This window comes from Streptococcus sp. 517s (genome assembly GCF_054445985.1).
The window spans coordinates 1,415,620-1,646,305 of sequence record NZ_CM136847.1; the positions used below are offsets into that span (position 1 = coordinate 1,415,620).

208 protein-coding genes, 1 other RNA gene, 2 pseudogenes and 1 riboswitch (2 of these 212 running past the window's edge) are annotated in these 230,686 nt (G+C 41.8%); of the genes and pseudogenes, 30 read left to right on the forward strand and 181 right to left on the reverse strand.

Features of this window, described 5'->3' with window-relative positions; translation table 11 throughout:
• On the reverse strand, positions 1-128 hold the 5' portion of the coding sequence (locus ACVX3R_RS07195; protein ID WP_458794711.1) for a hypothetical protein. Its footprint begins 94 nt before the window's first position; the window shows 128 of its 222 coding nt (coding positions 1-128); its start codon is at positions 126-128; its stop codon lies off the left edge, out of view.
• A 91-nt stretch (positions 129-219) separates the two neighbouring features.
• On the opposite strand from ACVX3R_RS07195, the gene ACVX3R_RS07200 reads away from it, so the two are divergent.
• Together ACVX3R_RS07200 and ACVX3R_RS07205 are read left to right on the forward strand one after the other, a co-directional pair.
• Complete coding sequence (locus ACVX3R_RS07200; protein ID WP_458794712.1) at positions 220-1,674, forward strand: sucrose-6-phosphate hydrolase; 1,455 nt, start codon at positions 220-222, stop codon at positions 1,672-1,674.
• Entirely contained in the window at positions 1,655-2,620 is a 966-nt protein-coding gene (locus ACVX3R_RS07205; RefSeq protein ID WP_458794713.1) for a LacI family DNA-binding transcriptional regulator, read from the forward strand. The genes ACVX3R_RS07200 and ACVX3R_RS07205 overlap by 20 nt, the downstream gene beginning before the upstream one ends.
• Before the next feature lie 35 nt (positions 2,621-2,655).
• Here ACVX3R_RS07205 and ACVX3R_RS07210 read toward each other — a convergent pair whose 3' ends face one another.
• From ACVX3R_RS07210 to ACVX3R_RS07325, 24 genes are all read right to left on the reverse strand, one after another.
• Positions 2,656-3,930 (reverse strand): hydroxymethylglutaryl-CoA reductase, degradative, encoded by a 1,275-nt coding sequence (locus tag ACVX3R_RS07210; protein ID WP_458794714.1) that lies wholly within the window; start codon positions 3,928-3,930, stop codon positions 2,656-2,658.
• Positions 3,930-5,102, reverse strand: a complete 1,173-nt coding sequence (locus ACVX3R_RS07215; protein WP_458794715.1) for a hydroxymethylglutaryl-CoA synthase — start codon at positions 5,100-5,102, stop codon at positions 3,930-3,932. The genes ACVX3R_RS07210 and ACVX3R_RS07215 overlap by 1 nt, the downstream gene beginning before the upstream one ends.
• 118 nt (positions 5,103-5,220) lie before the next feature.
• On the reverse strand, positions 5,221-5,676 hold the full coding sequence (locus tag ACVX3R_RS07220) for a threonine/serine exporter family protein (protein ID WP_458794716.1): 456 nt from the start codon (positions 5,674-5,676) through the stop codon (positions 5,221-5,223).
• Position 5,677: 1 nt separating this feature from the next.
• Positions 5,678-6,436, reverse strand: a complete 759-nt coding sequence (locus ACVX3R_RS07225) for a threonine/serine exporter family protein (RefSeq protein WP_458794717.1) — start codon at positions 6,434-6,436, stop codon at positions 5,678-5,680.
• Between the two features lie 85 nt (positions 6,437-6,521).
• On the reverse strand, positions 6,522-8,402 hold the full coding sequence (pknB, locus tag ACVX3R_RS07230) for a Stk1 family PASTA domain-containing Ser/Thr kinase (RefSeq protein WP_458794718.1): 1,881 nt from the start codon (positions 8,400-8,402) through the stop codon (positions 6,522-6,524).
• Positions 8,399-9,139, reverse strand: a complete 741-nt coding sequence (locus tag ACVX3R_RS07235) for a Stp1/IreP family PP2C-type Ser/Thr phosphatase (protein WP_000401532.1) — start codon at positions 9,137-9,139, stop codon at positions 8,399-8,401. Before ACVX3R_RS07235 ends, pknB begins: the two co-directional genes overlap by 4 nt.
• A 15-nt stretch (positions 9,140-9,154) precedes the next feature.
• Positions 9,155-10,468: a 16S rRNA (cytosine(967)-C(5))-methyltransferase RsmB gene (gene rsmB / locus ACVX3R_RS07240; protein ID WP_458794719.1), complete on the reverse strand. Its 1,314-nt coding sequence runs from the start codon at positions 10,466-10,468 to the stop codon at positions 9,155-9,157.
• Positions 10,461-11,396, reverse strand: coding sequence for a methionyl-tRNA formyltransferase (fmt, locus tag ACVX3R_RS07245; RefSeq protein ID WP_458794720.1), 936 nt, complete (start codon positions 11,394-11,396; stop codon positions 10,461-10,463). Before fmt ends, rsmB begins: the two co-directional genes overlap by 8 nt.
• A 12-nt stretch (positions 11,397-11,408) precedes the next feature.
• Entirely contained in the window at positions 11,409-13,805 is a 2,397-nt protein-coding gene (locus tag ACVX3R_RS07250) for a primosomal protein N' (protein WP_458794721.1), read from the reverse strand.
• A gap of 65 nt (positions 13,806-13,870) precedes the next feature.
• Positions 13,871-14,185, reverse strand: coding sequence for a DNA-directed RNA polymerase subunit omega (rpoZ, locus tag ACVX3R_RS07255; RefSeq protein WP_002874282.1), 315 nt, complete (start codon positions 14,183-14,185; stop codon positions 13,871-13,873).
• A 24-nt stretch (positions 14,186-14,209) separates the two neighbouring features.
• Positions 14,210-14,836, reverse strand: coding sequence for a guanylate kinase (gene gmk / locus ACVX3R_RS07260; RefSeq protein ID WP_000775041.1), 627 nt, complete (start codon positions 14,834-14,836; stop codon positions 14,210-14,212).
• Positions 14,837-14,970: 134 nt separating this feature from the next.
• Positions 14,971-16,584 carry a ribonuclease Y gene (locus ACVX3R_RS07265; protein WP_458794722.1) on the reverse strand — a complete coding sequence of 538 codons (1,614 nt, stop codon included), beginning with the start codon at positions 16,582-16,584 and terminating at the stop codon, positions 14,971-14,973.
• A 203-nt stretch (positions 16,585-16,787) separates the two neighbouring features.
• Positions 16,788-17,885 (reverse strand): nucleotidyltransferase, encoded by a 1,098-nt coding sequence (locus ACVX3R_RS07270; protein WP_458794723.1) that lies wholly within the window; start codon positions 17,883-17,885, stop codon positions 16,788-16,790.
• A 55-nt stretch (positions 17,886-17,940) separates the two neighbouring features.
• Positions 17,941-18,684: a hypothetical protein gene (locus ACVX3R_RS07275; RefSeq protein ID WP_458794724.1), complete on the reverse strand. Its 744-nt coding sequence runs from the start codon at positions 18,682-18,684 to the stop codon at positions 17,941-17,943.
• A gap of 15 nt (positions 18,685-18,699) precedes the next feature.
• Positions 18,700-19,440 carry a class I SAM-dependent DNA methyltransferase gene (locus tag ACVX3R_RS07280; RefSeq protein ID WP_458795684.1) on the reverse strand — a complete coding sequence of 247 codons (741 nt, stop codon included), beginning with the start codon at positions 19,438-19,440 and terminating at the stop codon, positions 18,700-18,702.
• Positions 19,441-19,574: 134 nt separating this feature from the next.
• The gene (locus ACVX3R_RS07285) at positions 19,575-19,814 is read right to left on the reverse strand and encodes a hypothetical protein (RefSeq protein ID WP_458794725.1); all 240 of its coding nucleotides are present in this window, start codon (positions 19,812-19,814) and stop codon (positions 19,575-19,577) included.
• 53 nt (positions 19,815-19,867) lie between these two features.
• On the reverse strand, positions 19,868-20,218 hold the full coding sequence (rsfS, locus tag ACVX3R_RS07290) for a ribosome silencing factor (RefSeq protein ID WP_458794726.1): 351 nt from the start codon (positions 20,216-20,218) through the stop codon (positions 19,868-19,870).
• Positions 20,219-20,812 (reverse strand): bis(5'-nucleosyl)-tetraphosphatase (symmetrical) YqeK, encoded by a 594-nt coding sequence (gene yqeK / locus ACVX3R_RS07295; RefSeq protein ID WP_458794727.1) that lies wholly within the window; start codon positions 20,810-20,812, stop codon positions 20,219-20,221.
• Positions 20,812-21,441, reverse strand: a complete 630-nt coding sequence (locus ACVX3R_RS07300; protein WP_458794728.1) for a nicotinate-nucleotide adenylyltransferase — start codon at positions 21,439-21,441, stop codon at positions 20,812-20,814. The genes yqeK and ACVX3R_RS07300 overlap by 1 nt, the downstream gene beginning before the upstream one ends.
• A gap of 51 nt (positions 21,442-21,492) precedes the next feature.
• On the reverse strand, positions 21,493-21,804 hold the full coding sequence (yhbY, locus tag ACVX3R_RS07305; RefSeq protein ID WP_000060169.1) for a ribosome assembly RNA-binding protein YhbY: 312 nt from the start codon (positions 21,802-21,804) through the stop codon (positions 21,493-21,495).
• A 214-nt stretch (positions 21,805-22,018) separates the two neighbouring features.
• Positions 22,019-23,125, reverse strand: coding sequence for a ribosome biogenesis GTPase YqeH (yqeH, locus tag ACVX3R_RS07310; protein WP_458794729.1), 1,107 nt, complete (start codon positions 23,123-23,125; stop codon positions 22,019-22,021).
• A 2-nt stretch (positions 23,126-23,127) separates the two neighbouring features.
• Complete coding sequence (locus ACVX3R_RS07315) at positions 23,128-23,655, reverse strand: YqeG family HAD IIIA-type phosphatase (RefSeq protein ID WP_033682241.1); 528 nt, start codon at positions 23,653-23,655, stop codon at positions 23,128-23,130.
• Positions 23,656-23,669: 14 nt separating this feature from the next.
• Complete coding sequence (locus ACVX3R_RS07320) at positions 23,670-24,578, reverse strand: magnesium transporter CorA family protein (RefSeq protein ID WP_000899718.1); 909 nt, start codon at positions 24,576-24,578, stop codon at positions 23,670-23,672.
• 57 nt (positions 24,579-24,635) lie between these two features.
• Entirely contained in the window at positions 24,636-25,196 is a 561-nt protein-coding gene (locus ACVX3R_RS07325; RefSeq protein WP_001150568.1) for a mechanosensitive ion channel family protein, read from the reverse strand.
• A 150-nt stretch (positions 25,197-25,346) separates the two neighbouring features.
• On the opposite strand from ACVX3R_RS07325, the gene sstT reads away from it, so the two are divergent.
• Together sstT and ACVX3R_RS07335 are read left to right on the forward strand one after the other, a co-directional pair.
• Positions 25,347-26,558 carry a serine/threonine transporter SstT gene (gene sstT, locus ACVX3R_RS07330; protein ID WP_458794730.1) on the forward strand — a complete coding sequence of 404 codons (1,212 nt, stop codon included), beginning with the start codon at positions 25,347-25,349 and terminating at the stop codon, positions 26,556-26,558.
• Positions 26,559-26,607: 49 nt separating this feature from the next.
• On the forward strand, positions 26,608-27,561 hold the full coding sequence (locus tag ACVX3R_RS07335; protein WP_458794731.1) for an aromatic acid exporter family protein: 954 nt from the start codon (positions 26,608-26,610) through the stop codon (positions 27,559-27,561).
• A gap of 405 nt (positions 27,562-27,966) precedes the next feature.
• Here the strand turns inward: ACVX3R_RS07335 and ACVX3R_RS07340 are convergent, their stop codons facing one another.
• Positions 27,967-29,511, reverse strand: a complete 1,545-nt coding sequence (locus ACVX3R_RS07340; protein ID WP_458794732.1) for a peptide chain release factor 3 — start codon at positions 29,509-29,511, stop codon at positions 27,967-27,969.
• Between the two features lie 692 nt (positions 29,512-30,203).
• On the opposite strand from ACVX3R_RS07340, the gene gatC reads away from it, so the two are divergent.
• From gatC to nusB, 6 genes are all read left to right on the forward strand, one after another.
• A complete protein-coding gene (gene gatC, locus ACVX3R_RS07345; protein ID WP_000705416.1) occupies positions 30,204-30,506 on the forward strand; it encodes an Asp-tRNA(Asn)/Glu-tRNA(Gln) amidotransferase subunit GatC in 303 nt (100 codons plus the stop codon).
• Positions 30,506-31,972 (forward strand): Asp-tRNA(Asn)/Glu-tRNA(Gln) amidotransferase subunit GatA, encoded by a 1,467-nt coding sequence (gene gatA, locus ACVX3R_RS07350; RefSeq protein ID WP_458794733.1) that lies wholly within the window; start codon positions 30,506-30,508, stop codon positions 31,970-31,972. The genes gatC and gatA overlap by 1 nt, the downstream gene beginning before the upstream one ends.
• On the forward strand, positions 31,972-33,414 hold the full coding sequence (gene gatB, locus ACVX3R_RS07355; protein WP_458794734.1) for an Asp-tRNA(Asn)/Glu-tRNA(Gln) amidotransferase subunit GatB: 1,443 nt from the start codon (positions 31,972-31,974) through the stop codon (positions 33,412-33,414). The genes gatA and gatB overlap by 1 nt, the downstream gene beginning before the upstream one ends.
• A 128-nt stretch (positions 33,415-33,542) precedes the next feature.
• A complete protein-coding gene (efp, locus tag ACVX3R_RS07360) occupies positions 33,543-34,103 on the forward strand; it encodes an elongation factor P (RefSeq protein ID WP_000568640.1) in 561 nt (186 codons plus the stop codon).
• A 21-nt stretch (positions 34,104-34,124) separates the two neighbouring features.
• Positions 34,125-34,514, forward strand: coding sequence for an Asp23/Gls24 family envelope stress response protein (locus ACVX3R_RS07365; protein ID WP_458794735.1), 390 nt, complete (start codon positions 34,125-34,127; stop codon positions 34,512-34,514).
• The gene (gene nusB / locus ACVX3R_RS07370; protein ID WP_000203659.1) at positions 34,507-34,929 is read left to right on the forward strand and encodes a transcription antitermination factor NusB; all 423 of its coding nucleotides are present in this window, start codon (positions 34,507-34,509) and stop codon (positions 34,927-34,929) included. The genes ACVX3R_RS07365 and nusB overlap by 8 nt, the downstream gene beginning before the upstream one ends.
• Positions 34,930-34,978: 49 nt before the next feature.
• Here nusB and ACVX3R_RS07375 read toward each other — a convergent pair whose 3' ends face one another.
• The 15 genes from ACVX3R_RS07375 to ACVX3R_RS07445 all read right to left on the reverse strand — a co-directional run bounded on the left by ACVX3R_RS07375 (position 34,979) and on the right by ACVX3R_RS07445 (position 46,627).
• Positions 34,979-35,701: a lysostaphin resistance A-like protein gene (locus ACVX3R_RS07375; protein WP_458794736.1), complete on the reverse strand. Its 723-nt coding sequence runs from the start codon at positions 35,699-35,701 to the stop codon at positions 34,979-34,981.
• Positions 35,702-35,719: 18 nt separating this feature from the next.
• Complete coding sequence (gene briC / locus ACVX3R_RS07380) at positions 35,720-35,905, reverse strand: biofilm-regulating peptide BriC (protein ID WP_458794737.1); 186 nt, start codon at positions 35,903-35,905, stop codon at positions 35,720-35,722.
• 156 nt (positions 35,906-36,061) lie between these two features.
• Positions 36,062-36,829, reverse strand: coding sequence for an acetyl-CoA carboxylase carboxyl transferase subunit alpha (locus ACVX3R_RS07385; protein WP_458794738.1), 768 nt, complete (start codon positions 36,827-36,829; stop codon positions 36,062-36,064).
• Positions 36,826-37,692, reverse strand: coding sequence for an acetyl-CoA carboxylase, carboxyltransferase subunit beta (accD, locus tag ACVX3R_RS07390; protein ID WP_001173379.1), 867 nt, complete (start codon positions 37,690-37,692; stop codon positions 36,826-36,828). The genes ACVX3R_RS07385 and accD overlap by 4 nt, the downstream gene beginning before the upstream one ends.
• A 35-nt stretch (positions 37,693-37,727) precedes the next feature.
• Positions 37,728-39,095, reverse strand: a complete 1,368-nt coding sequence (accC, locus tag ACVX3R_RS07395) for an acetyl-CoA carboxylase biotin carboxylase subunit (RefSeq protein ID WP_000488665.1) — start codon at positions 39,093-39,095, stop codon at positions 37,728-37,730.
• Positions 39,096-39,106: 11 nt separating this feature from the next.
• Positions 39,107-39,529 carry a 3-hydroxyacyl-ACP dehydratase FabZ gene (fabZ, locus tag ACVX3R_RS07400; protein ID WP_000565515.1) on the reverse strand — a complete coding sequence of 141 codons (423 nt, stop codon included), beginning with the start codon at positions 39,527-39,529 and terminating at the stop codon, positions 39,107-39,109.
• Positions 39,526-40,014: an acetyl-CoA carboxylase biotin carboxyl carrier protein gene (accB, locus tag ACVX3R_RS07405; protein WP_458794739.1), complete on the reverse strand. Its 489-nt coding sequence runs from the start codon at positions 40,012-40,014 to the stop codon at positions 39,526-39,528. The genes fabZ and accB overlap by 4 nt, the downstream gene beginning before the upstream one ends.
• Positions 40,015-40,016: 2 nt before the next feature.
• Entirely contained in the window at positions 40,017-41,252 is a 1,236-nt protein-coding gene (gene fabF, locus ACVX3R_RS07410; protein WP_084872556.1) for a beta-ketoacyl-ACP synthase II, read from the reverse strand.
• A gap of 28 nt (positions 41,253-41,280) precedes the next feature.
• Positions 41,281-42,012 (reverse strand): 3-oxoacyl-[acyl-carrier-protein] reductase, encoded by a 732-nt coding sequence (gene fabG, locus ACVX3R_RS07415; RefSeq protein WP_084852668.1) that lies wholly within the window; start codon positions 42,010-42,012, stop codon positions 41,281-41,283.
• Between the two features lie 44 nt (positions 42,013-42,056).
• Positions 42,057-42,977, reverse strand: a complete 921-nt coding sequence (fabD, locus tag ACVX3R_RS07420; protein WP_458794740.1) for an ACP S-malonyltransferase — start codon at positions 42,975-42,977, stop codon at positions 42,057-42,059.
• Positions 42,970-43,944, reverse strand: a complete 975-nt coding sequence (gene fabK, locus ACVX3R_RS07425; RefSeq protein WP_000857447.1) for an enoyl-[acyl-carrier-protein] reductase FabK — start codon at positions 43,942-43,944, stop codon at positions 42,970-42,972. Before fabK ends, fabD begins: the two co-directional genes overlap by 8 nt.
• 117 nt (positions 43,945-44,061) lie before the next feature.
• Positions 44,062-44,286 (reverse strand): acyl carrier protein, encoded by a 225-nt coding sequence (locus ACVX3R_RS07430; protein ID WP_000257840.1) that lies wholly within the window; start codon positions 44,284-44,286, stop codon positions 44,062-44,064.
• A 56-nt stretch (positions 44,287-44,342) separates the two neighbouring features.
• A complete protein-coding gene (locus tag ACVX3R_RS07435; RefSeq protein ID WP_458794741.1) occupies positions 44,343-45,317 on the reverse strand; it encodes a beta-ketoacyl-ACP synthase III in 975 nt (324 codons plus the stop codon).
• The gene (gene fabT / locus ACVX3R_RS07440) at positions 45,317-45,751 is read right to left on the reverse strand and encodes a fatty acid biosynthesis transcriptional regulator FabT (protein WP_000386333.1); all 435 of its coding nucleotides are present in this window, start codon (positions 45,749-45,751) and stop codon (positions 45,317-45,319) included. The genes ACVX3R_RS07435 and fabT overlap by 1 nt, the downstream gene beginning before the upstream one ends.
• 90 nt (positions 45,752-45,841) lie before the next feature.
• Positions 45,842-46,627, reverse strand: coding sequence for an enoyl-CoA hydratase (locus ACVX3R_RS07445; protein ID WP_084872548.1), 786 nt, complete (start codon positions 46,625-46,627; stop codon positions 45,842-45,844).
• A gap of 282 nt (positions 46,628-46,909) precedes the next feature.
• On the opposite strand from ACVX3R_RS07445, the gene ACVX3R_RS07450 reads away from it, so the two are divergent.
• The 3 genes from ACVX3R_RS07450 (at position 46,910) to serS (ending at position 50,136) form a co-directional block, all read left to right on the forward strand.
• A complete protein-coding gene (locus ACVX3R_RS07450) occupies positions 46,910-48,274 on the forward strand; it encodes an aspartate kinase (RefSeq protein ID WP_458794742.1) in 1,365 nt (454 codons plus the stop codon).
• A 2-nt stretch (positions 48,275-48,276) separates the two neighbouring features.
• A complete protein-coding gene (locus ACVX3R_RS07455; RefSeq protein WP_000079371.1) occupies positions 48,277-48,648 on the forward strand; it encodes a DUF956 family protein in 372 nt (123 codons plus the stop codon).
• 213 nt (positions 48,649-48,861) lie between these two features.
• Complete coding sequence (serS, locus tag ACVX3R_RS07460; RefSeq protein ID WP_458794743.1) at positions 48,862-50,136, forward strand: serine--tRNA ligase; 1,275 nt, start codon at positions 48,862-48,864, stop codon at positions 50,134-50,136.
• A gap of 23 nt (positions 50,137-50,159) precedes the next feature.
• Here the strand turns inward: serS and ACVX3R_RS07465 are convergent, their stop codons facing one another.
• The 6 genes from ACVX3R_RS07465 to zapA form a co-directional block, all read right to left on the reverse strand.
• Complete coding sequence (locus ACVX3R_RS07465; RefSeq protein ID WP_458794744.1) at positions 50,160-51,059, reverse strand: TDT family transporter; 900 nt, start codon at positions 51,057-51,059, stop codon at positions 50,160-50,162.
• A gap of 110 nt (positions 51,060-51,169) precedes the next feature.
• A complete protein-coding gene (locus ACVX3R_RS07470; RefSeq protein ID WP_000206774.1) occupies positions 51,170-51,718 on the reverse strand; it encodes a carboxymuconolactone decarboxylase family protein in 549 nt (182 codons plus the stop codon).
• Between the two features lie 130 nt (positions 51,719-51,848).
• Complete coding sequence (locus ACVX3R_RS07475; RefSeq protein ID WP_000891442.1) at positions 51,849-53,171, reverse strand: alanine/glycine:cation symporter family protein; 1,323 nt, start codon at positions 53,169-53,171, stop codon at positions 51,849-51,851.
• Between the two features lie 90 nt (positions 53,172-53,261).
• Positions 53,262-53,350, reverse strand: a riboswitch (glycine riboswitch).
• Positions 53,351-53,517: 167 nt separating this feature from the next.
• Positions 53,518-55,854 carry an endonuclease MutS2 gene (locus ACVX3R_RS07480; RefSeq protein ID WP_458794745.1) on the reverse strand — a complete coding sequence of 779 codons (2,337 nt, stop codon included), beginning with the start codon at positions 55,852-55,854 and terminating at the stop codon, positions 53,518-53,520.
• A gap of 100 nt (positions 55,855-55,954) precedes the next feature.
• Entirely contained in the window at positions 55,955-56,503 is a 549-nt protein-coding gene (locus ACVX3R_RS07485) for a CvpA family protein (protein ID WP_458794746.1), read from the reverse strand.
• Positions 56,500-56,802 (reverse strand): cell division protein ZapA, encoded by a 303-nt coding sequence (zapA, locus tag ACVX3R_RS07490; RefSeq protein ID WP_000002028.1) that lies wholly within the window; start codon positions 56,800-56,802, stop codon positions 56,500-56,502. Before zapA ends, ACVX3R_RS07485 begins: the two co-directional genes overlap by 4 nt.
• An 86-nt stretch (positions 56,803-56,888) precedes the next feature.
• On the opposite strand from zapA, the gene rnhC reads away from it, so the two are divergent.
• From rnhC to recD2, 3 genes are all read left to right on the forward strand, one after another.
• Positions 56,889-57,770: a ribonuclease HIII gene (rnhC, locus tag ACVX3R_RS07495; protein ID WP_458794747.1), complete on the forward strand. Its 882-nt coding sequence runs from the start codon at positions 56,889-56,891 to the stop codon at positions 57,768-57,770.
• 3 nt (positions 57,771-57,773) lie between these two features.
• Entirely contained in the window at positions 57,774-58,388 is a 615-nt protein-coding gene (gene lepB / locus ACVX3R_RS07500) for a signal peptidase I (RefSeq protein ID WP_001083992.1), read from the forward strand.
• Between the two features lie 130 nt (positions 58,389-58,518).
• Complete coding sequence (recD2, locus tag ACVX3R_RS07505) at positions 58,519-60,888, forward strand: SF1B family DNA helicase RecD2 (protein WP_458794748.1); 2,370 nt, start codon at positions 58,519-58,521, stop codon at positions 60,886-60,888.
• Between the two features lie 47 nt (positions 60,889-60,935).
• Here recD2 and tig read toward each other — a convergent pair whose 3' ends face one another.
• From tig to ACVX3R_RS07590, 17 genes are all read right to left on the reverse strand, one after another.
• Positions 60,936-62,219 carry a trigger factor gene (gene tig / locus ACVX3R_RS07510; protein WP_458794749.1) on the reverse strand — a complete coding sequence of 428 codons (1,284 nt, stop codon included), beginning with the start codon at positions 62,217-62,219 and terminating at the stop codon, positions 60,936-60,938.
• Between the two features lie 90 nt (positions 62,220-62,309).
• Positions 62,310-62,966 (reverse strand): DNA alkylation repair protein, encoded by a 657-nt coding sequence (locus ACVX3R_RS07515; protein WP_458794750.1) that lies wholly within the window; start codon positions 62,964-62,966, stop codon positions 62,310-62,312.
• A complete protein-coding gene (locus tag ACVX3R_RS07520) occupies positions 62,967-63,599 on the reverse strand; it encodes a response regulator (protein WP_458794751.1) in 633 nt (210 codons plus the stop codon).
• Between the two features lie 10 nt (positions 63,600-63,609).
• The gene (locus ACVX3R_RS07525) at positions 63,610-64,608 is read right to left on the reverse strand and encodes an envelope stress sensor histidine kinase LiaS (protein WP_458794752.1); all 999 of its coding nucleotides are present in this window, start codon (positions 64,606-64,608) and stop codon (positions 63,610-63,612) included.
• Positions 64,605-65,303, reverse strand: a complete 699-nt coding sequence (gene liaF, locus ACVX3R_RS07530; RefSeq protein WP_455324714.1) for a cell wall-active antibiotics response protein LiaF — start codon at positions 65,301-65,303, stop codon at positions 64,605-64,607. Before liaF ends, ACVX3R_RS07525 begins: the two co-directional genes overlap by 4 nt.
• A 166-nt stretch (positions 65,304-65,469) precedes the next feature.
• Positions 65,470-66,471 (reverse strand): type 2 isopentenyl-diphosphate Delta-isomerase, encoded by a 1,002-nt coding sequence (gene fni, locus ACVX3R_RS07535; protein WP_458794753.1) that lies wholly within the window; start codon positions 66,469-66,471, stop codon positions 65,470-65,472.
• Positions 66,455-67,462 carry a phosphomevalonate kinase gene (locus ACVX3R_RS07540; RefSeq protein ID WP_458794754.1) on the reverse strand — a complete coding sequence of 336 codons (1,008 nt, stop codon included), beginning with the start codon at positions 67,460-67,462 and terminating at the stop codon, positions 66,455-66,457. Before ACVX3R_RS07540 ends, fni begins: the two co-directional genes overlap by 17 nt.
• On the reverse strand, positions 67,449-68,402 hold the full coding sequence (mvaD, locus tag ACVX3R_RS07545; protein WP_458794755.1) for a diphosphomevalonate decarboxylase: 954 nt from the start codon (positions 68,400-68,402) through the stop codon (positions 67,449-67,451). Before mvaD ends, ACVX3R_RS07540 begins: the two co-directional genes overlap by 14 nt.
• Positions 68,384-69,262 (reverse strand): mevalonate kinase, encoded by an 879-nt coding sequence (mvk, locus tag ACVX3R_RS07550; RefSeq protein WP_458794756.1) that lies wholly within the window; start codon positions 69,260-69,262, stop codon positions 68,384-68,386. Before mvk ends, mvaD begins: the two co-directional genes overlap by 19 nt.
• 119 nt (positions 69,263-69,381) lie before the next feature.
• Positions 69,382-70,401, reverse strand: coding sequence for a choline-binding protein CbpC (gene cbpC / locus ACVX3R_RS07555; RefSeq protein ID WP_458794757.1), 1,020 nt, complete (start codon positions 70,399-70,401; stop codon positions 69,382-69,384).
• Between the two features lie 99 nt (positions 70,402-70,500).
• The gene (locus tag ACVX3R_RS07560; protein WP_458794758.1) at positions 70,501-71,190 is read right to left on the reverse strand and encodes a response regulator transcription factor; all 690 of its coding nucleotides are present in this window, start codon (positions 71,188-71,190) and stop codon (positions 70,501-70,503) included.
• Between the two features lie 11 nt (positions 71,191-71,201).
• Positions 71,202-72,626, reverse strand: coding sequence for an NADP-dependent phosphogluconate dehydrogenase (gene gndA / locus ACVX3R_RS07565; RefSeq protein ID WP_458794759.1), 1,425 nt, complete (start codon positions 72,624-72,626; stop codon positions 71,202-71,204).
• A 75-nt stretch (positions 72,627-72,701) separates the two neighbouring features.
• Positions 72,702-74,144, reverse strand: a complete 1,443-nt coding sequence (gene mapZ / locus ACVX3R_RS07570) for a cell division site-positioning protein MapZ (protein ID WP_458794760.1) — start codon at positions 74,142-74,144, stop codon at positions 72,702-72,704.
• 12 nt (positions 74,145-74,156) lie between these two features.
• Positions 74,157-75,314 carry a THUMP domain-containing class I SAM-dependent RNA methyltransferase gene (locus ACVX3R_RS07575; RefSeq protein WP_458794761.1) on the reverse strand — a complete coding sequence of 386 codons (1,158 nt, stop codon included), beginning with the start codon at positions 75,312-75,314 and terminating at the stop codon, positions 74,157-74,159.
• 83 nt (positions 75,315-75,397) lie between these two features.
• An RNA gene (rnpB, locus tag ACVX3R_RS07580) (RNase P RNA component class B) lies at positions 75,398-75,779 on the reverse strand.
• A 22-nt stretch (positions 75,780-75,801) separates the two neighbouring features.
• Positions 75,802-76,128, reverse strand: coding sequence for a cell division regulator GpsB (gene gpsB, locus ACVX3R_RS07585; RefSeq protein ID WP_000146527.1), 327 nt, complete (start codon positions 76,126-76,128; stop codon positions 75,802-75,804).
• 69 nt (positions 76,129-76,197) lie between these two features.
• A complete protein-coding gene (locus ACVX3R_RS07590; protein ID WP_458794762.1) occupies positions 76,198-76,725 on the reverse strand; it encodes an SLOG family protein in 528 nt (175 codons plus the stop codon).
• Between the two features lie 66 nt (positions 76,726-76,791).
• Here ACVX3R_RS07590 and recU point away from each other — a divergent pair, with 66 nt between their 5' ends.
• Entirely contained in the window at positions 76,792-77,388 is a 597-nt protein-coding gene (gene recU, locus ACVX3R_RS07595; protein WP_458794763.1) for a Holliday junction resolvase RecU, read from the forward strand.
• Complete coding sequence (gene pbp1a, locus ACVX3R_RS07600) at positions 77,385-79,550, forward strand: penicillin-binding protein PBP1A (protein WP_458794764.1); 2,166 nt, start codon at positions 77,385-77,387, stop codon at positions 79,548-79,550. Before recU ends, pbp1a begins: the two co-directional genes overlap by 4 nt.
• 166 nt (positions 79,551-79,716) lie before the next feature.
• On the opposite strand, the gene ACVX3R_RS07605 is transcribed toward pbp1a, so the two are convergent.
• From ACVX3R_RS07605 to ACVX3R_RS07615, 3 genes are all read right to left on the reverse strand, one after another.
• Positions 79,717-87,966, reverse strand: a complete 8,250-nt coding sequence (locus ACVX3R_RS07605; RefSeq protein ID WP_458794765.1) for an SIALI-17 repeat-containing surface protein — start codon at positions 87,964-87,966, stop codon at positions 79,717-79,719.
• 140 nt (positions 87,967-88,106) lie between these two features.
• On the reverse strand, positions 88,107-94,574 hold the full coding sequence (locus ACVX3R_RS07610) for a SpGH101 family endo-alpha-N-acetylgalactosaminidase (RefSeq protein ID WP_458794766.1): 6,468 nt from the start codon (positions 94,572-94,574) through the stop codon (positions 88,107-88,109).
• Between the two features lie 267 nt (positions 94,575-94,841).
• Entirely contained in the window at positions 94,842-96,824 is a 1,983-nt protein-coding gene (locus ACVX3R_RS07615; RefSeq protein ID WP_458794767.1) for a peptide ABC transporter substrate-binding protein, read from the reverse strand.
• Positions 96,825-97,078: 254 nt separating this feature from the next.
• Between ACVX3R_RS07615 and ACVX3R_RS07620 the strand changes: the two are divergent.
• Positions 97,079-97,764: pseudogene (locus ACVX3R_RS07620) on the forward strand (transposase); the annotation flags it as partial.
• A 178-nt stretch (positions 97,765-97,942) separates the two neighbouring features.
• Here the strand turns inward: ACVX3R_RS07620 and ACVX3R_RS07625 are convergent.
• The 18 genes from ACVX3R_RS07625 to ACVX3R_RS07710 form a co-directional block, all read right to left on the reverse strand.
• Positions 97,943-99,001, reverse strand: a complete 1,059-nt coding sequence (locus ACVX3R_RS07625; RefSeq protein WP_007518522.1) for an acyltransferase family protein — start codon at positions 98,999-99,001, stop codon at positions 97,943-97,945.
• Between the two features lie 89 nt (positions 99,002-99,090).
• Complete coding sequence (glf, locus tag ACVX3R_RS07630) at positions 99,091-100,191, reverse strand: UDP-galactopyranose mutase (RefSeq protein ID WP_458794768.1); 1,101 nt, start codon at positions 100,189-100,191, stop codon at positions 99,091-99,093.
• 13 nt (positions 100,192-100,204) lie between these two features.
• Positions 100,205-101,203: an acyltransferase gene (locus ACVX3R_RS07635; RefSeq protein WP_458794769.1), complete on the reverse strand. Its 999-nt coding sequence runs from the start codon at positions 101,201-101,203 to the stop codon at positions 100,205-100,207.
• A 1-nt stretch (position 101,204) separates the two neighbouring features.
• Complete coding sequence (locus tag ACVX3R_RS07640) at positions 101,205-102,620, reverse strand: flippase (RefSeq protein WP_458794770.1); 1,416 nt, start codon at positions 102,618-102,620, stop codon at positions 101,205-101,207.
• A gap of 30 nt (positions 102,621-102,650) precedes the next feature.
• A complete protein-coding gene (locus ACVX3R_RS07645; protein WP_458794771.1) occupies positions 102,651-103,706 on the reverse strand; it encodes an O-antigen ligase family protein in 1,056 nt (351 codons plus the stop codon).
• 168 nt (positions 103,707-103,874) lie between these two features.
• Positions 103,875-104,846, reverse strand: coding sequence for a glycosyltransferase family 2 protein (locus ACVX3R_RS07650; protein ID WP_458794772.1), 972 nt, complete (start codon positions 104,844-104,846; stop codon positions 103,875-103,877).
• A gap of 19 nt (positions 104,847-104,865) precedes the next feature.
• On the reverse strand, positions 104,866-105,834 hold the full coding sequence (locus ACVX3R_RS07655; RefSeq protein WP_458794773.1) for a capsular polysaccharide synthesis protein: 969 nt from the start codon (positions 105,832-105,834) through the stop codon (positions 104,866-104,868).
• Position 105,835: 1 nt separating this feature from the next.
• Positions 105,836-106,834: a glycosyltransferase family 2 protein gene (locus ACVX3R_RS07660; protein WP_458794774.1), complete on the reverse strand. Its 999-nt coding sequence runs from the start codon at positions 106,832-106,834 to the stop codon at positions 105,836-105,838.
• Complete coding sequence (locus ACVX3R_RS07665; protein WP_458794775.1) at positions 106,831-107,871, reverse strand: glycosyltransferase family 4 protein; 1,041 nt, start codon at positions 107,869-107,871, stop codon at positions 106,831-106,833. Before ACVX3R_RS07665 ends, ACVX3R_RS07660 begins: the two co-directional genes overlap by 4 nt.
• A 3-nt stretch (positions 107,872-107,874) precedes the next feature.
• On the reverse strand, positions 107,875-108,666 hold the full coding sequence (locus tag ACVX3R_RS07670) for a DUF4422 domain-containing protein (protein ID WP_458794776.1): 792 nt from the start codon (positions 108,664-108,666) through the stop codon (positions 107,875-107,877).
• 1 nt (position 108,667) lies between these two features.
• Positions 108,668-110,035: a sugar transferase gene (locus tag ACVX3R_RS07675; protein ID WP_458794777.1), complete on the reverse strand. Its 1,368-nt coding sequence runs from the start codon at positions 110,033-110,035 to the stop codon at positions 108,668-108,670.
• A 22-nt stretch (positions 110,036-110,057) separates the two neighbouring features.
• Positions 110,058-110,741, reverse strand: a complete 684-nt coding sequence (locus tag ACVX3R_RS07680) for a tyrosine-protein kinase (protein ID WP_458794778.1) — start codon at positions 110,739-110,741, stop codon at positions 110,058-110,060.
• A gap of 9 nt (positions 110,742-110,750) precedes the next feature.
• Positions 110,751-111,443: a capsular polysaccharide biosynthesis protein CpsC gene (gene cpsC / locus ACVX3R_RS07685; protein WP_458794779.1), complete on the reverse strand. Its 693-nt coding sequence runs from the start codon at positions 111,441-111,443 to the stop codon at positions 110,751-110,753.
• 8 nt (positions 111,444-111,451) lie between these two features.
• A complete protein-coding gene (gene cps4B / locus ACVX3R_RS07690) occupies positions 111,452-112,183 on the reverse strand; it encodes a capsular polysaccharide biosynthesis protein Cps4B (RefSeq protein WP_458794780.1) in 732 nt (243 codons plus the stop codon).
• Position 112,184: 1 nt separating this feature from the next.
• A complete protein-coding gene (gene cpsA / locus ACVX3R_RS07695) occupies positions 112,185-113,630 on the reverse strand; it encodes an LCP family glycopolymer transferase CpsA (RefSeq protein WP_458794781.1) in 1,446 nt (481 codons plus the stop codon).
• A 183-nt stretch (positions 113,631-113,813) separates the two neighbouring features.
• Complete coding sequence (locus ACVX3R_RS07700; protein WP_458794782.1) at positions 113,814-115,775, reverse strand: peptide ABC transporter substrate-binding protein; 1,962 nt, start codon at positions 115,773-115,775, stop codon at positions 113,814-113,816.
• A gap of 155 nt (positions 115,776-115,930) precedes the next feature.
• Positions 115,931-117,898 (reverse strand): peptide ABC transporter substrate-binding protein, encoded by a 1,968-nt coding sequence (locus ACVX3R_RS07705; RefSeq protein ID WP_458794783.1) that lies wholly within the window; start codon positions 117,896-117,898, stop codon positions 115,931-115,933.
• A gap of 168 nt (positions 117,899-118,066) precedes the next feature.
• The gene (locus tag ACVX3R_RS07710; RefSeq protein ID WP_458794784.1) at positions 118,067-119,677 is read right to left on the reverse strand and encodes a glycoside hydrolase family 13 protein; all 1,611 of its coding nucleotides are present in this window, start codon (positions 119,675-119,677) and stop codon (positions 118,067-118,069) included.
• 151 nt (positions 119,678-119,828) lie between these two features.
• Here ACVX3R_RS07710 and ACVX3R_RS07715 point away from each other — a divergent pair, with 151 nt between their 5' ends.
• A complete protein-coding gene (locus ACVX3R_RS07715) occupies positions 119,829-121,313 on the forward strand; it encodes a DUF1846 domain-containing protein (protein ID WP_458794785.1) in 1,485 nt (494 codons plus the stop codon).
• Positions 121,314-121,447: 134 nt separating this feature from the next.
• Here the strand turns inward: ACVX3R_RS07715 and ACVX3R_RS07720 are convergent, their stop codons facing one another.
• Genes ACVX3R_RS07720 through ACVX3R_RS07740 form a run of 5 tightly spaced genes read right to left on the reverse strand, consistent with a single transcriptional unit; the run spans position 121,448 to position 125,376 of the window.
• Positions 121,448-122,479: a sensor histidine kinase gene (locus ACVX3R_RS07720; RefSeq protein WP_458794786.1), complete on the reverse strand. Its 1,032-nt coding sequence runs from the start codon at positions 122,477-122,479 to the stop codon at positions 121,448-121,450.
• Positions 122,446-123,144, reverse strand: a complete 699-nt coding sequence (locus ACVX3R_RS07725) for a response regulator transcription factor (protein ID WP_084852709.1) — start codon at positions 123,142-123,144, stop codon at positions 122,446-122,448. The genes ACVX3R_RS07720 and ACVX3R_RS07725 overlap by 34 nt, the downstream gene beginning before the upstream one ends.
• 12 nt (positions 123,145-123,156) lie before the next feature.
• A complete protein-coding gene (locus tag ACVX3R_RS07730) occupies positions 123,157-123,879 on the reverse strand; it encodes a lantibiotic ABC transporter permease (RefSeq protein ID WP_458794787.1) in 723 nt (240 codons plus the stop codon).
• Positions 123,879-124,667: a lantibiotic ABC transporter permease gene (locus ACVX3R_RS07735; protein WP_458794788.1), complete on the reverse strand. Its 789-nt coding sequence runs from the start codon at positions 124,665-124,667 to the stop codon at positions 123,879-123,881. The genes ACVX3R_RS07730 and ACVX3R_RS07735 overlap by 1 nt, the downstream gene beginning before the upstream one ends.
• Before the next feature lies 1 nt (position 124,668).
• Complete coding sequence (locus ACVX3R_RS07740) at positions 124,669-125,376, reverse strand: ABC transporter ATP-binding protein (RefSeq protein WP_458794789.1); 708 nt, start codon at positions 125,374-125,376, stop codon at positions 124,669-124,671.
• Between the two features lie 295 nt (positions 125,377-125,671).
• Here ACVX3R_RS07740 and ACVX3R_RS07745 point away from each other — a divergent pair, with 295 nt between their 5' ends.
• The gene (locus tag ACVX3R_RS07745; RefSeq protein WP_000032557.1) at positions 125,672-126,154 is read left to right on the forward strand and encodes an S-ribosylhomocysteine lyase; all 483 of its coding nucleotides are present in this window, start codon (positions 125,672-125,674) and stop codon (positions 126,152-126,154) included.
• 57 nt (positions 126,155-126,211) lie between these two features.
• Here ACVX3R_RS07745 and ACVX3R_RS07750 read toward each other — a convergent pair whose 3' ends face one another.
• Both ACVX3R_RS07750 and pflB read right to left on the reverse strand, forming a co-directional pair.
• Complete coding sequence (locus ACVX3R_RS07750; protein ID WP_458794790.1) at positions 126,212-128,317, reverse strand: ATP-dependent Clp protease ATP-binding subunit; 2,106 nt, start codon at positions 128,315-128,317, stop codon at positions 126,212-126,214.
• 393 nt (positions 128,318-128,710) lie between these two features.
• A complete protein-coding gene (gene pflB, locus ACVX3R_RS07755) occupies positions 128,711-131,026 on the reverse strand; it encodes a formate C-acetyltransferase (RefSeq protein WP_458794791.1) in 2,316 nt (771 codons plus the stop codon).
• A 237-nt stretch (positions 131,027-131,263) separates the two neighbouring features.
• On the opposite strand from pflB, the gene dinB reads away from it, so the two are divergent.
• Positions 131,264-132,325: a DNA polymerase IV gene (gene dinB, locus ACVX3R_RS07760; RefSeq protein ID WP_458794792.1), complete on the forward strand. Its 1,062-nt coding sequence runs from the start codon at positions 131,264-131,266 to the stop codon at positions 132,323-132,325.
• A gap of 33 nt (positions 132,326-132,358) precedes the next feature.
• On the opposite strand, the gene ACVX3R_RS07765 is transcribed toward dinB, so the two are convergent.
• Positions 132,359-133,204 (reverse strand): undecaprenyl-diphosphate phosphatase, encoded by an 846-nt coding sequence (locus ACVX3R_RS07765; protein WP_268719261.1) that lies wholly within the window; start codon positions 133,202-133,204, stop codon positions 132,359-132,361.
• 59 nt (positions 133,205-133,263) lie between these two features.
• Complete coding sequence (locus tag ACVX3R_RS07770) at positions 133,264-135,156, reverse strand: DUF2207 family protein (protein WP_458794793.1); 1,893 nt, start codon at positions 135,154-135,156, stop codon at positions 133,264-133,266.
• A 131-nt stretch (positions 135,157-135,287) separates the two neighbouring features.
• Here ACVX3R_RS07770 and ACVX3R_RS07775 point away from each other — a divergent pair, with 131 nt between their 5' ends.
• Together ACVX3R_RS07775 and ACVX3R_RS07780 are read left to right on the forward strand one after the other, a co-directional pair.
• Complete coding sequence (locus ACVX3R_RS07775) at positions 135,288-136,856, forward strand: ABC transporter substrate-binding protein/permease (protein WP_458794794.1); 1,569 nt, start codon at positions 135,288-135,290, stop codon at positions 136,854-136,856.
• The gene (locus ACVX3R_RS07780; protein WP_167265870.1) at positions 136,853-137,593 is read left to right on the forward strand and encodes an amino acid ABC transporter ATP-binding protein; all 741 of its coding nucleotides are present in this window, start codon (positions 136,853-136,855) and stop codon (positions 137,591-137,593) included. Before ACVX3R_RS07775 ends, ACVX3R_RS07780 begins: the two co-directional genes overlap by 4 nt.
• Before the next feature lie 92 nt (positions 137,594-137,685).
• Here ACVX3R_RS07780 and ACVX3R_RS07785 read toward each other — a convergent pair whose 3' ends face one another.
• The 24 genes from ACVX3R_RS07785 to ACVX3R_RS07900 all read right to left on the reverse strand — a co-directional run bounded on the left by ACVX3R_RS07785 (position 137,686) and on the right by ACVX3R_RS07900 (position 159,764).
• Positions 137,686-137,901: a capsule biosynthesis transcriptional regulator gene (locus tag ACVX3R_RS07785; protein ID WP_000241003.1), complete on the reverse strand. Its 216-nt coding sequence runs from the start codon at positions 137,899-137,901 to the stop codon at positions 137,686-137,688.
• Positions 137,902-138,007: 106 nt separating this feature from the next.
• Positions 138,008-138,904: an SPFH domain-containing protein gene (locus ACVX3R_RS07790; protein ID WP_458794795.1), complete on the reverse strand. Its 897-nt coding sequence runs from the start codon at positions 138,902-138,904 to the stop codon at positions 138,008-138,010.
• 82 nt (positions 138,905-138,986) lie between these two features.
• Positions 138,987-140,237: a threonine ammonia-lyase IlvA gene (gene ilvA / locus ACVX3R_RS07795; protein ID WP_414330839.1), complete on the reverse strand. Its 1,251-nt coding sequence runs from the start codon at positions 140,235-140,237 to the stop codon at positions 138,987-138,989.
• A 79-nt stretch (positions 140,238-140,316) separates the two neighbouring features.
• Complete coding sequence (gene ilvC / locus ACVX3R_RS07800) at positions 140,317-141,339, reverse strand: ketol-acid reductoisomerase (protein ID WP_000290683.1); 1,023 nt, start codon at positions 141,337-141,339, stop codon at positions 140,317-140,319.
• 89 nt (positions 141,340-141,428) lie between these two features.
• Complete coding sequence (gene ilvN / locus ACVX3R_RS07805) at positions 141,429-141,905, reverse strand: acetolactate synthase small subunit (protein WP_001253806.1); 477 nt, start codon at positions 141,903-141,905, stop codon at positions 141,429-141,431.
• Positions 141,898-143,598 carry an acetolactate synthase large subunit gene (locus tag ACVX3R_RS07810; protein WP_458794796.1) on the reverse strand — a complete coding sequence of 567 codons (1,701 nt, stop codon included), beginning with the start codon at positions 143,596-143,598 and terminating at the stop codon, positions 141,898-141,900. Before ACVX3R_RS07810 ends, ilvN begins: the two co-directional genes overlap by 8 nt.
• 330 nt (positions 143,599-143,928) lie before the next feature.
• The gene (gene fusA / locus ACVX3R_RS07815) at positions 143,929-146,010 is read right to left on the reverse strand and encodes an elongation factor G (RefSeq protein WP_000090342.1); all 2,082 of its coding nucleotides are present in this window, start codon (positions 146,008-146,010) and stop codon (positions 143,929-143,931) included.
• 412 nt (positions 146,011-146,422) lie between these two features.
• On the reverse strand, positions 146,423-146,893 hold the full coding sequence (gene rpsG, locus ACVX3R_RS07820; protein WP_000087873.1) for a 30S ribosomal protein S7: 471 nt from the start codon (positions 146,891-146,893) through the stop codon (positions 146,423-146,425).
• 19 nt (positions 146,894-146,912) lie between these two features.
• Positions 146,913-147,326, reverse strand: coding sequence for a 30S ribosomal protein S12 (rpsL, locus tag ACVX3R_RS07825; protein ID WP_001142332.1), 414 nt, complete (start codon positions 147,324-147,326; stop codon positions 146,913-146,915).
• A gap of 318 nt (positions 147,327-147,644) precedes the next feature.
• Positions 147,645-148,244 (reverse strand): response regulator transcription factor, encoded by a 600-nt coding sequence (locus ACVX3R_RS07830; protein ID WP_242746108.1) that lies wholly within the window; start codon positions 148,242-148,244, stop codon positions 147,645-147,647.
• 1 nt (position 148,245) lies between these two features.
• Positions 148,246-149,343: a sensor histidine kinase gene (locus tag ACVX3R_RS07835; protein WP_458794797.1), complete on the reverse strand. Its 1,098-nt coding sequence runs from the start codon at positions 149,341-149,343 to the stop codon at positions 148,246-148,248.
• Between the two features lie 4 nt (positions 149,344-149,347).
• Complete coding sequence (locus tag ACVX3R_RS07840; protein ID WP_458794798.1) at positions 149,348-150,082, reverse strand: ABC transporter permease; 735 nt, start codon at positions 150,080-150,082, stop codon at positions 149,348-149,350.
• A gap of 12 nt (positions 150,083-150,094) precedes the next feature.
• Entirely contained in the window at positions 150,095-150,970 is an 876-nt protein-coding gene (locus tag ACVX3R_RS07845) for an ABC transporter ATP-binding protein (RefSeq protein ID WP_458794799.1), read from the reverse strand.
• On the reverse strand, positions 150,957-151,151 hold the full coding sequence (locus tag ACVX3R_RS07850; protein ID WP_458794800.1) for a hypothetical protein: 195 nt from the start codon (positions 151,149-151,151) through the stop codon (positions 150,957-150,959). Before ACVX3R_RS07850 ends, ACVX3R_RS07845 begins: the two co-directional genes overlap by 14 nt.
• The gene (locus ACVX3R_RS07855; RefSeq protein WP_000390701.1) at positions 151,148-151,354 is read right to left on the reverse strand and encodes a hypothetical protein; all 207 of its coding nucleotides are present in this window, start codon (positions 151,352-151,354) and stop codon (positions 151,148-151,150) included. The genes ACVX3R_RS07850 and ACVX3R_RS07855 overlap by 4 nt, the downstream gene beginning before the upstream one ends.
• Before the next feature lie 124 nt (positions 151,355-151,478).
• Complete coding sequence (locus tag ACVX3R_RS07860) at positions 151,479-153,146, reverse strand: DAK2 domain-containing protein (protein ID WP_458794801.1); 1,668 nt, start codon at positions 153,144-153,146, stop codon at positions 151,479-151,481.
• Between the two features lie 2 nt (positions 153,147-153,148).
• A complete protein-coding gene (locus ACVX3R_RS07865) occupies positions 153,149-153,514 on the reverse strand; it encodes an Asp23/Gls24 family envelope stress response protein (protein ID WP_000216434.1) in 366 nt (121 codons plus the stop codon).
• 152 nt (positions 153,515-153,666) lie between these two features.
• Positions 153,667-153,855: a 50S ribosomal protein L28 gene (gene rpmB, locus ACVX3R_RS07870; protein WP_001140948.1), complete on the reverse strand. Its 189-nt coding sequence runs from the start codon at positions 153,853-153,855 to the stop codon at positions 153,667-153,669.
• A 104-nt stretch (positions 153,856-153,959) separates the two neighbouring features.
• Positions 153,960-154,634, reverse strand: a complete 675-nt coding sequence (locus tag ACVX3R_RS07875) for a LiaF transmembrane domain-containing protein (protein WP_458794802.1) — start codon at positions 154,632-154,634, stop codon at positions 153,960-153,962.
• Between the two features lie 5 nt (positions 154,635-154,639).
• Positions 154,640-155,086, reverse strand: coding sequence for a LytTR family DNA-binding domain-containing protein (locus ACVX3R_RS07880; RefSeq protein ID WP_458794803.1), 447 nt, complete (start codon positions 155,084-155,086; stop codon positions 154,640-154,642).
• A 113-nt stretch (positions 155,087-155,199) separates the two neighbouring features.
• Complete coding sequence (locus tag ACVX3R_RS07885) at positions 155,200-155,703, reverse strand: phosphatase PAP2 family protein (RefSeq protein ID WP_458794804.1); 504 nt, start codon at positions 155,701-155,703, stop codon at positions 155,200-155,202.
• 96 nt (positions 155,704-155,799) lie between these two features.
• Entirely contained in the window at positions 155,800-157,560 is a 1,761-nt protein-coding gene (locus ACVX3R_RS07890) for an ABC transporter ATP-binding protein (protein ID WP_458794805.1), read from the reverse strand.
• Positions 157,550-159,319: an ABC transporter ATP-binding protein gene (locus tag ACVX3R_RS07895; protein WP_458794806.1), complete on the reverse strand. Its 1,770-nt coding sequence runs from the start codon at positions 159,317-159,319 to the stop codon at positions 157,550-157,552. Before ACVX3R_RS07895 ends, ACVX3R_RS07890 begins: the two co-directional genes overlap by 11 nt.
• On the reverse strand, positions 159,303-159,764 hold the full coding sequence (locus ACVX3R_RS07900; RefSeq protein WP_458794807.1) for a MarR family winged helix-turn-helix transcriptional regulator: 462 nt from the start codon (positions 159,762-159,764) through the stop codon (positions 159,303-159,305). Before ACVX3R_RS07900 ends, ACVX3R_RS07895 begins: the two co-directional genes overlap by 17 nt.
• 193 nt (positions 159,765-159,957) lie before the next feature.
• Between ACVX3R_RS07900 and ACVX3R_RS07905 the strand changes: the two genes are divergently transcribed.
• A complete protein-coding gene (locus ACVX3R_RS07905) occupies positions 159,958-160,647 on the forward strand; it encodes a CD20-like domain-containing protein (protein WP_458794808.1) in 690 nt (229 codons plus the stop codon).
• A gap of 47 nt (positions 160,648-160,694) precedes the next feature.
• On the opposite strand, the gene ACVX3R_RS07910 is transcribed toward ACVX3R_RS07905, so the two are convergent.
• Both ACVX3R_RS07910 and ACVX3R_RS07915 read right to left on the reverse strand, forming a co-directional pair.
• Complete coding sequence (locus ACVX3R_RS07910) at positions 160,695-161,411, reverse strand: YebC/PmpR family DNA-binding transcriptional regulator (RefSeq protein WP_033585772.1); 717 nt, start codon at positions 161,409-161,411, stop codon at positions 160,695-160,697.
• 96 nt (positions 161,412-161,507) lie between these two features.
• Positions 161,508-162,878, reverse strand: coding sequence for an MATE family efflux transporter (locus ACVX3R_RS07915; protein ID WP_458794809.1), 1,371 nt, complete (start codon positions 162,876-162,878; stop codon positions 161,508-161,510).
• Between the two features lie 109 nt (positions 162,879-162,987).
• Here ACVX3R_RS07915 and ACVX3R_RS07920 point away from each other — a divergent pair, with 109 nt between their 5' ends.
• A complete protein-coding gene (locus ACVX3R_RS07920) occupies positions 162,988-163,542 on the forward strand; it encodes a GNAT family N-acetyltransferase (RefSeq protein ID WP_000060287.1) in 555 nt (184 codons plus the stop codon).
• A 118-nt stretch (positions 163,543-163,660) separates the two neighbouring features.
• On the opposite strand, the gene recA is transcribed toward ACVX3R_RS07920, so the two are convergent.
• From recA to ACVX3R_RS07960, 8 genes are all read right to left on the reverse strand, one after another.
• Entirely contained in the window at positions 163,661-164,809 is a 1,149-nt protein-coding gene (gene recA / locus ACVX3R_RS07925) for a recombinase RecA (protein ID WP_247917895.1), read from the reverse strand.
• A gap of 54 nt (positions 164,810-164,863) precedes the next feature.
• On the reverse strand, positions 164,864-166,120 hold the full coding sequence (locus tag ACVX3R_RS07930) for a competence/damage-inducible protein A (RefSeq protein ID WP_458794810.1): 1,257 nt from the start codon (positions 166,118-166,120) through the stop codon (positions 164,864-164,866).
• A gap of 73 nt (positions 166,121-166,193) precedes the next feature.
• On the reverse strand, positions 166,194-167,234 hold the full coding sequence (gene lytR / locus ACVX3R_RS07935; protein ID WP_458794811.1) for a glycopolymer--peptidoglycan transferase LytR: 1,041 nt from the start codon (positions 167,232-167,234) through the stop codon (positions 166,194-166,196).
• Positions 167,235-167,238: 4 nt separating this feature from the next.
• Complete coding sequence (locus tag ACVX3R_RS07940) at positions 167,239-167,760, reverse strand: N-acetyltransferase family protein (protein WP_458794812.1); 522 nt, start codon at positions 167,758-167,760, stop codon at positions 167,239-167,241.
• Positions 167,750-168,193 carry a tRNA (adenosine(37)-N6)-threonylcarbamoyltransferase complex ATPase subunit type 1 TsaE gene (tsaE, locus tag ACVX3R_RS07945; protein ID WP_458794813.1) on the reverse strand — a complete coding sequence of 148 codons (444 nt, stop codon included), beginning with the start codon at positions 168,191-168,193 and terminating at the stop codon, positions 167,750-167,752. The genes ACVX3R_RS07940 and tsaE overlap by 11 nt, the downstream gene beginning before the upstream one ends.
• An 85-nt stretch (positions 168,194-168,278) precedes the next feature.
• Complete coding sequence (locus tag ACVX3R_RS07950) at positions 168,279-168,902, reverse strand: hypothetical protein (RefSeq protein ID WP_414331011.1); 624 nt, start codon at positions 168,900-168,902, stop codon at positions 168,279-168,281.
• A 136-nt stretch (positions 168,903-169,038) separates the two neighbouring features.
• A complete protein-coding gene (gene ndk / locus ACVX3R_RS07955; RefSeq protein WP_458794814.1) occupies positions 169,039-169,458 on the reverse strand; it encodes a nucleoside-diphosphate kinase in 420 nt (139 codons plus the stop codon).
• Between the two features lie 352 nt (positions 169,459-169,810).
• A complete protein-coding gene (locus tag ACVX3R_RS07960; protein WP_458794815.1) occupies positions 169,811-177,622 on the reverse strand; it encodes a Cna B-type domain-containing protein in 7,812 nt (2,603 codons plus the stop codon).
• A 288-nt stretch (positions 177,623-177,910) separates the two neighbouring features.
• Here ACVX3R_RS07960 and ACVX3R_RS07965 point away from each other — a divergent pair.
• A pseudogene (locus ACVX3R_RS07965) lies at positions 177,911-178,054 on the forward strand (ISL3 family transposase); the annotation flags it as partial.
• 71 nt (positions 178,055-178,125) lie between these two features.
• On the opposite strand, the gene rpoC reads toward ACVX3R_RS07965, so the two are convergent.
• Both rpoC and rpoB read right to left on the reverse strand, forming a co-directional pair.
• Positions 178,126-181,791 carry a DNA-directed RNA polymerase subunit beta' gene (gene rpoC / locus ACVX3R_RS07970; protein ID WP_458794816.1) on the reverse strand — a complete coding sequence of 1,222 codons (3,666 nt, stop codon included), beginning with the start codon at positions 181,789-181,791 and terminating at the stop codon, positions 178,126-178,128.
• A 32-nt stretch (positions 181,792-181,823) separates the two neighbouring features.
• Complete coding sequence (rpoB, locus tag ACVX3R_RS07975) at positions 181,824-185,435, reverse strand: DNA-directed RNA polymerase subunit beta (protein WP_458794817.1); 3,612 nt, start codon at positions 185,433-185,435, stop codon at positions 181,824-181,826.
• Between the two features lie 441 nt (positions 185,436-185,876).
• On the opposite strand from rpoB, the gene ACVX3R_RS07980 reads away from it, so the two are divergent.
• A complete protein-coding gene (locus ACVX3R_RS07980) occupies positions 185,877-189,593 on the forward strand; it encodes a pullulanase (protein WP_458794818.1) in 3,717 nt (1,238 codons plus the stop codon).
• A gap of 201 nt (positions 189,594-189,794) precedes the next feature.
• On the opposite strand, the gene ACVX3R_RS07985 is transcribed toward ACVX3R_RS07980, so the two are convergent.
• The 7 genes from ACVX3R_RS07985 to ACVX3R_RS08015 are packed head-to-tail and all read right to left on the reverse strand — an operon-like array spanning position 189,795 to position 195,130.
• Entirely contained in the window at positions 189,795-190,559 is a 765-nt protein-coding gene (locus ACVX3R_RS07985) for an amino acid ABC transporter ATP-binding protein (protein WP_458794819.1), read from the reverse strand.
• Between the two features lie 9 nt (positions 190,560-190,568).
• Positions 190,569-191,291 (reverse strand): amino acid ABC transporter permease, encoded by a 723-nt coding sequence (locus ACVX3R_RS07990; protein WP_084945085.1) that lies wholly within the window; start codon positions 191,289-191,291, stop codon positions 190,569-190,571.
• 3 nt (positions 191,292-191,294) lie between these two features.
• Positions 191,295-191,987 (reverse strand): amino acid ABC transporter permease, encoded by a 693-nt coding sequence (locus ACVX3R_RS07995; protein ID WP_000255460.1) that lies wholly within the window; start codon positions 191,985-191,987, stop codon positions 191,295-191,297.
• A gap of 32 nt (positions 191,988-192,019) precedes the next feature.
• On the reverse strand, positions 192,020-192,898 hold the full coding sequence (locus ACVX3R_RS08000; protein WP_458794820.1) for a transporter substrate-binding domain-containing protein: 879 nt from the start codon (positions 192,896-192,898) through the stop codon (positions 192,020-192,022).
• Between the two features lie 11 nt (positions 192,899-192,909).
• Positions 192,910-193,908, reverse strand: a complete 999-nt coding sequence (locus ACVX3R_RS08005; RefSeq protein WP_458794821.1) for a uroporphyrinogen decarboxylase family protein — start codon at positions 193,906-193,908, stop codon at positions 192,910-192,912.
• A gap of 2 nt (positions 193,909-193,910) precedes the next feature.
• Positions 193,911-194,114, reverse strand: a complete 204-nt coding sequence (locus ACVX3R_RS08010) for a hypothetical protein (RefSeq protein WP_125825661.1) — start codon at positions 194,112-194,114, stop codon at positions 193,911-193,913.
• A gap of 11 nt (positions 194,115-194,125) precedes the next feature.
• Positions 194,126-195,130, reverse strand: coding sequence for a uroporphyrinogen decarboxylase family protein (locus ACVX3R_RS08015; protein WP_458794822.1), 1,005 nt, complete (start codon positions 195,128-195,130; stop codon positions 194,126-194,128).
• Positions 195,131-195,496: 366 nt separating this feature from the next.
• Here ACVX3R_RS08015 and ACVX3R_RS08020 point away from each other — a divergent pair, with 366 nt between their 5' ends.
• Entirely contained in the window at positions 195,497-196,354 is an 858-nt protein-coding gene (locus tag ACVX3R_RS08020) for a 5'-nucleotidase, lipoprotein e(P4) family (RefSeq protein WP_458794823.1), read from the forward strand.
• A gap of 229 nt (positions 196,355-196,583) precedes the next feature.
• On the opposite strand, the gene ACVX3R_RS08025 is transcribed toward ACVX3R_RS08020, so the two are convergent.
• Together ACVX3R_RS08025 and glmS are read right to left on the reverse strand one after the other, a co-directional pair.
• A complete protein-coding gene (locus ACVX3R_RS08025; protein ID WP_458794824.1) occupies positions 196,584-197,636 on the reverse strand; it encodes an LLM class flavin-dependent oxidoreductase in 1,053 nt (350 codons plus the stop codon).
• A gap of 110 nt (positions 197,637-197,746) precedes the next feature.
• Complete coding sequence (gene glmS / locus ACVX3R_RS08030; protein WP_458794825.1) at positions 197,747-199,555, reverse strand: glutamine--fructose-6-phosphate transaminase (isomerizing); 1,809 nt, start codon at positions 199,553-199,555, stop codon at positions 197,747-197,749.
• 215 nt (positions 199,556-199,770) lie between these two features.
• On the opposite strand from glmS, the gene ACVX3R_RS08035 reads away from it, so the two are divergent.
• On the forward strand, positions 199,771-200,184 hold the full coding sequence (locus ACVX3R_RS08035; protein ID WP_458794826.1) for an EamA family transporter: 414 nt from the start codon (positions 199,771-199,773) through the stop codon (positions 200,182-200,184).
• Between the two features lie 38 nt (positions 200,185-200,222).
• On the opposite strand, the gene ACVX3R_RS08040 is transcribed toward ACVX3R_RS08035, so the two are convergent.
• The 42 genes from ACVX3R_RS08040 to rpsS form a co-directional block, all read right to left on the reverse strand.
• Positions 200,223-201,602 carry a glycoside hydrolase family 1 protein gene (locus ACVX3R_RS08040; protein ID WP_458794827.1) on the reverse strand — a complete coding sequence of 460 codons (1,380 nt, stop codon included), beginning with the start codon at positions 201,600-201,602 and terminating at the stop codon, positions 200,223-200,225.
• A 98-nt stretch (positions 201,603-201,700) separates the two neighbouring features.
• Positions 201,701-203,554, reverse strand: a complete 1,854-nt coding sequence (locus ACVX3R_RS08045; protein WP_458794828.1) for a proline--tRNA ligase — start codon at positions 203,552-203,554, stop codon at positions 201,701-201,703.
• Between the two features lie 16 nt (positions 203,555-203,570).
• On the reverse strand, positions 203,571-204,827 hold the full coding sequence (gene rseP, locus ACVX3R_RS08050; protein ID WP_458794829.1) for an RIP metalloprotease RseP: 1,257 nt from the start codon (positions 204,825-204,827) through the stop codon (positions 203,571-203,573).
• Between the two features lie 15 nt (positions 204,828-204,842).
• Positions 204,843-205,646 (reverse strand): phosphatidate cytidylyltransferase, encoded by an 804-nt coding sequence (locus ACVX3R_RS08055; protein ID WP_458794830.1) that lies wholly within the window; start codon positions 205,644-205,646, stop codon positions 204,843-204,845.
• Between the two features lie 8 nt (positions 205,647-205,654).
• A complete protein-coding gene (locus ACVX3R_RS08060) occupies positions 205,655-206,413 on the reverse strand; it encodes an isoprenyl transferase (RefSeq protein ID WP_458794831.1) in 759 nt (252 codons plus the stop codon).
• 209 nt (positions 206,414-206,622) lie between these two features.
• On the reverse strand, positions 206,623-207,207 hold the full coding sequence (locus ACVX3R_RS08065; protein ID WP_458794832.1) for a nucleotidyltransferase family protein: 585 nt from the start codon (positions 207,205-207,207) through the stop codon (positions 206,623-206,625).
• The gene (ruvB, locus tag ACVX3R_RS08070) at positions 207,188-208,186 is read right to left on the reverse strand and encodes a Holliday junction branch migration DNA helicase RuvB (RefSeq protein ID WP_458794833.1); all 999 of its coding nucleotides are present in this window, start codon (positions 208,184-208,186) and stop codon (positions 207,188-207,190) included. The genes ACVX3R_RS08065 and ruvB overlap by 20 nt, the downstream gene beginning before the upstream one ends.
• Before the next feature lie 487 nt (positions 208,187-208,673).
• The gene (locus ACVX3R_RS08075; protein ID WP_458794834.1) at positions 208,674-209,090 is read right to left on the reverse strand and encodes a GNAT family N-acetyltransferase; all 417 of its coding nucleotides are present in this window, start codon (positions 209,088-209,090) and stop codon (positions 208,674-208,676) included.
• Between the two features lie 11 nt (positions 209,091-209,101).
• Positions 209,102-209,797 carry a GNAT family N-acetyltransferase gene (locus tag ACVX3R_RS08080; protein ID WP_458794835.1) on the reverse strand — a complete coding sequence of 232 codons (696 nt, stop codon included), beginning with the start codon at positions 209,795-209,797 and terminating at the stop codon, positions 209,102-209,104.
• 94 nt (positions 209,798-209,891) lie between these two features.
• The gene (locus tag ACVX3R_RS08085; protein ID WP_458794836.1) at positions 209,892-210,311 is read right to left on the reverse strand and encodes a DUF3021 domain-containing protein; all 420 of its coding nucleotides are present in this window, start codon (positions 210,309-210,311) and stop codon (positions 209,892-209,894) included.
• 9 nt (positions 210,312-210,320) lie between these two features.
• Entirely contained in the window at positions 210,321-210,776 is a 456-nt protein-coding gene (locus ACVX3R_RS08090; RefSeq protein ID WP_458794837.1) for a LytTR family DNA-binding domain-containing protein, read from the reverse strand.
• 18 nt (positions 210,777-210,794) lie between these two features.
• Positions 210,795-211,637, reverse strand: a complete 843-nt coding sequence (locus tag ACVX3R_RS08095; protein ID WP_458794838.1) for an ABC transporter permease — start codon at positions 211,635-211,637, stop codon at positions 210,795-210,797.
• Positions 211,637-212,503, reverse strand: a complete 867-nt coding sequence (locus ACVX3R_RS08100; protein WP_009729706.1) for an ABC transporter ATP-binding protein — start codon at positions 212,501-212,503, stop codon at positions 211,637-211,639. Before ACVX3R_RS08100 ends, ACVX3R_RS08095 begins: the two co-directional genes overlap by 1 nt.
• A 499-nt stretch (positions 212,504-213,002) precedes the next feature.
• Complete coding sequence (locus tag ACVX3R_RS08105; protein WP_000407104.1) at positions 213,003-213,416, reverse strand: YjdF family protein; 414 nt, start codon at positions 213,414-213,416, stop codon at positions 213,003-213,005.
• Between the two features lie 174 nt (positions 213,417-213,590).
• Positions 213,591-216,092 carry a leucine--tRNA ligase gene (gene leuS, locus ACVX3R_RS08110; protein WP_458794839.1) on the reverse strand — a complete coding sequence of 834 codons (2,502 nt, stop codon included), beginning with the start codon at positions 216,090-216,092 and terminating at the stop codon, positions 213,591-213,593.
• A 159-nt stretch (positions 216,093-216,251) separates the two neighbouring features.
• Positions 216,252-216,944 (reverse strand): histidine phosphatase family protein, encoded by a 693-nt coding sequence (locus tag ACVX3R_RS08115; RefSeq protein WP_458794840.1) that lies wholly within the window; start codon positions 216,942-216,944, stop codon positions 216,252-216,254.
• A gap of 236 nt (positions 216,945-217,180) precedes the next feature.
• Complete coding sequence (locus ACVX3R_RS08120; protein WP_458794841.1) at positions 217,181-218,518, reverse strand: PFL family protein; 1,338 nt, start codon at positions 218,516-218,518, stop codon at positions 217,181-217,183.
• A gap of 9 nt (positions 218,519-218,527) precedes the next feature.
• Positions 218,528-218,794: an ACT domain-containing protein gene (locus tag ACVX3R_RS08125; RefSeq protein ID WP_000644111.1), complete on the reverse strand. Its 267-nt coding sequence runs from the start codon at positions 218,792-218,794 to the stop codon at positions 218,528-218,530.
• A gap of 263 nt (positions 218,795-219,057) precedes the next feature.
• Positions 219,058-219,444 carry a 50S ribosomal protein L17 gene (gene rplQ / locus ACVX3R_RS08130; RefSeq protein WP_000331493.1) on the reverse strand — a complete coding sequence of 129 codons (387 nt, stop codon included), beginning with the start codon at positions 219,442-219,444 and terminating at the stop codon, positions 219,058-219,060.
• Positions 219,445-219,455: 11 nt separating this feature from the next.
• Complete coding sequence (locus tag ACVX3R_RS08135; protein ID WP_000568983.1) at positions 219,456-220,391, reverse strand: DNA-directed RNA polymerase subunit alpha; 936 nt, start codon at positions 220,389-220,391, stop codon at positions 219,456-219,458.
• A 42-nt stretch (positions 220,392-220,433) separates the two neighbouring features.
• Positions 220,434-220,817: a 30S ribosomal protein S11 gene (gene rpsK / locus ACVX3R_RS08140; RefSeq protein ID WP_001118385.1), complete on the reverse strand. Its 384-nt coding sequence runs from the start codon at positions 220,815-220,817 to the stop codon at positions 220,434-220,436.
• 17 nt (positions 220,818-220,834) lie between these two features.
• On the reverse strand, positions 220,835-221,200 hold the full coding sequence (rpsM, locus tag ACVX3R_RS08145; protein ID WP_000090786.1) for a 30S ribosomal protein S13: 366 nt from the start codon (positions 221,198-221,200) through the stop codon (positions 220,835-220,837).
• A 17-nt stretch (positions 221,201-221,217) separates the two neighbouring features.
• A complete protein-coding gene (gene rpmJ / locus ACVX3R_RS08150; protein WP_001808836.1) occupies positions 221,218-221,334 on the reverse strand; it encodes a 50S ribosomal protein L36 in 117 nt (38 codons plus the stop codon).
• A gap of 24 nt (positions 221,335-221,358) precedes the next feature.
• The gene (gene infA / locus ACVX3R_RS08155; RefSeq protein ID WP_001029883.1) at positions 221,359-221,577 is read right to left on the reverse strand and encodes a translation initiation factor IF-1; all 219 of its coding nucleotides are present in this window, start codon (positions 221,575-221,577) and stop codon (positions 221,359-221,361) included.
• A gap of 116 nt (positions 221,578-221,693) precedes the next feature.
• Positions 221,694-222,332 (reverse strand): adenylate kinase, encoded by a 639-nt coding sequence (locus ACVX3R_RS08160; protein ID WP_001050426.1) that lies wholly within the window; start codon positions 222,330-222,332, stop codon positions 221,694-221,696.
• Positions 222,333-222,488: 156 nt separating this feature from the next.
• Positions 222,489-223,799 (reverse strand): preprotein translocase subunit SecY, encoded by a 1,311-nt coding sequence (gene secY / locus ACVX3R_RS08165; protein WP_000465390.1) that lies wholly within the window; start codon positions 223,797-223,799, stop codon positions 222,489-222,491.
• A gap of 12 nt (positions 223,800-223,811) precedes the next feature.
• Complete coding sequence (gene rplO / locus ACVX3R_RS08170) at positions 223,812-224,252, reverse strand: 50S ribosomal protein L15 (protein ID WP_000766089.1); 441 nt, start codon at positions 224,250-224,252, stop codon at positions 223,812-223,814.
• 143 nt (positions 224,253-224,395) lie between these two features.
• A complete protein-coding gene (gene rpmD, locus ACVX3R_RS08175) occupies positions 224,396-224,578 on the reverse strand; it encodes a 50S ribosomal protein L30 (RefSeq protein WP_000057241.1) in 183 nt (60 codons plus the stop codon).
• Positions 224,579-224,591: 13 nt separating this feature from the next.
• Positions 224,592-225,086, reverse strand: a complete 495-nt coding sequence (gene rpsE, locus ACVX3R_RS08180; protein WP_000874204.1) for a 30S ribosomal protein S5 — start codon at positions 225,084-225,086, stop codon at positions 224,592-224,594.
• Between the two features lie 17 nt (positions 225,087-225,103).
• The gene (gene rplR / locus ACVX3R_RS08185) at positions 225,104-225,460 is read right to left on the reverse strand and encodes a 50S ribosomal protein L18 (RefSeq protein ID WP_000624044.1); all 357 of its coding nucleotides are present in this window, start codon (positions 225,458-225,460) and stop codon (positions 225,104-225,106) included.
• 83 nt (positions 225,461-225,543) lie between these two features.
• Positions 225,544-226,080: a 50S ribosomal protein L6 gene (rplF, locus tag ACVX3R_RS08190; protein ID WP_000086642.1), complete on the reverse strand. Its 537-nt coding sequence runs from the start codon at positions 226,078-226,080 to the stop codon at positions 225,544-225,546.
• A 187-nt stretch (positions 226,081-226,267) separates the two neighbouring features.
• Positions 226,268-226,666, reverse strand: a complete 399-nt coding sequence (gene rpsH, locus ACVX3R_RS08195) for a 30S ribosomal protein S8 (protein WP_000245504.1) — start codon at positions 226,664-226,666, stop codon at positions 226,268-226,270.
• Positions 226,667-226,950: 284 nt separating this feature from the next.
• Positions 226,951-227,136 (reverse strand): type Z 30S ribosomal protein S14, encoded by a 186-nt coding sequence (locus tag ACVX3R_RS08200; protein ID WP_001085697.1) that lies wholly within the window; start codon positions 227,134-227,136, stop codon positions 226,951-226,953.
• A 17-nt stretch (positions 227,137-227,153) separates the two neighbouring features.
• Positions 227,154-227,696 carry a 50S ribosomal protein L5 gene (rplE, locus tag ACVX3R_RS08205; RefSeq protein ID WP_000013542.1) on the reverse strand — a complete coding sequence of 181 codons (543 nt, stop codon included), beginning with the start codon at positions 227,694-227,696 and terminating at the stop codon, positions 227,154-227,156.
• A 23-nt stretch (positions 227,697-227,719) separates the two neighbouring features.
• Positions 227,720-228,025 (reverse strand): 50S ribosomal protein L24, encoded by a 306-nt coding sequence (gene rplX / locus ACVX3R_RS08210; RefSeq protein ID WP_000497691.1) that lies wholly within the window; start codon positions 228,023-228,025, stop codon positions 227,720-227,722.
• A 77-nt stretch (positions 228,026-228,102) separates the two neighbouring features.
• Complete coding sequence (rplN, locus tag ACVX3R_RS08215) at positions 228,103-228,471, reverse strand: 50S ribosomal protein L14 (protein WP_000616547.1); 369 nt, start codon at positions 228,469-228,471, stop codon at positions 228,103-228,105.
• A 25-nt stretch (positions 228,472-228,496) separates the two neighbouring features.
• Positions 228,497-228,757 carry a 30S ribosomal protein S17 gene (gene rpsQ, locus ACVX3R_RS08220; protein ID WP_000440801.1) on the reverse strand — a complete coding sequence of 87 codons (261 nt, stop codon included), beginning with the start codon at positions 228,755-228,757 and terminating at the stop codon, positions 228,497-228,499.
• A 24-nt stretch (positions 228,758-228,781) separates the two neighbouring features.
• Positions 228,782-228,988 carry a 50S ribosomal protein L29 gene (gene rpmC / locus ACVX3R_RS08225; protein ID WP_000772918.1) on the reverse strand — a complete coding sequence of 69 codons (207 nt, stop codon included), beginning with the start codon at positions 228,986-228,988 and terminating at the stop codon, positions 228,782-228,784.
• Positions 228,989-228,997: 9 nt separating this feature from the next.
• Entirely contained in the window at positions 228,998-229,411 is a 414-nt protein-coding gene (gene rplP / locus ACVX3R_RS08230; protein ID WP_000960947.1) for a 50S ribosomal protein L16, read from the reverse strand.
• A gap of 3 nt (positions 229,412-229,414) precedes the next feature.
• Positions 229,415-230,068 (reverse strand): 30S ribosomal protein S3, encoded by a 654-nt coding sequence (gene rpsC, locus ACVX3R_RS08235; RefSeq protein WP_000529936.1) that lies wholly within the window; start codon positions 230,066-230,068, stop codon positions 229,415-229,417.
• 12 nt (positions 230,069-230,080) lie between these two features.
• Entirely contained in the window at positions 230,081-230,425 is a 345-nt protein-coding gene (gene rplV / locus ACVX3R_RS08240) for a 50S ribosomal protein L22 (RefSeq protein WP_000818137.1), read from the reverse strand.
• Between the two features lie 11 nt (positions 230,426-230,436).
• Positions 230,437-230,686, reverse strand: partial view of a 30S ribosomal protein S19 gene (rpsS, locus tag ACVX3R_RS08245; RefSeq protein WP_000533766.1) — the 3' portion only. 32 nt of this gene lie beyond the right edge of the window; only the last 250 of its 282 coding nucleotides appear in the window; its start codon lies beyond the right edge, outside the window — the gene reads right to left on this strand; its stop codon occupies positions 230,437-230,439.

The following is a 230,686-nucleotide window of genomic DNA, read 5'->3' on the forward strand; positions in this document are numbered from 1 at the left end:
ATTTTTTCTTTTTCCTCAAAAAATATCTTTAAACTTGAGAAATCAAGGTTTTTATTTACATTTTCTTTCATTTTTTCGTGAAAATTTGCCAGATTTCCTTTACTTGATTTCTGGCAATCGTTTGACATATTTTTCTCTTTTTTAACATAAAAGGCTTGCTTTTTTTTCCGAAAACGTTTACTATTAATAATAGAATAGAACTTATGGAGGAAAGATAAAATGGAATGGACAACTGAGCGCCGTTATAGACGCTATGAAGACTGGTCTAATGATGAAATCAAGCAAATCAAGGAAAAGATGGCACAATCTCCTTGGCATACTCGTTACCATGTCGAGCCAAAAACAGGACTTCTCAATGATCCAAATGGCTTTTCTTATTTCGATGGCAAATGGATTCTCTTTTACCAGAACTTCCCCTTTGGTGCAGCCCATGGGTTGAAGTCTTGGGTGCAGCTTGAAAGTGATGATTTAGTGCACTTTACAGAAACTAATGTCAAAGTCTTGCCTGATACAAAACTCGATAGCCACGGGGCCTACTCTGGATCAGCTATGCAGTTTGGCGATCAGTTGTTCCTATTCTATACAGGAAATGTCCGTGATGAAAACTGGATTCGTCACCCTTACCAAATTGGCGCTCTTTTGGACAAAGGTGGCAAGATCACTAAGATTGACAAGGTCTTGATTGACCAACCAGCAGACTCTACTGACCACTTCCGCGACCCGCAAATTTTTAACTTTAAAGGTCAATACTATGCCATCGTCGGTGGACAGGACTTGGAGAAAAAAGGCTTCGTCCGTCTCTACAAGGCTGTGGACAATGACTACACAAACTGGCAATCAGTTGGCGACCTTGACTTTGCTAACGACCGTACTGCCTACATGATGGAATGTCCAAATCTAGTCTTTGTAGGGGAGCAACCTGTCCTTCTCTACTGTCCACAAGGATTGGATAAGGCTGTTCTAGACTATGACAATATCTATCCAAACATGTACAAAATCGGGGCTTCCTTTGATCCTGAAAATGCCAAAATGGTCGATGTGTCTCCATTGCAAAATCTAGACTATGGTTTTGAAGCCTATGCAACGCAAGCCTTCAACACTCCAGATGGACGTGCATTGGCAGTAAGTTGGCTTGGACTGCCAGATGTTTCCTATCCATCTGACCGTTTTGACCATCAAGGAACCTTCTCATTGGTCAAAGAACTCACTATCAAAGATGGCAAACTCTACCAATACCCTGTCTCAGCCGTCAAAGAACTTCATTCTTCTGAAGAGGTCTTCTCAAATCGTACTCAAACCAATAACACCTATGAACTCGAGCTCAACTTAGAAGCCAATAGCCAAAGCGAGATTGTCTTGCTCGCTGATAAAGAAGGCAAGGGCCTTTCAATCAACTTTGACCTTGTCAATGGACAGGTGACAGTGGATCGTAGTCATGCTGGTGAACAGTACGCCCAAGAATTTGGTACGACTCGTTCTTGCCCTATTGATAACCAAGCTACTACTGCCACTATCTTCATAGACAAGTCAGTCTTTGAAATTTTCATCAATAAAGGAGAAAAAGTATTTTCTGGTCGTGTCTTCCCACATGCGGACCAAAATGGTATCCTCATCAAGTCTGGAAACCCAACTGGAACTTACTATGAATTAGATTATGGTTGCAAAACTAACTGATGTCGCAAAACTTGCAGGCGTCAGCCCCACTACCGTCTCACGGGTCATCAATAAAAAGGGGTATCTATCTGAGAAAACCATTCAAAAGGTAAATGAAGCCATGCGAGAATTGGGCTACAAACCCAACAATCTGGCTCGAAGCCTCCAAGGAAAATCTGCCAAGTTGATTGGACTCATTTTCCCAAATATCAGTCATGTCTTTTATGCGGAGTTGATTGACAAGTTGGAACACCAACTCTTCAAAAATGGCTACAAGACCATCATCTGTAACAGCGAGCATGACTCTGAAAAAGAACGGGAGTACATTGAAATGCTGGAGGCCAATCAGGTGGACGGTATCATTTCTGGGAGTCACAACTTGGGAATCGAAGACTACAATCGTGTGACGGCGCCGATCATTTCCTTTGACCGAAATCTATCACCAGACATCCCTGTCGTCTCCTCTGATAACTACGGTGGCGGGGTTCTCGCCGCCCAAACCTTGATCAAGACAGGCGCCCAATCTATCATCATGATTACAGGAAATGACAACTCTAACTCACCGACTGGACTGCGCCATGCTGGCTTTGCCTCTGTTCTCCCGAAAGCGCCTATTATCAATGTTTCGAGTGACTTTTCTCCCGTCAGAAAAGAAATGGAAATCAAAAATATCTTGACCCATCAGAAACCAGATGCCATCTTTGCTTCGGATGATTTGACAGCTATCCTAGTTATCAAAATTGCTCAAGAGCTGGGAATTTCTGTTCCTGATGAGCTCAAGGTCATCGGCTATGATGGAACTTACTTTATCGAGAACTACTATCCTCATTTGACAACGATTAAGCAGCCTATGAAAGAGATTGCCCAACTCACTGTCGATCTTCTCTTACAGAAGATTGAAGGTAAAGAGGTCGCGACAACCGGTTACTTCTTACCCGTTACTCTATTACCTGGAAAAAGTATTTAAACACAAAAAAACTCAGACTGATTCGTCTGAGTTTTTTATAATCTTAAGTTTTCGAGATAGCGCTGGGCTGTCTCTAAGTTAAAGGTTTTATCTGCGATGAGCCTCTCAACGAGGGGAGCAACTTCAGACTCACTAGCACCAGCTAGGAGCGCTAAGGATTTGGCCTGTAATTTCATGTGGCCTTGCTGGATTCCTGTGCTTACCAAGGCTTTGAGGGCCGCAAAGTTTTGGGCGAGACCGATGGATACGATAATCTGAGCTAATTCTTTGGCAGAAGGATTTCCCAGTAGTTCATGACTGAGGGCTACACGTGGGTTGAGACCGATTGAGCCACCCTTGGTCGCTACCGGCATGGGTAGGGTCATCTCACCGACCAATTCTTCTGTGTCCCTATCTAGACTCCATCGACTGAGACCTTGATAGTGTCCGTCCCGACTTGCAAAGGCATGGGCCCCAGCTTCGATGGCACGCCAGTCATTACCAGTGGCAATCAAAATGGCATCAATACCATTAAAAATCCCTTTATTGTGAGTAGCTGCTCGGTAGGGATCAGCCTGTGCAAACTGGCTAGCCAAAGCTATTTTCTCCGCAACCTCTCGTCCTTGGTCCCTTTGGGGACTCAAATAGCGAAAGGCGATACGACAGCTTGCAGTCACCAGAGAATCGGTCGCGTAGTTGGACAAAATTCCCATAAGACTCTGTCCCTGACTGAGTTCTTCTAAGACTGGTTTCAAGGCTTCCAGCATGGTGTTGAGCATATTGGCTCCCATGGCTTCCTGAGTATCGACATGGAGATAAACAACGAGAAAGTCTGTTTCACCTTTGATCTGATCTACATGCAAATCACGCGCCCCGCCACCACGTTTGACGATAGAAGGATAGGCTTGATTAGCAAGTTCCAAGAGCTCCGCTTTCTTGTTGGCAATCTTCTCTTGCGCTTGTTCAGGTTCAGCAACTTGATAAAGGGCTATCTGACCGATCATCTGGCGCTCATGTACTTGAGCAGTAAAGCCACCTGCTCGCTTGATGATTTTACTAGCATAGCTCGCCGCAGCAACCACTGAGGGTTCTTCTGTCACATAGGGAACTGTGTAGTCCTGACCGTTCACCAAAAGCTCTGGAATGATAGAATAAGGCAGAGAAAAAGTTCCCACTACATTCTCACTCAACTGGTCTGCAACTGCCAAGCTGACTTGTTCATCCTGCTCCAGACTGGTTTGCTTTTCAGGACTAAGGAGCGCCTGAGCTTTCAGTAACTCAAGGCGCTCATGGTATGACTTTTTAGAAAATCCATTCCAACTTAACTTCATTATTTTTCAACCTTGCTATAACGGCGTTGGTGGTCGAGAATTTCAACCAAGGCATAGTCTTGATTTTCAAAACCTGCAAACTGGGCTGAACCAGATTCATCCAACTGCACCTCTTCAAAGAAGACTTTTTCATAGTCTGCCACAGACAATGCTGTACGTTGCTTGAGTTTGGTCAAACGATCCTTATCAAGGTAGGCCTCATAGCCTTCAACCAGTTCTCCACTAAAGAACTCTGAAACCGCTCCACTTCCGTAACTGTAGAGGACAATTTTATCTCCAGCTTTCAAATTTTCTGCATTTTCCAAAAGGGAGAGAAGCCCAAGGAAGAGGGAACCTGTGTAGATATTCCCAATCATCTGACTGTAGAGAATGGACTTATCAAAGTTTTCTTGCAGACTATCCTTTTTTTCCTGAGACAAAGTCTTATCCATCATCTTGCGCAAGCCTTTTAGGGCTAATTTGGGATAAGGCAAGTGGAAGCAGATAGCCGCAAAATCATTCATAGTCCAGTCATAGCGTTTCTTGTATTCATCCCAAGTCGTCGTAAGACTGTCAAGATATTGCTGAGTTGAGTACAAGCCGTTTACATAAGGAGTAGTTGAATAGTTCGGACGCCAGAAATCCATAATATCACGCGTTTGGGCAACATTATCATTGTTAAAGGCCATGGTACGCGGATTTTGCGTAATCAACATCGCCACACTCCCAGCTCCCTGAGTTGGTTCACCCGGAGTCGCTACACCATACTTGGCAATATCGCTGGCGATGACCAAGACCTTAGACTCTGGAGAATTTTCCACATGCAACTTGGCATAATGGAGGGCAGCTGTTGCTCCGTAACAAGCTTCTTTGATTTCAAAACTGCGAGCGAACGGCTGGATACCTAATAGACCGTGAACAAAGACCGCCGCAGCCTTACTCTGGTCAATACCTGACTCAGTCGCCACGATGACCATATCGATTTCTTCTTTTTCTTTGTCTGTTAAAATAGAGTTGCTTGCACTAGCTGCCAAGGTAACAATATCCTCAGTCAATGGTGCAATGCTAATTTCGTTTAATAAGAGACCCTTACTATATTTATTCGGATCAACTCCTCTTGCTTCTGCTAGGCCTTGTAATTTCAAGACATATTGACTGGTCGCAAAACCAATCTTATCAATACCGATTGTCATATTTACCTCTGTTTTTTCATTCATTGTAAAAAATCGTTCTATTCTATTTTATCACAAATAGGAACAAATGAGAGAAAAAAGACTTGATTCAACAAATCAAGTCTTTGCTTTGACGACATTAGGAGGATATGCCTCGCTGTTTTCGGATATAGTAATAAAGCTTTAGAATCACTGTTCCACTTGCCATCCCGATGGAAATGACCAGAGCCAACATAACTACTAGCGTTGCACTGGTAAGGGCATGACTGTAATCGCCTGTCACAAAGAAAGCTGTCGTTCGATAGGATAGATAACCGGGCACCAAGGGGGCAAGAATGGCCAAGACAAAGACTGCTGCTGGCGTCTTATAGACAATACTTAGAATCTGGCTGATGCAAGAACCAACCACCGCTGCGATAAAGGTCGCAACAATAACATTGGTTGGTTCTTTAAGTACAAGGTAGAGGAGCCAGACACCCATTCCCAGAACACCACCAGGTAGGAGCATAGAGCGTTGAACATTCAGTACGATTAGAAAGGTGATAATGGCGAGTAAACTCGCCACTGCTTGGAGTAAAATACTTGTTAGAGTCATCTTATGTCATCAAAACTAGGGCGACAGAAGTGCCAGCCCCTAAAGCGAGGGTAATGAGCAGAGATTCAAACATCTTGCTCATACCAGAGTTGATATGGTTGGTCATGATATCCCGAACTGCATTTGTCAGAGCAATCCCTGGAACAAAGGGCATGACGGCTCCCGCTATGATCAAGTCTGCCGTCGAAGGAAATCCTGTATAGCGGGCCCAGAACTGGGCAATCAAGCCGAAAACAAAGGCTCCTGCAAAGGCGGTTACAAAAGGAATGCGGACAAACTTCTCTATATAGAGAGAGAAAGCAAAACCAAACAAGGTCGCAACGGCTGCACCAAATGCGTCATAGACATTTCCCCCAAACATAATCGAGAAGAAAGGGGCACTGAGGGTCGCTGCGATGGTCACTTGGAACTTGCTATAAGGAAGGGGTTGATTCCCGATCTCTTTGAGCTTTGTAAAGGCTGTAGAAAGATCAATCTGGCCACCCACAAGTTCTCGAGATACTTGGTTGACATCACAGACTTTTTCGATGTTATAGGAGGATGATGTCACCCGCTTCATTCGAGAAATATTGGTATTCTCAATAGAAAAGAAAATAGCTGCTGGCATGGCAAGTACATTGCAATCCATAATCCCTTGTGAATGGGCAATACGGATCATGGTGTCCTCAACCCGATAAATCTCCGAACCGCTTTTTAAGAGAATGGTTCCAGCTAACATAATGACATCAATAACGGCATTCAACTCTCTTGATTCGTCCATTTCCTCCTCCTTTTCTGCTTCCTATATTTTATCATAAAAATCAATGAAAAAAAATCTTTGTCATGAAATCATGACAAAGATTCGTTTAATCTCGAGAACTTTCACGGGTTCCTTCACTACTTGATTGACTAGTTGAAGGAGTGTTTCCTTGTTGGTTCCCCTGATTTGGAGTTGTAGAAGAACCTTGGTTTCCACGCTGTGCAGAATTAGAAGATGACGTTGACGGTGGTGTTTTCGGTTTGTAGATGGAAAGTTTGATACGCGTGCTAGCAAGGTCAACCTTTTCACCCGCTTTTGGTGTTTGATCTACAACTGTACCTTCTGCTGTGCCTTCAGGAGCAGTCGAAACTTCGACAACCTCAATATTGGCCTCTTTTACACCGACAATCTGTGTCAAATTATTCTTTGTAAATTCGAGACTTGAACCGATATAATTTGGCATAGAAACACTTGTTACTTTCTTAGCAACCGTTAAAGTAATTGTGCTGGCTTTTGAAAGATCATAAGTCGTACCTGCCGCAGGACTTTGTCTGAGAATGGTTCCAGGTTCGCTTTCGCTGGATTCCTCCTCTTCCATCTTGATTAGATTCTCAGGAACCTTCTTCTCCTTGAGTTCAGCTACGACATCCGTATACTTGCGTCCAACATAATTGCTCAATTGGAAGGATTTCTTGCCAGAAGAGACAATCAAATTGACCTTGGTCCCTTCTTTTCGGTCGCTGCCAGCTTCAGGATCCGTTCGAATAACGCGTCCTTCTGCCACGGTATCGCTGGCCTCTGACTTTTCTTCACCAGCTTCAAACTTGGATTTTTTAAGAGCTTCTTTTGCCTCTGCAACAGTTTGTCCAGCCACGTTAGGAATAGCAATCGTTGCTGGTGTTCTAGATAAAATCCAGACCAAAGAGGCTGCAACTAATAGAAGACTAGCTAAAAGAATCATATAGCGAGCCTTAAACTTCCGCTTTTTAGTTGGCTTTTGCGTAGGTGCTTGCTCTGGAGTTAATTTCTTTGACTGAGGACGTTCTTCCTGCGCCGGAGCTTTTGGAATCGAGGTCAATGTACTTTGTGGGACTTTAGGTAAAGTCTTCGTATCCGCCTTACTCGCATCGTCAAAGACCAGTTTCGGTTCATTCCGACGATTATAAGACAAGCTAGTTGACAAGTCCACATACATTTCTGAAACAGACTGATAGCGATCAGATAATTTCTTAGCAGTTGCCTTGATGACAACATTTTCCAAAGCCTGAGGGACAGATGGGTTTTCAGCTATGACGGACGGAAGTGGTTTCTGGAAATGCTGAAGGGCAATCGTAACCGCACTATCCCCATCATAAGGAATATGACCCGTCAGCATTTCATAGAAGATAATTCCCATTGCATAGATATCACTCTGGAAGGTCGCTTTTGAACCACGCGCTTGCTCAGGTGACAAATAATGAACCGAACCCAGCATCGAGTTGGTCTGGGTCAGACTCGTCTCTGCAAAGGCCACTGCAATCCCAAAGTCAGTAACTTTAGCAGTTCCATCTGGCGTCAAGAGGATATTTTGAGGTTTCAAATCTCGGTGAACAATTCCTCGAGCATGGGCTAAACGCATAGCTAAGAGAATCTGTCCCATGATCCGAACCGCTTCTTCATTTGAGAGTGGAGAGTGTTCCTTAATATAACGTTTGAGGTCCAGTCCTGCTACATACTCCATAGCTAGGTACTGTTGGCCATCTTCCTCACCGATATCTGTTATCCGAACGATATGAGGATGGTCCAGATCCGCCATAGCCCTCGCTTCCCGCTGAAAACGTGCCACAGCAATCGGGTCCGTCTGGTAGTTGGTCCTCAGGACCTTAACTGCCACCTCTTCCCCATCTAGGATCAAATCCTTGGCCAAGTAAACATCTGCCATGCCTCCTCGACCAATCTGCTTGACAATCCGATACCGCCCGGCAAAAATCCTGCCGATTTGGATCATTCTGCCGCCTCCTCGTTCATGTAAACAAGGGCAACCGTAATGTTGTCTAAACCTCCTGCATTGTTAGCAAAACGAATGAGGGTTGCTGCCTTATCTGCTAGGGAAATATCGCTGGTTACGATATCATAAATCTCGCTTGCCGAAATCATATTGGTCAAACCATCACTATTGAGTAAGAGATAATCTCCTGACTCCAGTGTAATCATCCCAAAATCAGGCTGGATTTCATCTTTTTGTCCGATAGACTGCGTGATGATATTCTTTTGAGGGTGTGTTTCTGCTTCTTCTGGAGTCAATTGGCCAGCCTTGAGCAATTCATTAACCAAAGAATGGTCACTCGTCAACTGGTGGTATTCTTCTCCACGAATCAAACCGATACGAGAATCTCCAATGTGAGCATAGATGGCTTGGTTGTCAATAAACGCAACAGCTTCTAGCGTTGTTCCCATGCCTCTGTAGGCTTCGTCCTGACCTAGTTGATGAATTTTTTGATTTTCAATCTCCAGGTAGTGGGCAAACCACTCACGAACTTCATTGACTGAGTCAATTTGGGTATCCACCCAATCCACACCGAGGTCTGTTACCGCCATCTCACTAGCGATATTTCCTGCACGGTGTCCTCCCATTCCATCAGCCAAGATGATCATAGTGCGTCCTGCACGGTTGACAAAGTGATTGACATAGTCCTGATTATTTGTACGTTTCTGACCCACATCTGTTAATAATGCTATTTCCATTGTGTCAGTTCCTTCCTATTCTGATATCTTGCGAAATTGGCTGATAAAGAATCCATCACTTCCATACAATTCAGGAGTAATCAGGATGCAGCCATCTTTCAGGATATCTTTGCATTCGTGTTCTAGTTTAACCTGCTTAAACTCGGGATGACTTTCTAAAAATGCCTCAACGACTTGAAAGTTCTCCTCAGAGACAATAGTACAGGTACTATACGTTATTATACCACCTTTTCGTAGCGTTTGACAAACACTACCTAATATTTCCAGCTGAATTTCCTGTAAGGACGTAAAATCTGCTGTTTCTTTATTGTATTTGATATCTGGTTTGCGGCGTAAAAGTCCAATCCCAGAACAGGGAGCATCTACCAAAATCTTGTCAAAAGAGTCCCGACCGAAAAACTCATGCACTTTTCTGGCATCCAATTTTTGCGTTTGCACTCGATCTGCTACTCCCAGGCGTTGGGCATTTTCTTGGATCAAGTCCAACTTATGATCATAAAGATCCAAAGCCGTCACCTTACCGGATGTGAGATAAGAAGCCATATGGACTGTTTTCCCACCCGGAGCGGCACAGGCATCTAGGACCTGCTCATCACCTTGTAAATCAAGAGTCGGAGCAACTAGTTGACTGGATTCGTCTTGGATAGTTATAGCCCCTTCTGCGAACAAATCATGTCCTGCAAAGTGGCCTTGCTCCTTGACCAAACCAGTAGCTGCCAAAGGGGAATCGGTCGCCTCTAACAAAGCTTTGATTTCCTCTTTTCGACTCAAGTCGGTCACCCGGATGCTGGCTTTGTTACGCACCAAGAGATTTTCAAAGATAGCTTGTGCTCGCTCTTCACCGTATTCTTCCTTAAGTTTAGACACTAGCCAAACTGGGAGAGAATAGGCAATGGAATCACGCTTATTTTTGCGTTTGATGCTGTCAACATCTGGCCAGCCTTCTCGCAAAATACGACGCAAGACAGCGTTGACCAATTTTTCACTGCCTTTTTTACGGGCTTTGGCTAGTCCTACCGCTTCATTAACCACAGCATGGTCTGGAATCTTATCCAGATAGCGGAGTTGGTAGGCACTCATGAGAAGCAGGAGATAGAGCCAGTTATCTAGCTTATCCCGATCTTCGATAAAGTGGGACAGGTACCATTCTAGAGTGAGTTTTCGGGCTACCGTTCCATAGACAATCTCTGTCACCAACCCCTTATCTGCTACTGAGAGTTGACTCCCCTTGAGGTATTTGTTTAAAGCAATATTTGAGTATGCTTGGTTCATCAAAACATCCTCTAGCACTGCTAGAGCTAGACTTCTAGCCGTTTCTACTTTAGTCACCAAATCGTTCTCCTACAGTCAATGTCCGTCCCACTCCGTTGAGGAAGGAAGCAATGTCCATCTTAGGCTTCCCAGCTGGCTGCACTTGCTTGAGAGATAGAGCTCCTTCAGCCGCTGCAACGATCAATTCTTTCTTACCAATAGAGAGGATCTCACCTGGAGCTCCCTGACCTTCTACTGGCAGGGCTTCATAAATCTTAAAGCGGTCGCCTTTAAGGAAAGTGTGGGCAACAGGCCATGGATTCATCCCTCTGATTTGGTTGAAGAGTTGACGGTTAGTCTTATTCCAGTCCAACTTTTCTTCCTCTGGTTTGATATTTGGCGAGAAAGTGACCTGACTTGGGTCCTGAGGCACAGGTTTGATCTCCCCAGCAATATAGGCAGGCAGGGTGTCCAAAAGCAAGTCACGACCAACAATCGCTAATTTCTCAAACAAGGTGCCGACATTGTCCTCATCTGTGATAGAAATACTGCGACGAGAAATCATATCTCCTGCATCCATTTCCTTGACCATTTCCATAATGGTCACACCAGCTTCCTCATCCCCTTGAATCAAGGCATAATGAATGGGTGCGCCACCGCGGTGTTTTGGAAGGAGGGAAGCGTGAACGTTGACCGCAAAATCCATGCTATCAAGGAGTTTACTTGGGAGAAACTGCCCAAAAGCAGCAGTGATAATCCCATCTGCTCCTAGCTTCATAATAGCTTCCATCTCTGGACTTCCAGATAATTTTTCAGGTTGGTAGATGAGAAGGCCAGCTTCTTTGGCAGCCTGCTTGACTGGGGTTTCTTGGATCACTTTTTTACGGCCGGCAGCGCGGTCTGGCTGGGTCACAACAGCTAGAATCTCGTAACGTTTATCTGATAACAACCCCTTCAAAACTGTCGCTGAAAAATCGGGAGTCCCCATAAAGATTAGTTTTGTCATTTCTTCTCCTTCTTATAAAAATTGCTGCGGCTCATGGTCAATGCTGAGACGAAGCTCGCTATTTTCCCGTTCTTGAGTCAAGGCCAAGACCTGATTGAGAGTTGGACCTAGCTCATCTTCTAAACGGTATTTAATCAAAATCTGGTAATGATAAAGGTTGTGGGTACGGGCGATGGGTTTTGGCGTTGGTCCAAGGATTTTACTAGTTTCCGATAAACCTGAGCGCAAAATCCCCATAACTTCATAGGCACGTTTGATAACCTCCTCTTCTTTCTTGTGAGAGAGAGTAATCCCAATAGTGAAATAATAAGGCGGATAGCCGAGTTGGCGTCTGATACTCATTTCATAAGTGTAAAAACCTTCGTAGTCTTGGTCTTTGGCAAATCGAATGGCATAGTGCTCAGGATTGTATGACTGAATCAAGACCTGCCCAGCTTTTTCCGCACGTCCTGCCCGACCAGCCACCTGAGTTAAGAGTTGGAAGGTTCTCTCAGAAGAACGGAAATCAGGCAGATTCAAGGCCGTATCTGCATTGAGCACTCCGACTAGGGTCACATTTGGAAAATCCAAGCCCTTGGCTATCATCTGAGTTCCCAGCAAGATATCTGCTTCCCCTCGGCCAAACTGGTCAAGAAGAGCTTGGTGGCTGCCTTTCTTACGGGTCGTATCCACATCCATCCGCAGAATGCGGGCCTGAGGAAAAAGCTCTGCTAGCTCATCGTAGGCTTTCTGAGTCCCCGTCCCATAGTAACGAATACTGCGGCTCTGACAGTTGGGACAGACATGAGGAATTCCCTTAGAAAAGCCACAGTAATGGCAGTTCATGGTCTTGGTATCCATGTGCAGGGTGAGAGAAATGTCACAGTTGGGACAGCTATCTACCGTCCCACACTCCCGACACATAACAAAGCTAGAATAACCACGACGATTGAGCATGAGAACAACCTGCTCTTTTTTATCCAGGCGATCTTGAATGGCTTCCAGCAAAGGAGGCGTAAAGTTTGACGTCTCATTCTGCCCAATATAGTCCCGAAAGTCAATCACTTGAACCTCAGGAATAGTGGCCAAAGGATTGGCCCGTTGGGTCAGGCGTAAGTGTTGATAGACTCCTTTTCCAGCCCGCGCACGGCTTTCTAAGCTCGGTGTTGCTGAGCCAAGGACTAGGGCTGCTTGATTGTACTGGGCTCGTAAAATGGCTACCTCTCTAGCATGATAACGGGGATTGCTGTCTTGTTTGTAGCTAGCCTCATGCTCTTCATCGATAATTATGACGCCTAGATTTTTCAAAGGAGCAAAGATAGCTGATCTGGCACCAACAACAACTTGGGCATCGCAACGTTCAACCTTGCGCCATTCGTCGTACTTTTCACCATTGGACAGGCCTGAGTGAAGAATAGCCACTTTCTCACCAAATCGAGCAATAAAACGCTCCGTCATTTGTGGCGTCAGAGAAATCTCAGGTACCAGTAAAATGGCTGTCTTCCCCTTGTCCAAGGCCCCTTGGATAATCTGCAAGTAAACCTCAGTTTTCCCACTTCCTGTAATCCCTTGAAGGAGGAATGGAGGCTGTTGACTGCCAATAGCACTGACAACGGCATCACGCGCCTGTCTTTGTTCAGGATTCAATTTCAAAGGTGTACTTGCTTCAATACCTTCAAAATAAGCAGCTGAGCGTTGCACTTCCTTTTGGACTATGGACACAGCACCTTGTTCTACAAAGAAGTTGACTTGCTCGCGTGAGTAGGATTCTAACAAGCTAGCCAGAGGAGCACTTTCAGGATGAGACAGCAAATAGTCTCTCAGCTCTGCCTTTTTCTTGGCACGCGCAGAAATCTCAATCTTCTCTAGCTGAGTATCATCAACCTCATACCAAGACTGGGTCTTGACCTTCTTTTGATCGACAGCCTGGTATTCTAAGCGGAGCAGACCTTTTCTAGTCAAGCGCATCATTTCTGCCTGTTTGGCCAAATCCAGAGAAGAAAAGGCTAGCGAATCTTCTGAACCAAACAAGCGCTCTCGGTCTGCCTGGCTCAGACCTTCCAGAGGATAGAGAATCTTATCATAACTGGAGTTTAAAAACCCTGGAAGCATAGCTTTTAGAATGGAGATTTTGTAAGAAAAGACTGACTTGCGTAGTTCCTCAGCCAGCCAGAGTTGCTCTTGGGTGAGAACAGGAGAAAAGTCTAAGACTTCTGCAATCTCCTTCAAGTCCTGATCAGCTTCTTCCTCATCTGACTGGAACTCCAAGCCTAACACAATCCCTTGGATCAAACGATTGCCTTTGCCGAAGGGGACATGAACCCGCATACCGACTTCTAGCATGTCTACAAATTCTTCAGGGACCTTATAACTATAGGGCTGGTCCGTCTGCATCAGGGGAACATCCACGATAATCTTTGCGATCGCCATTTTCTCACCTCCTTCTTGTCAGTAAATTCTAGCAATAGAAAAAATAAGATTGAGTCCCCCCAACCTTAAATTTTTTCACCATCTTCTTTTTCTTTAGCAATTTGCTCTTTGATTTTCTTTTCTTCTTCTTCTTTGCGGCGTTTTTCTTCTTCGATACGGAGACGAACCGCTTCACGTTTTCCTTCTGGATCTGGGTGAATGGTTACATTTCCAGACTCGATTTCTTCCAAAGCACGAAGAGTTGATTTCTCAGACTTAAACTCTTGAGTTGCTGGTGCTCCTGCTTCTAGTTCGTGGGCACGCTTTGCTTCCAAGATTACGAGTGAATATTTTGATGGTACCTTGTCTAGCAAGGTATCAATAGAGGGTTTTAACATCATTTGCTTGTACCTGTTTCCTATAGTTTATCGAGTAGTTGGAGATTTTGGCAACATCTCCTGGTAGTGACCAATGACACGGTCCACACGGAAGTGTTCTGCTTCGATTACACGCTTGACACGCTCAGCAGCGAGGGGCACCTGATCGTTGACAATGGCATAATCATACTCACGCATGAGAGCAATTTCTTCCTTGGCTTTTTCGATTCGTTGGGCAATCACTTCAGCGCTATCTGTTCCACGACCTACCAAACGATCTTGCAATTCATCCAAATCTGGTGGCGTTAGAAAGATAAAGACAGCATCTGGAACCTTTTTCTTAACCTGAAGGGCTCCTTGGACTTCAATTTCAAGAAAGACATCGATTCCCTTGTCCAGAGTTTCATTGACATAGGTTAGAGGAGTTCCATAGTAGTTACCGACATATTCTGCATATTCCAACATCTGACCTTGACGGATCAGCTCTTCAAACTCTTCACGAGTACGGAAGAAATAGTCCACTCCGTCCACTTCACCAGGACGTTGCGCGCGTGTCGTCATCGATACAGAGTATTGAAATTGATTCTCAGAACTCTCAAAAATCTCTCTTCTAACCGTTCCTTTCCCAACTCCTGAAGGACCAGAAAAAACGATTAGCAAGCCTCGGTCTGCCATTATGTCTCCTTTAATTAGTCTGTGAAATAAAGTGAAATTTCTCTCGGATACTGATGATAGCATCAGTTATCCTTCTACAGTCTTTCTATCTAGTGTAACAAAAAAGCAGTAATTTTTCAACTGCTCTTTCTTATTTATTTAGCATAATCTACTGCACGAAGTTCGCGGATCACGGTTACCTTGATATTTCCTGGGTAATCGAGATTGTTTTCAATTTTCTCACGAACTTTGTGAGCCAAGATTGTGACTTTGTCGTCTTTGATTTGTCCTGGATTAACCATGATGCGGATTTCACGTCCTGCTTGAAGGGCAAAGCTATTTTGCACTCCTTCAAAGCCATTGGCGATTTCTTCCAAATCATGGAGACGCTTGATATAGCTTTCAAGAGACTCGCTACGAGCACCTGGACGCGCTGCACTCAAGGCATCTGCTGCAGCAACAATCACTGCAATGACGCTTTCGGCTTCCACATCGCCGTGGTGGCTAGCAATCGTATTCACCACAACTGGGTGTTCCTTGTACTTACGAGCCAACTCCGTACCAATCTCAACGTGGCTGCCTTCAACCTCGCGGTCAATAGCTTTCCCGATGTCATGAAGGAATCCAGCACGACGGGCAAGAGCTGCATTTTCACCAAGTTCACTGGCGATGATACCAGACAACTTAGCGACTTCAATCGAATGACGCAAGACATTTTGTCCATAAGAAGTACGGAACTGCAAACGTCCCATAATCTTCATCAAGTCTGGATGGAGGTTTGGCGCACCAATCTCATAGGCAGCAGCCTCTCCATATTCACGGATTTTATTGTCAATCTCTTGACGGTTTTTCTCCACCAACTCCTCGATACGAGCTGGGTGTATACGGCCATCCTTGAGCAACATTTCCATGGTCATACGAGCAATTTCACGACGAATCGGATCAAATCCTGACAAGGTCACCACTTCCGGTGTATCGTCGATGATCACATCGACCCCTGTCAAACTTTCAAAGGTACGAATATTGCGTCCTTCACGACCGATAATGCGTCCCTTCATGGTATCGTCTGGTAGGTGAACTGTAGAGTTTGTTGACTCCGCTACATAATCACCAGCGATACGTTGCATAGCCTGCACCAAGATATCTTTAGCAATCTTGTCTGAACGTTCCTTGACTTCTTGCTCAGCTTCACGAATGCGGCTAGCAATTTCCTTAGTCAAGTTTTCCTCTGTCTGAGCCAAGATAATATCTCGAGCCTCAGCTTGGGAAAGGGAACTGATACGTTCAAGTTCAGCTTCTTTTTGTCTTTCGACTTCCTCTAATTGCTCTTCACGTGCATCAAGGTTTTTTGCTCTATCAGAAATACTTTGTTCTTTTTGTTCAAGTGTTTTTTCTTTGTTCGTCAAATTGTCGTCTTTGCGGTCAAGGCTCGCAGCTCTCTCCGTCAAACGACTTTCAATTTGCTTGAGCTCCTGACGTTCTGACTTAAATTCAGCGTCCACTTCTTCACGGTATTTTCTGGCTTCCTCTTTGGCCTCCAATAGTGCTTCTTTTTTAAGAGACTTGCTTTCGCTCTTGGCTTCATTTAGCAATAAATCCGCTTCGCGCTCAGCTTGTCCTCGTAAATTAGTTGCTTCTTGTTCAGCATTTAGAAGCATCAACTCTGCAGCCTCTTGAGATGATTTCATCTTAGCTGAGATGCTGACATATCCAATGACTAAACCAATGATGACGGCAAAAACAGCAATCGCAAGTGTCATGATTTCCATGTTTTTACCTCATTAAATTTGTTTATCGAATGACATACATTCCTTAATATTCTATCATAAAAAACCGATTTTCACAAACCCAAATTGAAGAGTTTTGTGTGAATTTTAGGAGAAATTCCTTAGATTTTCAAGTAAAATTAAGAATCTTTAAAAATTTAAATTTCCACGAAAAACGAAGCAAAAAAGCCTACCTTTCAGTAGACTTAGTTTGTTTCTATTCTAATCGGCACTCTTCCGAAATTCTGCTCTACGATGCTTGGCTGTCCTAGTTGGTAAATCTGGTCTGCTTTTTGGGTCATGGCATCCCAAGGTTCTTTGCCAATTCGACTGACTAGAGAGACCTGTTCTTTCAGAGACTTTAGATGTTTTCTGCCTTTTCCAGTAAATCCAAGGACATGGATGCCTTCTGGCAAGTCGCTTTCTCTGGCCTGCACCAAGATATAAGTCAAGAGGCGACGTACACGCGCCTTGGTATAACGCTTGGTCGCAACCGCCTCTACCAATTCGTCAACAGACTGGGCTGTCTTGATGGCATCCTTGATGCGCACAGCCATTTCTTGATTGACCTGATAGATGGTTGTTAGGTCTGGATTTGACAAGATTTGATAGCGGAGAAATGGAAAATAGTCATCCCAGCTTACCTTACTCGCCTGCTCAAAGAGGGCAACAGAAGGCATAAAGCGTTCTAAGAAATCTTGATCTGTTTGGTGCTGACGGAGGGCTGTCGCCGAGGCAAAGTCCACAGCCTTGTCTACAGAATGGTAACCAGCTCCCTGACGCTGAATCGGATGGAGTTTGATTCTACGTCCCGCAACCGCCTTGGCATAGGCCAAAGCCAGAACATGATTGGGGGTATGGCCTGAAAAATCAAGACCAGCAAATTTCTTCCACATGGCTTGGGTTTTCTGGGGATAAGAGAGGGAATCAGGCAGATTTTCCACAAAATTCTCCATCTCGGTACCTTGTTCTGTGTATAAGTCAGATATTTTTTGATAATCCAGAACTTCCTCTGTCCCAAAAGCTAGTCTATCAATACCCAAGCGAGCCAAGATATCCACAGCCCCTTGACCGAAGAAATCTGCCGCCTGAACACTGACTAAAAAGGGCAATTCCACTACCAGATCCGCTCCATTTTCCAGCGCCATCTGAGCCCGAGTCCACTTGTCCACGATAGCAGGCTCTCCACGCTGCATGAAATTCCCAGACATGGCAACAATTTTCAGTCCCTCCGCCTGCTCAAGCAGGTATTTGTGGCCATTATGAAAAGGATTGAACTCCGCGATAATACCTGTGATGGTCATCTGTACCACCTCCGTTCATAGTAGCTAATATTTTTTTCCACTATACAGATAATGTTTATACTCCCTTTATAGTGGTTAGAAATTTTATAATAATTTTTGAGCAAGTCATACACCCTGCAATAAATATTGGGATGATTGTATATGAATCAATCTGACTATTGTTTAAATCTTCTAATAAAAGAAAATAAGTTCCAACTATTAAAATAAATAAGAACATAATTGTAATAAATTGAAGCCATATAGAAAAATAATTGAAAACATCTTTTGTTATTTTAGATTCTCTCTTTGTGATAAACTTCAACAGATAGGGTGAAACAAATAAAAATAAGATCATAATTAATATTATTAATTGATAATCCGATATTGTTTTTGAAATTCCACAATAAAATTTTATAATTAATTCCAACACATTACTATGAGTTTTTACTGATTGCGAGTATTTTACAAAAGAAAAAGCTGAAATACTTGGAAATATAACGTATTTTAAAAACTCAAAACCATTTTCTTTCTCTGTATCTAATATCTTATTAAGAAATGAAATTGGATATTTCAATAGCAATCTGATTATGTATAAACAACATAAGATGACTACAATTATCACTCCTAGCACGGACAATAAAATTTTGATTATTTTTGCTGACGATGACTGATTACTAAAAAATTCCCAGTCGCTTGAATACATTTCCTTTAAATTTTTCTTTATTGAATTTAAAAAAACACTAATTTGTTTCGTATTCCATGTTTTATAATAAAATTTCACTAAATAAAATAAAAAATATCCCAAAAACATCCAAACCATTATAAACTACATCTCCTACTTCTGCGCGACAAAAAACCAACGGGTGCTGGTTTCTGTCAGCTCCTTGTCCTCAAAGTCCGCATAGAGTTTGAAAGACTTGAAACCAGCCTGTTCCAGCAAAATATCATAGGTCAAAACCTCATAGGTCCGCTCCTCATGCACTTCATCGTGGCGACTAAATGAACCGTCAGCCTCCTTGATAAAGAAAGTCAACTCATGCACGATGGAGTGAGGAGCTTCGTCCTCATAGGTGTCCCAAAGCATGGCAAAATCTTCCGCATTTTCATGGTAGGAATAGCCTGGAAAAACTTCATCTGTCTGGTAGGTCGAATGCACATCAAAGATAAAAACGCCGTCTTCATTGAGGGCATTATACACTTCCTTAAAGACATCTCCTACCTCAACCTCATCCTGCATGTAGCAGATAGAGTCAGAGTAACAAGTCACAAAATCATATTTACCAGCCTTGGATAAATCCAGCATATTGCCTTCAATAAAGTCAATCTTTTGCTTGGCCGAAGTCGCTCTCTTCTCAGCAATCTTCAGCATATCCGCGCTCAAGTCAAGTCCTGTCACATCAAAGCCAGCTTGAGAAAAGCGGACAGACTGGATACCTGTCCCACAAGCCAGTTCCAAAAGTTTCTTTCTCTCCTTGGTCTTAGGCAAATGACGCAGAGAAAAATCCGTCCATTTATCGTATAAACTATCATCCATCACAGCATCGTAAACAGCCGCAAAGGTTTCATAAGTTGCCATAATCATGATACCAAGTCCGCCCGTAATCGGAATGAAAATTAGGAGCTTGACGATGGAGCCGAGCTCCAAGGAAGGCTATCTATTTTCCGACGATTACAGGACGGGTTCAAATCCTTTCTAAGATACAAAGAGCGTTAAAAGCAAGGAGAAAATAGGAAACTTTCTGCTGTATCGTCAGATACAAAGGAAGTTACTCTTTTTCTCACAGCTTTTAGCTCGTGTTCAGTTTCAAGATCAACCAAACACGTCGCCCTCACCTTTCCATCAATTTCTTTTAAAATAAGCAAAGAAACCCAGTTGCCTGCAACTGAGTTCAATTGTAACGCTATAGTCTTTTCGTTTGCTTTTAGTACTAGGCAACGAATTGCAGGCATAACTAGAGTTAGGCAAAATGAGTTAACGCCGTAATAAAAGATAAAGGAAAAGACTATAAAGTTTCAGATAAATCTACTGACTCCGCCTCATGCCATAGTTTTTCTAGGTTATAATGGGCACGCATTTCTTCTGAGAAGATATGCACAACAACACCACCGAGGTCTAGTAAAACCCAGCCTCCAGCTGCATCACCTTCGACATGACTGCCTTTAAAGCCTGCTTCCGCTACTTTTTCACGGATATTGTCAGCGATAGCGTCCAACTGGCGGCTATTCATTGAGCTAGTGATAACAAAGTAGTCTGTCACACTGGTCAATTCTTGTACGTCAAGTGCGAGGATATCTTCCGCACGTTTCTCATCAGCCGCTTTCACGACTAGTTCTAGTAATTCTTTTTCGTTCATTTAGTCCTCTTTCAAATAGTGCACAAAGGCGTTATAGGTTTCAAGGGTTTGGGGATAGATGGGGAACCCCTGATGAGCTAGATGCTCAACGGTACGAGCTGTTTCGTAGGCCACTGCCTTATTGAGCGATAGCTCAGCAATTTCACGCGCCTGATCCACCCCTGGAAAGGCGCGGTTATGCTCGATATAGTCTGCAACGTATATAACCTTGTCTAGATCTGTCATCTGACCAGCACCGACTGTATGAATTTCAATGGCTCGCAGGATTTCTGGATCATGCAAATCCAAATCCTCCTGAATCTTGTAAATTCCAACCATACCATGCCAGACATTATTGCCCCAATTTTTAAGGTCAGGGTCTAGCTGATGACGGTCAATCAAGTCTAGAAATTCCTGATCTGACAACTTTTTAGCATAATCATGAAGAAGGCCTGCTAGACCAGCTTTCTCAACATCGACTCCAAATCTCTCCGCTAACTCTATAGCTGCACGCTCCACTCCCAAACAATGGGTTAAACGTTTTTCAGGCAGAAGCTCTGCCATTCTTTCCAACAAAGCCTCTCGGGAACAGTTGATATAGTCTTGGTATGCCATCAGTAAAGCCCCTCCTTCTCGATGTAGTCTAGCACTGGCTGAGGTAGGAGAAAGTTAGGCTTCCGACCTTGGACAATGAAGTCACGCACCATGCTGGACGAGATGTCCATGAGAGGCACATCCACCCAGATAACTGGATAGGAAGTCCCTGCCTTGTAACGTGGGCGCTGAACTCCAACAAACTGAACCATGTCGACCAGCTCATCAATTCGGTACCACTTAGGCAGATAGTCCACCATATCAGCCCCGATAATGAAGTAATAATCCGTGTCTGGATGTTGCTCGGTCAAAATCTTCATGGTGTCATAGGTGTAGGAAATACCCTTGCGCTCTAGCTCAATGGTTTCAATGTCCAGACCTTCAATCCCCTCTATTGCCAATTCAAGCATCTTGAGACGATGGTGCTCAGGGATAGTTTCTTTTTTATCCACGTGAGGAGGTTGGTATTCGGGCATGAGCAGGACCTGGTCCAGTCCTAACTGTTGTCGTACTTGGTCTGCAACAATCAGATGGGCATTGTGAACGGGGTTAAAGTTCCCCCCTAAAATCCCGACTTGCTTGCGTTTTTTCTCCTTGATTTCTGGCTCCAACTCTACCTTGGTAAAGGGAGTCAATAATTCGATTGCCATAGGCTCGTCTTCCTTTAATTCTCTGTAAAAACAGTTGTTTGGAGTAGGGTTTTAGATTTCTTTGACTTTTTTAGAAATCTTGCGATTTTCTTTCTTGCTGGATTGCTTAAACAAGATCAAGATGCGTCCGATTTTTTGGACAGTATCTACACCAATTTCTTCTTCCAAGATTTCAGCTACTTCGTGGATGTTTTCATCTGTATTTTGCAAGAGCGTTACCTTGATCAATTCGCGAGCGTCAAGAGCTTGGCGGACGCTGGTTTTGATTTGGTCGTTAAGTCCATTTTTCCCGATTTGGATGATAGGTTTGAGGGTGTGTGCCTGGCTGTTGAGAAAGGCACGTTGTTTTGATGTTAATGACATAATTTTCTTCCTTATTTTTTGATAGTTATTTTAGGTGGTGAGGGACGGTCGGAACTAATTTTCCAAAGAATTCATCTTTGAAAAATGGATTTCCTGACCTCACAATTGAGCCTTGGTCTCAATTGTGCCCTTTGCCAATCTAAAAGATTGGCAATCACACCACGGCAATAACTATCTCTGTATGAGCTCACTTTGTTCGCTCAGTGATTTTATTTTAAATAATGGCTTTTCGTGTGACGACGGCGACGCCTTCTGGTGCCCAGACGGCGACTTTGGCGCTGCCTGTTACGCGGATCCAGCCTAGGCCTGAGATGACTAGGTCTGTCTTATCCTTGATGGTAAAGACATGTTGGACTAGTTTTGGAAAATCTTCTTTTTCCTTGCTATTTGGTGGTGTGAGGAGGGTTCCAAGGTGCTTGTCATAGAAGTCAGTTGCTCCTTCTAGCTTAGTACGATGGAGTTTGAGTTCATTGTCAAAGAAAGCGGTAAATCCTTGCTTTTCTCCTGATATGAAGTCAAACCGTCCAAGACCACCTAGAAACAGGGTTTGTTCAGGATTAAGCTGATAGGTTTTGGGCTTGATTTCCTTTTTAGGGCTGACATACTTGAGGTTTTTAGCCGTCAAGTAGTGGGCCATCTGGTGGCGGTGGATAATCCCTGGTGTATCGTAGATATAAGATCCGTCGTCAAGCGGAATCTCAATCTTGTCCAAGGTTGTCCCTGGGAAGCGCGAAGTCGTGATGACATTTTGGTCACCCGTGATTTCTTGGATAATGGCATTGATAAGAGTTGACTTTCCAACGTTGGTCACACCGACCACGTAGACATCACGGCCCTTACGGTAGTGTTCAATCTTGTCAATGACTTCCTTAATGGCATGCTTGTTTTGAGCTGAAGTCAGGACGACATCTACTGGACGAAGTCCTTCTTCATGGGCACGTTCCATAAGCCACTGGCTAATCTTGCCTGGTTTAACTGACTTGGGCAGGATATCTTTTTTATTTCCAACCAAGAGGACATCATTGCCCGATACAAAGCGTGGCAAGCCTGGGATGACAGAACCATTAAAGTCAAAAATATCAATGACATTGACCACCAAGGCATCACTGTCTCCTACCTCGTGCAAGAGTTTGAGGAAATCATCGTCTGTCAACTGAACATCTGTGATTTCATTGTAGTGGCGGAGACGGAAACAACGTTGGCAATAGACTTCGCCAGTCTCCAAACCTTTTTCGAGTGCCGACTGGGGAGTGAAACCAAGACCAGTCTTGTCTGTCGTCTGAATGGTTGCTCCACAACCAATACAGAGAATTTCTTCCATAGTTAAATTCCTTTTTTATATGTAATCGGTCCGTATTTTTCAGTGATTTTTCGCATGACACGGCGCTCGCGAGCTCGGTTAATCTGCGTTTTGATGGAGTCGTGTTGGACCAAGGGTTTGACCAAGATTGAGCGAATGCCTGCACGATGGGCTGCGCGAATATCCGTCATGAGCTGGTCGCCGACCATGACCACTTCTTTTTTCTCATAGTGGAATTCCTTCATGGCACGGTCAATCCCAAATGTGAAAGGCTTCAAGGCCCAATAAACGTAATCAATCCCAAATTTCTCAACTGCGCGTTGAACTCGTTTTTTGGTATTATTTGAGACCACGATAATGCGGATGCCTGCGTCCCGAAGGTCATGTAGCCATTGCTTCATCTCTGGCGTCCCATCAGGGTTATTCCAAGCAATGAGGGTATTGTCCAAATCGACCAAAACAGCCTTGATTCCCTGCGCCTGCAGGCTTGGGACTGTCAGATCATAGACTGCTTCTACAGCAAAATCTGGCATATAGTTTTCAATCGCCATTCTGGCTCCTTTTTTTAATTTCTAGCAATTTTCTTTAAACATTGAGCTAAGACTGCCCATAAAATGAGACTAGCTATCAAAATATAAATCCAAGCATTTGGTTCATCTGTAAACGGTAAGGGAACATTCATTCCGAAGAATCCTGTAATAACCGCAAGGATAGCTAGCAAGACTGAGATAATTGTCAAAGTTGTCAAATTATCATTTAGATTATTATTTAGGATATTGTTGTAAGAGGCTGAGAGTTGTTGCAAAACTTGAGATATCAAATCTGTCATTGAAACCAACTGATGGGCTTCAATCATAGCATCGTCAAACTGCTCTCTTTCTACCTCATTAAGATTACGATAAAGAGCATGCCCTTGGATGTGTTCCAAGAGGAGACGATTTTGTTTAGCAGCAGCTGTCAGGTAAACCATACCAGTTTCCAAGTCAGAGAGGGCGAAAAGATTTTTTTTAGTTGTTTTTTGACGAAGAAGTGCACTGATTTCATCCTTACTTTTATCCATCTCTTCAATCACTGGATAGTAAGCATTGCTAATAATCTCTAAACTGGCAAAAAGAAATTTGTAGATTGAAATAATTTCATGGCTTTCAAGGTAGGTTGCCATGCGTTTAATCACATAAGTATTCTTGTGATTGCTGATGGTAATCAGCCGTTGTTTTTCAACGATAAAGGTCATCGGAATCGCTTCATAATATTCTTTGTCTTTTTCTAAATCAAGAACATTATAAATGAAGGTTACCGTCTCCGTTTCACGGTTATAATCCATGTGGGCTCGTTCATTTCTATCCAGAGCATACTCGATGGTTTCCTTGTCCAATCCATAGATGTCAGAAAGATCTTCCATATTTTTAATCTTGTCCACATCAAGGTCTATCCAAGTACGATCGTGACCTAATTTTTTCTCTACAAATAGCATACTCTCTCCTTTACCAAACTCCTTCTATTGTACCACAAATCTGCTAAAATAGTCGGACTATTCAGTACGGGATAAATTACTAACAACGGTAATATTGCGGTTAGGAACAAAGTGAAGAGCTTGATCATCACCGCGCAGTTGTGTTGTACGGATTCCTACACTAACGACCTTTCCAGAGACGGTAATTGGTCCATTTGTGAGGACCACCTCATCACCCACATCAAGCTGGCGCTCAAAAAGGATGAAGAAGCCATTAATGACATCGGATAGAAAGCCTTGCGCCCCCATACCAATGGCTACCCCAGCAATCCCTGCCCCAGCAAGGAGGCTGGAAACCGGCAAGCCCAAAATAGACAGGATGCAGTAGATTAAAAAGAAATAAAGAATGTAGTTAAAGACATTCTCCAGCAAACGCGAAATGGTCTTTTGTCTTCCTGCATCTCGATTTGAAAATTTAAGTGAGGGTTTGACAATCTTTCGGACAGTAGCGTGAAGCATCTTTTTAGCTATATAAAATAGTAAAAACAAAATCAAAAGAGAAATCACCTTGGTCAAGAGATTCTCTAATATGGTTGTTAAATCAAGTTTATCAAAATAGCGTTGAAAAAAATCTTGCATATAAAACTCCTTTTTCCTATTATACCATAAAATCGTCGTTCTCTTTTCTTTCATAATTATTCAATTATCGTTCCTATTTTCAAAATATCACTTGCCTCTATAGCATATTTATACTATAATTATAAACAATACATTTTGAAGGAGACTGCTATGAAACGAATCATTAGAGCCTGGACCAAGGCAAGCCTTATCAAACGAATCATTATTGGAATGATTTTGGGAGCTACATTGGGGATGCTCTTTCCAAGCCTTACAGGAATTGGTCTGCTTGGAGACCTCTTTGTAGGCGGACTGAAAGCCATCGCTCCTATTTTGGTTTTTGCCCTTGTTGCCAATGCCCTTTCCCAACACCAAAAGGGGCAAAATACCAATATGAAGACGGTTATTTTCCTATACTTACTCGGAACCTTTGCTGCTGCATTGGTAGCCGTTCTAGCTAGTTTCTTACTGCCTGTGCAAATCACCCTGACCAGCGCAAATACAGAAGTTGCTGCTCCTGACGGTATCGGTCAAGTCCTCAGCAATCTCTTGCTCAAACTGGTGGACAATCCTCTAAATGCTATTGTTGAAGCCAATTATATCGGGATTCTCTCTTGGGCAGTCATCTTTGGCTTGGCTATGAGAGAGGCAAGTAAACACAGTAAAGAATTACTGAAAACTATGGCGGATGTCACCTCTAAAATCGTAGAATGGATTATCAATCTAGCTCCCTTTGGGATTTTAGGCTTGGTTTTTAAGACTATCTCTGACAAAGGCATTGCTAGTCTGGCTAACTACGGTGTCCTCCTAGGACTCTTGATCGCCACCATGGCTTTTGTTGCTCTCATCATCAACCCACTCATCGCCTTTCTCTTTATGAGGAAAAATCCCTATCCCCTTGTTTTGAAATGCCTACGCGTCAGTGGTATTACAGCTTTCTTCACTCGTAGCTCTGCTGCCAATATCCCTGTCAATATGAAACTCTGCCAAGACCTGGGACTGAATCCTGATACCTACTCTGTCTCCATCCCGCTTGGATCAACCATCAACATGGCCGGCGCTGCCGTTACCATTAATATCTTGACTCTGGCTGCTGTCAATACACTCGGAATCTCGGTAGACTTTGGGACAGCATTTGTACTCAGTGTAGTGGCTGCCATTTCTGCTTGCGGTGCTTCTGGGATTGCTGGGGGGTCACTTCTCCTCATTCCTGTCGCTTGTAGCCTCTTTGGAATTTCCAACGACTTGGCTATGCAGGTTGTCGGAGTCGGCTTTGTGATTGGGGTCGTGCAAGACTCCTGCGAAACAGCTCTGAACTCTTCAACAGATGTCCTCTTTACAGCAGTTACCGAGTATGCTACAAACCGAAAACTTCGTCCCTAGTCTCTGATTCCTCGTTAAATACTTGATTCTATTCGTTTAGGAAATTTTCATGTCCCTCACTCAACGTACGACAAAACTGATCTTAGCGACCTGTCTCGCTTGTTTACTCGCTTATTTTTTAGATTTATCATCAGCAATTTCAGCTGGAATTATCGCCCTCTTAAGCCTCTCCGACACACGCAGAAGCACGCTGAAATTAGCACGTAACCGCCTCTTTTCCATGCTCCTTGCGCTCGCTATTGGTGTTCTAGCCTTTCAACTGACAGGCTTTCACATCTGGAGCCTGGGCCTCTATCTGGCTCTCTATGTCCCTCTTTCTTACAAAATGGGCTGGGAAATCGGCATCACCCCTAGTAGTGTCTTGGTCGGTCATCTCTTGGTACAGGAGTCTACTTCCCCAGAGCTCTTGCTTAATGAAGTGCTCCTCTTTCTCATCGGGACAAGCTTTGCTCTATTGGTCAACCTTTACATGCCCTCTCGCGAGAAAGCCATCCAAAGCTACCATCTTCAGGTCGAAGAAAAATTAAAAGACATCCTGCTTCGTTTTAAATACTATCTGTCGAGGGGAGACGGACGCAATCAAGCCCAACTCGTTGATGAATTAGACAAGCTCCTCGATGAAGCTCTCAAACTAGTCTACCTGGATCACTCGGACCACCTCTTTCACCAGACGGACTACCACATCCACTACTTTGAGATGAGACAGAGACAAAGTCGTATCCTGCGAAATATGGCCCAGCAGATCAATACCTGTCATCTGGCCGCAAGCGAGAGTTTGATTTTGGCCCAGCTCTTTTCGAAGATTGCTGCCCAGCTAAGTCAGACCAATCCTGCTCATGACCTACTTGATGACATCGAAGGCTATCTGCAAGTCTTCCGCAATCGGAGTCTCCCTAAAACACGTGAGGAGTTTGAGACCCGTGCTACCCTCCTGCAGCTACTACGCGAAGCCGAAACCTTCATCCAGGTCAAGGTCGATTTTTACCGAAAATATGGAAACTAGAGCGCAAAGAACCTCAGAGAATTCACAAAAGGTGAACACTTCTGAGGTTCTTATTTTCCCTTAACTCCAATTATCTTTACTGCACAGAAATTAGTCCAGCCTACCTTATTCTATGCAGAATTTAGAGAGTAATTAGAAAAATCTTTTGCCTATCTATTAGGGAAAAAATCCACGAATCGATAATATTCGTAAAACTTTACTAGTGGAGCGCCTAGCCAAGTTCCATAGAAACTTGGCGTTAGTTACTTAGATTGTTACACAAATAAGTAAATTTCCTGAACTACGACACTGAGTTTTACGAATCGATTCCATTTGTAAAACTCAGTTAGTGAGGCAGTTAGGCAAGTCTAATAAGACTTCCCGTAGCCTACTTAGATTGCTTTGCAATCAAGTAGGCTTACTGAATCACATCTTTTCCTCCAACTCTACGTCTGGATACTTGTCTGCAAACCAGCGGAGGGCAAAGTCATTCTCAAAGAGGAATACTGGTTGGTCGAAGCGGTCCTTGGCCAAAATATTGCGGCTTGAGGACATCCGTTCATCCAAGTCCTCAGGCTTAATCCAACGAACGGTCTTTTTACCCATTGGGCTCATGACCACTTCTGCATTGTACTCGCCTTCCATACGGTGCTTAAAGACTTCAAACTGGAGTTGTCCAACAGCGCCTAGCATGTACTCGCCTGTTTGGTAATTCTTGTAAAGCTGAATGGCTCCCTCTTGCACCAATTGCTCAATCCCCTTGTAGAAGGATTTTTGCTTCATGACGTTCTTAGCAGAAACTTTCATAAAAATCTCAGGTGTAAAGGTTGGCAGTGGTTCGAATTCAAACTTGTTTTTTCCAACTGTCAAGGTGTCTCCAACCTGATAAGTACCGGTATCGTAAACCCCGATGATGTCTCCTGCAACAGCATTTGTCACATTCTCACGACTTTCCGCCATAAACTGGGTAACATTAGATAGTTTGGCACCCTTACCAGTACGAGGCAGATTGACACTCATACCTCGCTCAAATTCACCCGATACGATACGCACAAAGGCGATACGGTCTCGGTGACGAGGGTCCATGTTAGCTTGAATTTTAAAGACAAATCCTGAGAAATCCTTGTCATAAGGATCCACAATTTCGCCATCTGTTTTCTTGTGTCCGTGTGGTTCTGGAGCAAACTTAAGGAAGGTCTCAAGGAAGGTCTGCACCCCAAAGTTAGTGAGGGCTGAACCGAAGAAGACCGGTGTCAATTCTCCAGCAAGGATAGCCTCCTCAGAAAATTCATTTCCTGCTTCTTGCAACAGTTCGATATCGTCCTTAACTTGGGCATAGAAAGGATTGCTTCCAAAGAGCTTGTCCCCTTCTTCTAGACTAGCAAAACGCTCATCCCCTTTATAGAGCTCTAAACGTTGGTTATAGAGGTCATACAAGCCCTCAAAAGCTTTCCCCATCCCGATTGGCCAGTTCATTGGATAACTTGCAATACCTAGGACTTCTTCTAGTTCTTGCAAGAGATCTAGTGGTTCACGGCCATCACGGTCCAGCTTGTTCATAAAGGTAAAGACTGGGATGCCACGGTGCTTCACAACCTCAAACAATTTCTTGGTTTGGGCCTCGATACCCTTGGCAGAGTCCACGACCATGACCGCAGCATCCACCGCCATCAAGGTCCGATAGGTATCTTCTGAGAAGTCCTCGTGCCCTGGGGTGTCAAGGATGTTGACGCGCTTGCCATCATAGTCAAACTGCATGACAGATGAGGTTACCGAAATACCACGTTGTTTCTCGATATCCATCCAGTCAGACTTGGCAAAAGTCCCTGTTTTCTTTCCTTTTACCGTACCAGCCTCACGAATCTCGCCCCCAAAGTAGAGCAACTGCTCAGTAATGGTTGTTTTCCCCGCGTCCGGGTGAGAAATAATGGCAAAGGTACGGCGTTTCTTGATTTCTTCTTGAATAGTCATAAGTTCTCTTTCTTTGATTCTCTATTTTTGGTTGTTTCATATAGCTAAGAATGATGTTACATTGGATTTTACCATTCCTTTCAACTCTCCATTATATCGGATTTTGACATTTTTTTCAATTTCTATTTTATGTCAAGCACTGCTAAAATAGAACAGTTCCCCTTGCAATTTCCCAAATAAATGTTACTCTAAATATAGAAAAAGGTGTTGCGCTAACAACACCCCGAAGGGCCGTTTAAGACAGTGGCTGTAATTACATAACTAAAAAATAGCTCGTTAACTCTCTAAAGCTAGAACGGCTATTTTTTGTCTCTTTTACTAATTCAAGGATGAACTTCAGGAATGTGATAACAAAGTTACCAGCTACAAACATAGTGTCAAAGCATCAGAGGGGGACAAATATAGTTACGCCAGTTCACGTTTGCTCTTTGATTTTCATTGAGTATAAGAATTTACAGGTTCTGCACATAAGCATCACCATCCTTTCGATTTCGTAACTACCATCTTCACTTCTCTGTTAAACCATTGTACCATATCATCTTCCTTTTGAAATCCTCTTTTCAAATAAATCATCCTCAATCTCCTTTCTCTATCCTCTGCCTGTCTTTTTTTTACTTTCACCACCCTTATTTATAGGAAAATATGGTAAAATAGAACAGACTAAAAATCATCATTTCACGAAAGGATGCAAGATGAAAATTACGCAAGAAGAGGTAACACACGTTGCCAATCTTTCAAAATTAAGATTCTCTGAAGAAGAAACTGCTGCCTTTGCGACAACCTTGTCTAAGATTGTAGACATGGTTGAATTGCTGGGCGAAGTCGACACAACTGGTATTGCACCTACTACGACCATGGCAGACCGCAAGACCGTGCTCCGCCCGGATGTGGCTGAAGAAGGAACAGACCGTGACCGCCTGTTTAAAAACGTACCTGAAAAAGAAAACTACTATATCAAGGTACCAGCTATCCTAGATGATGGAGGAGATGCCTAATGACTTTTAACAATAAAACCATTGAAGACTTGCACAATCTCCTTGTCTCTAAGGAGATTTCAGCTACTGAATTGACCCAAGCAACACTTGAAGATATCAAGTCTCGAGAGGAAGCTATCAACGCTTTTGTTACCATTGCTGAGGAGCAAGCCCTTGCCCAAGCTAAGGCTATTGATGAAGCTGGAATCGACGCGGATAATGTCCTTTCAGGAATTCCACTGGCTGTTAAGGATAATATCTCTACAGACGGTATCCTCACAACTGCTGCCTCAAAAATGCTCTACAACTACGAGCCTATCTTTGATGCGACAGCCGTTTCCAATGCAAAATCTAAAGGCATGATTGTCGTAGGGAAAACCAACATGGACGAGTTTGCCATGGGTGGTTCAGGTGAGACTTCTCACTACGGTGCGACTAAAAATGCTTGGGACCATAGCAAGGTTCCTGGTGGTTCATCAAGCGGTTCTGCGGCTTCTGTAGCTTCAGGACAAGTTCGCTTGTCACTTGGTTCTGATACTGGTGGTTCCATCCGCCAACCTGCCGCCTTCAACGGGATTGTTGGTCTCAAGCCAACCTACGGAACAGTTTCACGTTTCGGTCTCATTGCCTTCGGTAGCTCATTAGACCAGATTGGACCTTTTGCACCAACTGTTAAAGAAAATGCCCTCTTGCTCAACGCTATTGCCAGCGAAGATGCCAAAGACTCTACTTCTGCTCCTGTCCGCATTGCTGACTTTACTTCAAAAATCGGGCAAGACATCAAGGGCATGAAAATTGCTTTGCCTAAGGAATACCTTGGTGAAGGGATTGACCCAGAGGTTAAAGAAACCATCCTGAATGCAGCCAAACACTTTGAAAAACTTGGTGCTATCGTCGAAGAAGTCAGCCTTCCTCACTCTAAATACGGTGTTGCCGTTTACTACATCATCGCTTCATCAGAAGCCTCATCAAACTTGCAACGCTTTGACGGTATCCGTTACGGCTACCGCGCAGATGATGCGACGAATCTTGATGAAATCTATGTAAACAGCCGTAGCCAAGGTTTCGGTGAAGAGGTAAAACGCCGTATCATGCTAGGTACTTTCAGCCTTTCATCAGGTTACTATGATGCCTACTATAAGAAAGCTGGTCAAGTCCGTACCCTTATCATTCAAGATTTCGAAAACGTCTTTGCAGATTACGACTTGATTTTGGGGCCAACTGCTCCAAGCGTTGCCTATGATTTGGACTCACTCAACCACGATCCAGTTTCCATGTACTTGGCTGACCTTTTGACAATCCCAGTCAACTTGGCAGGTCTCCCAGGAATTTCGATTCCTGCAGGATTCTCTCAAGGTCTACCAGTCGGTCTCCAATTGATTGGTCCTAAGTACTCTGAGGAAACCATTTACCAAGCTGCTGCTGCCTTTGAAGCGACAACAGACTACCACAAACAACAACCTGTGATTTTTGGAGGTGACAACTAATGAACTTTGAAACAGTCATTGGACTTGAAGTCCACGTAGAGCTCAACACCAATTCAAAAATCTTCTCACCTACTTCTGCCCACTTTGGAAATGACCAAAATGCCAACACCAACGTGATTGACTGGTCTTTCCCAGGAGTACTTCCCGTTCTCAATAAAGGTGTTGTCGATGCCGGTATCAAGGCAGCTCTTGCCCTAAACATGGACATCCACAAGAAGATGCACTTTGACCGCAAGAACTACTTCTACCCTGATAATCCAAAAGCCTACCAAATTTCTCAGTTTGATGAACCAATCGGCTACAACGGCTGGATTGAAGTGGAGCTAGAAGACGGTACGACCAAGAAAATCGGTATCGAACGTGCTCACCTAGAGGAAGACGCTGGTAAAAACACCCACGGTACAGATGGCTACTCCTATGTTGACCTCAATCGCCAAGGGGTGCCATTGATTGAGATCGTCTCCGAAGCCGACATGCGTTCCCCAGAAGAAGCCTATGCTTATCTAACTGCCCTAAAGGAAGTTATCCAGTACGCTGGCATTTCTGACGTTAAGATGGAAGAAGGTTCGATGCGTGTGGATGCCAATATTTCCCTTCGTCCTTATGGTCAAGAAAAATTCGGTACCAAGACTGAGTTGAAAAACCTCAACTCCTTCTCAAACGTCCGTAAAGGTCTTGAATACGAAGTCCAACGCCAGGCTGAAATTCTTCGCTCAGGTGGTCAAATTCGCCAAGAAACACGCCGTTACGACGAAGCTAACAAAGCAACCATCCTCATGCGTGTCAAAGAAGGTGCTGCAGACTACCGCTACTTCCCAGAACCAGACCTACCCCTCTTTGAAATCTCTGATGAGTGGATTGAAGAAATGCGTACAGAGTTGCCAGAGTTTCCAAAAGAACGCCGTGCGCGCTACGTATCTGACCTTGGTTTGTCAGACTACGATGCTAGTCAGTTGACTGCAAACAAAGTTACTTCTGACTTCTTTGAAAAAGCTGTTACCCTCGGTGGCGATGCCAAACAAGTCTCTAACTGGCTCCAAGGCGAAGTCGCTCAATTCTTGAATGCTGAAGGCAAGACACTGGAACAAATCGAATTGACACCAGAAAACTTGGTAGAAATGATTGCCATCATCGAAGACGGCACTATTTCTTCTAAGATTGCCAAGAAAGTCTTTGTCCACCTGGCTAAAAATGGCGGTGGCGCGCGTGAATACGTGGAAAAAGCAGGCTTGGTCCAAATCTCAGATCCAGCTATCTTGATTCCAATTATCCACCAAGTCTTTGCGGATAACGAAGCTGCCGTTGCCGACTTCAAATCAGGTAAACGCAACGCAGACAAGGCCTTCACAGGATTCCTTATGAAGGCAACCAAAGGCCAAGCCAATCCACAAGTTGCCCTTCAACTGCTTGCACAAGAGTTGGCGAAATTGAAAGAAAACTAGACAGAACAAAACCAGCCCTAGGGTTGGTTTTTTCTTCTCTACCAACTCCCAATAACTATTTTGGCTTTATTTCCAGAGTATTTTATGGTAAAATGAAGAGTAATAATATTTATTAAAGAGGTAAAAACATGATTGAAGCAAGTAAATTAAAAGCTGGTATGACCTTTGAAACAGCTGACGGAAAATTGATCCGCGTTTTGGAAGCTAGCCACCACAAACCAGGTAAAGGAAACACGATCATGCGTATGAAATTGCGCGATGTCCGTACTGGTTCTACATTTGACACAAGCTACCGTCCAGAGGAAAAATTTGAACAAGCCATCATCGAGACTGTCCCAGCTCAATACTTGTACAAAATGGATGACACAGCCTACTTCATGAATACAGAAACTTACGACCAATACGAAATCCCTGTAGTCAATGTTGAAAACGAATTGCTTTACATCCTTGAAAACTCTGATGTGAAGATCCAATTCTACGGAACTGAAGTGATTGGTGTTACCGTTCCTACTACTGTTGAATTGACAGTTGCAGAAACTCAACCATCTATCAAAGGTGCTACTGTTACAGGTTCTGGTAAACCAGCAACGATGGAAACTGGACTTGTCGTAAACGTTCCAGACTTCATCGAAGCAGGACAAAAACTCGTTATCAACACTGCAGAAGGAACTTACGTTTCTCGTGCCTAATCTCTAGAAAGAGGTCATTCTATGGGAATTGAAGAACAACTTGGCGAAATCGTTATCGCCCCACGTGTACTTGAAAAAATCATTGCTATTGCTACTGCGAAGGTAGAGGGTGTACACTCTTTTTCAAACAAATCAGTATCTGACACCCTTTCAAAACTTTCTCTAGGCCGTGGCGTTTATCTAAAAAACGTGGACGAAGAACTCACAACAGATATCTACCTCTACCTTGAGTACGGAGTAAAAGTTCCTAAGGTAGCTGTTGCTATCCAGAAAGCTGTCAAAGATGCCGTCCGCAATATGGCTGATGTAGAACTCGCTGCTATCAATATCCACGTTGTAGGTATCGTCCCAGATAAAACACCAAAACCAGAATTGAAAGATCTATTTGACGAGGACTTCCTCAATGACTAGTCCACTATTAGAATCTAGACGCCAACTCCGTAAATGCGCTTTTCAAGCTCTCATGAGCCTTGAATTTGGTACGGATGTCGAAACTGCTTGTCGTTTCGCCTATACTCATGATCGTGAAGATACGGATGTGCAGCTTCCAGCCTTTTTGACAGAGCTCGTTTCTGGTGTTCAGGCTAAAAAGGAAGAACTAGACAAGCAAATCACACAGCATTTAAAAGCAGGTTGGACTATTGAACGCTTAACGCTCGTGGAGAGAAACCTCCTTCGCTTGGGAGTCTTTGAAATCACTTCATTTGACACTCCTCAGCTGGTTGCTGTTAATGAAGCTATCGAGCTTGCAAAGGACTTCTCAGATCAAAAATCTGCCCGTTTTATCAATGGACTGCTCAGCCAGTTTGTAACAGAAGAACAGTAAAAAGAAAAAGTGTTTGACAATTATCAAACACTTTTTTCTTTGCCTCCCACTATCTAAAAAAATGATAATAGATATAATTGTAAACAAAAATCCAGATAGGTTTTGCATGATTGAGAAAGTTAAAAAAACTATGGCAGAGAATCGTTAATCTCAGATTGTCGGTAGAAAGATAAACAAGGGCAAAAAAGAGACCAATCAGACTATAATATAATAAACTAATTGGGTCCCGGTGAGATAGTATCAAATGACTAAGTCCAAAGATAAGGCCTGATAAGATGACATCTAAATAGTACTTTGACTTAGGAAAGAAGGTATTCATAAAATACCCTCTATCAAGAGTCTCCTCAAAAACAGGACCGATGATTACAGGCAGGATAAAAGATAAGATAGTCGATAAAAAAGTTGGTTGTCCATTTGAAAGAACCACGGTAAAATACTCATCATGAATATTCCTATGATTAATCAAATGAGCATAGCGTGTCCAAAAATTACCGAGAATCTGATAAACCACATAAGTTGCAAATAAGTGGAAGACAAATGACCAGTTCCAGCTCTTTTTCTCAAAGATAAAGAGCATCTTTTGCTTTTTTAACCACCAAATTAATAGAAGGCAAATTCCTACTAATCCTATTGTTAAAATAAGAGAATAGACATCAGCGCCTAACCCTAAAATGATTGCCACATACAATCCAATTGTTTGTGGTAAATAGGTAGATAGTAAAATAATAAGCAAAAATATTCCAAATTGTCCTAGTTTCTTTGTGTTTCTCATCGTACTTTTTTTGAAAGATTATCCTGCTCGGAAGCCGTACTTCCAAGCATCTCTATAAGAATTAAGTGCCCCTTGCCCCATATAGGGAGCAAATTCTCTATAATATAAGCATCTACCATATCCATCTTCCCAAACAGCAAGGCCACCTGAAGTTTTCTCTAAGTCCTCAGTTGAAAGAACTGTAAATGTTTCTGTACCTGTCATTGCAAGTACCTTCTTAAAATAAATTTTTGTAAGCTTACATCTACAGTATACATCTTTTTTATCTATTTTATAGTCCATCTCCTCAACTGTCAATTTTTCAACCTGAATAGCATTTTCAATAAAAAATGAGACCTTTCTAGTCTCATTTAGTCATTCTTAGTATTTTCTAAAGCGTTGGTAACGTTCTTCGATAAGTTGGTCGAGTGGTAGTTCTTTCAACCTATCTAGTTCTGCACGCAATTCATTTTTAACGCAAGCTAGCAGTTCTTTACTTGAGAAATCCTCTTCTGGAATTATCTTGTCTACGATTCCCATTTCTAGAAGTTCATGTGAAGTGATTTTCATCAGCTCCGCTGCTTCCATAGCACGACTTCCATCCTTCCAAAGGATAGAGGCAAATCCTTCAGGGCTAAGTACTGCGTAGATTGAGTTTTCTAACATCCAGACACGGTTAGCTACGGCTAGAGCTAGGGCCCCACCAGATCCACCTTCACCGATAATAATCGCGATGATTGGAACCTTGAGGTCACTCATTTCCATCAGGTTTCGGGCAATTGCTTCACCTTGTCCACGTTCCTCGGCACCAACACCTGGGTAAGCACCCGCCGTATTGATAAAAGTCACAACTGGACGGCCAAACTTCTCCGCTTGTTTCATCAAGCGTAGAGCCTTACGATAGCCTTCTGGATGTGGTTGCCCAAAATTTCGTTTGAGGTTATCATGAAGACTCTTCCCCTTTTGGATACCAACGACTGTTACTGCTTGGTCACCTAACCAACCAATTCCTCCAATGACCGCACCATCATCACGGAAAGAGCGATCTCCATGCAATTCGATAAACTCGTCAAAAATTCCATTGGCAAAATCAAGTGCGGTCAAGCGACTCTGCTCGCGTGCCTCTCTGACTATTTTTGCAATATTCATCCGCGACTTCCTCCATGCAATCTTACTAATTTAGCAATTGTTTCAGGCAATTCTCTCCGTTTAACAATTGCATCAACAAATCCATGTTCAAGCAGAAATTCTGCCTTTTGGAAGTCATCCGGCAAGGTCTCACGAACTGTATTTTCGATAACACGACGCCCAGCAAAACCAACCAAACTTTGGGGTTCCGCTAGGATAATATCACCTTCCATAGCAAAAGAAGCGGTCACTCCACCTGTTGTCGGATCGGTTAAAATAGTTAGGTAAAAAAGTCCTGCCTTGGAATGACGTTGAACTGCCGCAGAAATCTTAGCCATCTGCATCAAGCTCATGATTCCTTCTTGCATACGGGCTCCACCAGAAGCTGTGAAGAGAACGACTGGCAAGTTTTCTACCGTTGCATACTCAAACAAGCGCGTGATTTTTTCACCCACAACTGTTCCCATAGAAGCCATGATAAAGTTAGAATCCATGATCCCAAGGGCAACTTTTTGCCCCTTGATGCTTGCTGTACCAGTTAGTACTGCTTCATCCAAACCTGTCTTTTCACGCATTGTTGCAAGTTTTTTCTGATAGCCAGGAAAGTTTAATGGATCTTGAGTTTCAATACCTGTAAACATCTCCACAAAGCTACCAGAATCAATCGTCAAATCCAAGCGTTCCTGAGCTGAAATACGGAAAGTATAGCTACAATGGGGACAAATTCGTTCGCTCCCAAGATCCTTTTGATAAATGGTGTGTTTACAACCAGGACACTGGGAGAAGAGTTCATCCGGAACCTCAGGTTTGGCTTGTGGTTTCTGCCTTACGGAACGGTTAGGATTGATCCGAATATACTTATCCTTTTTACTAAATAGAGCCATAACTCCCCCTTTTAGTTCTCATACTGTTTGAAAGTCTATTCTTTTTCTTGGTATTTTGGCAAGAAAGTTTCCATCAAGAAGGAAGTATCGTAGTCACCAGCGATAACTCGGCGGTCTGAAATCAGATCCAACTGGAAGTCTGCATTGGTTTGCACTCCTTCAATATCAAGTTCATAAAGTGCCCGTTGCATCTTCATAAGAGCATCAAAACGATTCTCCCCATGAACAATGATTTTGGCAATCATACTATCATAGTAAGGGGGAATGGTATAACCTGGATAAACTGCTGAGTCCACGCGCAAGCCAACTCCACCACTCGGTAGATAGAGATTGGTAATTTTACCTGGGCTTGGAGCAAAGTTAAATGCTGGATTTTCCGCATTGATCCGGCACTCGATAGCATGACCTCGTAGGACGATATCTTCTTGTTTGAAAGGTAAGGGTTGCCCGGCAGCAATGCGAATCTGTTCCTTCACGATATCAACACCTGAAACAAACTCTGTGACTGGGTGCTCCACTTGCACACGAGTATTCATTTCCATGAAGTAGAAATTGCCACTCGCTTCATCGAGAAGAAATTCAATCGTCCCTGCATTTTCATAGCCTACAGACTCTGCAGCTCGAACAGCCGCAGCACCAATTTCATTACGAAGTGTTTTACCAATCGCAATGGACGGACTTTCTTCTAAGACCTTTTGGTTATTCCGTTGAAGTGAACAGTCCCGTTCACCAAGATGGACAACATGACCCTCTTGGTCCGCAAGAATCTGAACTTCGATATGACGAGCTGGATAAATCACACGCTCAAGATACATAGCGCCATTTCCAAAATTGGCCTTGGCTTCGCTGGATGCTGTTTCAAAGGCTGCGACCAAGTCTTCTGCCTTTTCAACCTTACGAATTCCTTTTCCACCACCACCTGCCGATGCCTTAAGCATGACTGGATAGCCAATTTTTTCTGCAACTGCAAGTGCCTCTTCAGCTGTATGAACTTCACCATCAGACCCTGGGATAACTGGAACTCCAGCCTTGATCATTTGCTCACGCGCATTGATCTTATCTCCCATGGTATCCATTACAGCCCCAGAAGGGCCGATAAACTTAATCCCCACTTCATCACACATCGTAGCAAACTTGGAGTTTTCGCTAAGAAAACCAAAACCTGGGTGGATGGCTTCTGCTTCTGTCAATACTGCAGCAGATAAAATAGCATTGATATTGAGATAAGACTCTGTCGCCTTACCAGGTCCGATACAGATAGCTTCATCCGCTAGGAGTGTGTGAAGAGCTTCCTTATCAGCAGTTGAATAGACTGCTACGGTTGCAATGCCCAATTCACGCGCAGCTCGAATAATGCGAACCGCAATCTCACCACGGTTGGCAATCAAAATTTTACGAAACATGGAGAACCTCCTTAGTTTCCAATTGCAAAGGTAAGAGTACCACTCGCTGCAAGCTTACCATCTACTTCAGCCTTTGCTTCAACCACAGCAATCGTACCACGACGTTTGACAAAAGTAGCCGTCATGACTAATTGGTCACCTGGTACAACTTGCTTCTTAAACTTAACCTTGTCCATGCCAGCATAGAAGACCAGTTTCCCTTTATTTTCAGGTTTGGACAATTCCAAGACACCAGCAGTCTGAGCCAAGGCTTCCATGATAAGAACACCTGGCATAACTGGGTATTGAGGAAAATGACCATTGAAGAAAGGTTCGTTGATGGTCACATTTTTAATGGCAACAATGGTATCCTCGCTCACTTCCAAGACACGATCCACTAGGAGCATGGGGTAGCGATGGGGTAGCGCTTCTTTGATTCCTTGAATATCAATCATTTGATACGTACCAATCCTTTACCGAATTCAACCATTTCTTCGTTAGAAACAAGAATTTCTGTCACCACACCATCCTTGGGCGCAGGAATCTCATTCATGACTTTCATGGCTTCGATGATTACCAAAGTCTGGCCTTTCTTGACACTGTCACCGACTGTGACAAAGGCAGGTTTATCTGGTCCAGCAGCTAAGTATGCCACCCCTACAAGTGGGCTTTCAACGACATCACCCTCTGGAGCAACCGTCGTTTCAGCTGGCGCTGGTACTTCTTCTACTGCACTCTCTACCGGAGTCGAAGGGGCTGAAACTGCTGGACTAGCAACCACTGCAGCTGACGTTGAAGGAACTGGAGCTGGCGCTTCAGAAACCATTCTTGCTTCATTCTTACTAAACTGCAGCTCGTCCGTTCCGTTTTTATAAGAAAATTCTCTCAAACTTGATCGGTCAAATTGAGCCATCAAGTCCTTGATCTCATTTAAATTCATAATTATTTATTCTCCCAACGTTTGAAAGCAAGAACCGCATTGTGTCCACCAAAACCAAATGTATTTGAAATGGCATAAGGGATTTCTTGCTCCAAGCCTTGTCCATAAACGACATTCGCTTCGATATAGTCTGACAACTCGCTTGTTCCAGCTGTTTTTGGCACGAAGTTATGACGCATGGCTTCGATTGTAGCAATTGCTTCAACTGCCCCTGCAGCCCCGAGCAAGTGTCCTGTAAAGGACTTGGTGGAAGATACAGGTACTTCTTTACCAAGAACAGCTACGATCGCACCACTTTCACCTTTTTCATTAGCAGGAGTTGAAGTTCCGTGGGCGTTGACGTAAGCTACTTGCTCTGGAGAAATTTCTGCTTCTTCCAAAGCCAGTTTAATCGCCTTAATCGCACCTTGACCTTCTGGATGAGGTGAAGTCATATGGTAAGCATCACAGGTATTTCCATAACCAACTACTTCAGCCAAGATAGTTGCACCACGTTTTTCAGCATGTTCAAGGCTTTCAAGAACCAACATCCCTGAACCTTCTCCCATCACAAAACCATTACGGTCTTTGTCAAATGGAATAGAAGCACGAGTTGGATCCTCTGTAGTTGATAGGGCAGTCAACGCTTGGAAACCAGCAATAGCAAAAGGAGTGATAGATGATTCTGATCCACCAACTAACATGACATCTTGGAAACCAAACTTGATTGAACGGAAGGCATCGCCAATAGCATCATTTGATGAGGCACAGGCTGTATTGATTGATTTACAAACACCGTTTGCTCCAAAGCGCATGGCAACATTTCCTGAAGCCATATTTGGCAAGGCTTTTGGAAGTGTCAATGGCTTAACACGTTTTGGGCCTTTTTCATGAAGACGGATAACTTGGTCTTCGATTTCTTTAATTCCCCCAATACCTGAGGCAACGATGACACCAAAACGATCTTTATCAATTGCTTCTACATCAAGATTAGCATTTGTCACCGCTTCTTGAGCTGCGTACAAGGCATACAAAGAATAGTTATCAAAACGGTTGGTATCTTTTTTGACAAAGTATTTATCAAATGGGAAATCTTGGACTTCTGCCGCATTGTGCACAGCAAATTCGCTGTGGTCAAACTTAGTGATTTCTCCAATCCCAATTTTCCCAGTTTGCAAACTGTTCCAAAATTCTTCTGGAGTATTTCCGATAGGAGAGGTCAATCCATAACCTGTTACTACAACTCGATTTAGTTTCATCTGTCTTACCTATATCTTTCCTTATTTTTTACATGCTAAGTCCGCCATCAACAGCGAGAACTTGTCCAGTCAAATAATCCTGTCCAGCCAGGAACACTGTAGCATCTGCGATATGTTCTGCTTGTCCAAAACGCTTCATTGGGATTTGGGCCAATGTCGCTTCCTTGACCTTATCAGACAAAACAGCAGTCATATCCGATTCGATCATCCCTGGTGCAAGGGCATTTACGCGTACATTGCGATTGGCAACTTCACGTGCTACTGACTTGGTAAAACCAATCAAACCTGCTTTAGAAGCTGCATAGTTGGCCTGCCCAATATTTCCCATCAAACCTACCACACTGGACATATTGATGATTGCACCTTCACGTGCCTTTATCATCTGTTTCAAGACTGCTTGCGTCATGTTGAAGGCACCTGTCAAGTTGATCTTAATCACTTTTTCAAAGTCTTCTTCGGTCATCTTAAGCATGAGCGTATCTTGAGTGATCCCAGCATTGTTGACCAAGACATCGACAGAACCGAGTTCTGCAATCGCTTGTTCTACCATACGCTTGGCGTCTGCAAAGTCTGAAACATCACCTGAGATTGGTACTACTTTGACGCCGTAGTTTGAAAACTCAGCCAGCAAGTCTTCTGAGATCGTCCCACGACTATTCAAAACTACATTAGCGCCTAGTTTGGCAAATTTGTGAGCAATGGCAAGTCCGATACCACGACTTGAACCTGTAACAAAGATATTTTTATTTTTTAGTTGCATTCTATTCTCCTATTTCCTGTTGTATTTTCTGGGAGAAGGGGTCACTAGTTTCCTAGCAAAGCATCCAAGCTTGTTTGATCTTCAACGTTAGCTAGCTGAGCAGTTTTATCGATTTTTTTGACAAATCCTGATAGGACTTTTCCAGGGCCGATTTCAATAAAGTTGGTTACCCCAGCATCCTGCATCACAGCAATACTTTCATAAAAACGAACAGGTTCTTTTACCTGACGCGTCAAGAGCTCTTGGATTCGATCTTTTCCCATAACAGTAGCTTCCGTATTGCCGACTAGTGGGCAAGTAAAATCAGAGAAACCCACTTCCTCAAGAGCTTCAGCTAGTTTCTGACTGGCTGGCTCTAAAAGTGCTGTATGGAAAGGGCCAGATACATTTAAAGGAATCAATCGTTTTGCTCCTGCTTCCTGCAAGAGTTCAACTGCGCGGTCAACCGCAGCCACCTCGCCACCGATAACGATTTGGCTTGGGGTGTTGTAGTTGGCTGGAGTCACTACTCCAACTTTAGAGGCTGTTTCACAAGCTTCCTCAATCACTTCAACTGGAGTATTAAGAACGGCAACCATCTTTCCAGAGCCTGCTGGTGCAGCCTCTTCCATATAAGCACCACGCTTAGCAACCAAGGCAACTGCATCCTCAAAGTCCAAGGTACCACTTGCTACAAGAGCAGAATATTCCCCAAGAGACAGTCCTGCCACCATATCTGGCTGATAGCCTTTTTCTTTCAATAGTCGGTAAATAGCAACGGATGTAGCTAGAATAGCTGGTTGCGTGTAACGAGTCTGATTTAACTTTGCTTCATCATTGTCAATCAAGTCACGAAGGTCATACCCTAAGACTTGGCTAGCTTGGTCAATTGTTTCCTTGACGATAGGGTAGCAATCATAGAGATCACGTCCCATCCCTAGATACTGAGCACCTTGGCCCGCAAATAGAAAGGCTGTTTTAGTCATTTCTTGTAACTCCTGCCCAACGAGCAGCTTCTTCTTGAATTTTTTCAGCTGCACCGTAGTAGATATCTTTTAAGATTTCTTCAACAGTTTCTTCTTTAGAAATCAAACCTGCAATCTGGCCGGCCATCACTGAACCGCCATCCACATCACCATGGACAACAGCTTTAGCTAAAGCTCCTGCACCCATTTGCTCAAAGATTTCTAAATCTGGATTTTCTTGTTTAAAGGCATCTTTTTCAGCTTGTTCGAAATCACGAGTCAACTGGTTTTTAATGGCACGAACTGCGTGTCCAAAATGTTGTGCTGAAATCGTTGTATCAATATCACGAGCTTTTAAAATTTTAGCTTTATAGTTTGGATGAGCATTAGACTCTTTGGCAACTACAAAACGAGTTCCTACTTGAACAGCTTCTGCGCCAAGCATAAACCCAGCCGCTGCCCCCTCACCATCTGCAATACCACCGGCAGCAATAACTGGAATTGAAACAGCTGCAGCAACTTGGCGAACCAAGGTCATCGTTGTTAATTTACCAATGTGTCCACCAGCTTCCATCCCTTCTGCAATAACTGCATCGGCACCAATTTTTTCCATGCGTTTTGCCAAAGCAACACTAGGAACAACAGGAATAACTGTAATTCCTGCATCATGGAAACGGTTCATGTATTTACTTGGATTTCCAGCACCAGTTGTAACCACCTTAACCCCTTCTTCAATCACGAGATCAACGATGTCTTCTACAAATGGAGACAGAAGCATAATGTTTACACCAAAAGGTTTATCCGTAAGTGATTTGATTTTATCGATATTAGCCTTTACGACCTCTTTAGGTGCATTTCCACCACCGATGATCCCCAAACCACCAGCTTTTGATACCGCACCAGCCAAGTCCCCATCCGCAACCCAGGCCATTCCTCCTTGAAAAATAGGATAATCAATGTTCAATAATTCTGTAATACGTGTTTTCATAGTGCCTCCATCATTCCTTGCTTACGTAATAGTTCGATAAGTTTATCATTTGAATTTCAAACTATTACCTAAACAAGAGGGAGCGGGTCTCCCCTACTCCTTCTAGTAATATGCTAATTATTTTGTTTGCTCTTCAACGTAAGCAACCAAGTCACCAACTGTTTTCAAGTTATCTTCTGCTTCGATTTGGATATCAAAAGCATCTTCAATTTCAGAGATTACTTGGAACAAGTCCAATGAATCTGCATCCAAATCATCAAAAGTAGATTCAAGTGTTACTTCTGATGCGTCTTTTCCAAGTTCTTCAACGATAATTTCTTGTACTTTTTCAAATACTGCCATGATAGGACTCCTTTAAAATATAAAATTTTATAACTATGTGTTTACCACATGATTACCTAGATTGTAAGAATGAGTGTGCTCCATGTCAAACCTCCACCGAAGCCTGATAGGAGAATCGTCTGGCTACCATCTAAACGAATCATACCATTCTCCACACACTCTGAGAGCAAAATCGGGATACTTGCTGCACTGGTATTTCCATACTCCATCATATTGGCAGGAAGCTTATCTCGGTCTACACCGATTTTCTTAGCCATCTTATCCAAAATGCGGATATTTGCCTGATGAAGCAAGAGATAATCCAAGTCCGATGCTGCGATTGGACCATTTTCAATGGTTTCCTTGATTGATCTAGCAACATCACGATTTGCAAAATCAAAAACTGCTCGTCCATCCATCTTCAGAAAAGCAGGAACTGCTTCTTGAACTGAGAAAGGCGAAGCCAAAGCCGTTTGACCATAGGTCAAACACTCGCTCCGAGAACCATCCGTATAGAGACTTTCCACGAGGAAGTGCCGTGTTTCGCTCGCTTCCAAGAGAACGCCACCAGCACCATCTCCAAAGAGAACAGCTGTCGAACGATCAGACCAATCAACTGCCTTGGATAAGGTTTCAGCCCCGATAACAATCCCTTTTTTGAACTGTCCAGAACTTAAAAACTTTTCAGCAGTTGAAAGAGCGAATACAAAGCCACTGCAAGCTGCTGTTAGATCAAAGGCGAAAGCTCTATGAGCTCCGATATTTGCCTGAACCCGAGCTGCCGTAGAAGGCATCATCGAATCTGGAGTAATCGTTGCCACAATGATAAAATCAATCTGATCCGCTGTTAAGCTTCCTTTATCCAATAAGCTCTTCGCAACTTCTGTCGCCAAGTCACTTGTAGATTCCGTTTTTGAAATATGTCTCTGTTTAATTCCTGTCCGACTTGAAATCCACTCATCGCTTGTATCCATGATGTGAGCCAAGTCATGATTAGTGACCACTTGCTCTGGAACATAATGAGCAACTTGGCTTATTTTAGCAAAGGCCATTATTTCAAATCCTCCAAAAATTGATAAAGGTTCGTCAAGCCTCTGCCCATGACTTTCTTTTCCTCGGGACTCATGCCGTCAATAATTCTTTCGACCATGGCCTTGTGGAATCGTTTGTGAAGGCGGTGAAGCAAACGACCTTTCTTTGTCAAATGCAGATAGACCACACGACGGTCTTGGTCAGAACGAATACGCTCAATGTAACCCTTTCTTTCTAGGTTATTCAAGCTGGTCGTAACTGTTCCCAGGGTCACCATCAGTTCTTTGGAAACCTTACTAGGCGTCGCCTCAGGGAACTTCCCAATCACATCAATCGTGTGCATTTCTTTGATGGAGATGTCTTTGAATCGACTACCTCGTAAGCTAACCTCCTCAATCACAAGGACGTTATTGAAAATAGATGTTAAATAATCATTTACTTGTTGGTAGTCCAAACTTTTTCCCTCCTCCTCAAAAAACTTTCACAATCAAAACATTTGATAGAAAAAGTATAACAAACTTCAAAGAATTGTGCAAGTATTTTTTTATTTTCCTGAAAATTTTGGTCTTCTTCTTTCAGAATGTGCTCGAACCCCTTCTTTAAAATCTTCAGTTAAAGATAATGATTCCTGCAATTTCAATTCCAATTCGGCATAATCTTGCCAATCTTTAAATTGACTTTCCCAAACTAGCTTTTTAATCGCTGCGTACGAGTTTGCTGAACCTCGTCTTAGTTTTTTCAGAACTTGTTCTCTTGTTTTTTCTAATTTGTCAGCTTCACAAACGCGGTATACTACGCCCCATTCCAGTGCTTTTTCTGCGGTCAAGGCTTCACCTGTCATAGCAAGTTGTGCAGCTCGTGTTACCCCGATACTACGACTCAAGAGATGAATCCCACCAGCGTCCGGCGCCAACCCAACTCCAACAAAGGCTTGGATGAATTTTGCCTTGTCAGTCGCCAAGCAAAAATCAACTGCTACTGCCATATTTGCCGCAGCACCTGCAACTGCTCCATCTACCTCCATCAAAACAGGCTTAGGAATTTGCTTGATTTTAAAAGAAATTGTATTGACTAATTCTGCAATCTTATTCAAAGAAGGAATGTCATCCTCGTCCACTGCTCGTTTCATCTCAACCAAGTCTCCCCCAACTGAAAAGACCTTCCCATTAGCATTAATCAAGATGAACTGAACAGCTTGATCCTGCTCTGCTAGGGTCAAAGCTTCTAAAATCTCCTCACACATTGGGATATGGAAACCATTTGCCACTTCAGGACGATTCAAAGTAATAATAGCAAGATCATCTACGATCTGATATAAGATATGATTCATAGCTTCTCCTTTTCTTTTGTAAGACAATGAAATTATTTTATTTTCAAAGTATACCTTTTTTTGGATAAAGAGGCAAGGAAAAACTAAAGGAAAGTGTCTCAGCTGATTATTTCCCCACCGTTTATGAATGTAAATAAAATTTGACTCTCTTACTTTTAAACTGTTGTCGCTTTTCAGAATAAGTTAGCATTTACTTCTATTAAAACAGGGAGCTATTTTCTTCATTGAAAAAAGCCTCTCTTTCTGCTATAATCGTATAAAATACTTACTTGAGGAGTCCCTATGAAGGTTGTAAAATTTGGCGGAAGCTCGCTTGCTTCTGCTAGTCAGTTAGAAAAAGTTTTAAACATCGTTAAAAGCGATAAAGAGCGCCGTTTTGTAGTCGTTTCTGCACCGGGTAAACGCAACGCTGAGGATACCAAGGTTACCGACGCTTTGATCAAATACTATCGTGACTATGTAGCGGGAAATGATATCAGCAAGAGCCAAAACTGGATCATCGATCGCTATGCGGCTATGGTGAGTGAACTAGGCCTAAAACCTGCCGTTTTAGAAAAGATTTCTAAAAGCATTCGGGCCTTGGCAACTCTTCCTATAGAAGACAATGAATTTCTCTATGATACCTTCCTAGCGGCCGGAGAAAATAACAATGCCAAACTCATTGCAGCCTACTTCAACCAAAACGGCATTGATGCACGCTATGTCCACCCAAGAGAAGCTGGGATTGTTGTCACAAGTGAACCAGGAAACGCACGTATCATCCCATCTAGTTATGATAAGATTGAAGGCTTGGCTGACAGCAACGAAGTCCTTGTTATTCCTGGTTTCTTTGGGGTCACTAAGGAAAATCAAATCTGTACCTTCTCACGTGGAGGTTCAGATATTACTGGTTCCATTATCGCAGCAGGTGTTAAGGCTGATCTCTATGAAAACTTTACGGACGTAGATGGTATCTTTGCTGCCCACCCTGGTATTATCCATCAACCACACTCCATTCCTGAATTAACCTACCGTGAAATGCGTGAGTTGGCTTACGCTGGATTTTCTATCCTTCATGACGAAGCCCTTCTTCCTGCCTACCGCGGAAAAATTCCTCTTGTTATCAAAAATACCAACAATCCTGACCATCCAGGAACTCGTATCGTTCTGAAACACAGTAGCGATAAATTCCCAGTCGTTGGGATCGCTGGTGATTCTGGATTCGTCAGCATCAACATGTCTAAATACCTCATGAACCGCGAGGTTGGATTCGGTCGTAAGATTCTTCAAATCCTTGAAGATCTTAACATTGGTTGGGAACACATGCCAACAGGTATCGACGATCTTTCAATCATCCTTCGTTCCCGTGAATTGACTCCTATCAAAGAAGAAGAAATTCTGCGTCAGTTAGTTCAAAAAGCCGAAGTGGACCATGCTGAAATCGAACATGACCTTTCAATCATTATGATTGTCGGAGAAAAGATGAAGAGCCATATCGGGGTAACTGCTACTGCAACACGCGCTCTATCTGAAAACAAAATCAACATCCAGATGATGTCCCAAGGCTCAAGTGAAGTTTCCATCATGTTTGTTGTCAATAAAGAGCAAGAAAAGGCAGCTATCAAGGCTCTCTACCACGCCTTTTTCGATGAAAGTAAGGAAGATTAATCATGGCCCAATCACTCAATAAAGTCATTGACCTACAAACCACTGGAACATCCTATCTTTCCATCTCGGGAAAAGTCGGAAAATTTCTAGTCGGGGATCAAGCCTTAGAGTTTTATCCTGATGTCAATGTCGAACAATATATCCAAATCCCCTGGTCCAGCATTCAACAAATCGGAGCCAACGTAACTGGTCGCAAAATCAGCCGCCACTTTGAAGTCTTCACTGATCAAGGAAAATTCCTCTTTGCTTCCAAAGACTCTGGAGCTATTCTCAAAATCGCTCGGGAAAAACTTGGCAATGACAAGGTTGTGAAACTTCCTACTTTACTCCAGACCATTGGTCAAAAATTCAAAAATCTATTTGCAAAAAAGTAGAAACTTTAGTATAATCATAGCAACGGATAAGTAGGTTATCCTCTTCTTCCAGAAAGTCTGCGGGTGCTGCGAGCAGATAGGAGGGGTAAGTGAAATTCTACCGTTAGTAACAATTACATACACAATCAAGTGCACACCTGTGAAGTTGGATGGAACCGTGGCCCTGCCACTCCAACGCTTTGTCAGGTGTGTTTTTTTCATAAAGGAGTTCTTATGTTAGATATTAAACGTATTCGTACAGACTTTGATGCTGTCGCAGAAAAATTGGCTACACGTGGTGTAGATCCTGCTGTCTTAAACGAGATGAAAGAAATCGATGCTAAACGTCGTGACATCTTGGTCAAGGTTGAAAACCTCAAGGCAGAACGCAACACAGTTTCAGCTGAGATTGCCCAAGCCAAGCGCAACAAGGAAAATGCTGATGACAAGATTACTGCAATGCAAACCCTATCTGCTGAAGTCAAAGCCTTGGATGCTGAATTGACGGACATCGATGCTAAATTGACAGAATTTACCACTACTCTTCCAAACATCCCCGCTGACAGTGTTCCTATCGGAGCTGACGAAGATGACAATGTGGAAGTCTGCCGTTGGGGTACTCCACGTGAGTTTGACTTTGAACCAAAAGCTCACTGGGATCTTGGTGAAGACTTGGGTATCCTTGACTGGGAACGTGGAGCAAAAGTTACTGGTGCTCGCTTCCTCTTCTATAAAGGCCTTGGTGCTCGTTTGGAACGTGCCATCTACAACTTTATGTTGGATGAGCATGGAAAAGAGGGCTATACTGAAGTCATCACACCATACATGGTTAACCATGATTCTATGTTTGGTACTGGTCAATATCCAAAATTCAAGGAAGATACTTTTGAATTGAAAGACACTAATTATGTCCTTATTCCTACCGCCGAAGTGCCTTTGACAAACTACTATCGCGATGAAATCCTTGACGGTAAAGACCTACCAATCTACTTTACCGCTATGAGTCCGTCATTCCGTTCTGAGGCTGGTTCTGCCGGTCGTGATACACGTGGCTTGATTCGTTTGCACCAATTCCACAAGGTTGAAATGGTTAAATTTGCCAAGCCAGAGGAATCTTACGAAGAATTGGAAAAGATGACAGCCAACGCTGAAAACATCCTTCAAAAACTCAATCTTCCGTACCGCGTTGTTGCACTCTCTACTGGAGACATGGGCTTCTCAGCTGCTAAGACTTACGACTTGGAAGTTTGGATTCCAGCCCAAAATACTTACCGTGAAATCTCAAGCTGTTCAAATACAGAAGATTTCCAAGCCCGTCGTGCCCAAATCCGTTACCGTGATGAAGTCGATGGCAAGGTAAAACTCCTTCACACCTTGAACGGTTCTGGACTTGCAGTTGGACGTACAGTGGCTGCTATTCTTGAGAACTACCAAAATGAAGATGGTTCTGTGACCATTCCAGAAGTTCTTCGTCCATATATGGGTGGAGCTGAAGTTATCAAACTATAAAAAATAAGGTTTAGCTATTTTAGCTAGACCTTTTTTCGTAACCAAATCAGATAACCAACCAAGACAAAGAATAAAATAGTGAGGCATATAACAGTTTCAGCAAACACCAGATAATCCAGAAATGGAAGTTTCAAAATTCCTTGAGCCATCTTGAGCGAAGTAGCTGTGATAATGGTTGGAAAAGTGAGGGCTGAGAAGGCTGGTTGAAAGCCTTGTTTTAAAATATTAGGCAGGCGAGTTAAAACAAAGAAAAAGAAGGATTGAGATGCCAAAATCATGACGATCAAGAGCCAAGTCGGTAGGCTTGCTCCTCCAACTCGAACTAGGGAAGCCAAGAGTAGAGAAAAGGGAGCACAGTAGATTCCTTCTTGTCCAAGCAAGGCCACTGGGAGTGGATGTTTCTTTAGATCGCTATAAATAAGCGGATAGAGATAGAAGGTCAAGACAAAACCAAAACTCAAGGTTGCATAGGCAATTTCAATGATTCCGACAAGAGGATAGGTCAAGGCTGCTACTGCTATCCCCACATAGAGCACCGTCCAGCTTGGAGTCGCATTGACCCTCCGACCCGGACAGGCAAATTTGATGGTAAAAGTCGCAATCAAAACCAAATCCAAGAGAAAGGAAAACCACCAGAGCCCTTGTGCTACTGAAGGAAGAGCAGGGAAGACACGAAAGACATAGGTCGCTAAAATCATCCCAGCCATAGGAAAAGTGGCCATCCCTGATAAAAGAGGGGGCTTGGCCAATTCTTGCTTGGTTTCTTCCCAATTAAAAAGATGAAGAATCAGAAAGAAAAGCCACAAAACTAATCCAGTCAGACTCAATAAATGCGACAGAACTGGCCAAGTATCTGCAATCAGATTTCCTGCACCTGCTAAACCTAACAAACAACCAGAAAATACCAAGGGGAGCTTTTTCATCCGAGCCTCCAATAATCATGTTATTATTAGTATAGCATAAAAGCGCTTAAAATAGCACAGAAAAATGAAGACTGGATGAATCAGCCTTCATTTTTTCTCTATGATTCGAACTAAGCATACGGTTGTAATTCTGGGTTAATAGGCGTATTGGCTAGGTTGTTGGCATAGTTGCAGAGGCTGGCAAGACTAACACCGAGAACCACGTCCAAGGCATTTTGTTGCGTGTAGCCAGCTTCCAAAAATTCAGCCAAGGCTTCATCTCCTACACGCCCTTTGGTATTGATGACCGCCAAGGTAAACTTAGCTAGAGTATCTAGTTTTGGATCTGTCTCGATTGGAGTACGGTTGCGGAGTGCTTGTAGAAGATCATCATTCATCTGGATTTGTTTGATTGAAAAGGCTGTGTGACCTGCGACGCAGAAAGCACAACCATTGGTTACGGCAGCTGTGATTTGCACTACTTCGCGTTCCACTGGTGTTAAGCTATTGCGACGGTTGATGGCTCCGACAGTTCTGTAGGCTTCAAGCGCGGTTGGGGCATTGGCCAAGAGACCGATTAGGTTGGGAATATAGCCATTGTTGTCTTTTTGTACTGTTTCAAGAACTTCTTTCACTTCTGCTGGTGCTGATTCTACTGTGTGGATGGTAAATGTTGTCATAAGAAACCTCTTTTCATTTTATTGTCATTTAGTCTATCATAGAATTTTCCACTTGGATAATATATATTTTCAATCACCTTGATAAGAAATGTCTATGAAATAAAAAAATCACACTAAAAGTGTGATTGGGTCAGTGTTTAAAATACTTTTTAGTCTCAGCAATGACAACTGGTGACAAGACCAAGAGGGCAATCAAGTTTGGTAGAGCCATTAAGGCATTGACGATATCTGCGATAATCCAGACCATATCCAGCTCGATAAATCCTCCCAACAAGACCATGAGTACAAAGACCACACGGTAGAGCCAGATAAAGCGGACACCAAAGAGAAACTCAAAACAACGTTCTCCGTAATAGTTCCAACCGAGGATTGTCGTAAAGGCAAAGAGCACAAGGAAAATAGTCAAAAGAGCAGGACCAAAATGTGAAAAAACTGTTGAAAAGGCTGACTGGGTCAAGGCAACCCCATTCAAATCTCCGCTCCAAACACCAGTTACTAAGATTGTTAGACCTGTCAGAGTACAGATAATCAAAGTATCAATAAAGGTTCCTGTCATGGAAATCAAGCCTTGCTCTACAGGCTCATTAGTCTTAGCTGCAGCCGCTGCAATCGGAGCTGAACCAAGACCAGATTCGTTAGAGAAGACTCCTCGCGCCACACCATTCTGGATAGCCATCCGAATGCTGGCACCTGCAAAACCACCTACGGCAGCAGCTGGACTAAAGGCTGAAGTAAAGATGAGGGCAAGTGTGGCTGGGATTTTCTCGATATTAAAGAGAATAACTGTAAGAGTCCCTAAAATATAGACAATAGCCATAAAAGGAACGACTGCTGTCGAAACCTTTGAAATGGATTTGAGGCCACCAAAGACGGCAATCCCTACAAAAATGGATAAAATCAGAGCCGTGATAGCTGGATCAACTTGGGCTGTATTTTGAATGGATTCTGTAATCGAATTGACTTGGGTAAAGGTACCAATCCCTAGAAGGGCTACCAATACACCCGCTAGGGCAAAGAAGATAGCAAGTGGTCTCCACTTTTCTCCCATTCCCAAAAGGATGTAGTGCATGGGGCCTCCAGCTACAGCTCCATTTGCATCCTTGCTACGGTATTTGATGGCCAGCAAGCCTTCGGCATACTTGGTCGCCATCCCAAAGAAGGCCGCCATCCACATCCAAAAGAGGGCACCTGGTCCCCCAACCTTAATGGCTGTCGCGACCCCGATGATATTTCCCGTACCAACAGTAGCTGCAAGGGCTGTACATAAGGCAGCAAAGCTCGACACATCGCCGTGCCCCTTGTCCTTGGTGAAAATTAACTGAAAGGCTTTAGGGAGACGAGCTACCTGCAAAAGACCTAGTCGGATGGTCAAATAGATACCCGTTCCGACCAATAAGATCAAGAGGGGAGGCCCCCAAACGAAAGCATCAAGCGCTTTTAGCAATTCTAACATTTCCTTCTCCTATCTTTTCAACCCCAAAAGAAAGAGCACATGCAAGATACATGTACTCTGGAATGCCTAGATAAATGCTAAAAAGCGGTCTATCTTAGCTCTGTCCTTTTACCTGAGAGTTTGAGCAGTTGCCTGCCTTGCCCCTTCGGTGCCTTTACGGTCTCTCCAGAGTTCCGTCCATTTACAGTCATGGAAAACAAACCTTTCTCCATTTCTATTAAACTTCATTCGGTGTTGGTATTTTATTTTTTATTATTCTACAAGAAAAGTTAGCCTTTGTCAATGTTTTCTATGAAAATTTTTAGTTTTCATTTCTTTTTGCAGAAAGGCAGAATCCTTTTTTTCTCTACCCTTTAAAAGTCACAATGGTCGCGCCACTGCCTCCAGCATTTTGTGGGGCATAGCCGAAACTCTTGACGTGTTTGTTTCTTTGTAGGTATTTGGTGACACCTTCACGGATGACACCTGTTCCGATACCATGGATGATATCCACTTGAGCCATATTATTAAGCAAGGCTTGGTCGATAAAGGCATCTAGCTCATTAATAGCTTCTTCATAGCGTTTACCTCGAAGGTCCAGTCTGGCTTGCGGACCACGACCAGACGTCCGTTTCACAACATTGACTTGTTTCTTCTTGACTTGCTTTTCTTGCTGGGCTTGAACAAGGTCAAATTCTTTTTCTTCCAAGGTCATCTTAATCAAGCCAACTTGGACTTCCCAGCGGCCATCTTTGAGTTGACTGGTCAAGGTACCACGCTGGCCATAACTGAGCACCACGATATCATCTCCCACCTTTGGAGCTCGTTTTTTCTTGGCCTTTTGAAGTACCTTGTTTTTAGACAAATCCACTTTTTCAGGAGCTAATTTTTTCAGCTTGGCCTTGGCTTCAATGATTTCGTGGGGCTTGAGTTGAGATTTACTGTGGAGATTTTTAAGAATCTGGTCACTCTCACTTAGGGCCACGTCCACAATCTCAGCAGCCTGTTCACGCGCCTTGTTAAGCTCGGTTTCCTTTTCACGATTGAGCTCGTTGTAAAGTTTTTTGAGAGCACGGTTCATCTTGAGATTTTCTTGCTCCACCTCACGGATATTATCCAAGCGTTTGCGACTCTCTAGCGTCTGCTCTTCCAGTTGCTCAATAATCCGGTTGACATCATTGTCCTGATCGACCTGCTGGCTGGCATCCCCTACGATAACTTCAGATAGACCTAAACGTTTAGCAATTTCAAAAGCATTGCTTCGGCCAGGAACACCCTGCATAAAGCGATAGGTCGGGCGAAGAGTCGCAGTATCAAACTCCATGCTGGCATTTTGCACAAAGGCTGTCTCGATACCATAGGCCTTGAGTTCTGGATAGTGGGTGGTCGCCATGGTCTTGACTTGACGTAGGCGAAGGTCCTCCAGAATAGCCATGGCAAGGGCGGCTCCCTCTTGGGGATCTGTACCAGCCCCCAACTCATCCAAGAGTAAGAGTGAATGTTGGTTGACCTTACCAAGAATATCCACAATATTGGTCATGTGGCTAGAGAAGGTAGACAAGCTCTGCTCAATAGACTGCTCATCTCCAATATCAGCAAAGATTTCTTCAAAGATACCAACACGACTTCCCTTGTCTGCTAAAATCGGCAAACCAGACTGGGCCATAACCTGTGTCAAACCCAGAGTTTTAAGCATGATGGTCTTCCCACCTGTATTGGGACCTGTGATGACAATAGCTGTCAAATCTTGGCCAAAATGGACATCATTTGCGACGGCATTTTTGACCAGAGGATGGCAGACATGGAGCAGTTGAATTTCCTGATTTTCTGACAGCTGAGGCACAACTGCTTGCCTTTCTTGGATAAAGCGGACCTTGGCACGAATCAAGTCCAAATGACCGATAATCCAAGCGTCATTAGCAATCTCAGCCGCATGAGGGCGGACACGCTCAGAAATTTCTTGGAGAATGCGAAGCATTTCATAGCGCTCATCTGCTCGCAGACTAGCAATTTCTTCACTCAGTTTGACTACCTCACGTGGTTCGATATAGACGGTGTTTCCACTAGCAGAAATATCATGAACGACACCTGCAATCTTATTGCGGTAGGTGTTTTTGACTGGTAAAACCTGACGACCATTTCTGCTAGCAACAATTCCTTCCGTCAACATCTGCGCTTTTTGCTTGAGCAGGTCCTGTAAAACATCGCGTACCTGACTCTCGCTATCATGGATTTTCCGACGGATGCGTGCTAGCTCTTCACTGGCGAAATTTTCGATAAATCCTGCATCATTTAGGGCTTGAAGACTCCCTTGCAAGTGTGGGAAATCATGTAGTTTTTCAAACCATCTCGCCAACTGCTCCAAGCGTACATTTTCAAGATTGGCATAAAAACCTTGCAACTCTCTGCTAGCCAGCAGGACACGTTTGAGGAGTAGAAACTCCTCAATATTGAGGTCTGCTCCCATCTCCAGACGCTTGCAGACAGCTGAAATCTCGCGCGTCGCTAGGATGGTAAAGTGAGGTTGCTCCACAAATAGGGCTTGCATTTCCTCCATCTCTGTAAAGGCTTGTTTGATCTTATCCGCCTTGGCAGTTGGAGCCAAGCCTTTTAACTCCTCTAGTCCTTGTTCTGTCAGGAGATGAGGTTCAAACAAGGCTTTGATTTTATTAAATTCTAAGGTTTCTAGTATTTTTGTATTCATATTTTTTCCTTGTATGCTGGTTTACAAGATTATAGCAACTAGAGGTTTTGACCTAGTCGTCCAATCTGTAAACAAAGGGCTAGGAAAAATCCCGCCCTTTTTATCCGATTAAATTTGTCACCCAGAGTTGTTTAATAAGGTTTGTCGTAAAAGGGACACTTTGGATGATGTGTTTGGCTACTGTACTTTTTTCGAGTGAATTTTGAATGACTGCCAGAGGCACCGTTGCAAGGATGGTCAGAGCCATTTGCAAGACAAATAAGGTTACCAATAGAGATAAAAGGCCTGATCCGATACGCAACCATTTGACGTCGAGCTTTTTAGTTGGAATCAAGTGCAGGAACAAACCGATAAAACGTCCGAAACTATAACAAATTCCGAAAACTAGAAGGTAGGCTAGACCCGCATAAAAGACCTTGTCTAGCTGAAACAGCTGGTCTGAAGGGAAGAAAAAGGTGCCCTGTCCTTCCTGAGGATTGGCATAAGGGACAAGCAAGTGGAAGTGGTCGCCCAGTGATTTATAAAACTGTCCCGCAACAAAGGCTGAAATCACTGCCACGAGGAAATAATAAACTTGCAGGACCAAACCTCTACGGTAGCCGATGTAAAAGCCCCAAGCCAGAACCAATAAGAGTAGGATTGAAATCATAGGGAATCCTCAATCTTGCTCTGTTCTTGTTTGACAGCAATCAACTTATGGCGGAGTTCTAACAACTCTTGCTCCTTGTCATCAAATTCAATCTCACGGTTGAGTTGTGTAGACAGACAGTTGACCGCCAAAAGAAGCGCAATGGTTTCATCATCCGCCCCAGGCATTTGTTCTTTAATTGCTTGGTATTTTTCAGTCGCAACCTTGGCAATTTCCTCCATGAAGAGGTTGTCATGCTCGGTTGTCAAGGTTAATGTCTTTTTCCCGAATGTAAACTTATATCGATTTAGATTTGCCATAAAATTCACCTCACGATATTATACCAAATTTCGCTAACTTTGTCAGTTTTTACCAATTCTCCTGCTTTTGTGGTACAATAGAGACTATGGCAAGTATCACACTCACACCAAGTGAACAGGAAATTCAGAGCTTTTTAAGTCAGCATCAGAAGGCTCTCAGTCCTAGTAAAAATCCTTATATTCGCTATTTTTTGCGCTTTCCTCAGGCAACAGTTTCCATCTATACTTCTGGAAAAGTCCTCCTGCAGGGCGAAGCTGCTGAGCACTACGCCAGTTTCTTTGGCTATCAAGTTGTAGAGGAAAACAGTGGACAAGATTTTCCTATGATTGGGACTGATGAGGTGGGAAATGGTTCCTACTTTGGTGGGCTGGCTGTCGTGGCTTCCTTCGTGACACCGGATCAGCATGACTTCTTGCGAAAACTCGGTGTGGGGGATTCCAAGACTCTGACAGACCAAAAGATTCGTCAGATTGCCCCTATCCTTAAAGAAAAGGTCCAGCACCAAGCGCTCCTCCTTTCACCGAGCAAGTACAACGAAGTTATCGGAGAGCGCTACAATGCTGTTTCTGTAAAGGTTGCCCTTCACAACCAGGCTATTTTTCTCCTGCTTCAAAAAGGAGTCCAGCCAGAAAAAATCGTGATTGATGCTTTTACAAGCGCTAAAAACTATGACAAGTACTTGACGCAAGAAGCCAATCATTTTCCAAACAAGATCACTTTGGAAGAAAAAGCTGAGGGCAAATACCTGGCTGTTGCAGTTAGCTCTATCATCGCGCGGGATCTCTTCCTCGAAAACTTGGAAAATCTTGGACGAGAACTAGGCTATCAACTGCCAAGTGGCGCTGGAACTGCATCTGATAAGATTGCTAGCAAAATCCTTCAGGCCTATGGCATGAAAGGACTTTATTTCTGTGCCAAACTACATTTTAAAAACACTGAAAAAGCCAAAGCACTTCTAGAAAGGTGAGTTATGAATTCGTTTAAAACATTTCTAAAAGAATGGGGAGTTTTCTTCCTGATTATCGCGCTGGTCGGCCTTAGCCGTATCTTCCTTTGGAGCAATGTCCGTGTGGAAGGACACTCGATGGACCCTACCCTAGCCGACGGAGAGGTTCTCTTCGTTGTTAAACACCTCCCAATTGACCGCTTCGATATCGTGGTTGCGCATGAGGAAGACGGAAATAAAGACATTGTCAAAAGGGTCATCGGCATGCCTGGAGATACCATCCGCTACGAAAATGATAAACTCTTTATCAACGGTGAAGAAACGAATGAACCCTACCTAGCTGAATACCTCAACTTGTTCAAAACAGAAAAGTTGCAAAATACCTATACTGGAAAAGGATTTGAAGGCAATAAGGGAGTCTACTTTAGAGAACTTGCTCAAAAAGCACAAGCCTTTACGGTCGATGTCAATTCCAACACCAGCTTCAGCTTTACTGTCCCTCAAGGTGAGTACCTTCTCCTTGGCGACGATCGTCTAGTCTCTAGCGACAGCCGCCATGTTGGTACCTTCAAGGCCAGCGATATCAAAGGCGAAGCAAAATTCCGTTTCTGGCCACTTAACCGTATCGGAACTTTTTAAGATAAGGAAGAGGCCGAGAATGCTAAGTCTCAGTCTCTTTTTCTATTGCGAGAAGAAGGAACTTTTAGTCTCCTAGCTTGTTGAAAGAAGCTAAGGGACCAATTCTCACGAACTCATGTAAAGGAAACCTATGGAAGTTTATTTTTCAGGCACCATTGAACGCATTATTTTTGAAAATGTTAGTAATTTTTATCGCATCCTCCTCCTAGATATCGAAGATACCAATGCGGAGGACTTTGACGATTTTGAAATCATCGTTACAGGAACCATGGCTGATGTGATTGAAGGGGAAGACTATACTTTTTGGGGACAAATCGTTCAGCACTCCAAGTATGGGGAACAGCTTCAGATCAGCCGCTATGAGCGGGCAAAACCAACTAAGAATGGGCTAGTCAAATACTTTTCCAGTAGCCATTTCAAGGGGATTGGTCTCAAAACGGCCCAAAAAATCGTTGATAGCTATGGTGACAATACCATTGACGAAATTCTAGAACATCCTGAAAAGCTAGAAGGCATCTCAGGACTCTCTGCCAAAAACCGTGAGGCTTTTGTTTCCACCCTCCGTCTCAACTATGGGACAGAAATGGTCTTGGCTAAACTTGCCAACTACGGAATTCCCAATAAACTGGCCTTTCAGATTCAAGACTTTTACAAGGAAGAAACGCTAGATATTGTCGAAAACTATCCCTACCAACTGGTTGAAGATATCAAGGGCTTGGGTTTTACCATTGCAGACCAATTAGCTGCCGAACTAGGTATCGAAAGCCAGGCTCCTGAACGCTTCCGTGCTGGCCTTGTCCACAGTCTTTTTCAAGGCTGTATGGATACGGGCGATACCTATATGGAAGCCCGAGATTTGCTGGAACAAACCCTGACTCTCCTCGAGTCTTCCCGTCCCGTGGAACTCGATCCCAGCCAAGTAGCTCATGAATTATCTCATTTGATTGAAGAAGATAAAATCCAACAGGTGGATACCAAAATCTTTGATAACAGCCTCTTTTTCGCAGAAGAAGGTATTCGCAGTCATTTGGTTCGTATCCTCGAAAAAGGAAAGAAACAAAGTCAGGATTTAGAAACCATTCACAAGCATATCGCTACTGTTGAGCAAGAATTAGCTATCCAATACGATGACATTCAAAAACAGGCAATCTGTGATGCTATCCAGAACAAGGTCTTTATTCTAACAGGTGGACCTGGTACTGGTAAGACGACTGTTATCAATGGGATTATCGCTGTTTATGCCCTCTTAGAAGGACTTGACCTCAGGAAAAAAAGCAACCTACCGATCCTTCTCGCTGCACCAACTGGTCGAGCAGCTCGGCGCATGAATGAATTGACAGGTTTGCCTAGCGCGACCATACATCGTCATTTGGGGATGACGGGAGACGATGATACCAGTCATCTAGAAGATTATCTGGATGCCGACTTTATCATCGTGGATGAGTTTTCTATGGTGGACACTTGGCTAGCCAACCAACTTTTCTCCAACATATCTTCTAACAGTAAAATTCTCATCGTAGGTGATAGCAACCAGCTACCTTCTGTTAGTCCCGGACAAGTCCTTGCTGACCTGCTCCAGATATCCCTGATTCCGCAGACTCGCTTAGAACGAATTTACCGTCAGAGCGAAGAATCAACTATCGTCACCTTGGCTAGTCAGATTCGACAGGGAATCTTGCCAGCTGACTTTACTCAGAAAAAAGCTGACCGTTCCTACTTTGAAATCGCTAGCGGCCACATCCCAGCTACGATTGAGAAAATTCTTGGTGCTGCCCTCAGAAGTGGCATTCCGGCTCGTGATATTCAGGTATTGGCGCCTATGTATCGAGGAACTGCTGGTATTGACGCCATCAACCAGCTCATGCAAGACTTGCTCAATCCACCACAAAAGGGCCAAATTAGCTTTGAAGCAACTCAGTGTCACTATCGAACAGGGGACAAGGTTATTCACCTAGTCAACGATGCCGAAGTCAATGTCTTTAACGGAGACCTAGGCTACATCACAGACCTAATTCCTGGAAAATACACCGAGTCCAAACAAGACGAGATTGTCATTGATTTTGATGGCAATGAGGTCATCTACCCACGTAACGAATGGTACAAAATTCGACTAGCCTATGCCATGAGTATTCATAAGTCTCAGGGAAGTGAGTTTCCTGTTGTCATCCTGCCCATCACCAGTGCTAGCAAGCGCATGCTGGAGCGGAATCTCATCTATACAGCTATTACACGGGCCAAGAGCAAGCTCATCCTTCTTGGTGAATTACAGGCTTTCGACTATGCAGTCAAGCACATCGGGACTGCTCGCAAGACCTATTTGATTGAACGCTTCAGTGATTTAATTGAAAATGACATTGAAGAAAGTAAACAAGCCTTCTCTGAAACTGCCACATCAAGTGACTCTGAACAATCCTACATCCTCACCGAGGAAAACTGGGCTAGTATTCCTGCTATGATCGGGATTACAGATGCAGACCTCAAAGAGATTTTTGGAAAATAGTGCATCAGAAAACCCACCTAGTTAGGTGGGCTTTTTCTCTTTTAAGATTATTTTACTGTTGCTGTACTTGTGATCAATTCAACAGCTTTTTTGATTGCGATATCGTGTTTCAACATATCAGCTGAAAGCAAGTTTTGTACTTGTGCCACTTCCATGTTGTAAGTTGCTGCCAATTGTTCGATTTCTTTTTGGATTTCTTCTTCAGTAGCGTCAAATCCTTCAGCCTTCGCAACTGCTTCGATAACAAGGTTAGTCTTCGTACGTGACTCAGCTTCTGCTTCGTATTGTTTGTGAAGGTCTTCTTGAGTAGTTCCTGTGATTTGGAAGTACATGTCAGGATTGATACCTTGACGTTGCAAGTTTCCAAGGAATTCATTTACTGAACGGTGAACTTCCTCGTGGATCATTTCTTCTGGAAGTTCTACGATTTCAGCGTTTTCTACAGCTTTATCAATTGCTGCACCTTCAACGGCATCTTTGTATGCTTCTTCTTTCGCAGCAGTCAATTCTTTGCGGTATTTTTCTTTCAATTCGTCAAGTGTTTCCACTTCTTCGTCGATGTCTTTTGCAAGTTCATCGTCAAGAGCTGGAACTTCTTTTGCTTTTACTTCGTGAATAGTTGTCACGAATTTAGCTTCTTTACCTGCAAGGTCTTCTGCTTGGTAGTCTTCTGGGAATGTTACGACAACGTCAACAGTTTCGCCAGCTGAGTGTCCAACCAATTGGTCTTCAAAACCAGGGATAAATTGACCTGATCCAAGTCCAAGTGAGAAGTTTTCACCTTTTCCACCGTCAAATTCAACACCGTCAATAGAACCAACAAAGTCAATCACAACAGTGTCGCCATTTTCAGCAGCGCCTTCTTTGATAACCAATTCAGCCAAGTTGTTGCGTTCGCGTTCGATACGTTCTTCAACGTCAGCGTCTGTCACTTCTTTTTCTACATCCACTGATACTTCAAGGTTTTTGTAGTCACCCAATTTTACTTCAGGTTTTGTCACGACTTCAGCTGTGATAACCCAGTCTTGACCTTTTTCCATTGAAGTCACATCGATTTTTGGTTGTGCAACGACTTCAAGACCAGCTTCTTTTACTGCAGCTTCATAAGCATTTGGCAAAAGTGCGTTCATTGCATCTTGATAAAGAGCTTCTTCACCAAATTTTTGGTCGAAGATAGGGCGTGGAAGGTGACCTTTACGGAAACCAGGAACGTTAAGAGTTTTCTTTACTGAGTTAAATACACGGTCCAATTCTGGTTTGATTTGGTCTTGAGAGATTGTGAAAGTCAAGACACCACGGTTTGTTTCTTTGTTTTCAAATGATACAGACATTCTGTCATTTCTCCTTAAAATTTTTAATACAGTCCATTATACCATATAATAGCGACTTTTTTCAAGTAATGAATGCGCTTTTCAATAGTGCTAGAGGTACTTGCTCGCTTCCTTGATACTAAATTCAGCCATTCTTTTCTTATTTTTTTCAATAAAACGTGCTACCCATTCGGGATTGGTTTTAGAGTAGTCTCTTAGAGCCCAGCCGATGGCTTTGTTGATGAAAAATTCTGTCTGGTCCAGATTGTTTAGTAGGACCTTTTCCATCAGTTGGACATTCGTTTTCTCTTTTCTTAACAACTGGTGGTCAATAGCGACTCGTCTCAGCCAGATATTATCTGATAGGCTCCATTTTAAAAGCACATCTTCAAGTTCCTGATGGTTGGCTACCAAACTCCCTACTACTCGATCTAGGATATCTACCGTGTCCCACCAAGACTTGGTCACGACCAGGCGCTCAAGCTTAGGCAAATCCTCCTTCGTTAGATAAGACTGCATGGCTTTCAAATAGTTGGCGGCCACATACTGGTATTCTCTAGGCTCCTTTTCCCAGCAAGTCTCTACAAAAGCCCAATCGATAACCTTTGTTTTTTTCGCACTTGGAAAGTATTTTTTATAGAGCGCATTTCTTTCAGGTGCCACAATGCCTAGAAATGGGAATTGATTCCTCATGTAGGCTTCCATGGGGCCTGCTTTTTCTAGATCTTTTGCCACTTCTAGCTCCTCAAGTAAATCTGCAAGACTCATCTAAAAGTCCTCCTGCCCGACCAAGTGGTGCTGAAAGGCATAGACCGCTGCCTGAGTGCGATCGCTGACCTCAAGTTTGGCTAGGATGTTGGACACATGGGTCTTGACCGTCTTGAGAGAGATAAAGAGTTCATCTGCGATGCGCTGATTTTCGTAGCCCTTGGCGATGAGTTGGAGCACATCTCGCTCACGCGCAGTCAGGTCCTCATGAAGTTCCATATGATTGCGGTGGTATTCGACCTTCTTGCTGACCTCTTGCTCAATGGCAAGTTCTCCAGCAGCTACCTTACGGACGGCATGAAGCAGTTCGTCTGCACTAGAAGTCTTGAGCATATAACCCCTAGCACCGGCATTCAAGACCGGCATGATTTTTTCATTGTCTAGGTAAGACGTCACAATCAAGATCTTGGCTTCAGGCCATTCTTTGAGGATGGCCAAGGTGGCATCAATCCCATTCATCTCAGGCATGACAATATCCATGACAATGACATCTGGACGCAATTCCAAGGCTAAGGAAATCCCTTGGATACCATTGGCCGCCTCGCCCACGACTTCTACATCGTCTTGGAGGTCAAAGTAGCTTTTCAAGCCCAATCGGACCATTTCATGGTCATCTACCAGTAAAATTTTCATCTTTACTCCTTTATGATTCCTTGTCGAGTAGCGGAATACGGATATCAACCGCCAGTCCTTGCTTCGGAGCTGTCAATAGTTGAACTGTTCCTGCCATATCTTCAACCCGCTCCTTGATATTTCGAAGTCCATAACTCAAGTCGTCTAAGCTCCCCAACTGGAAACCAATCCCATTGTCCACCACTTTTAGTTGCAATTCAAAATCAGTCTGATAGAGGTAGACATCTAGGCAAGATGCCTGGGCATGGCGAAGGGTATTGCTGATCAACTCCTGAAGAATACGGAAGATATGTTCTTCAATCTTCTTAGGCAATTTAGACACGTTTTGCTTGAGACTAACCTTGAGATCACTCTTGTCCTCAAGCTCTTTTAAGAGGATTTGAATCCCCTCAATCAAACTCTTCTCTTCCAACTCAACAGGTCGCAAATGTAGGAGCAAGACCCGCAAATCTTTCTGGGCTGTTTCGAGAATGGCTGCGACACTTTGCAACTGGGTCTGCATCTTTTCTCTATCCAGCTTCAAAGCCTGCTGACTGACACCTGATAAAATCATATGGGCCGCAAACAACTCCTGACTAACCGTATCGTGCAAGTCACGTGCAATCCGCTTCCGTTCTTTCTCGATGATTTCTTCTTCCTTGACCAGGCTTTGATTTTCAGCCTTTTGAACAGCTTCTGTCAAGAGGTTGAGCTTGCCAGACAAGGACTTAAAACTGGCATCCAAATCTGGATCTGCAAAGGAAACTACCTCTTTTCCTGCTAGCAGTCGCTTGAGATTGACCTGCATTTTTCTGCGAGAAATTTCTGCCATCACGCGCCAAAAGAGGACAAAAAAGAAGGTCATGGAAAGACTAAAGACAAAGATCAAGAAGATGAGTTTCTCTGTTTTCTCGATATCCTGTAGCAAATAGGACCAGTCTAGCTCAAAAATATCAAGTAGACTATTGGTCAAAAAGAGGATAAAGAGGAAAGAAGTCAGCCCGATTAATAGATACGATTGCTTTTTCATCCTCTGACCACCTCCACATCACCAACCATACTTGTCAAGAAAATCTTGACACTCTTGTTACTCTTGAGATAGTCTCTGGTTTCCTGATGATAGTGTTCATTGCGGAGGGCTCGCTTGGGTTGATGGAGGAAAGTTAGATCTCCATAGAGGCAGTTGACACTGAGACTGATTTCCACATCTACTGGCACGATAATTCTAGTCGTTCCCACCATCTTTCTGAGGATGATGACATTGTCATGATTGGTTAGGATGACTCTCTCTAGATGAATGGTGTCCTTACCCATGAGGCGAAAGAGGTTGATATCATCAAACTGGCAGGTCTGGTGACTAGAGAAATGATGGAGATTGCCAAACCAGCGATTCTTTTCATTTTTAACCGTCACCACCTCTTCAAAGACCAGATCGGTCTCCTCTCTTTCTTGATTCATCATCGGATAGAGAAGAAAGAGGCTATATATAACTGCCACAAAGATGGCTAAAATCACAAAGGGATTGAGCATGACGATAAAAAAGAAAAGAATGGTGGCCACAAGGAGAAGAAAGTTATTGCCCTCTTTGCCTGCATAATAGCGTATCAGGAGAAGAAAGAGGAATAAAATCAGCAGAAAACGCGAAAAATGCTCTGATACCATCAAAATCAGAGCTCCCGTCAACAGACAGGCTTCAATAAATAAAAAGATTTGAAATTTTTTCATAGATGCATCCTCTCTTTTCTATTTTATCATAATTCAAAAAAGTCACCTCGGTCTGAGGATGGAAAAAGGAGATAGGACAGAAATCGCTCTTAGAAGCCAGGCTCTTTCAGCCTACTACAGTTGACAAAGAGATATAAAAAAGGGCGGGATTCTTGTCCCGACCTCTCTACATCTGATCTTTTGCTTCTTTTAGTTTACCGTAAAGAATATAGTCTACGTTTTGCAGATCCGCTATGGTGGCACAATTAAGGGCACACATGATCAAACGCAGGTCTTCTTTCCAGATTTGGACAATACCAATCACCTCTTCGACGGAGTAAGTTTCAATCAACTCTAGAACGGTTCGAGACAATCCCACAGCCTTGGCACCAAAGACCAGGCACTTAATCATATCAAGAGGATTTCGAACCCCTCCGCTAACCAAAAGTTCGACCTTGTCTTTCCATTCTTGAGCATTGAGGAGGGCCTGCATGGTGGACTGACCCCATTGATTGAGGTAATCACGCTGACCACTGCGACGGTTTTCGATATAGGCAAAGCTGGTGCCACCACGACCTGACAGGTCAACCGTTCGAACACCCAGTTCATAGGCTCTTTTTATGGTATTTACATCCATCCCAAAACCCACTTCCTTGAGAATAATAGGAACAGGGATCCGCTTGCTATAGTCTGCCAGATGCGATTGCCAGCTTCGAAACTTTCTTTCTCCCTCGGGCATGAGTAATTCCTGCATGACATTGACATGCACTTGCAGGAGGAGAGGATTCATCACTTCTACAGTCTGAAGTCCTAACTCAACAGGCTTGTCCAATCCAATATTGGTTCCAAGGAGGAGCTTTGGATGGCTAGATTTGACAGAAAAAGAGGCATCTGTTGGATCTTTGAGGGCTGCGCTATAAGATCCCGTCACAAACAAAATCCCACAGGCTTCTGCCACCTGAGACAACTTTTGATTGATTTCTTTACCTTTTTCGCTCCCACCTGTCATGGCATTGATATAAAAAGGAAAATCCCACTTTCGACCAGCAAATTCTGTCGACAGATCAATCTCATCCAGATCGTAAAGAGGCAGGGAAGAATGAATCAACTCCACCTCATCAAAGCTATTATAGGAACTTTTCTGCTCAAGGGCATAGCGGATATGCTCGTCCTTACGATTTGTCGTCATGTCCTATCCTTTCTTGGTATAAGAGCTCAATCCCCAGATTGGCCCAACGGTTTTTTAAGGTTTCAGTTGATTGCACATCAAAACTCAAGGCAATGCCACAGTCACCACCACCAGCGCCACTACTCTTGGCAACAGCCTGTAAATCTTTACTGGCTTCTTTCAACTGTCTCAGCGAAGGTGTGTAAATATCTGGGCTCAAACCTTCTAAAAGTTGACTGGCTGTTTCCAGCTGTTCGATGATTTTTTCTGCATTCCCCTGCTCCAAGGCTTCTACCAAAGCAGCCACCGTTGCTTTTGAGGAACTTAAAAAATTCTGATTGATGTTTCGCTTGATTTGCTGAACCATTTGACTCGATACAGCCACTTGCTTGGTCCATCCCACTAGGAAATCACATTCTAGACCTGGTTTTACTTGTGAGATAGAAAAGCCCCAGCCACGCTCCAAAACTGTCGCCAAGCTTTCTTCTTCCAACCAAGCAGCCACCTTCTTTCGATCAAATGACTGGTAGAGAACCAAATCCTCTGCTACGATACAGGCAAGGTCTCCCATGGAACCATTGTCGCCTCGCTTGAGCAAGACCGCGCTTGCCAGCTTGAACAAGAGTTCCGAATCAACCGTAATATCATATAGAGCCAGCAGGGCCTTGATCACCAAAACAACGACGCTACCACTAGAACCCAGACCAAACTTTTTGCCTTCCCGTTCCATTTTTCCACTGATTTCTAGAGAAAAAGGCTTTAAATCCTGACCTCGATAAGTGAGAAAATCTTCCACTAAAGCAATCGTTTCCTGAATCAAGCTGTAATCAGGATTTGGCATCAAGTCCACTGCGAAATCAAACATGTCTGAGTAGATACGATAGTTCTCAGAAAAAGCAATCTCAGCCTTCATATAGATGGGAATGGCCTTTATCAAGGCTAACTGCCCTGGCTCTAAAATAGCATATTCACCTGCCCAATAGAGTTTTCCGCAAGTTTTAACAGCAATCATCTTGACTCAAATCCTTTGTTTTTGACACAATCAAGCGATAATGTCGACCGAAGATTTCTGACAAATGCTCCAAGTCTTTCTCCTGACAGAGAACCTTGACATTGGGACCAGCATCCATGGTAAAGTAGCAGGCTTCCCCTTGCTCGCGAAGTTGGCGGACAAAGTCCATCGCTTCATAAGTCGCATCCGTCAGATAAGAAAAGGCTGGTGATGCTGTTTTGGTCGTAGCGTGCATAGCAAGGGCATTTTTCTCTGTTAATTCCCCAACCTTGGCAAAGTTATTCTCTTTGAGATAAACCAGCATATCCTGATAATCCTTCTCAGACTGGCGTACCCAGTCATCAAAGGTCGTCGAGGTTTCCACACAGAGTTTCATCCCATCACGGCTAGAGATTGGTTTTTTCTTGTCCTCCAGCACTAACATGATCATAGCTAGTTTCAGGTCTGTATCAACAGGGTAAATCTCTCCACTATCCTTATCCCAGGCCCCTAGTGGTCCATAAAAACTGCGAGAGGAAGAACCTGAGGCAAACTTAGCCTCCTGCGCCAACTGACTTCTATCCAATCCAAGCTGGAAATAAGCATTGCAAGCCTTGACCAAGGCGGACAAACCACTAGAACTGGATGACAAGCCAGCCGCAGTCGGCATATTGTTTTGGGTATCAATACGGACAAAACCTTCCCCAGCCGGACGGTAACGGTCAATGATTTTGCTCATCTTAGTATGCTCCGCCTCATTTTGTAGCTGACCATTGATATAAAAGGCATCAGCAGTCGCATCCGTCGGTAGAGGCGACAAGGTTGTCTCTGTATACATGTTTTCCAAAGTCAGAGAGATGCTGCTAGTAGCAGGAACCATCTCTTTTTCTTTTTTCTTTCCCCAGTATTTGATAATGGCAATATTTGCGTAGGAACGTACTGTTACAGGCTTTCGATCCATGTCTGAACAGCTCCTTTCTCTTCTAATCTTTCTGCTAGTTCTTGAGCTTGAGTCAAATTGGTTGCCAAGGCTATGATACAGCCTCCAAGCCCACCACCGCTCATCTTAGCACCCAGAGCGCCATGGTTAAGAGCCGTTTCAACCAGAGAGTCTGCTTCAGGACTACTGACACCAATTTCTTTTAAATGTAAATGCGCTTGACTGAGGATTTGTCCCAGTTTTTCAGCATCTTTTTGTCTGATCACCTCTTCTGCCTGCTGGGTCAATTCTCCCAAGGCATGCAAAAACGGCAGAGCATCCTTCCCCTTGCTTTGAACCACTTGGATGGCTTCGCGTGTATGGCCATACACACCTGTATCTGCAATCACCAAATGGGCGGATAGATCCATCTCTAGCTCTGTAAATCCAACGTTCTTGATAAAGCGAATAGGTTGGTCACTGAGACAGGTCTTGGCATCCAACCCGCTTGGATTCATATGGGCAATCATCTCAGCTCGATTGACCAAGATTTCTAGCACACCATGAGGCAGGTCGGCTTGATAGTAGTCAAAAACAGCTCGAATGGCTGCTATGCTGATAGCTGCTGACGAACCCATTCCCCGTTTTTCAGGGATAGCCGAGTCAATCACACAGCGAATGCAAGCATCTTTAATCTCTAAATATTCTAACGAAGCATACACAGCCATGGACAAGGTGTCCTCCTCATAGAGGCGCCAAGGACTTTCAGCAGGAACTACCTTACATGTCACCTCTACCTCTAAGAGAGGCAGGGAAATGGCAGGATAGCCGTATACAACAGCGTGCTCTCCTATTAAAATAATCTTACTATGTGCCTGACCGACACCAACTTTTTTTATCATGTTTTCCTTTAACCAGACGGAAAGACCGTCTTGCTTTTCATACAGTAGTATTTCCTCCTATCTATTTTATTATATTTTCACAAAAAAAGCGATTGTTTCCTTCACAATCGCCCCTTTCATTATTGGATCCATTCGCCATTATAGTTGACAGAATAACCATCTACGGTCGTATTCACTGCCAAAGCACCTGAGCTGTAAGCATAGTACCATTTGCCATTGAGCTGGAACCAGCCTGTCTTCATGTCACCATTACTTGCGTTTAGATAATACCACGTCGAACCTTCCTGATACCAACCAGTTGCCATAGCTCCTGATGAACGGAGGTAGTACCACTTGTTCCCAAGGTATTGCCAGCCCGTTTTCATATCGCCATTTGGCTCGTCTAAATAATACCAAGTGGAGCCTTCCTGATACCAACCAGTTGCCATGGCTCCTGATGAACGGAGATAGTACCACTTATTGCCAAGTTGTTTCCAACCCGTTTGCATAATGCCAGTTTCTGGGTCTAGGTAGTACCATGGAGCAGGTTTGCTTCTGTCAATACCAAAAATAACATGAAAATCTTGAGTCCAACCCTTAGCAATTTCACCAATTGGTAGTGGATAGTAAGAATCATCGCCAGAATTTCCTAGCTTATTTAAATAATACCATTGACCATCTTCATAAATCCAACCTGTCTTCAAGGCGTAATCTTCATCGAAGTAATAGGCTCTCTTCTCAGCAGAAGGATTGTACTGTTCACCATATACTTTTCCTGTATTTTCAGACGATTTTGCCTCTAAGACCTGTTTCTCTGTCTGTTCTAGCAAAGCGCCATCTGAACCAAAGTAATACCATCTTTGTTGGAGTCCAATTTCTTTTACTCCATGATTATCAAATAAATTATCTCGATAGCCTGTTCCTGAAATTTCTACGTATTGCCAACCGATAACCATTTCTCCTCTATCACCAAAATAGTACATTTTCCCGTCAATCTTATGCCAATAGATTGCTTTATGGTCATCTTTTATATAATATTTTCTATTGTCCTTATCAACAAATTGTCCACCTGTGGTATCCGCCAATACGGTGCTTGTCGCTAGCAAAGCAAAGAGAAAGATGGCTAGTCCAACTTGCATCATTATTTTAAATTTTTTCATTAGATCTTTCCTCCATAACTGATTGTAGCAAAGACCTGACTGTATGTCAATATATAGAAACTTCTCAAAAAAAGCAGTTACATAACTGCAACTGCTTTTCTATTCTTGCATGGTGTAACCAACACCACGCACGGTTTTAATGTAGCTTTTTTGACCTTTTACATCAAGCTTGCTACGTAGATAACGGATATAAACATCCACGATATTGGTCTCTGTCGCACTTTCGTACTTCCAAACACTTTCCAGTAACTGCTCACGAGTCAAGACTTTCTTGCTTCCCATGAGAGTAGCCAGAAGGTCATACTCGCGGCGCGTCAGAGCAATCATCTCCTCGCCACGATAAACGGTATGATGTTCTACATCCATACGCAAATTGCGGTAAGACGTTGGGACCTTCATTTGACTACAGTGTTGGTCGATAAAGTCCCGACCTCGGAAAATCGCTGAAATACGAGCCACCAGCTGATCAATAATCACTGGCTTATAGATGTAAGAAACGGCGAAGCGCTGGATTGTCTCAATCTGGTCTTGCAATTCTTCGCGATGGTCCAAGACCATGATCACTGAGGCTGGTTTTGTCCGACTCAGCTTATCTGCAAAATCCTGGGCAGTCATATCCCCCAGACGAGCATTCAGTAAAATCAAGTCATAGTCCGTCTGGAGAGCCATGGAGAGGGCTTTTTGCCCCTCCTCAACAAAGTCGACTCGGTATTGCTCTTTTTGGAGTTCCAGACTGAGAAAATGAGCGAGATTTCGTTCTTTCTCAAGTAATAAAATCCGTTTCCCCATGGCAGACCTACTTATTTTTCGTCATACCAAGAGTAGTGGAAAGTTCCTTCTTTGTCTTTACGTTGGTAAGTGTGGGCACCAAAGTAGTCACGTTGCGCTTGGATCAAGTTAGCTGGAAGGTCTGCTGAACGATAGCTATCAAAGTAAGTAATAGCTGCTGAGAAGGTTGGTACTGGTACACCAGCTTGAACCGCAAGAGTTACGATATCACGCACTGCTTGTTGGTACTTAGCAGTGACATCCAAGAAGTATTCATCCAAGAGAAGGTTGGCAAGGTCTGCATCACGGTTGTAGGCATCTGTAATTTTTTGCAAGAAACGTGAACGGATGATACAGCCATCACGCCAGATAGATGCGATATCCGCAAATGGCAAGTTCCAGTTATTTTCTTTAGAAGCCACACGCAATTGAGCAAAACCTTGTGCGTAAGAAATGATTTTTGAGAAGTAAAGAGCTTGACGAATCTTTTCGATCAACTCAGCCTTGTCACCTTCAAATTTGAAGGCAGCTGGTTTTGGAAGCACCTTGCTAGCATGTACACGCTCTTCTTTGTATGTAGAGATGTAACGTGCAAATACTGACTCAGTGATGAGTGACAATGGCACACCAAGGTCAAGTGATGATTGGCTAGTCCATTTACCAGTCCCCTTATTACCTGCAGCATCAAGGATGTAGTCTACGATTGGTCCATCCTGACCTTCATCGTCTTTACGGCTCAAGATATCAGCTGTGATTTCGATCAAGTAGCTGTCCAATTCACCCTTGTTCCACTCAGTAAAGATTTCAGCCATGTCTTCTGCAGAAAGGCCTAGCAAGTGTTGCATCAAGTCATAGCTTTCTGCGATCAATTGCATATCCCCATACTCGATACCGTTGTGAACCATTTTCACATAGTGACCAGCTCCATCAGGACCGATGTAAGTCACACATGGTTTGCCATCTTCTGGTGCTTTAGCTGAGATTTCTTCAAGAACATCAGCAACCAATTCGTAGGCTTCTTTTTGTCCACCAGGCATGATAGAAGGACCTTCAAGGGCACCTTTTTCACCACCAGAAACCCCAGTACCGATAAAGTTGATGCCTGAGTTTGCCAATTCTTCATTACGACGGATGGTATCTTTGTAGAAAGTGTTTCCTCCGTCAATCAAGATATCGCCCTTGTCAAGGTGAGGAAGAAGAGCTTGGATAGTTGCATCTGTACCAGGTCCAGCTTGAACCATGAGCATGATACGGCGAGGTTTTTCGATAGATTGAACGAAAGACTCCACATCGTAGCTTGGAACAAATTTCTTTTCAGGATGGCAAGCAATTACATCTTCTGTTTTTTCTTTACTACGGTTGTAAATGGCAACTGTATAGCCACGAGATTCGATATTTAGGGCAAGGTTACGACCCATTACGGCCATACCTACGACACCAAAGTTAGCTTTTGTCATGTGACACTCCTCTTGTTTAATATGTTTTATTTTATCATTTTTACCTATGAAAGGAAAGAATTTTGTAACGGACTCCTAGTAATCCAAATCATCTGCGTGACCAGCTCCATTACCGACAAAGTATCCAGTCTTACAGTTAAGAGTGAAAAGATAGGTTCCATCTGGTTTGTAGAGGTTGTAATAACCATTTCCGTTTACGATATTGACCCGTTCTAGGATATATTGATTACCAGTGATATAACCACGAGCGCGTGATGTTGCTAGGATTTGTTCCAAAACACCATCAGCAAAATTCCAGGCAGGGTTATTGCTATCGTCTACAGCTGATTGGTTGTAGGGTACACGACTAGCACTTCTTTGAAGATTGACACCATCGCTAGACAAACCACCATTTGTGTCTCTAGCTGGTGCCGTAGTGCTGGTTGAAGGTGTCGTACTGCTTGCATTGTTTTCTGTAGCGGAACTTGAACTTGCTTGACTTGAGCTGGAACTTGAGCTGGAAGCACTGGTTTGTTGGCTCTTACCAAGGCTAATTGCCTGAGCTAACAGTTTATCAAGCTCTGTATTTCCCGTTTTAACTTCCGTGAACTTAGCATCCGCCTTGGCTTTAGCATTGGTATCCAAGACACCATCAGTAATAGCTGGACTTTCAAAGAGGGCATTGATATCTTGAATGGCCTTGATTTGAGTTGCTAGGCTATCGTATTTTGACTTAGCTAGTGTATAATCACGGCTACCTTCTAACTTATCTAGCAAGTTTTTTAGCTGGCTCAACTTATCGAACTGGCTATTTTTTAAAGCAGTCTTATTGGCATCTGTATAGAAGGAATCATAAAGCGTATTGAACTCTTGCAAGTCGGTTTGCGATTCTTGATTTCCTGAAGATGATTGAGAAGACTGAATTTCTTGGTTTGAACGAGATACCTGACGGTAGACATAATACGTCCCAGCAAGAACAAGAATCGCAGCTACCACAGAAACGATGGTAATCACACGTTTCTTTTTAGAGCCTGTTTCAGGTTCCGTCTGTACTGATCGTGATAGGGAAGTATAGGTTTCTTCTTGTTCCTCATTTTCCTCATTCATTTCCTTGGATGCTGTTTCTGTTAAAACGAGAGGCTCTATTTCAGCACTTTCTTCATCTTGAAGTGGAGGAACAAACTGAGTAGTTTCTTCATTGTCTATCTCTTCAATAGATTCCTCGGAAACCACATCTGAACCTTCTACCTCTCCAGAAAGTTCACTTGTTTCACGAACTTCTTGGATCAATTCCTCTAAGTTTTGAGTAGAAGCCAACTCTTCTTTTTCAAACTGACGAGTTTCAAACTTATCCGCCTCGATCTCTTCGCGGTGCTGTTTGATATATTTATCCAAGATATTGTCTTCAGGCAATACTCCAGCCTCAACCTCTTCATTCTTACGAATTGCTTGACCAACAGTCAAATCTTTTGCTTCGTCAAAGTCGAATTGTGGCTCTTGCTGTTCTTTTTTATGACGATCATGTCTTTTCTTGCTCATGAGTTTACCTTTCTATTTTACCTCTTGGCGTTTCACACGCTGACCAAAGTATTGATACAAATCCACTTTTAAGGTCCCGTTATAGAGTTTTCGTTTTTTATCTGCTGGACTTCCGTACTTACTTTCAAAAGCTTCGTCACTCGTCAGGATAAACTTACTCCAGGTTTTCAGTGGTGCAAAGACCTGTCCCATCTCAGCATAAAGTTTCGTAACTCCTGCATCATCGGACAAGCGCTCTCCATATGGTGGATTGGAAATGATAACGCCATTGATCTTGTCTGAGCGCAAATCTTGTACCCGCATTTGCTTAAAGGTGATATCTCCTGCAACACCTGCTGCTTGGGCATTTGCCTTGGCAATTTCTACCATACGAGCATCAATATCACAGCCCATGATATCCAGCTCTATCTCACGATTGATTTTCTTAGCAGCATCAGTACGGACCTCTTGGATTAATCGATCGCTGACCCAGTTCCATTCCTCAAAAGCAAAGGAACGGCGAAGACCCGGCGCCATCTTTCTAGCAATCATAGCCGCCTCAATACAGAAAGTTCCTGAACCACAGGTCGGATCAATCAAGAGCTTATCTGGATACCAGTTGGAAAGTTGCAAAATGGCCGCTGCCATGTTTTCCTTGATAGGAGCTCCACCCTTTTCCGTACGATATCCACGTTTAAAGAGGCTAGAACCTGTCGTGTCAATCATGACAGTTGCCACATCTTTCAGAATAGATACCTCAATCTTAAACTCAGGACCAGTTTCCATCAAAGGAACTCCTTCTGGGCGGGCATAGTATTTTTGTAATTTCTTCACAACAGCTTTCTTAGAAATAGCCTGAACACTGGGCTCGTTATGAAGTTTAGACTTAACACACTTGGCCTTGGAAATCGGGAAACGCGCCCCAAGCGGGAGATAGTTTTCCCAATCTAGAGCAAAAACACCTTGAAAAAGCTCTTCAAAGGTCTTAGCTGGAAAACTTCCGACTACAATCTTGATGCGATCCGCTGCACGAAGCCAAAGATTAGTCTCAATGATTGCCTTCACATCTCCTTGGAAGCGGACACGCCCATTTTCAACCTGGCAATCATAACCCAGGTCTCGCACCTCACGTCCAACGACAGCCTCAAGACCCGCCGCAGCAGTTGCGATTAAATTAAATTGTTCTTTCATTTCTAGTCTTGCAAGACCTTTCTCTTGTTCACTTTAAAAAATGAGGTTGAGAAAGATTTCTCAGCCCCAACCTATATGCAATTTTCTATAAGCCATGTTTTGTTCCAGAAGTGACTAGGACCACTTCCTTCGATAATCATCTGTCTACCGCTAACAGCATGAATCTGCTAGCAGTCAGAGTACTACGTTCGTTTCCGTGCACTCCATGCCCCGACCAAAATTTGGGTTGCTAGCTTGAGGGGTTTACCGCGTTCCACTCTCTCTGTTTCCAGAAAGACTCCGTCACTGTGGCACTTTCAAGCCTATTCTGACCTATCCGAAGACTTAGCCATTTCGACTGCCGTAACGATTTCTCGTCCCTAGGCTTATGGATTCGCCTAGCACAAACACTACAGGCATCACAGCCTGTGCTAGCATGGACTTTCCTCATGAAAAGAAATTCTCTTCACGCGATTATCCAAAAATTGCACTCATCCCTTACTCAATATCAATCTTGGTTGTCTAAGATTTGCTTACCAAATACTTCTTTTTCGAGACGATTTAAGCGTTTCAAAATATCAAAATTTGTCATTGAAGTAGAAGCTGTTACTTCAATAGAGTCTGGTTGAGTTGGAGCCGCCTGTGGTTTACGAGACAACTCCTCCTTCAAATCAGCAATTTCTTGGCGAAGGGATTTAACCAAAGCCGCGTAGGTTTCATAATCCTTAATCACATCATCTAGGAATTCATCTACCTCTGCTTTGCTGTATCCACGTACTTCACGTCCAAATTCTTGTTCAAAAATATCTTTCGCTGAAAATATAATACTTGCCATGTCTCTCTCCATTCTGAGTTACTAGTATCATTATATAAAAAAAGACAAGTAAAAATCAAGGTCAAAGGGTTACTTTTCAGAAAAATTTTCTGCTAGTTCATTTAACTCATCAAATGTTAATTGCCTTGTAACATAGTCCGCTTGATTTTTCATCATTTGGTAAAAATATTGTAACTTAGTTTTGTTTTCCTCATCATAAAAAAGATAGCAAATATCTGTGTTCTCCAGTAAAAATTTCTGATAATCACGTAGTTGCCCCTTGTGTTCATATTGTGGATAGGCATATTTGACAAAATCAACTTGCTTGAATTCGCTCAATTTCACTTGATTGGCTTCATTCCAATTACTGCCATGAGTTTCAAAATCAAAAATGGTCGCCAACTGAAAGCCATAGTCTGCTTTCATATCCTGTGCCACTTCCAGCGCCCAGTGCTCAAAGCCCAAGGTCCCTGTAAAGACAAGCCAGGTCACCCCTTCCTCTGCTAGACGCTCCAGGTCTCTCCGAATAGCTGTTTTGATAATACCAACACGAATATCCTTGTCATTAAAGAGACCAAGGTCGAAGGCAGAATAGCCTAAAATCAAGGCTGTTGTCATTTTTAACCCTTTCTTTGTAAATTTATGATATAATAGAGTGATGTTATTGTACCAATAAGGAGAATTATGGTCAACTATCCACATAAAATTTCATCTCAAAAAAGACAAGCACCCCTGTCACAAACTAAAAATTTCGCAAATCGGGGAATGTCTTTTGAAAAGATGATCAATGCTACGAACGACTACTATTTGTCGCATGGGTTAGCAGTGATTCACAAGAAACCGACTCCCATCCAAATCGTACGTGTCGACTATCCCCAACGAAGTCGAGCCAAGATTGTTGAAGCCTACTTTAGACAAGCTTCAACTACTGACTATTCAGGGGTTTATGATGGATACTACATCGACTTTGAAGCAAAGGAAACTAGGCAAAAACATGCGATTCCGATGAAGAATTTCCATCACCATCAGATTCAGCATATGGAACAGGTCCTTGCCCAACGAGGAATCTGCTTTGTCCTTCTTCACTTTGCTTCTCAGCAAGAAACTTATTTATTGCCGGCTATTGACTTGATCCGTTTCTATCATCAAGATATGGGACAAAAGTCAATGCCACTTGGATATATTCGAGAAAATGGATATAGGATTGAGCTGGGTGCCTTTCCCCAGATTCCCTATCTCGATATTATCAAAGAACATTTACTAGGTGGTAAAACAAGATGAACAAACAAACTATCCTGCGAATAGCTAAATATATTAGTATCTGCTTCTTAACTGTATTTATCGCAGCTATTATGCTGGGCGGGGGTCTCTTTCTCTACTATGTTAGCAAGACTCCAGCCCTATCTGAAAGTAAACTAGTCGCTACAACGTCTAGTAAAATTTATGACAATAACGATGAACTCATCGCTGATCTTGGATCAGAACGTCGGGTCAATGCACAAGCAAACGAAATACCAACCGATTTGGTCAATGCTATTGTTTCGATTGAAGACCATCGCTTCTTTAATCACCGAGGAATTGATACTGTCCGTATCCTAGGTGCCACCCTACGAAATCTTCGTGGTGGTGGGGGCCTTCAGGGAGCTTCAACTTTGACGCAGCAGTTGATCAAGTTAACCTATTTCTCTACGTCAACTTCTGACCAAACCCTTTCTCGTAAGGCTCAGGAGGCATGGCTCGCCGTTCAGCTAGAACAAAAAGCGACTAAACAAGAGATCTTGACCTACTACATCAACAAGGTTTACATGTCAAACGGAAACTACGGAATGCAGACGGCTGCTCAAAGTTACTATGGCAAAGACCTTAAAGATTTGAGCATCCCTCAATTGGCCCTCCTTGCCGGAATGCCTCAGGCTCCAAACCAGTATGATCCATACTCGCATCCGGAAGCCGCCCAAGAACGTCGTAATCTCGTCCTCTCTGAGATGAAAGGGCAAGGCTACATTACAGCTGAGCAATATGAAAAAGCGATTAATACTCCGATTACAGATGGACTTCAAAGCCTAAAATCAGCTAACAGTTATCCTCCTTACATGGATAATTACCTCAAAGAGGTGATTGACCAAGTTGAACAGGAAACAGGTTACAACCTTTTAACTACGGGTATGGAAGTCTACACAAACGTTGATTCTAAGGTCCAACAACGTCTCTGGGATATTTACAATACGGACGAGTATGTCAACTATCCAGATGATGAGTTACAGGTAGCCTCTACTATCGTTGATGTCACAAACGGGAAAGTCATTGCCCAATTAGGTGCTCGCCACCAATCAAGCAACGTTTCCTTTGGAATAAACCAAGCTGTAGAAACTAACCGTGACTGGGGTTCTACCATGAAGCCTATTACAGACTATGCTCCTGCTTTGGAATACGACGTTTATGATTCAACTGCTGCGATTGTTCACGATAGTCCTTATAATTACCCTGGAACCTCTACCCCTGTGTATAACTGGGATAAGAGTTACTTTGGAAACATAACACTCCAGTATGCTCTCCAGCAATCACGGAATGTGCCGGCTGTAGAAACGCTAGAGAAAGTAGGACTTGATCGTGCCAAGACGTTTCTAAATGGACTCGGTATTGACTACCCAAGCATACACTATGCTAATGCTATTTCAAGTAATACAACTGAATCTGACAAAAAGTATGGAGCAAGCAGTGAGAAGATGGCTGCGGCTTACGCTGCTTTTGCCAATGGCGGTATCTACCGTAAACCTATGTATATCAACAAGATTGTCTTTAGTGATGGCAGTTCAAAAGAATTCTCTGATTCTGGTACACGTGCTATGAAAGAAACGACAGCCTATATGATGACAGATATGATGAAAACTGTCTTGGCATACGGAACTGGTCGAGGAGCCTACCTCCCTTGGCTACCACAAGCTGGTAAAACTGGTACGTCAAACTATACAGATGATGAGATTGAAAACTACATTAAAAATACGGGTTATGTAGCTCCGGACGAAATGTTCGTTGGCTATACTCGTAAATATTCAATGGCAGTTTGGACAGGTTACTCAAATCGTCTTACTCCTATCGTTGGTGATGGCTTCTATGTTGCTGCGAAGGTCTACCGTTCAATGATGACTTATCTCTCTGAAGATGATCATCCTGGTGACTGGACGATGCCTGAGGGTCTTTACAGAAGCGGAGAATTTGTCTTTAAAAATGGAGCACGCAATACGTGGACCCCTTCATCATCTACACAACAAAGTTCGACATCTGAAAGTTCTAGCTCAACATCTGAGAGCTCGACTTCTCAGTCAAGCTCAACTTCTCCAAGCACAAATAATAGTACGACTACCAATCCTAACAATAATACACAACAATCAAACACAACCCCTGGCCAACAAAATCAGAATCCGCAACCAGCCCAACCATAACATTTATCACCCAGAATACTCTGGGTGATTTTTCATAGCAGTATCGTATTTATGTGCTTAGCAAAAGCCTGAGAAGACTTCCTCTCAGGCTTTCTGCGTACTATAAACCTCATTGGGAAAGATAAGAAATTGATTTTGTAATCTTGTTAAGAGGTTTTGTTGAATACTAGTCTTTCTTTGTTTTTGCTACAAATAGAGCAGATAGGGCTAGGCTAACACCTGCTAGGAAGAGGGCTGTGTCAGATTGACTCTCACCAGTTGCTGGCAAGCTTTGTTCAGCTGTTTCTGGTCTAGCTATTTCTTGCTTATAATCTGGCATCTTACCTTGATCGGAAGCTAAAGAGCTCAGTTTAAACTCAGGTTTCTCTACAGTTGGAGCGGCTTGGTCGCCTACTGTTGAGATTGGACCTGTGTACTCTGGTACTTCATGTACCAAGGCCTCAACTGCATTGACACCGCCCTGGAACTCAGGCTTCTCAACTGTCGGAGCTGGTTGGTCGCCTACTGTCGATAATGGGCCTGTGTAGGCTGGTAGCTCATGTACCAAGACCTCAGCCGCATTGACACCACCCTGGAACTCAGGTTTTTCTACTGTTGGAGCAGCTTGGTCACCCACTGTTGCTACTGGGCCTGTGTAGGCTGGTACTTCATGTACCAAGGCCTCAGCTGCATTGACACCACCTGTGAATTCAGGAATCTCAAGAACGGGTGCTGGTTCTTCACCCTTGCTTGATTGAACCGGTTCTTCTGTTAATTCTTGATAGAAGCTCGCCAATTCATAAAACTCAGCCTTGCCACCTTCCCAGGCTAATTTGACATCTAGAAGAGTGCCACCATTTCGGATAGCGAAGGTTTGGAGGCTTGATGTAATGGCACCGAGGTCTAGCCAACTGTCTTGGCCATCCTTAAGTGTTCTAGCAAAAACACGTGCTTTCGCTCCTTCAGGAAGACTGGAAACAAGACGAAGGTGGTTGGCTTTGGTTGGTTCAGACAAGTGATACACCAATTCACCCTTGTCTTTTTCAGACTTGTAGCTGGTCAAGACTTTGCCGTCTACAAGATTATTATAAAGGTTGCCTTGGCTTTCTCCACTACTTCCTTCTACTGTTGGATCATTGATTGGTTTGACAAATTCACCATCGTTGATGACCAATTCTGTAAATCCTACAAACCGAGCATCATAGTCTGCCGTATAGAGGACACGGAGATAGTTAGCTTTGACTGGTGTCGTCAATTCGCCCTCGATGTAGCGATTTCCTGGCATCTTAGAATCATGTGTCCAACCATCTGTCAGTGAATCATCGTGTTGGCTATTGGCCACACCATCTCCTACTGTCACAACATCTGTCCAAGTTTTACCGTCTTGGCTGACTTGGATCTTACCATCACGAAGGTAGTTTTGAGTTCCGTCTTGGATGTAGGCTCTAATCTTCTTGATAGTACGTTCGCTACCAAGTTTCAAGGTTACGTGGCCATCTTTATGGGCGTAGTCTGAAAACTCAACGAAGTTGTTGTAAACACCGTCAAATAGTTGATCTAGGTTGTTCAGTTTACGAACATCATTGCTGCCGTATACTGGGTGAATTCCCATTGAAGTTGAATCCAATTTTGTTGGTTGCACTTCTTTGGTCGTCACAAGGAGAGAAGTGGCTGTCACAGCTTGTTCCTGATCTGTTTTATTGACCAGACGAACATAACGTACTAAGTGGGTTGCCACAGTTCTGTCTGTCAACTGGCTGGCTGGTGTCCATTCTTGTGCATTTGCAGAATACTCTAGGCTAAGAGCAGGGTTGGCTGAGCCTTGGAGCTGGATGCTCTTGATCTGATGGATACGGTCAAGCTTCATACCTAGATAGCTATGAGCAGGGAGTTTGGTTCCAGCTGGAATCTGAAGCTCGTAACTGCCCAAGCTATCCACTACCGGCGTTTCCTTCAAGGATTCCACGTTGGTGTCTGTTAACTCACTATTTCCAGAACGTGTCTCAACAGAGAAATCCTGGATACGCCACCAGAGGTCGAGAGCCTTGGTATTGCGTACTCGGATGTAACGAGCATTGATCGCTCTGGTCACTTCCTTGGTTTGTTCTCCTGATAGGCGATCCAACTCTTGCCATGCAGTTCCATCTGTAGAATACTCAAGCACACCTGCTGCAAGTTTATCACCCGTTCCTTGGCGAAGTCGTACTTTAGTGACTGACTTGACTTCACCGAGGTCCAGTTGTGCCCAGGCATCTACTGGTGTCGTATTGCTACCGTCAGCATTTGCCATCATGGCTTCTGTATTGTCCTTGCCATCAGTGATTTGACGGGCTGAGGTATTTAGTTTGTAAACTAAGTTTGAGCTTAGACTAACTGTCGTTGCTTGTTGGCTACGAGCTTTTTCAACTGGACGGTTCACTGCAATTTCCTGAACTGCAAACCAGGTGTTCTCGCGATTCTCTGTCGCAATCATGCGAACTGCCTTAGCCTTGATATTGAGATTTTCAAACTTAAGAAGGGATTCATTTCCGACATAGCTTGGCTCTTTCAAGGTTACCCAGTTGTCATTTTCATCTTGATACTGTACTTCTGCCTTACTAAAGGTATCACGTGGATTAGCCTGCGTTCCCATAGCAAAGGTCAAGGTTTGGATTGATACCGGCTTGTTGAATTTCATACCGATATAATCACCTGTCTTGATGCTGTTTGGTGATTTAATAATCGCATGAGTTGCCAAGTCGCCATCCGTTACTTCTGCCAAACCACCTTCTACACCTGTTCGATTGGTGATAAAGGTGCTGATGATTTGGTCTGGATGCAAGACTTTTTGAACTTCAGACGCTAGAACTTCTTTCAAGGATAGGATAAATGGACGAATGTGTTGAACACCCAATTCAGCCTTTTCCATATGGTCTACATAATGGAAGGTATGAGTTTGAGACTGTTCGTAGAACTTCAAGCCTTTATAATAGCTGTCCCAAAGCTTAGCAGCATCGTTTGTAGCCATAGCTTCTGTTCCTGTAAGGAAGGCATCGAGGGCATTCATTTGGTCGATTGCATTATCCAACCAATAGTGGATTTGGGCAACCATTTTTTTATCGCCTGATGCTTTATAGAGTTCGGCTGCTTCTTTAATCTTGGCAAATTCTGCACGCAAGGCTGCACGTTCGGCAGTCACATCCTGACCAGCTTTGAGCTTAGTCATGAAGTCTGTCAATTTTGGAGCCAAGTCTACAGATTCTTCTAGTTTGACGACACGATTATCCATGTTTTGGTTGATCATGTGCTTACCAAGTTCGCGGAAGGCTGCTGATACCTTGCTATCTTCAAAATGACCATTTTCTACAAAGTTGAAGGCAATATCATTGATTTTCTTAGCTTCTTCTTCTGATTTCCACTGTTTCCATGAGTATTGAGCTCCTGAAAAGAGGGCAATCTTAGATGGTTCAGACTGTTGCATTGGGTTCAACATGATACCAGATAGCAAGCTTGGATCCACATTTGGATGAAGGAATTTCTCACCACCACCTAGAATCAAGTGTTGTTTAGAGTTATCTGTTACAGGCCAGTTAATCCAAAGTGAAACTGGGCGATAGGTCTTGCCACCTGCGGATAGATTGTTTTTGAGAGTTGAAAGGAAGCTTTCAGAGACTTCACCCCAAATTTTACCACCCGTCAAGGTCATGGATGTTGAACTTGGGAGATTTTCATTGAGGGATTTCAACTCATCTTCACGTCCATTACCCCAATACTGGCCAGGAACAAAGATCATTTCTTTACGAAGACCGCTGTAAGTTCCCTGCATTTCAGTCAACCACTTGGTCATATCTTGCATCAAGCGGTTGTAGCTATTGTAGCCTCCGACTGGGCTTGGAGCATCATCTGCAAGGATACCAAATTCGCGGACACCCACTTTCATCAACTGGGTAAATTTAGCCTTGATGGTTGCCAAATCTTCTTGGTAATGCGCTTCATTGCCAAAACGGATACGGTTGTTCATGAATGGATGGATGGTCCAGACATAGCGGGTTTTACTTTGATTTCCGACACGAGCAAGTTCACGAATTTCAGCTAGTTTTTCTTCTGGATAGAGTTCTCGCCATTTCTTGTTGTGGTATGGATCATCTTTTGGTGCAAAGAAGTATTGGTTCAATTTCAAATCGCCACCAAAACGCATGAGCTCTGCACGATCTGCGTTAGACCATGGGTTTCCATAGTAACCTTCGATAAAACCACGGTTCTTGAGCTCTGCGTAATCTTCTACTGTCACATTACGAAGGACTGGCACTTGGCTTTCCTTGAGCATGTGTTTCAAGGTTGTCAAACCATAGAAGACTGCATCTGTGTCTTTTCCGACGATGGAAATCGAATTATCCTTGATGCTCAAGACATAGGCGTCAATCTTGTCAAAGAGACCTGCTGAAACATTGGACAAGTTTTGCTCTGCTTGTGAGCCTTGTCCATGCACTCCAAGATAGATATTGGTTGCGCCAGCGATTGCTGCCTTACCAGTTGTATAAGATACTTGATTGTCCTGCAAGACACTCTTCAAGCGATTGCGAGTATAGATATCGAGTTTATCGCCCATGACCAGATTGACTTGCTTGCGAAGGGCTGTAACACCTTCTCCATAAGTCACTTTTTGTGGAGTTGGGAAGACCTTGTACTCTTTCTTGAGATAGTCTGCGCTCTTGCTGGCAGCTGCAATGCTGTCTTCGCTAGCTGGTTTACTTGCAGTGAATTGTTCTGCCAATTCAACTGTTCCATCACCGGTTTGGTCTACTTTTGGTTTTTCAGGTGTAGTTGGTTTTTCTGGTTGACTTGGTGCAGGCGTTTCTTGCTCTTCTTTAACAGGTTTCAATAGATGAACTTCAGCTGCACTTGCAAAACCACCAACGCCTTCCAATACTTTCAATTCAATCTTGTTTGTATGGACAGCAGTAAAGTTAACTGTTTTTTCTTGGGCATTGTTCTCCCAAGTACCTGATGAAACTTTCTCCATCTGGCCGTCTTTTTGAGCGTAAATTTCGTAGCGAGTGACTACACCGTTTCCTCCACCTGGACGTGGAAGATAAGTCAACCCGTTGACTTTTTCAGCTTCTTTCAAAGTCATAGTCAGAGTATATGGTGCGCGATCCCCAGACCATTTAGAATGCCAGAAAGTATTTGGATCATTGTCAAAGGCTTTCTCAACAGCGCCTTCAGTCGCGTTTCCTGGAAGTTGCTGACTGCTTGCGGTTGCAGTAATCTTATCATTTGAAATCAAACGAGGATTTACAAAAGGTTTATCTGTCAACTCCGCACTGTGCAAGATTCCTTTAAATCCACCGATACTTTCAAGCGGTAGTACCAAGCTATTGTGAGCAAAGCGAGGGTGGGCTGGATTTGCGATACGTTCAATCTTTTCACCATCTACATAGACTTCTGTAGATTGTGGTTTGGTCACGATAGAGATTTGATAACGTTTGTTCTTTTCAAGTTTTTTATTGAATTGGATATGGAACTGTTCAAACTGGTAAGCAAGATAGCCGTCTTTATCAGCTAGATAGATACGGTTGTCCCCACTTGTTGAGAAGGTTTGTTCCCCGTCTCCAGTGACAGTTACATCAAACTTCAAGACGTGACTTGGGCCAACATCACCAGCCAAGCCTTCGATACTGCTATCTTTCTCAAAAGCCAATCCCTGTTCGCTTGCCTTCACCTTCTTGCTTGCATAGTTCTTGGCTGTTTCAGGGTTGATGGTAAACAAGTCGCTTTGATCAATCTCTTTATCAGGATTTGACTGTGGCGCATAAGGGCTCGTTGGTAGGGTGCGTTCTGCAAAGGTCGCAGCTGCACGGTCAGATCCCCAGGTGCGTTCTGCAGTGGTTTGCATGCTCTTGAAGAAGCGTTTGAAGATATCATAAGAGGTCAAACCGGTCTCATGAAGGTCGATGTTATCATTCCAAACTGCGTGCCCACCACCAAGGATACTTGGATGAGAAGCTGGTAGAAGTGGACCACGACCAGTTCTGAAATCGTTTGGTGTCCAACTATTATATTGAGTTTCATAGTTAGCATAATCACCATAACCAGCTTGACGATTATCTCCATTCGGGACACTATATGTCGGTACGTCTGTGATGTTGATAATCTTAGCTCCCTGAGCAATAGCTTCTTTTGGTTGTTGCCAGCCAATACTCCAGATATCAACTTCTACTCCGTTCCAATCAACCGCTGTTTTACCTCGTTTCGCACTGAGCGAGCCCCAGATACGAGGGGTATAGCCTTTTCCTTTAATGTATTTGATAAGGTCATTGACATAGCGACGATAGCTTTCTCTGCTGCCATAGTATTCATCCGTTCCGATATGAACAGTTGATACCCCATGAAGCGGTGCATCTGGACCATCGAGGAGTTTGTCATAAACAGATTTGACAAAAGCCAGTGTTTCATCGTATTTATTGTCTAGATCGAGCATGGCTACGCGCTCAACATTGTGCTTGCCTGCATAATCGCTCAGACTACCTTGATACATGAGGTCTGGGCGAACTTTGACAAATGATAGAGCGTGACCTGGTGTGTCAATTTCTGGCACTAGATTGATATGCAAGGCCTTGGCAAGTTTAATCAGATTTTGCATTTCTTCCTTGGTATAATGCTCATCTGATGTCAATTTTTGACCATTCTTACCAACAATGTCTGTCTCCACACGGAAACCAGTCTTAGCGTGTTCAAGTACATACTTGAGTTCTTCTTCTGGACTTAAATTCTTACCTGCCAAGTGTTCCTTTAGGAAGATATAGTTATCGTTGAGGTGCAACTGCAGGTCGTTCATCTTGTAGTAAGCCATGTTGAGCATGATGTCTACAAGAGTGTCGTAAGGGATAAATTTACGACCTGTATCTAGCATAAAGCCACGGTGGCTGAAACTTGGGAAATCTCGAATTTCGCCATTTTGTAGGTTGCTTTCTCCCATTTGAAGAAGAGTCCGAGTGGCGTAGAAGGCTCCTGTATTTGTGGCAGCTTCGATGGTAATCACATCATTTTGGATAGTGATGCCGTAGCCTTCTTTACCATAACCCTTGTTTTCAACCTTTTTAAATTCGATTCGTTTTTGAGCCTGTTTGTCACCTGTTGCTAGTTCCAATCCACGGCTAGCAAGGTCTGACTGATAAAAGGTTGCTGCCTGATCAAAGCCAGAATCTCCTGTTGCAAGGACTGTATCTGAAGTGATAGAAGATTGACCTTCTTTCCCATACCATTGTTGAACAGCTGGTGCTACTTTTGGTTTCACACCCACACCTTCGTCCTGATGTAGGCCCTTGATGACTACTTCAAATTCCTTAGTGAAAGTATGGCTGTCTCTGATTTGTTGGACCATGACCTTGACGCGTTGATCTGTCAGAGGTTTATGGATACGATTTTGAAGGTCAATTACACCTTGTTTATTGCTTCCGATGAGGCTGACTTTTCCTGGTAAAGTTGGTAAGACAAGAGACTGTCCGTCTTCTGCTACTGTGAGTTCGGTTACTTGGCGGATATCCGTTACCTTACTATGGTCCGGAACGTTAGAATAAGCTCGAATTTCTTGGATACCAACGTTTCTCCAGCCCATTGTCCCCGCTTGATAGTCATTGATCTCTAACTTGAGATATTTAGCTTGAATACTATTGGCTAAGTCAACTTTCTCATCTAAAACAGGTTCTCCAGTTTTGGTATGAGCGAGTTTCCATTGTTTTTCTCCATTAGCCCCCACATCTTCTTGATCTGCGTAATAGAGATTCCAAGATTTGATATTTGGGTCATTTTGCCCATTACGAAGACGACGATCCCAGTCGATTTCCACATGCTTGATGAGAGTAGTTTTTGGAAGAGTTAATTCGAGGGTTGGTTTTGGTACATCTCTATCTGTTGCCCAACGAGTATTGTCATCTCCATCAATGGCCTTATCTCCAGTAAAGTTTGTCCCAGTCTCATGGTTGCTCGCCTGGGCAGTAGCACCCTCGAGATGGTTGATATCTTCTCTATCTTCGATTGTCTTTTCAGCTGGTTTTTCTGCTGGTGTAGTGGTTTCCGTAGGTTGATTGTCTGCCTTTGGTGTTTCAACCGGTTTCGACGTTTCTGCTGGCTTAGGACTTGCAGGACTTGTCTCTGGTTTTGCCTCTTCACTTGCTGCAGGATTGGTTCCCTCATCAGTCGCTGGAGTTTCTTCATGGCTTGCTTCTGTTGCAGCTTCTGCATCCGCCTTTTCAAGCGCAGCGGCTAAATCATCTGGTAACTTATCCAAGGCTTGAACATGAGTAATACTTCCCTCTGTCTCTGAAGGTGTTGCTGTTTCTGCCGCCTGAACCATATTGGCGCCAAAGATACTAGCACCAATCATAACGGAGGCTGCACCGATTGCAAATTTTCTTATACTATAGTGACAGCGTTTCTCAAAAAAATGTCTATCCATCTTTCTCCTATTCCTTTCATCCGCATACATGAGTAAGCGGTATCATTTCTCCTTTGAAAAAGGAGAGAACCAAGAGGTCCTCTCCGGCTGTTTGTTCCTTTTTGATTCGAGTTGCTTTGAACAGCTGAAATCAAATCTCATTAATCTTCTTTACGTTTTGTCGCAAGGACCGCAGCAGATAAAGCGATACTCACACTTGCTAAGAAGAGGGCAGCTTCTGAACCATGTTCTCCTGTAGCAGGAAGTTTCTCTTCTTTATCTTCCAGAGTTTGGGCATCAGCTACTGGGCTTGGAGTGAGCGGGTACTCAGGTTTTTCAACTGTTGGAGCTGCTTGATCTCCAGCGGTAGCCAATACACCTGTGTAGGCTGGTTTCTCGTTTACCAAGGCTTGAACCGCATTGACGCCGCCCTTAAACTCTGGGGCTTCATTGACAGCTGCTTCAACTGCATTAACCCCACCCTTGAACTCAGGGACTTCATGTACAGCTGCCTCTGCCGCATTAACTCCTCCCTTGAACTCAGGAACTTCATGTACAGCTGCTTCTGCTGCATTGATGCCACCTTTGTATTCTGGGGCCTCATTGACAGCTGCTTCAACCGCATTGACGCCTCCCTTGAACTCAGGAACCTCATGTACAGCTGCTTCTGCCGCATTGACGCCGCCTTTGAACTCAGGTACATCAAGAACTGGTGGTTGCTCTTCACCCTTGCTACTTGTTGGAGCGTCTGGTTTCGTAGCAGAATCTTTTAATTGGTTGAGATAGTCTGCGAAGTAGGCAACCATTCTTTCCGTCAAGAGGTGGTTATCCGTCGCATATTTCATGCTTGCCTGAACGCTAGCCACTTCCTCTTGATTGTCTTTGTCTGTTAATTTCTGCGCCTTAGCCAAAGCTGCTTCATAGCCAGACATGTCAAGCGGTGTTTCTACTACCTGTGGACGGGTAAAGATGAGTTCCGCTGCAGATTGGTATTTATCGCCACCATCTCCGTAAGTCTTGGTACCTGTAAGGACAATTTTCTTAGCCTTGATTGTCTTTCCAAAGTCAATGTCTTTTGGTTTGTTGTTATCTGGCCAATCTGTCACGGTGAAAGTATGTTCTTTACCAGACTCATCTGTGACAACCAGTTTCACATCACGCAAGTTACCATTTGAACCTGATCCACGTGGAACATAGCGAAGTCCAGTGATTTCAGTTGGTTCTTTCAAGACCATGGTTGCAGGCTTGCCTACATCTCCACCATTCCAAGATGTATGCCATAGACTAGACACATTGCCATCAAAGGCATTCTCAAGACCTTCACCTGGTTGAGCTGGCGCATCCAAACTTTCAAAGTCTTCTGCTACCAAGGCTGTCTTCTTCTGAACCAAAGCATTCTTCAGAGCTTCAATCTTGGCAATCTCTGCACGCGCTTCTTCCACGCTAATGTCATCATCTGCCTGACTGAGGTTAAAGACCGCCTCTTTCAAAGCATCCATAGACTCTTTCGTGTAGTTGGTCATGGCAACCGTTGGCAAGTAGTTCTTCAGAGCATTTTCTGTCAACATCTTACCTGTTAGGGTAATTTCTTCGATGTGAAGATTGTCCATCATGAAGTCGTTGTAACCACGGAAGTTGGCATTTCCGCCAGAATCTCCACGAGTATTGCTTGCGTTTCCAGTTGAGTAGATACCTACCCAAGTATCGCCTGTTTCTGCACCTGTCACGAGGAAGGTTGCCTTCTTGGCTTTCTTAGAATCCGTCCAAGTATTTGGCAATTCATGCATTTCCAAGTTGCTTGCTTGCGTACCACGACGACCTGACTGGAATTCTCCCTTACCGACTACAAAGGCATAGGTATTGTCAGATCCTGCTTCGTATTCAAAGGTTACACGGTAAGTCTTACCAGCTTCAAAACGGAAGTTTTGTGGAATAGTTTGGTAAACCAAGTTACGACGGCTCACTAGTCCATTTGTCTTCAATGACCAATTTCCTTCGATAACATCATCGACTTTCTTACCATTCCAACCACGCTGTGTATATGGATCGTGTTTTTCAGACAAGTGAGTGCGGTTGTCTTCGACACCTTCGACACCGCCCACTACAAATGGGAAGATTCCTTGAGCTACATTTTCAAAGTCTTGTTTGAAGGTTCCTTGACCTGTATCATGCTTGTCTCCGTACATGCTTGAATTGTTTTCAAAGGTACGAATTTCATCAAAGTAAGTTGCTTCATCACCAGCTTCACGACTCAAAGTAAGAGTGACATTTGATACGTCCGATCCTGTTGTAAAGAAGGCATACATATTTTGGAAGTAACTTGTATCATCAACTGTAGCATTTTCACGACGATTGTTATGAGCATATGCTTTGATATAGTTGAGAGCGAGTGACTTATTGGTATAAGTAGTCACTTCTTTTTCGCCAGTATTCACTGTGATACTTGCCTTAGCATTACTACGGTTATCGACACCAACATAAACCGCATACTTTGTATTTGGTTTCAAGCCAGTCAGTTTCTGAGTAAGGCTGACCTTGCTCTTATTGCCTTGGATACGAAGCATTTCATTTGCGCCTTGTGATTTGACAATTTCTGCCTTAGAAGCATCACCAGAAATGGTCCAGTGTTTCAAAGTTCCACTGTTAAATCCTTGGTCGTAGATGTGCATGCCTTCGCTCCATGACATTTCAGGATTGGTTTGTTTTGAACGGTAAAGAACGTATGGTTGATTTGCTAGAAGGTCTAGGGTAATCTTGCCATCTTTTACAGTTAGTTCTTGCTCTTCTGTCTTACCTTGGTCAGTTAGCTTGTAAAGGTAAACCTTGCTATTTGCCCAATCGCTCGGAAGTGTCCAAGTTGTTGCACCAGCTTGCGTATTGAAGTAGTACATCTTTTCCTTATCAGTAGGAAGTTTCTTACCATTCGCATCCCAGTTCCAAGGAGTTAAGTAAGCTGAACCATCTTGGATGACACGTCCGTTGAGCGTTACTGTACGTTCGCGGTATTGCGGGCTATTGACATCATTTGACTTACGAGTCACAACAACCTTGTTACCTGCTGCATCGACTAGCTCAACCTTCATTTCTGGAGTCCATTTATAGGTGCTACCGTTATCGGTCATGGTAACTGGTGTGCCATTTTCCCATTTGCTTACAGTGAAGTGTTGGAAATATTTGGTCATCAAGTCATGGGCAAACAAGTTGGTTACATAGCCATTGTAATCACTTCGTCCTTGCCAGCCTTCAAAATCTTTCATGCTGTAGCCACCTAGAAGTGGGTAATCTGCTGCACCACCGTAACTTCTGTAGTCCCCTACCCAAGCATCTTTTTGATGGTTACGGATAAAGCGGGTGATGGCACTGTTGATACCTTTATTGGTGTAGCCACCGTAGGTCAAGTCAGCAGCCCAGTGATGGAAGGTAGAGTCGTACTCACCACCATGGCCCCACTCGATTGCAAAGCGCCAGCCTTGCTTGTTGATTTCTTTTGCAAGAACGTGGGTAGCCCAGGCACCGTTATCACCTGATTGACCATTACCCCAAACGTCCACATAGATAAAGTCGAGACCGTCACCAAGTTTTTTCTTCAAATCTTCCCAACGTGCCAAACGGCCATGTGCTAGGTCATAGGCAGCATCAATGTTGATACCTTGGTCTAGCCAGTTCCAGCCATAGCTATAGCTACCATCTGGATTCTTACGGAGGATTTTTTCATTGAAGTATTTAGACTCAGGATAAGTCTCAGAAGCGTTAACATGGATACCTAGATGAGCACCATATTTCTTCGCTTTCGCAATCAAGGTCTTGAAGTCTTCAACACCACCAATACGTTTACCAATATCAGCATAGTTCAAGTGACCAGAGTCATGGCCTTCGCTACCATATCCTTTAAGGAGAACACCTTGGCCAAGACCATCTGTATGGAGATTGATTTTCTTGATACCATCTAGAGTCATGAGGAATGGGTTTTGTGCTTGTGAACCAAAGTTCATCGCGATACGATAAGCTGTAATATCCTTAACTTTTTCCCAACCTTGAGGGTTGTTCATAATGCTACGATAAGCAATGGCACCATCTTGCCAATCGACTTTATTGTCTGCATTGGCGTCTTCGGTGATAACAACCTTGGCACTTGGAAGTTCCTTGGTATACTCTGGGAAGACAATGCCCTTATAAGCTTTTTCCCATTGCCATTCAGAACTATGAATTCCGACATAGTTAGCATTCCCGACTGTTTCCTTGTAGGCTGTCAAGCGGGTCCAGTCATAAGAACCTCCACCGTAGCTGTTTTGAGAGTTGCTCCAAACACCTGCAGCAAGCTTATCTGTAGAAACAAATCCATACATGTAACCCTTGGCTAGGTCTTTCATTGGATTGGTTACATCGATATGATCATCTCCGCTAACATGGGTATTGTTTGACATGGTTGCCCCATCAAACTTAGCACCAGCTTGATCACTCGAAACAGAGACTAAAGCATTGCCAAGGAAACTAATCGTAGAAAGCAATTTTCTTTCGTCATCAATCTTTTGACCTGGAGTGACTTGATTGTGGTTGACAATCTTGGTCACATCAAAGTGCAATTGATTGTCCACAACTTGCAAGCGTACTGTCATTTCCGCATTGATAAGATTAGCATCATCGCGAAGCTTCATCAAGTACTCTGCTGTTGTCTCATTGATTTTTTTGTAGGTAACTTCAGGGGTGACTTCGTGTTTGTTGATAAATACTTTATTGAACTGTTGCACCTGTCCTGGCAAAGTATGACCATTCAAGGTGTATTCCTTGACACGAGGGAAGGCTTGGTCAATCACTGCTTTTAGGACCTTAGACTGGATCGTATCATAAGTCACCTTGCTATCGTCAACAACTGGACCTGTTTCTTTCTGGGCAGGAGTATCATCTGCTTTCACGCCTTCTTGATTGTCTGTTTTAACGCTGACAACTGTACGCTCATTGCCATAGGAACCAGCTTTTAGAACGATTTTCTTCTCATTTTTGAGAGTTTCATTAACAGCTGCTGGCAAAGTGACCGTATCAAAGAGTTTCTCATCATTATTCGTTGCATTGAGTTGCCCATCTGACTTGAGGGTAATTGATAGGCGGTTAATTGTTCCTGTCTCAGGCGCTGCTACACGTCCCCCCTTATACCAGGTGCTATCGGTTGGAGATTTATACTCCCAGAACCAGCCATCTTTGTCATAACCAACAAAAACATTGTTCTTGGTATCTTTAAATTTCAAGAAGACACCAAAGCGTGATTTGCCCTTTTCAGAATCATCTTTGAAGGTTAAATCAACCGTCGCATTTCCATTAGCATCAACTGTCAATCCTTGTTTTTCAAACAAGGCTGGTTTATCGCCATTGTCGTTCTGTGCAGTTGAGGACAATTGATTGTAGCGGACACCCTTTTCTTCACGAACCGTAACTGTTCCCTGCTGTTCTTTTTTCGCTACCGTTTGCCATTCAGGGGTTACTGTCTTAGGGGTTTCAGGTTTAGCAGCTGCAGGTTTATCCTCTTTTGGTTTTTCTTCAGCCGGTTTCTCTTTCTCTTCCAAGTCTGCTGGTTTCACACTTGAAATTCCCTGTATGTGGTCTTGAATCCATTTTAGTTGAGCTGGTGAGAAGAGAATGCCACCACTACGTTTTCCAACTACACCATTTTGGTGAACACCGACTAGTTTGCCTTCTGTATCAAAGATACCGCCACCACTAGCACCCGGTTTGCCTCCTTGGTACCCAATCCCTTGGACACCTTCTCCGTATGGTTCCGCAAAATCAACTGTAGTATTGACAATCGGATTCAATTTCCCTTCTGGATAACCAAAGACATGGAGTTTATCTCCGATTTTCTTAACAACTGGTTTTTTAGTTACTTCAACAGGCGTATTTTCGAGAACTGTACGCAATCTCACAAGGGCCAAATCATTCTTGAACCCCTTTAGATAGCCTTCACGATCCCAATGAATAATATCTTTCTTGCTAAACTTGACATCTGGCAATCCTGGATATGAGATGCTATAGATATCTCCATCCCCTTGATCATTGTCCACAACCTTACGGATATTGCCGTCTTGGCTATCCTTGATAAAGTTATGAGAAACCGTCAAGACAAGGTCTTTAGCAACGACAATACCGCTACCTTCTCCTGATGGCGTCTTGATCTTAACAGTCGCGCCGTAGTTTAATTCCCCATTGGTAGTCTTAGCCACATCTTCTGGGACGAGCTTCCCAGTATCTTGGGCCAACTGATCCTTGTCAACTTCACGCCCATTGTCTTCAGCTTTCTCCAATTTATCTTCTAATTCTTTTGGCAGATTGCTTGACTTTTCAGACTTTTCTTTTTCTTGAGCCAACAACCCTTCTTCTGTTTGTGAGCCTTCTGTAATCTCAGCTGAACCAGGATTCTGAGCGGCAGCTTCCTTGTCGAAATCGCGCCCCTCATCACTAGCCTTCTTATCCAAATCAGCCAATTCACTTGGCAAATTATCTGTTGAACCAACCCTTGCTTGATCAGCCAATACTGGGGCAGTCGCAAAGAAAGTCGCTCCAATCATCACCGAAGCTACCCCAAGCGTAAACTTACGAATACTAAACTTACAGCGTTTTTCAAAAAATTGTTTATCCATAAACTCCTTAATCCTTTCACTTAACAGTAAGCGTTTACATTTCTTTTTTAAAAATACTCCTTTCTCTGAAAGTACCGTGCTTAACTGTCATAAATAAAAAAATAATTATGCTTTTAATATAACAAATAATATCTAAGAAAGCAATAGGAAAAAGGAAAATTCGCAAAAATTTCTCAAGACACCCCTAATTTAAAAGCTCGCTTTAAAGATATAAAAAGGACTTAGCATCCAAGAGGAATACTAAATCCTTTCTCATATCCTGTAAAATTATTTCACATGGTTTGCGAGGTCTTCTTGAGCCTTCTTATTAGACTCTTCTTTTTCTTTCAACCAATTTTCTTGAGCTTTTTGGTATTCTTCTGTTGTTACCGCCTTATCTTGTACATCTAGGTATTTATACAAGAGGGCTTCGCTCATACCCTTGTTACCAGAGTATGCAAACGGAAGTGTAAATGGTACCATCTTAGACAACATTGGACGACCAGTTTGAGAAGTTGTTGGAATGATCAAGGCACTATCTGTCAACCAAGCTTGGGCAGCAGCATATTTTTCATAACGTTTTGAAACGTCAGTAGTTTCTTTCCCAGCTTCCACAACCATTTTTTCGTAGTCTTCCAAACCAACTTGCTTGGCCGCAGCATTGTTTGTTCCAGAGTCAAATCCTAGGTAAGTCTTTGTATTTTCCCCTACAGATGGTTTGATAATATCAAGGTAGGTAGAAGGGTCTGCAAAGTCTGGAGACCAACCCACGTTATCTGAGATATCCCAGTCTTCACCTGCAGCTGTCTCAGCAAAGTAAGTGATGTTCAAGACATCGTCTTTTTGAAGTTGTTGGATATCGACAACCACATTATCAGACCCTAAGTTTTCTTCAACTGACTGTTTAAAAGATTGGACACGTTGAACTTTTGTTGTATTGGTTTGGTCTACAGGCATGTCCAAGTGGATTGGGAATTTCACACCTTCCGCTTGGAGAGCTGTCTTAGCTTTAGCAAACTCTGCTTTGGCCTTATCTGGGTTGTAGAGTCCATCTTGAGCATCATCCAAGTTCACGTTGCTCCACTCGTCACCATAAGTCACCAATTTGTCTTTGACCATTTCGCCAAAGTTCTTTCCATCTGCCTGTACAAATGTAGGAGGAACAAACAAGTTACGAAGCAGTTTAGTTGCCCCACTTGCACCATTCACTTGAGAAGCATAGGCCGTTCTATCGAAACCAAAAGCAAGAGCTTGACGGAAGTCCTTGTTTAGAAGAGCTTTCTTGGTTGATGTTTTTTCTTCATCTGTTGTCTTAGAAGTGTACTTATAAGACTGACGATCGATATTCGTACCTACCAAATAAGTAGTAGAATCTTGTTGTGTATAAACGATATTGTCTTTAAATGCCTTTTCAGTCTCTGTGTAGCTAGCGCTTGTTGGGAAGAGACGAGCCATTGTAAAGCTACCGTCTTTGAAAGCTTCAGTTGGTTTGTTGGTATCTTGTCCATCCCAGAATGATAATTTAACCTTATCGATATGGACATTGTCCTTATCCCAGTAGTTAGGATTTTTCGCAAATTCGACAGAAGATTTAGCTACAATTGATTTGAGTAAGAATGGACCATTGTAGAGAATACTGCTTGAATCAGTTCCCTTAGCGAAGTCATCCCCTTTAGAGTTCAAGAACTCTTCATTTACTGGGGCCAAAACTCCCATCGTTGTCTTAGAATTCCAGAAGCTTTCTGGCTTGTTCAATGTGTACTGAACTGTATAATCATCAAGAGCCTTGATTCCTACTTGAGAGAAGTCTGTAATTTCTCCTTTCACATAGGCGTCCAATCCTTTGATTGATTCTTGAACTAAATAAAGACCATCAGATTTTTTATCAGCAGCATATTTAAGTCCTGTTACAAAGTCTTGAGCTTTGACTTCTGCGTATTCCTCACCCTCAGAGGTATACCATTTTGCATCCTTACGAAGCGTATATGTGTAAGTCAAGCCATCCTTAGATACAGACCAATCCTCAGCCATAGATGGCACAAAGTTACCATAGCGGTCATTTTCGAGCAAGCCATCGATAACATTGCTCGTAATATTTGCTGTAGCCGCTTTATTAGTCGTCAAATAGTTTAGGTTATCAGGATCCGTTTCATAAATGTATGAGAATGTCTTCTCACCTTTAGCACTTGAACTTGATCCAGAGCACGCAGCCAGAGTACCAGCTGCCAATAATGTCACACCCGCAAGGGCAAGTAATTTTGAACTTTTCATCATTTTCTCCTTTAAAATTTACATCCCATTATAGACCCTTTTTAGAAAGTTGTCAACAGAATTTTCAGAATTTTTGAATGATTTTAGCATTTTCTGAAAAATATCCCTATGAAATTCTAAAATTTTGAAATATAATATTTACTTGATTATACAAAACAGTTCTATAATATTTGTAGTGGGTAAATCCCCTATAGATATTATGGAGCCTATTTTGTTGTAGAAAAGAAGTCCTGTATAATCTATAATGAAAAGCGACTAAACAACTCATTAGAAAGCGTCGTTTCAAGTGCTATCATTGTTTGAAAATGATGGTCGCTGAGACTTCTCTCGTCAAGAAAAATCACCAAATCCCTCGTATTATTAACAAAAAATTGCTCAAAAGTTGATTGAAAAGACTTCTGTGACCGATATTGCTCATCAGCTATCTATTTCAACCTCAACTGTCATTCGCAAGCTCAATGACTTCTGTTTTAAACATGATTTTTCTCGTCTTCCAGAGATTATGTCTTGGGACGAGTATGCATTCACTAAGGGAAAGATGAGCTTTATTGCTCAGGATTTTGAAAAGCTCAATATCATCACTGTCCTTGAAGGCAGGACACAAACTATCATCCAAAATTACTTTCTGCGCTACGACCGAGCTGTTCGTTGTCAGGTGAAAATCATTACGATGGATATGTTTAGTCCCTACTATGCCTTAGCTAAACAGCTTTTTCCCAATGCAAAAATTGTATTGGATCGCTTTCACATTGTTCAACATCTCAGCCGTGCTATGAGTCGTGTTCAAATCATGAACCAATTCGATCGAAAATCCCATGAATACAAGGCCATCAAACGAAATGCATTTGGATTTCGGAACTTTGAAAACTTCAAAAAACAGATTTTCATCGCTCTAAACATCAAAAAAGAAAGGACGAAATGTGTCCTTTCTAGATCTTAGCTTTTCTTCAACCCACTACAGTTGACAAAGAGCCTACAAAAAGAGAGAGCATGGCACACTCTCTTTCTCAGCTCTAATATTCCAATAAAATTAGCGAAGAAGCAAAATACTATGATTTTATTACATCTATTTTCATAATAGAAAAATCTCAAAAACATCTGTAACAAACCAATATTTCCTAGTTCACTAACCAAGAATGCTTCTTGAATACTTTTTTAAATAACAGTGTTAAACCTAATCCTACAATTAAAGTAACAAAAATTCTAATCATAAATAATGCAAAAATACCAAATGATGTGAACATAAATCGATCACTAATAGAATAAGAAATTTTTAATATGAAGTAATTTAAAGTATCAGAAAAGATGTAAATTCCTAATCCGTTAATCAAGATAACATTAAATAGTCTATTCCCTATTGTTTCTATTTTATTGCTTAGATAATATGAGATATTGTAGCAAATAAGTGAGCCTAGAACAGCTGTCAGGTCCAATATAATCCTACTCAAAACTTTATGATTACCTTTAAACACAAAGTTTAGAGCCACATATGTTATGAAAAGTAGTACCAATAAAAAACTTAACCACTTATTATTTTTTAAATAATGATTATACTGATCTCTCTTAGATTCAAAAAAGAAGCCCATAGAAAACCAAAAGAGATATTGCAAAGGTGCACTTACTAATGTTAAATGAACTGAGTAACTCAAAATGTGTAAAATGTATAACAGTAGATAAATATCTAATGATGTATTTTTTTTCAAAACATAAAAACTAGCTATAAAAACAATAAACAAGGCATACAAATACCACAAGTGAGAATTCCCAAATAGAAATAATTGACCCGATACCGCTTTCCAGAAAGAAATACCGTCAAAATAATTTGATACGTATTTTATTGGCACCGTATATAATAGAGTAAAGACAAAAAATGGTATCATTAACCTTCTAAACTTATTAATTAACAATGACTCAATCCCTTGCCATCGATTATTTTTAACCTGAATAGAGAAAAGCATACCAGATATAGCCATGAATAAAGGCATGTGAAAATAATAAATAATCTCTGTCAATTTACTTAATAATTTATATACAGTTAAAGAGAAATGGTTGTCTATGTATTGTTGATAAGCTATTCCACCATAACCACTAAAAATATCATAGTAGGTACTGTGTCCTATCACAACCAGGATAATGGCCATTACTTTTAAAATATCATATTCTTTTATCTTTTTCATGCTAATCCTTGTTATTTAAAATTATTCTTATTTCGATTTCTATCGTTCAAAAAGGAATAGGCTAATAAATCTGTTTTTCGAGTAATTAACTATTCTCTCAGCTCACCTAGCGCAATCTCTAGTGTCCGTTCAATAACCACATGCATATCATAATATTTATAGTCTGCTAAACGCCCACAGAAGATAACCTTATCATTCTTTGAAGCCTCCTCTTGGTACTCAGCAAACATGGCATTATTTCTCTCATCATTGATTGGATAATAAGGCTCATCACCTTGCTTCCAGTCAGCAGGATATTCACGCGTAATAACTGTCTTTGGTTGCGTTCCGTATTCGAAGTGCTTGTGTTCAATGATGCGAGTATAAGGAATTTCACGCTCTGTATAGTTAACAACTGCATTCCCTTGATAATTTTCCTCATCTAGAACTTCATGCTCAAAACGAAGACTACGGTATTCTAACTCACCATGTTTATAATCAAAGTATTGGTCAATCATCCCTGTAAAGACAACTTTTTTAGCAGAAGCTTCCAATTCTTGACGATTGGCAAAAAAGTCAACTCCAAGTTCTACTTCTACATCCTTCAGCATATTTTCAATGATAACGTTGTAACCCCCAATTGGAATACCTTGGTAACGGTCATTGAAGTAGTTATTATCAAAGGTTAAACGAACTGGCAAGCGTTTGATGATAAATGGTGGAAGATCAGTCGCAGAACGTCCCCATTGCTTTTCAGTATATCCTTTAATCAACTTTTCATAAATATCTGGACCAATCAACTTGATAGCCTGTTCTTCCAGGTTTTTAGGTTCAACGTCCTGCATATGTGCTGTTTGTTCAGCAATCTTATCTTTCACTTCTTGAGGAGTTTTTGTCCCCCACATGGCATAGAAAGTATTCATATTGAAAGGTAGATTATAAAGGCTACCCTTATAATTAGCTACAGGCGAATTGATGTAGTTGTTAAATTCAGCAAATTGATTAACATAATCCCATACTTTCTTATTAGAAGTATGGAAGATATGTGCACCGTACTTGTGAACGTTGATACCTTCAACGTTCTCACAGTAGATATTACCACCAATGTGGTCACGCTTATCAATCACTTTTACTTTTTTCCCACGCTTGGTTGCTTCATAAGCAAAAATTGCTCCCGACAAACCAGCACCAACGATTAGATAGTCGTACATTTTGTTCTCCTTTTTATAATTTAACAATTCGATTGAAATAAGGAATTTTCATTAACATTCCAACAATAATAAAACTAACACTTAAAGTAAATATAGCAAAAAGTAAATATGCTCCTAAAAAACTAAAACCAAATAGTTTTTCCCACACTTTCATAATATAAGTGTGTATTATAAAGACACCCATAGTTTGGTTAGAAAGAACAATAATCCATTTGTTGTTATCTTGATTCAATGCAAGTGAGAATATAGTTAGAAAAATTCCTAAACTTACAACTTTTACAAATAGAAGATCATAAAAATATTCAGCAAAAAAATTATGGTAAGTAGTTTTTGCTAAGAAAAATAATATTAAAGGCGAAACCAGGAACAAAAGTACTACGATTACTTTCATCCATCTCTTAAACATATTATTGATAATATCTTTGTCAAATTGAGCTATAAAACCACCTAAAATATAATAGAAAAACCAAGTCCATAATCTAAAGGTTTGTATAACATATGTTTGTACTGGAATTTGAAGTACAATATTTGTTAACTCAAAAATCAAACCAATAACCAGCAATACAGATATAATGTATAAATAACTTCTTTTTGAATTAAGGAATTTTTTCAAAATAGGTAAACATATATAAATAAGTATGAGCGCACCAAAAAACCAAAACTGGAAGAAATACCCCTTTTGTATCAAAGAACCTACAATTTTTTTAATTGGATTAACTGTAAAATCTCGTTTAAAAAGCCAAACGATTACGGACCATGACGATACTGTTATTATAATCCATTTTACTTTCTGCAGTATATAGGAATGGGTAATCTCTCTCTTTCCTAACAATAAATAACCATTGACCATAAAAAATAAAGGGATAGAATAGGTTCCTAAGTAGTATAAATATGTTGAAAAATTCCATGAACCTGTCTCTTTAAATCCTCCCATCGCTGTATGGAGTAGAACAACCCCAACACATGCAAGTACTTTTAGTAGATCTAAGTTAATATTTCGATATTTGCGCATTCTAATTTTTCCTAATTATTTGTTTTAATTCTTTCACATCTACCACTTTTAGAGATAGAATCGTAAAAAGGTAAATGATTCCACCAATCACAGCAAATGCTAGAACATTTACGGTTGGTGAAAAATGTATGACTGTTTTTGAAACTAGCAAGAGGCCATACATAATAGCTGATGCTAGAATAATCTTCATCATCGATCCGATAATCGGAACATCTTTTATATATTTGCGAGTAAAGAACAGTTGAATTGCCCATACTAGCGCCTCTGTTAAGACAGATACAATTGCAGCCCCCACATAACCAAGTTTGGGAAGAAACAACAAATTTAATCCCACACTGGTAATTGCGGGAACCGTTGTTGAAACCATAAATTCCTTATTTTTATTATGAAGTATTAATATTTGAATGCCCATAATATTGGTCCAACCAATAAAGAACATTCTAAAAATCATAATTGCTATCGCATAGCGTGCCTCTTGAAAATCTTGCCCCAGGAAAAAATTCACAAAATCATCATTTACAATTAACATTCCTGCCATAATAGGAAAAATAACTAAATTATAAATCAGAAATGACATCTCATGCATTTTGTTAACTGCTTTGTGATCTCCTGAGGATAAAAGATTTGAAACTCGTGGCAACATGACACTTCCTAACGAAGTCACTAGTGTTAGTAAAATATTAACAAGTTTCAAAGCTTGATCATAAATACCTACATCTCTTGTTGAGGCAAGAGTTCCAAGCATAGTGCTATCTAATGTCACATAAAGAGATATGGCAATCTGAGGCAAGAATAACAAGATGATCGGTTTCAAATGTTTCTTAGCGTACTTCAAATCAAAACGTGTTTTCCCAATAAATTGTCTTGCTGGTAGCCACATACTTAATTGTCCCAACAATTCAAAAATGGTAAGAAAAAATACATACAAGTATAAATCATTGGCTGATTTTACAAATAGGAAAATAGAGATGACACCAATCAACTTGACAGTAATGTTCCGCACTGTGATCTTTCTAAAATCCTCCAAACCTTGAAACAACCACGAAATATCCAAACCTTTTGATACTAAACTCAATCCTAAAATATAAGCTACTGGATTTTGCATTGAAGGTAATAAGAAACAAAGAACAAGATAAAGCAAAATGGACAACCATGTTGCAGCAAACTGGAGAGAATAAATCCCCCAAAAATTCTTCTCAATTTCCTTACGATGAGCTGAAATTTCTTTTGTGCCATAGTTAGCAACCCCAAGAGTTGCAAGCAAGATAAAATAGGTAGCAATAGAGTTAAAATAGCCATACGTTCCTAAATCATCAGAACTAAAAATCCTTGTTATATAGGGAGTCGTAATGATAGGGAGTATAATCACCAACAATTGATAAGAAAGATTGTAGGCATAGTTTTTTAGTATTTTCATTTCTTCTTATTTCTATTCACACCTTTATTATTAATTAGTAATGTACTGTTTCTCCTGACAATCTCTATCGTCCCCAAAAGCAAGAGAATAGTATAAAGAAATGACAAATAAAAACATATAGGTCTCTGTAAATATAGTAGTTAGCATAAGGAAAATTATTAATAGTGCAGAAAACTTCAAATCATTCGAACTAAATTTATTCAAAATAATTTTAATTACTGGATAGAAGTAATACGAAACCAACATTATCCCTCCTTGAGCTAAAACAACAAAAAAGCTATTGCTATATCCAAGATTATATCTAACAGTTCTATCCATATGTTGTTCAATAGCTCTAAGACCATCTGAAATACCTAATCCCCAAATAGGACTTTCCTGCCATGCCAAAAAACCAGCCTTATAATCATCAAAGCGTATAGTTGCTGAGCCCGTCCCAGATTTATTATCCCATAATATTGAAAAACAACATATAATCGCTAAAATAACGAAACTAGAAATATATCTTTCCACACCACTTGTTTTTGAAAATAAAACATATAGGAAAATCAAACCTATTATATAAATTCCTGTTGTTGACGTAGTTGTCATAATTGTAATAATAAGAGTCCAAGTTGTGAAATTCCATTTTTTTATATGAAGCGTTTGAAATATCAATGCAAGGCTCAATACCAAACTCCACATAGGTGCTTCAGCAAAAATCCCCGTATTTCTTACCAGTATCCCCCCAAAAATCTCTATTTTTTGTGCTTCAAAATGAAGATTATAGTACCCTTCTACTATTCCCCCACCATTCCAATAATTCAACACATAAACTGTTGGGGATATAATATGAAATACACTACCGATAAGCCAAAATAGGAGAGAGCAAATTGCTAAAAGAAATATTATACGAACAAATTTCCTTATCAGATTTGCGCTTTCATTAACATCATAGTACATCTGCAAAATCATCATAAAAATCGGAAATAATACAAAATAATAAACGAAACTTGTCTCAGAAATCTTAAAACCATTTAATGATACTATAAGTAGGATAATTAATATAAATATTAAAGAACGCGACATAATCATATTGATTGCCTTCATCGATATTCTAGAGACAAGTGATCTCAGAAAAACTGATACCACAAGCAACAGAGTCGCCCATTTCCCTAGTCCAGCAAATCCCTGACTAGTTGAATACATAGTGTTACAAGTAATAATCACACTAAACAGAAATATATAGTCCAGCAAACCATCTAATCTAACATGCATCTATATCCTGCCTCTCTGTAACATCTTATCTTTTATTTTATAGTAGTAATTTGGGGAAAGCAGAAACAAAACACACTGAACTTTCCTCTTCATTGAAATTTTTTTATTTTTTATCACTTCCCAATAATACGGTTTAATTATTCTTCTTATTTTTGTAATATCGTTTTCACTACTATAAAATGCGCTATTACTTAAAATAAAGGAGCCAATTACTCTTTTAGCATTTAAGGCTGCTAGCAATTCCTTATCTCCACAATAGAATTTTTTTATTATGGCTTCATTATGATCAATCGCATCAAAAAAATCATACTGTCTATCCGAAAATGTTGAATTAACAATACTCCCCTGTCTCTGATAGTAATGATATATAGGCAAATCGGTATGAGCAACTGTTTTAATATTCAACAAACGCTCTGCAACAACATACAAATCCTCGTAGATCTTTCCTTTCGGAAAAATCGTTTTAAATAAATCTCTTTTATACAATTTCCCCCAAGCAGATACCGTCATTTCATCGTTATAATATGCAGCTGCCAAAAATTCTTTATTTGTCAATATTTTTACAGTTAGGTAGTCCTCATCCATCGGTTTTTTGCTATAAATATCATGAGAATAGGTTATTACCCCTTTAGTTGATACGATATCTACATCATATTTTTTTTGAATAGTAATTAACAATTCTAATGCATACGGTTCAAAATAATCATCTGAATCAAGAAAGGTTATAAACTCTCCTCGACTCTTCTCCAAACCAAAATTTCTAGCATCCGAAAGTCCGCCATTCTTCTTATGGAAAACATAAATATTATCATATAGTTTCCCATATTCATCACATATTTCTCCAGAATTATCAGTGGATCCATCATTTACTAGAATAATCTCAAAATCTTTATACGTCTGTTCCAAAAGACTATCCAATGCAAAACGCAAATAATTCGCGACATTGTATACTGGAACAATAACTGAAATCATACCTTTCCCTCTCTTTATGCTACAGTTCACCCTTCACCAATCTATCAAAATAGGTTCCTGTCGCTTCATTTATCGGACACTTATAACTACACTTAAACAATGCAGTTGTTGATAAAACTCCTGCCCACTCTTTTTCATCATACTGATTAGAAAAATTGTCTGCCAAAAAGAACAACTCCTGATTATTTTCTTCGACTCTATCAATATAGTTTCTAATCAAGTCATTTGTCCTATAACCTAATTCTATAATATAGTCAAGCAAAAAATAATCTAGCACTATATCGTATTTCATAAAATATGCTACATGAAATTTCTCTAAAAAATCAAATACCACACTTTGTTTTTCCCCCGAGAGACAAAAGGATGACCATCTACCATTTGCGACATATTTAGGTACGCCTTCATTTGCCTTTGCTCGAATAGTATAAAATTCTTTTTTTAAATAATCTAGTTCTTGTGAAGAATCAACATAAATGGTCGAATCCAGCCATATTCCTCCATATTTTGAAAGTAGAGCTACCCTTACTATATCTGAATATCTTGTGAAATCTATAATTCCATTCTCATATTTTTCTACTATCTCTGATGGAAGTGTCACATATTCTTGAATATTATTTTTATCCAAAAAAACAAATTTATATCCGTATTTTTCTGCATATTTCCTTTGGCTATCAATCGTCTTCTGAACCAACTTAGGAGCACTTTCGTATCCTTGTATCCACATAGAGAAGATTTTTCTTTGTTCTATCTCCTTGTGCGATACCTCTTTAAAGTTATAGGATTTTAAAAATTGGTTAAAATCTTTTTCCAAAAAATTTATGATTGTTTCATGTTTGTATTGATAAAAATCACTAGCTATATTATTGAAAATTTTATAATTCCCTATCCGTCCCCAAAACTTTTCAAATAATTTATTCCGAGCAATAGCAGGAGTAAATGATTTTCTTAATACAAAATACTCGTTTATTACTTTTCCTATTTTCCTCATATTATTTTCTTATCCCCAGAAAATATTTCACCTTAAATCTGATATATTTCACAGCTTTAAAAAAGTATAGTGGTATTTTTTTTATCCGTCCTTCTTTTATTAGCCAATTATCAAATTCAAAACACTCGCTGTTTTTCCCCTCTTTTTTAGATAAATTAAAATAGATTATCCATTGCTGTCTTATTAAATTTAAAATCAATTTCCATGTTATTCTCTTTAAAACAGCGCTAGATCTCATTTGATTATAAAAATCAACCAAATGATAGATCACTTGTTTATGCATATCACGATTTTTAATATAACTCGCCATACTAACGCTTTGTGTCTCTGTTCCTAGACGATATCTATAGATACTTTTATCAAATAAAACAACCCTTTTTACATATGGAAGCATATAAACAATATATTCCATATCTACATAGAACATTTTTTCAGACAGCCGAATATTGTTCTCTTGCAAAAGACTCGTTTTCACAGTAATGGAATGCATCCCTACCGTTTGTTTAATTCGTGTATAGAATTCTTCTGCAGAATAGATCACCTCGTTCTCAACTTGCGAAAACTCGTTGCACTCTTCTTCACGCTCTATATCACCTCGATAATTCACAAAAATTTTATCATACGGTGATAAAACTTGATCCACATCCACCTCGGATAGAAACACTATCAAATCTTCTAAATTATTGGTGTTCACCCAATCATCTGCATCTACCACTTTAAAGTAATTACCAACAGCATTTTCAATCCCCGCATTTACTGCCGAACCGTGACCACCGTTTTCCTTACTTATAACTCTGACAACTCCCTCATATTCTCTCTCGAATTGTCTTGCTATTTCTTCGGTTTTGTCTGTAGAACCATCGTTTACAATCAGTAATTCTACCCTCTCTATATTCTTAGCAGAAAGTATCGTCGGCATCGTCTCTTGTAAATAATTTTCTGCATTATATGATGGTACAACTACTGTTAATATTTTTCCAGTATTTTTTTTATCCGTCACTTTACTATCCTCTCTAATTGCTGATAAATTGATGCTTGTATATTTTCATTTAACAACTCTTGCTTATATTTTGATACATTAAAATCTAACTCATTAAGTTTATTTGAAGTCTGATCAATAATTTCTATAATACTGTCTGCTGTTTCTTCGTTTATCATTTCAATAAGACTAGCAGTTTCTTTATTAATCACCTCAGACACAACTCCCACATCGCTTACAATAATATAGAGACCATTTGCCATTGCTTCTAACATACTGATAGGTAAAGTTTCATCTTTATAATACGATGGTAAAACAAAGTAATGCATTTTTTGCAATAACTTTTTCTTATCACTACCATATACACCATCTAAATATGTTACATTATTCATACTATAAATTTCATTAATAAACCTAGTCTTTAAATTATTATCCTGAAATTTTCCAGAAAAATAAAAGTGATATTTCTCATCTCCCCTCATCTTTTTAGCAACTTCTAATAAAATTTCATAACCTTTTTCTCTAATCATATTACTAAAAAAAATAATATTTATGGGTAGCTCGCTCATTTTTTTATTTAATTCATTTTTTTCAATAAATAAATATCTATCCACACCATTCCTAATTATTTTAAATTTTTCGTCTGAAATTCTTAGTTGTTGAAACATTATTTTCGATTTCTCTCCCAATAATATAATCAAATCAACTTTAGAATACAATATTCTATTTATTATCATTAGAGTTGGATGTTGTCTCATCACATTTCCAAAAGCACTATTATGAAAATGGGTCACTATTTTTTTCCTTTTCATTATCATAAAGAACAAAAATAGTGAGTCCCTAATATTACCAGCTACTGAACCAGCTGGAGTAAAATAATAAACATCAGTATCAGATATTAAAATTTGAAAAAGAGAGCTTAAAAATTTAAAATTATTTGTTATATCTATTTCCGTTACTCTTGTAGCTCGATTGCAACAATAATCCCTAAAATCATTAATCGCCTTCCCAAGACCTGTTCTCTTATTTTTTATCTGTCCAATAATAGTTATTTTCATATCCTAAAAACTCTGTCCATACTTCTTTCCAAAAAACTTAGCTTGTAAGAATGCTATCCCCTTTTTTTGCAGATTTACCTTTTCCATATACATAAACGGTATTTCTGTAGGAATTAATGCATTCTTTTCTAGCCAAACGTTAAAAAGTAACTCACTAACTCGACCAAACAAGCGAGATTCAAAAGTAGTTAATTCTGATAAATCTATCTGTTCATAGAGGTTATCTAAAATAGGGAATAGCCAGGAAAAATAAGCATCTACTAACTCTTTTTTCATAATAAACATATTAAACATATAGCCACTTCTTTGCTTCATTACTCTATCAAAAGGCGATAAATAATCTGGACTTTGTTTTTTTATGATTTCCCTAGTTAAATCTAGATGGCTTCCATCAAGAGTATGTGCATAATGAGAATACAATGTTTCAATATAGTATTTTCTTTTTTTAGGAGTAAGTATATCTGACTTTTTCAATAATTCTTCAATGTCTGATCGAGATAAGATAACATCATTCATGTTTATTGATTCATTATACGACTGAGATATTTTTGTAAAATAACGACGATAGTGTACTAAACCTAGATAATCACAGTTTAAATTCTTCCATGCCCAGTAAAGTCCTGTCAATTCACAATAATATGGATTTAAAGATGAAATATTATCACCAGTATTATCTCCAATAAAACCGATATCTGATTTCCCCTCTCTCCCAACATGTATTGGAAGATAAAGAGTATTATCTTGAGGCATTTCAGCCTCTTTGTGTGTTGCCACTATGATTTTTACATCTATCAACCTACTTCGCCCCTTCTCTCATAAATACCACTTTGACGGTCTTTAACAATATTTCAATATCTTTCCAGATGGTCCAATCATCAATATAAGCCACGTCCAGCTTGACAACATCATCAAAGTCCGTGATTTTACTACGACCACTCACCTGCCATAGACCAGTAATTCCAGGCTTAAAACTAAGACGACGTTTCTGTTCAGGAGTATATTTTTCATACTCATCAACTGTTGGGGGACGTGTCCCAACCAAACTCATATCTCCCATTAAAACATTCCAAAACTGAGGGAGTTCATCTAGACTGGTCTTACGAATAAATCTCCCTATCTTTGTTATACGAGGATCATCATCGACTTTAAACATACCACCTTGCATGGTATTTTGTGCAAGGAGTTCTTGCTTCCTTTTCTCAGCATCCACGCACATAGATCTAAATTTATAAAAAGTGAAATGTCGACCATTTTTTCCGATACGAGTTTGAGAAAAAATAGCGTGTCCGCCATCTTTTCGAATCACCGGAACCAAAACAATACTCACCAATCCACAAATAAGTAGTCCGATAATCGAGCCTATGATATCAATGAAACGTTTAGCAATAACGTGGCTTGTCTTATAAAATTTTGTAGAAAACGTAATGACATTCAAGCCTGCCATTCCGCGAATCTTTTTATCGCTACCTAGATAGTTATTGAAAGCATTCAGATTGACTGTCACGTCAATTCCCATTGTTTCAAAAAGAGAGATGAACTCCCCGATGTCATACTCTTCACTTGGTAAATTGATAAAAACTTCATCAACAACTTCATGGGTAGCAAAGTCTAAAATGTTCTCTGCAGGTACAACGGTTACGGATGCATGCTGAAAATTAGGCTGATCCAAAACACTGACCGCCACCAATTCCCAAAAAATATCTCCCGACTCTATCAGTCTATCTACAACTTTCTCAACTCTGGAAGTAGCTGTTATCAAGAATATCTTTTTACTCCCTTTGAAATTTGGAAAGACACGTCTCCTATAGCGTTTAATGCACAGATTCAACAAATACAACAAAATAGAATGTATTGTCAAAAAATAGATCATGCCTCGTCTAGAGATACTAAAACGATCTTCTAAAAAGAAGTTTGAAATACTGATGGCTAAAGCAAAGAAAACGATATATTTTATAGTGCTGATAAACTCAGCTAAATAACCCCTTTTAAAAAAATCACGCTCATAATCACTAATGTTAAAAACAACAAAATGCAGAATGAACAAGATGATAACAGAGGTGTTCACAATCTCTGTTTCTCGAACAAAACTAAGTAAATAAGCTAATATAATGACAAGAAAACTCTGGATTACCGCCAAAGTAATCTTCAATCCCTTTTCTTCCATAATCTATTTCCTAAGCCATCTCTTATTTTTTCCCGTAAGAACCATAAGCTCCATATGATCCATACTTCTCAACCGAGGTATTCAGTTTATTCAGCACAATTCCTAAGAACGGTTTGCTTGTTTGTTCCAATTGTTCTTTGGCTTTTTGGATATCACGTTGGTTTGTTTCACCAGCTGCAGTCACCAAGATTGAAGCATCACATTTCTGAGTGATGATAGCTGCATCAATCACGACTCCGATAGGGGCAGTATCCACAATAATGTAATCGAAGTACTTGCGCAAAGTGTCAAGCATAGTCTTAAAATTCTCACTTTGCAACAAAGCTGTTGGATTTGGGGAAACGGAACCAGCTTGAATGACAAACAAATTTTCAATATTCGAATCACATAATCCTTGTGATAAATCTGTTGTCCCTGATAAAAATTCTGTTAGTCCCGTAATCCTTTCACGCGATTTAAAAATACCTGACATGACAGAATTACGAATATCGGCGTCAATTAAAAGCGTCTTATATCCAGCACGCGCAAAGGCCCAAGCAATATTGGTAGAAGTAGTTGACTTCCCTTCCCCCGGTTTTACTGATGTAATGGAAATAACTTTTAAGTTATTTCCACTCAATTGTATATTGGTACGAAGCGCATTGTAATATTCCTCTGCTTTTCTTGCCTGATTCAATTTTTTGTGTGCGATTTCTAACGTTGGCATTTCTCTCTCCTATTTTAATTTATCCAAATTTGGAACAACTCCTAATAATGCAATTTGCATAACATTCTCAACGTCTTCTGGTCGTTTAACTCGTGTGTCTAGGAGTTCGATAAGGATAACAGTAGCAATCATCACAACCACTCCAGCAAGAAATCCAATCATGGTATTACGACGAATGTTTGGTGAAGATGGTGAGGTTGCTGGACGAGCCTCTTCGAGTGTCGTCACATCCGAAACCCGTGTAACACTAATAATCTTTTGAGCTGCAACCTCCCTCAACGAGTTTGCAATACGACTTGCTTCTTCAGGTGCACGATCTGTAACAGAGATAGATACGATACGTGTATCAACCGGAACTGTTACCTTAACTTTTTTAGTCAAATCCTTTGGAGAAAGATCCAGTTTCAAATCCGTTGCAACCTTCTCCAAAACGTCTTGCGAAAGAATAATTTCGCGATAGTCTTTAACCAAGTAAGATCCTGCTTGCAAATCTTGGTTTGTTGGCCCTGACTTATCTCCCTGATTACGATTAACTACATAGATACGTGTCGTACTGGTATATTCAGGCTTTACGATAAAGCTACTATAGGCAAAGGCTACTACCCCAGTTACGATTGCTACCAATGCAATTAGAACTTTCCGTTTCCATAGGATTTTAAGCAAGTGAAATACATCGATTTCCATCATATTTTGTTCTTTCATTGTTTCTCCTAAATCAATTGATCCATTACTATTTTTCGTGGGTTATCTTTGAAGAGTTCCCTCGCCTTATCTTCGCTATACTTTTTAGCAATGATATCATAGGCTTCTTCCATATGAGGTGGTCTACGATCCAAGTTATGCATATCGCTAGCAATGACATGAACTAGATCACGTTCCAAGAAATACTGAGCTCTCTTTTTCATGAATTTGTAGGTTTCTCCAAAGAGTTTTGGTTTCAAGACATGAGAACTATTGACCTGGGTATAGCACCCCATATCAATCAGTTCCCGAACTCGCTTTTCATTATTTTCTAGAGCATCATAGCGCTCAATATGGGCAATTACTGGTGTGATCCCTAACATGAGAATATCACTCAGTCCTTTATGTATATCCCGATAGGGTGTATTCATACTAAACTCAATCAAAGCATAGTGACTATCATTGAGGGTTGGAATCAATTTCTTTTCCAATTTTTCGACAACATCTGGCGTATAGTATATTTCTGCACCATAAGCGATGACAAGGTCATCTGCCACTTCCTTGGCTATTTCACGAACTTTCAAAAAGTTAGTTGCTATCTTCTCTTCTGGTGTCTCAAACATCCCTTTTCGACGATGAGACGTGGAAACAATGGTCCTGACCCCTTGACTATAGGCTTCTCTTAAAAGATTTTTACTCTCCTCTATCGACTTTGGACCATCATCCACATCAAAAACAATGTGTGAATGGATGTCTATCATGCTACTTGCCCTCCATCACATCTTTGATAGCTGCCTTGGCTGCAGCCAAGCTACTTTCATCAATTTCCATCATATAGAGGTTGCTATCTGGCATAGCGTAGGACGGGAGATCCGTTCTACCAGTTCCTTTTAAGTCTTGGGAATTGACCTTATACTGACCACCACTATCCAACTGTGTATTAACCAAGTCCATCATGGTTTCCAAAGGCATATTGGTTTGAAGAGAATCTTGCAATCCTTGAATAATGTTGTCATAATTCTTTAAAGCCTCTGCTGACGTTAACTTCTGAATGATGGCAACAATGACTTTTTGCTGGTTCCTACCACGGTCGCGGTCTCCATCTGCTAGAGAGTAGCGTTCGCGGACAAAACCGAGGGCTTGTTCCGAGTCTAGATGAACATTCCCAACGGGATAATATTTCCCATTAGTGTGAGCAGTAAACTCCTGGTCATTATAAACATCCACACCACCTAGAAGGTCAATCAATTTCAAGAAAGAGGTGAAATTTAAACGAACATAGTAGTTAATATCAACTCCATATAGGTTTTCCAAGGTATGAATCGATGAGTCCACTCCATAAATCCCCGCGTGAGTCAATTTGTCCTTTTGATTATTTCCTCCGTCCGCGATCGGAACATAAGAATCTCGAGGCGTTGTGGTGAGAAGAATTTTCTTAGTGTCTCGATTTACAGTCATTAAGATGTTGACGTCTGAACGTGAAACTGAACTGATAGGTCCGTAGGTATCAATACCACTGATATAAATATTAAAGGATTGATTTTTAGATACCTTCGGTGCCGCAACATCCTTGGTTAGTTTTTTCGTATAGATTTTCTTAATCTTCGAAGCATAATCTGGATACTCTGCTTCAATGATATTTTCAAAGACGCTGTTCAAGACAATCGCTTTCGCATCATCTGAAATCAAGCTCTTGTAGGCTGCTAGATAAGATGCACTTTGTTCAACCGCCAAGTCTTTGCTCTGAGTCGTCTTAATATCCGCTATTAATTTTTGAATATTGTCATTATCCGTTTCAGTCGGACCCGTTACACTCTCCAACTGGGTAACGTTGTTGATTTCACTATCTTTTAAAACCACAACACTCATCGAATACTCTGAGTAGTTTGATGTCGCATTGATGTGATTAGTCAAGCCCACAAATTGGTGCAGAGCAAATAGCGAAACCGAACTAGTCAGCACCGCAAGTACCAAAAAGAAAATCGTGAACTTTTCGGCTTTCTTATATACTATTAAAAGTAGAGCTGCGATAGCAGATAGTAAAACTAGAACTGTAGCTAAGATATTGAGATGCCTAAAGGCTAGAATATTATGTCTAAAAATTAAGAACAACAAAGAGCCACTCAATAATAAATAAATGGCTAATAAGGCTATATTAATACTTCGCTTCACATTTCCTGAACGACTTCTCTTTGAACGTTTACTCATGGCAATCCCCTATACACGTTAATAATTATGATTATTATATCACAATCATGAAAGAAATTCCATTCATTCCTGCTATTATCAGCGTTTTCATTCATTTTTCTTAGCTATATTTTGAATTTATGACTTCTATTAACGGAATCCTTGATCAAACAAAAACAAGGCCCCTTATTATGGGCCTTGTTTTTATTTGATATGATTTTCAAACTCTTTTTGACTCTTTTCAATAGCCTTTTTACTTTCTGCTTCCCACTTAGCCTTGTCTTCGTCGAATTGTTTCTTGGCAACAGGGTCTTTTTGTAATCTCATGTACTTATAATTATTTCCGTCACCCTTGATACCCACTAGGGAGTAAGCACGTGTAAACGGAGTTACTTTAGTTACAGAGGCTGTACCACCATTTGACATGGCAGACATGACCAGAGAATTGTCAATCATCCAAGCTTGAGCTTCAGCGTATTTTTCATAACGCTTAGCGACATCTTTATTCTCAGCATCTGCTTCTTTTAGTAGTTGTGTATAGGTATCTAACCCTAGACTCTTGATGAGTTCTTGGTCTTCCTTGGCATCAAGGCCAAAAATCTTGAGATAGAAGCCGGTTTCAGCATTGAAGGGGTCTAGATAAGTTGATGGATCCTGGTAATCACCAACCCAACCATCAAAGTTTAAGTCATAGTCACGAGCTGCTGGATTTGGTGCTAGGAAGGCAACATTTCCAAAGTCATCTGTAGAAAGCTGTTGAACATCAATGACGATATTGTCAGAACCTAGTACTGTTTCAAGGGTTTGTTTAACCGAGTTCATACCAGAAACCGCATTTTTATTCGTCTGATCAACAGGAACATCCAAATGGATTGGGAAATTCACGCCTTGGGCTTCCAATTCCTTTTTAGCTTCCGCAAATTTTGCTTGGGCCTTTTCCTTGTTAAAGTAGGCATCTTGAGCGTCTGCCAAATTGATACCTGACCACTCAGTTCCGTAGTTCACAAGCTTAGAAGCTGTCACTTCTCCAAAGGTCTTATCTCCCACTTGAACAAAAGTTGGTGGGACTAGAGTATTACGAAGGGTCTTGCTTGCTGCTTCTTCACCGTTAGATTGAGCCGAGTAGGCTGTTCGATCAATACCAAAGTTGATAGCCTGACGGAAGTTTTTATTTAAGATAGCTGTTTGAGCTGATTTCTTTTGTTCATCCGTTGTTTTAGCAGTATGATTATATGTCTTACGGTTGACGTTAAAGTTAAAGTACCAAGATGTCTTGTCTTGTAAGCTATAAACGATATGGTCTTGGTATTTTTCTTTTGTCTTGGCATAGTTCGAACTATTTGGATAGACTCCCGCAATCGAGTAAGCACCATTTCCAAAGTTTCGAATGGTCATCTCCTGATCTGACCCATCAAAGTAGGCTAACTTAACTTTTTCAATGGTCACTTTATCATGGTCATAATAGTGTGGATTCTTCACATACTCGATCGAAGATTTTGATGTAAAATCCTTTAACAAATACGGACCGTTATAAAGGATACTGTCTGGTGTCAAGGTGCCAAAATCTTTATCCTTTGATTTCAAGAACTCTTCGTTGACTGGAAAAAGGATACTATTGGTTGTTTTTGAATTCCAGTACGGTTCTGGTCGAGTCAAAGTGTACTCGACTGTGTAGTCATCCAAAGCTTTCACACCAACAGTTGAAAAGTCATTGGTCACACCCGTCACATAGTCATCTAATCCCTTGATTGAATTTTGGATCAGATCCATGGCTTGCCCCTTGTTGTCCGCGGCATATTTGATCCCAGTGACAAAATCCTGAGCCTTGACTGATGCATATTCCTCACCATCAGCTGTATACCACTTGGCATCTTTTCTGAGCTTGTAGGTATAGGTCAAACCATCTGATGAAACAGACCAATCCTCAGCAAGAGCAGGTACGAGGTTCCCATAGCTGTCATTCTCTAACAAACCATCTACGAGATTGGTAATAACGGCAGTGTTATCTGCATAATAATCTAGAAGATAGTTGAAAGTTGTTGGATTCGCACTAAATGTTGATGAATAAGTGCTAGTATTTGTGTTGAACTGTCCACACGCCGAAAGCAAAATCCCTGTCGCTAAGACAAGACCTGTCCCGATTAGGCTTTTTTTCATTTTCATCATCTACTCCTCAATCACTCATCGATGTTACGTTTTATAACATAACCGTATTTTATCAAATTTATTCAAAAATGTAAAGTTACCGCTTTTATGTCAACTGGTGTCTCAAAACAAAAAAGGAAGCACAGTTTCCTGCAACTTCCTTTTCTGTTTATAGATTACTTGACGTGTTTTTCAAGTTCTTTTTGGTATTTGGCATTTGTTTCGATTTTTTCTTGTTGCCATTTCTTGAAGGCTTCTTCGTATTCTTTTGCAGTCACAACATCCTTTTGCAGCTCCAATCCTTTGAACACAAATGGATCTCCTTTGATTCCAACTTGAGAGTAGGCTTTTGTGAACGGTACAGTACGGCTAACCGTTGGAGAACCACCTGAAGAAGCAACTGGGATTAAGAGTGAGCTATCTGATACCCAAGCTTGAGCTTTAGCGTATTTTTCATAACGCTTATTAAGGTCGCTGGTTTCAGCTGCAGCATCATCCAAGAGTTTCTTGTATTCGTCCAGTCCAACTTGAGCCATCACTTCTGGATCTTTTCCGCGAGTAATTCCCAAGTGTTTAAGAGCAGAACCCTTCTTGGCATCAAGAATGTTGAGGTAGGTAGCTGGGTCTTGATAGTCAGGTCCCCAACCAGTTCCGTTCAAGTCATAGTCTTTTTGGGATGGTACCTTGGCTTGAGACGTAATGCTCATTTTTTCATTATCGGTCATTTGAAGGACATCGACAATGACATTCTCTGTACCAAGTGTTGATTCGATAGACTGCTTGAGTGAGTTAGTCTGTTGAACGGCAATCACATCTGTTTGTTCAACTGGGATATCCAAATGGATTGGGAAGGTAACACCCTTGGCTTGCAATTCTTCCTTAGCTTTAGCAAAGGCTGCCTTGGCTTTTTCAGGACTGTAAATCGTATCCTTGCCATCTGTAAGGGCTACATCTTTCCACTGGTCTCCATATGAAACGAGCTCTGCCTGCGCCAACTCTCCAAAGGTTTTTTCACCTACTTGAACGTAGTCATGAGGCACTAGGCTGTTACGGATAATCTTGTCTGCACCTTCTTCACCATTCAACTGAGCAGTATAAGAATGACGGTCAAGAGCAAAGTTCAGCGCCTGGCGGAAGTTCTTGTTGAGAAGAGCTTCTTTCGTTGATGTTTTTTGAGCTTCGTCTGTTTTGGCTGTTTTATTGTAAGATTGACGGTTTACGTTAACAGTAAGATAGTAGCTTGTCGCTTCTTGTGGACTGTAAACAATCTTATCGCCGTACTCTTGTTTAGTTGACTCAAAGTTTGAGCTTGTTGGGAAGAGACGAGCTGTTGTATAGGCACCTTGTGTAAAGCTACGAATCAAAGATTCTTGGTCAGATCCATCGTAGAAAGTTAATTTGACATTGTCAATCTTAACATTGTCCTTATCCCAGTAATTTGGATTCTTTTCATACTCAATGGCTGATTTTGAAGTCAATGATTTCAAGAAATAAGGACCATTATATAGGATACCTGATGGGGTTGGTGCACCGTAGTCGCTCCCTTTAGAATTCAAAAATTCTTCATTAACTGGAAGCATGGTCGCAGTTGTGACCTTAGAGTTCCAGAAACTTTCTGGCTTGTTGAGCGTATATTCTACCGTGTAATCGTCAACAGCCTTGACTCCTACTGTAGAAAAGTCATTGCTTTCTCCACTGATGTAGGCAGCCAATCCTTTGATAGAATCTTGAATCAAAGTAAGACCATCTGATTTTCCATCAGCTGCGTGTTTTAGACCAGTAACAAAATCCTGAGCCTTGACTTCAGCATACTCTTCTCCCTCAGAAGTATACCATTTTACACCCTTACGAAGTTTGTAGGTATAGGTCAAGCCATCTTTAGAAACGGACCAGTCTTCTGCAAGTGATGGAATTAAGTTCCCATACTTGTCATTTTCCAAAAGACCATCGACAACGTTGGCTATAACGTCAGAAGTTGAGCTCTTGCTCGTCACGCTGTAGTCCAAAGATGATGGATCTATTGCATAGACATAAGAAAATGTCTTGGGAACATCAGCCTTTTTTTCGCTTTGCCCACAAGCGGTTAACAGAAGGGCCGCACTCAAGACAGCACCTGCTCCTAAGAGCCACTTTTTCGATCTCATAAGTAATCTCCTTAAAGATAGTGTTTTCACCATTATACCCTATTTTTTCATAAAAGCAAGGGCTTTCGACAGATTTTTTAGAAAATTCTAACAAATATTTTTTAAAGACTTTTCTACATATTTTTTAGTAAAAAACCTCAAGCATCAAAGTCTCGAGGTTCCCTTATTTTAATCCGTGAGTTCCACACAGAAAGCATCCCATGGCTCTAAGGTTTGTTTTTCAACTGCTTCTTTAGCAGTAGTGTTTTCAATCAAGATTGACTTAACTCTTCCTTCTACTGAAAGGTTTTGTTTTTCATTGGACAAGTTAGCCACAACCAGGAAGCGGCGGTCACCGTCCTTACGGATATAAGCAAAGATCTTGTCAGCTGTATCAAGCAATTCAAAATCAGCTCGAATCAACCAGCTGTTCTCCTTACGGATTTGAACGAGTTTTTGATAGGTATAGAAAATAGAATCTGGATTTGCCAGTGCTTCTTGAACGTTGATTGCTTCGTAGTTTGGATTAACCGCCAACCAAGGTTGACCCGTTGAGAAACCAGCGTTTTCGCTCTCATCCCATTGCATTGGAGTACGTGCATTATCACGACCGATGACACGGATACTATCCATAATTTCTTCCATCGGAACGCCTTTTTCAAGAGCTTCACGCGCATAGTTGATAGATTCAATATCTTCTACTTGATCCAGTGTTTCAAACGGATAGTTGGTCATCCCAATCTCCTCACCCTGGTAGATATAAGGTGTCCCTCTCATGAGATGAAGCAGGATTGCAAAGGCTTTGGCAGATTTTTCGCGATATTCTTGGTCATTTCCCCAAATAGAGACGATGCGAGGAAGGTCATGGTTGTTCCAGAAGAGGGAATTCCAACCGTCTTCAACTCCCAACTCTGTCTGCCATTTGTTGAAAATTTCCTTTAATTTCCCTACATTTAACTCTTTTTGGTAATGCCACTTAGGTTGCCCTTCCTGATATTGAAGACAGATATGTTCAAACTGGAAGACCATAGACAATTCTTGTCCCTTTGGATCCGAGTAGAGCTTGGCAATCTCTGGTGTTGCTCCCCAGGTCTCCCCTACTGTCAAGAGATCTTTGTCGCCAAAGGTCGCCTGATTCATTTCCTTGAGATAGGGATGGAGCATAGGACCGTTATTGACCACTTTCTCGTCAGGAATTTTCCCGATCATATCAATGACATCCATACGGAAACCGCCAATGCCCTTATCAATCCAGAAGTTCATCATCTCATAAATTTTCTGGCGCAGTTTTTCATTCTTCCAGTTGAGATCGGGCTGTTTCTTGCTGAAAAAGTGGAGATAGTATTGACCCGACTTTTCATCGTATTCCCAAGCAGACCCACTAAAGATAGACTCCAAACCATTGGGCTCATCTCGCCAGATATAGTAGTCACGCTCAGGGCTATCAGGATTCTCACAAGCCTCGACAAACCATGCGTGTTCATCTGAGGTATGATTGACCACCAAGTCCATGATAATTCGAATATCACGTTTCTTAGCTTCTGCGATGAGTTGGTCCATGTCCTCCATGGTCCCGAAAATAGCTGCAATCGCTTGATAATCAGCAATATCATAGCCATTATCATCCATCGGACTGTCATAAACAGGAGAAAGCCAAATCGCTGTAATCCCTAACTTAGCTAGATAGTCTAACTTACTGGTAATTCCTGGCAAATCGCCAATCCCATCTCCGTTGCTGTCCATAAAACTCTTGGGATAGACTTGATAGACTACGGCATTATGCCACCATTTTTCTTGCATCTTCTTACCTCATTATTTTAATAATCTATAGTCTATGATAGCGCTTTTCGGAAATTTGTGCAAGCGTTTGCTTAATCTTTTTAATTTCTTTTTTAGCTCCGTAGTTTCCTAACTTTCAATTTTTTATTATAATAGAGGTCGAGGTAAAAAAATGAAAAAACAAGCTTTTAGTTCTGAACAATATCTGAATCTACAGCGCGACCACATTTTGGAGCGCATCAACCAATTTGACGGCAAGCTCTACTTGGAGTTTGGTGGCAAAATGTTAGAAGATTTCCACGCTGCTCGTGTCCTTCCTGGTTATGAGCCTGACAACAAAATCAAGCTCCTGCAAGAATTGAAAGAGCAGGTTGAGGTTGTGATTGCCATTAACGCTAGCAATATAGAGCATTCCAAAGCACGTGGCGACTTGGGCATTTCTTATGACCAAGAAGTTCTTCGTTTGATTGACAAATTCAATGAGCTGGGAATTTTTGTCGGCTCGGTTGTTATTACACAGTATGCTGGGCAACCGGCTGCAGATGTCTTCCGCAACCAGTTAGATAAAAACGGGATTGATTCCTATCTTCATTATCCAATCAAAGGATATCCGACCGATATGGATCACATTATTTCTCCTGAAGGTATGGGAAAAAACGACTACATCAAAACCAGTCGCAACTTGATTGTCGTGACTGCTCCTGGGCCTGGTTCTGGAAAATTGGCCACTTGTATGTCAAACATGTACCACGACCAAATCAATGGTATCAAGTCTGGTTACGCTAAATTTGAAACCTTCCCAGTTTGGAATCTTCCCCTTCATCACCCAATCAACTTGGCCTATGAGGCTGCCACAGCAGACCTTGATGATGTCAACATGATTGACCCATTTCACCTCCAAACCTACGGAGAAACCACTGTCAACTACAACCGTGATATCGAAATCTTCCCAGTGCTCAAGCGCATGTTAGAACGTATCCTCGGCGAATCTCCATACGCTTCTCCAACAGACATGGGTGTCAACATGGTTGGTTTTGCTATTACAGATAATGAGGCTGCTATCGAAGCCTCTAAACAAGAAATCATCCGTCGTTACTATCAAACAGTTCTTGACTTCAAAGCTGAAAAAGTCGGCGAATCTGCTGTCAAGAAAATCGAGTTGCTCATGAACGACCTCGGTATCACACCTGCAGACCGTAAGGTTGCTGTTGCTGCACGCCAAAAAGCAGAAGAAACTGGTGGTCCTGCCCTAGCCCTTGAATTGCCAAATGGGGAAATCGTAACTGGTAAAAACTCTGAACTCTTTGGTCCTACAGCTGCCGCCTTGATCAATGCCATCAAAAAATCAGCTAACATCGCTAAGGAAGTAAAATTAATCGAGCCTGAAGTCGTCAAACCAATTCAAGGTCTTAAAATCAATCATCTCGGTAGCCGCAATCCTCGCCTCCACTCAAACGAAATTTTGATTGCACTAGCCATCACAGCTATGGAAAATCCAGATGCTGCGCGTGCCATGGAAGAACTTGGTAACCTCAAAGGAAGCGAAGCCCACTCAACCATCATCTTGACCGATGAAGACAAGAATGTCCTTCGCAAGCTAGGTATCAACGTAACCTTTGACCCATTCTACCAATACGATCGCTTGTATCGTAAGTAAATAAACAAGGTTGGACAAAAACTCAATTTGAGAGAAAAATCCAGTAAATCTTTACATAATAAAAAAATCAAACGCATAATATCAAGTCTTTTGGACACTTGGTATTATGCGTTTTTATAATCTTCCATCCTTATTTATTTTAATGAAATTGTCAACTCGACAGAGGCTCCTCCTTGATCTGGATTGAGCAGGGTCAGACGGCCACCATGCAAGAGAGCTACCTGCTTAGAAAAGGCTAAGCCGATACCATGATGGGGATTAGCTGAATTGCGGCTTTGGTCACTCTGGTAAAAGAGCTGTTCCGCTCCCAGCAGCATCTCCTCTGAAAATGCTGGACCGTTGTTCCAGATAGCAAAAACCAACTGATCCTGTTGCACTAATACCGTCAGCTTCACTTCCTTTTGGTCCTGATTAGCATGTTCAAGCGCATTCAGTAAAATATTGAGCAAAGCTCGCTTGAGATAGTCCAAATGAATCGACAAAATCAGACTAAGGTCACAATCTTCTTGGAGAGAAAAACGATAGCTTTCCTGTTTGCTGAACAGTGCCCAATCGTCCTGGAGATAAGCCAAAAAGTCCTCTAAGGAAAGCTGACTGAACTGATTAGAATCAATCTGAAAAGTCTTAGCGTAATCAATCAAAGAGCCACAATACTCTTCCATCTTGTGACTAGCCTGCAAAATCTCAACAGCATAGTCTGCCTGTGGCTGGCCTAACTGCGCCAATTCCAAGAGCTCAGCATTCCCCTTAATCACAGTTAGGGGCGTTTTCAAATCGTGCGATGTCGCTGATAACTGTAAAATCAACTCCTGATTATGCTGCTGCTCTTTTTCTAGAAGACGAGCATTTTCTTGGTGGCTGCTCCGTAAATCGCTATAGACTTCTAGCATTTCCTCAATCCGAAAAAGCTGACTTTGATTTTCTTCTAGAAGCTTCTCGCTCGTTAGCATTTTTATTTCCCTGTCGATTTTTCGGAGCAATTTCAAAATATGATAAAAAGTAATCAGCAGCAAGCTCCCTGCCCAAAAGAACAAGGTGAAAAGAACGTGATCACTTCCTTGCGTAAATTCATAACCTATAAGCACAAAAATCAAAACATGAAAAAAGACGATCTTTAAACTGGTTGTCCAGACTAGGCTTTTGAAATTTCGGGTTCTAATTGCCATCTATAGCCTACTCCTCTCACTGTTGCGATTGCTTGCAGCCCTTCTTGTTTGCATTTTTGGCGAATCTGATATACGTATTCTGAGATGGAGCGAAGCTGTGTTTCTGAGCTTTCTGGGTAAAGCAAGGTATGCAGGCGTTCAGCTGAGAAGGTCTGCTTGGGATTGCTAGCAAGTAAATGCAGTAACTTAAACTCACGCTCTGAAAATTTCAAGACTTTACCAAAACAGGCAACTTCATAGCGCTCTGGATAAAATTGACAAGAAGCAATTTCAGAATATCGCTCCTCACGTCTTTCCTCCCGCCGAAGATGAGCTCTGACACGCGCCAGCAATTCTTTGGTTCCAAAAGGCTTGACAATATAGTCATCTGCTCCGCGAAAGAGTCCTTCCACTTTGTCCGCCTCCAATTCCTTGGCAGTCAGAAAGATGATTGGACACGAAAGATGAGGACGAATGTAGGAACACAGCTCAAAACCATTAACAGGCTCCATCATCACATCCAGCAGAATCAAGTCATATCCGACAAAATGCGTCAGCTCTAGGTCTTCTATCCGATCAAGCGTCGTCACATCATAAGCATCTAGCTCTAGGACGTTTTTTACTAGCTTCAAAATGCTCCGGTCGTCATCAACTACCAAAATACGATACTGTCTCATGAGTTCCATTATAGCATACCTCTAGCGAACATCTCGTTTCAAGGTTAAAAATATGGCAGAGCTCCAAACCAAAGCTAACCATAAAAGCTGTATCCCCAGCCCTGAGAGATCTATTGACTGCTGAAGCCCTTCATACTCAAAAAGATTTAGGGTAGCCAGATCGGGCAGGTACTTTGCCTCCTTGATGAACGTTGCCAATAAACGGCTGAGACCAATCAAGAGAGGAAAGAGCACCGACACCGGCACAACCCAAGATTGAAAGAGCAAAGCGAGGCCGGCAGTTAAAAAAGCCAGAAAAATATTGCTGAGAAGACCAAAAGAGCTGTAATAAAGAAATTTCCCTAGTAAGGACCAGCTAAAGCTTAGGTCAAAACGAGCCAACATAACAAGGAAACAACTGCCTATCATGACACTGTAGAGAACCAAGAGCAGCAAGTCCAGAAAAAGGAATTTCCCAGCCAACCAAGCCTTTCTATTTGATACGGTTAGAAAATTCGTTCGCATCCCAGACTTGACAAACTCTTGGGCAAAATAGAGAGAAGTGAAGATGACGATGACAGGCTGCGCCAGATAGAGGGCATGCAAAACCTCGCTCAGAGCCTTCGTATGACCAACTGCTGTCTGACTATAGTCAAGATTCATCAGGAAAAAAGGAACGACTACCAGAACCACCAAGGCTGCACCAAGAGCGAGATAGTAAGAACGGAACTTAATCCATTCACTTCTAAGCAGAGCTTTTATCATCAGTATCGCCCTCCTAAATCCGTCTTCAAAAAGCGCAGAGAAGCCATGCCGCCGATGACTAGCAGCCATGCACCAAGTATCAACAGCCCTTGCAAGGGATTGTTAGCATATTGGGAAGTTGGCGTTGCAGCAAACAACTCTCCTGCTGGCTGTGGCAAATAAGCTCCCCAACTCGTGTGAGCAGCTAGGTAGTTTCCTAAATTATAGATTTGGGGTATGAGAAAAAGCAGAGGAACTAGCATGGTCCGAGCCAATAAACCTAACAAAAATGAAAGGATTCCCAATAAGGTCAGAGATAAGGTTTTCCACAAAATCAAACTCCAAGCTGCCTGATTGAGCAGAATCGGATCAAGTCCTTCCTTTCCTAAAGCGAGATGCATGACCATATAGCTAAAGTAAATTGATAAAAAGCTAATGGCAAGAGAAAAGCAAGTAAAGGTCATGAGTTTCCCCACAAGCAGCTTCAGGCGGTTATTACAGGATAAAAGACTGGTTCTCAAGCTATGAGACTGAAATTCCATAGCTCCCAAAATTCCAGCTAAGATGACCAAAACCATGACTGCCATAGAAGCCCCGTTGAGACCTAGATATTCCAGCGGATCAATGGCGTTTATCAGACTGGGAACCGTCTCAGGCGTAGCATCCAAGCCAATAGACAAATACTGTCGCCCCTCCAGCCAGGATACGACAGGCACCAATAGCAGCATGAGGGCCATACTCACTTTGAAAGCCTTGGTTGAGCGAATTTTCAACCATTCTGAATGCAATAAGGACATCGTTTCTTTCATCTTAAACCTCCTCTGTCAAATCAAAGAAGAGATCTTCTAGACTGTCTGAATCTTGCAGCACCTCTTCCAATCGTCCCTGCTCAATAATTCGCCCATGATGAATCAAGACTACATCATCTGTCACCATTTGCACCTCTGATAGGATATGGGAAGATAGAAGTACCGTTTTCCCTAAATCAGCCTGCTGACGGATGAACTTTCTAAACCACTTAATCCCACTTGGATCCAGCCCATTAGTCGGCTCATCTAATATAAGAAACTGAGGATCACCCAGCGAAGCTGCTGCCAAACCCAAGCGTTGACCTTCCCCCAGAGACAGGCTTGACAAGAGGTCCTTCCTCTTATGAGCGATTCCAGTCATCTCCAAAACCTCATCGATCCGAGACTTGGGAATAGCATTACTTGCTGCAATAATCCTCAAGTGGTCATAGACCTTTCGATTTGGCAGACCGCCAATGCCATCAAAGGCTGCACCTACCGTTCTGAGCGGATAGGTCATTGATTGATAGGTTTGCCCATCAAAAGTTGCAGTCCCTGCTGTCGCCCAATCTAACCCCAAGAGAATCCTCAAGGTCGAACTTTTCCCTGCACCATTTGGGCCTAGAAAAGCTGTAATCCGACCGCTTCTAGCTGTAAAAGAAATATCTTCTAAAATCTGCTTGCTGCCATGCTTTTTGCAGACGCCTTCTATTTTCACCATATGTTCCATACTGAACTCCTTTATCTTTATTTTCTCCAGTATACCCAATCTAGTTCAGAATTAGTTCAGAGATTAAACAGAAATTTCAGAAAAAGTTGATCCACTTTTCAAAAGTCACCTTAGTTCCACTAGAAAAACTAAACTTTTCTTTCACAAGGTATTCTTCTCTTCATTCTTTCTTTATAATTCTGAGGTTTATGTATAGAGACTTTATTATCATTCTAGTCTCAAAAAGTCATTTATCAAACTCCATCAAGAGCAGGCTTTATGATATAATGAAAGAAGAAAACTGAAAGGATTTACCATGTCAAAAGAAGTTATTGTTGAAAGTTTTGAACTTGACCACACCATTGTTAAAGCCCCATATGTCCGCTTGATTGGGGAAGAAACAGGGCCAAAGGGAGATGTCATCTCCAATTTTGATATTCGTTTGGTGCAACCAAATGAAGACTCTATCCCTACCGCTGGCCTTCACACTATCGAGCACCTCTTGGCCAAACTCATCCGTACCCGCATTGACGGCATGATTGACTGCTCACCCTTCGGTTGCCGTACTGGTTTCCATATGATTATGTGGGGACGTCACACCAGTGCTGAGATTGCAGCTGTTATCAAGGATTCGCTCAAGGAAATTGCTGAAACCACTACTTGGGAAGATGTCCCTGGAACAACCATCGAATCTTGCGGAAACTACAAAGACCACAGCCTCTTTTCTGCTAAAGAATGGGCAAAACTCATCTTGGAACAAGGAATATCAGATGATGCCTTTGAGCGTCATGTCATCTAAACAAATAAAGGAACCAACTTATTAGCTAGTTCCTTATTTTTTTCTCAAAATCTTGAGTTAGGCTTTTTCACGAATGACCAAGACACCATCTTCCATATCTGCTTCTAGGTGTTTAGCATCAAGGTTATCCAAGTGGAAGTCTGTCACCTTGTCACGGATTTGTTGTTCAACCACGCGACGGAGAGGACGAACACCCATAACTTCATCATAGCCTTCTTCTGTGATAAAGTCCTTAGCTGCTTGGCTGACTTCCAAATCAATGTCTTTCTTAGCCAAGGTTTGGTTGACTTCCGCCAACATCAAGTCCACAATCTTAGAAAGGTCTTCCTTATTCAAGTGTGAGAACTCGATAACTGCGTTAAAGCGGTTGAGGAATTCTGGACGGAAGTATGGTTTCAAACGATCCATTAATTCTGGTTTATCTGCATCTTCTGTCAAGTTGGCTTCATAGCCAAATCCAGCATTTGATGTTGCGATAATGACAGTGTTCTTGAAGTTCACTGTATTGCCTTGACCATCAGTCAAACGACCATCATCCAAGACTTGGAGGAGAAGGGTAATTACTTGAGGATCAGCCTTTTCAATTTCGTCCAAGAGAATGATAGAGTATGGATTACGACGAACACGTTCTGTCAAGGTATTGCTATTGTCATCATAACCCACATAACCTGCTGTTGTACCGATTAACTTAGAAACAGCTGTACGGTCACTATATTCGGACATGTCCAAACGAATGATAGCGTCCTTAGTTCCAAACATATCGAGCGCCAATTGCTTAGCAAGTTCTGTCTTACCAACCCCAGTAGGCCCTACAAAGAGGAAGCTACCGATTGGACGATTGCCTTCATCAAAACCAGCACGGTTACGACGGATAGCACGAGCGACAGCTTCTACCGCCTTATCTTGGCCGATAACCTTGTGTTCCAAACGATGAGCCATATCTTTCAAACGTTCGATGTCTGATGCTCCCATTTGTGAAACTGGAATACCAGTCATACGTTCCACAGATTCAGCCACATCGTTGACACTTGCAGTCACCTTCATATCTTCTGTGTGGTTTTCGATTTTCTTTTCCAATTCTGCAATACGTGTTTTGGCATTAAGAGCTGCTTCAAAGTCTTCTGCCTCAACTGCTTTTTCTTGCTTGTCTTTTTCTGCCTCGATTTCCCGTTCAACAGCATGCACATCTGTTACAGGATGTTGAGCTGCCAAGTGAGCAGCCGTTACATCGACAAGGTCAATAGCCTTATCTGGCAAGCTACGTTGAGGAATGTATTGGACAGAATAATCCACTGCTGCTTTCAAGACTTCGTCTGGCAAGATAACATTGTGGTGTTGTTGATAGAGATTACGAATTCCTTGAAGAATTTTAAAGGTATCCTCTGCTGAAGGAGCATTGACCTTGACTTCGTTGAAACGGCGAGCAAGCGCTGCATTCTTCAAGATGGTGTTACGGTATTCGTCTTGAGTCGTTGCCCCAATAACGGTCAACTCACCACGAGAGAGAGCTGGCTTGAGAATGTCCGCTAGACCTTTAGAACCACTGTCACCACCCGTGCTACCAGCACCAAGAATTTGATGAATTTCGTCAAAGAAGAGGATAATATTCCCTGCTTCTTTCACCTCGTTGACTAGGTTTTGAACGTTTTCTTCAAAGCTACCACGGTATTGAGTACCAGCCTCAAGACCTGAAATATCAATGGAAATGATTTCCTTGTTCTTAATAGCAGCTGGAACATCTCCATTCACAATGGCCTGTGCTAGGCCTTCGACGACAGCTGTCTTACCAACACCTGCATCTCCGACAAGTACAGGATTGTTCTTGGTACGACGTGAGAGGATTTCAGATGTTTCTTGAATTTCCTTGTTTCGTCCGATAACAGGATCCAACTTGCCCTCACGAGCTTCTGCGGTCAAGTTACGACCTAGTTTAGCAAGGACACCGTCTTGTTTCATACCTGAAGCCTGTTGTTGCATTTGCGCATCAGATTCTGCATTTCTTGGCAATTGACCAGTTGCACGATAATGAGCAAATTCCTCAGGTGTCACTTCTCGTCCATTAATCAAGTAGCGACGGTTTTCAGAACTATATCCTCGCATGCCACCCATCAATTGGTTAAATAAATCATCCATGTTGTTAAAGTTATTAAAGTTGTTGTTCATATTCATTACCTCGTTTATTGTTAATTATTTGCGATCTCTGATATTGACTATCTCTGACCTTTGCTTTAAAAATTTTAGACTAGCTAACTAGCTACCCTACGTATAATTTCTGGTTTTTCTTTCTTAAATAAGCCTTCTATAATCTTCTTTTCAAAGTCTGTTAGATTTAACATAGGCCTCACCCCTTTCTTGGGATTCTATAACTCATTCTCAAAAATCAATTCATTGAAAATGAGCTTTTAAAGGAATTCATTTTCCTTATGTTCCTACTATATCACATTGGTCAGTAAAAGTCAATAAATTTTTGACCAAATTTGACTATTTTTTAAAAAGTTTTTAAAGCACAAGAAAGCCAGTTAGATTAACTGGCTTTCTTTCTATTCTAATTGAATATTAGCTCAATGCGTCATCCATTGAAAGAACTTCGTGGAAGACACGTTGTGTCAATTCAGTTTTTTGTTCTGGAGTAAGGTATTTAGTATTTACACAGTATCCTGAGATACGAACGATGACATCTTCGCCATTCATAATCTTGTCATAAACATCTTTCAAGTCCATTACGTTCAAGTTACAGTGTTGTCCACCGTTTTCGAAGTAACCATCAAGGATTGTTACCAAGTTGTCCACTTGTTCGTCACGAGTTTTACCAAGAGCACGAGGTGAAACTTGAGTTGTCAATGAGATACCATCAGCTGCGTAACCAAAGTCAAGGCTAGCAAGTGAGTTCAAGTTTTGCAACCATCCACCTTTAGCTTTGTTAGATGGGTTAGCACCTGGTGAGAAGAATTCAAGTTTAGACAAGTTCACAGAACCATCTTCGTTGAGGTATACACCTTTGTGGACTGGTGAGTTACCAGTTTGTTTAGAGTAAGCAACGTTAGATGTGATGGTCAAAAGTGATACTGTGGCTTCTGCGTTCTTGTAGAGTTTGTGGCTACGTAGACGAGTTGTGTAAGCTTCGATCAACCATTCTGCCAATTCGTTTGAGCGTGGATCATCTTCACCCCAACGTGGGTATTCACCGATTGTTTCGTAATCGTAGATGTAGCCATTTTCGTCACGGATTGGTTTAACTGTAGCGTATTTGATTGCTGACAATGTATCAACAGTGTTGGCAAATCCACAGATACCGAATCCCATGTTTGCACGTTGTTTAGTTGGCAAGAAGGCCATTTGAACAGCTTCGTAGTTGTACTTATCAGTCATGTAGTGGATGATGTTCAAAGCATCTACGTAAGTGTCAGTCAACCAGTCAAGAGATTTCTCAAAGTTAGCTTTAACTGATTCGAATTCAAGAACTTCGTCACGGATTGGTTCGATGTCAAATACCTTGTAGTCTTTGTGAACATCGTCGTAACCACCGTTCAAACCAGTAAGAAGGGCTTTCAATACGTTAACACGAGCACCGAAGTACTGGATGTTGTGACGTTGTTCTTCATTTTCTGGGTCAAGTGGAGATACACAACATGAGATACAGCTCATTTCACCGTATCCGTCTTTAGCCATTGTTGTAACACCTTCATATTGGATTGAAGAGTGTTTGTGGCTCATGTGCATACAGTAACGACGGAAGCTATAAGGTAATTTGTCAGTCCAAAGAACTGTCAAGTTTGGTTCTGGAGAGTTACCGATATTGTCAAGAGTGTTCAAGAAACGGTAGTCCATCTTAGTAACACGGTGACGACCGTCGTTACCCATACCAGCCATAGAAGTTGTGATGAAGGTTGGGTCACCTGAGTACAATTCGTCGTAAGCTTTTGTACGAGCAAATTTAACTGTACGAAGTTTCATTACGAAATCATCAACAAATTCTTGAATTTCAGATTCTGTATAAGTACCACGAGCCAAGTCACGTTCTGCGTAGATGTCCAATACGATTGGTACACGTCCTAGAGATGTAGCAGCACCATTGATAACACGACAAACTGCCATGAATGCAATGTTAGTCCATTGGATAGCTTCTTTTGTATCATATGCTGGACGACGTACATCTACACCGTAAAGGGCACCTAATTCAACAACTTCTTTCAATGCTTGATATTGAAGATTTACTTCTTCACGAAGGCGGATAGATTCTTCATCAATTTCAGTGATAGCGTTCCAGTCACTTACTTTTTCAGCCATCAAATAATCAGCACCATAAAGAGCCAAACGAGCATAAACCCCGATGATACGTCCACGTGAATATGCATCTGGAAGACCAGTTACTGTGTGAGCGTGACGAGCGCGACGAATATTTGTAGTGTAGGCACGGAAGATACCATCATTAACAGTGGTCACATATTTTGTAAAGATTTCATGAACTGCTGGGTCTGGTTCAAAACCATTTTCTTTCAAAGTAGTTTCAGCCATACGGATACCACCTTTTGGCATGAAGTTTAATTTGAAGAGTTCATCATTTTGGATACCATAGATCAATTCATTTTCTTTATCAATATATCCAGCATCAATTCCTGCAATAGAAGTTGGACGATTGTCGTATGGGAAACGAGTAGCTTCATAATGTGCTTTTGTTTCTTCTACGATTTTCTTAATATGCAACGAACGTTCTGTTGGTCCTGCAAGGAAACTTTCGTCTCCATCATAAGGTGTATAGTTAGCTTGAACAAAGCGAGAAATACTTGCCTTTTCTTTCCAATCTACGCCTTTGAAGCCTTCCCAAGCTTTATCAAAAATATCTTGCGCTTCAACAACTGTCTTAACAACCATGTTAATGTCCTCATTTTTCTTTCTAGTAACAACTATCTGTTACATTCATAAATCAAGTATACCACACAGTAACCGATTTCAACAAGGAGAAAATAGCCTTTTTAGCGCTTTCTTTTATAATACAGGCCGTTTTTTGATATTATCTGTATTATATTTTTGAAAGTTAGACTACTCTTTTCCATTTTTTCAGAAAAAACGGTATAATGAGAAAGAAAATACGGCTAGAAAGGAAGCTAAATGCTCATATTTCCATTGATTAATGATTTGTCTAGAAAAATCATCCATATCGACATGGATGCCTTTTTTGCTGCGGTGGAAATCAGAGATAATCCTAAGTTAAAGGGCAAACCTGTCATCATTGGGAGCGACCCCAGACAAACAGGTGGGCGAGGAGTCGTTTCTACCTGTAGCTATGAGGCACGAGCTTTTGGTGTTCATTCAGCCATGAGTTCTAAAGAAGCTTATGAGCGCTGTCCTCAAGCTGTTTTTATCTCAGGAAATTATGAAAAATACAAGACTGTGGGACTGGAGATTCGAGCTATTTTTAAACGCTACACTGATTTGATTGAACCTATGAGTATTGACGAGGCTTACTTGGATGTGACGGAAAATAAACTCGGTATCAAGTCAGCCGTCAAAATAGCCCGTCTCATCCAACAAGATATCTGGCAGAAGCTGCACCTGACTGCTTCGGCTGGCGTTTCTTATAACAAATTCCTAGCTAAAATGGCTAGTGACTATCAAAAGCCGCATGGTTTAACAGTTATCCTCCCAGATCAGGCTGAGGATTTTCTCAAACAAATGGACATTGCTAAATTCCATGGCGTGGGCAAAAAAACAGTTGAACGGCTTCATGAAATGGGCATTTATACTGGTGAAGACTTATTGGACGTTTCTGAAGTCACTTTAATCGATCGGTTTGGCAGACTCGGTTTTGATCTTTATCGAAAGGCTAGGGGCATTCATAATTCACCGGTCAAGGCCAATCGTATTCGCAAGTCCATTGGCAAGGAAAAAACCTACGGAAAAATCCTGCAAGTAGAAGAAGACATCAAAAAAGAGCTGACTCTTCTCTCCGAAAAGGTAGCTCACAATCTCAGTCAACAAGGCAAAGCTGGAAAAATCATTATCCTCAAAATACGATATGCTGACTTCTCTACTCTAACTAGACGAAAAAGCCTCCCACAAGCAACACAGGACGCTAGTCAGATTTCTCAAACTGCCCTTCAACTCTACGAAGAACTGGCTGAAAAAGAAAAAGGCGTTCGTCTACTAGGAATTACAGTAACAGGATTTTAAAAAGCTTGAAGGAAGATTCCCTCAAGCTTTTTCTTATACAAATAAACGCACAAAACTATAGAGCAACAAGACACTACCGAGTACGATACGGTATTTACCAAAGAGTGTAAAGTCGTGCTTCTTCACATAGCCAGTCAAGAAGCGAATAGCAACCATGCTGACCGCGAAGGCTACTCCCATAGCAACCAAAAGCAGGAATAGTTGTCCAAAACTCAAAAGTTGACCTGCTTTTATAAATTTGAAAATCTTTAAAGCACTAGCCCCAAACATAACAGGAATTCCGAGGTAGAAGGTAAACTCTGTTACGACAGAGCGACTCGTTCCATTTAACAAACCACCGACAATCGTCGCACCTGAACGGCTCGTTCCTGGGAAGAGGGCGAGGACTTGGAAAAGTCCGATATAGAGAGCTGTTTTGTAGGGAAGCTTTTCAAGTTCTGTAACTGTTGGTTCAATAGCTTGCGCCTTGTTCCGTTTTTCAAGATAGATGAAGGCAACCCCATAGATAATCAACATAATAGCAACTGATACCATATTATGAAAATGAGTGTCAAACCAATCATCCAGCTTAAAGACTAGCAATAAAGGCAAGGTCGCAACGAGGACTTTTGACCACAATTGCCAAGTTCGACGGACTTCTACCTTATTTTTACCAGGTTTGAAGGGATTGAGCTTGTTAAAGTAAATCACCATAACCGCTAAGATAGCACCGAGCTGAATAACAACATTAAACATGGACATGAAGGCTTCATTTTGGTCCTTGTATTGTACAAATTCTTCAACCAAGATCAAGTGACCAGTACTTGAAATGGGCAACCATTCCGTAATTCCTTCAACAATCCCAAAAAAGATTGACTTTAAAATTTCAATAAAATACATGTATTACTCCTTTTTCTGTCCTCTATTATAGCATAATTTCGGATTCTGCGATAGTTTTTTTAGAAAGCGCCAATGCTACCACCGCCTCCGCCTCCTGAGAATCCTCCACCCGAAGAACCACTTCCAGAAGATACGGAGTAATTGCTTGCTGTATTTGCAATACTAGCATAGTGGCTCATTTGAGCAGTTGAATGGTAAAACATACTGTGCCAACCATAAGCTACATAAAGATTGATATCTGGGTTCTCGACCTGAATCTGATAAGATCTCATCAAATGGCTCACCTTGTCCGCATAACCAAATAAAGTAGCATAAACAAGGAGACGATTCCAAACAACAATACTTTCTAATGCTGCCTTGTCTAGATGGGCGATATCGCGAAGCATGTTTTCAAAACTAGTCCAGAGATAGTACACTTCTAGTCCATCTTCATTTAAAACACCATCACGAGTATCAAATCGGCTCGTCCAATAATAGACGGCAGCTAACATCAAGCCCACAAACCCAAGGATAGGAAGTGGCAGGGAAAGATACCCGTGAGCATCCAAACTATACAAGAACCAGCCAAAACCAACGAAAGCAGGTAAAATCGTAAAGACACCTATCGTCAATCGCAGGATTTTTTCTCCATTACTCAGTGAACGATAATAATCTGGAAGTTGCAAAGAAGAAACCCGCTTTCTCACTCCATCCTGCATCTGCTTCAGAGCTTGCTCAAAAGACGACTTAAGTTTACGTCCTGTTTTCTGAATTCGTTTTTCATCAGCTGCTTTTGCACCTTGGTAAAGACTAGTTGACACTTGGTAATCTGCAAACAAATCTGAAACAAGCACTTCTTCTCTTCCTGAAAAGGCCAAATTAAGGCAATCCTTTTCAAAACTTGCCAATCCTTTTTCTTTTACGACTTTTAGACGAACTTCATCTCCATTTGAGATGATTGAAACATTTCCACGGTCGATCACATCCAACAAGGTTGCCTGAACGAGTTGGTCAAAGGTGAACTTCCCTCCTCCCTTGGTCAAGGGGCTGACTTCCTCTAAAGAAGTGGAGTAAACAGCTTCCGATAAAACCATCGGTTCTAAGTCCATTGGCGGTTCATAGAGACGGTGATTTTTGGCATATTTCTTCGATGGGGAGGTTTTTCTTCTATAAATGCAGTAGAAAATAACACTAAAGACTAAAGAAAGCGAGAGTAGCAAAGGGATGACCCACGTAACCAGAGCTTTGCTCTGAGCTTTTTCAGCAGTAATGGATTCCTCTATTTTTTCAAATTCTGCTAAACGATTGCCCTTCAATCCCTGATCCAAAGCTGTTTCAAAATCTTTTCTAGGCCAATAGGCATGCAATTCAACCCCACGCTGACGAGGTAGGTTCTGCAAATGAACACGATAATCACCACCTGTCTTCTCTACCTTGCCCTCTGTAAAGAGTTTCCCTGTATGAAAGAAAAGTTTTTCAGCTCCATTAAAGCCCGTTACCCGAAACTCAAAATTTTCGATAGGTTCTGAACTATCCGTCAAGGGTTGCCAATTTAACTCCGCTATATCCTTGTATAAGAAGAGAAGATTTGATAGTTTCCAGATAACCGTCACCCGAACAGTATCTCCGGCATATCCAGCATTGTAAATTTTTACCTTGTAGCCGTCCTCTTCCTCCATAGTATAAAAGGAAACATTTTGAATAATTTGCCCATTTTTAGACACTTGAACGGTCGGGCCGGGATCAATATCAAATCCTTCTGGCATTTTCCCAGCTTTTCCTAATCCAACTAGCTGGCCATTATAATCATCTCCAAAACGGTAGGTGATTGTTTCCTTAAAAATTGCAGTATTATCTGCATGAATATTCAAATCACCCTGATAGGATAAGATATCAAAGTCTACTGCAAAAACTAAGCTTGGTATAAATAATAAACAAGCAAATACCAAAGTCACCAGCCATCTTTTTTTCATAATTGATTCCCTTTCAAATCTTTTCACCATTATATCATTTTTTATAAGTAAAGGCTTACTTGTATTGAAAATCTCACCATTTTTAGATACAATAGAGAGAAGTCATTTTTAGACTAGAAATAGGAGAAAACATGAAAAAATTATGCTTATCTATCCTTGCTAGCCTAGCCCTTACATTAGGACTGGTTAGCCAAGTCCAAGCCGACGAATATTTACGCATCGGGATGGAGGCAGCTTACGCTCCCTTCAACTGGACCCAAGACGACGATAGTAATGGTGCTGTTAAAATCGACGGTACCAACCAATATGCCAACGGCTATGATGTTCAAATCGCTAAAAAGATTGCCAAAGATCTAGGTAAGGAACCTTTGGTCGTGAAAACCAAGTGGGAAGGACTTGTTCCAGCCCTTACTTCTGGCAAAATCGATATGATCATTGCTGGTATGAGCCCAACCGCTGAACGCAAACAAGAAATTGCTTTTTCAAGCAGTTACTATACTAGCGAGCCAGTTCTATTGGTCAAAAAGGACTCTGCCTATGCAAATGCCAAATCTTTGGAAGATTTTAGCGGAGCAAAAATCACTTCTCAACAAGGTGTTTACCTTTATGATTTGATTTCTCAAATTCCAGGTGCCAAAAAAGAAACAGCTATGGGCGACTTCGCTCAAATGCGTCAAGCTCTGGAAGCCGGTGTTATTGATGCCTATGTTTCGGAACGCCCTGAAGCACTGACTGCTGAAGCCGCTAACTCTAAGTTCAAGATGGTCCAAGTAGAACCTGGTTTCAAAACTGGAGGAGAAGATACTGCTATTGCCATTGGACTTCGTAAAGATGACAGCCGTATCAGCCAAATCAATGCGAGTATTGAAACCATCTCCAAAGATGAACAAGTTGCACTGATGGATCGTATGATTCAGGAGCAACCTGCCGAAGCCACAACAACTGAAGAAAGTAGCAGTAATTTCTTCAACCAAGTTGCTAAAATTCTTTCTGAAAACTGGCAACAGCTCTTGCGTGGTGCTGGTATCACACTCTTAATCTCAATCATCGGAACTATCGTAGGTCTCATTATCGGTCTTGCCATTGGTGTCTTCCGTACGGCTCCTCTCTCGGAAAACAAAGCCATTTACAGCCTACAAAAACTAGTCGGTTGGATCCTCAATGTCTATATTGAAATCTTCCGTGGTACACCGATGATTGTTCAATCCATGGTTATCTACTATGGAACTGCTCAAGCTTTCGGTATCAATCTCGACCGGACACTGGCTGCTATCTTTATCGTCTCAATCAACACAGGTGCCTACATGACAGAAATCGTTCGTGGTGGTATTCTAGCAGTCGACAAGGGACAGTTCGAAGCTGCAACCGCTCTTGGTATGACCCACAATCAAACCATGCGTAAAATTGTCCTTCCTCAGGTTGTCCGTAATATTCTACCTGCCACTGGTAATGAGTTTGTCATCAATATCAAAGATACCTCTGTATTGAACGTTATTTCAGTTGTCGAGCTTTATTTCTCAGGAAATACTGTAGCGACGCAAACCTATCAATACTTCCAGACCTTTACCATCATTGCAGTGATTTACTTTGTCCTCACCTTCACTGTGACCCGTATCCTACGTTTTATCGAACGCTATATGGACATGGACACTTACACTACAGGTGCTAACCAAATGCAAACGGGGGATTTGAAAAAATGACACAACCAATCCTTGAAATCAAACACCTAAAAAAATCCTATGGGCAAAACGAAGTGCTAAAAGACATTTCTCTCACCGTCCATAAAGGAGAGGTTATTTCCATCATCGGGAGCTCAGGAAGTGGAAAATCAACCTTCCTTCGTTCAATTAATTTACTCGAAACACCTACAGAGGGAGAGATTCTCTATCGAGGAGAAAATGTCTTAGAAAAAGGCTATAACCTCACCCATTATCGTGAAAAACTCGGTATGGTTTTCCAATCTTTCAATCTCTTTGAAAATCTAAATGTCCTTGAAAATACTATCGTTGCCCAAACGACTGTACTCAAACGCGACCACTCTGAAGCTGAAAAAATTGCCAAAGAAAATCTTGAAAAAGTTGGTATGGGAGAACGTTACTGGCAAGCCAAGCCTAAACAACTTTCAGGTGGACAAAAGCAACGTGTAGCTATCGCTCGTGCACTCTCCATGAATCCTGACGCCATTCTCTTTGACGAACCTACATCTGCCCTTGACCCCGAAATGGTCGGAGAAGTCCTCAAAATTATGCAGGACCTAGCTCAAGAAGGCTTGACCATGATTGTTGTAACCCACGAAATGGAATTTGCTCGCGATGTTTCCCATCGTGTCATCTTCATGGACAAGGGGATCATTGCAGAAGAAGGTAAACCTGAAGAACTCTTCACGAACCCTAAAGAAGAACGGACCAAAGAATTCCTTCAGCGTTATCTCAATTAATAAATAAAGACTGCATACAGAATGCAGTCTTTTTAGTTTGTAATTGTAAAGAAAAGGCAGACTCGATTCAGGAATCTGCCTGTAACCACAGTTCAATCTTCAAATTTTTCATGATTTTTTTCATAGAAATCGATTAAACTAAGAGCTGTTTCAAATGAAATATTTTTAACCTTTGCGCGTCCTTGTGCTAGAGCAATGATAGACATTTCACGCGCATTCGTTTCTTTAGAGATACGGTAACCTGTGATCTTCTTATCACGAACCCAGCCAACAACTGCTTCTACCTTTTCAAAGTTTGACTTAACCATGTTCTTCTCCTGAATTATTCTTTACAATTCTTAATTGTATACGTTTTTATTTCATCTGTCAATAAAAAAACATATATTCGTCACAACTATATTATTCTGCATATTTTTATTTGGCTTTTAAAGCCGACAATATATGAGTTCTTATATCCTCAACTCCATTAGGATTTGCTGGTAGGAAGATTGTATTATTACCTTCTTTTTCTGCAAAATTATTCAATGTATCTAAATACTGGTTCGTTAATAGGATAGACATGATTTGTTCTTCAGTCAGCTCAACATTAGCTCCCTTTAACTCTTTGATAGAATCAGCCAGTCCGTCAACAATCGCTTTACGCTGTTCTGCAATCCCTACACCATGTAGGCGATCTTTTTCTGCTTCTGCTTCTGCTGCGGTCACAATCTTAATCTTATCTGCTTCAGCAAGCTCTTGCGCCGCAACTCTCTTACGTTGAGCCGCGTTAATTTCATTCATTGATTGTTTTACTTCAGCATCAGGTTCAACCTTAGTAATCAGCGTTTTGACAATGATATACCCATACGTAGACATTTCTTCAGCCACTTGTTTTTGAACTTCTAAGGCGATTTCATCCTTCTTCTCAAACAACTCATCTAGGGTTAGCTTTGGTACAGATGAACGCAAAGCATCTTCAATATAGGATTTAATTTGGGCTTCTGGACGCATCAATTTATAATAAGCATCTGTGACATTATTTTCATTCACTCGATACTGAGTTGCCACATTCATCGTTACAAATACATTATCTTGCGTCTTTGTCTCTACAACGATTTCACTCTGCAACAAGCGTAGTTGTACTCTTGCTGCAATTCTATCAATCCCAAAGGGAGCCCGCAAATGAATACCACTATTGCTCAACTTTTGGTATTTACCAAAGCGTTCTATAATAGCGACAGATTGTTGTCGTACCACATATACAGAACTAATCGTAATCACTAATGCAATCACCACTAAAATCAATACAACAAGTAAAATTTGTAAAACCATGGGAATCTCCCCCTTTCATCACCCTCATTATAACACCATCGTTATCATTACGCAAATAATATGATAATAATTTTATTTTAGTTTAAACTAGCATATTATACAATGTTTCATTTCCATTCAAATTAATATAAGACGGGTCAAACTTTTCCATTCGATGAATCAATCCAGCATAATCATGCTTATTGGCAAGAGCAATCCCAATCAATACAGGACCCGTCCCCTTGCTTGCTCGTTTGATATATTCAAAACGAGTGATGTCATCATTTGGCCCCAAAATGTCATTTACAAACTCTCGTAGAGCTCCTGGACGTTGTGGGAAATTCACTACAAAGTAATGCTTGATTCCATCGTAAATCAAGGCACGTTCTTCCATCTCTGGCATACGGTTGATATCGTTATTTCCCCCAGAAATGATACAACAAATCGTCTTTCCTTTGATATAGTCTGATAAAACTTCCAAGGCTGCAACACTAGCAGCCCCAGCTGGTTCTGCTACAATTCCTTGCTTGGAATAAAGATCAATCAAGGTTTCAGAAATCAATCCCTCGTCCACCCCAATCAGCGTTTCAACATTCTGACGGGTCGCTTCATAGGTTAATTGTCCAACCTTCTGTACGGCTATCCCATCAGCGAACTTATCAATCTCTTTGAGTTTAACTGGTCCTCCAGCTTCAAAGGCTGCCTTCATCGAACGGGCACCATTGGCTTCTACACCAATTACTTCGATAGCGGGATTGGTTTCTTTGATATAGGTCGAAACCCCTGCAATCAGTCCGCCACCGCCTACTGGCACGAGTACTGTATCAAAATCGATAGACTCTTTACGGGCTTCTTCAAGAATTTCATAGGCAACAGTCCCTTGACCTGCTTGGACATGAGCATCATCAAAGGGATCAATGAAGGTGCGGTTTTCCGACAGTGTAAACTCTTGTGCTGCTTTGGCTGAGGCATCAAAGGTATCTCCAACTAGTTTAATGGTCACGAAGTCTCCACCAAAAAAGCGGACCTGTCCAATCTTTTGTTGCGGTGTTGTGATGGGCATAAAGATGGTTGCAGGAATCTTCATCTCATTACAAGTATAGGCGACACCTTGGGCGTGATTTCCTGCAGAGGCACAGACTACACCACGCTCACGTTCTTCTTTTGATAGTTGAGAAATGGCATAATAGGCTCCGCGAATCTTAAAGGAACGAACACGCTGGGCATTTTCCTTCTTCAAATAAATCTTAGCACCATACTTCTCTGATAAATAATGATCATAATCAAGTGGAGTATTGACTACTACACCACTCAATACTTTGTGGGCTTTCACCACATCTTTTGCACTTAGCATTGTCTCCTCCTCAAATACTGTTTAAGATAAAAAGCGAGTTAGGTACCCCCAACTCGCCTTCTGTTTTTCTTCACAAGAATTAGTTGTAGATTTTGAATGCGTCGTCGTCATTTTTACCAACGAATGGCATTGCTTTACGCAATTCAGCACCAACTTTTTCAATTTCAAGGTTAGCTGCTTGTTCACGGTAAGCAGTGAGTTTTGGACGACCAGCCTTGTAGTCGTTTACAAAGTCATTTGCAAATTTACCATTTTGGATATCTGCCAAGACAGCTTTCATGTTTTCTTTAACTTGCTCAGTAATCACACGTGGGCCTGATACATAGTCACCGTATTCAGCAGTGTTTGAAATTGATTGACGCATTTTTTTGAATCCGCCTTCGTAGATCAAGTCAACGATCAATTTCATTTCGTGAAGAACTTCAAAGTAAGCTAATTCTGGGGCATAGCCTGCTTCTGTCAAGACTTCAAAACCTGCTTCGATAAGGGCAGTCAAACCACCACAAAGTACAGCTTGTTCACCAAATAAGTCTTCTTCAGTTTCTTCTTTGTAAGTTGTTTCAAGCAAACCAACACGAGCTGCCCCAACACCTTTACACCAGTCCATAGCAATATTTTTCGCATTTCCTGTTGCATCTTGGTAAACTGCATAAAGAGCTGGCACACCAAATCCTTCTTCATAAGTACGGCGTACCAAGTGCCCTGGTCCTTTAGGAGCACACATGAAGACATCTACATCTGCAGGAACTTTGATAAATTCAAAGTGGATATTGAAACCATGGGCAAATCCAACTGCATTTCCAGCTTCCAAGTTTGGAGCGATTTCTGCTTCATACAATTCTTGTTGGATTTCATCTGGTGCCAAAATCATGATAACGTCAGCCAATTTAGTCGCTTCTGCCACTGTGTAAGTGTCAAATCCATCTTCTTTTGCTTTGTCAAAAGATTTACCTGGACGCACACCGATGATGACATCACGACCTGAATCACGCAAGTTTTGCGCATGCGCATGTCCTTGTGAACCATAACCGATTACGGCGATTTTTTTACCGTCAAGCGCTGCTACTTTAACATCTTTTTCGTATTCCATTTGAACTGCCATAGTTTTTCTCTCTTTTCTATTTTTATTGCCTTATAGGCTGGTTAAACAAATTTATGCTGGATTTTATACTCATTGAAAATCAAAGAGTATTAGTCGCGGGTAAATCCAGTTGCACCCGTACGAGCGATATTTTTAATACCATATGGTCGAATCACTCGTAATAAAGCTTCACTCTTTTCAGCATTTCCCGTCATCTGGATGGTGATTGAGCTTGGAGCCACATCTACTACCGTTGCACGGAAAGGTTGGATAATGGCCAAGATTTCTGCACGCTTTTCAGCAGGAGCAGATACCTTCACCAAGATAACTTCTCTTTCCAAGTGTGGTTTATCTGTGATATCTCGAATGCGAATCACATCAATCTGACGATTGAGCTGTTTAATGATTTGCTCTACTTCATCGTGTGAAGCTACATCGATAATGATGGTAATCCGTGATACATCAGGATTCTCTGTCGCACCAACTGAGATACTCTCAATATTGACTTGACGACGTGAAAGGACACCTGTAAAACGATTGAGGACTCCTGAACGATTTTGTAGTTTTGCTGTTAACATTCTACGCATGGAACTTCACCCCCAACATCTCATGATTGCTCTTACCAGCTGGTACCATCGGTAAAACCTGTTCCTTACGAGAAATATCCACCTCGATAAACATGGGCACATCCTCCAGAATGACTTCTAAATCCTTCTCTAGCGTCTCTGGATTATCAAATTTATAATTTTTGATGCCGTAAGCCTGTGCCATCAACTGGAAATCAGGAAGTGTATCAAAGACTGACTCGGAAGTTCTACCCTCATAGAAGGATTCCTGCCACTGACGAACCATTCCTAGGGAGTGGTTATTCAACATGACAACCTTAATCGGTACCTTGTAGATGTTTAGGATTGCTAGCTCTTGGTTGGTCATTTGGAAACCACCATCACCGACAAAAAGGATGACTTCTTTTTCTGGATTAGCAATCTTGGCTCCAATAGCTGCAGGAACTCCGAAGCCCATGGTACCCAAACCACCTGAAGTGACTAACTGACGCTCATTTTGGTAAGGATAATACTGAGCTGTCCACATTTGGTGTTGCCCTACGTCTGTGACAACAATGGCATCCCCATTTGTCAACTTACCGATGCGTTCAATAACGGCCTGAGGTTGAACCACACGTTCTTTCTTATCATAAGAACGAACTCGATTCTTGTCCTTGGTGACTTTTTCAATCCACTTTTCAGTATTGTTATGAACAGTTGGTTCTGCTAAAAGCATCTGCAAGGCTTTCTTAGCATCGCCCACCACAGGAATATCTGCTCTGATAATCTTGCCAATCTCAGCTGGGTCAATATCAATGTGGGCAACCTTAGCATTCTTCGCAAAGGTCTTAGGATTTCCCGTCAAGCGGTCATCGAAACGGCAACCAATACTAATCATAAAGTCGGCTTCCGTCATGGCAATATTAGCTGCGAAAGACCCGTGCATGCCTCCCATTCCAAGAAAGAGCGGATGATTCGTTGCAATCGTACCTTGTCCTAAAAGACTGGTCACGACTGGAATTTGGTAACGTTCAGCAAATTCATTAAGCTCCTTAGAAGCTTCCGCATAGCTGATACCACCGCCTGCTAACAAAACAGGTTTCTTGGCTTTTGACAATTGCTTCAAGATTTTCTTGATTTGCATGTCATTTGGCTCCAGAGTCGGCTGATAGCTTGGCAAATTCACTTCGGGTGAATAGATGAAATCTGTCTCTAGGGCTGATACATCCTTTGGCAAGTCAATCACAACAGGCCCTGGACGACCTGTCGTTGCGATATGAACAGCTTCCGTAATGATGCGAGGAATATCTGCCGTCTCACGAACTTGGTAATTGTACTTAGTGATTGGCATGGTAATTCCCACGATATCCGCCTCCTGAAAGGCATCCTTCCCAATCCCTGCTCGCGCCACCTGGCCCGTAAAGACCAAAAGGGGAACGCTATCGCTCATGGCATCTGCAATCCCTGTAATGGCATTTGTAGCTCCCGGTCCACTCGTGACGACAGCAACACCCAACTTTCCAGTTGATTTGGCATATCCTTCAGCTTCGTGCAAACAACCTTGCTCATGGCGTCCTAAAATGTGGCGAATGCCTTTAAAATTATATATCGCATCATACAAAGGCAAGACTGCACCACCAGGATAGCCAAATATGGTATCAATTCCTAAGTCGCGAAGTGTTTCCAAAACTAGGTCCGACCCCGTCTTAGGAGATTCTAAACTGACTTTCTCCATTGTTCCCCTTTCTCTTCTCTTAAAAATAGCTTGTTACTATCATACCATTTTTTCAAAAATTTTCAAGACAAAAGAAGCAATTTTCTGAATTTTCTATCTAAAAGTGTATTTATGAACTTTTTTATCATTTTTATTAACATATCATCAAAATAAGGAACTTTTCCTTGCTTTCATTTATTAAATCAGTCTAATTTCTTCGTACATGGGATGGAAGTTGGCAAGATTTTCATTTAATTTCTAAATTTCCATAATATATTCAGCAAATATGCGTGCAATAAAGGTAATAAAAAAGGAAGCCACTAAGTGACTTCCTTCTATTGCGAAGACAGATTATTCTTCACCTTTGTTTTTCTTAATGATTTCTTCTTGTACTGACTTAGGTACATCTTCATAGTGGTCAAATACCATCATGAATGTACCACGTCCTTGAGATGCAGAACGAAGAACTGTTGCATAACCGAACATTTCAGCAAGTGGAACGTAAGCACGAACGATTTGGCTGTTACCGTGTGCTTCCATACCATCTACACGTCCACGACGAGCAGTTACGTGACCCATAACATCACCAAGGTTTTCTTCTGGAACAGTGATTGTTACAAGCATCATTGGTTCAAGGATAGCTGGTTGTGCAGTCTTAGCAGCTTCTTTAAGTGCAAGAGATGCAGCAATCTTGAAGGCAGTTTCAGATGAGTCGACATCGTGGTATGAACCATCGTAAAGTTTAGCTTTAACGTCAACAATTGGGTAACCTGCAAGAACACCGTTAGCCATTGCTTCTACAAGACCTTTTTCAACCGCTGGGATAAATTCACGAGGAACCACACCACCGACGATTGCGTTTTCAAATTCGAATCCTTTACCTTCTTCGTTTGGAGTAAATTCAATCCATACATCACCGAATTGACCTTTACCACCAGACTGACGTTTGAAGAATCCACGTGCTTGAGTAGAAGCGCGGAATGTTTCACGGTAAGATACTTGAGGAGCACCTACGTTCGCTTCAACTTTAAACTCACGACGCATACGGTCAACAAGGACGTCAAGGTGAAGCTCACCCATACCAGAGATAACTGTTTCACCAGTTTCAACGTTTGTTTCAACGCGGAATGTTGGATCTTCTTCAGCCAATTTTTGAAGAGCGATACCCATCTTGTCTTGGTCTGCTTTAGATTTTGGCTCAACCATCAATTGGATAACTGGTTCTGGAACGTCGATTGATTCAAGGATGATTTTAGCTTTTTCATCAGTCAATGAGTCACCAGTTGTCGTATCTTTCAAACCAACGGCAGCAGCGATATCACCTGAGTAAACAGTGTCGATTTCTTTACGGCTGTTAGCGTGCATTTGAAGGATACGTCCGATACGTTCACGTTTACCTTTAGAAGTATTCAATACGTATGAACCTGATTGAAGAACACCTGAGTAAACACGGAAGAATGTCAAACGACCTACGAATGGGTCTGTCATGATCTTGAAGGCAAGAGCTGCAAATGGCTCTTCATCAGATGCTGGACGAGTTTCTTCTTCATCTGTATCTGGGTTAACACCTTTGATTGCTGGGATGTCAAGTGGGCTTGGAAGGTAGTCGATAACCGCATCAAGCATCAATTGAACACCTTTGTTTTTGAAGGCAGAACCACACAATACTGGGAAGAATTCAACATTGATAGTAGCTTTACGGATACCCGCTTTCAATTCTTCGTTAGTGATTTCTTCACCTTCGAGGTATTTCATCATCAAATCTTCATCAGTTTCAGCAACTGCTTCGATCAATTTTTCACGGTATTCTTGTGCTTGTTCAAGATATTCAGCTGGAATATCCTCTTCAAGGATATCTGTACCAAGGTCGTTTGTATAGATTTCAGCTTTCATCTTGATCAAGTCGATGATACCACGGAAATCATCTTCAGCACCGATTGGCAATTGGATTGGGTGTGCATTTGCTTGAAGACGGTCATGAAGTGTGCTTACTGAGTAAAGGAAGTCAGCACCGATTTTGTCCATCTTGTTGGCAAATACGATACGTGGAACTCCGTACTCAGTTGCTTGACGCCAAACTGTTTCAGTTTGAGGCTCAACACCTGATTGTGAGTCAAGAACGGTAACCGCACCGTCCAATACACGAAGAGAACGTTGTACTTCGATTGTGAAGTCCACGTGCCCTGGTGTGTCGATGATGTTTACGCGGTGGTTGTTCCATTGAGCTGTTGTCGCAGCAGATGTGATAGTGATACCACGTTCTTGCTCTTGCTCCATCCAGTCCATTTGTGACGCACCTTCGTGAGTTTCACCGATTTTGTGGATTTTACCAGTGTAGTAAAGAATACGCTCAGTAGTTGTTGTTTTACCGGCATCGACGTGAGCCATGATACCGATATTACGAGTTTTTTCAAGTGAAAATTCGCGTGCCATGAGGTTTGTTTCTCCTATTTATTTTTGATTTCTATTCTATTATAACACGATTTTAATAAAAACGGATAGGCAGGACCTACCCGTTCTCAATGTTTATCTTGTTTTTGTTGGTTTCAACTTGTAGACAAGTTGAATTGTAGCTAAGAGCTAATTGAGATCAATTGAACTCGGGCTAGAATTAGCTAGCCGATTTGAGCCGGAACGGGATTCTGTGTGAAAAAGATAAACTTCCTTGTATTCGTCGAATACTGCGTCAGTTTCCTATTTTCACCTTGCATCCTTACCGTTCCTAGCATCATAATTGAACTCGGGCTAAAAGCTCGGAAAATAGATAAGCTTTCCTAGAATCTTTGATTCTGCGTCAAGCTTCCTAATTTTCAGTCGCTTTTTTAACGCCCTTAGTATCTTATTCTTACCAACGGAAGTGTGCGAAGGCACGGTTAGCTTCAGCCATACGGTGAGTGTCTTCACGTTTCTTAACTGCTGCACCAGTGTTGTTCGCAGCATCCAAGATTTCTTTCGCAAGACGGTCTTGCATTGTGTGTTCACCACGAAGGCGAGCGATGGTTACCAACCAACGAAGTCCAAGTGTTGTACGACGTTCTGGGCGAACTTCAACTGGGACTTGGTAGTTAGATCCACCAACACGACGTGCACGTACTTCAAGTACAGGCATGATGTTTTCCATAGCTGTTTCAAATACTTCAAGTGCATCGTTGCCAGTAGCTTCTTTGATTTGCTCAAAAGCACCGTAAACGATTGAAGCAGCTGTACCACGTTTACCATCAAGCATAACGCGGTTGATAAGACGAGTAACTAGTTGTGAATTGTAAAGCGGATCTGGCAATACGTCACGTTTTGGAGCTCTATTTTTACGACTCATTTCTCTTTATCCCCTTTCCTTATGCTTTTGGACGTTTAGTACCGTATTTAGAACGGCCTTGTTTACGATCGTTAACACCTGCAGTATCAAGTGCACCACGGACGATATGGTAACGTACCCCTGGAAGGTCTTTTACACGTCCACCACGAAGAAGCACCACGCTGTGCTCTTGCAAGTTGTGTCCGATACCTGGGATGTAGGCAGTAACTTCGATAAGGTTGCTCAAACGTACACGAGCGAATTTACGAAGGGCAGAGTTAGGTTTTTTAGGTGTCATTGTTCCAACACGAGTTGCAACACCACGTTTTTGTGGTGAAGAAACGTTTGTTTGAACTTTTTTATGACTGTTGTAACCAACGTTCAAAGCTGGTGATTTAGATTTTTCTACTTTTGATTTACGCGGTTTGCGAACCAATTGGTTAATTGTAGGCATCTACATTCTCCTGTGTTTTTTTATTTTTGGTGATGATACACTTGGTGACAGCTACCATCTGTGTGTACTTTTGCAACATTTGTCAGCACGTCCCTGTACACTTTTGAGAGACCAAAAGTAAAAAGTACCGTCTATTATTGTAACACAATTTTTCCTTCATTGTCAAGATATTTTTCATTTTTATTCTGATCTTTTAACTCTTTGACACTAGCTTTCACCGCTTTTCTAAACCAGAAAAGGAGGCAATTTGCCTCCTCCTTTCTAGTATGGATTTCCTTCGATTCAAGTTATCGTTTCGGAATTTTTTAACCCTTCTTATCAAAGCCAACCAGATTCTTTTGCAATGTTGGCTGCCTCTGTTCGATTACCAGCATCTAGTTTCGAAAGAATATTGGTGACATAGTTTCGGACAGTTCCATTTGATAGATAAAGCTGATCTGCGATTTCTTGATTGGATAAGCCCTGAGCGATTCCCTTTAAAACAGCAATCTCTTGCTCCGTCAACGGATTGGGATGCGTCATCACCACTTCCATCAATTCAGGGGAATATTCCTTGCGCCCTTCGAGAACAGTGTGCAAGGTTTGCATGAGGTCTGCGATGCTTCTTTCTTTCAAGACATAAGCATCCACTCCAGCCTTGACCGCACGTTCAAAATATCCGGGGCGTTTGAAGGTCGTCACCACAACCACCTTTGTTTCTGGCTTTTCTGCTCGTATCCACTCCAAGACTTCGAGACCTGTCTTAACAGGCATTTCTACGTCAAGGATGGCAATATCTACGGACTCCTTTTCTAAGAGTTGGATTGCTTCTTGGCCATCCTTGGCTTGTAGGACAGACTCTACATCTGGTTGAAAGGTAAGTAACTGGCACATGGCATCTCGCAACATACTTTGATCTTCTGCAACAAGTAGTTTCATCTTAGTTTCTCTCCTTATAAGGTAGTCGAACCTGCACTTCAGTCGGCTGCTTCTGACTGATCACCTTTACTTCTCCCGAAAATGGAAGGACACGGTCTCGAACGGTATGGAGTTCATCCCCTTTTAGAGAAACAAAGCCACAGCCATCATCTCTCACTGTTAGAATGAGTTCTTTCTCTGTTCGTTCTAATTTTAAGTAAGCCTTCGACGCTTTGGCATGTTTGATAATATTGGTCACTAACTCAAGCAAAATCATGGAAGCCGTTGACTCCAATTCCTGAGTTAGGCTAGCAGTATCTAGTTGGTGATTGATTTCCGTTTCAATTCCTGCAATTTCCAGCATTTTTTTAACAGTCACAAACTCAGAGGCAAGTGTTCTGGTTTTGAGATTTTCAATGATGGTACGAACTTCATTCATGGATTCTTTACTGATCTGATGAATTTCTTTTAATTCTTTTTCCACTTGAGGATGGGCCTGCATTTGAAGAAGTTGGAGGGCAAGATCCGTCTTCACACTCAGCATGGCAAAAGTATGACCTAGGCTGTCATGGAGGTCCTGACCGATTCGACTGCGTTCATTTTCAGCCAAGAAAAGATTGAGCTTAGCATTTTGCTTCCTCTTTTCTTCTTTTATTTCCTCCGACACTCGAATCCGATAGAGACCAAAGGTAAAGGCATCAGAAAAGACAAAGGTCACCAAGAAAAAGAGCAGTTGCCAAGGACTAACATGATTGACCATATAAATCCCGGTTAAAATCAATGGCTGCAAGACAACAAAACTGACAAAACGCCAAGAGTGAAAAGAAATCTCATCCAGCTCATAAATGAGGAGGTTAGATAAGTAAAAGATAAACCATGTGAAACCCGAATTCAGCCAAACCGATGTATAAAAAATGTAGGCAATCATGACCCACCAGGCTAGCCACTGCACGGTGCGGTTTTGACTTAATAAAATCGAATAAAAGGCTAGGACAAATAATAATGTCCAGAACAAGGTTAAAAGCGGGTACTCTCCACTGATGACACCCGCTATAGGAAAGATGATAAACACTGTTGAAATATGAAACATATAATGAGTGTTTTTTAATTTTTCCAACATAGATTTATTTTACCTCGATCCGTTTTTTCAGTTGGATTACCAATACACCAAAGAAAACTGTATAACCTAGTACAACCAAGGCAGCAAGAATGTTAAACTCGTGGTGTTCCAAATAAGCAGAGACGACCTGCATAAGCTGGTAGGTTGGAGTCAGTTTTCCAATGGATTGGAGCCATTCTGGGAAGGAACTCAAGGGGAACCATAGTCCACCTAGGACAGCCAAAGCAATATAGGCAATATTTCCAATAACCGTCATCAATTGAGCACTGGGAAGCAAGCTCACCAAGACACCCATGCTAATAAAGACCACGCTTCCGACCAGCAACATAACTCCAATCACCAACCAATCAAGCCAAGGCAGAGTCACTCCACGGACAAAATGACCAACCGAAAAGACAACTATAATTGATAACAAGAAAGTCAGCAGAGTACTGAACAGTTTTGATACATAATATTCTACCATAGATATTGGAGAATGTTGAATCAATTTTTGCCAGTTGTTTGTCTTGTCGGATTCGAGAGTGCTAGGGATACTGAAAAAGGCGCTTGACATGATACTAAAGAGCGTCATGGCAAAAAGATAGGCTTGAAGAGCAATTTCTGGAATGTCTGACCCTGACATCATACCAGAGAAAATAAGGTAAAACACACTTGGAAGTCCGATGGAAAGCAAGTAGTAGACAGCTTGCCGTTTCATCAAAATGATTTCCACTTTCATGAGACTTGTCATATTTTTCATCGTCAATCTCCTTTAGTCTTGAGTCGTTTCGAAAATACTGTCTAAGAGAGTTCGATTGCGAACTTCAATTTCTTCGATCGTGCAGCCCTGCTCTTGCAAGACTTTCCACACCTGACTGGCTTCTTTGGTTGTGAAAGAAAGAGCATTTTGCTTGATTTCAATCTCTTGAACTTGGTCTAAAGTTCTGATAACTTCCTGATAAGTTAGAGGTACCGTAAAATGTTTTTCTTGTTCTTCACCACGCATGGCATAAGGCGTCGTATCGCGAATCAATTCTCCCTTATGGAGGACCAAAATGCGGTCAGCCGTATGTTCTACCTCTTCGATATAGTGAGAAGAGTAGACAATGGTCACACCATTTTTCTTTAACTGATTAACAATTTCCCAAAAATGCTGACGTGTCGAGGTATCCATTGCAGCAGTCGGCTCATCTAAAAATAGAATTTTCGGACGACCTATTAAAGACAACACAAAAGAGAACAAACGTTTTTGCCCACCAGACAGCTTGCCCGCTAGCTGATTTTTCTGCTTGTCTGAGAATCTAAGCAAGTCATCAATTTCTTTGTCTGAAAGACTGTCAGGATAAAGTGACTTAAAAAATGATAGAAGTTCTTTCACTTTCAAGCTTTGGACAACTGCATTTTCTTGAGGTAAGACAGAAATAAGCTGCTTTAATCGAGGATCTGTTGGCGCAAATCCTTGAATGGCTATCCGACCTGAGCTCACGAACTTGTCTCCCAAGAGGCAATCAATCAAGGTTGTCTTCCCTGCTCCGTTAGGCCCGATCAAGGCAACACATTCACCATCGTTGATTTCAAAGGAGATGTTCCGCAAGATCTCCTTGTCTTTTATTTTCTTACTCAATTTCTCAACTTTAATCACAGCCATGAGATTCTCCTTTCAACCACTTCATTCCCATAGGGAAAACAACGAAAATCATAAATCCAAAACCCCAAGCACCACGAATGAATTGGCGAAGCAAGGTTTGGTCAAACCAACCAGTACACATTTCCACTAACCATACCAAGAGTGACAGGCCGATAAAGAGATAGATGATTGCCTTTTTCATTCCTCAAACTCCTTTTTCACATCTCTGACTAATTTTAAACCTTCTCTAACAAGCCAAGACATCATTCCAAAGCCAGCAAATAGCTCCCAAGGAAAATGATAGAAACCCTCGTCCAATCCTGAAAACATGAGATAGGTCATAACTCCTGCTGCTACTAAACTCACTGCGACAATCATTTTATTTTTCATTTCTTCTTCCTCCATTTCATACTTCAATTATAGACTTTTGAAATTGGCGGAGCTAGATGCTTCTGTCACTAGGAAATATGACAAATGTCATAAAAAAAGAAAGTTGCAAAATCAACTTTCTTTTTAATCGATTAAATTTTTATTCCACACTGAAAAGATATGGATATACGGGTTGTTGACCTTGGTGAATCTCTACTTCAACATCTTCGAATTCTTCTGCGATTTCTTGGGCAATTTCATTGGCAAGTTCTTCGCTTCCGTCTTCACCAACATAGAAAGTCACGATTTCACTGTCTTCGTCCAACATATGTTTCAATGTTTCTGTCAAGGTTTGGTGCATGTCAGGATTTGACACGAGAATTTTTCCATCAACCATACCAAGATTGTCATTTTCATGAATTGCTAATCCATCGATAGTTGTGTCGCGAACGGCTGTTGTTACACTACCGCTGATGACATCACCGAGGGCTACAGTCATGCGTTCTTTGTTTTCTTCGATTGATTTGCTTGGATCAAAGGCAAGAAGACTCGTCAACCCTTGAGGAATTGTACGTGCTTCTACTACAACAGCTGGTTGTTCAAGCACTTCAGCCGCAGACTGAGCTGCCATAAAGATATTTTTGTTGTTTGGCAAGAAGATAATGTTGCGAGCATTGACCTGTTCAACAGCCTTGATAAAGTCTTCTGTTGAAGGGTTCATCGTCTGACCACCTTCGATGACATAATCCACACCTTGGGCACGGAAGATATCTGCTAAACCTTGACCAGCTACTACTGCGATAAGGGCATACTCTTTTGTTTCAGCAGGCTTATTGCCTTGAGTTGCTTCTTTTTCAACTTGCGCCTCGTGTTGGTTACGCATGTTGTCGACTTTTACCTTGATCAAGCTACCATATTTGAGACCTTCTTGCATGACAAGACCTGGATCTTCTGTATGGACGTGAACTTTGACGATTTCATCATCATTGACAACAAGTAGAGAGTCGCCTAAGTCATTCAAGTAGTTGCGGAATTCATCGTAGTCAAAGTCCTTAGAATAAGTTGGACCTTGTTTAAGGGCAACCATAATCTCAGTACAGTAACCAAAAGTGATATCCTCAGTTGCAACATGTCCAGCCACAGACTTATGGTGCTCTGCATTGATCATTTCACTCATGTTGGCAGGAGTCGCTACAAAGTCTTCAGAAGCACTGTATTCACCAGTAAGAGCTGAAAGGAATCCTTCGTAGATGAAGACCAAACCTTGACCACCTGAGTCTACCACACCAACTTCCTTAAGGACTGGAAGCATTTCTGGTGTCTTAGCCAAAGCTGCTTTCGCGCCTTCCAAGGCTGCACGCATGACCTCAACAGCATCATCTGTCTCCTCGGCTTTTTTCTTAGCACCAATAGCTGCTCCACGAGAAACAGTCAAAATGGTCCCTTCAACTGGTTTCATAACCGCTTTATAAGCTACTTCGACACCGGATTGGAAGGCAAGAGCCAAGTCTTGACCTGTTAATTCATCTTTTTCCTTGATAGCCTGAGAGAAGCCACGGAAGAGCTGAGATGTAATAACCCCTGAGTTCCCACGCGCACCCATCAAGAGCCCTTTGGCAAGAATGCTCGCTACTTCTCCAACTGTAGAAGCAGGCTTATCTGCTACTTCTTTCGCACCGTTTTCAATGGTCATTCCCATGTTTGTCCCAGTATCTCCATCTGGAACTGGAAAGACGTTCAATGAATTGACATATTCTGCTTGCTTATTCAAACGAGTTGATGCAGCTTGCACCATCTCTTGGAATAAACTGGTAGTAATTTTTGACACGATTATTCTCCTACAACTTTGATATTTTGAATGTAGACATTCACAGTCTGAGCAGTAATTCCTAGTTGATTTTCTAAACTAAAACGAACACGCTCTTGAATGTTTTTTGACACTTCGCTTATCTTTACTCCGTAGCTCAACACGGTATAAACATCAACTGCAATGCTACCATCTTCGGCTGCTTTTATAACAACACCCTTAGAATAATTTTCCTTACCAAGAAGGGCTTGGAAATTGTCTTTGAGGGCATTTTTACTAGCCATACCGACCACACCAAAAATCTCAGTTGCGGCACCACCTACTACGGTTGCAATCACTTCATCTGTCAGTTCGATTTGACCATCTTTTGTATTAATTTTTACAGTCATTTTTTTTACCTCAACTAGTTGATACTCTATTTTATCATATTTCAGCCCAAGTGTAAAAGCAGAATGCTGTATCGGCGGATATTTACTCTATTTTTCAAATGATTTTATCCTTAGAGCAAAAGAAAAAGACCTATGCGGTCTTTTCATTTTTATTAAACGCGTTCAACTTTACCTGATTTCAAAGCACGAGCTGAAGCCCAAACTTTTTTAGGTTTACCATCGATAAGAACAGTAACTTTTTGAAGGTTTGGTTTTACGGCACGTTTTGTTTGGTTCATCGCGTGTGAACGGTTGTTTCCTGATACAGTCTTACGACCTGTAAAGTAACATACTTTAGCCATTGTGTTTTCCTCCTATTAGATCTAATATAGCGGATGTGCTAGCACCACATACCGTACTATGTTATCACACTTTCTCGAATTTATCAAGGGCCTAAACTATTTTTTTATTTAACGTAAACAACTCCAAGTTTACCAAAAGCGACTTCCCCACGGATAATCAAGGTTTTGTTTGTTGGCGCTACAGGAGCATCTGCCTTAGCTGCACCAAAGGAGGTTTCTACTTTCAAATCGACACGCCAGTGTTGTGGAACATAGACAGTTGCATTCCCGAAGGCCACTTCAATATTTAAAGTTGCAAAATCACCTAACATCTCTGCATTATCATAGTAGATTTTAGCATCCCCAAAAGCGACTTCCACTTGGTCATCTACGAGATCTTGATCTTGCTTATAGAAGGTCCCGCTACCAAAAGCGACTTCCTTATCCGTGACGATTGTTTTTTTCCCATTGTACCACCATTTTTTTTCATTCCAGAACTTACTCGAATGCGTCAGATAACCAACACCTAGCACTGCTAAGATACTAGCCCAAAACAAAGACTGGTTTGGAATAGGAAAAATGTTATAAAAATGATTCGCAATCATTAAGGCTACTAGAGCGGTAAAAACTGCTGATGTTAGATGACGACGAAGCAAAGCTTCAACTGATTGGTAAGCAAAAAAGGCGATACCAATCAAAGGCCATATCTTGCCATCCAAAGAAGGAACTCCAAAATTCCCTTGCAGCAAGATCCAAGCTGCTAAAACCAATAAAACAATACCAAATGCTTTCTTTTTCATGTTTTTTACCTCATATTTCTTAGATTTTCTTTTAGGAGGGATTGGTAATGCCGTGAGACATGAACCTCCTTGTGCGTCTGATAAAAGGAAATGGTGCCCGTTCCTGAAAAGGACTTGTCCACTGAGTAAATCTGACGGATGTTTGCGATAGTTGACTTGGAAACTCGACTAAAATAGCGAGGCAAGATGGACTCCAACTCATAGAGTTTGAGGCGAACCTCATAGGCTTCCTTCTGGGTATGAGCGTAAATCTTGCTCCCTTCTGTCTCAAAGAAGAGAATTTCTGACAGGTCTAGATAATATTCACCTGTCCCCTTGTAAAAAGTTAACCTCGGAGCCTTTGACTCTTGCAGAAGTCGTTGCAAGTCTGCAATTTCATCTGTCAAAGTGGGGGTCTTGATGACAATTTCAGTCTCCTCTAAACTGCCGTCAATCTCAATTCGTAACTTCATCACATCTCCTTTCTGACTCTACTATATCAAAGCTAAGATAGGAATACAAGGGCAAAAAAGCAAGTGGTCTATATGAAGCAGTAAGTGGTTGTAGGACCAGCCTAACTTACATGTCAGAATAGGAAGAAAAGGAACCCCCACAACAGACCGCAGACATAGCCAACCAAGACATCCTTTGGATAATGCACACCACCTAAAACCCTCACCAATCCCAGTAAAGCTGAAAAGAGCAGACATGCTAAGCCAACAGGTAGACTAGCATGCAGACAGGCCATGGAGATAATAGTTGCCGAAAAGACATGGCGACTGGGCATCGACTGTCCCGAACTATCCTTGTCAAGCAGGGGACAGATATCCCAAGTTTCATAAGGTCGCGGGTGGTTGATTTTCTTACGAAGAAGAGACAAGATCACAAAGCCCGAGGCAGGGATAAACAAATAAATCCCAACTTGCTGACTAAGTCCTAGTTGCAGGTAAGTGATGACTAGCAAAGTCAGATAGACCGGGGGCATGGCGACTGTCATCAAACGATTGAAACTGCGTAACAGAAATAAAAGAGGGGGATGGCTGGTGAGTCTAGAGCTGATATTTCGATACCATTCTTGATAATTTTTCATGTATTCTTCTCATTATCACTTTATTTTTACCTCTAGGTGAGGCGCTTGTCTTCTAGTATAGTGCAGAAAAAGAAGGCCGTCAAGCCTTCTTTAGATTTATTCTTCTGCTTCGTCTTCTGTAAATTGACTATTGTACAAATCGGCGTAGAAGCCACCTTGCGCCATCAGTTCCTCATGGTTGCCTTGTTCGATGATATTGCCATCTTTCATGACAAGAATCAAATCAGCATTACGAATCGTTGACAAGCGATGGGCGATGACAAAGGATGTGCGTCCTTCCATCAAACGGTCCATGGCTTTCTGAATCAACTCCTCTGTACGTGTGTCGACTGAGGATGTCGCTTCATCCAAAATCAAGAGTGGTGCATCCTTAAGAAGTGCACGAGCAATGGTCAAGAGTTGTTTTTGCCCAACAGACAAGGTCACAGTGTCATCCAAAACCGTATCGTAGCCGTCTGGCAAGGTCATGATAAAGTGGTGGATTCCCACAGCCTTGCTGGCTTCCATCATTCGTTCATCACTGATCCCTGTTTGATTATAGATGAGATTATCTCGAATGGTTCCTTCAAAAAGCCATGTGTCCTGCAAGACCATTGAGAAGGCATCGTGTACTTCTGAGCGTTTCATGTCCTTAGTATCCACGCCATCGATGCGAATACTTCCCTTATCTATCTCATAGAACTTCATCAAAAGATTGACAATGGTTGTCTTACCAGCTCCAGTCGGTCCAACGATTGCGACCTTTTGACCTGCATGAGCTGTCGCAGAAAAGTCATGGATGATGGTGCGCTCTGGTGTATAACCAAAGGACACATGATCAAAGACCACTTCTCCTCTCATGCCAGTCAATTGTCTTTCCTTATGGGATTCATCCTGCATCTCAGCTTCACCTAGAAATTCAAAGACACGTCCCATGGCTGCACTCGCTTGTTGTAAGCTCGTAATCCCTTGGGCAATCTGTGACAGGGGTTGGGAGAAGGTCCGTACGTAAACCATAAAGGCTACAATAACCCCGATAGTGATATGCCCTTCTAACGCCAGCGCGGCACCAACGATGATGACCAAAACATAGCTAAAATTCCCAACAAAGAACATGGCTGGCATCATGATACCAGAGATAAACTGAGATTTCCAGATACTATCATGCAAGTCTTGGTTTAAACCTGCAAATCTCGCTTTGGAAGTATCTACTGCGTTGTAGCTCGTTACAACATTATGGCCAGAGTACATTTCTTCTACGTAACCATTGACGGCCGCCAGATTATTTTGTTGGGCTTTAAAATAACCCTGTGACTTGGCCATGATTACGGAAACCGCCGCAAAACCAACAAGGGTTGATACAACGGTTACCAATGCCAAAATCCAGTTCATCCCAAACATGGTCACCAAGACAGCAATCAACAAGAAACTAGCTGAAAGAACTGTCCCTAGACTTTGGTTGAGAGATTGCGCTGCTGTATCCACATCATTGGTCACGCGCGAAAGGGTATCTCCTTGTGAATGACGGTCAAAATAGCCAAGTGGCAAACGATTGATTTTTTCAGCGATTGCTGTCCGCAAGCGTTTTGAAAAATGCTGAATGCTCGTTGAAAAGATATAGGCCTGTGTATAGTTAAGGATGGCGCCAAATACATAGAGAATCACTAAAAAGCTAGCAATACTTGACACAGCCTCTAAATCAATTCCTGTCATCAAGCCATCTGAAATCAAGTTAGTAATTTCTTTAATCTTAGTTGGACCATAAACAGTGATGATGCTTGAACATACAGCTGCTACAACCGCTACTAGTAGGGGAAGTTGGAGGCCTGCTAGAAAAGGTTTATAATATTTCCAAAAAGACATTTTCTTATTTTCCATGTTCCAATTCCTCCTTCGATAGTTGTGAGTAGGCAATTTCTTGGTAGACTTCATTGGTAGCTAGAAGTTCCTTGTGGGTGCCTTGCCCCACGACTTTTCCTTGATCCAAGACTAAGATCAGGTCAGCATCCATAATGGTAGAAATCCGCTGCGCTACGATAAGTTTGGTCATGGATTTTGTTTTCTCAGCTAGCTCTTGGCGCAGGACACGATCTGTCTTGTAGTCCAAGGCTGAGAAAGAGTCATCAAAGATGAGAATCTCTGGTTTACGAGCCAAGGCACGCGCAATGGCCAAACGCTGTCTTTGACCTCCTGAGAAGTTGGTTCCGCCTTGGGCCACTTCTGATTCAAGTCCTGCTTCCTTGTCCTCGATAAAGCTTTTAGACTGGGCCAATTCCAAGGCTTGCCACATAGCAGCTTCGCTTAGAGGAGTTTCTTTGCTCTTACCAAAGTCCAAGTTCCCTTTGACATCCCCAGAAAAGAGTACAGCTTTTTGTGGAATATAGCCGACCTTATTACGCAAATCTTCCAAGTCGTAATCTTGCACATTGACACCATCCACTAGGATTTGTCCATCAGAAACGTCGTAAAAACGTGGCAAGAGGTTGACAAGCGTAGACTTACCTGATCCAGTCGATCCGATGAAGGCTACGGTTTGACCCGCTTCTGCTTTGAAAGTGACATGTTCCACGACTGCTTCAGAGTTTTTAGAGTAGCGGAAAGTCACATCACGGAATTCCACTTGTCCTTGAACTGAAGGATCCGCTGTCTGTGCATGACTAGGATTTTCAATAGAAGAATGCAGATCCAATACTTGATTGATACGTCCTGCCGAAACTAAGGTACGAGGAAGAACAATAAAGAGTGCTCCCATGAGAAGGAATCCCATCACGACCTGCATAGCATAGGACATGAAGACCACCATATCACTAAAGAGTGGCAGACGTTCTGCCAAACTTGCATCGTTAATGATATAGGCACCAATCCAGTAAATGGCTAAACTCAATCCACTCGAAATCGCCATCATGATCGGGTTCATAATCGCCATCAATCGATTGACAAAGAGATTGAGACGTGTTACCTCATCGTTGGCTGCTTCAAATTTCTTATCTTGGTAATCTTCCGCATTGTATGCACGAACAACTCGAATCCCAGTCAAACTTTCACGAGTGATGCTATTGAGTTTATCTGTCAATTTTTGGATAACAGATTGTTTTGGAAAGGCCAGAGTCATGAGAACGGTAGTCATCAAGACATTGACAATAACAGCCACAACGACCGCCCAGAGCCAGTATTCCGATTTTCCAAGGATTTTTCCAATGGCCCAGATAGCCATAATTGGCCCACGAGTAACCACTTGCAAGCCCATGGTAAAGAGCATCTGTACCTGGGTAATATCATTGGTCGTCCGAGTCAAGAGACTTGGGATTGAAAAGCGCTTGATCTCTGTCTGCGAAAAATCTAAAACACGATGAAATACGTCTCTACGTAGATGGGTTGTATAGGATGCTGCAACGCGAGCGGCAAAGAAACCAACCATAACAGATGAAAAGAAAGCCAATAAAGACAAACCAATCATCTTCGCAGCTGGTGACCAGAGTGCATCCATCTGTGTCCCTGACGTTCCGAGTAATTCTGTAATTTGCGAAATGTAGGTCGGTACCTCTAACTCGAGATAGACCGAGAAACAAGTGAAAAGAATCGTAAGGACAATCATCCCCCACTCTTTCCCTGTAATACGTTTAGCGAGTTTTTTCATTCTCTCCTCCTATCTTCTCAACATTTTCTTGCAATTGTCCGAGTACCTTTTCAAAGATTGCTAAGTCTGACTTTGAAACACTCTCTAGCAGACTCTGATCAATCCGATCAAAAAATGCCTTAACTTCTTGCATCTGCGAACGCGATTTCTCCGTCAGGCGAACAAATTTTGCCCGCTTATCGCTGGGGCTCGCCTCTAGCTCGACCAAACCATTTTGTACCATGCGCTTGACTAGATTACTCGCCACAGATTTGGTAATATTGAGTTCCTGCTCGATATCCTTAATCAAGACCAGTTCCTCTTTTTGTTCACAATGATCTAAAAAACGCAGAACCTGCCCTTGCGGTCCACCCATAAATTCAATGCCACATCGCTTGGCTTCTTTCTGTACCATCAGATGAACCTGGTGTCCAAAACGTTTAAACATTAACATCGGCTTGTCCATGATTGCTCCTTTCTTATGATCGAATATAGTTCTCAGGAGAACTAATTAAGTTTTCATGAGAACTATTTTATCATTTTCAAATAGGATGTCAAGAAAAAAGTTTCCTAGAGAACTATTTTAGTCTGAATTGACATTGGAGAATATTTTCTCTATAATAAGCACTAGCTACCGTGGATAGGAATCCATTCACTCGATGAAGGGAGAAAACGTTCAAATGAAACCAGAAGAACAAAAAGTTTTAGGGATTTTAGCAACCATTTTTGGAGCCATCGCACTTTTAGGATCTTGGATCCCATTTATTAACTATCTATCGTTTTTCATCGCTATTGTCGCGTTGATCTTAGGTATTATCGGCCTTATCGTCAACCTCAAAAAACGGAAAACAATGGCCATTATCGGAACATCCTTGTCAATTGCTTCTATTATACTCTTCCTTACGACCCAGATGTTGTATGCTAATGTCTACAAAGAGTTTGTCAGAGAGTTTAACCGTTCTTATAGAGAGGCTAGTTCCTCAATGGAACGCGACTTGACAGATGATACCATTGATTCACTCCCTGAAGAGGAGGAAGAAGACGATACCTTCACTTGGACCCAAGAACAGTTCGACGCTTTAATCGAAGGTGACCTTGATAACAAAGGAAAAGGTGGTACCAATTACAAGGATATTATCAAAAAACACGGACTGCCAGACTCCGAGTTTGATTCCACTATTGGGGGATACGATACGAGAAAAGTCACCTATATCTCTATTGGTGACAATATCAAGACTGTTACCTTAACTTTTGCAAAACAGGACAATGGACAGCTCTTACTAGTTCATAAAATAGCTGTAGGCCTAGGAGAAAGCCAGCAGCAAAGAGATTCTGGAACCAGAATCTAATCTCAAATATAAAAAGCGAACAGCTAGCAAGTCTGTTCGCTTTTTTATTAGAATCCATCGACGTTCGTATAAATCTTTTGCACGTCTTCGTCATCTTCAAGAACGCTATAAAGTTTTTCAAATGTTTCAAGGTCTTCGCCTGACAATTCCACTTCTGACTGAGGAATCATTTCCAATTCAGTAACTTGGAATTCTTCAACACCTGACTCACGAAGGGCAACGATAGCCTTGTGAAGGTCTGTTGGAGCTGTGTAAACAGTGATTGTTCCTTCTTCCGCTTCTACATCATCCACATCAATATCTGCTTCAAGCAACAATTCAAAGATAGCATCCGCATCATCACCAGCAAATACGATAACACCCTTGTTGTCAAAGAGGTAAGAAACAGAACCTGAAGCACCCATGTTTCCGCCATTTTTACCAAAAGCAGCACGAACGTTCGCAGCTGTACGGTTGACGTTTGAAGTCAAGGTATCCACAATCAGCATAGAACCATTTGGTCCAAATCCTTCGTAACGTCCTTCTGTAAAGGTTTCGTCTGTGTTCCCTTTTGCCTTATCGATAGCCTTATCAATAACGTGTTTTGGCACTTGCGCTTGTTTAGCACGATCGATAACGAATTTCAAAGCAGTGTTTGATTCTGGATCTGGTTCCCCTTTTTTAGCTGCTACATAGATTTCTACACCAAATTTTGCATATACTTTAGAGTTAGCTCCATCTTTAGCCGTTTTCTTGGCTACGATATTGGCCCATTTACGTCCCATTAGGAATCTCCTTTTTTCACATTTTAATCTTTCTTATTATAACACAAGTCTAGCTGATTTTCACTAGAGGAAATGGATTTTCTTTTGCAAAGCAAGCTAGGCTTTGCCTCCGACTGCCACGATTTTCTTGCCTTCTTTTATCCAAGGGTGTCGGGAAAGGGAGAAGTAAAGTTGGACAGTCATCACAACCCAGAGTAGCGGTTCACAGAGAATAACACCTGTATAGCCTGTCCAAGGAATAATCCAAGCTACGAAAATAATTTTCCCAAACAATTCTATAAAGCTAGATATAAGTGGCAAAAGTTTTTGGCCTAGTCCCTGCAAGCTATTTCTATAAATCAATAAAAGGCTTAAAAATGGATAGAATACCGAACTGATACGTAAGTACAAGGTCCCGTTTTCTACCAAATAGCTGTCTGTCGAACTCGCCAAGAAAGAGACTAGGCTAGGACTGGCAAAAAATAGGAAAATACAGGCAAAGGCTGCCCAAGACATACTCAAATAGCTCCCTAAACGAAGGCCTTGGACAATACGTTCGGGACGTTTCGCCCCAAAGTTTTGAGAGATAAAAGTCGTCATCGATGCTGAAATAGCCGTCATTGGCAGCAAGGCAAAGGCCATGATTCTGCGCGCTGCCGTTTGAGCACTGATAATGACTGCACCAAAACTATTGACAGAGGATTGCAAAATGACACTTCCGATAGAGACGATTGACCCCATCAGACCCATGGCTAGCCCCTGCTCCAAGAGATCAACATAGAGAGACTTATTCCATTTGAAATGTTTGAAACCCGGAAGAAGCTCTGGAACACTCTTACGAATATAAAAATAACAGAGAATAGCTGACAGACCTTGCGAGATAATAGTCGCAAGACCCGCAGACTGAACTCCCAGATGCAGTTGCGTAATAAAATACAAATCCAAGATCACATTAACGATAGCTGAGAAGATAAGAAAAGCAAGAGCCGCAAGGCTATCACCAATCGAGCGCAGTAAGCCTGCAAAAAGATTGTAAGCAAAACTAACCCCTACACAGGTAACAATCATGGAGATATACTCGTAGGATTGAGGAAGGATTTCTACAGGTGTTTCTAGGTACTGCAAGAGTGGATAAAGACCGAAGAAACCCATCAGCATGACAAGAGCACTCAGGATGGCACCCAGAATCCAAGTTGCTGCAACAGCTTCTTTAATCTTAGCAAAATTACGAGCACCGTAGAGACGAGCGATGACAACTCCCATCCCATTTCCAACTCCGAGGGCAAAGCCGATAATCAGATCAAAAATAGCCGTCGTTGCTCCTACTGCTGCTAGGGATTCTTGTCCAAGGAACCGCCCTACAATCAAGACGTCAGCTGTATTATACAGCTGTTGGAAGATATTGGACAACAGAATTGGAAGGGCAAAACTCAAAAGTGAGGGGAGAATGGGGCCATGAATCAGGTCCACTGTTCGTTTTTTATTCATAAAGATATTATATCAGCTTTCCAGAGGACCGACAAGATTCTTTAACGAATCCTGAAATCAATTGCTTCCAGAGAGACAATTTGCTATAATCAAGAAAAGGAGGTCATTTATGAGTTTGACCAGTCAATTAATAACCGATGTGTTTCCAGATCTTGATAAAGTTGAAAAGCTAAATAACGAAGCTTTCCCCGAGGAGGAACGAGTCCCTCTTTCTGAGTTTTTGCGCTATCAGGACCGAGATGACGCCCACTTTTTTGCTTTTTATAACGAAGAAGAATTTGTTGGCTTTGCTTTTGCCATCTCCAACCAAAAGGCCTTCTATATTAGCTTTTTTGCCATCATGCCTCACTTAAGAAGTCACGGGTACGGGAAGGAAATTATCGACAAACTAACTGATTTTTACCAGCGGACCATGTTGCTTGAAGTGGAGCGATTGGATGAAGAATGCGATAACTTGGAACAAAGAAAAGCTCGTATGAGCTTCTATCAACAAAATGGCTTTAAAACAGCTAACGCTTTTCTAGAGTATGATGGCTTGAGTTTTGAAATTCTCTACCGCGGTGACCATTTCGACGAGGAGGCCTATCGCGACATCTTCCAAAAATTACAAGATGAACATTATTTTGACTTTCATATCAAATACAGACGCTTTAGTGATCATTAGTTGTTTCAAGGAAGAGAAGTCTAATGAACTTTCTCACGATAAAACGCATAATATCAAGGTTATGAATACCTGATATTATGCGTTTTTATGATTTTGAAAGCTTTCCCTAGTTTTATCTTTAATCTTCAATTTCGATTTCAAGTCCATCGCCTAGGTCAAGCGTTACTTCTTGGTTAGGTGCTAGATCTTCTGCGACAGAAGTAGGAGCGGCTCCCTCTTCATCTTCAATCAAACCGTATTGAACACGAACCTGATGGTCAATCTCATCAAAAACTTCTGGGTGATCTGCCAAGTATTTCTTAGCATTTTCAGATCCTTGTCCAATTTTTTCACCCTTGTAAGAGTACCACGCTCCGGCTTTTTGGATAATATCGAGATCACTTGCAATTTTCAAGAGCTCACCGGTCTTAGAAATCCCTTCTCCGTACATGATTTCAACAAAGGCTTCCTTAAACGGTGGAGCTACCTTATTTTTGACAACCTTAATCTTGGTTTCCTTACCGACATTGGTATCTTTTTGGTCACCGGTTCCTTTGATTTGTGTGCTCCCACGAACATCCAAACGGACTGAAGCGTAGAATTTCAGAGCACGTCCACCAGGTGTTGTTTCTGGATTTCCAAACATGACCCCAACTTTCTCACGCAACTGGTTGATAAAGATGGCAATTGTTTTGGTTTTATTGATAGAAGCTCCGAGTTTACGCATGGCCTGACTCATCATACGAGCTTGCAAACCAACGTGGCTGTCTCCAATATCCCCATCGATTTCTGCACGAGGCACAAGGGCCGCAACTGAGTCAATAACGACAAGGTCAACTGCACCTGAGTCAATCAATTTCCCTGCAATTTCAAGACCTTGCTCACCTGAGTCTGGTTGTGATAAAAGCAACTCATCAATGTTTACACCAAGGGCCGCAGCATAGGCTGGGTCAAGAGCATGTTCCGCATCGATAAAGGCTGCAATACCACCTTCTTTCTGTGCTTGCGCAACAGCGTGAAGGGCAACCGTTGTCTTACCAGATGATTCTGGTCCGTAGATTTCGATGATGCGTCCCTTAGGATAACCACCTGAACCAAGGGCAATGTCAAGAGCCAATGAGCCTGAACTCATCACTTGCACTTTTTGTTCTGCGCGTTCACCTAAACGCATGATTGAGCCTTTACCGAAGTCTTTTTCAATCAGTTTAAGAGCATCGTTCAAGGCTTTTTCACGATCCGCTCCAAACTTTTTTGAAATCTCATCTAATTTTTTTGGTTTTTTCGCCATTCTGTTCTCCTATATTCTACTGGTCCTTAGACCTATCTACTATTATATCAAAATTTAGTCACTTAATAAAGCCTTGCGAACTAGGTTAAAGGCATGCATAACCGCGATGTGACGTACATCTGCTCGACTCCGTCCTGCGATATTAGCCTTGATCACCTCTGTCCCTTTTGCATGTGCCAGTCCAATAAAAACTGTGCCGGCTGGATGCCCCTCTAGGCTATCTGGCCCAGCCACACCTGTCAGACTGACTCCATAATCAGACTGAGTCTTGAGCCGTGCCTGCTCTGCCATTTTTCGAGCCGTAAACTCAGAAACGACCCCGTGTTCTTTTAGCTCTTGCTCGGAAATATCCAGCATCTTAGACTTTTCTTCTAGACTGTAAGTGACAAAACCGCCATTAAAGATGGCTGAAACGCCCGAAAAGTCTGCTAATGTCGCTTGAAAGAGACCTGCCGTCAAGCTTTCTGCCGCAGTAATGCTTTTCTGTCTCTTCTTTAGCTCTTCTACAACGACACTTGCGAGGCTGGTTTCTTCCCCATATCCGTAACAGATGTCTCGTAAAGAAATTCCCTCGAAAGTTTGGCGACTCAAGATTTGATTTTCTAAGATATCCAGCGCTTGATTAGCCTTTTCTTGACTGACTGCTTTTGTAGACAAGCGCAAGGTCACTTCTCCCGTCTTGGCATAAGGTACCAAAGTCGGATCGGTTTGATGGTCAATCAAATCCGCCAAAATGGTCACCAACTGACTCTCACCAATTCCAAAGAAACGAAGCACTCGGGAATATAGTTTGGTGCCTGTCATCAGCTTGGGTAAGAGTTGATTTAAGACCATGGGTTTCAACTCACTTGGCGGTCCTGGAAGTACCACGTAGGTCACTCCATCCACTTCCGACACCCCTCCTACTGCTAAACCTGTCTCATTTAGCAGCGGAGTTGCCCCTTCTACAATTTGGGCTTGGCGCTCATTATTCGGTGTCCGAGCATAGTCAGGTCTATGAGCAAAGAAAATATCCAGTTTCTCTTGTGCTTGAGGGTCAAACACTAGATCTTTTCCCAAAAATTTTGCCAGAGTTTGTTTGGTCAAATCATCCTCGGTTGGTCCCAAGCCCCCTGTCAAAATCACAAGATTACTACGTTGGCTCGCAATCTCAAGCAAGGACAAAAGACGAGCTTCATTGTCTCCGACAGCTGTTTGGAAGTAGACGTCTACCCCGATTTCGGCTAGCTTCTCTGATAAAAACTGAGCATTGGTATTGACGATCTGCCCTGTTAAAATTTCTGTTCCGACAGCAATAATTTCTGCTTTCATTTTTCCTCCTATTTATCTATTCGAATTTTTTTGAAAAAATCGCAGGAAATTTCCCACGATTTGATTCTTTGTTTTATTCTACCTCTTCGTTTGAAACACTAGTACTGGTTGAAGGCGCTGTCCGGCCAAACGCTGTTTCGTACAGTACCGCATTGGTTTCTAATTCTGTCACTGGCTCTTTACCCAGTGAACTACGCAAGAGATTCTGCATCTCGAGCATATGTTCTGAAGTGACGATTTGATAAGAAATTCCCTGTAGCTCAGCATCTTCTCCACGTAATTGATGGGTTTCAATATTCTTGAAGGAATCTTGATAGCCGAGCAATTGTGGAATGCTCTTAGCTGATAAGTCCACATTGGTCTGCATGTTATCACTCAAAGCTTTGAGGATGCCTTGATAGTGGCTCACACTATTTAGACTCAAAACCTTCTCTACGATTTTTTGAATAACTTCACGTTGACGCTTTTGACGACCGTAGTCTCCTTCAGGGTCTTGGTAACGCATCCGTGAATACACCAAGGCTTCCTCACCATTCAAGTTTTGTTCCCCAACACCAATGGAAATCTTATTAAACTCTTCTTGGTCAGTGATAGAAATTGGAAAACCAAGTGTATTGTTGACGGTGATCCCACCAACTGCATCCACCAATTGTTGAAGTCCCTGCATGTTAACCATCACATAGCGGTCAATGTGGATATTCATCATCTTTTGAATAGTAGAAATTGCAAGTTCCGCACCACCATTAGCATAGGCCGCATTGAGTTTGGCTTCCTGAACTTGGCCATTTTCATTCTCGATCTTAGTCAAAATATCCCGTTCCAAACTCATCATAGTGGTTTTCTTTGTTTTGGGATTAACCGTCAGGAGTATCATAGAATCACTATTCCCTGCCCACGGATCTGTACGTTCCGAATTTCCCGTATCTACCCCCATTAGGAGAATCGTTAAAGGCTCAGTTGCTTCGATCACGTTGGTTTCTTCACCGATTTTTTTGTAAGTTTTTTGACTCAGGGTTGCAGTCCCCTGCTGATAGATTGTGTAGGCATAAATTCCTACACCTACAACTGTTACGGCCAGGAAACCTAGCACCATTCCAATTAATTTTTTGATCATCTCGTTATTCATCTATCAATTTGCCCATCAGACAAACATCTAAAAATATCCCTTCTGCTAAATAGGCTCCTCTTTCTTGCAAGCCTTCTGTGATAAATCCCATTTTTGAATAGAGGTGGATAGCAACCTCATTTCGTTTTTGTACACTGAGTTGCAAGCGGCACAAGATACCACTAGCTTTAGCCCACTCGATGCCTTCTTCTAGAAGTATTGTAGCCAATCCTTGGTTCCAGAATTTCTTTCGAACCGCTAAAAAGACATCTCCAATATGCTGAACCCTTAAATGTTGATCCGCTGTGATATTTAAGACACCCGCAATCTCATCATTCAGTAAGGCGAGGAGAGTAATTTGATTCTCCGATGCAGCTTGCTTTTCGATAAAAAGAGCCATTTCAGAAGCAGTCATCATGATACCATTTTCATCTAGGCTGGTGAAGTCTGTCTCTTGACCGACACAATCTAAAAATGCAATCAAGGCTGTAGCATCTAAAGTCTCTGCCTCACGAATGCACAACTCATACTCCATCCTGAAGCTCCTTGATGAGTTGTTCAGCCCGAGGGCCATGAGCTGTAAAATGAAGGCAACGACCCTCAGCTTCTTTCAAAATTTCCAACTCCAAGTAAGAATCTGGTAAATCCTCACCCAAAAGATGCCCCCACTCAATAACAGTCACACCGCCACCAAAGAGAAACTCATCCAAGTCAATAGAATCAGCATCTCCTTCGATACGGTAGACATCCAAATGGTAAAGCGGCAGACGCCCTTCATACTCTCTCACGATAGTATAAGTTGGACTTTTAATCATCTGACGGATATCCAAGCCCTTGGCAATGCCTTTTGTAAAGGTTGTTTTACCCGCACCCAACTCTCCCGTCAAGATCAGAACATCGTCTTTTTGAAGCAAGTGACCTAATCTTTCTCCGAGAGCTAGAAGCTCTTCTTCATTTTTTGTGTACATGTTACTATTATACCAAAAAGTTTCCTTTTGTGTGAATTTTCTTTATAGACTTACTATGCTAAATTTACAGTTCCCCTTGCCTTTCTTAGAAAAAGGTAAAAATACAAATAACAAATAAAACATCGCGAATCACATGTCCGTAAAATGAAATTTCCCTTTGCACGGATTTTGGAAAGAGGAAACGCGCACATAAAAAACCAAGACCGATATAAAGGAGAATGGAGGAGATTGTTACGGGATTTCTCAAGAAAATAATCGTGCCTAAAACGGAAATCACAACCGTTCTCTTCTTGTTGAGATGGTTGTCCATATCCCGAATATATTTATCAAAAGGCAGAAAAATCCACATATCAATACCCAATAAAAAAAAGAATGACGGCAGAAAGAGGTCAACCAGATCCTGCTGCAATTTGCTAGTAGTTTGGATGCTTTCTGTGAGAACCAGACAGGTTGCCAGAAGATTGACTACTAAAAGAAGGCTATAAACAAGACTTACTTTCTTTTGAACACGCAAAATACTATGACTTTTCTGACCCAAGGTATGAAAGTAATTAATCCCAGCACAAAAACCAGAAACTCCCACTATGAGAATTAAAAAATAGACATTTCCTTCTCTTAAGGATAAAAATGATTCCTTCCACAATAAACAACTTCCAAATAAAATTTGAGCTACAGCTAATAATAATAAAACACGAATTGATTTCATCATTTCCTTTTCTTCCTCCGTATAAGAAATTATACTCTGACAGGATTAGAAAATGATAAATGACTTCCGAAATGTCACATTAGGACGCTGAACGGTACAAAAAACAGTTCCGTCATTCACAGAACTGTTCTCTTCTAATCTAATCCTTAAACCAGAGGGCGATTTCTCGTTTAGCTGACTCTTCTGAATCTGATCCATGTACGACGTTTTGAATGGCTTGATTTTCTCCTGCCGCCTTAGCAAAATCTCCCCGGATTGTCCCCGAAAGAGCCTCTTCTGGACGAGTAGCTCCCATCATGTCACGCCAGCTTTCAATTACCTTGGGACCTGAAATGATTCCCACAATTATTGGACCTGAGGTCATAAATTGGCGGATAGGAGGATAAAAACTTTTTCCAACTAAGTCGCGATAGTGTTGGTCAATCAAATCTTCTGAAACTGTTGAACATAACTCTAATTTTTCGAGTTTGAAACCACGTCGCTCAATTCTTTTCAAAACCTCGCCAACTAGACCTCTCTTCACACCATCTGGCTTAATGATAAAGAATGTTTGTTCCATATAAATCCCCTTGTCATTTTAGTTCTTCTATTCTACCACACTTTATGAAAAAGTGGGAAAATTTTCTGAAATTAGCAAGCTCTATCATTTCTAAAGTAGGTAAATCTTAATATTCAAATTGCCTGAAGAAGCCTGCCGATAATAAGAGCGTTAACGTTAAGTTTCATCCATAACCTGACACAAAACTTGAAGAACTTTGACAACTTTAAAACTAGAATTCTCATTGCTTTGAATATCAAAAAGAGAGAACCAATCTGATTCTCTCTCGTACTTAGTTATATGTTCCCCACTACAGTTGCCCATGACTTCTAAGCACTATCCTTTACAGTAGTGAAGTTATTCCTTATTTCTACTATCCTTGATTTTTACGTCTATATCCTATTAGCATCAGTAATACTCCTGAGGTTAACATTATCCATACATATTGGGATACGTTGCTTCCATCTCCTGTATTAGGTAATGTCTTGTTATTACTTGTATTTGGTACCTCTGGTTTATTCGATTCTGGATTATTTGGTGTAGAAGGTTTTGTTGGAGTCTTTTCTTGGTTGGTGATCGTAAAGCCTTCTTTCATGCTTCCTGCGTAACCGACTCCATACCACTTGCCTGCCACTTGAATGTTGTTTAAGCTTTCACCAACTTCTTTAATGGTATATTCATGAGCCGCTCCACCGAGGGTCGCGGATACTGGTAATTGCTCAAAGGTGGCTGTCCAGTTATTGGCTGACTTCAACTCTTGTACCTGACCTGTGGCTACGCCGTCTTTGTAGAGTTCTACTTTGACACTATCTACAGGCGCGGATACATCGTTACCAGCTGAATCTTCCCATTCTTTTGTTACCTTGACATCTCGGGTTGGAATTTCCATTGGAGCCCATGGAGTCTTTTCCTTATTGGTGATCGTGAAGCCTTCTTTCATGCTTCCCTCATAACGGACGCCATACCATTTGCCTGCCACTTGAATGTTGTTTGAAATTTCGCCAACTTCTTTGACGGTGTACTCATGAGCTTCTCCACCAAGGGTCGCAGAGACTGGCAGTTTCTCAAAGCTGGCTGTCCAGTTGTTGGCTTTGGTCAACTCTTGTACTTGACCAGTTGCCACGCCGTCTTTATAGAGTTCGACTGTGACACTGTCTACAGGCGCGTCGATCTTGTTGCCATCTGAATCTTGCCACTCTTTTGTGACCGTGATTGCTCGGGTTGGTGGGACCATTGGAGCCCACGGAGTCTTTTCTTTATTGCTAATCGTGAAGCCATCTTTCATGCTGCCTGCGTAACCGACTCCATACCATTTGCCTGCCACTTGAATGTTGTTTGAAATTTCGCCAACTTCTTTGATGGTGTACTGATGAGCTTCGCCACCGAGGGTCGCAGAGACTGGCAGTTGCTCAAAGCTGGCTGTCCAGTTGTTGGCTTTGGTCAACTCTTGTACTTGACCTGTGGCCACGCCGTCTTTGTAGAGTTCTACTTTGACACTATCTACAGACGCGGATACATCGTTACCAGCTGAATCTTTCCATTCTTTTGTTACCTTGACATCTCTGGTTGGAATTTCCATTGGGGCCCATGGAGTCTTTTCCTTATTGGTAATCGTGAAGCCATCTTTCATGCTTCCCTCATAACGGACGCCATACCATTTGCCTGCCACTTGAATGTTGTTTGAAATTTCGCCAACTTCTTTGACGGTGTACTCATGAGCTTCTCCACCCAAAGTCGCGGATACTGGTAATTGCTCAAAGGTGGCTGTCCAGTTATTGGCTGACTTCAACTCTTGTACCTGACCTGTGGCTACGCCGTCTTTGTAGAGTTCAACTGTGATACTGTCCACAGGTGCATCAATCTTGTTGCCATCTGAGTCTTGCCACTCTTTGGTCACTTTAACATCTCTGGTTGGTGGGATCATTGGAGCCCACGGAGTCTTTTCTTTATTGGTAATCGTGAAGCCTTCTTTCATGCTTCCTGCGTAACCGACTCCATACCATTTGCCTGTCACTTGAATGTTGTTTAAGATTTCGCCAACTTCTTTGACGGTGTACTCATGAGCTTCTCCACCAAGGGTCGCAGAGACTGGCTGTTGCTCAAAGCTGGCTGTCCAGTTGTTATCTTTGGTCAACTCTTGTACTTGACCAGTTGCGGCTCCGTCTTTATAGAGTTCGACTGTGACACTGTCTACAGGCGCGTCGATCTTGTTGCCATCTGAGTCTTGCCACTCTTTGGTCACTTTAACATCTCTGGTTGGTGGGATCATTGGAGCCCACGGAGTCTTTTCTTTATTGGTAATCGTGAAGCCTTCTTTCATGCTTCCTGCGTAACCGACTCCATACCATTTGCCTGTCACTTGAATGTTGTTTAAGATTTCGCCAACTTCTTTGACGGTGTACTCATGAGCTTCTCCACCAAGGGTCGCAGAGACTGGCTGTTGCTCAAAGCTGGCTGTCCAGTTGTTATCTTTGGTCAACTCTTGTACTTGACCAGTTGCGGCTCCGTCTTTATAGAGTTCGACTGTGACACTGTCTACAGGCGCGTCGATCTTGTTGCCATCTGAGTCTTGCCACTCTTTGGTCACTTTAACATCTCTGGTTGGTGGGATCATTGGAGCCCACGGAGTCTTTTCCTTATTGGTGATGGTGAAGCCTTCTTTCATGCTTCCTGCGTAACCGACTCCATACCATTTGCCTGTCACTTGAATGTTGTTTAAGATTTCGCCAACTTCTTTGACGGTGTACTCATGAGCTTCTCCACCAAGGGTCGCAGAGACTGGCTGTTGCTCAAAGCTGGCTGTCCAGTTGTTGGCTTTGGTCAACTCTTGTACACTGCCTGTTGCTACGCCGTCTTTGTAGAGTTCAACTGTGATACTGTCCACAGGTGCATCAATCTTGTTGCCATCTGAGCCTTGCCACTCTTTTGTGACCGTGATCGCTCGGGTTGGAATTTCCATTGGTGCCCATATTAAAGACCAAATTGCATATAACTCTACATCTTTATCAATTGTTCCTGTCTTAAATGTATCTCCCTTTGAATACATAGTGCCTTTACCGTCAGCTTGTGTATTCCATCCCTTGAAGATATATCCAGATCTTTTCATCGTACCTGCATCTAAAACGGTTACCTTGTCAGTATCGGCATCATTTCCATTTTCTGTAATGGATGGATAGTATTCGTTATTATCCTTTGGTGCTTCTCCATTTACATCAGCGTGATTTTTATGATAATTTACCTTTCCATAAACAATAATATCGTACTCCGCTTTTACGGTATCTTCAGGTATTGCCTGATCGCTACTTGCCAATGTGTTTGTTGTCGTAACTTCAGCTTTAATTTTCCCCGTAGATTTTCCTCTTATTTTACCACTACCATCAACATCAGCCACATCATTTTGCAACTCAATATATTTTAATTCAGGAGATACAGTAGGATGATCACTTGTTGCAACAGCTTTTGCCGCTCCTTCTTCTGACTCTTCTCCAACATGTATTTTAACAGGCTCTGTTTTTATCTTAGGTACTCTTATAAGTCCGCAACCTATAATTTCAAGAGGTTTTTCTTTTACTAATTCAGGTAATTCAGCTGTTTTATAGCTTGCTCTATCAAAGTCAGAATTTTTTGTTTCTTCCATCTCAGAGTGATTGGCTTTCAATGTTAGTTTAGTTTCACCATCTGGCATTGTAACCTTTATCCATTGACCAGCCTCAAGCATAAAGCTCTTTAATTCATATCTTCCATTTTCATCTGTAGTTGAACTATGAATCAAAGTATTAGCAGGAATTAACTTGTTATTAATAGTCACATCATGATCAGGAGAATATAGTTCAAGTTTAACACCTTTTGCTTTTGTTTCTCCCTCATCAAGTTTTCCATTTTCGTTTTTATCCCACCATACATCTGAGGACATAACTGCATAATTTCCATAAATATATTTTGCAGGATTTATATATCCACTCGTTTTAACTCCTGTATAATCAGTCGTTTCAAAACTTCCACCAATATATGCTTCAAGTTCATCAATAGTAGTTTTTTCATGAGTCTTAAGTGGTAATTTAATATTTACTTGACTACCTTTAGGAAGTTCTCCCAAATCAAGTTTAACATGGGTTACTTTTCCCCAATCTTTTACATCCGCTGCAGAAATAAATGTATTTCCACCATCTATGCTATAACTAAATTCTTGTTTACCAGGACGACTATCTCCCATTACCTCAACTTCACCAGTCAAATACATATCCACTTGTGTTTTTGGTGTTTGAACAGTTTCATTATTTTGTGTATAGGATATAGATTTATCCTTTTTAGGAATTTCTAAGATAGCCTTAAAGTCCTTAAATCCATCTGAGTCTGGAGCTTGAACGAAGAAGTCTCCACGTAAATTATCTCTTTCATCTGGATAGAAAGTCTGTGTAGGAAATTTACTTCCCGCTGTTCCATAGACGATATTATCATATTTCCCAGGGAATATATTTGATCCTACCGCCGTATTCTTGGATACAACAACTTCCACCTTGCTCAAATCAATTCCAAATAATTTCTTTTCCTTCGTAGCATCAAGAGCTTTTGCAGCATTTTCAGAAAGTTGGAATAAATCTCCTTCAAGCTTTGCATGGCTATAATATTCATTTTTACTTCCATCCAGCTTCGTTTCAAGTGGGCTCATATCATAATAAACCATTCCATATGGACGATGCTCATTTTCTCCTGGAGATGTAACACTTGTGTATCTAAAACTCTTCAGTGCAATGACAACTGGATCTTCCATAAATTTAAGTACACTATTATTGTAGTAATAATAGTAAGAAAAAGCTTTATTCTTAGTAATTTCTCTAAATTGTCTATTTAAAGCTTGTATGCCCGCTTCTGTAATAGACATTTTAATCCATACTCTACCATCAGCATCTGTAACTTGTTTAATAATAACATTGCCAGATGCATTATCAAATCCTAAAAACTTACACTTATCTACATCTGCAGCAAATTGTTTATCTTTTATTTCTACATAAGCGGATTCAGGAATTCCATAAGGCATCTTACCCGCTTCAGGCATGTCTGAGTTCATAGCATAAGCGTAAGCTTTTGTATTAAATTTAACCTTTTGAGTACTTGTTCCTGATTGAGAAATAGAATTATTTGTATCATTACCTGAAGGCTCAATCACATTATCGGCAGTCTTATTTGTAACGATATAAGTTCTAGTAAGAATACCATAACGTTGCGGTAGTTTTATACTATTCCATGTTCTACCACCAAAGTCTTGCCCTTTTCCTGCATCATGAATATGATTTGAATCTCTACAACTTTCATTATAGTATTTACCTTCTAAATTCTGAATAAAGTAATTAGGTCCATACCAAGCAATTCCCTTTTCCTTCTCTAGCGTCAATGGATTGCCTTTAAAATCAGTATTTCTAAGTTCATATTCAATATTGGAAAATAATACTACTTCTCCTGTTTCTTTATTGGCAAATGGCTCAATATTATATACTCCATCATAAGTTAAAACAATACTTGATAGATGTTCAATATCCCTATTAATTCCAAGGTCTATTTTTGTTCCATCTTCAATATTTCCAATATTATATACTTTTTCTGTACCCTCTATTCCAAGTACATTATCCGCAGTTTTATAAATAATTTTCCAACCACTTAAGGATTTATTTGCTGTAAATTTCCCAGTCAAAAGTCCAGTTTTGTCAGCCTTAGAATCAAGTCCTTTGAGATTCAAAGTTCCCACTGTCAAATCAATTCTTGGATTTTTCGTTACAGGAGAAAATTCTTTCTTCGTTCCATAATCAAAGAACAATTTCCAAGTATCATAAAAAGTTCCATTCTCCGCTTGATTTGGATATAATACATTTTCCTTTAATCTATCACCAGTACTCTCAGCTTTCAAAGGTGTACATTTCTTTTGAGTTACAGTTGTCCAGAAGAAATCATCCTTTGCTTTTCCACTCACATTATTAACAGGACTTTTCACAGCTTTATTAGCTTCATAATCAAAATTATCATTTGCATCCGCAGTTGGATCAGTTGATTTTGCAGAATATTTTATCTGCAAATGTCCTGTAGCTGTAGGTGTAACATAAATATCAAATTTACTTTGAGCAAATGACTGTCTTCTAACATTTTCCTTATAGTTACCAGCAAAATGTGTACTTGCATTAAAAGTATCATTGTTTAAGTACTCCCAATGAACTTCAACTTTAGTTACTCTTCCACCAGAAGTGTCAAATTTAACTTCAGGAAAATTATGGACTTTATTTGCTAAATGAACAGGTGAATTTACATCTGCTGTGTGTTCATTACCATCTGCTGTAGTATAAACTACTTTTGCTACTTTATAAGAATCTGTATTCCATGTTTGAGCAGTTCCTTTCCATGCAGTAGGTTGAATTTCTTCAGGAAATTCATAAGTTTCAACTGTTGCACCAGTTTTATTCTTTGGAAAATACTCATTCCATTCTCCATTGGCATCTTTTAGAATATAATATTCATTACTTAAACGTGTATAGCCAACATCAGAATACTTTGCATCTGCAGAAACTGCATTTGCAGTATAAAATCCTCCAGCATTTTTATAAAGTTGATATCCAGGTCCAGCAAAACTATGAATTTCATATCCATCGACAGTATTAGCTTTCATAGTTTTAATCTTTACGCCTTGTCCATCAGCGCTGATAACAACTTCCTTTTTGCCGTCTGTTCCATTTGGAGTTTCAAAAACAAATTCAGGTGTTGTAGCTTCATATAAAGTATCTGAACCAATATTGTCGATTCCATCAGGAACTTGCCAAATAGGTGAAAATCCCTTTGTAAATGCATCGTTCCATTTGTGGTCACTTCCATTATTATAGAGAGGTTTCCTTGGTGTTATGAGATAATAATTTCCCTTTCCATCACCATCATTTTTCATTTCACTGACTGTCGCATAATAAGCAAGATCTAAATCATATAAACCATTTCTGATTTGTAATTTTTGTAAAATGAAATTTCCTTCAACACTTCCATTTTTCGGAACATAAACCTTGATATGTTTTAAACTCATTAGAGGAGTATCCGCGTCATGAATTGTTCCTTGCTTATAATAATAGTAATCTTTGTTACCAGTAAATGGACCACTTGCAGGATCTGTATCATAAAATCTTATGAATCCAGAATTCGCAATCTTCGCCAGACTACTTGCATTTAGATGACGATTTCCTGTTACTGTAGTTTTAGGATCGTCATAATTTGTTGGTGACATTCTCCATTTATATTCTGATGAATTTCCTGTACTATTAATCGGTGTGTTATTTTCTCCTTCACAGGCAGTAACATTCAGTTTTGTTTCAAGTTTTCCTTCAGCAATCCACTTTTTACATTCTTCATCTGTTAAACTACGTCTATTAAAGGCGATATTAAATACCAAACTTGAACCTCCGCCCAAAGATCGAAGGAAATTATCATTGATATCATAGATAATTTTTGTAACTTTATCATAATTAGTTTGTGCTGCTGAATCTAATGGTATTACATTCCCCCTTGCATCAAGCAATGTAATTTTTTCAAACTGAACTCCTTCAATTCCGGGATTCGCTAATTTAAATCCGTAAGTTGGTAAATCGACAACAATTTTTTGATCTCCAAACTCATTACTCCCATCATCTTTTGTACGGAAAAAAGGAGTATAGTTTATGGTAAACAATGTATCCGTCATAGTTGCCAAATTATATGGATTTACTGATGTTCCATCTCCATTTGATGTATCTTTAATCTTATGATTGTCATCATATACCATAAGTTTACCATTATCCATTGGAGCTCCGGGATTCAAAGAAACTGATTTCGTTAAAGAGTTATTAAATTTAGGCTTAATTGTTTCTTCTTTAACTTCTGACTCCTCATCTTTTACTTCAGCTTGATTGTCCTTTTTATCTTTTTGTTCTTCAGGATTTATCTTTTCTTCAGCTTCCTTATCATTTTTTTTAGAATCTGTTTTATTGTCCCGTTTATCTGCTTGTTCCTCAGGATCTATCTTTTCTTTCGTTTCCTTATCAGTTTTTTTGACATCTGTAATTGTATCTTTAGCTATTATTCCCTCTGCAAAAGCAACAGTATTCGGAACAATTATCCCTAATAGTATTATAACAACTAAAAAAAAAGTTGTTACTTTTTGCAATGTCATCCCATTATTCATCAAATCTTCTCCACTCAAATCCATATTAAAATATTTTATATTTCAATCTTGAAAATAAAAATTTATTTTTAGATAGTAATTAAATGCCTATAAATATAGCATATCTATAGCAGTTTAAGCATTGAATATTATACCAAGAACAGTTTGAAAAATCTACCTTTTTCATTCATTTTAGCTCTATAATATTTGTAGTGGATAACATCTCCTCAGATATTATGGAGCTTTTTAAACACAGACAAAAAGTAGCAGAAAAACTATAATGAAAGCACCACAGAATTGCTCGAAATAAAATTGGAGGCGACCAACACGCTCGTCAAGAACGTGAGACGTCATGCATTCGATTTTTGAAACTTTAAAAACATTAAAACTAAAATTCTTGTCGCTTTCAACATTACAAAAGAAAGAACCAATATGATTCTCTCTCGTACTTAGTTATATGTCGCCCACTACAGTTGAAAAAGAGGCCAAACAAAAGAGAACCCGAAGGTTCTCTTGTTTACTTTTTATTCTACAGTTTCTTCAGATTGGATTTCCACAGTTTCATCTACTGGAGCAAGTTCTGTCTCTTCTTGTTCAGGAGCTAGATATTCTGCGTCATTGATTGCCTGTGGTTCAAGATTACGGTAGCGAGCCATACCAGTACCTGCTGGGATGATCTTACCAATAATAACATTTTCCTTGAGTCCAAGGAGATGGTCTTTCTTACCACGGATGGCCGCATCTGTAAGGACACGAGTTGTTTCCTGGAAGGAAGCCGCTGACAAGAAACTGTTTGTTTCAAGTGAGGCTTTGGTAATTCCCATAAGAACTGGGCGACCAGTCGCTGGAACCCCACCTGCGATAAGGACATCTTTATTAGCATCTGTAAAATCGTTAATGTCTAAAAGGGTACCCATGAGAAGATCTGTATCACCTGTATCCATGACACGGACTTTACGGATCATTTGACGAACCATAACCTCAATGTGTTTATCACCGATTTCTACCCCTTGGCTACGGTAAACTTTTTGGACTTCACCGAGAAGGTAAGTTTCAACTGACAAGACATCACGAACAGCAAGGAGATGTTTGGGTTGGATAGAACCCTCTGTCAATGCTGCACCACGAGAAACTTGGTCTCCAACTTCAACACGCATACGTGCTGTAAATGGAACGACGTATTCACCTTCGCCAGTTTCACCCTTAACAAAGACTTTCTTGGTACGAGTTGAAGCGTCTTCTTCGATTGCTGTAACTTGTCCTTTGACCTCTGTAATAACCGCTTCCCCTTTTGGATTGCGGGCTTCAAAGATTTCTTGGACACGAGGAAGACCTTGAGTGATATCGGTATTTGAGGCAACCCCACCCGTGTGGAAGGTACGCATTGTAAGCTGTGTACCAGGTTCCCCGATAGATTGGGCAGCGATTGTACCAACTGCTTCACCAACTTCAACCGCATCACCAGTCGCCAAGTTGATACCGTAACAGTGACGGCAAACACCATGACGAGTGTTACATGTAAATACGGAACGGATAGTCACTTCTTCCACACCAGCATTGACAATTTCACGCGCCTTGTCTTCTGTAATCAACTCATTTGGACCAATGATAACTTCGCCAGTTTCTGGGTGTTTAACAGTTTTCTTAGTGTAACGACCATTGAGACGTTCTTCGAGAGACTCGATCATCTCTTTTCCTTCCGCGATAGAGCGGATCAAGAGACCACGGTCTGTTCCACAGTCGTCCTCACGGATGATAACGTCTTGGGCGACGTCAACCAAACGACGAGTTAAGTAACCTGAGTCGGCTGTCTTAAGGGCCGTATCGGTCATACCTTTACGGGCACCGTGAGTTGAGAAGAACATTTCGAGTACTGACAAACCTTCACGGAAGTTTGAAAGGATTGGCAATTCCATGATACGCCCGTTCGGAGCAGCCATCAGACCACGCATACCGGCAAGTTGTGAGAAGTTCGAGATGTTACCACGAGCTCCTGAGTCCATCATCATAACGATTGGGTTCTTCGGATCTTGGTTATCGACCAAGCGTTTTTCCAATTTCTCACGAGCTGCACGCCATTCAGCTGTAACAGCATTGTAACGTTCATCATCAGTGATCAAACCACGACGGAACTGTTTTGTGATTTGTTCTACACGCTTATGAGATTCTTCAATGATTTCAGCCTTGTCTTCAACGACTGGGATATCAGCAATCCCCACTGTCAATCCAGCAAGTGTTGAATGATGGTAACCTAAGTCTTTCAATCGGTCCAAGAATGCAGAGGTTTCTGTTGTACGGAAACGTTTGAAAATCTCAGCGATGATATTTCCAAGGTTTTTCTTCTTGAATGGAGGATTGAGTTCAAGGTTGCGAATGGCTTCCTTGATATCGCCACCTAGTGGCAAGAAGTACTTAGCTGGAAGCCCTTCTGTCAAGTTCGCATTATTTGGTTCTTGCAAGTAAGGTAGACCCTCTGGCATGATGTCGTTGAAGAGGATTTTACCAACTGTTGTAAGCAAGACCTTGTGTTTTTGCTCTTCTGTCCATGGTTTGTTGAGGCTGTCTGTCGCGATACCAACACGTGAGTGGAGGTGAACATAACCATTGCGATAAGCCATGACAGCTTCGTCACGATCCTTGAAGACCATTCCTTCACCTTCACGACCAGCTTCTTCCATAGTCAAGTAGTAGTTACCCAAAACCATGTCCTGAGATGGAGTAACAACTGGTTTACCATCTTTCGGGTTCAAGATGTGCTCAGCAGCAAGCATGAGGATACGAGCTTCTGCTTGAGCTTCTTCTGAAAGCGGTACGTGGATGGCCATTTGGTCCCCGTCAAAGTCGGCATTGTAGGCTTCACAGACAAGCGGGTGCAAACGAAGGGCCTTACCATCGATCAAGACTGGCTCGAAAGCTTGGATACCCAAACGGTGAAGGGTCGGTGCGCGGTTCAAAAGCACTGGGTGTTCTTTGATTACTTCTTCAAGGATGTCCCAGATACGCTCATCACCGCGTTCCACCAAGCGTTTAGCTGCTTTGACGTTTTGCACGATGTCGCGGGCAACGATTTCACGCATAACAAATGGTTTAAAGAGCTCGATCGCCATTTCGCGTGGCACACCACATTGGTACATCTTAAGAGTTGGACCAACGGCGATAACGGAACGTCCTGAGAAGTCAACACGTTTACCGAGCAAGTTCTGACGGAAGCGTCCTTGTTTCCCTTTGAGCATGTGGCTCAATGATTTCAGTGGACGGCTACCTGGTCCTGTAATCGGACGACCACGACGACCATTGTCAATCAAAGCATCAACCGCTTCTTGAAGCATACGCTTCTCATTTTGAACGATGATACCAGGTGCATTCAACTCAAGCAAACGAGCCAAACGGTTGTTACGGTTGATAACACGGCGGTAAAGGTCGTTCAAGTCAGATGAGGCAAAACGGCCACCATCCAACTGCAACATTGGGCGGAGATCTGGTGGAATAACTGGGAGGATGTTAAGAACCATCCATTCAGGTTTGTTCCCAGACTTGTAAAAGGCATCCAAAACATCCAAACGACGGATAGCTTTGACACGTTTTTGCCCAGTAGCTGTTTTCAACTCTTCTTTGAGTTCAGCAATTTCTTTTTCAAGATCTACTTGTTTCAACAGGTCTTGGATGGCTTCGGCACCCATCTTGGCAACGAATGATCCATAGCCATACTCACGCAAGCGCTCACGGTATTCGCGCTCTGTCATGATTGACTTGTGCTCAAGTGGTGTATCCTTCGGATCAATCACCACATAAGCCGCAAAGTAGATAACTTCCTCGAGGGCACGAGGGCTCATATCAAGGGTCAAGCCCATACGGCTTGGAATCCCCTTGAAATACCAGATGTGAGATACAGGAGCTTTCAACTCGATGTGCCCCATACGCTCACGACGAACTTTTGTACGCGTTACTTCAACCCCACAACGGTCACAAACAATCCCTCTGTAACGAATGCGTTTGTACTTCCCACAAGCACATTCCCAGTCTTTAGTAGGACCGAAGATGACTTCGTCAAAGAGCCCTTCACGTTCTGGTTTCAACGTACGGTAATTGATTGTTTCAGGTTTTTTGACTTCTCCATAAGACCATGAACGGACTTTGCTTGGAGAAGCTAGGGTGATTTGCATACTTTTAAAACGATTTACATCAACCACTATTTCTTCCCTTTCTATTCTAAGTGAACTGCTTATTCTTGTTCAGCAGTTTCTTCTGTTGCTTCCGCTTTTGTTGCTTTCTCAGCTTCTTCAGCTTCAAAGGCTGCTTTAGCCTCTTGGGCTGCTTTTTCGCGGGCTTTTTCAAGGTCATCTACGTGGATGACATCTTCGTCCATTCCTTCATCCAAGTCACGAAGTTCCACCTCTTGATCATCTTCGTCAAGGACACGCATGTCAAGACCAAGAGATTGCAATTCTTTCACAAGAACTCGGAAGGATTCTGGAACACCTGGTTTTGGAATTGGTTTTCCTTTTGTAATAGCTTCATAAGCTCTCAAACGACCGTTGATATCGTCAGATTTGTAAGTCAAGATTTCTTGAAGAACATTTGACGCACCGTAGGCTTCAAGAGCCCAAACCTCCATCTCACCGAAACGTTGTCCACCAAACTGAGCTTTACCTCCAAGTGGCTGTTGAGTAACGGTTGAGTAAGGTCCGACTGAACGCGCGTGCAATTTATCATCAACCATGTGGTGGAGTTTGATCATGTACATGACACCAACTGATACACGGTTATCAAATGGCTCACCAGTACGGCCATCGTATAGGATTGTCTTAGCATCACTGTCCATACCTGCTTCTTTAACAGTGTCCCAAAGGTCTTCAGAACTTGCTCCGTCAAAGACTGGCGTTGCGATGTGGATACCAAGAGTACGTGCTGCCATACCAAGGTGGAGCTCCATAACCTGACCGATATTCATACGTGATGGCACCCCAAGTGGGTTCAACATGATATCAACTGGAGTTCCGTCTGGGAGGTAAGGCATGTCTTCTACAGGAACGATACGAGAGACAACCCCCTTGTTTCCGTGACGTCCGGCCATCTTATCTCCGACCTTGATCTTACGTTTTTGAGCAATGTAGACGCGAACCAGCATGTTAACACCTGATTGCAACTCATCTCCATTTGCACGTGTAAAGATCTTAACATCACGAACGACACCATCGGCACCGTGTGGTACACGAAGAGAAGTATCACGCACTTCACGAGACTTGTCTCCGAAGATAGCGTGCAAGAGACGTTCTTCAGCTGAAAGGTCTTTTTCACCTTTAGGCGTTACTTTACCTACAAGAATATCCCCTTCTTTAACCTCGGCACCAATACGGATAATCCCCATTTCGTCAAGGTTTTTAAGGGCATCTTCACCAACGTTTGGAATCTCACGAGTAATTTCTTCAGGCCCAAGCTTTGTATCGCGCGTTTCTGATTCGTATTCTTCAAGGTGGACAGATGTATAGACATCGTCTTTGACCAAGCGTTCGCTCATGATAACGGCATCCTCGAAGTTGTAACCTTCCCAAGTCATGTAGGCGACGATTGGGTTTTGTCCAAGCGCCATTTCTCCATTTTCCATAGAAGGTCCGTCAGCGATAAAGTCGCCTTTTTCAACGGCATCCCCAACTTTAACGAGAGTACGTTGGTTGTAGGCAGTACCTGAGTTTGAACGGCGGAATTTTTGAACGTGGTAGACATCTAGGGAACCATCTTCACGGCGAACTTCTACCTTGTCCGCATCTGCGTAGGTAACTTTACCATCATGCTGAGCAATAACTGCAGCTCCAGAGTCATGAGCTGCTTGGTATTCCATACCAGTACCAACGTAAGGTGCTTTTGGATCAATCAATGGCACAGCCTGACGTTGCATGTTGGCACCCATGAGGGCACGGTTGGAGTCATCGTTTTCCAAGAATGGAATACATGCAGTCGCAACGGCAACTACCTGTTTTGGTGACACGTCCATGTAGTCAACCACTTCTGCTGGATACTCTTGGTTGACCCCTTGGTGACGTCCCATGACGACTTTCTCAGCAAAAGTACCATCTTCGTTCAATTTTGAATTAGCCTGTGCTACAGTAAATTCATCTTCTTCATCGGCTGTCAACCAAACGATTTCGTTTGTGACTACACCAGTTTCACGGTCAACCTTACGGTATGGTGTTTGAACAAATCCATACTTGTTCAAGTGTCCGTATGATGACAAGTTATTGATCAAACCGATGTTAGGTCCTTCAGGTGTTTCAATTGGACACATACGACCATAGTGAGTATAGTGCACGTCACGTACTTCATATCCAGCACGGTCACGAGTCAAACCACCAGGTCCTAAGGCTGACAAACGACGTTTGTGAGACAACTCAGAAAGCGGGTTGTGTTGGTCCATGAACTGGGACAATTGTGAGGAACCAAAGAATTCTTTGATCGCAGCTGTCACAGGGCGGATGTTGATAATTTGTTGCGGTGTCAAAACTTCATTATCCTGAACAGACATACGTTCACGGACATTACGTTCCATACGAGAAAGTCCAAGACGTACTTGGTTTGCAAGCAATTCACCAACTGCACGGATACGACGGTTTCCAAGGTGGTCGATATCATCCACACGTCCGATACCTTCCGCCAAGTTGAGGAAGTAGCTCATCTCTGCAAGGATATCCGCAGGAGTCACAACACGAACCTTGTCGTCTGGATTGGCATTTCCGATGATGGTTACAACACGGTCTGGGTCTGTTGGCGCAACAACCTTGAATTTTTGAAGGACAACTGGTTCTGTCAGAACAGCTGCATCGTTTGGAATATAAACGATCTTGTTCAAGTCGCCATCCAAGTGACTCTCGATACTTTCGATCACGCTACGAGTCATAACGGTACCAGCTTCTACCAAGATTTCACCCGTTTCAGGATCTACCAATGGCTCAGCGATGGTTTGGTTGAGCAAGCGTGTTTTGATGTTCAATTTTTTATTAATCTTGTATCGACCAACAGCTGCCAAATCGTAGCGACGTGGGTCAAAGAAACGAGCTACAAGCAAGCTACGTGAGCTTTCAGCAGTCTTAGGCTCACCTGGACGAAGGCGTTCGTAGATTTCTTTCAAGGCCTCGTCTGTACGAGAGTCCATTGGATTCTTATGGATATCTTTTTCAACGGTGTTGCGAACCAATTCGCTATCACCGAAGATATCAAAGATTTCATCATCACCTGAGAAACCAAGCGCACGAACCAAGGTTGTAAATGGAATCTTACGAGTACGGTCGATACGAGTATAAGCGATGTCTTTTGAGTCGCTTTCAAGTTCCAACCAAGCTCCACGGTTAGGGATAACAGTAGAACCGTAGCCTACTTTACCGTTCTTGTCTACTTTGTCATTAAAGTAAACACCTGGTGAGCGGACCAACTGAGAAACGATAATACGTTCACCACCATTGATGATGAAAGTACCCATTTCGGTCATGATTGGGAAATCACCAAAGAAGACTTCTTGAGTCTTGATTTCGCCTGTTTCTTTATTAATCAAGCGGAAGGTTACAAAAATGGGTGCTGAGTAGCTAGCATCATGGATACGAGCTTCTTCGAGCGTATATTTTGGTTCCTTGATTTCATAGCCAACAAATTCCAACTCCATTGTGTCTGTGAAGTTTGAAATTGGCAATACATCTTCAAACACTTCCTTAAGTCCGTGATCTAGGAAATCTTTGAATGAATCCGTTTGAATTTCAATCAAATTTGGTAAGTCAAGAACTTCTTTGATTCTTGAAAAACTACGACGGGTACGATGTTTCCCGTATTGAACGTCATGTCCTGCCAAGATGATTCTCCTTTGTAAATAAATTCCAAGCCTTGTCAATCAGGCTTTTCTAATCGTCATATGGTTTTAAAAACCCCTATCACCGTGTCCCTTTGACGAATTTTCAGAATCTTTAAATCTTTGTTACAAGCACTCAAAAACCTGAAAAAAAGCACAAAAAGAGCAGCTAAATCTGACTTTTTCAGAAGATTTAACTGCTGTGAGCCTTGTCTGGACAATATTTCAGACAAAACCTACGACAAATGATTATTCATATTATACCTTATTTAGCTAGATTTTTCAAGGTTTTTTACTATTTTTTAAACAATCTTTTCCTATATATTATTTTAAAATTTCAAGAGAATGAAGCATTATATTTTCTCTCAAAAATTAGGAAAACGCTTGCACTGATGTTTACCTCGTGCTATACTGATAGGGAACAACTACACAAGGAGAATTGTGATGAAAAAGATCCCATCTCAAACTGAGAAAAAAATGATTTATGGTATCCGTTCCTTGAAGAACGGAACTGGTTCTATCCTTATTGGTGCCAGCCTTGTCTTGCTTTCTGCAGCAATGCCAACTATTTCGGCCAACGAGAACCTTCCTCAAACTCAGGAAAATACCAGCATTGTGACCAAGGCCCCTACTGAGACTGAAACGAGTCAAACTCAAAAGGAAACGCCTATTTCTGAACAAAAGAATGCAAACGCTTCCCTGGACGCTAAAAAAGAAGCTCCATCTGTGGAAACTACTACCGCACCAGAAACACCTAAAACAGAAAATGCTACTACAAGCCAAGCTAACAGCAAGGAAGAGAAAGTAAATGCCAGCACTTCGACGCCAACATCAGATCAAAAACCACAAGCTGACACATCTTCTGAAGAACCCATCGCAGACAACCACTTCCGCATCCATGTAAAAAAACTCCCTGAAGAAAACAAAGATTCTCAAGGTCTTTGGACTTGGGACGATGTTGAAAAACCGTCTGAAAACTGGCCCAATGGAGCCAAGTCCTTTAAGGATGCCAAGAAAGATGACTACGGTTATTACCTAGATGTCAAACTCAAAAATGTGCAAGCCAAGAAAGTCAGCTTCCTCATCAACAATACCAAGGGGGATAACCTGACGGGAGATCGTTCGGTAGAACGCCTCTCTCCAAAAATGAATGAGGCCTGGCTAGATGAAAACTACAAGGTATACAACTACCGCCCTCAACCAGCAGGAACTATTCGTGTCAACTACTACCGCACCGATGGCAACTATGACAAAAAATCTCTTTGGTATTGGGGCGATGTTAAAAACCCAAGCAGCGGAGAATGGCCTGACGGTACTGACTTTACCGCAACTGGAAAATATGGCCGTTACATTGATATCCCACTCAATGAAGCTGCGAGAGAATTTGGATTTTTATTACTAGACGAAAGCAAGAAAGGCGATGATGTGAAAATCAGAAAAGAGGATTATAAATTCACTGATCTAAAAAATCACAGTCAGATTTTCCTCAAGGATGATGACGAAACCATCTACACCAACCCCTACTACGTTCACGATATCCGTATGACTGGTGCCCAACACGTGGCTAAATCTCGTATCGAAAGCAGTTTTTCTACCCTCGTTGGAGCTAAGAAAGACGACATCCTCAAGCACTCCAGCATCACTGATTACCAAGGGAATAAAGTAGCTATCACAGACGTGGAAGTGGATGAGGCAGGTAAAAAAGTGACCTACATCGGCAACTTCTCTGACACCCAACACCCGTACACTGTCAGCTACAATTCAGACCGCTTTACCACACGTTCAAGCTGGCGCCTCAAGGATGAGTCCTACAGTTATGATGGTCCACTCGGCGCAACTCTAAAAGAAGATGGCAAGCGTGTTGACCTCACCCTCTGGTCTCCAAGTGCTGATAAGGTTTCCGTTGTTGTCTATGACAAGAAAGACCCTGAAAAAGTAGTTGGAACTGTCGCCCTTGAAAAAGGAGAAAAAGGAACCTGGCAACAAACTCTGGGTGCAAACTCTGGTCTCGGTATCAGCAACTACACTGGCTATTACTACCACTACCAAATCGAGCGCCAAGGTAAAACTGTCCTCGTTCTTGACCCTTATGCCAAATCATTAGCGGCTTGGAACAGTGACCTAGCAAAAACAGATGCCGCTCATAAGGTCGCTAAAGCTGCCTTTGTCGATCCAGCGAAGTTAGGTCCGCAAGACTTGACCTATGGAAAGATTCGTAACTTCAAATCACGTGAAGATGCCGTTATCTATGAAGCTCATGTACGTGACTTCACTTCGGATCCTGCCATCGCAAAAGACTTGACCAAGCCATTTGGTACCTTTGAAGCCTTTATCGAAAAACTGGACTATCTCAAAGACTTGGGTGTGACCCACATCCAGCTCCTTCCAGTCTTGTCTTACTACTTTGTCAATGAATTGAAGAACCAAGAACGTTTATCTGCCTACGCTTCAAGCAACAGTAATTACAACTGGGGATATGACCCTCAAAACTACTTCTCCTTGACTGGTATGTACTCAAGCGATCCTAAGGATCCAGAAAAACGAATTGCCGAATTCAAAAATCTCATCAACGAAATCCACAAACGTGGCATGGGGGCTATCTTGGATGTGGTCTACAACCATACTGCCAATGTTGACATTTTTGAGGATATTGAGCCAAACTACTATCACTTTATGGACGCAGACGGAACTCCACGTACTAGCTTTGGTGGCGGTCGTTTGGGAACTACCCACTACATGTCTAAACGTGTCTTGGTAGACTCTATCAAGTATCTGGTTGAAACTTACAAAGTAGATGGTTTCCGCTTTGATATGATGGGTGACCACGATGCGGCTTCTATCGAAGAAGCGTACAAAGCTGCACGCGCCCTCAATCCAAATCTTATCATGCTAGGTGAAGGCTGGAGAACCTATACTGGTGATGAAAATACGCCTGTACAACCTGCTGACCAAGATTGGATGAAGAAAACAGATACTGTCGCTGTCTTTTCAGACGACATCCGTAACAACCTCAAGTCTGGCTATCCAAACGAAGGTCAACCTGCCTTTATCACAGGTGGCAAACGCGATATCAATACCATCTTTAAAAATCTCATTGCCCAACCAACTAACTTTGAAGCAGACAGTCCTGGAGATGTCATCCAATATATCGCAGCCCATGATAACTTGACCCTCTTTGACATCATTGCCCAGTCTATCAAAAAAGACCCTAGCAAGGCTGAGAACTATGCTGAAATCCATCGCCGTTTGCGACTTGGAAACCTCATGGTCTTGACTGCTCAAGGAACTCCCTTTATCCACTCTGGTCAGGAATACGGACGCACTAAACAATTCCTAGACCCAGCCTACAAGACTCCTGTTCCAGACAATAAGGTTCCAAACAAGTCTCACTTGTTGCGTGATAAGGACGGCAAGCCATTTGTCTATCCTTACTTTATCCATGACTCTTATGACTCTAGTGATGCTGTCAACAAGTTTGATTGGGCCAAAGCAACTGATGGCAAAGCATATCCTGAAAATGTCAAGAGCCGTAACTACATGAAAGGATTGATTGCTCTTCGTCAATCTACAGACGCTTTCCGACTCAAGAGTCTGCAAGATATCAAGGAGCGCGTCCACCTCATTACTGTCCCAGGACAAAATGGCGTTGAAAAAGAAGACGTGGTCATCGGCTACCAAATTACTGCTCCAAACGGTGATGTCTACGCTGTCTTTGTCAATGCGGATGATAAGGCTCGTGAATTTACTCTAGGAACTGCCTTTGCTCACTTGAGAAAGGCTGAAGTCCTCGCAGATGAAAATCAAGCCGGACCAGTAGGAATCGCCAACCCTCAAGGTCTCGAATGGACTGAAAAAGGCTTGAAATTGAACGCTCTCACTGCCGTTGTTCTCCGCTTGTCTCAAGGTGGTGCTATTGTCGCCCCAGCTGTGGAAGAAAAACCAGAATTTGATCTTTCTAGCTTGGAAGTTGAACCAGAACAAGGCCGAGCTCAAAGCCTAGCAGCTAATCCTGAAACTCAAGAAACCGCTGCAGAGACTCTTTCTCAGAAGGTCCTTCCAAACACAGGTACTGAGAACAAATCCCTTCTTGCCCTTGCTGGATTCAGCATCCTTGCCCTTCTCGGACTTGGATGGTTGATAAAGAACAAGAAAAAGAACTAATACTCAATGAAAATCAAAGAATAAACTAGAAAGCTAGCCGCAGGCTGCTCAAAGCACAGCTTTGAGGTTGTAGACAAGGCGAAGCTGATCTGGTTTAAAGAGATTTTCAAAGAATATAAACTAGCCCTCCTATAGAAAAACACCCCATGATTAGAAGACTCTTCTAGTCATGGGGTGTTGTTTTTATCATACACTTATCTATCAAATCATATATTCTACACTATAGGTGGCATCTGATAAGATACGAGCCAGGAACTGCTTGGTTCGTTCTTCTTGTGGACGACTAAAGAAATCGTGGGGATTGTTCTCCTCTACGATACGGCCTCCATCCATGAAAATAACGTGGTTAGCGACATCCCTAGCAAATCCCATTTCATGCGTGACGACCACCATGGTCACACCTTCTCCCGCCAACTGTTTCAGAACATCCAAAACATCTCCAACCAACTCAGGGTCTAGTGCCGATGTTGGTTCATCTAGCAAAATGACCTCGGGCTTGACGGCAATGGCACGCGCAATTCCTATTCGTTGTTGTTGCCCTCCAGATAGTTGTGAAGGGTAGTAGTCTTTGTAGGCCAGTAAACCAACTTTTTCCAAGGCAGATTCTGCACGTTTGAGCGCTTCTTCCTTGGGAACTTTACGAGCTACGATTAGACCTTCTAGAATATTTTCCAGAGCAGTTTTATTTGCAAAAAGATTGTAGTGTTGGAAAACAAAGGCTGTTTTTTGGCGAATTTCTGAAATGTCTTTCTTGCTCAATTTGGCTAAGTCATAGGTCTTTCCTGCCAATGTCAAACGGCCACTATCAGCTTTTTCTAAGTGGTTGAGACAACGGAGAAAGGTCGTTTTCCCCGAACCTGATGGTCCTAAGATAACAACGACATCCCCTTGGTTGACCTGGAGATTGACATCCTCCAGGACCTGCCTCTCACCAAATGTTTTTGCGATATGTTCTACTTGTAACATCCTGTCCTCCTATACAAAACGCGCGCTAGATGTTTTTGCCCTCTTTTCTTTTTTCACATAGCCTTTCTCCAGTAGGGAGAAGCCCCACTGAATCAAACCACAGATCAAAATATACTGCAAAAAGATCACAAAATAAGACTCGAAATACTGGTAACCGTAGGACGCTTCTACACGAGCAATAGCGGTGATGTCCTTGATGGTCATGACAAAGACCAAGGAGGTCCCTTTGACGATATTGATCACCAAATTGGCCAAGTTAGGCAAGGCTGAGCGCAAGGCTTGAGGAAAAACAATCCTTAGATAAGCCTGGGTCGTAGTCAGCCCAATCGCATGCGCCGCCTCTAGTTGTCCCTTGTCCACTGTCAAGATAGCTGAACGCAAAATCTCCGACAAACTCCCGACTGTCATCAAACTATAAATGATAAAGGCATAGTAGAGAGGATCAAGTTTGAAAATATCAAAGTCACTTCCTATGCTTTTGAGAAATTGATTCAGCAGGCTTGGAAACAAACTATAAAAGAAGAGAATCAATAAAATCGGAGGAGTCGCTCGGATAAAGGCCAGATAGACCAGAGAAAAACTCCTCACACCTCGAACCTTGTAAATCTGCCCCAAGGCTAAAAATAGAGCCGGTAAAAAGCTTAAGACCATAGCCACAATCATGATAATCAAGGTGATTGGCACACCCTTCAAGGTCTCCAGAAAGGTCTTTACAATATAGTCTATATCCATTTCTTACCTCCCTTTTGTTTCCAAAGACTTCTCAAGCAAACGACTCAAGCTAGAAATAACCAAGGCAATCCCCCAGTAAAGAAGCGCAACTGCCGTATAGGTTTCCAGAGAGTAGTTCCCTAAATTGCGACTGATCAAGAGATTCCCCGCCCCCATAACATCAACAAAACCAATCGTATAGGCCAAGGCAGCATCCCGCATGAGATTGAGAATAGCGGTCGTTATATTGGGAAGAGCAACTTGAAAAGCTTGGGGAAAAATGATTCTCCAAAAAGTCTGACTTGGAGTCAAACCAATACTAAGCCCGGCCTCTGTCTGCCCCTTTGGAATAGCTTGATAGGCTGCCTTGAAAACCTCGGCAACAATAGCCGCAAACAAGAGAATCATCGTCAGGAGAACAAAAATAGTTTTAGACCAGTTGTTGATATCCAAACCAAGCCACCATTTCAGAAATTCTGGCAAGCCATAAAAGACTAGAAAAAGCAAGACAATCGGCGGTGTACAACGTAGGGTAAAGATATAGCCTTTGGAAATCGCTGCAAAACTCTTGTCTTCTCCTACTTGTGCCCAGGCCAAGAGGCCTCCAAAAAGGGAACCAAGAAGAGTGGTAAAAAAGAGAATGGACAAGGTCATAGGAAGTGCCTGCCATAAGGTCGGTAAAAACTGAAAGACCTTGGAAAAATCATAAGAAACCATGCAAAACCCTTTCTAGTCTTGGAATTTCTGGCCTAGTCTTTGTCTACATAACTAAAGACATCTTCTTTAAAGTATTGCTGAGATAGCTTAGCAAGCGTACCATCTTCTTTCAACTCTTTGATTGCTTTTTCATATTCTTTAGCGAATTTCTCACCCTTTTCATCACGGTGAATCAAGGGATAAGTTGGAATGCCCTTGTATGGGAACCAGCTGAGTTTATCCGCATATTGGTGGTAAGGGCCATCTTCTGCAGTAACTGCTTTTTCAAAGGACAGTTTAATATCAAAGAAGGCGTCATAACGTCCTTCTAAGACCCAGGCATAGGCATCTGCCACTTTAAAGGATTCAGCAGCTGTTAGCTCAATCGGTGCATCCGGATGTTTTTCATTGTAGCTGGTGATAACATTCCATTGAGCATTCTGTGGCGAGATGGGAACCAATTTCCCTTTATTCTTAGCAAAGTCATCAATGGTTTTGTATTTCTGTTCATCTTCTTTTCTGACAGTAAATCCGATGATGCTCGCTCCGACTGGTTCAGATGGAATGACAAACTTTTTAGCTCGTTCTTCTGTGTACCAAGCTCCCTTGGTTCCGATGTCATACTTGCCTGATTCCAGACCAATCAAGAGGTCGTCATCACTGGTGCCCGTATATTCAAATTGATAGTTTGCCAACTTCTCATCAACAGCCTTCAAAACAGCTACTTCATAACCATCTGATTCCCCTTTTTCATTGACAAAGTCATAAGGTACATAGTTTTGTGTATGGGCAACCTTCAAGGTTATAACCTCACCAGACGAAGCCGTTTCTCCCTCCTTGGCTGGAGCGCCAGCTAAACTTCTCCCGATAATCGTTGCCCCAATTACTGCAACAACTGCTACACCACCGATAATCCATGCTTTTTTACTCATCTTTTTCTCCTTTAGTTTTCAAGCGCTTCTCTCACCCACTGGATACGTTCAACTGCGATATCACTTGGAATGGTACAATCTGCTCCAAGTACCAAGCCCTGTTCCCCAGCTTCTGCAACTAGTTTCTTTGCCTCAGCCTGAATGGCATCCTTGCTACCAGTATACAGCAAGCCTGTCTTACCATTTTCGAATCCTCCAAGAACCGTACGTCCCTTGAAAATCTCACGACCTTCCTTGAGAGTGATTCCCTCTGGTCCTACAGCCCAGTTAAAGACTTGGGCTGGATAGTCTGCAAAAAGGTGAATATCATTTCGCGCTCCCTCGTAGCCACAGATATGAAGAACTGTGACGCCACCAACAGCACTAGCTGCTTCCAGAACAGTTATCTCGCTAGGTGCAATGACGGCTTGATAATCTGCTGCCGACACTCGTTGATCTTGGATACTCTGCACGCTGAGGTAGATTCCATCAGCACCAGCCTCTTCGATAACAGCTCGGCTGAGACTCGCAATATCCTCTGCAATCACATCCAACACCTTCTTCAGAGCTTCAGGATCTTCCACCAGGAAGTCCGCGATAAGGTCATCACCACCAGATACTTCCCCCAGTAGCCACTTGAGATAGGTCACAGGAGCAAAAATATTGTAAATCGCAACGATATCTTCTGTAAATTCTTGCTTGATTTTCTTAACCAAGTCAACCTGCTCTTTTATCCAAGCGTGCTCTAGTCCGAGTGGTTGAATGGTTGCCAATTCTTGAAGTGATTTGCCTTTGGCAATCGCTGGATTTGGATAAGCAAAGTAGCCATCACTCATGAGTTTGATAAAGTCTGGCTGAACTTCTCGGATAAAGCGCTTATGGCCCTCGATATTCTTCTCAATAATAGCTGAATTTGAGAAACCGTGTAGCCATTCGTCTTCGGATGTGAAATGGTACCAAAAGCCAACTGGCACACGATCAACCTTTTCACCTCTAAATGCTTTTAAAACCCATTCTTTTTTTTCTGACATTCTTATTCTCCATTTCTTACTTTTTCAACTAATAAACTGCTTGCGATATCATTCGAGCGTAGAAAGGGTAGACTGGACTTGGAAAAATCCTGAACTCCACGACATCTCTCTCCATTTTGGCAGTGCCCATTTTTTACGACGCTTATGGCAACCAAGGCCAGCAAACCGACAACTGCAATGAAGATGCCCCATCTTTTACTTTTCATAGCTCCTCCTTTTAGAGAACAGCTGCCTGCCGAATCCAGTCCAACCTCTCTAAGTCAAAGTCATCTGGAACAGTACAGTCAGCTCCCAGAAGAACGCCTTTACTACCAGCTTCAGCCAACAACCGTCTTGTTTCATTTTGCAATTCCGCCTTGGAACCTTGATAAAGCAAGCTTTTCTTGCCATTTTCAAATCCACCTAAAACGGCCTTACCTCGAAACAACTCCTGACCCTGTGTCAAACTAACATCCTCATGGTGGGTCGCCCAGTTGACCACTTGAGCTGGATAGTCCTTAAATATCGTCACATCATTGCTCGCACCTTCAAAACCACAGATATGGAGGATATTGGTCCCACCAACCTGATTGGCTGCATCCAAAATCGCTATATTGCTCGGTTCGATATAGGTTTGGTAGAGTGCTGGTGTGATGCGCTCATCTTGAATTTCCTGGGTGCTGAGATAAATCCCATCAACTCCACCTTGCTGGATGATTTTCTGAGTTAGGGGAGCAATATCTCCTGCAATCACATCTAGAATCGCTCTGAATTGCTCAGGATTTTCAAGCAATAGATCAGCTACTTCCTTATCACCTCGCGAAGTTTCTGTACGGAACCAGCGCTTGAGGTAAGAGATAGGTGAAAAGATATTGTAGAAAGAAGCAATCTCTTCTGTAAAGGTCTCTCGAATCGCTTGTACCACTTCCACCTGTTGCTGAATCCATGGGTGTTCCTCACCAATCGACTCAATAGAAGTCAGCTCCTGAATGCTTGCAATCTTAGGATTATAGACATTACTTGGATAAAAGAAAAAACCGTCACTCATAATTTTGACAAAATCAGGGCGAATCCTTTCCACATAGTTGCGATGCCCATCAACACTTTTTTGAAAGATACGTGGATTATTTAATCCCTGCCCCTTTTCTTCGAGTGTTACAAAATGAAACCAAAATCCCACAGGAACTCTTTCCACTTCATCGCCTCGAATCGCTCTAAAGACTAAATCTCTTTTACTTGCCATACCTTTCTCCTTCCATTTGGATTGAAACCATCTTACCACTCCTTTTCCCCTTTTCCCAATATATATTGACTATCAACTCGATTGGAAATTTTTATATCTATAAAGAAAAAATCCCTGAAAAGCTTGATGTTACTAACCTTTCAAAGATTCACTTTGTTTTCATCTATTTTTCAAAAAGAAGCTGATATAGATTTTCTATCAAGCCGATTGAATTTTTTTATATCCATCTTCATTCCAAAATTAAGTATATAATTTTATCCTAATACCAAATTACTACTGAAAAATTTCTTTTCTCTCGATATTTCCTTGCACAAATCCCATGAAAACGCTACAATGTTAATAGACTATTATTAGGAGGATCGGATTATGAAAATATCCAAAGTTACTATTACAATTGCTTCTACACTTGCTTCCGTCATTTTACTGACTGGCTGTGGCACAAATTCGGCAAATTCACAGACAACACAAAGTAGTACATCTGACAATCAGGTTACAATGACCTATGATCAGTTGCGTTCAAGAGAAAATACTATGTCAACTCTTTGGTATCAAAAAGCAGCTGAAACCAAGGCACTATACCTACAAGGTTACAATGTCGCTACTGATCGTTTGAAAGAACTACTAAAAACACAGACAGATAAACCCTACTCTATCGTTTTGGACTTGGACGAAACCGTATTAGACAACAGTCCTTATCAAGCGCAAAATGTCAAAGATGGAACAGCATTTACCCCAGAAAACTGGGATGTCTGGGTAAAAAAAGCCGCAGCCAAGGCTGTACCAGGTGCCAAAGACTTTCTCCAATTTGCAGACCAAAACGGTGTCCAAATTTACTATGTATCTGACCGCACGATAGATCAGGTAGATGATACGATCAAAAACCTAGAAAATGAAGGAATTCCTGTACAAAGCCGCGATCATCTCATGTTCTTAGAAAAAGGCGTCAAATCTAAAGAAGGTCGTAGACAAGCAGTCCAAGAAAAAACCAACTTAGTCATGCTACTAGGAGACAATCTTGTGGACTTTGCAGAGTTTTCAAAGACCTCTGAAACTGAGCGCGACCAAAAATTAGAGGAATTACAAAAAGAGTTTGGTGAGAAATTCATCATTTTCCCTAACCCAATGTACGGATCATGGGAAAGCACTGTCTACAATGGTAATAAATTGGATGGCAAGGGTCAAACTGAAGAGCGCCAAAAAAACTTACAAGGTTTTGATAAATAAAATAAGAGATCTATCTACCAGTTTACACCAACCACAAGATATCGTATTTGTGAGAATATCAAAAAAGACGATTTCCAAGCGGAAGTCGCCTTTTTTGCTATTTTATCTTGTACTTGGTATAAACTAGTATATATTCCACTAGATAGTATGCTCTCCCCCTTGTACCACTTCCACCTGTTGCTGAATCCATGGGTGTTCCTCACCAATCGACTCAACTGATTGGATTTTTTTATACCCCCTCTTTCATGGCAAAGTAAGCTCGTACTTTGGGTACCACTTGTGTGCCGAAGAGTTCAATAGCTCTCAGAACTTGACCATGAGGCATGGAACCAAGCGGTAGGTGGAGCATGAAACGGTCTAAGTCTAAATCCTCAATCATGCGAATCAATTTTTCTGCCACCTGGTCTGGATTTCCCACAAACATGGCTCCATTTGGACCAACTTGCTCCAAATATTGCTCATAGGTCAACTCCTGCCAGTGTGGACGGTCCTTAGAAATCGCATCTACCACTTGCTTGGTCGGATGGAAATAATCTTTGACAGCCTGCTCGCCATCTTCAGCAATCCAGCCCCAAGAATGAGCGCCTACTTTCAGGTCTTTATCCGCATGACCGTCTTCCCTACCAATCTCACGATAAGCTTGAATCAGCTTTTTAAAATAACGTGGATTACCACCGATAATGGCATAGACAATCGGCAACCACGCCCGAGCAATCTTCACTGTTGACTCTACATGACCACCTGTCGCCACCCACAATGGCAATTTGTCCTGAACAGGACGAGGATAGACTTCTTTTCCAGCAATGCTTTGGGTCAATTGTCCCTGCCAGTTCACTTTGGTGCTTTCATTTGCCAACTCAAGCAGTTCTAACTTTTCATCAAAGAGAGCTTCGTAGTCTTTCAAGTCATAACCAAACAGTGGGAAAGACTCGGTGAATGAACCACGCCCTGCCATAATCTCTGCCCGTCCATTTGACAAGGCATCGATGGTGGCATATTGTTGGAACAAGCGAATCGGATCCATACTCGAGAGAATGCTGACCGCACTGGTCAAACGGATTTTTTTGGTATTGACTGCCCCAGCTGCAAGAACAATCTCTGGCGCCGATACCGCAAAGTCCTCCCGATGATGCTCCCCAATCCCGTACACATCCAAACCAACCTTATCAGCCAGCTCAATTTCTGCCACCAACTGACGAATGCGTTCATCATGACTGTAAATCTGCCCGGTCGCTTCCAGAGCTGTTGTTTCCCCAAATGTTGAAATTCCCAATTCTACCATCCTGTTTCCTCGCTATCTCTTTTAGTTTTAGGGTATTTTATCACTAATTAGTTTTATTTTCAATAAATTTGCTCATTAGAAAAAGCCTAGATGAACTAGACTTTCTCAGTTTATTCTACTGTTACTGACTTAGCAAGGTTACGTGGTTTGTCCACATCAAGGCCACGGTGAAGTGTTGCAAAGTAAGCGACCAATTGCGTTGGTACGACCATTGAGATTGGTGAAAGGTATGGGTGTACAGTCGTAAGGACGATATCGTCTGTGTCTTTAGCAACATTTTCCTCTGCGATAGTGAGAACCTTGGCACCACGGGCTGCGACCTCTTGGATATTTCCACGAGTGTGGTTAGCAAGGACTGGATCTGACAAGAGGGCCAAGACAGGCGTTCCTTCTTCAATCAAGGCAATGGTTCCATGCTTGAGTTCTCCTGCCGCAAAGCCTTCACATTGGATGTAAGAAATCTCTTTGAGCTTAAGACTGGCTTCCATAGCTACATAGTAGTCTTGACCACGTCCAATGTAAAAGGCATTGCGAGTGGTTTCAAGAAGGTCACGAACCTTGGCATCAATGGTTTCTTTTTCAGAAAGAGTTGATTCGATAGACTGAGCTACGATTGACAACTCATGAACCAGGTCAAAGGCTTGCGCTTTAGCATTGCCGTTTGCTTCTCCGACTGCTTTTGCAAGGAAGGCAAGAGCTGCAATTTGTGCTGTGTAGGCCTTGGTTGATGCCACAGCAATTTCAGGGCCCGCGTGAAGAAGCATAGTATGGTTGGCTTCACGAGAAAGAGTTGAGCCTGGGACGTTTGTCACTGTCAAGCTTGGAATGCCCATTTCATTAGCCTTGACTAAAACCTGACGGCTATCAGCTGTTTCACCAGACTGACTGATAAAGATGAAGAGTGGTTTCTTGCTGAGAAGTGGCATACCGTAGCCCCACTCAGATGAAATTCCAAGTTCAACTGGTGTATCTGTCAACTCTTCCAGCATCTTCTTAGAAGCAAATCCTGCATGGTATGATGTTCCAGCTGCAAGGATGTAGATGCGGTCTGCATCTTGAACAGCCTTGATGATAGCTGGATCTACGACAACTTGACCAGCCTCATCTGTGTAAGCTTGGATCAACTTGCGCATCACCGTTGGTTGCTCATCAATTTCCTTGAGCATGTAGTAAGGGTAAGTTCCCTTACCGATATCTGACAAGTCTAGCTCCGCAGTATAACTAGCACGCTCACGGCGGTTGCCATCATAGTCTTGCACTTCGACGCTATCCGCCTTGACAATTACCAACTCTTGGTCATGGATTTCCATGTATTGGTTGGTCTCACGAATCATAGCCATAGCATCTGAGCAGACCATGTTATAACCTTCCCCAAGACCAATCAAAAGTGGAGATTTGTTCTTAGCGACATAGATGACATCTGGATTTTCAGAGTCAATCAAGGCAAAGGCATAAGAACCACGAATGACGTGAAGGGCTTTTTTGAAGGCTTCAAGAACTGAGAGACCATCTTCTTCTGCAAATTTTCCAATCAAGTGAACGGCGATTTCCGTATCTGTTTGCCCCTTGAAGTGGTGACCTGCAAGGTATTCTTCCTTGATTTCAAGGTAGTTTTCAATGACCCCATTGTGCACTAAGACAAAACGTCCTGTCTCAGAGCGGTGTGGGTGAGCGTTGTCTTCAGTTGGTTTCCCGTGAGTCGCCCAACGAGTATGTCCAATACCAGTTGTTCCCTCAACACCAGCTGTCTTAGCAGACAATTCTGCGATACGACCGACAGCCTTGACTAGATGGTTTTCAGCACCACCTAGGACAAAAATCCCCGCAGAATCATAGCCACGGTATTCGAGCTTTTCAAGCCCTTGAATCAAAATATCAGTTGCATTTGTGTTTCCAACAACACCAACAATTCCACACATAATATATACGACACAGACCAGCTGCGCTTTCTCCTTAAATTGGTATAGTCTGATTTTCGTTTTACAGAACCAGCAAAGACAGTATATACTTGTTTTTCTCACTTGTCAAGGATAAAAATTGGTATAGTTTTTCTATCTGGTATTTTATCAGAATTTCACTTGATACCTGACAAGTCAGCATCAATTACTTATAATAAAAAGAGGAGGTATTTGCCATGTGGTTTTTCTTCGCACTTTTATCGGCTGTCTTTGCAGCCTTAACGTCAATTTTAGCCAAGATTGGGATTGAGGGAGTTCCATCCAATCTAGCAACCGCTATTCGTACAGTCGTCATCATTCTTATGGCCTGGGCCATGGTTTTCTTGACCAATAGTCAGACCGAAATTATCAACATCAGTAAAAAAAGTTGGCTCTTTCTCATCTTATCAGGCTTGGCCACTGGCGCCTCCTGGCTCTGCTACTACAAAGCCCTACAGATGGGCAATGCAACTGAGGTATCTGCTGTCGATAAATTCAGTCTCGTCATTACCCTCGTTCTAGCCTTTTTCTTCCTACAGGATGTCCTGACGTTTAAAACAATTATTGGCTGTATCCTGATTACGATTGGGACCTTGGTGATGATATTGTAATAAAAAGTGAGATGAACACCATCTCACTCTTTTTATTCTTAAAATCCATTATGGTTGCTAAGTTCCTTGAACCAGTGGCCTGATTTTTTTAGACGACGTTCCTGTGTTTCCAAGTCAAGCTCAACCAAACCGTAGCGATTTTTATAGCTGTTGAGCCATGACCAGCAGTCGATAAAGGTCCAAATCAAGTAGCCCTTGCAGTTGGCCCCGTCTTCAATCGCACGGTGGAGTTCACGCAGATGCCCTTTGACAAAATCAATACGATAGTCGTCCTGAATCATGCCATTCTCACAGAACTTGTCTTCCCCTTCAACACCCATGCCATTCTCTGTCAACATCCACTCAATATTACCATAGTTTTCCTTGATATTTTGAGCGATATCATAAATCCCCTGCTCGTAGATTTCCCAACCGCGGTGAGGATTGATTTTACGGCCCGGCATGACGTAAGGTTCGTAGAAATGCTCTGGCAAAAGCGGGCTATCAGGATGTTTAGCAAAACGTGGCGCCATGACACGCAAAGGTTGGTAGTAGTTGACCCCAAGGAAGTCCACAGTATGATCACGAATGAGCTCCAACTCTTCTGCTGTAGAATCCGGCAACAAATCATGCTCTGCTAAAATCTCTACTAACTCTTCTGGATAAGCTCCCAAGACAGACGGGTCTAGGAAAGATTGGGCTTGGAAGAGGTCGGCAATGCGAGCAGCCTTGACATCCGCGGGATGCTGGCTACGTGGGTAAGCTGGTGTCAAGTTAAGGACAATCCCAATCTTAGAATCAGGCAAAATCTCATGACAGGCCTTAACCGCAAGACTGCTAGCCAATTGCGTATGATAAGCAACCTTAACCGCCGCCTTAGCATCTACCTTGTGAGGATAATGGGCATCATAAAAATAACCAAATTCTACGGGGACGATGGGTTCATTGAAGGTAATCCATTGGTCCACCAAGTCACCGTAAGTCTCAAAACAAAAACGAGCATAGTCTTCATAGGCCCTGACGGTTGCCTTATTTTCCCATCCATCCCCATCTTCTTGCAGGGCAAATGGCAGGTCAAAATGATAGAGATTGACTAAAAGACGAATTCCCTTGGCCTTAATGGCTTCAAAGACCTGACGATAAAAAGCCACCCCTTGTGGATTGACCTCTCCACAGCCTTGTGGGAAAATGCGAGACCACTGGATAGAAGTTCGGAAGGCTGTGTGACCAGTCTCTACCAAAAGCTCAATATCCTTTTCCCAGTTCTCATAGAAAGTCGATGTCTTGTCAGGTCCAATCCCATTGTAGTAGCGGTTTGGCTCCACCTGATACCAATAATCCCAGAGATTATCTCCCTTGCCATCACCTGGCACTCGTCCTTCTGTCTGTGGTCCAGAAGTGGAGGAACCCCAGACAAAATCCTTTGGAAATTTTAGCATAGCTTTACCTCTTCATTTACTCATTTCCCCCATTATATAGAAAAAACAAGGTAAAAACTAGTTACATTTTTGCCTTGTTTTTCTTCTGATTATAGTTTTTATTTCTTGCTTAGGATTTCAAGCGTTTCAAGCAAGTTATCTGCATGAACCTCGATGGTGTCACCAGTCGCTTTAATCTTAACTTCTACAATGCCATCGGCTGCTTTCTTCCCAACAGTAATGCGAATTGGCAACCCAATCAAGTCGCTATCGCTGAATTTGACTCCGACACGTTCGTTACGGTCATCTGTCAAGACTTCGTAACCAGCTCCCATCAAGTTGGATTCCAATTTTTCTGTTAAGGCTTGCGCTTCTTCATCTTTGACATTGACAGTGATCAAGTGCACATCAAATGGTGCCAATTCTTTAGGGAAGTTAACTCCCCAAGCATAACGGTATTCACCTTTTGGCGTTTTGTTAACAAAGAGGCGAGCGTGTTGCTCTATAACGGCTGAGAGGAGACGGCTAACACCGATACCGTAACAACCCATGATGATTGGCACAGCACGACCATTTTCATCCAAGACATCTGCTCCCATGCTTGCTGAGTAACGAGTTCCGAGTTTGAAGATGTGCCCAATTTCGATACCACGCGCAAAGTTAAGAACACCTTGTCCGTCTGGGGAAATTTCACCCTCACGAACTTCGCGAATGTCCACATATTCTGCAGTAAAGTCACGACCTGGGTTCACACCTGTCAAGTGATAGCCATCTTCGTTAGCACCTACAACAGCATTGCGAACATCTTGTACCTTACGGTCTGCAATGATTTTCACATTTTCTGGCAAACCAACTGGGCCAAGCGAACCAAAGCCGGCTTGAACAGCACTTGCGACTTCTTCTTCGCTCGCAACATCAAAGAAATCTGCTCCCAAGTGGTTTTTCAACTTAACTTCATTGAGTTGGTCATTTCCAACTAAAAGGGCTGCAACAAGTTCTCCATCTGCCATGTAGAAGAGAGTTTTAATCGTTTGCTCTTCTGGCACGTTAAGGAAGGCTGCCACTTCATCGATGGATTTAACACCTGGAGTTTCGACGCGAGTCACTTCTTCTTCCGCAACGACACGGTTGCTTGATTTGTACTCGTTTGTTGCCATTTCTAAGTTAGCTGCATAGCTAGACTCACTTGAGTAGGCAATGGTGTCTTCACCAGAAACCATCCATTTTAGCAATTCTGCCTTGATTTCTTCTTGCACTTCTGCAGGAATTTCATCAAATGAGGCAACTGACTTATCTAAGACAACCCAGCGGTCGAGGTCTGTACGAGCAGGAGTGATGGCCATAAATTCTTGGCTATCCTTACCACCCATGGCACCACCGTCACCGATGATAGCCTTGAAATCCAAACCACTACGAGTGAAAATTCGTTCATAGGCCGCCTTGTACTCGTCATAAGTCACATCCAAACTATCGTAATTAGCATGGAAACTATAGCCATCTTTCATGATAAATTCACGCGTACGGAGAAGTCCGTTACGTGGACGTTTTTCATCACGGTATTTCGGTTGGATTTGGTAAAGGTTGAGTGGCAATTGCTTGTAAGATTTCACAGAGTCACGAACAATAGCTGTAAAAGTTTCTTCGTGTGTCGGACCTAGGATAAAGTCTGACTTTTCACGATTTTTCAGTTTATAAAGGTCTTCACCATAGGTTTCATAACGACCTGATTCGCGCCAGAGATCGGCACTGAGAAGGGCAGGAGCCAACATTTCCACCGCACCAATCTTATCAAACTCTTGGCGCATGATGTTCTTAGCCTTTTCAATCACACGGTTAGCAAGTGGTAGGTAAGAATAAACACCGGCAGAAACTTGACGAACATAGCCAGCACGCAACATAAGGGCGTGGCTGATAACTTGAGCATCGCTTGGCATTTCGCGAAGCGTAGGGATTAGCATTTTACTTTGTTTCATAATATTCCTCGATTATCTAAAAGAAGAGTCGCATAATGTCATTCCAGGTCACAGCTAGCATCAAGACAACCATGATAACTACACCAGCCATGGTGACATAGGTTTCAATTTCTTGTTTAAGGGGTTTCTGGCGGATAGCCTCTAGGATATTGAGCACAATCTTTCCACCATCCAAAGCCGGGATCGGAATCAAATTAAAAATCCCGATATTGATGGAAATCATAGCTAGGAAGTAGAGGACATTCTCAATTCCATTTTTAGCAGCATCGCTACTTGCCTTAAAAATAGCAACGGGACCACCGAGTTTGTTCAAATCTGGATGGAAAATCAAGTTTTTCAGAGCCGAAAGGATACGAAGTCCTGAGTCAGCTGCAGTTGTAAATCCACCAACAAACATGGATAGAAAGTCTGACTTGACTCCCGGTTGAACCCCAAGAATATAACGTCCTTGATTCTCTTCTGGAGTCACCGTGACTTGTTTTTCGCTACCATTTTCAGAAATGGTCACATCTAAGGTCGGGGCTGTCTTGTCCTTGGTATCTGCTTCAACAGCCTGGGTCAAGTCTTGCCAATTCTTAACCTCATGCGAGCCGACCTTGGTAATTTGGGCGGTTTCAGCCACACCCACCTTAGCCAGAGCACCCTCTGGCATGACATGAAAGAGATTGGTCTGAGTATCTCTAACACCGCCCTGCAAAAAGATCAAGATCCAAAAAACAACAACACCTAAGATAAAGTTATTCATGGGACCTGCAAAGTTGGTGATGAGCTTGCCCCAGATAGAAGCATTTTGATACTGTACATCCAGAGGGGCGATACGTACTTCGGTACCATCTGCCTCAACAACTGTTGCATCGTGATCTACTGCAAAAATCTTTTCTTCTTCCAAGACCAACCCCTTGATAAAGAGCTTGTCTTCAAAGTCAAACTGAGTTACCTGCATAGGAAGAGCCGTTTGATCCAGTTTCTTTCCTGAGAGGTTGATCCGTTTGACCTTACCATCGTCGGCAAGTGTTAAACTGACTGGAGTTCCTGTCTTGATTTCTGTCGCATCATCACCCCAGCCTGCCATACGAACATAGCCTCCTAGAGGAAGGATTCGAATGGTATAAGCAGTGCCATCCTTACCGATATGGGAAAAAATCTTGGGCCCCATACCAATGGCAAATTCACGAACTAAAATGCCTGATTTCTTGGCAAAATAAAAATGTCCAAACTCATGCACCACCACTATAATCCCAAAAACGAGGATAAAGGTTAGCAATCCAATCATTCAAAATTCCTTTCTTTAAAACAGGCCAAATAAGTGCATCATTGGAAACACAACCAACATGCTGTCAAAGCGATCCAACACACCACCATGTCCAGGGATAAATTTTCCAGAATCCTTGACACCGAAATGGCGTTTCATGGCACTCTCAATCAAGTCACCAAACTGGCCTGCCACACTGAAGAAGGCGGCAAAAAGACTCATCCTATAAATTCCATAGGGAAGAGCAACTGTACTGTCCACTAGCATGAAGAGTACTGTTATCAGTACCGCACCTAGAATACCCCCAACAAAGCCCTCAATACTCTTATTAGGAGAAACCCTCGGGGCTAACTTATGCTTACCAAAATTCACCCCCGTCAGATAAGCTGCACTATCTGTCGCCCAAACGATAAAGAGAGCCAGAAGAACCTTATCAAATCCAGCTATACGAGCATCTAGTAAGGCATTGAAACCAAAACCAACATAAAAACTCACAGCAATCGGAAAGACAGCATCTTCAATTGTATAGTTTTTACTGAAAACGGTTGTCCCTAACATTATTGTAATCAAAACACTGTAGGCAACTACATTGCCATCAACCGGCAAAAAAGTTAGGTAATTTTCTAAGGGGATTGTGAGAGCAAAGGTTGCAAGGAGGGTCAAGGTGCCCTCAATGGTCATAGTCTTTAGTCCCTTCATGTGCAGGAGCTCATGAACAGCCAGCATAGCTATCAAGCCAATCCCTATCTGCAACAGGAGCCCGCCAACAAACAAGACGGGAAGGAAGATAAGCAGAGCCAGTCCGGCAAACAGTGTCCTCTCTTGTAAATCCTTGGTCATATTTTCTCCTAAACTCCTCCAAATCGGCGATGACGACGATTATAGGCAAGAATTGCTTCCTGTAAGGCTGCCTCGTCAAAATCAGGCCACAGGGTATCCGTAAAATAGAGCTCACTATAGGCTCCCTGCCATGGAAGGAAATTGCTCAAGCGTAATTCTCCACTGGTACGAATAATCAAGTCCGGATCTCGCACATCCTTAGGTAAATGTTGAGTGAAGAGATAGTTGCCAATCAATTCCTCTGTGATATCACCCGGATTGATTTTCGCATCTAAAACATCCTGAGAAATCAGCTTAACAGCCTGTGTAATCTCAGCACGTCCACCATAGTTAAGAGCAAAATTGAGAATCAAACCCGTATTGTTCTTAGTCAATTCCTCTGCTTTTGCCAAAGCTTCAAAAGTCTGCTTAGGCAAACGGTCTGTCTCCCCAATCATCTGAATCTTAACGTTATTTGCGTGCAATTCAGGGACATAGTTATCATAAAATTCGACTGGCAAGTTCATGATAAACTTGACTTCTTGATCTGGACGCGTCCAATTTTCCGTAGAAAAAGCATAGACCGTAATAACCTTAACGCCCAGTTTGTTGGCCGCCTTGGTCACCTTTTGAAGGGATTCCATCCCTGCCTTGTGTCCGAAAACCCGTGGTTGCATGCGTCTTTTAGCCCAGCGACCATTTCCATCCATGATGATGCCAATATGATTAGGAACCTGTATTGGAACCTCTACTTCTGCAGCTTTATCTTTCTTAAAAAATCCAAACATGATCTTATTCCTATTCAAAAATCTATCGTTTTATTATACCATACTTCCCTATTTTCTTCTATTGCTAAGTTACTATCATTACTTGTAAGTAACAAAAAATAAGCCGCCTGATTGGGCGACTTTATTTTATAGGGAGATTATTATGAAAAAGTTTTAGGAGTTTAAGTTAAGTTCCTCTTAACTTATGGGCTTAGTATACCGTTCCTAACTTAAACTTTTCTTAAGTTTTTTGAAAAAGTGAGATTTTCCCATTTTTCTTGCCAATTTTTCTTGGACAAGCGTTCCTGATAGAGCTCCATCCGGTCCTCATTCTCTAAAAAATGAGGAGTCGGAGAAACTTGAAACTTTAAAACATCCTCTAAACCATAAGGCGCAAAGAGCTCTAAAGTTGCATTTGCATGCAAGCGAAGCCCTATCGCCGTACAGCGTTCAAGATACTTAGCCATCGCATCACAGGAACTGGTATAGGGCATAGTGTGGGGACTGTGCAGATGCATATAGACCTGATTTTTCAACTCCCACTGATACTGAGGGAAATCTTCTCTCAGCTTTTTCTCTAGGGATACTGTTTCCTCATAAGAAACATCTGGATCAAAGAAAATCACATCCACGTCCGTTTCATGATCAAAAGGCGATTTGTCTGACAAGAGATTCCAGATGAAATTCCTGACAGAACCTGCTGCCAACCACGAATCTTTCAGACCAAGGTTACGAATGATGGTCAGAATAGTCATCATATCTGGATTTTCTCTGAAAGCATCTAGAATTTCTTGCTCATTTTTCATTGTATTCATAGCCTAAATGCTCATATGCCTTAGCTGTCGCCACCCGTCCAGAACGAGTTCGCATGATAAATCCTTTCTGGATGAGGTAGGGTTCGTACATATCTTCGACCGTCTCACGCTCCTCGGCAATATTAACAGAAAGAGTTCCTAAACCGACAGGACCACCACCGTACATCTCAATCATGGTACGAAGAATCTTTTGATCCACATAGTCCAAGCCTTCATGGTCAACATCTAGCATGGTTAATGCCTTATCGGTAATCACATCATCGATAACCCCATCCCCCATAATCTGGGCAAAGTCGCGCACGCGCTTAAGGAGACGATTGGCGATACGAGGGGTTCCTCGACTACGTAAGGCCAACTCAGCTGCAGCTTCATGAGTGATTTCTATCTCAAAAATATCTGCTGTCCGCTCAACAATTTCCGTCAAGTCGGCGTGGGCATAGTATTCCATATGACCCGTAATCCCAAAACGTGCCCGTAGAGGATTTGAGAGCATCCCCGCACGTGTCGTTGCACCAATCAAGGTAAAAGGTGGCAAGTCCAGATGAACACTGCGACTACCTTCACCAGCCCCAATCATGATATCAATGTAGAAGTCCTCCATGGCACTATAGAGCACCTCTTCCACCGACATGGGCAGGCGATGAATCTCGTCAATAAAGAGAACGTCTCCAGGCTCCAAATCATTCAAAATCGCTACCAGATCACCCGCTTTTTCAATGACAGGACCTGACGTTTGCTTGAGATTGACTCCCAGTTCATTGGCAATAACAAAGGCCATGGTCGTTTTCCCCAAACCTGGAGGCCCAAATAAGAGTACATGATCCAGTGCTTCATCCCGCATTTTGGTAGCTTCGATAAAGATTTGCAGCTGGTCCTTGACCTTGTCCTGCCCGATATATTCACGTAAATACTGAGGACGGAGCGTACGTTCTACTAACTCCTCATCCCCCATAATTTCATTGTCTAAAATTCTACTCATGGCTCTATTATATCAAAAATCCAAGACACAAACAAAAAAGCCACCTGATTGGGTGGCCTCTTTAGGGAGATTATTATGAAAAAGAAAAGTTTAGGATTTCATTAAATAAAGTTAGGAGGTCTTTATTTAATGATTATATGATACAAGATGAATCTTAAAGCTAACTTAACTTTTTCTTTGATTTATCATTTTTTAAAAATTTTTTTCCAAATGGATTTTTCCTCTCCAAGTCATAAAAAAGCCACCTGATTGGGTGACTTCTTTAGGAGATTATGATGAAAAAGAAAAGTTTGGGATTTCATTAAATAAAGGGTACTCAATGAAAATCGAAATCAGACTAGGCAGATAGGCGCAAGCATAACGATAGTTAGCTAAGTCGACTCTAACGAAGGTTGATGAGATTTTCGAAGAGTATTAGGAGGTCTTTATTTAATAACTATATAATACACGAGGAGACTTAAACTTTACTTAAGAAAAAATGATTTTTTTATCTTTTTCGATCCACCCAAATCATTCCTGTACAATCATAAGTAGACAAGGTTTCAAATCCCAGAGAACGATAGAATCCCAAGGTTTTTTCTGTCTGTTCGGTCACTAGTTGGACTTGATAGGCATCTTTGAAGTCACCTAAAGCCTCTTTCATCAAGTTGCTACCAATCCCTTGGCGTTGATAGCTAGGCAAAACGATCAAATCCTGGACAAAAACCGATGAAAAACCATCTCCGACCAAACGAACCAAGCCCACCACGGCATCACCATCAAGTGCCAGATAAATCGCTAATGAGTGAGACAAGGCTCTCTCCAGCATCTGAGGTTGATGTGTATAATTTGTCCAACCGACTGCCTGATAGAGATGCAAAGCATCCTCTAACTTGACAACTTCTTGCTTTTTAACGGTAATCATGTCATCACCTCTTAGAGTTCTCTCAAGCTCTTATACTGGCACCCATTTTTATCAAAATTTTCAGGAGCCAACCATGCTTCCAAACGAGCTTTGACTTGAGGCCAGTCCTTATCAATCATAGACAACCAATCCGTATCTCTAGTTCGCCCCTTATAAACGACAGCCTGACGGAAGGTCCCTTCATAGACAAAGCCTAAACGTTCCGCAGCTCGTCTTGATGGAAGATTTAGAGCATCGCATTTCCACTCGTAGCGACGATAGTTAAGCTCCTCAAAAACATAGTGCGCCAAGAGATAATGGGCTTCTGTCCCTATTCGTGTCCCCTTGAGCTCTGGAGAAAAGATAACAGTCCCAACTTCAACTATGCGATTGTTTTGGTCAATGCGCATGAGCGAAAAAGTTCCCAAGGCCTTGCCCGTCTCCCTATCCAAGATAGCATAGAAAAAACGATCCTTACGAGCCAACATCTGGTTTAAAAGGCTGATTAGTTCCTCCATATCTGCCACTGGCTCCTGAAAGAGGTAAGTCCACATCTCCCGAGGCGTATCTGGACCATAGACAGCTAATAGATCCTCCGCATGCTTTTCCACCGAAAGAGCCTCTATCCGAGCGTAGCGCCCTTCTAAGAAATCAATAGCAGGCAATTTACCTGGTGTATAACCTTCCATTGGCTCACCAATCATCTGACCATATTCATTTACTGGCATCGTTTTTCTCCTTGTTTTACGCTGAAAATACTATATCCTAAATTGCTCTATATGGAAACTAGCACTCTCCTCAAACCTCATCCTCAACACTACATTAGTGATTCGTTTTCTTTCTTTTATCTTCTAAGGCTTGATTAATTCGTTGGGTGAGTTTGTGAGTTTGCCAGATCTGGTACAACCATATCAGTCCATAAATTAACAAGAAAAAGAACCACAACAAGGGACTCAACAATGCTGAACCCCAGCCAAAAAATAGGTAGGTTAATACTAAAATAGTAGCTGTCGCTAATAAATGAACTCCTACACGCATACTATAAGCAAGAAACTCTAGCCTTTCAAGGATTAAGGTCAATACCCCCATAATTCCGCTCATCAAAAACAAAGCTAGAATATTCTTTGTCGTTGGTGCAGGATAGGTAATACCTGAATAAAACTGAACCAATAACACCAAACTCAAATAAACAAAGGAGGCCGTCCGCATTCCCGATACAAAATAAGCAATCAATCGCTTCATGATTTTCTCCTATAAACCTAGATAATCCATTAAGGACTTAACGTATTTCCGACTCACACTAGATTTGATACCCCGAGTCATCTTAGCCATCATGTTCCCTGAAAAGCTATCCGATAATGACTCTAGATGGTCAATGTTTATAACTGAATGACGTGATATCTGTATGAAGTTACGCCGGTTAATCCGATTCTGAAAGTTTATCAATGTTTCCTTAGTTTTATAAATCCCGTCTACCGTATAAATGGTCAACAAATTCTTATCGATATCTGCTAGAATAAGATCCTCAATTTTTACCATAACCAGATGATCATCCGTTCGAATAGGAATGACCACCTGATTAGTCGTTGAAAATTGTTCTAAATACTCCATGACTTCTCTTGCTTGGTCAGTTAACTGAGCTGCCTGAATTAAAATGTGTGGGTCTTTTTCTGAAAACTCTGTCTTCATTTCAAAACGAATCTTCATTTTCTCTCCAATACATCTTTATTTTCTCTTGCTAAACACTTTAACAAATAAAAGCCAAAGAAGAATAGCGACGAGACTGATAATAACCACTATAAAGTATGTTTCTCCCTTTGTCAATAGTTCTTGCCAGTTGATTTGGATTCCCATTTTTTCTTGAAATTCCTGTAACAGACTGTTGTTTCCTGAAAATGCGGTCTCTAACTGCTCTTTCATTAAGACTTGTCGATAAAGAGAAGCAATATAAGTTGCAGGGGTACATTTCATGAAAAGCTGTGCAGAATCAGGTAATACTCCAATAGGGATATAAGTTCCTACTAAAAATCCAGAAGCAGTTCCCACTATCGTTGCCAGTTTCCCAAGGCTATCTACAGATTGAAAACGGTAAATCAAGAGAACATTTACCAAACTTGAAAGCAGACTGCTTAACAACATAATCAAAGCGATTTCCGGTAAATGACTGATAACTGGGCTCTCTTTAAAATAAAAACTCATAACAGCATACATAAACACCTGCATGACAAAAGAAATGACAATACTACTGATTAGATAGGACGTCTGTAAGCCCCAGTTACCTAAATCTGTCAAGAAGAGATCTTGATCCACTTGATTTTCACGATCCTGTACCATTTGTGTAAGAGCCGTAAAACTGGTTGTCATCCCAGTCACAGCCAAGGTCCCACCCATCAGCCAGTTATTTAAAAGGTTCGTATTATCAGGGAGTTGGGACCAAGCATCCGTCAAGTTCTTCTGCAAAAAAATGATATAAAGGAGGAAGGAAATCAATGCCCCCAATAATGAGAAAAATACTCCCGAACGATTACGAAAATATAAGATAAAATTCCGTTTCAATAAAGCTAGCATTAGCGAACCTCTCTTCCTGTAAGTGCAATAAAGGCATCATCCATAGTACCTGGGCGAAACTCAAAAGAATCAATTTCTTCTCGAACTTTTGCCAAATATTCAATGGCTTCCTGTGACGTCCTTGGATAAAAAAGATATTCCAACTCGTTTTCTTCCTCTACTGTCATTCCAGTCTGTAGCAACTTTTCTAAATCTTTCATTTCCTTAAAACGAATTTTTAGGATATTAGATGCATACTGACTTTTAATAGCAGTCGCAGAACCTTGCGCAATCACTTTCCCATGATCAACGATATAGATCTGATCCGCTTCATCTGCTTCATCCAGATAATGAGTCGTTAAGATAATAGTCATCCCTTCATCCTTTTGTAGTCGATACAGTAGATCCCAGATGGATTTGCGAGTCTGAATATCAAGACCTGTCGTTGGTTCATCCAAGAAAAGAATATCTGGTCGCGAAAGAAGAGCACGCGCAATATCAACCCGACGTTTTTGTCCACCTGACAAGGTTCCATAGAGTTGTTTCTGGAAAGCCGTCAAACCCAGTTGATGGATCAAATCATCCACACGACTTGCTGCAATCTCCTTATACTGTTGAGCACGAATCGTGAGATTTTCCCTAACCGTCAACATCTCATCCAGTACACTAGCTTGAAAAACAACTCCAATTTTCGTATTTGGCGCATATCGAATCTGACCTTGTGTCGGATTTTTCAAACCGATTAACATGGAAATAGTGGTTGATTTCCCTGCACCATTGGGTCCCAAAATAGCATTGAAACTTCCTTTTTCAAACTCTAACTGAATATCATCGACAGCCATATGATTACCGTACCGTTTAGTCAAATGTTTAGCTTGTAAAATCATATTTTCCCCTCCTCTTTACCTCACTAGTTTAACAAAAAGAATGAAAGAAAAATCGACTTTTGAGATAAACAGTTAAAATGAAAGGACAAGTGGTAAAATAATGGGGGCTAAGTTAAAGTGGTTCAGGCTGCAACCGTTTTTCTCCTATCGAATCACTAGAGGAAGTTTAAAATCACTTACAACCAAACATTATTTTTTAAAACATGCGCTATAAAAGAGGTGTTTTACCACATCTAGCAGAAAAAGCCAAAAGTCGGTAGTATTGTTCTCACCAAAGCAAACAATAAAAAATGAATCAGAAATCATGACACACACTCCCTTCTAGTAAAATGAAAATGCTGAATGGGGCAGGATTGAATTTGAAGTAAGCAAGTATGGTCCTGAATTTGAAACTGCCATTAACGATAAGTCTATCTATTAGGAAAGAAATCTTCAATACAAGCAAAAACAGCTCTTGTTATCCAAGAAGAGCTGTTCTATTTTATGAAAGAGAGAGTCACTAGTGCCCCTTGTGCTTCTCTCTACGTTTTTGCTGTTTGCGTTCAAATTTCTCTTGCTTGAGCAATTGCTTTTGGAGACTAGACTGTTGTTTTGAATGCTTTTTTTGTTCCTCGTGCTGCAACTGTAAAAGCTCTTGTGACTTAGAAGAAACTTTCTGCTTCACCTGTTTCTTTACAGCTCGCTGCAGACGCTTCGGATTCTTAATCTTCACATGCTGTTTGACTGTCGCCTCTGGACTAAAAGATAACCGAACAAACTGAGTCTGTAAAAGTTTCAAAATTTCATCCTCTTTTGGTTCCTGACCAAATGTCACTCGACAAACTTGATAAGTTCCCTCGTACTCTTGTTCAAACAATCCATGCCAAAATCCATCTTCAAAATAAACTGTCAAGCCAATTGAAACGATTTCCACGACAGCACCTCCTTAAATCTATCCCTAAGAATGGACAATCAAGGAGGAAGGTTACTGATAGGCTTGCCTACGTCTGGACTACCAACCAGAACTGTGTTTTTATCTTAGTTGGGACTATTATAGCATAATCCAATTTAAAAATCCTCCAGATTCTAAATCTGAAGGATTCTTTTCTTATTTAACAACGATATTAACGAGTTTGTTAGGTACCGCAATCACTTTCACGATTTCCTTACCATCGATCTCTGCTTTGACTTTTTCGTCAGCAAGAGCAATTTCTTGCAATTCTTCGCGTGATAGATCTTTAGCAACCATGAGTTTGGCACGGACTTTTCCTTTGATTTGGACGACGATTTCAATTTCGTCTTCAACCAATTTGCTTTCGTCCCATGTTGGCCAAGCTACGTAAGAGATGGACTCACCTGTTGCTGCAACAGTTTGCCAGAGCTCTTCTGCCAAGTGAGGCGCAAATGGTGCAATCAATTGGATAAAGCCTTTGGCGTAGTCCACATAAAGCTTGTCTTCTTTGTTAGCAGCGTTGACAAAGACCATCAGTTGGGCAATGGCTGTGTTGAACTTCATAGACTCGATTTGCTCTGTTACAGACTTAACAGTTTCGTTATAAACTTTGTCCAGAGCACCATTGTTTTCCGTAACGATTTCTTTACTTGTAATCAAACGGTAAACACGGTCGAGGAACTTACGGCTTCCTTCTAGACCTTCTTCTGACCAAGCGATAGAAGCATCAAGTGGTCCCATGAACATTTCATAGACACGAAGGGTATCGGCACCGTATTGTTCCACCACATCATCTGGGTTGACCACGTTCTTAAGTGATTTAGACATCTTGGCTGGTGCTTGCTCCAACTCTTCTCCTGTTTCCACATGGAAGAAGGAACCATCACGTTTTTCAACCTTATCAGTTGCCACAAGAGCCCCGCGGTGGTCACGGTAGCTTGTTCCCAAAATCATTCCTTGGTTAAAGAGTTTTTGGAATGGTTCCTTAGTCGGAACAACACCGAGGTCATAGAGGAATTTATGCCAGAAACGAGCGTAAAGCAAGTGAAGCACAGCGTGTTCTGCACCACCCACATAGATATCGACTGGCAACCATTGTTTGAGGAGATCCTCATCAGCCAATTTCTCAGTATTGTGTGGGTCAATATAACGGAGGTAGTACCAGCTTGAACCAGCCCATTGTGGCATAGTGTTTGTTTCACGACGACCCTTGACGCCATCTTCACGCGTCACTTCAAGCCAGTCGGTCAAGTTAGCCAATGGGCTTTCCCCAGTACCTGAAGGACGGATATCTTTGGTGACTGGCAAGACAAGTGGCAATTCACTTTCAGGAACAGCTGTTGAAGTCCCATCTTCCCAATGAATGATTGGGATTGGCTCACCCCAGTAACGTTGACGGCTAAAGAGCCAGTCGCGGAGACGGTAGGTAACCTTCTCTTGACCACAACCTTTTTCTTCCAACCAAGCTACAATTTTAGCAATCGCTTCTTCTTTGTTCAGTCCATCTAGGAAATCAGAGTTGACGTGAAGACCGTCTTCTGTGTAAGCAGCCTCTTCAACGTTTCCACCTTCAAGCACTTCTACGATTGGAAGGTCAAATTGTTTGGCAAATTCCCAGTCACGTTGGTCATGGGCAGGCACAGCCATGACAGCACCTGTTCCATAACTAGCAAGAACATAGTCCGCGATCCAGATTGGGATTTCCTTTCCATTGACAGGATTGATGGCATAAGCACCAGTCCAAACCCCTGTTTTTTCCTTGGCAAGGTCGGTACGAGCCAAGTCAGACTTGAGACTAGCTTGGTGTTTGTAGTCAGCTACTGCCTCAGCTTGCTCTGGGCTTGTGATAGCATCTACTAGTTCATGCTCAGGAGCCAAAACGGTAAAGGTCGCACCGAAAAGAGTATCCGGACGAGTAGTAAAGACAGTGAATTCCTTGTCAGTCCCTTTCACTTTAAAGGTGACATTGGCACCAGTTGATTTCCCGATCCAGTTGCGTTGCATATCCTTGATAGACTCTGGCCAATCAAGGTCATCCAAGTCATGGAGTAAGCGCTCCGCATAGGCAGTGATTTTGAGCATCCATTGGCGCATTGGTTTGCGGACAACTGGATAGCCTCCACGCTCAGAAGTTCCGTCAGGAAGGACTTCTTCGTTAGCGATAGCTGTTCCTAGTTCCTCAACCCAGTTTACTGGGACTTCCGCTTCATAAGCCAAGCCTTTCTCGTAAAGTTTGGTGAAGATCCACTGAGTCCACTTATAGTAGTTTGGATCCGTTGTATTGACTTCACGATCCCAGTCATAAGAGAAGCCAAGCGCATTGATTTGGCGTTTGAAGTTGGCAATATTTTCAGCTGTAAATTCTGCTGGGTCATTCCCCGTATCCATGGCGTATTGTTCTGCAGGCAAACCAAAGGCGTCCCACCCCATTGGGTGAAGGACATTGTAGCCTTGCGCACGTTTGTAACGGCTGAGAATATCCGTTGCTGTATAGCCTTCTGGATGTCCTACGTGCAATCCAGCTCCTGAAGGATATGGGAACATATCGAGAGCATAGAACTTCGGTTTTGAAGCGTCTGTTCCTGTCTTAAATGTATGATGTTCTGCCCAGTAGCCCTGCCACTTAGGCTCAATTTCTTTATGATTGTAAAAACTCATGCTATTTCTCCAATTGTATGATGTTACTATTATACCATTTTTAGGGGAATTTGAAAGACGAGAAATGTTCTTTTAGACTTGGATAACAAGAAATACTGAGTCGCAAATCCACCTTATTTAACAGGAAAAAAATTAGCCCCTAATCGGAGCTAACTTCTATCAATTTTTTATTTCTTCCATCTTCTCACGTCCGAGCTCTCGATAACTACGGTCACCAACAACCTCAACGCTAAACTGACCGTCCTCATATTCAAGAATCGTCACGCTACCATTATCGAGACCATGCGGATGCATACCATTAATCAAATAAACAATGGTCCCAATGGTCATTCCATGGCTCACAACGAGGGCATTACCCCCACCTTGTTCTTCCATTTCTTTAGCAATCGCTTCAAAGCCTTCCTTGATTCGACTACTGAGTTTTTCCCAACCTTCAGCCCAGCCAGCTGTATCAACTTCTACCAAACCCTCAGCCAGTTCAGCATAAGACAATTGGTGAACATGGTCCACATTGAAAATTCTCGGAATCAAGCCCATAAAGAGGTCCCCATCATAGGCCCCATCAAAACTACCAAAACACCACTCACGGATTCGCTTATCCATGCGGTAAGGGATTTTTCCCTCCAAACCAAGTTCTTCTAGGATAATTCCCATAGTTTGAATGGTGCGCCCTGAATCACTGGAATAAGCGCGGTCAAATTGTAAACCAGACTCTCTCAAGCCAATTCCCAGTTCATGGATTCCCAACTCACCTTCTGCGGTTAGAGGCGTATCACTCCATCCTTGAGCACGTCCAATCGTGTTAAACATCGTTTTCCCATGACGGACCAAATACAATCTTACTTTAGACATTTTCTATCCTCCATTTTCTTCTATTATATCATGGATCAAAGAAATATTCGGCTTTCAAAAGCAAAGCCAACATTTGTAAATTATCCAAAAGAAAAGCTACCCTCATGGTAGCTTCCCTAGGAGATTATTATGAAAAAGTTTAGGATTTCTATTAAATAAAGTTAGGAGGTCTTTATTTAATGATTATAGTATACACAGTCATCCTTAAACTCAACTTAAATCTTCTCTCTTTTTTATTAATTTTTAAAACTATGGATTGGAGCTGGGATTTGCCCACCGCGAGAGATGAAATCAACAGACGAAGCCCCGTTGACCTTCATTACTGGAGCTGTCCCTAGCAAGCCACCAAACTCGATCATATCGCCTTCTTTGCCCTTTGGAATAATACGGACAGCCGTTGTTTTCATGTTAATAACACCAATGGACGCCTCATCCGCAATCATAGCTGCAATGGTTTCAGCAGGCGTATCTTCTGGAATGGCAATCATATCCAGTCCAACTGAACAGATAGCCGTCATGGCTTCTAGTTTCTCTAAATTCAGAGAACCATCTTGCACCGCAGCAATCATCCCCTCATCTTCAGAAACGGGGATAAAAGCACCTGACAAGCCACCGACTTGGTTACAAGCCATCACTCCGCCCTTCTTAACTTGGTCATTCAAAAGAGCGAGGGCAGCCGTCGTCCCATGTGTACCAACTGTTTCTAGGCCCATTTCCTCAAGGACACGAGCCACAGAATCACCAACCGCAGGAGTTGGCGCCAAGCTTAGGTCGACAATTCCAAAGTCAACACCAAGGCGTTCACTCGCCATTTGCCCAACCAATTGACCGATACGAGTAATCTTGAAGGCCGTTTTCTTGACTGTTTCCGCTACTACATCAAAGCTCTGTCCACGAACTTTTTCCAAGGCACGCTTGACCACACCAGGACCCGAAACCCCGACATTGATGATAACATCTGCTTCGCCAACACCATGAAAGGCCCCTGCCATAAAAGGATTGTCCTCAACAGCATTAGCAAATACGACCAACTTGGCCGCACCCATATCTGATAGCGCAGCTGTTTCCTTGATGATACGTCCCATATCAGCGACCGCAGTCATGTTGATACCTGACTTGGTCGAGCCGATATTGACGGACGAACAAACCTTGTCTGTCTCAGCTAGAGCGCGGGGGATAGAATTGATGAGAACCTCATCTCCTTTTTGGTAGCCTTTTTGTACCAAAGCTGAGAATCCACCGATAAAGTCAACACCAATCTCCTTGGCAGCCCTATCAAGAGCCTTTGCCAAAACAACATAGTCTGTCGCATCAGTCGCAGCACCAATCAAGGAAATCGGAGTCACCGATACCCGTTTATTAACAATAGGAATCCCAAGTTCTGCAGCAATTTCATCTCCCACAGCCACTAGATTTGCAGCTTTAGTGGTGATTTTTTGGTAAATTTTTTCAGCAGCACGTTCGATGTCTGGATCAATACAGTCCAAAAGGGAAATCCCCATGGTGATAGTTCTGATATCGAAGTTCTGCTCTTCGATCATGGCAATGGTTTCCGTAACTTGTCTAATATCCATGGCTACCTCCTAGATATTGTACATAGCGTCAAAAATCGCTGCACTTTGAATATTGATTTTAACATTCAAGGTCTGACCGAAAGTTTCAAACTCATTTCGCAGATAAGTGAAATCCTGTTTTTCGTCACTAGAAACGACCGCCATCATGGTAAAGTATTCATCCAGTACTGTTTGAGAAATATCGTCAATATTCAAACCCAACTCTGCAATCTTAGTAGACACACCTGCAACAATCCCAGCCTTGTCCTTACCAACCACTGTAATAATAGCCTTCATCCTTATACCCCATTTCTACAATTTTTAGAAAACCTGAACGTTTTTGATTTTCTTTTTTCCTAGTATAGCATATTTCCATAGAAAATACTAAAAAACGCCTGCTTACGAAGTTGTTCTTAAGAAAAAAACAATTTCGTAAACAAGCGTCTACCCTATCAAATGATGATGAGTGTTCCCGCTAGGACCGAAGTCCCAGCGGTAGACCAGAGCTAGACTAAGAGCACAAGACTCCATCATCATAACACTCAACAAAATTGATGATTTTATACTAATTCGATGATCGCCATTGGCGCAGCATCACCACGACGTGGTTCAGTTTTAAGGATACGAGTGTATCCACCGTTACGTTCAGCATAACGAGGTGCGATTTCTGAGAACAATTTTTGAAGTGCTGTAGTAGAAGTGTACTTATCAGTTGCTTCATCATAGTTTTCAGATGCGATTTCATTACGTACGAAAGCAGCTGCTTGACGACGTGCATGCAAATCACCACGTTTACCTAGAGTAATCATTTTTTCAACAGTTTTACGGATTTCTTTAGCACGAGCTTCAGTTGTCACGATTGATTCGTTGATCAAAAGGTCAGTTGTCAAATCGCGAAGCATTGCTTTACGTTGTGAGCTAGTGCGTCCTAGTTTACGGTAAGCCATGTATTCCTCCTTTATTTATCTTTTAATCCAAGACCCAAGTCAATGAGTTTGAGTTTCACTTCTTCCAAACTCTTACGTCCAAGATTTCGTACTTTCATCATCTCTGCTTCAGATTTTTCTGTCAAATCATGCACCGTATTGATACCGGCACGTTTCAAACAGTTATATGAACGCACAGACAAGTCCAGTTCCTCAATCGTACGATCCAAAATACGGTCATCCGATTCAGTATCAGCTTCTTTCATCACTTCTGCAGATTTAGCAATCTCTGTAAGATTTGTAAACAAATCAAGATGTTCTGTCAAGATACGTGCTGAAAGCCCTAAAGCATCTTCTGGAATAATTGTTCCATTTGTCAAGATTTCAAGGGTTAATTTGTCAAAACCATCGTTGCTACCTACACGAGCAGGCTCTACTTGATAGTTGACTTTTGTAACCGGTGTATAAATAGAATCTACAGCAAGTGTTCCAACTGGCGCATTATCTTTTTTGTTTTCATCAGCAGGTACATATCCACGACCACTGTTAACAGTCATTGTCGCCTTTAGAGAAGAACCTTCACCGATTGTAAAGAGATAATGATCTGGATTTACAATCTCAATATCACTGTCAGTCAAAATATCTCCAGCTGTAATTTCAGCAGGACCTTCAACGTCAAGCTCAATGATTTTTTCGTCTTCAACGTATGATTTCACTGCAATCCCTTTAATGTTCAGAATGATTTGCATCACGTCTTCACGAACACCTGGAACTGTGTCAAACTCATGTAACACACCATCAATGTTGATAGATGTCACAGCTGCCCCTGGTAGAGAAGCTAGTAGTACACGACGAAGAGAGTTACCAAGAGTTGTACCGTAGCCACGTTCAAGTGGTTCGATTACAAACTTGCCATAATCTTTATTTTCATCAATTTTTGTTATATTTGGTTTTTCAAACTCAATCATTTAGTTACTCCCTCTTAAACGAAAAGCAGTGTAATGCGATGATTATACACGGCGACGTTTTGGAGGACGAGCACCATTGTGTGGCACTGGAGTCACATCACGAATTGCTGTTACTTCAAGACCAGCGGCAGCAAGCGCACGAATAGCTGACTCACGACCAGAACCTGGACCTTTTACAGTAACTTCAACTGATTTAAGACCGTGTTCTTGTGCAGATTTAGCAGCAGCTTCAGAAGCCATTTGAGCAGCGAATGGTGTAGATTTACGAGAACCTTTGAAACCAAGAGCACCAGCTGATGACCAAGCAATTGCATTACCATGCACATCAGTAATCATAACAATAGTGTTATTAAATGTAGCGTGAATATGAGCAATACCAGATTCGATATTCTTTTTCACACGACGTTTACGTGTTGGTTTAGCCAAGACTTTTACCTCCTATATTATTTTTTCTTACCAGCAATCGCAACAGCTTTACCTTTACGAGTGCGAGCGTTATTTTTAGTGTTTTGTCCACGGACAGGAAGTCCACGACGGTGACGAATACCACGGTATGAACCGATTTCCATCAAACGTTTAATGTTCAAGTTTACTTCACGACGAAGGTCACCTTCAACTTTGATTGCATCCACTTCACGACGGATAGCATCTTCTTGATCTGATGTAAGGTCACGTACACGAACATCTTCTGAGATTCCAGCAGCAGCCAAAATTTTCTTAGATGTTGAAAGTCCGATACCATAAACGTAAGTCAATGAGATTACTACGCGTTTGTCATTTGGAATGTCAACTCCAGCAATACGAGCCATGTTTTCTCCTTTCTATCTTATCCTTGACGTTGTTTGTGTTTTGGATTTGCTGGGCAAATTACCATAACACGACCATTACGACGAATTACTTTACAGTATTCGCAAATTGGTTTGACCGATGGTCTTACTTTCATTTCTTATCCCTCCAAGTTTTTCGATTATTTAAAGCGGTAAGTGATACGTCCACGTGTCAAGTCATATGGACTCATCTCGACAGTAACACGATCTCCCGCTAAAATACGAATATAGTTTTTACGAATTTTACCAGAAACTGTTGCTAAAATCTGATGTCCATTTTCAAGTTCAACCGTAAACATTGCGTTCGGCATTGTATCGACTACTTTGCCTTCAACTTCAATCACATCGTCTTTTGCCACGCAAAAGCACCTCCATAAATTTCGATTCGATGCCTCAAGACACAGAGGCAACAATTATAAGTCAGACTATCTCAGTATAACATTTGTCGCGATTTTTTGCAAGTATGAAAAACGCTTTATTTCAAATTTGTCAATACTTTTTCGATGTCTTTGAACACATCATTGATATCTTGATTTCCTTCGATATCATGAACTAAACCTTTAGCACGATAGTGAGCAATGATTGGTTCACCTTGTGCAATATTGACATCCAAACGACGCTTAACTGTCTCAGGTTTATCATCTTCGCGTTGGTAGTAATCCTCTTCTTTGTAGTCAACTGGTGGATTGAAAACTTTGTGGAAAGTTTCACCTGTTTTGCGGTGAATGATACGGCCACTCAAGCGTTCCAAGAGACAGTCTGGATTCACTTCGATGTTGATTACTCCTTCAAGTTCAATACCAAGTTCAGCCAATGTCTCATCCAAGGCATGAGCCTGTTCAATCGTACGTGGGTAACCATCTAACAAGAAACCTGTTTCTTTGATATCGTCCTGTGAAAGGCGTTCTTTAACGATTCCATTTGTAACTTCGTCTGGAACCAACTCACCTTTGTCAATGTATGACTTCGCAAGTACACCCATTTCAGTTTGATTTGCCATTGCAGCACGGAACATATCGCCTGTTGAGATATGTGCAACATGGAATTTCTCCACAATTTTAGCTGCTTGCGTTCCCTTACCTGCTCCAGGTAAGCCCATAATCAAAAGATTCATGATAGGATCTCCTTATTTTGTATTTAAATAGAAGCAGAAATCTATTTCAACCCCTATTTAAAAACAAAATAGAAGAGAGGAGATAAAAATCTGACAAAGTCTTCGATTTTTACACTCCACTCTCTGAGCAATAGTCAATTTTATTTCCTATTACAACTATTCTGTTGTGTCTAAGAAACCAACATACTTACGTTTCAATAGATACCCTTCCAATTGTTTAATTCCTTCAATACCTGTCGAGATAATGATTAGTAGACTTGTTCCCCCAAAAGCAACAACTTCTGAAAGGCCAAATACATCTTTAGCGACGATAGGTAAGATAGAAATAACACCTAGGAAGAGAGAGCCGACAGTAGCAAGACGACGAAGAAGTTTCGACATGTATTCTTCTGTCCCTTTACCAGGACGGACCCCATGAATGTAGGCTCCACTCTTTTGCAAGTTTTCTGCTGCTTTCTCTGGATTGATCTGTACAAACGTATAGAAGAATGTAAAGAGAATGATCAACAAGGCATACATAGCAACACCTGTCGGAGATGTTGTAGATAACATTTCCTGTGCTGTACGTACCCAAGCCCAATCATGACCTGTAGCACTCAAAAATTGAAGGATAGCTGCAGGTGCTGCTGTAATGGAACTTGCAAAGATAACTGGGATAACCCCTGCTGGGTTTACCTTCAAAGGGAGGTATGAACTTGATGGGGCTCCTTGAGCAACTTTTGTATATTGGATTGGGATTTTATATTCTGCCTGTTGAACATATGTTGTAAAGTAAACAATCAACAAGACAGCGATAATCAAAATAACAACAAAGATAATAGATGAAGTCAATCGGCTACTTGGGATATTGACAAAGTAATCAACATAGATACCCTTAATCATCTCAGGAATTGAAGCGACAATACCTGCAAAGATGATCATGGAAACACCGTTACCATATCCTTTATCTGTAATTTGTTCCCCAAGCCAAGTTACAATCATACTACCTGCTGTTAGGATGATCCCAATGGTAACAAAGACTTGTGGAGTTAAATCTGTCGTTAATAATTTCGCTCCAGATAGAGTATTAAACCCTGCTGTAATCCCGATAGATTGAACAAATGCAAGCACCAGTGCAATATAACGAGTAGCCTGGTTTAGTTTTCTCCGTCCTACTTCCCCTTGTTTGCCCCATTCTACAAACTTCGGTAAAATATCCATTTGTAGCAATTGAACAACGATAGAAGCAGTGATGTACGGACTTACACCAAGTGCAAAAACGGAGAAGTTCTTCATGGCATTCCCTGAAACAAGACTAAGCATGTTTAAGAAAGATAAACCACTAAGAGCTTCTAAACTTTTTGCATTCACCCCTGGAACAGTAATACTTGTCCCAATACGGAAAACAAGAATGATAAAAATTGTAAAGAGAATTTTTGATCGAACTTGTTTAACCTTGAGAGCTTCTTTTAATAATTTAAAAAACATGGGTCACCTCTCTTAGATGACTTCTACAGAACCACCTTTAGCAGTGATAGCTTCCTCAGCTGATTTAGAGAATTTAGCTGCTTTAACAGTCAATTTCTTAGTCAATTCACCATTACCAAGAATTTTAACGCCTGATTTTTCAGCTTTCACAATTCCTGCTTCGATAAGCACAACTGGAGTCACTTCAGCACCATCTTCAAAGACGTTCAATTGGTCAAGGTTTACAATTGCGTATTCTTTAGCGTTGATGTTAGTGAATCCACGTTTTGGAAGACGACGGAACAATGGAGTTTGTCCACCTTCAAAACCAAGGCGAACTCCGCCACCGCTACGAGCTTTTTGACCTTTTTGACCGCGACCAGATGTTTTACCGTTACCTGATGAAGTACCACGACCAACACGGTTACGTACTTTACGAGAACCTTCTGCAGGTTTTAATTCATGAAGTTTCATTATTATTTTCTCCTCTTTTGTAAAATGCTAGCGCCGATAAGAGAGAAAAGGTTGTCTCCCTTATCAACTCGCCTATACATCGTCATCTTAGATGACTATATCTAGTTTTAGGGGATGAGTATTGCCACATCCCCTAAAAATCATTAGTTTACTTCTTCAACTGTTACCAAGTGAGATACTGCAGTGATCATACCACGGATAGCAGCGTTGTCTTCTTTAATAACAGAGCTGTTCAATTTGCCAAGTCCAAGTGCTACAACAGTTTTACGTTGTGATGGAATGCGTCCGATTGGAGACTTAGTCAAAGTAATTTTAATTTGAGCCATTTTATCCCCTTTCTTATGCCAAATCAGAAACTGAAATACCACGAAGGGCAGCAACTTCTTCAGCGCGTTTCAATTGTTTCAAACCTTCAACAGTTGCGCGAACAATGTTGATTGGAGTGTTAGAACCAAGTGATTTAGATGTAATATCTGCCACACCTGCCAATTCCACAACGGCACGAACTGCACCACCAGCGGCAACTCCAGAACCTTCTACAGCAGGTTTCAACAATACTTTAGCTCCACCGAATTCTGAAAGAACTTCGTGTGGGATTGTTGTTCCAACCATAGGAACTTCAATCAAGTTTTTCTTAGCATCTTCTACTGCTTTGCGGATTGCTTCTGGAACTTCTTGAGCTTTACCAGTACCAAATCCTACACGACCGTTGTGGTCACCGACAACAACAAGAGCTGCGAAACGAAGACGACGTCCACCTTTAACAACTTTTGTAACACGGTTGACAGCAACTACGCGTTCTTCTAATTCAACTGCATTGTCTTTAAATGCCATTTTCTAGTGTCCTCCTATTAGAATTTCAATCCGTTTTCACGAGCTGCATCAGCCAAAGCTTTCACACGTCCGTGATATAGATATCCACCGCGGTCGAACACCACTTCTGAAATACCTTTAGCGTTTGCACGTTCTGCAACGAGTTTACCGACAGCAACGGCTTGTTCAGTTTTAGTTCCTTTTGAAACTTCTTTGTCAAGAGTTGAAGCACTTGCGAGCGTTACACCCGCTACGTCATCAATCACTTGAGCGTAGATGCCTGTATTAGAACGGAATACGTTCAAACGTGGGCGATCAGCAGTTCCAGAGAGTTTTCCGCGAACGCGACGGTGGCGTTTTTGACGGAGTTTATTTTTATCTGGTTTAGAAATCACAGTTTTCACCTCTTTAGTTTTAAATCGCGTGCTATGCACAAAGTTGGAAAATAGGTTGGTGGTTGAAAATCAACCACTCAACATTATTTACCTGTTTTACCTTCTTTAAGACGAACGTACTCTCCAACGTAACGAATACCTTTACCTTTGTAAGGTTCTGGTGAACGAAGGCTACGTACGTAAGCAGCTGTTTGCCCAACCACTTCTTTTGAAATTCCGCTAACAACAATTGTTGTTGGGTTTGGAAGTTCAAAAGTAATCCCTTCTGGAGCTTCAACTTCATCTGGATGAGATTTACCAACAGCCAAAACAAGTTTTGATCCTTGAAGTTGTGCACGGTAACCAACCCCACGCATTTCAAGTTCTTTCTTAAATCCTTCTGATACACCAATTACCATGTTATTCAAAAGGGCACGAGTAGTTCCGTGGATAGTTTTCATTTCTTTTGAATCGTTTGGACGGTGAAGAGTTACTTCAGTACCTTCCACGCGAATTTCAATATCTTTTGAGAACTTACGAGTAAGTTCTCCTTTAGGTCCTTTTACAGTTACTACGTTGTCATTGTTAGTGACTTCAACACCAGCAGGCAACACGATAACTTTATTACCAATACGTGACATGTTTATTTTCTCCTGTTAAATTGTCAGGCCTTGACGGCCAGTTTTCACGGGGTTAAATCGATTTCTCGATTTGAAGGAACATTTAGGTTTCAATTTCAAAGTGAATCTAGGCATCGTCTCGCAGGCATAACTTTGGGTTAGGCAAGAGACGATAACGAAGAGTCACAAAGAAATTGGGAGCTAAATATTACCAAACGTAAGCGATAACTTCTCCACCAACGTTCTTTTGACGAGCTTCTTTATCAGTAAGCAAACCTTCAGAAGTTGAAAGGATAGCAATTCCAAGTCCGTTAAGAACTTTTGGAAGATCTTCACGTTTTTTGTAGACACGAAGTCCTGGTTTAGAAACACGTTTCAAGTTAGTGATAACTTTTTCACCGTTTGGTCCGTATTTAAGGAATACACGGATGATGCCTTGTTTGTCATCTTCGATGATTTCAACGTTTTTTACAAAACCTTCGCGTTTAAGGATTTCAGCAATCCCTTTTTTGATGTTTGATGCAGGTACTTCAAGTACTTCGTGTTTCGCTTGGTTAGCGTTACGAATACGAGTTAGGAAGTCTGCGATTGGGTCAGTCATAACCATTTTGTTTTTCTCCTCTTACTAGTAGTTTGCAAGTTGCACTTGCTAGTTAATACATGATACAAAGAGCGTAACAGCAAGAGCAAAAATAGGCAGTTTGATGCAGGAGCGATGCTCCAAAGCAAATTGGTCTTTTTTGCCAAAGCTGTAGCTCGTGTTCAAATTGGCAAGCCCAACTGAACCCGGGCTAAACTCTGTGTGAAAAAGATAAACTTTTCTAGAAACTAAAGTTTCTTCATCAAGTTTTCTATTTTCACTTGGAGTTTTGACGCCCTTGATATCTTAAATTACCAAGATGCTTTTGTTACACCAGGAATTTGTCCTTTGTAAGCTAATTCACGGAAGCAAACACGGCAAAGTTTAAATTTGCGGTAAACTGAATGCGGACGACCACATTTTTCACAACGAGTATAAGCTTGAGTAGAGAACTTCGCTGGACGTTTGTTCTTAGCAATCATTGATTTTTTAGCCATTAGATTTACCTCCTATATTATTTTGCAAAAGGCATTCCAAGGCCTGTAAGCAATGCACGTGACTCTTCGTCAGTGTTAGCAGTTGTTACGATAACGATGTCAAGACCACGAGTTTTGTCAACGTCATCAAAGTTGATTTCTGGGAAGATCAATTGTTCTTTCACACCAAGTGTGTAGTTTCCGCGTCCATCAAATGATTTTGTTGGAACACCGTGGAAGTCACGCACACGTGGAAGTGAAACTGAAACCAATTTATCCAAGAATTCGTACATACGTTCACCACGAAGGGTAACTTTTGCACCGATCGCTACACCTTCACGAAGACGGAAGCCGGCGATTGATTTTTTAGCTTTAGTGATAAGTGGTTTTTGACCTGAGATAAGCGCCAATTCTTCAGCAGCTTTTTCAAGGCTTTTAGCGTTTGATACAGCTTCACCAACACCCATGTTCAAAACGATCTTATCTACTTTAGGCACAGCCATCACTGATGAGTAGTTGAATTGTTCTGTCAAAGCAGGAACTACTTCATTAAGATATTTTTCTTTTAAACGATTTGCCATTATACTTCTCCTTTCCTTCGTGATTAATCAAGCACTTCGCCTGATTTTTTGTTGTAGCGAACTTTTTTACCGTCTACAAATTTGTAACCAACACGACCAGCTACACCATTTTTGTCCAAAACTTGGACGTTTGATACGTGGATAGCTGCTTCTTTCTCGATGATACCACCTTGAGGAAGCTCGTTAGTTGGACGTTGGTGTTTCTTAACGATGTTAACACCTTCAACGATAACTTTGTTTACTTTTGGAAGGGCAGTAAGGACAACAGCTTCTGTTCCCTTATCTTTACCAGCGATTACGCGAACTTTGTCGCCTTTTTTTACAAACATTAGGTTTCTCCTTGATTTTTCTTACGCCCACAAGGGCACCCTAGCTTGAAGCTAGGGGACTAGTTTGTTTCTAAAAATTAAAGTACTTCTGGAGCAAGTGACACGATCTTCATGAAGCCACCTTCACGCAATTCACGTGCAACTGGGCCAAAGATACGTGTTCCGCGAGGAGTTTTGTCATCACGGATGATAACAGCTGCATTTTCGTCAAACTTGATGTATGAACCATCAGCGCGACGAGCACCTGATTTAGTACGAACGATAACAGCTTTTACAACGTCACCTTTTTTAACCGCACCACCAGGAGTAGCTTGTTTTACAGATGCCACAATAACATCACCGATGTTCGCAAATTTACGTTTAGAACCACCAAGAACTTTGATAGTCAAGATTTCGCGTGCACCGCTGTTGTCTGCGACTTTCAAACGAGTTTCTGTTTGAATCATTTCAGTTTTCTCCTTTCAGGCTTGATTAGATGATAACCGCTTCTTCAACAACTTCTACAAGACGGAAACGTTTTGTAGCTGAAAGCGGGCGAGTTTCCATGATACGTACGATATCGCCTTCTTTGGCAACATTGTTTTCATCATGTGCTTTGTATTTTTTAGAGTAGTTAATACGTTTACCATAGACTGGGTGGTTACGTTTTGTTTCAACTACAACTGTGATTGTCTTGTCCATTTTGTCAGATACAACACGTCCAACAAGAACTTTACGATTATTGCGTTCCATTGAAATTTCTCCTTCCCTAGTCTATTATTTCGCTTCAGATTGAACTGTTTTGATACGAGCGATTTGTTTTTTAACTTCTTTCAAGCGAGCTGTTTGTTCCAATTGACCAGTAGCAGCTTGGAAACGAAGTTCAAACAATTCTTTTTTCAATTCGTTTTCGCGCTTCGCGAGTTCTTCTTGAGAAAGACCACGAAGTTCTTTAACAAATTCTTTTACTTCATTAAGTTTCATGCCTTCTCCTTATTCTGCTTCACGTTTTACGAATTTAGTTTTAACTGGCAATTTGTGGCTAGCAAGACGAAGCGCTTCACGTGCAATCTCTTCAGATACACCAGCGATTTCGAACATCACTTTACCACGTTTAACTGGTGCTACCCAACCTTCAGGTGCCCCTTTACCAGATCCCATACGCACACCGATAGCTTTAGCAGTGTATGATTTGTGTGGGAAGATTTTAATCCAAACTTTACCACCACGTTTCATGTAACGAGTCATGGCAATACGAGCAGCTTCGATTTGGCGGTTAGTGATCCAGTGGCTAGTTGTAGCTTGAAGACCGTATTCACCGAATGCTACTTCTTTTCCACCTTTTGCTTCACCACGCATTTTTCCACGGAATTCACGACGGTGTTTAACACGTTTAGGTACTAACATTGGTTATTTACCTCCTTTAGTGTTTTTACGAGCTGGAAGAACTTCACCACGGTAGATCCATACTTTAACACCAAGTTTACCGTATGTAGTATCTGCTTCTTCCCAAGCGTAATCGATATCTGCACGAAGTGTGTGGAGTGGAACAGTTCCTTCTGAGTATCCTTCAGCACGGGCAATATCTGCACCGTTCAAACGACCTGATACTTGAGTTTTGATTCCTTTAGCTCCGGCACGCATTGCACGTTGGATTGCTTGTTTTTGTGCACGACGGAAAGCAACACGTTGCTCCAATTGACGAGCAATTCCTTCACCTACAAGGTGAGCATCCAAATCAGGTTGTTTGATTTCGATGATGTTGATGTGTACTTGTTTTCCAGTCAATTTGTTAAGTTTTGCACGGAGTGCGTCAACGTTAGCGCCACCTTTACCGATAACCATACCTGGTTTAGCAGTGTGAAGTGAAACGTTAACTTTATTTACTGCGCGTTCGATTTCGATAGTTGAAACTGCTGCGTCAGCAAGCTCTTTTTGAACGAATTTACGGATTGCAAGATCTTCATGAAGGTAATCCGCGTATTCTTTTTCAGCATACCATTTGGCATCCCAATCACGGATGATGCCGACACGCATACCAATTGGATGTACTTTTTGACCCACGATGTTACCTCCTTATTTTTCTGCAACAGCTACAGTGATGTGAGCTGTACGTTTGTTGATTGGTGAAGCTGAACCTTTCGCACGTGGACGGAAACGTTTCATAGTTGGTCCTTCGTTTGCGAATGCTTCAGATACTACCAAGTTAGCTTTATCCAAACCAAAGTTGTTTTCAGCGTTAGCTACAGCTGAATTCAAAACTTTCAAGATGATTTCAGCAGCTTTGTTTGGAGTGAATGTCAAGATTGCAATAGCGTCGGCTACGCTTTTACCACGAATATTGTCAAGAACAAGACGTGATTTACGAGGTGAAACACGTACTGTACGAGCCATTGCTTTAGCTGAAGTAATTTCTGCCATTTATGTTCTCCTTATTTTCTACGTGTTTTCTTGTCGTCTGCGGCATGACCTTTGTAAGTACGTGTTGGTGCAAATTCACCAAGTTTGTGACCTACCATGTCTTCTTGGATGTAAACAGGTACGTGTTTACGTCCGTCATAAACTGCAATAGTGTAACCAATGAAACTTGGGAAGATCGTTGAACGACGTGACCAAGTTTTGATAACTTTTTTCTTTTCATCGTTAGCTTGAGCTTCAACTTTTTTCATCAAATGCTCATCG

What these genes read in the sequence shown, in the direction of transcription:
- ACVX3R_RS07200 (WP_458794712.1), top strand. Translation starts at nt 220, where the DNA reads ATGGAATGGACAACTGAGCGCCGTTATAGACGCTATGAAGACTGGTCT.
- ACVX3R_RS07205 (WP_458794713.1), top strand. Translation starts at nt 1,655, where the DNA reads ATGGTTGCAAAACTAACTGATGTCGCAAAACTTGCAGGCGTCAGCCCC.
- ACVX3R_RS07210 (WP_458794714.1), bottom strand. Translation starts at nt 3,930, where the DNA reads ATGAAGTTAAGTTGGAATGGATTTTCTAAAAAGTCATACCATGAGCGC.
- ACVX3R_RS07215 (WP_458794715.1), bottom strand. Translation starts at nt 5,102, where the DNA reads ATGACAATCGGTATTGATAAGATTGGTTTTGCGACCAGTCAATATGTC.
- ACVX3R_RS07220 (WP_458794716.1), bottom strand. Translation starts at nt 5,676, where the DNA reads ATGACTCTAACAAGTATTTTACTCCAAGCAGTGGCGAGTTTACTCGCC.
- ACVX3R_RS07225 (WP_458794717.1), bottom strand. Translation starts at nt 6,436, where the DNA reads ATGGACGAATCAAGAGAGTTGAATGCCGTTATTGATGTCATTATGTTA.
- pknB (WP_458794718.1), bottom strand. Translation starts at nt 8,402, where the DNA reads ATGATCCAAATCGGCAGGATTTTTGCCGGGCGGTATCGGATTGTCAAG.
- ACVX3R_RS07235 (WP_000401532.1), bottom strand. Translation starts at nt 9,139, where the DNA reads ATGGAAATAGCATTATTAACAGATGTGGGTCAGAAACGTACAAATAAT.
- fmt (WP_458794720.1), bottom strand. Translation starts at nt 11,396, where the DNA reads ATGACAAAACTAATCTTTATGGGGACTCCCGATTTTTCAGCGACAGTT.
- ACVX3R_RS07250 (WP_458794721.1), bottom strand. Translation starts at nt 13,805, where the DNA reads ATGGCGATCGCAAAGATTATCGTGGATGTTCCCCTGATGCAGACGGAC.
- rpoZ (WP_002874282.1), bottom strand. Translation starts at nt 14,185, where the DNA reads ATGATGTTAAAACCCTCTATTGATACCTTGCTAGACAAGGTACCATCA.
- gmk (WP_000775041.1), bottom strand. Translation starts at nt 14,836, where the DNA reads ATGGCAGACCGAGGCTTGCTAATCGTTTTTTCTGGTCCTTCAGGAGTT.
- ACVX3R_RS07265 (WP_458794722.1), bottom strand. Translation starts at nt 16,584, where the DNA reads ATGGAAATCATGACACTTGCGATTGCTGTTTTTGCCGTCATCATTGGT.
- ACVX3R_RS07270 (WP_458794723.1), bottom strand. Translation starts at nt 17,885, where the DNA reads ATGACCATCACAGGTATTATCGCGGAGTTCAATCCTTTTCATAATGGC.
- ACVX3R_RS07275 (WP_458794724.1), bottom strand. Translation starts at nt 18,684, where the DNA reads ATGGTTTGGATGTTTTTGGGATATTTTTTATTTTATTTAGTGAAATTT.
- ACVX3R_RS07280 (WP_458795684.1), bottom strand. Translation starts at nt 19,440, where the DNA reads ATGGCAACTTATGAAACCTTTGCGGCTGTTTACGATGCTGTGATGGAT.
- ACVX3R_RS07285 (WP_458794725.1), bottom strand. Translation starts at nt 19,814, where the DNA reads ATGCCTGCAATTCGTTGCCTAGTACTAAAAGCAAACGAAAAGACTATA.
- rsfS (WP_458794726.1), bottom strand. Translation starts at nt 20,218, where the DNA reads ATGAACGAAAAAGAATTACTAGAACTAGTCGTGAAAGCGGCTGATGAG.
- yqeK (WP_458794727.1), bottom strand. Translation starts at nt 20,812, where the DNA reads ATGGCATACCAAGACTATATCAACTGTTCCCGAGAGGCTTTGTTGGAA.
- ACVX3R_RS07300 (WP_458794728.1), bottom strand. Translation starts at nt 21,441, where the DNA reads ATGGCAATCGAATTATTGACTCCCTTTACCAAGGTAGAGTTGGAGCCA.
- yhbY (WP_000060169.1), bottom strand. Translation starts at nt 21,804, where the DNA reads ATGTCATTAACATCAAAACAACGTGCCTTTCTCAACAGCCAGGCACAC.
- yqeH (WP_458794729.1), bottom strand. Translation starts at nt 23,125, where the DNA reads ATGGAAGAAATTCTCTGTATTGGTTGTGGAGCAACCATTCAGACGACA.
- ACVX3R_RS07315 (WP_033682241.1), bottom strand. Translation starts at nt 23,655, where the DNA reads ATGGCGATTGAAAACTATATGCCAGATTTTGCTGTAGAAGCAGTCTAT.
- ACVX3R_RS07320 (WP_000899718.1), bottom strand. Translation starts at nt 24,578, where the DNA reads ATGCTATTTGTAGAGAAAAAATTAGGTCACGATCGTACTTGGATAGAC.
- ACVX3R_RS07325 (WP_001150568.1), bottom strand. Translation starts at nt 25,196, where the DNA reads ATGCAAGATTTTTTTCAACGCTATTTTGATAAACTTGATTTAACAACC.
- sstT (WP_458794730.1), top strand. Translation starts at nt 25,347, where the DNA reads ATGAAACGAATCATTAGAGCCTGGACCAAGGCAAGCCTTATCAAACGA.
- ACVX3R_RS07335 (WP_458794731.1), top strand. Translation starts at nt 26,608, where the DNA reads ATGTCCCTCACTCAACGTACGACAAAACTGATCTTAGCGACCTGTCTC.
- ACVX3R_RS07340 (WP_458794732.1), bottom strand. Translation starts at nt 29,511, where the DNA reads ATGACTATTCAAGAAGAAATCAAGAAACGCCGTACCTTTGCCATTATT.
- gatC (WP_000705416.1), top strand. Translation starts at nt 30,204, where the DNA reads ATGAAAATTACGCAAGAAGAGGTAACACACGTTGCCAATCTTTCAAAA.
- gatA (WP_458794733.1), top strand. Translation starts at nt 30,506, where the DNA reads ATGACTTTTAACAATAAAACCATTGAAGACTTGCACAATCTCCTTGTC.
- gatB (WP_458794734.1), top strand. Translation starts at nt 31,972, where the DNA reads ATGAACTTTGAAACAGTCATTGGACTTGAAGTCCACGTAGAGCTCAAC.
- efp (WP_000568640.1), top strand. Translation starts at nt 33,543, where the DNA reads ATGATTGAAGCAAGTAAATTAAAAGCTGGTATGACCTTTGAAACAGCT.
- ACVX3R_RS07365 (WP_458794735.1), top strand. Translation starts at nt 34,125, where the DNA reads ATGGGAATTGAAGAACAACTTGGCGAAATCGTTATCGCCCCACGTGTA.
- nusB (WP_000203659.1), top strand. Translation starts at nt 34,507, where the DNA reads ATGACTAGTCCACTATTAGAATCTAGACGCCAACTCCGTAAATGCGCT.
- ACVX3R_RS07375 (WP_458794736.1), bottom strand. Translation starts at nt 35,701, where the DNA reads ATGAGAAACACAAAGAAACTAGGACAATTTGGAATATTTTTGCTTATT.
- briC (WP_458794737.1), bottom strand. Translation starts at nt 35,905, where the DNA reads ATGACAGGTACAGAAACATTTACAGTTCTTTCAACTGAGGACTTAGAG.
- ACVX3R_RS07385 (WP_458794738.1), bottom strand. Translation starts at nt 36,829, where the DNA reads ATGAATATTGCAAAAATAGTCAGAGAGGCACGCGAGCAGAGTCGCTTG.
- accD (WP_001173379.1), bottom strand. Translation starts at nt 37,692, where the DNA reads ATGGCTCTATTTAGTAAAAAGGATAAGTATATTCGGATCAATCCTAAC.
- accC (WP_000488665.1), bottom strand. Translation starts at nt 39,095, where the DNA reads ATGTTTCGTAAAATTTTGATTGCCAACCGTGGTGAGATTGCGGTTCGC.
- fabZ (WP_000565515.1), bottom strand. Translation starts at nt 39,529, where the DNA reads ATGATTGATATTCAAGGAATCAAAGAAGCGCTACCCCATCGCTACCCC.
- accB (WP_458794739.1), bottom strand. Translation starts at nt 40,014, where the DNA reads ATGAATTTAAATGAGATCAAGGACTTGATGGCTCAATTTGACCGATCA.
- fabF (WP_084872556.1), bottom strand. Translation starts at nt 41,252, where the DNA reads ATGAAACTAAATCGAGTTGTAGTAACAGGTTATGGATTGACCTCTCCT.
- fabG (WP_084852668.1), bottom strand. Translation starts at nt 42,012, where the DNA reads ATGCAACTAAAAAATAAAAATATCTTTGTTACAGGTTCAAGTCGTGGT.
- fabD (WP_458794740.1), bottom strand. Translation starts at nt 42,977, where the DNA reads ATGACTAAAACAGCCTTTCTATTTGCGGGCCAAGGTGCTCAGTATCTA.
- fabK (WP_000857447.1), bottom strand. Translation starts at nt 43,944, where the DNA reads ATGAAAACACGTATTACAGAATTATTGAACATTGATTATCCTATTTTT.
- ACVX3R_RS07430 (WP_000257840.1), bottom strand. Translation starts at nt 44,286, where the DNA reads ATGGCAGTATTTGAAAAAGTACAAGAAATTATCGTTGAAGAACTTGGA.
- ACVX3R_RS07435 (WP_458794741.1), bottom strand. Translation starts at nt 45,317, where the DNA reads ATGGCCTTTGCTAAAATAAGCCAAGTTGCTCATTATGTTCCAGAGCAA.
- ACVX3R_RS07445 (WP_084872548.1), bottom strand. Translation starts at nt 46,627, where the DNA reads ATGAATCATATCTTATATCAGATCGTAGATGATCTTGCTATTATTACT.
- ACVX3R_RS07450 (WP_458794742.1), top strand. Translation starts at nt 46,910, where the DNA reads ATGAAGGTTGTAAAATTTGGCGGAAGCTCGCTTGCTTCTGCTAGTCAG.
- ACVX3R_RS07455 (WP_000079371.1), top strand. Translation starts at nt 48,277, where the DNA reads ATGGCCCAATCACTCAATAAAGTCATTGACCTACAAACCACTGGAACA.
- serS (WP_458794743.1), top strand. Translation starts at nt 48,862, where the DNA reads ATGTTAGATATTAAACGTATTCGTACAGACTTTGATGCTGTCGCAGAA.
- ACVX3R_RS07465 (WP_458794744.1), bottom strand. Translation starts at nt 51,059, where the DNA reads ATGAAAAAGCTCCCCTTGGTATTTTCTGGTTGTTTGTTAGGTTTAGCA.
- ACVX3R_RS07470 (WP_000206774.1), bottom strand. Translation starts at nt 51,718, where the DNA reads ATGACAACATTTACCATCCACACAGTAGAATCAGCACCAGCAGAAGTG.
- ACVX3R_RS07475 (WP_000891442.1), bottom strand. Translation starts at nt 53,171, where the DNA reads ATGTTAGAATTGCTAAAAGCGCTTGATGCTTTCGTTTGGGGGCCTCCC.
- ACVX3R_RS07480 (WP_458794745.1), bottom strand. Translation starts at nt 55,854, where the DNA reads ATGAATACAAAAATACTAGAAACCTTAGAATTTAATAAAATCAAAGCC.
- ACVX3R_RS07485 (WP_458794746.1), bottom strand. Translation starts at nt 56,503, where the DNA reads ATGATTTCAATCCTACTCTTATTGGTTCTGGCTTGGGGCTTTTACATC.
- zapA (WP_000002028.1), bottom strand. Translation starts at nt 56,802, where the DNA reads ATGGCAAATCTAAATCGATATAAGTTTACATTCGGGAAAAAGACATTA.
- rnhC (WP_458794747.1), top strand. Translation starts at nt 56,889, where the DNA reads ATGGCAAGTATCACACTCACACCAAGTGAACAGGAAATTCAGAGCTTT.
- lepB (WP_001083992.1), top strand. Translation starts at nt 57,774, where the DNA reads ATGAATTCGTTTAAAACATTTCTAAAAGAATGGGGAGTTTTCTTCCTG.
- recD2 (WP_458794748.1), top strand. Translation starts at nt 58,519, where the DNA reads ATGGAAGTTTATTTTTCAGGCACCATTGAACGCATTATTTTTGAAAAT.
- tig (WP_458794749.1), bottom strand. Translation starts at nt 62,219, where the DNA reads ATGTCTGTATCATTTGAAAACAAAGAAACAAACCGTGGTGTCTTGACT.
- ACVX3R_RS07515 (WP_458794750.1), bottom strand. Translation starts at nt 62,966, where the DNA reads ATGAGTCTTGCAGATTTACTTGAGGAGCTAGAAGTGGCAAAAGATCTA.
- ACVX3R_RS07520 (WP_458794751.1), bottom strand. Translation starts at nt 63,599, where the DNA reads ATGAAAATTTTACTGGTAGATGACCATGAAATGGTCCGATTGGGCTTG.
- ACVX3R_RS07525 (WP_458794752.1), bottom strand. Translation starts at nt 64,608, where the DNA reads ATGAAAAAGCAATCGTATCTATTAATCGGGCTGACTTCTTTCCTCTTT.
- liaF (WP_455324714.1), bottom strand. Translation starts at nt 65,303, where the DNA reads ATGAAAAAATTTCAAATCTTTTTATTTATTGAAGCCTGTCTGTTGACG.
- fni (WP_458794753.1), bottom strand. Translation starts at nt 66,471, where the DNA reads ATGACGACAAATCGTAAGGACGAGCATATCCGCTATGCCCTTGAGCAG.
- ACVX3R_RS07540 (WP_458794754.1), bottom strand. Translation starts at nt 67,462, where the DNA reads ATGATTGCTGTTAAAACTTGCGGAAAACTCTATTGGGCAGGTGAATAT.
- mvaD (WP_458794755.1), bottom strand. Translation starts at nt 68,402, where the DNA reads ATGGATCGAAAGCCTGTAACAGTACGTTCCTACGCAAATATTGCCATT.
- mvk (WP_458794756.1), bottom strand. Translation starts at nt 69,262, where the DNA reads ATGATAAAAAAAGTTGGTGTCGGTCAGGCACATAGTAAGATTATTTTA.
- cbpC (WP_458794757.1), bottom strand. Translation starts at nt 70,401, where the DNA reads ATGAAAAAATTTAAAATAATGATGCAAGTTGGACTAGCCATCTTTCTC.
- ACVX3R_RS07560 (WP_458794758.1), bottom strand. Translation starts at nt 71,190, where the DNA reads ATGGGGAAACGGATTTTATTACTTGAGAAAGAACGAAATCTCGCTCAT.
- gndA (WP_458794759.1), bottom strand. Translation starts at nt 72,626, where the DNA reads ATGACAAAAGCTAACTTTGGTGTCGTAGGTATGGCCGTAATGGGTCGT.
- mapZ (WP_458794760.1), bottom strand. Translation starts at nt 74,144, where the DNA reads ATGAGCAAGAAAAGACATGATCGTCATAAAAAAGAACAGCAAGAGCCA.
- ACVX3R_RS07575 (WP_458794761.1), bottom strand. Translation starts at nt 75,314, where the DNA reads ATGAAAGAACAATTTAATTTAATCGCAACTGCTGCGGCGGGTCTTGAG.
- gpsB (WP_000146527.1), bottom strand. Translation starts at nt 76,128, where the DNA reads ATGGCAAGTATTATATTTTCAGCGAAAGATATTTTTGAACAAGAATTT.
- ACVX3R_RS07590 (WP_458794762.1), bottom strand. Translation starts at nt 76,725, where the DNA reads ATGACAACAGCCTTGATTTTAGGCTATTCTGCCTTCGACCTTGGTCTC.
- recU (WP_458794763.1), top strand. Translation starts at nt 76,792, where the DNA reads ATGGTCAACTATCCACATAAAATTTCATCTCAAAAAAGACAAGCACCC.
- pbp1a (WP_458794764.1), top strand. Translation starts at nt 77,385, where the DNA reads ATGAACAAACAAACTATCCTGCGAATAGCTAAATATATTAGTATCTGC.
- ACVX3R_RS07605 (WP_458794765.1), bottom strand. Translation starts at nt 87,966, where the DNA reads ATGGATAGACATTTTTTTGAGAAACGCTGTCACTATAGTATAAGAAAA.
- ACVX3R_RS07610 (WP_458794766.1), bottom strand. Translation starts at nt 94,574, where the DNA reads ATGGATAAACAATTTTTTGAAAAACGCTGTAAGTTTAGTATTCGTAAG.
- ACVX3R_RS07615 (WP_458794767.1), bottom strand. Translation starts at nt 96,824, where the DNA reads ATGAAAAGTTCAAAATTACTTGCCCTTGCGGGTGTGACATTATTGGCA.
- ACVX3R_RS07625 (WP_007518522.1), bottom strand. Translation starts at nt 99,001, where the DNA reads ATGAAAAAGATAAAAGAATATGATATTTTAAAAGTAATGGCCATTATC.
- glf (WP_458794768.1), bottom strand. Translation starts at nt 100,191, where the DNA reads ATGTACGACTATCTAATCGTTGGTGCTGGTTTGTCGGGAGCAATTTTT.
- ACVX3R_RS07635 (WP_458794769.1), bottom strand. Translation starts at nt 101,203, where the DNA reads ATGCGCAAATATCGAAATATTAACTTAGATCTACTAAAAGTACTTGCA.
- ACVX3R_RS07640 (WP_458794770.1), bottom strand. Translation starts at nt 102,620, where the DNA reads ATGAAAATACTAAAAAACTATGCCTACAATCTTTCTTATCAATTGTTG.
- ACVX3R_RS07645 (WP_458794771.1), bottom strand. Translation starts at nt 103,706, where the DNA reads ATGAAGGCAATCAATATGATTATGTCGCGTTCTTTAATATTTATATTA.
- ACVX3R_RS07650 (WP_458794772.1), bottom strand. Translation starts at nt 104,846, where the DNA reads ATGATTTCAGTTATTGTTCCAGTATACAATGTCGCGAATTATTTGCGT.
- ACVX3R_RS07655 (WP_458794773.1), bottom strand. Translation starts at nt 105,834, where the DNA reads ATGAGGAAAATAGGAAAAGTAATAAACGAGTATTTTGTATTAAGAAAA.
- ACVX3R_RS07665 (WP_458794775.1), bottom strand. Translation starts at nt 107,871, where the DNA reads ATGAAAATAACTATTATTGGACAGATAAAAAATAAGAGAACAGGTCTT.
- ACVX3R_RS07675 (WP_458794777.1), bottom strand. Translation starts at nt 110,035, where the DNA reads ATGGAAGAAAAGGGATTGAAGATTACTTTGGCGGTAATCCAGAGTTTT.
- ACVX3R_RS07680 (WP_458794778.1), bottom strand. Translation starts at nt 110,741, where the DNA reads ATGCCAACGTTAGAAATCGCACACAAAAAATTGAATCAGGCAAGAAAA.
- cpsC (WP_458794779.1), bottom strand. Translation starts at nt 111,443, where the DNA reads ATGAAAGAACAAAATATGATGGAAATCGATGTATTTCACTTGCTTAAA.
- cps4B (WP_458794780.1), bottom strand. Translation starts at nt 112,183, where the DNA reads ATGATAGACATCCATTCACACATTGTTTTTGATGTGGATGATGGTCCA.
- cpsA (WP_458794781.1), bottom strand. Translation starts at nt 113,630, where the DNA reads ATGAGTAAACGTTCAAAGAGAAGTCGTTCAGGAAATGTGAAGCGAAGT.
- ACVX3R_RS07700 (WP_458794782.1), bottom strand. Translation starts at nt 115,775, where the DNA reads ATGATGAAAATGAAAAAAAGCCTAATCGGGACAGGTCTTGTCTTAGCG.
- ACVX3R_RS07705 (WP_458794783.1), bottom strand. Translation starts at nt 117,898, where the DNA reads ATGAGATCGAAAAAGTGGCTCTTAGGAGCAGGTGCTGTCTTGAGTGCG.
- ACVX3R_RS07710 (WP_458794784.1), bottom strand. Translation starts at nt 119,677, where the DNA reads ATGCAAGAAAAATGGTGGCATAATGCCGTAGTCTATCAAGTCTATCCC.
- ACVX3R_RS07715 (WP_458794785.1), top strand. Translation starts at nt 119,829, where the DNA reads ATGAAAAAACAAGCTTTTAGTTCTGAACAATATCTGAATCTACAGCGC.
- ACVX3R_RS07720 (WP_458794786.1), bottom strand. Translation starts at nt 122,479, where the DNA reads ATGGCAATTAGAACCCGAAATTTCAAAAGCCTAGTCTGGACAACCAGT.
- ACVX3R_RS07725 (WP_084852709.1), bottom strand. Translation starts at nt 123,144, where the DNA reads ATGGAACTCATGAGACAGTATCGTATTTTGGTAGTTGATGACGACCGG.
- ACVX3R_RS07730 (WP_458794787.1), bottom strand. Translation starts at nt 123,879, where the DNA reads ATGATAAAAGCTCTGCTTAGAAGTGAATGGATTAAGTTCCGTTCTTAC.
- ACVX3R_RS07735 (WP_458794788.1), bottom strand. Translation starts at nt 124,667, where the DNA reads ATGAAAGAAACGATGTCCTTATTGCATTCAGAATGGTTGAAAATTCGC.
- ACVX3R_RS07740 (WP_458794789.1), bottom strand. Translation starts at nt 125,376, where the DNA reads ATGGAACATATGGTGAAAATAGAAGGCGTCTGCAAAAAGCATGGCAGC.
- ACVX3R_RS07745 (WP_000032557.1), top strand. Translation starts at nt 125,672, where the DNA reads ATGTCAAAAGAAGTTATTGTTGAAAGTTTTGAACTTGACCACACCATT.
- ACVX3R_RS07750 (WP_458794790.1), bottom strand. Translation starts at nt 128,317, where the DNA reads ATGAACAACAACTTTAATAACTTTAACAACATGGATGATTTATTTAAC.
- pflB (WP_458794791.1), bottom strand. Translation starts at nt 131,026, where the DNA reads ATGGTTGTTAAGACAGTTGTTGAAGCGCAAGATATTTTTGATAAAGCT.
- dinB (WP_458794792.1), top strand. Translation starts at nt 131,264, where the DNA reads ATGCTCATATTTCCATTGATTAATGATTTGTCTAGAAAAATCATCCAT.
- ACVX3R_RS07765 (WP_268719261.1), bottom strand. Translation starts at nt 133,204, where the DNA reads ATGTATTTTATTGAAATTTTAAAGTCAATCTTTTTTGGGATTGTTGAA.
- ACVX3R_RS07770 (WP_458794793.1), bottom strand. Translation starts at nt 135,156, where the DNA reads ATGAAAAAAAGATGGCTGGTGACTTTGGTATTTGCTTGTTTATTATTT.
- ACVX3R_RS07775 (WP_458794794.1), top strand. Translation starts at nt 135,288, where the DNA reads ATGAAAAAATTATGCTTATCTATCCTTGCTAGCCTAGCCCTTACATTA.
- ACVX3R_RS07780 (WP_167265870.1), top strand. Translation starts at nt 136,853, where the DNA reads ATGACACAACCAATCCTTGAAATCAAACACCTAAAAAAATCCTATGGG.
- ACVX3R_RS07785 (WP_000241003.1), bottom strand. Translation starts at nt 137,901, where the DNA reads ATGGTTAAGTCAAACTTTGAAAAGGTAGAAGCAGTTGTTGGCTGGGTT.
- ACVX3R_RS07790 (WP_458794795.1), bottom strand. Translation starts at nt 138,904, where the DNA reads ATGGTTTTACAAATTTTACTTGTTGTATTGATTTTAGTGGTGATTGCA.
- ilvA (WP_414330839.1), bottom strand. Translation starts at nt 140,237, where the DNA reads ATGCTAAGTGCAAAAGATGTGGTGAAAGCCCACAAAGTATTGAGTGGT.
- ilvC (WP_000290683.1), bottom strand. Translation starts at nt 141,339, where the DNA reads ATGGCAGTTCAAATGGAATACGAAAAAGATGTTAAAGTAGCAGCGCTT.
- ilvN (WP_001253806.1), bottom strand. Translation starts at nt 141,905, where the DNA reads ATGCGTAGAATGTTAACAGCAAAACTACAAAATCGTTCAGGAGTCCTC.
- ACVX3R_RS07810 (WP_458794796.1), bottom strand. Translation starts at nt 143,598, where the DNA reads ATGGAGAAAGTCAGTTTAGAATCTCCTAAGACGGGGTCGGACCTAGTT.
- fusA (WP_000090342.1), bottom strand. Translation starts at nt 146,010, where the DNA reads ATGGCACGCGAATTTTCACTTGAAAAAACTCGTAATATCGGTATCATG.
- rpsG (WP_000087873.1), bottom strand. Translation starts at nt 146,893, where the DNA reads ATGAGTCGTAAAAATAGAGCTCCAAAACGTGACGTATTGCCAGATCCG.
- rpsL (WP_001142332.1), bottom strand. Translation starts at nt 147,326, where the DNA reads ATGCCTACAATTAACCAATTGGTTCGCAAACCGCGTAAATCAAAAGTA.
- ACVX3R_RS07830 (WP_242746108.1), bottom strand. Translation starts at nt 148,244, where the DNA reads ATGAAACTACTTGTTGCAGAAGATCAAAGTATGTTGCGAGATGCCATG.
- ACVX3R_RS07835 (WP_458794797.1), bottom strand. Translation starts at nt 149,343, where the DNA reads ATGTTGGAAAAATTAAAAAACACTCATTATATGTTTCATATTTCAACA.
- ACVX3R_RS07840 (WP_458794798.1), bottom strand. Translation starts at nt 150,082, where the DNA reads ATGAAAAATATGACAAGTCTCATGAAAGTGGAAATCATTTTGATGAAA.
- ACVX3R_RS07845 (WP_458794799.1), bottom strand. Translation starts at nt 150,970, where the DNA reads ATGGCTGTGATTAAAGTTGAGAAATTGAGTAAGAAAATAAAAGACAAG.
- ACVX3R_RS07850 (WP_458794800.1), bottom strand. Translation starts at nt 151,151, where the DNA reads ATGAAAAAGGCAATCATCTATCTCTTTATCGGCCTGTCACTCTTGGTA.
- ACVX3R_RS07855 (WP_000390701.1), bottom strand. Translation starts at nt 151,354, where the DNA reads ATGGAGGAAGAAGAAATGAAAAATAAAATGATTGTCGCAGTGAGTTTA.
- ACVX3R_RS07865 (WP_000216434.1), bottom strand. Translation starts at nt 153,514, where the DNA reads ATGACTGTAAAAATTAATACAAAAGATGGTCAAATCGAACTGACAGAT.
- rpmB (WP_001140948.1), bottom strand. Translation starts at nt 153,855, where the DNA reads ATGGCTAAAGTATGTTACTTTACAGGTCGTAAGACTGTATCAGGAAAC.
- ACVX3R_RS07875 (WP_458794802.1), bottom strand. Translation starts at nt 154,634, where the DNA reads ATGAAAAAGAAAGCATTTGGTATTGTTTTATTGGTTTTAGCAGCTTGG.
- ACVX3R_RS07880 (WP_458794803.1), bottom strand. Translation starts at nt 155,086, where the DNA reads ATGAAGTTACGAATTGAGATTGACGGCAGTTTAGAGGAGACTGAAATT.
- ACVX3R_RS07885 (WP_458794804.1), bottom strand. Translation starts at nt 155,703, where the DNA reads ATGAAAAATTATCAAGAATGGTATCGAAATATCAGCTCTAGACTCACC.
- ACVX3R_RS07890 (WP_458794805.1), bottom strand. Translation starts at nt 157,560, where the DNA reads ATGGAAAATAAGAAAATGTCTTTTTGGAAATATTATAAACCTTTTCTA.
- ACVX3R_RS07895 (WP_458794806.1), bottom strand. Translation starts at nt 159,319, where the DNA reads ATGAAAAAACTCGCTAAACGTATTACAGGGAAAGAGTGGGGGATGATT.
- ACVX3R_RS07900 (WP_458794807.1), bottom strand. Translation starts at nt 159,764, where the DNA reads ATGGACAAGCCGATGTTAATGTTTAAACGTTTTGGACACCAGGTTCAT.
- ACVX3R_RS07905 (WP_458794808.1), top strand. Translation starts at nt 159,958, where the DNA reads ATGAAGGGAGAAAACGTTCAAATGAAACCAGAAGAACAAAAAGTTTTA.
- ACVX3R_RS07910 (WP_033585772.1), bottom strand. Translation starts at nt 161,411, where the DNA reads ATGGGACGTAAATGGGCCAATATCGTAGCCAAGAAAACGGCTAAAGAT.
- ACVX3R_RS07915 (WP_458794809.1), bottom strand. Translation starts at nt 162,878, where the DNA reads ATGAATAAAAAACGAACAGTGGACCTGATTCATGGCCCCATTCTCCCC.
- ACVX3R_RS07920 (WP_000060287.1), top strand. Translation starts at nt 162,988, where the DNA reads ATGAGTTTGACCAGTCAATTAATAACCGATGTGTTTCCAGATCTTGAT.
- recA (WP_247917895.1), bottom strand. Translation starts at nt 164,809, where the DNA reads ATGGCGAAAAAACCAAAAAAATTAGATGAGATTTCAAAAAAGTTTGGA.
- ACVX3R_RS07930 (WP_458794810.1), bottom strand. Translation starts at nt 166,120, where the DNA reads ATGAAAGCAGAAATTATTGCTGTCGGAACAGAAATTTTAACAGGGCAG.
- lytR (WP_458794811.1), bottom strand. Translation starts at nt 167,234, where the DNA reads ATGATCAAAAAATTAATTGGAATGGTGCTAGGTTTCCTGGCCGTAACA.
- ACVX3R_RS07940 (WP_458794812.1), bottom strand. Translation starts at nt 167,760, where the DNA reads ATGGAGTATGAGTTGTGCATTCGTGAGGCAGAGACTTTAGATGCTACA.
- tsaE (WP_458794813.1), bottom strand. Translation starts at nt 168,193, where the DNA reads ATGTACACAAAAAATGAAGAAGAGCTTCTAGCTCTCGGAGAAAGATTA.
- ACVX3R_RS07950 (WP_414331011.1), bottom strand. Translation starts at nt 168,902, where the DNA reads ATGATGAAATCAATTCGTGTTTTATTATTATTAGCTGTAGCTCAAATT.
- ndk (WP_458794814.1), bottom strand. Translation starts at nt 169,458, where the DNA reads ATGGAACAAACATTCTTTATCATTAAGCCAGATGGTGTGAAGAGAGGT.
- ACVX3R_RS07960 (WP_458794815.1), bottom strand. Translation starts at nt 177,622, where the DNA reads ATGAATAATGGGATGACATTGCAAAAAGTAACAACTTTTTTTTTAGTT.
- ACVX3R_RS07980 (WP_458794818.1), top strand. Translation starts at nt 185,877, where the DNA reads ATGAAAAAGATCCCATCTCAAACTGAGAAAAAAATGATTTATGGTATC.
- ACVX3R_RS07985 (WP_458794819.1), bottom strand. Translation starts at nt 190,559, where the DNA reads ATGTTACAAGTAGAACATATCGCAAAAACATTTGGTGAGAGGCAGGTC.
- ACVX3R_RS07990 (WP_084945085.1), bottom strand. Translation starts at nt 191,291, where the DNA reads ATGGATATAGACTATATTGTAAAGACCTTTCTGGAGACCTTGAAGGGT.
- ACVX3R_RS07995 (WP_000255460.1), bottom strand. Translation starts at nt 191,987, where the DNA reads ATGGTTTCTTATGATTTTTCCAAGGTCTTTCAGTTTTTACCGACCTTA.
- ACVX3R_RS08000 (WP_458794820.1), bottom strand. Translation starts at nt 192,898, where the DNA reads ATGAGTAAAAAAGCATGGATTATCGGTGGTGTAGCAGTTGTTGCAGTA.
- ACVX3R_RS08005 (WP_458794821.1), bottom strand. Translation starts at nt 193,908, where the DNA reads ATGTCAGAAAAAAAAGAATGGGTTTTAAAAGCATTTAGAGGTGAAAAG.
- ACVX3R_RS08010 (WP_125825661.1), bottom strand. Translation starts at nt 194,114, where the DNA reads ATGAAAAGTAAAAGATGGGGCATCTTCATTGCAGTTGTCGGTTTGCTG.
- ACVX3R_RS08015 (WP_458794822.1), bottom strand. Translation starts at nt 195,130, where the DNA reads ATGGCAAGTAAAAGAGATTTAGTCTTTAGAGCGATTCGAGGCGATGAA.
- ACVX3R_RS08020 (WP_458794823.1), top strand. Translation starts at nt 195,497, where the DNA reads ATGAAAATATCCAAAGTTACTATTACAATTGCTTCTACACTTGCTTCC.
- ACVX3R_RS08025 (WP_458794824.1), bottom strand. Translation starts at nt 197,636, where the DNA reads ATGGTAGAATTGGGAATTTCAACATTTGGGGAAACAACAGCTCTGGAA.
- glmS (WP_458794825.1), bottom strand. Translation starts at nt 199,555, where the DNA reads ATGTGTGGAATTGTTGGTGTTGTTGGAAACACAAATGCAACTGATATT.
- ACVX3R_RS08035 (WP_458794826.1), top strand. Translation starts at nt 199,771, where the DNA reads ATGTGGTTTTTCTTCGCACTTTTATCGGCTGTCTTTGCAGCCTTAACG.
- ACVX3R_RS08040 (WP_458794827.1), bottom strand. Translation starts at nt 201,602, where the DNA reads ATGCTAAAATTTCCAAAGGATTTTGTCTGGGGTTCCTCCACTTCTGGA.
- ACVX3R_RS08045 (WP_458794828.1), bottom strand. Translation starts at nt 203,554, where the DNA reads ATGAAACAAAGTAAAATGCTAATCCCTACGCTTCGCGAAATGCCAAGC.
- rseP (WP_458794829.1), bottom strand. Translation starts at nt 204,827, where the DNA reads ATGATTGGATTGCTAACCTTTATCCTCGTTTTTGGGATTATAGTGGTG.
- ACVX3R_RS08055 (WP_458794830.1), bottom strand. Translation starts at nt 205,646, where the DNA reads ATGACCAAGGATTTACAAGAGAGGACACTGTTTGCCGGACTGGCTCTG.
- ACVX3R_RS08060 (WP_458794831.1), bottom strand. Translation starts at nt 206,413, where the DNA reads ATGTTTGGATTTTTTAAGAAAGATAAAGCTGCAGAAGTAGAGGTTCCA.
- ACVX3R_RS08065 (WP_458794832.1), bottom strand. Translation starts at nt 207,207, where the DNA reads ATGAATACAATGAAAAATGAGCAAGAAATTCTAGATGCTTTCAGAGAA.
- ruvB (WP_458794833.1), bottom strand. Translation starts at nt 208,186, where the DNA reads ATGAGTAGAATTTTAGACAATGAAATTATGGGGGATGAGGAGTTAGTA.
- ACVX3R_RS08075 (WP_458794834.1), bottom strand. Translation starts at nt 209,090, where the DNA reads ATGATTACCGTTAAAAAGCAAGAAGTTGTCAAGTTAGAGGATGCTTTG.
- ACVX3R_RS08080 (WP_458794835.1), bottom strand. Translation starts at nt 209,797, where the DNA reads ATGCCAGTAAATGAATATGGTCAGATGATTGGTGAGCCAATGGAAGGT.
- ACVX3R_RS08085 (WP_458794836.1), bottom strand. Translation starts at nt 210,311, where the DNA reads ATGAAGCGATTGATTGCTTATTTTGTATCGGGAATGCGGACGGCCTCC.
- ACVX3R_RS08090 (WP_458794837.1), bottom strand. Translation starts at nt 210,776, where the DNA reads ATGAAGATTCGTTTTGAAATGAAGACAGAGTTTTCAGAAAAAGACCCA.
- ACVX3R_RS08095 (WP_458794838.1), bottom strand. Translation starts at nt 211,637, where the DNA reads ATGCTAGCTTTATTGAAACGGAATTTTATCTTATATTTTCGTAATCGT.
- ACVX3R_RS08100 (WP_009729706.1), bottom strand. Translation starts at nt 212,503, where the DNA reads ATGATTTTACAAGCTAAACATTTGACTAAACGGTACGGTAATCATATG.
- leuS (WP_458794839.1), bottom strand. Translation starts at nt 216,092, where the DNA reads ATGAGTTTTTACAATCATAAAGAAATTGAGCCTAAGTGGCAGGGCTAC.
- ACVX3R_RS08115 (WP_458794840.1), bottom strand. Translation starts at nt 216,944, where the DNA reads ATGTCTAAAGTAAGATTGTATTTGGTCCGTCATGGGAAAACGATGTTT.
- ACVX3R_RS08120 (WP_458794841.1), bottom strand. Translation starts at nt 218,518, where the DNA reads ATGGATATTAGACAAGTTACGGAAACCATTGCCATGATCGAAGAGCAG.
- ACVX3R_RS08125 (WP_000644111.1), bottom strand. Translation starts at nt 218,794, where the DNA reads ATGAAGGCTATTATTACAGTGGTTGGTAAGGACAAGGCTGGGATTGTT.
- rplQ (WP_000331493.1), bottom strand. Translation starts at nt 219,444, where the DNA reads ATGGCTTACCGTAAACTAGGACGCACTAGCTCACAACGTAAAGCAATG.
- ACVX3R_RS08135 (WP_000568983.1), bottom strand. Translation starts at nt 220,391, where the DNA reads ATGATTGAGTTTGAAAAACCAAATATAACAAAAATTGATGAAAATAAA.
- rpsM (WP_000090786.1), bottom strand. Translation starts at nt 221,200, where the DNA reads ATGGCTCGTATTGCTGGAGTTGACATTCCAAATGACAAACGCGTAGTA.
- rpmJ (WP_001808836.1), bottom strand. Translation starts at nt 221,334, where the DNA reads ATGAAAGTAAGACCATCGGTCAAACCAATTTGCGAATACTGTAAAGTA.
- ACVX3R_RS08160 (WP_001050426.1), bottom strand. Translation starts at nt 222,332, where the DNA reads ATGAATCTTTTGATTATGGGCTTACCTGGAGCAGGTAAGGGAACGCAA.
- secY (WP_000465390.1), bottom strand. Translation starts at nt 223,799, where the DNA reads ATGTTTTTTAAATTATTAAAAGAAGCTCTCAAGGTTAAACAAGTTCGA.
- rplO (WP_000766089.1), bottom strand. Translation starts at nt 224,252, where the DNA reads ATGAAACTTCATGAATTAAAACCTGCAGAAGGTTCTCGTAAAGTACGT.
- rpmD (WP_000057241.1), bottom strand. Translation starts at nt 224,578, where the DNA reads ATGGCTCAAATTAAAATTACTTTGACTAAGTCTCCAATCGGACGCATT.
- rpsE (WP_000874204.1), bottom strand. Translation starts at nt 225,086, where the DNA reads ATGGCATTTAAAGACAATGCAGTTGAATTAGAAGAACGCGTAGTTGCT.
- rplF (WP_000086642.1), bottom strand. Translation starts at nt 226,080, where the DNA reads ATGTCACGTATTGGTAATAAAGTTATCGTGTTGCCTGCTGGTGTTGAA.
- rpsH (WP_000245504.1), bottom strand. Translation starts at nt 226,666, where the DNA reads ATGGTTATGACTGACCCAATCGCAGACTTCCTAACTCGTATTCGTAAC.
- ACVX3R_RS08200 (WP_001085697.1), bottom strand. Translation starts at nt 227,136, where the DNA reads ATGGCTAAAAAATCAATGATTGCTAAGAACAAACGTCCAGCGAAGTTC.
- rplE (WP_000013542.1), bottom strand. Translation starts at nt 227,696, where the DNA reads ATGGCAAATCGTTTAAAAGAAAAATATCTTAATGAAGTAGTTCCTGCT.
- rplX (WP_000497691.1), bottom strand. Translation starts at nt 228,025, where the DNA reads ATGTTTGTAAAAAAAGGCGACAAAGTTCGCGTAATCGCTGGTAAAGAT.
- rplN (WP_000616547.1), bottom strand. Translation starts at nt 228,471, where the DNA reads ATGATTCAAACAGAAACTCGTTTGAAAGTCGCAGACAACAGCGGTGCA.
- rpsQ (WP_000440801.1), bottom strand. Translation starts at nt 228,757, where the DNA reads ATGGAACGCAATAATCGTAAAGTTCTTGTTGGACGTGTTGTATCTGAC.
- rpmC (WP_000772918.1), bottom strand. Translation starts at nt 228,988, where the DNA reads ATGAAACTTAATGAAGTAAAAGAATTTGTTAAAGAACTTCGTGGTCTT.
- rplP (WP_000960947.1), bottom strand. Translation starts at nt 229,411, where the DNA reads ATGTTAGTACCTAAACGTGTTAAACACCGTCGTGAATTCCGTGGAAAA.
- rplV (WP_000818137.1), bottom strand. Translation starts at nt 230,425, where the DNA reads ATGGCAGAAATTACTTCAGCTAAAGCAATGGCTCGTACAGTACGTGTT.